Raw genomic sequence first — 230,686 nt, forward strand, 5'->3', positions numbered from 1 at the left:
GAAGACGGCGGTGTCGGCTACAATATGCCGGCTGTGCTGGAACTGACGGGCCCGCTTGACCGCGGCCGGCTGGAGGAGACGTTCCGGCAGCTTGTCGAGCGGCATGAGTCGCTCAGAACGTCCTTTGAAACGGGACATGACGGCGAACCGGTGCAGCGCATCCATGACAGCGTGCCGTTTCAGCTGGATGAAGCCGAGTCAGCTGACGCATTCGTCCGGCCGTTTTGTCTGGAGGAAGCGCCGCTCTTCCGGGCGGCCCTCGTGAAAGAATCGGACGAACGCCATCTTTTATTAACGGATATGCATCATATTATTTCCGATGGTGTATCCGTCAACACCTTGATTAAAGAATTCGGCGAGCTGTACGCAGGGCGCTCGCTTGTGCCGATGCGCCTTCAATATAAAGACTATGCCGTCTGGCAGCGGTCGTTTCAGCAGAAGGAAGGATATCAGAAACAGGAAGCGTATTGGCTGAAGCGGCTTGAAGGCGAGCTTCCGGTGCTTGAGCTTCCGGCTGACAAGCCTCGTCCGGCTGTCAGAAGCTTTGCGGGCGGCAACGTATCGTGCACGCTTGACGCTGAAACGGCATCCGGTCTTCACCGCATCGCCCGCGATCACGGCTCCACTTTGTATATGGTGCTTCTCGCCGCGTACAATACGCTGCTCGCGCGATTGAGCGGACAGGAAGACATTATCGTCGGCTCGCCGATTGCCGGGCGTCCGCACAAAGACCTTGAACCGATTCTGGGGATGTTCGTCAATACACTCGCCATCAGAACGGAGCCGAAAGGGGACAAACGGTTTACCGATTACTTGGCGGAAGTCCGTCAGGCCGCACTGGAAGCGTATGAGCATCAGGACTATCCGTTTGAAGAGCTTGTGGAACGGCTCGGCGTGCAGCGGGACATGAGCCGCAATCCGCTGTTTGATGCCATGCTTGTCGTACAAAATATGGAGCATGAGGAATTGCTTCTGGACGGTTTGCATATTCAGCCTGCGGACATGTCCCGTCCGGTTTCCAAATTTGATTTCACTTTGCAGGCTTCTGAAGGCGGGGGACAGATTCATTTTCTGTTTGAATATGCCGCGGCTTTATTCCGAAAAGAAACGATGGAACGCTGGGCTTCCCACTTTTTGACGATGCTTGAACACATTGTCCGTGAACCGGAATCCTCTTTACGGGAGATCAATATGCTGACAGAACCGGAACGAAACCGGATTCTTGCGGATTTTAACAGCATGACGGATAAACAGCTGCCGGAAAAAACAGTTCATGAACTGTTCATCACCCAGGCACAAAAAACACCTGATGCTGCGGCCCTTATCAGCGGGGAAACATTGGTCACATATAAAGATTTAGATGAATGGTCGAATAAAATCGCCAGAGCTCTGCAAAAACGGCAGATCGGACCTGATGCAGCCGTCGGCATTGTGATACCAAGATCGCCGGAACAAGTAGCGGCAGTCTTCGGAGTTTGGAAAGCCGGAGGCGCCTACGTCCCGATAGATCCTGAATATCCGGAGGAACGTAAGCAATATATCACCTCAGACAGCGGCGCAGCGATTCTTCTTACCATACGGGGCGCGATAGATCAAGTGCCTGATCATTTTAAAGGTGAAGTACTCGCATTGGAAGATATACAGGAACAGGACGCTTCACCGGTTCAGTCACTGTCGGCGCCGGAGGATTTGGCTTACATCATTTATACGTCAGGGACGACAGGCAGGCCGAAAGGGGTTATGGTCGAACATCGATCCGTCAGCCAGACCCTTCAATGGCGGAGCGGATTTTATAATCTGAATGAGAAAGATACGGTTCTTCAGCTCTTTTCATTTTCCTTTGACGGATTTGTAACAAGTATGTTCACACCGCTGATTTCCGGCGCGAAAGTGGCGGTTTTAGCTGAAGACGAAGCGAAAGATATTCTGGCCATCAAACACTATCTCGCTTCTTGCCGCATTACTCACATGATTATTGTTCCCGTGCTGTACCGTACACTGCTTGACGTACTGGAGCCGGGAGATGCCGAGTCTCTCCGGATTGTCACATTAGCGGGAGAAGCGGTCGATCAACACATGATCAGCCGCAGTTTATCGGTTTGTCCTCACACGGAACTTGCCAACGAGTACGGTCCGACAGAAAACAGCGTCGCCACTGCAGCGGCAAGACATATAGAACAAAATGAGGAGATTACGATCGGCCGGCCGATTGATCATTCACACGTTTATATTTTAAACGGGGATCATCTGCAGCCGATCGGTGTAACAGGGGAACTTTGCATCTCAGGTTCCGGCCTTGCAAGAGGGTACCGCAATCTTCCTCAGCAAACGGCTCAAGCCTTTGTCCAAGACCCGTTCCGGAAGAACCGGCGCATGTACCGCACGGGCGATCTGGCAAAATGGCTGCCGGACGGCACGCTGCAATATATCGGCCGAATGGACGAGCAAGTCAAAATCAGAGGCTACCGGGTGGAGCTGCAAGAAATTGAGGCCGCCTTAACAGGCATAAAAGGTGTCAAAGAAGCCGCCGTCACTGCTCTGTCCGCATCAGCAGGCCAAACGGAATTATGCGCTTATATCGTGACAGAAGAAGGAACAGAAAGCGAAACGGTGAAGCAGGCGCTCAGAAATGAAATGCCCGCTTACATGGTGCCGGCGCTCTTTGAAACACTTGAGGCCCTGCCGGTCACACCGAACGGGAAGCTTGACCGCCGCGCGCTTCCTGAGCCGCGGAAAAAAATGCAAACGGGAGGGGTGTTTACAGAACCTTCCAGCGCCATTGAAAAGGAATTGGCCGCGATTTGGAGCGACGTGCTCGGAACTGAAAACATTGCAGCGGATCAATCATTTTTTGAGCTTGGCGGCGATTCCATCAAAGCCCTGCAAGTCTCGGCCCGATTACACCAGACAGGAAAACAGATCGCTGTAAAAGATATTTTCAGCCGGCCGACAATTAAAGAACTGGCGCCTTATGTCCGTACAGAGCGGCAGCCGGTCAGCCAAGCTCCCGCACAAGGAGAAGTGAAGTGGTCGCCTGTTCAAAAATGGTTCTTCGCACAGGACATGAAGGAAGCAAACCATTTTAATCAGTCCGTTATGCTGACGAGAACAAATGCAATTGATGAAGAGGCTTTGAGGAAGACGTTAAAAGCCATTACCGTTCATCATGATGCCTTGCGCCTTGTATGCAAAAAAGACGGAGAGAAAGGCCTTTTCCTCTTCAACAGACCGGCTGGCCTCCCAGATGAGCAGCTCTACAGCCTGACTATTTTGGAAGCGGCAGGCAATGAGGATGAAAAGGAACGTTTTATAAAACGCCGCGTCGCAGAGCTTCAGAGAAACATGGATTTGGAGAACGGGCCGCTTGTACAGGCGGGGCTGTTCCGCTCTGAAGCAGAAGATTACTTGTTTCTTACCGTCCATCATCTCGCCGTCGACGGGATGTCATGGCGGATTTTATTGGAAGACTTGGCTTCTGCCTATGAGCAGGCTGTCTCCGGAAAAGAAATCAATCTTCCGCCGAAAACCATGTCATTCAAATCATATACGGAGCAGCTGGAGGATTATGCTGAAAGCCGACAGCTGCTTCAGCAGGCGGAGTATTGGCGGGAGATAGAACACTATGAAACAGAAAGTCTCCCTTGCGAGCAGGCAGAACGATCTCAAACTTCTGCGGAAAAACGGAACACGGTATCTTTCACATTGACAGAAAGTGAAACAAATGCGCTGTTGAAAGATGTGCACAGCGCCTACAATACGGATACGCAAGATGTGCTTTTGGCTTCCGCCGTGCTCGCTGTTCAGAAATGGTCGCCGCGGCACGCTTTGAAAATCGCCCTTGAAGGACACGGACGCCAATCGGAGCAGGGCGGTGCGGACATCAGCAGAACGGTGGGGTGGTTCACTTCCATTTATCCGGTGCTTTTCCGGGCGGGAGCTTATGAACCTCTTGAAGAATATGAAATTCGCACATTGAAAACCGTCAAAGACACATTGCGGCGCATTCCGGATAAAGGGAACGGATACGGCGTCCTTAAATATTTGACACCGCCGAAGCTTGCCGGGATGACTTTCGGGAAAGCACCGGAGATCAGCTTTAACTATCTCGGACAATTCGATGCGCCGGGCGGGAATCCGGCAGAAACGGAACAGCCTGATGCGTTTCAGTTTTCTCCTTTGGGCAGCGGAGATGATGTGACGGATACATGGAAACGGGAGCAGTCACTTGAAATCAGCGCGATTGCGGCAAAAGGCCGGATGACCGTCAGCATTTCCTATGAAACGGGACGCTTCCGGCAGGATACGATCGAACGGCTGTCCGAAAGCTGCCGGTATTTTCTCCTGAAACTGTCGGAACATTGCCTCAGTAAAACCGATACGGAGAAAACCGTCAGTGACTTTGATGATCGGGAGCTGACCGAGGAAGCATTGCAGGATATTGCCGACTTACTCAGCTTCCACTAAACCGAGCGGGAGGAACACATGGACAAAACGAAAAATATCCAAAATATTTATCCCCTCAGCCGAATGCAGGAAGGAATGCTTTTTCATTCCTTTCTGCAAAAGGAGGGGGCTGCATATATCGAGCAATCCGTCTTCACCATAAAAGGCCGGCTTCGTCCGGAATTGTTTGAGCAAAGCGTACAGTCTGTCATCAGCCGCCACGATATTTTCAGAACGGTATTTTTACCTCATGTCGCTCAGCTGAACGGCCCCCGCCAAGTCGTGCTTCGTGAGCGGGAATTCCGGCTGCACCGCGAAGATCTTACACATTTGGATGAAGCGGGACAAAACAGCTATATACAGCGATTTAAGGAACGTGACCGCTTAAAGGGCTTTGATTTGCAAAAGGATATGCTGATGCGTGTTTCTTTGTTTAAAACAGCTGACGAAGAATATGTATGCGTCTGGAGCCATCATCACATCCTCATGGACGGCTGGTGCCTCGGCATCGTCCTTCAGGAATTTATGCATATATACCGGGCGATTGAATCAGGCTCACCCGTCACCTTGGAGCCCGCTAAGCCGTACAGCACTTATATTACATGGCTGACCGATCAGGACAACGACGCAGCTTCTGAGTATTGGAAAGGATATTTAGCGGGCTTTGAGACCCCATCAGGACTGCCGAAAATATCGGCCCGGCCCCAGGAAAAAGGCTATCACAAGAAAGAGCTGCTGTTTTCTTTAGATCAAAGCCTGACGGACAAGCTGAAAACGACCGCCAAAGAAGAAGGAACAACACTTGCAGTTCTTATGCAGACCGTATGGGGCCTGATGCTGCAGCGCTACAACCGAACGGACGATGCCGTGTTCGGCGCCGTCGTATCAGGGCGGCCTTCTGTCATTGACGGCGTGGAAAGCATGATCGGACTGTTTATCAATACTGTCCCGGTACGCATTAAAACGGGTGATGAAAGCTTTAGAGAACTGCTGGGCCGCTGCCAGAAAGAAATGCTTGATTCAGAGGCGTTCAGTTATCATCCGCTTGCCGACATCCAATCTCAGACTGAGCTGAAACAGGATTTAATCGACCATATTATCGTGTTTGAAAATTATCCGATTCAGCAGCAGATGAGAGACGCGGAAAAGGAATCGGATGCGCCGTTTAGAATCGGGAATGTCAACGTGTCGGAACAATCGGGCTATGACTTTAACCTCATCATAGCGCCCGGCGATGAGCTGATTATCAAATTCAGCTACAATGCGAACGTTTATGACGAAGTATGGATAGAGAGCGTAAAAGGACACTTGGAAGAAGCGCTGCGCGGCGCCGCTTTTAATCCCGATGTTCCTGCTGACCGGCTTCCGATGCTCGGACAAAAGGAAAAATCAAGAATAATCGGCGAATTTAATAACACGAAAACAACTTATGAAAGAGACGAAAGCATCATCAGCCTATTCAGCCGTCAGGCGGAGAAAACCCCGGATCATCAGGCGCTTCACGCCGGCGGGCTGACGTTGACGTACCGGGAGCTTGATGAACGGTCAACTGCATTCGCCCGCACCCTGCTGGAAAACGGTTTGGCGCAAAAGGGAATTGCCGGGATTTTAGCCGAACGCTCACCGGAATTTATCATCGCTGTTCTCGCTGTTTTGAAAGCGGGAGGGACGTACCTTCCGCTCGATGCAGATCTGCCTTCCGACAGGATCGCCGATATGCTCACTGAGAGCGGGGCACAGCTGTTAACGGTACAAAACGGGATTGAGACTGATATTGACTTTTCTCACATCATCTCTATCCCGGCTGCCGCTGAGAAACAAACCGCTGACGCAGGAAAACTGAATACCGTTACGTCACCTGATGATCTTGCCTATATTATGTATACATCCGGTTCCACAGGAAAACCGAAGGGCGTGATGATTTCCAACCGCAACGTCGTATCGCTCGTGTCAAACAGCAATTACACGTCGGCCGGCACGACGGACCGTCTCATTCTGACAGGGTCCATCGGTTTTGACGCAGTGACGTTTGAAATCTTCGGAGCGCTTTTGAACGGAGCGTGCCTTCATGTGGTTGACCGCACGACAATGCTTGCGCCTGAGAGGTTCGGCCATTATCTTTGTTCCAATCGTATTACGATTCTGTTTTTGACGACGGCGCTCTTTAACCAGTTTGCTCAGGCGGATCCGGAGATGTTTTCCGGATTGCACACCTTATATGTCGGCGGAGAAGCTTTGTCACCGGCGCTCATCAATAAGGTCAGACACCGCTGTCCGAATCTCAGCCTTTATAACATATACGGACCGACGGAAAATACGACATTTTCCACCTTTTATGAAATCAAGCATGATTTTTCTCAGCCGATCCCAATCGGAAAACCGATCACTAATTCAACCGCGTATATCATTGAGAAAAATGGCGGACTTGCGCCGATCGGCGTGCCCGGTGAGCTTTGTGTCGGCGGCGACGGGGTTGCCAAAGGCTACTTAAACAGGCCTGACTTAACAAGTGAAGCATTTGTCAGCCACCCGATTCATCCTGAAGAAAAGATTTACAAAACAGGCGACTTGGCTTATTGGCTGCCGGATGGAAGCATCGGATACATCAGCCGTATCGACCGTCAATTCAAGATTCGCGGAAAGCGTATCGAGCCGGCCGAAATTGAAGCGCGGCTGACTGAAATTGAGGGAATCAGGGAAGCGGCAGTCATCGTGTCAGACGAAGGACAAGAAGCCATCCTTTGTGCGTATTATACAGGCGCGCATGTTGAAGAAAGAACCATTCGCTCCCTATTGGCAAGGCCGCTTCCCGACTATATGATTCCGCAGTATGTGGTAAAGCTTGACCGTATGCCGCTTACCGCAAACGGCAAAGTGGACCGCCGCAGACTCCCTGCGCCAGAACGGAAAAAGACGTCATCAAAAGCCGTTCCCCCGCGAAACTGGGTAGAGCGTGAGCTGATCGACATTTGGTCGCCGATACTCGGCTGCGGGGAGCTGGGCATACAGGATGACTTTTTTGAGCTTGGCGGGCACTCTTTGAAAGCATTGCAAGTCATCCACCAGCTGAAGACCAGACAGCAGATGGATGTCCCGATTGAAATGATATTTGAATATCCGACAATTGAACAATTGGCTGAAAAGCTGTATTCCAGCAAACTGTCAGAAGCCGCCGAACAGCATATCAGCAGATTGAATCAGCCGAAAGGCCGCAACCTTTTCTGTTTTCCGCCAATCTCAGGTTTCGGCATTTTCTTCAAAGATCTGGCGGCGGCATTAAATGGACGGGCTGCTGTGTACGGCTTTAACTTTATTGAAGAAGACAGCAGAATGGAACAATACATTGATAAAATGCTGGAAATCCAGCCGGAAGGCCCTTATATCCTCTTCGGATATTCAGCGGGCGGCAATACGGCATTCGAGGCGGCAAAAGCAATGGAAAAGCGCGGCTTAGAAATCAGCGACGTCATTATCGCAGACGCGTACAGAAAGCTTGACACACTGCCGCCGCAGCCAACAAACGCAACAGCCGAAAATGTCCCGGAAGCCGTCAGGGAAGCGGTCATCAGAAAAACAGAGCGCTATCAAACGTACTGGGCGGAACTGATAAATGACGGCCAAATTGCGGCAAACCTCCATTTTATTGAGGCCGGCATAAAGGGAGAGCACAATGCTGAGCCTGAGCCGAAGAAATGGGAAGGCGCCACAACGGGACTCTATCAGGAATATCAGGGCGAGGGAGCCCATAAAGATATGTTTGAACCCGAGTTTGCACACAAAAATGCCGAGGTCATACTGGACATCGTTGCAAACAGCGGCAGACGCTTGGAACGGAATATGTAGCATCCGGCAGAATGGTTCAGGATGACAGAGGGCAAGATAGGGGAATCAAACCAGGTTTTTGGAGGCTTTGTCATGACGAACCTATCTTGGCTTACATATGTAATGATCATCCTTGCCAGCTATCGGCTGACCCATTTAGTTGTATTTGATAAGATTACCGAATTCATAAGAAAACCCTTTTTAAAGCAAGAAAAAACCATCGATCAAAGCGGGCGCGCCGTCCAAAAAAAAGTCCCTTCCTCCGCATTCGGTTATATGCTGCAATGTTATTGGTGTGCGGGTGTCTGGTGCGCCATATTGATCGGCATCTGCTACTTGGTCTGGCCCCGCTATGCACATCCGGTTATTTTCATTTTGTCCATTGCCGGAGCGCAGGCCATTCTTGAAACCTGTGTCGGCGTCGGAACGAAGGTCATTGACGTGCTCGCCGCCATGAAACATAAAAAGTCCTGAAGCGTTTCAACCGCTTTAGGACTTTTTTCTTTTTTTTAGGCTGAGAAGAATAAAGCAGGCTTTTTGATTCACCGCCCGGAATGCTTCGGAATACCGTAAAGCTGAAAGGGGGAAAAACATGAAAGGCTGCCGTTCCAGCATCATATGGTTTTTGGCCGTTTTACTGACAACAGCAGGCATCTTTACAGTCTCAGCACCAGCAAAAGCTGGCGGCACTCAGGCGAAGAGGGAAATGAGAGCCGTATGGATCGCGTCTGTCACCAATATCGACTGGCCCTCTAAAAAAGGGCTGTCACCCGATGAGCAAAAAAAAGAATACAGCAAGCTGCTGGATGACGTTCAGGCAATGGGGATGAACGCCGTGGTCGTTCAAATTAAACCGACGGCTGATGCTTTTTATCCATCAGATTACGGTCCGTGGTCAGAGTATTTGACAGGAACGCAAGGCAAAAATCCGGGCTACGATCCGCTTGCTTTTTTAGTTGAAGAGACACATAAACGGAATCTTGAATTCCACGCTTGGTTCAACCCTTACCGGATCACGATGAATCACACAAATTTGAATGCGCTTTCAGGTGATCATCCCGCCCGTTCTCATCCGGACTGGGTCGCCGCATACGGAAATCAGCTGTATTATAATCCGGGCATTCCCGAAGTACGGCAATTTATAACGGATGGGATCAAAGAGGTGGTCAGCCGATATGACATTGATGCGGTTCATATGGATGACTATTTTTACCCTTATAAAATCGCCGGAAAGGAATTTCCCGATCAGGCGGCATACGAACGGTACGGAAAAGCTCACTTTGCATCAGTTGATGACTGGCGCAGGGATAACGTCAACCAGCTTGTAAAAGAGATCAATCAGGCCATTAAACGAGAAAAATCTTATGTCAAATTCGGAATCAGCCCATTCGGCGTATGGAGAAATGCCGCAGATGACCCGACAGGCTCCAAAACGGCCGCCGGAGTGCGGAACTACGATGACTTATACGCTGATACGAGAGAATGGATCCAAAAAGGATATATTGATTACATCGCACCGCAGATTTACTGGAGTATCGGCTTTAAAGCGGCGGCATATGACGTCTTAGCGGATTGGTGGGGCAATGAAGTGAAAAATCGTCCCGTGCATTTATATATCGGGCAGGCAGCTTATAAAATCAACAACAACGCTGATCCGCCTTGGGCCGATCCGGAGGAATACGGAAGACAGATTGCTCTTAACAGGGAATCAGCTTGGATTAAAGGCAGCATGCATTTCAGTTTAAAAGATCTGAACCGTAACCCGCTCGATGTGAAAAACCGCTTGATCAATGACATGTACAGCCGGCCAGCATTAATACCCGAGATGCCTTGGCTCGGACATTCCGCTTTAAAAAAACCGGCTGTCAAACGGGCGGAGAAGAACGCTTCAGGCAATACACTCTTTATCGAAGATGCAAAATCCAACGGTAAAAAAACGGCTTATTACGCCATTTACCGCGCAGAAAAGGGAAAGCAGCCTTATTTAGTTGATACAGTCAGAAAAACAGCGCCACGGACGCAGACATTTTCAGATACTGATATCCAGGCGAAAGGCGCCTGCACCTATATCGTTACTTCCGTTGACAGGCTTCACCATGAAAGCCGTCCTTCCGCAAAACGGACGGTTAAATAGCATTTCTAAAAAAACTGACAGTTGCCGCGCTGTCAGTTTTTTTGCGGCAGATGAGTCCGAATGTTCAGACTTTATTTGGATGGAATGAATAAAGATCCCCATTAATAAAATGTAGAAAGCAGCAGAAGGAGGAAGGTTAATGAATTTTCAACTGACAAAAGAACAGCAGATGGTGCGCGAAATGGTCAGAGATTTCGCCAAAAATGAAATTGCCCCGAAAGCCCATGAGGTTGATCAATCAGCCGTCTTTCCGATAGACACATTTAAAAAAATGGGCGAACTCGGCCTTCTCGGAATTCCGTTTCCGGAAGAATACGGAGGAGCGGGCGGTGATACCATTTCCTATGCAGCGGCAGTTGAAGAAATCGGAAAAGCCTGCGGAAGCACGGGGCTGAGCTACGCGGCAGCCGTGTCACTCGGTGCAAGCCCATTGTACTATTTCGGTACTGAACAGCAAAAACAAGAACACCTTACTCCGCTAGCTTCCGGAAAAGCGCTCGGATCATTCGGATTGACGGAGCCGAATGCCGGTTCAGATGCCGGCGGAACACAGACAAAAGCCGAGAAAATGGGTGCTGACTATGTGATAAACGGAGAGAAATGCTGGATCACTAACGCCAATTATGCCCGCACGGTCATTGTCACCGCCGTTACGGGAAAGAACTCCGCCGGAAAACCGATCATTTCAGCTCTTATCGTCCCGACAGACACACCGGGTTTTACGATCACAAGTCCGTACGACAAGATGGGTGTGAGAGGATCTGATACGGCCGAACTTGTGCTGGAAGATGTCAGGGTGCCTGCCGACAACCTGCTCGGTGATCCTGAAAAAGGTTTCAAGCAATTTTTATATACATTAGATGGCGGACGGATTTCGATTGCGGCGCTGGCTGTCGGTATCGCTCAAGGAGCGTTGGAGGCGTCGCTGTCATATGCGAAGGAACGCAAGCAGTTCGGAAGCCCGATATCGTCATTTCAAGCCATCCAATTTAAGCTCGCTGACATGGCGATGGAAATTGACCTTGCCAGACAAATGGTGCTTAAAGCGGCCTGGCTGAAGGATCAAAACCTGCCATTTACGAAAGAAGCGGCATTCGCCAAGCTCTATGCTTCAGAAATGGCCGTCAGAACATGCCTTCAGGCCATCCAAATTCACGGCGGTTCCGGCTATATGAAGGAGTGCGGTGTCGAACGCATGCTTCGTGACGCAAAGCTGATGGAGATTGGCGAAGGAACGTCAGAAATTCAAAGAATGGTCATTGCAAGACAGCTCTTGAAGTGAAATGAAAACGTTTACCAAAACAAGAATGGAAGGAAGCAGGTCATATGGCTGAACTTATCCATTTAACAGCAGGAAAGCTGCTTGAGCGGACCGCGGAGCTTTTTCCGGATCATGAAGCGGTTGTTTACCCTGAGCGCGGCCTTCGTTATACGTATGCGGAGTTTGACCGGTTATGCCGGCAAACCGCAAAAGGGCTGATGAAGCTGGGAGTTGAAAAAGGAGATCATGTGGCCATATGGGCATCCAACATACCGGAATGGCTCGCGGCGCAATTTGCAACGGCGAAAATCGGCGCCGTCCTGGTCACCATCAATACGAATTTTCAAATCGCAGAGCTCGATTACCTGCTGACACATTCAGACGTCACGTCCCTGATTATCATGGATTCATACAGGCAGACATCTTATGTTGAAATGGTGAATAAGCTGATTCCGGAGCTGAAAACTTGTGAGCGCGGCAGGCTGTGTTCGAAACGGTATCCCTTTTTACGGACGGTGTTATATATCGGTGATCAAAGACCGCCCGGCATGCACCGGTGGGATTCTTTGCTGAAGGGTGCCGAGTCTGTAACGGATGCAGCGCTTAACGGAAGGATGGACAGCCTGGATAAGGATGATTGCATTCAAATGCAATATACATCGGGTACGACCGGATTTCCGAAAGGTGTCATGCTCTCACATTTTAATATCGTCAATAACGCGGCCAATATCGCAGAGTGCATGAAGCTTACCCCAAGTGACCGTTTATGCATTCCCGTGCCGTTTTTCCACTGCTTCGGGTGTGTGCTCGGCGTGCTGGCATGTGTTTCCGCGGGTGCAGCGATGATCCCGATTGAACAGTTTTCTCCGCCGGCCGTTCTGAAAACGGTGGAGCAAGAAGCCTGCACGGCTCTGCACGGTGTGCCGACGATGTTTATCGCCCTCCTAAATGACAGCCGTTTTTCTGAATATGATCTTTCTCACGTCCGAACCGGAATTATGGCCGGCTCGCCATGTCCGGCGGAAGTCATGAAAGAAGTGATCGGCAAAATGGGGATGACCGGCATTACCATTGCCTACGGACAGACCGAGGCATCACCTGTCATTACGCAGACAAGAACGGATGATCCGTTTGAAAGAAGAGTGGAAACAGCCGGGCGGGCGCTTCCTCATATCGAAATCAAAATCGTTCGGCCCGGAACATCCGAGGAGGCCGCCCGGGGCGAACCGGGAGAGCTCTGCACCCGCGGATATCACGTCATGAAAGGCTATTATAAAAATCAAGAAGCGACCGAAGAAGCGATAGACAAAGACGGCTGGCTGCATACGGGTGATTTGGCGGTCATGGATGAAGACGGGTACTGCAAAATCACGGGCCGTCTGAAAGACATGCTGATAAGAGGCGGCGAAAATATCTATCCCCGGGAGATTGAAGAAATGTTATATCGGCATCCCGCAGTAGCAGACGTTCAAGTTGTTGGTGTACCTGATCCGAAATACGGAGAAGAAGCCGCGGCGTGGATCAGGCTCAAAGACGGACAAACCGCTTCCACAGAAGACATCAGAACCTTTTGCAAAGAACATATCGCCCGCTACAAAGTCCCCCGGTATGTGTTATTCACAGATGAATATCCCATGACAGCCTCAGGAAAAATTCAGAAATTCAAGCTGCGGGAAAAAACGATTGAAGAGCTCAAGTTAACTTAATGAAAAAGGAGTGCTTCACATTTGTTTACAAAAATCCTGATTGCCAACAGAGGAGAAATCGCCTTACGAATTATCCGCACCTGCAAACGTCTCGGCATTCCCTCGGCAGCTGTCTATTCAGAAGCCGATCAGAATGCGCTCCATGTAAAAGCGGCAGATGAGGCCTATCCGATCGGAAAATCGAGAGTAAATGAAAGCTATTTACATATCGACAGAATCATAGAAGCCGCTAAAGCCGCCGGAGCGGACGCCATTCATCCCGGCTATGGACTGCTGTCAGAAAACAGTTCGTTCGCCGAACGCTGCCGCAAGGAACAAATCACGTTTATCGGCCCGCCCGGTGACATCATCGCCAAGATGGGCAGCAAGATAGAAGCCCGAAAAACGATGCAAAAAGCAAAGATCCCGATCGTTCCCGGTGTTTCAGAACCGTTGCCCGATGTACACTCGGCCTTAGCCGAGGCCCGCGCCATCGGCTTTCCGGTCATGCTGAAAGCGTCCGCTGGAGGCGGCGGAATCGGCATGCAGATCGTACATTCAGAAGAAGAGCTGGCCAAAGCGTTTGAAGGCAATCAAAAGCGGGCTGCATCCTTTTTCGGAGACGGCGCGATGTATATGGAAAAAGTCATTGAAAACGCCCGTCATATTGAAATTCAGATTCTCGCAGATTCTTTCGGCAATACCGTTCATCTGTTTGAACGTGACTGTTCAGTGCAAAGGCGCCATCAAAAAGTGATAGAAGAAGCGCCGTCCCCGTTTGTTGATGATGAATTAAGACAAAGACTCGGCGAAACCGCCGTTAAAGCCGCTAAATCGATCGGCTACCAAAATGCGGGCACCATAGAGTTTCTCGTCGACCAAAAGAAACAAATCTATTTCTTAGAAATGAATACAAGACTGCAGGTAGAGCATCCGGTGACAGAAGAAATTACAGGATTGGATCTTGTGGAAGAACAGCTGAAAATTGCCGCGGGTCAGCCGCTGACTTTTTCACAGAAAGACATCACACATCACGGGCATGCGATCGAAGTGCGGATTTATGCGGAAGATCCGGTCACCTTTTATCCGTCACCCGGCACCATCTCGTCTTTCTCCGTATTACGGCATCCGTCAGTGAGACACGAATGCGCCGTTGAAAAGGGAAGCACCATTTCTCCGTTTTACGATCCGATGATTGCCAAAATGATCGTCACGGCGAATACGAGAAAACAAGCCATTGAACAACTGAAAACCGCTCTTCGCGAATACCATGTAGAAGGGATTAAAACCAATATTCCCCTGCTGTCAAAGATTGCCCATTCAGAAGCGTTTGAAAAGGGTGAAGCGACAACCGGATTTTTACAAACCATGAACGGGGAGGCGTCCAAATGAGTGAGATAAAAATTCAGATGGCGGGAAATCTGTGGAAAATTCATGTGAAACCGGGCGATGTCATCGAAAAAGGACAGGAAGTAGCTGTCTTGGAATCAATGAAAATGGAAATTCCGATTATTGCTGATGTATCCGGAACGGTGAAAGAAGTGAGAAAAGCAGAAGGTGATTTCACCGATGAAGGAGAGGTCCTGATTGAGCTCCAATAAAACGGGAGGTGCAGAATGAACTGTCCGAAGCATGTCCGCATCAACGAAGTGGGACCCCGTGACGGCCTGCAGAATGAGTCCGCGTGGGTGGATACAGAAGATAAGATTGAGTGGATCAATATGCTTTCAAAAACAGGACTTTCCTATATCGAAGTGACTTCATTCGTGAATCCGAGGTGGATTCCGGCGCTGCGTGACAGTCTGAACGTTGCAAAGGGAATTGCCAGAACAGAACATACAGTATACGCGGCTCTCGTTCCAAACCTCATCGGGCTGGAGCATGCGGCAGAAGGCAGAATTGATCAAGCCTGTGTGTTTTTATCAGCAAGCGAAACCCATAACCAAAAAAACGTCAACAAACCGATTGACCGGACCGTTCAAGAGCTCAGGCAGGTCATTTCTGAAGCAAAATCTGAAAAAATGGCAACGAGAGCTTATCTTTCCACCGTATTCGGATGCCCGTATGAACAAAACGTACCGATCGAACAAGTCATCCGGCTCACAGACACGCTTCTTGAAATGGGCGTTGATGAATTATCACTCGGCGACACAATCGGCGCGGCGAACCCCTTGCAGGTCATAGCCGTGCTTGAAGCTCTTTTACCGAGAATTCCCGCCTCAAAAATCGCACTCCATTTCCATGATACAAGAGGCACGGCTCTTGCAAATATCATTCCCGCTCTTGATATGGGGATTACATCCTTTGACACCTCCTCAGGCGGGCTTGGCGGCTGTCCGTATGCTCCGGGATCAGCAGGAAACGCCGCCACTGAAGACGTCATTTATATGCTTGAACAAATGGGGATTGATACCGGGACGGACATGAATAAACTACTTGAAGCCGCCGGCTGGATCGGGGATAAAATCGGCAAAGACCTGCCAAGCAGAAACCTGCAGGTCTTCAGAACGAAATGAGAGAGAGGAGAAGCCATGGGAGATTGTGTATTGTTTTCCGTCTGTCAAGAAACAATCGGCCTGATCATGCTGAACCGCCCGCATGCGGCCAACTCACTGTCATCAGAAATGATTGATGATTTACAGCGTGTGATTACAGACATCAAAAATTCGCCATCCATTCGATGTGTCATTCTCACCGGCTTCGGAAACACATTCTGCGCCGGTGCTGATTTAAAAGAAAGAGCGGGGATGAATCATGAACAAGTCAAACAAAGCGTCAGTCGTATCGGTGAAACCGCCGCCTCAATTGAAGCACTCCCGCAGCCGGTCATTGCAGCGCTGAATGGAACGGCAGTCGGCGGCGGACTTGAACTCGCCCTCGCTTGCGATATCAGAATCGCCGCCAGCCGGGCGGGCCTCGGCCTCCCTGAAACAGGCCTTGCGATCATACCCGGGGCGGGCGGAACACAGAGACTGCCTAGGCTTATCGGACCCGGTGCGGCAAAAGAGTTGATCTATACCGGCCGGAGGCTCACGGCCCAAGAGGGAAAAGACATAAAGCTGGTCGAGCATGTATGTGAAACCGAAGAACTTTTGGAAAAAGCAAAAGCACTGGCCGGCCGCATCGCCGCCAATGGGCCGATCGCCGTCAGACAAGCAAAATTCGCGATAAACAAAGGGCTGGAGACTGATCTCAATACAGGGCTCGAAATCGAACGAAAAGCATATGAACAAGTCATCCCGACACTTGACAGAGAAGAGGGGCTGCGCGCCTTTAAAGAAAAAAGACCCCCTGAATACAAAGGAAAATAAAACTTGGAGGGACTCGGATGGATTACGAAAAAGAACGGCAGACACGCAGCAAAACGATTGAAAAGGGAGGAGCGGCTAAATATCACGCAAGCAACGAAAAAAAGGGAAAACTTTTTGTAAGAGACAGGCTGAAGCTTCTATTCGATGACGGCATATCCGTTGAAGACGCTTTTTTCGCCGAATGCATGTCAGACGGACTGCCGGCCGACGGGGTTGTCACCGGGATCGGAACCATCAGCGGCAGAACCGTTTGTGTGATGGCAAACGACTCAACCGTAAAGGCGGGCTCATGGGGCGCGAAGACGGTGGAAAAAATCATCCGCATTCAGGAAACGGCTGAAAAGCTGCAGTGTCCGCTTCTGTACTTAGTCGATTCAGCAGGTGCAAGAATTACCGATCAGGTCGACATGTTCCCGGGCAGAAGGGGAGCCGGCCGCATTTTTTATAATCAAGTAAAGCTGTCGGGACGCATACCGCAAATCTGTTTATTGTTCGGCCCTTCCGCTGCGGGCGGCGCTTACATTCCTGCCTTTTGCGACATTGTCATTATGGTGGAAGGCAATGCATCCATGTACTTAGGCTCACCGCGCATGGCGGAAATGGTAATCGGTGAGAAAGTTTCGCTTGAAGAAATGGGCGGCGCCCGTATGCATTGTTCCGTATCAGGCTGCGGTGATCTCCTCGCCCGGACGGAACAGGAAGCAATCACGATGGCGCGGACATATCTCAGCTACTTTCCGGCAAATTATACGGAAAAAGCGCCTGTCAGCGAATCCAAGAACCCGAAAGATTTTGAAAAACCGCTCTCAGATGTCATCCCGGCACATCAAAACGCACCGTTCAACATGCTGGATTTAATTGAACGTGTCATCGATGAAGACTCTTTTTTTGAGATTAAACCGTTATTTGCGCAGGAATTAATAACGGGACTTGCACGGATTCACGGACAGCCGGTCGGCATTATCGCCAACCAGCCGCGTGTCAAGGGCGGGGTTTTATTTCTCGATTCGGCGGATAAAGCCGCAAAATTCATCGCTTTGTGCGATGCATTTCATATTCCGCTTCTGTTTTTGGCAGACATCCCCGGATTTATGATCGGAACGAAGGTTGAACAGGCGGGCATCATCAGGCATGGCGCAAAAATGATCTCCGCAATGGCGGAAGCGACTGTTCCGAAGCTTTCCGTTATTGTCAGAAAAGCCTACGGTGCGGGATTATATGCGATGGCGGGCCCGGCTTTTGAACCTGATTGCTGCTTAGCGCTTCCGACTGCGCAAATTGCCGTAATGGGGCCTGAAGCAGCGGTGAATGCGGTCTACGCAAACAAAATCAGCGAACTTGCTCCAGAAGAAAGGCCGGCTTTTATTCAGGAAAAGCGAGATGAATACAAGGAAGACATTAATCTTTACCGTCTTGCCTCTGAAATGGTGATTGACGGCATCGTTCCCGCTGATTCCTTGCGGGACGAACTCAATAAACGCCTCACTGCTTACATGTCTAAACAACTGACTTTCACACACCGGAAACACCCCGTATACCCGGTATAAATAAAAAAGACCGCATAGATCCGGCCCGCGTCCGTTCTTCTATGCAGTCTTTTTTTCATAGTCTTGATCTCATCTTTTTCACGACAAAATAAACAACAATAAATACAAGAGCCAATATAATGATCGGAGTCGTGTACATTCCGGCATAGCTGTCTACATCTTTCCACTGTCCGCCGAGCTGATACCCGAGATAAACGAAAATGACAGACCACGGAATAATCGCAAGCGTCGTCAAGGTGACAAACTTGGAAAGCGGCATTTTCGCGAGGCCGGCCGGGATGGAAATCGCGTGTCTGACGACCGGGATAAACCGGGCCGAGAATACTACACCCGCGCCGTAACGGCGAAACCAGTTTTCGGCAACATCAATATGATGCTTTTTCAGCAATAAGTACTTGCCGTACTTGTCCAAAAACGGCCGCCCCCCATAACGGGCGATCCAGTAAATAAAGCACTGCGCGATCGTTCCCCCGATCACGCCGGCGATAACGGCGCCGATAAAACTGATCGTGCCTTCTGACACCATATAGCCTCCATAGGCCAAAACGATTTCACTCGGAATGATTTCGATCATTAATCCGAGCGCAATCCCGAAATAGCCCATACTTGTCAGCCAGGATAATATTTCACTAATAAAATTGCCCACACTGTTCACAACCTCTTTATCTTTTTACCCAATTATATGACTGATTGACAAGCAAAATGGTTACAAATTATTTTTTAACGCACGTTTTCTTCAGATTCTCTTTTTAACACCTCTTCTAAATAAGCTAAGAGTTTCGGTCTCATTTCCTTCCGCAGCAGCCCGATCTCCGTGCCGGCCTTAAAACAGCCGAGCTTGTCGCCTATATCAAACCGTCTTCCTTCGAGCTCCCGCGCATAGATACTTTGGGTGCGGCACACTTCGCGCAGCGCGTCTGTCAATTGGATTTCGTTGCCTGCGCCTCTTCCGATCGTCTTCAGCGCTTTAAAAATGGCAGGGGTTAATATGTAACGGCCCATCACGGCGATGTGAGAGGGCGCCTTTTCAACAGCCGGCTTTTCAATCAGATCCTCAACCTGGTACACACGACCGTTCTGCCGCCCCGTCTGTATAATACCATATTTGCTGACATCGGCGGGATCGACGGGCTGTACGCCGATCGTTTCTGTGCCGTGTTGGTTATAGACGTCTATGAGCTGCGAGAGCGCGGGAGTGTCAGATACCATAATATCATCACCTAAGAGAACGGCAAAAGGCTCTTCTCCGATAAAATGCTCCGCACACAGCACCGCATGACCTAAGCCGAGCGGCTCTTTTTGGCGGATGTAATGAATATTGGCCAAATCGGCAATCTGCTGCATTTCCTTCAGCATCTCCGTCTTGCCTTTTTCCCGCAGATTGAATTCCAATTCCGCCGACCGGTCAAAATGATCTTCAATCGAGCGCTTGTTTCTTCCTGTAATAATCAGAATATCTTCAATCCCTGACTCGGCGGCCTCTTCTACGATATATTGGATTGCCGGTTTGTCAACGATCGGCAGCATTTCTTTCGGCTGCGCCTTTGTCGCCGGCAGAAATCTCGTTCCTAAACCCGCTGCGGGAATGACCGCTTTTCTCACTTTTTTTCTCATTCATCTTCACTCCTGATCCTGTATGTTTTTCAGCGAATCTCTGAATACCCAGATTCGGTTTCCGATAAAATTCATCATCATTCCGCCGATAGTGGCGGCGAGCTTACTCACCAAAAGCGAACAGCCGCCTTTTTGAAACGCGTACAGCAGCAAAAAGGTGATCCCCGACGCGGCAAGATTAATGATGAGAAAGCACACGATCTCTTTCCCGTCAGCCTTGCGCTTTACACGAAACGTCCAATTCCGGTTCCACACATAGCTATTGATCATTCCAGCCGAATAAGAGCAGATCTGTGCCGGCAGATAAGGGACATGGCAGGCGGTAAGCAGAAAGAAGACCCCAAAATCGATCAGCGTATTGCCGGCCCCGACCGTGCAGAAACGGCCTAATGTCTTTATTTTTCCTTTCAGCATAACAGTGACCTCCCCTCTAATAAGATGCGGATGGTGTCCTATTTGTTGATATCGATTACTTTAGCGGACAGCCTTGAAAAAACAATGACTAAAATATGAACAAAACATGAAAACGTTAAGTTAACAGTTTGATAGATTAGGTTGACATATTTCGAGAGGGGCACTAATATTCTGTATAAGTGTTAACCTTTAATTATTTTGGTTAACATTATTTTTCAAGGCAAGAGAAAGGAGGGGAAAGGAATGGAGGAAGAAACATATTACAGCGTCAGAATGAGAGCTTCCCGAAATGCCTCTCATGAACAGGGCGGGAAACACATTTCCGGCGGAGAACGGCTTATCACTTACAGCGGAATACAGGAAGCGGTGAATGGCTTATTACATAAAGGCTTCTCGCATTCAAGAGGGACACCTGATTTTATGCAGATCCAGCTTGAAAGTGTCAATGAACCGATCAAAACGATCCGCCCTTTGCCGATTACCGTACATCAAACAGATACGGCAGAGAAAGGACAAGCAATCGCCCGTACGCTTTTGCAAAAAGCAGGGATTCCTCCGCGCATGATAGAGAAAGCCTATCAAAACATCGCGGAATATGCAGAAGCAAGAGGAGCGGTCCTGTTTGACATCCGGACAGGAAAACGCATTGACGGCAGAAGGGAAAGAGGTGTGCGGGTGTCCCGAATGGATTGGCCGGCACACGATTTTCAAAAATGGGCTTTAGATCACAACATGCCGGAAAATTCACGAATCAAAGAAGCACATGCCATCGCGGCAAAGGTTTGCGAGCATCCGGGAATCATAGCTGAAGTGTGCTGGTCAGATGACCCTGATTACATAACGGGCTACGTTGCCTCAAAAGAGCTGGGCTATCAGCGGATTACCAAGATGAAGAATGACGGCGATGAGAGCGGCTGCCGGATTTTCTTTACAGATGGAATCACAGATACAGAGAGCTGTATCCATTTTTTAGAGAAACAGCCTGTATTCATTCAGCGGGAGGGGAACATATGAAACAATCAATGATTGAAAAAAGCAAAAAGCATCTTTGGCTGCCTTTCACACAAATGAAAGATTACGATGAGGATCCGTTAATGATTGAAAGTGGAAACGGAATCATGCTGAAAGACACAAGCGGCAAAGAATACTATGACGGCTTTTCCTCAGTATGGCTCAATGTACACGGCCACCGCAAAAAAGAAATGGATGAGGCGATTCAAAAACAGCTTAAAAAAATCGCTCATTCGACCTTGCTGGGCATGACGAATGTTCCCGCGACAGAACTTGCCGAGATGCTGACGGGCATTGCACCTGAAAATCTGACACGTGTTTTTTACTCTGACAGCGGAGCGGAAGCAATGGAAATCGCTCTGAAAATGGCCTTTCAATACTGGAAAAACATAGGGAGGCCCAAAAAGCAGACATTCATTTCGATGCAGAACGGCTATCACGGCGATACGATCGGAGCGGTCAGCGTCGGTTCTATTGAACTCTTTCACCATGTATACGGCCCGCTGATGTTTGAAAGCTACAAAGCGCCGATTCCTTACGTATACAGATCTGAAAGCGGCGACCCCGTACAGTGCCGGGATGAATGTCTGAACGCGCTCGAACAGCTGCTCGCAAAGCATCACGAAGAGATTGCCGCACTTACGATTGAATCGATGGTGCAAGGCGCATCCGGCATGATCGTCATGCCTGAAGGTTTTCTGGCAGGCGTACGAAAGCTGTGTACGGCATATGATGTGTTAATGATCGTTGACGAAGTGGCGACGGGGTTCGGCCGCACCGGAAAAATGTTTGCCTGTGAGCATGAAAATGTCCAGCCGGACTTGATGGCGGCAGGGAAAGGAATTACGGGAGGCTATTTGCCGATCGCTGTGACGTTTGCCACAGAAGCCATTTATAAAGCCTTCTACGATGACTACGACAAAATGAAAACATTTTTCCACGGCCACTCCTATACAGGAAATCAGCTGGGCTGTGCCGCGGCAATTGAAAATCTCCGTTTATTTGAATCAGAGCGCATCGTTGAACAAGTTGCCGAAAAATCAAAAACGGCAGCGATGTTTCTTCATGATCTGAAGCAGCTTCCTCATGTCGGCGATGTCCGCCAGCTCGGTTTCATGTGCGGCATAGAGCTCGTGCAGGATAAGGGGACAAAACAGCCTTACCCGCCTGAAAAGCGTGTTGGATATAAGGTGTCTTTGAAAATGAGAGAGCTCGGTATGCTGACGAGGCCGCTCGGAGACGTAATCGCCTTTCTTCCGCCGCTCGCCAGCACGACTGATCAGTTAAAAGCCATGATCTCCATTATGAAAGAAGCGATAGCCGAGGTGACCGGCCGTGGATTTTGACGGATGGCTCTTCGAAAGGCTCGATGCGGTGAAAAGAGACGGGCTGTATCGGACGCTGCGGAAACAGGAAACCGCTCTCAAAAACAAAGGGGAAAAGATCTGGGCATCCAATGACTATTTAGGCCTGTCTAAAGATGAGCGCCTGATCACAGCCGCGCAAACGGCGCTAAACTGCTTCGGAGCAGGAAGCAGCGGTTCCCGGTTAACGACAGGAAATACTTTTTGGCATGAAACACTTGAACAAACAATCGCAGATTTTAAACAGACGGAAGCTGCTTTATTGTTTTCCAGCGGTTACTTGGCAAATATCGGCGTGCTTGCTTCACTGCCTCAAAAAGGCGATGTCATTTTAAGCGATCAATTGAACCATGCGAGCATTGTTGACGGCTGCCGTTTATCGAAAGCGGAAACCATAGTGTACCGCCATATTGATATGGCTGATCTTGAGGAAAAACTTGCCTCCGTCCAGTCCAGGAACCGCCGCTTTATCGTCACGGACGGCGTCTTCAGCATGGACGGCACCATTGCGCCTCTTGACCGCATAATGGCGCTTGCAAAGCAGTATCAGGCATTTGTGATAGCAGATGACGCGCATGCAACCGGTGTACTCGGGGAAAACGGCGGGGGAACCAGTGAATATTTTGGTGTTTGTCCTGATGTTGTCATCGGCACGTTAAGTAAAGCGGTCGGAACGGAAGGAGGTTTTGCCGCGGGGTCAAACATTTTCATTGATTTTTTGCTGAATCATGCGCGGACGTTTATTTTTCAGACGGCCCTTCCGCCGGCAATTTGTGCGGCTGCCCATACGGCATTTGACATCATATCAGATATGTACGATACGCGCCGTGAACTGCTGTCGTCTGTCAAAACGATCAAAACCCGTCTGGCCGATATGGGTTTTACCGTAAGAGGCGGAGATACACCAATCATCGCCGTCATCATCGGTGATGCAAAAACAGCGGTTTCAGTTGCTGCACTGCTGGAGAAAAAGGGAATCTGCGCCCCGGCCATCCGCCCGCCATCCGTTCCTGACGGCGAAAGCAGAATCAGGCTGACCGTCACGGCGGACCGCAGCTTACAGGACATAGATGGGCTTACAGAAGCATTTGATTCCATTAGAAAAGAGCTGAATATAAACAAATGAGAAGTTTTTTTGTCACAGGAACAGATACGGGCGTCGGAAAAACTATCGTCTCTTGCGGACTAGCCGCGGCATTCAGGCAGAAACGTGCGGATGTCGGAGTGTTTAAGCCGTTTTTAAGCGGGGTGCCGCGGACTCATCCGGAAAGTGACACCTCGCTCTTGAAAGACATGTCACAAACCGCACTGTCTCATGAAGAGATTACGCCATTTGAATGGAAAGAGCCGCTTGCACCGTACACGGCCGCCATGCTTGAAGGAAAATCCGTGAGCATGGAGGAGGTCACGGCCCACTGGAGAAAGATCAAAAATCGTCATGAGTGTTTCATCGTCGAAGGGGCCGGCGGCATTTCCGTCCCGCTTGGTGAAAATTATTTAGTCAGTCATCTGATAAAAGCCTTGGAATTGCCGGCAGTGATTGTGGCCAGGCCTGATCTCGGAACCATCAACCACACGTATTTAACCGTTGAATATGCGAAAAACATGGGGATAGAGGTTCTCGGCATCATTATCAACGGCGTAAAGAGCCGGCCGGGGCTGGACGAAAAGACAAACCCGAGCATGATTGAAACATTATGCAAAGTTCCGATTTTGGGAATCACACCAAAGCTGGATCTCGTTTCAGCAGAAAACATTCAACACATGATTGAGAAACATGTAGATGTTTCCTCTTTCATGAATCTGACACAAATGGGGAGATAAACATGAATCAATGGATGGATCTTGCAGAGAGAGTGCTGGACGGGGCGGAAGTAACGAACCAGGAAGCGCTTGCCATTTTAAATTGCCCTGATGAGGATCTTTTATTGCTGATGCATGCCGCTTTTCATATTAGAAAACGATTTTACGGAAAAAAGGTAAAGCTGAATATGATTATGAATGCAAAGTCAGGCCTGTGTCCCGAAAATTGCGGGTACTGTTCACAATCTGCAATATCAAAAGCGCCGATTGAGTCTTATCGGATGGTGGATAAGCATATATTGCTTAAAGGGGCAAAACGCGCCCATGACCTGAATATAGGAACATACTGCATCGTCGCCAGCGGCCGGGGACCGTCAAACAGAGAAGTAGACCAAGTGGTTGATGCTGTCAAAGAAATAAAAGAAACGTACGGTTTGAAAATCTGCGCATGCCTCGGTCTGCTGAAGCCGGAACAGGCAGAGCGGCTGAAACAGGCAGGAGTCGACCGGTACAATCATAACATCAATACGTCACAAAGGAATCACGCAAACATTACGACCTCACACACGTATGACGACAGGGTCAATACGGTACAAATGGCGAAACAATCAGGGATGTCACCTTGTTCGGGTGTCATCGTCGGCATGAAAGAGACGAAACAGGACGTCATTGATATGGCGAACAGCTTGAAAGCGCTTGACGCCGACAGCATCCCGGTTAATTTTCTGCATGCGATTGACGGAACTCCGTTAGAAGGAGTAAGCGAATTAAATCCGGTGTATTGCCTGAAAGTGCTCGCCTTGTTCCGTTTTATCAATCCGGCAAAAGAAATCCGTATCTCAGGAGGACGGGAAGTCAACCTGCGTTCGCTGCAGCCGCTCGGCCTGTACGCGGCAAACTCTATATTCGTCGGTGATTACTTAACAACCTCAGGACAGCATGAAACAGAGGATCATAAAATGCTCCATGATCTAGGTTTTGAAGTTGAATCCGTCGAAGAAATGAAAGCCGGCTTACAATCCGCCTGCAAAACGGAGGTATAAGATGACGGCGGGCGTATCAATTTCACATCCGTCCCTCCAGGCGGATTCAGATTTTTGGAATAACCCTTACCCGTTTTATGACAACCTGCGGGCCATTGATCCTGTTTATAAAGGAACTGTATTAAAATATCCGGGCTGGTATGTCACCGGGTATAAAGAGGCGGAAGCGATTCTGAAAGACAACCGGTTTAAAAACCGTGTTCCTCTTCCGGAAGCTTCAACGAAATATCAAAATCTATCGCATATCCAGCACGATATGCTGTTATTTAAAAATCAATCAGACCATAAGCGGATCCGGATGGTTATAGGGAAAGAATTCACCGCAAAGACGGCGGAATCACTCCGCCCCTGTATAAAAGAAACGGCGCATGACTTATTGGATCAAGTCCAAAACAAAAAAAACGCAGACCTTGTTTCAGAGTTTGCCTTTCCATTGGCAAGCCTCATCATTGCGAAGATACTCGGAGTGCCGAAAGAGGAGAGATATCAATTCAGACAATGGACGGCAGACGTCATTCAGGCCATTGATTTTACCCGGTCAAGAAAGACGTTAGTCAGAGCAAGCGGCACCGCAGGCAGGATGACGTCATATTTCAGAGATTTGATTCACAAGCGGAAAATCCAGCCTCAGGAAGACTTGATCAGCAGGTTTATTGTAGAAGAACAGCTTTCAAAAGAGGAAGTACTCGCGACATGTGTATTACTTATCATAGCCGGACACGAGACGACGGTAAACCTCATAAGCAACGGTGTGTATACTTTATTGAAACACCCTGAACAGCTTAGCGCACTGAGAGAAAACCCCTCGCTTATTGAAACTGCAGTCGAGGAATGTTTGCGTTATGACAGCCCTACACAGCTGACGGCCCGCACCGCTTCAGAAGACTGCGAAATAAATGGAAAGATCATAAAAAAAGGAGAGCAGGTATATATCCTTTTAGGTGCAGCCAATCGCGATCCAAGCATATTCGATCAGCCTCACAAAATGGACATTGAAAGAAAACCGAATCGGCATCTTGCATTCGGAAAGAACGCCCATTTTTGCGTAGGTTCACGATTAGCGCACATTGAAGCGCAAATAGCCATTCTCGCGCTGTTAGAGCGGATGCCTAAGCTTCGGCTGGCTGCACCCAAGCTTGAATACCGGAAGCTCATTGGTTTTAGGTCACTCACAGAGCTTCCAGTTGTCATCGGCTGATGACCATGCAGGAGGGGCGGATTTTACCAGTTCCTCCTGCAGGAAATAAATGAAAGAAAAAAGAATACATATTTATAAAGCAAAAATCCTCTCTCTCATATTCAAAAAAACTCACCGCTCAGCCATTCAATATAACGTAACAAGGGCTTCCTTTTCTTTCCGCCAAAACGGAAACTTCCGATTGTCCGGAATTCATTCGTTTAAAAAAAACGGAAAACCAAGCATGATGTAAGCTTGGCATGGTTGTTGCATTTTCTTCCTTCGAATCAATTTGTAAGCGTTTGCTATCATGAAGCAGAAAAGAGGGGGATTTGTGGACATTGTCATTATTTTATTGGCATTATGCTTGCTGATGATTGTTGCTTACCGGGGTTTTTCAGTCATTTTATTTGCCCCGATTTGCGCGCTGTTTGCTGTGCTTCTGACAGATCCGAGCTTCGTACTTCCTTTCTTCTCGAATATATTTATGGAGAAGATGGCGGGCTTTATTAAGCTGTATTTTCCTGTATTTCTTTTGGGGGCTGTTTTTGGCAAGATTGTTGAAATATCCGGGCTCGCCGAGTCGATTGCGAAAACAATCGTCAGGCTTGTGGGAGCAAAAAGAGCCATTCTCGCCATCGTCTTAATGGGTGCGATTTTAACGTACAGCGGCGTCAGTCTCTTCGTAGCGGTGTTTGCCGTCTATCCGTTTGCTAAAAACCTATTTATGAAAGCTGATATTCCCAAACGTCTGATACCCGGAACGATTGCATTGGGCGCTTTTACATTTACAATGGATGCGCTTCCCGGCACACCGCAAATTCAAAATGTCATTCCGACAGCATTTTTTAAAACAAACATTTATGCCGCTCCCTGGCTCGGACTGATTGGTGCAGCGTTTGTGCTTACGGCCGGGATGTTTTATTTAGAATTCCGGCGCAAGAAAGCGGCCGATGCAGGAGAAGGCTATGCTGGGTTTCCGTCTGAAGTTTCCGCTGCAAAGGAATCCTCAGGTCTGGCTTATGAAAAAAACACGCCTGATTTACCGCAGGAGGCAGAACCCAGTACCGCGCGGCAAGTGCTCGCCTTTATTCCGCTTATCCTTGTCGGGGTATTGAACAAATGCTTCACGATGTGGCTCCCGCATTGGTATCCCGCCGGATTTGATTTTGCGCCGCTCGGTTTAGAAGCGTTCGGAAAGATTGATCTTTCTTCCGTCACTGCGATCTGGTCAGTAGAGCTCGCACTGTTCATCGGTATCATGACAACGATTTTGTTCGATTGGAAAAAAGTGCTCTTCAATTTGAAGGAAGGACTGAATGAGGGCATCGGGGGCGCCTTGCTGGCGTCAATGAATACAGGAGCCGAATACGGATTTGGCGGCATCATTGCAGCGCTTCCCGGCTTCAAAGCAGTCAGCAGCGGCATATCGCAGACGTTTACTGATCCGCTTGTCAATGGAGCGGTGACGACCACTGCGCTTGCCGGGATTACAGGGTCGGCCTCAGGAGGAATGGGCATCGCTTTAAGTACGATGTCCGCAGCGTATACAGAAGCAATCCATACATTTCACATCCCGCCGGAAGTCATGCACCGGGTGATCTCGATGGCCTCCGGCGGGATGGACACTCTTCCGCATAATGGCGCCGTCATTACGCTGCTCGCGGTCACAGGGTTGACTCACCGCCAATCCTACAGAGATATCTTTGCCATTACCGTCATTAAAACAGCGGCTGTGTTTGTCATCATCGGTATTTACAGTCTGACGGGCCTTGTGTAGCCAAAACAGAAAGGGGAAGCGAATATGGGAAAAGGGAAAATCATGGATTCGTTTAAAGAAGCTGCTGAACTGATCAAAGACGGAGATACCCTCATCGCAGGAGGATTCGGCCTGTGCGGCATTCCGGAACAATTAATTCTCGCGATCAGGGACAGCAGCGTGAAAAACCTGACCGTTGTCAGTAATAACTGCGGTGTTGATGACTGGGGGCTGGGCCTCTTGCTTGCAAATCGGCAGATCAAAAAAATGGTCGCATCCTATGTGGGAGAAAACAAAACCTTTGAACGGCAGTTTTTAAGCGGGGAGCTGGAAGTCGAATTGGTTCCCCAAGGAACGCTCGCAGAACGAATTCGCGCGGGAGGGGCGGGCATCCCGGGTTTTTATACATCTGCGGGCGTCGGGACATCAGTAGCCGAAGGAAAAGAACAGAAGACATTTGAAGGACGCACCTATCTTCTGGAGAAAGGAATTACAGGGAACGCCGCCATCGTAAAGGCCTGGAAAGCTGATCCTCTGGGCAACCTGGTTTTCAGAAAGACGGCGAGAAACTTCAATCCGCTCGCTGCCATGGCAGGCAAAGTGACGATTGCAGAGGCTGAAGAAATCGTCGATATCGGAGAGCTTGATCCGGATCACATTCATACACCGGGTATCTTTGTTCAGCATGTGCTCAAAAGCACAACACAAGAAAAACGGATCGAACGCCGCACCGTCCGGGAAGCATGAAGAAGGGAGCTGATCTCATGAAAGATGGCAGAAAACGAATGATCGCACGGGCAGTAAAGGAAATTAAAGACGGAATGAATGTGAATTTAGGGATAGGCATGCCGACGCTTGTCGCCAATGAAATCCCGGATCATTACAATGTGATGCTTCAGTCGGAAAACGGCTTGCTCGGAATCGGCCCTTATCCCCTTGCCGGAACGGAGGACCCAGATCTTATTAACGCCGGGAAAGAAACCATTACCGAAGTCAAAGGAGCCTCGTATTTTGACAGTGCCGAATCGTTTGCTATGATTCGCGGGGGGCACATTGATGTCGCCATCCTCGGCGGCATGGAAGTGTCCGAACGGGGAGATTTGGCGAACTGGATGATCCCCGGCAAAATGATTAAAGGAATGGGCGGCGCCATGGACTTGGTTCACGGAGCAAAACGGATCGTTGTCATCATGGAGCATGTGAATAAATATGGAGAGCCCAAAGTGAAATCGGAATGTACGCTGCCTTTAACCGGCAGGCAGGTCGTCGATCGGCTGATCACAGATTTGGCGGTATTCGATTTCCGCCAAGGCCGTATGACGCTGACCGAATTGCAGGAAGGCGCGGCATTAGAGGAAGTCCTCGAGAAAACCGAAGGCCGGTTCACTGTCAGTGAAGCATTAACGTCCCGGCGGAAATAAGGAGGTATCATCATGCATTCAATGCTGAAACACAAAACAGCTGTGGTGACAGGGGCAGCCAGAGGAATCGGATTTGAAATCGCTCAAGAATTCACCCGTGAAGGAGCCTCCGTTCTCATAGCGGATGTTAATGAACAGGCGGGAAAAGAAGCTGCTGCAAAACTCAGCGGAGAAGGCGCCCATGCCATCAGCATCACGTGTGATGTAACAGATGAAAAACAAACGGCCGATATGATTCAAACAGCTCTGACAGAATTCGGCCGGCTCGATATTCTCGTAAATAACGCGGGCATTCAGCATATCGCGCCCATCGAGGAATTTCCCGCGGAACAGTTTGAAAGACTCATCCGTGTCATGCTGACTGGACCGTTTCTCACCATGAAACATGCATTCCCCGCAATGAAAAAACAGCAGTTCGGACGGATCATCAATATGGCGTCTGTCAACGGACTGATCGGCTTTTACGGAAAAGCGGCATATAACAGCGCCAAGCATGGCGTCATCGGCTTAACGAAAGTCGGCGCACTTGAAGGCGCGGCTGACGGCATTACCGTCAATGCGCTTTGCCCAGGATATGTGGACACTCAGCTTGTCCGCAATCAGTTAAAGGATATTTCCGCAACAAGGAATGTACCGTACGAACGGGTGCTGGAGGACGTCATCTTTCCGCTCGTTCCCCAAAAACGGCTGCTGTCAGTGAAGGAAATTGCGGATTACGCCGTATTTTTAGCCAGCGACAAAGCAAAAGGCGTCACCGGTCAGGCCGTCGTTATGGACGGCGGTTATACCGCTCAATAGTTCTGATACCCATGAAAAAACAGCCGTTTTGAGCGGCTGTTTTTTTCTGTCCAAATAAGATTGGGGTTCTTGATAAGCAAGATGGTGAATGCTGACGGAAGGTTACAAAACAATGTAAACAAAAAACAGCCGGAATTTAATCGATTGAGAATGCATCAATCGGTATCGGAGCAGGATCATCCATATGTTCTGCACCGCATTTCACTGCAGATTTTCCTCTTCCAATCCCATTCCTGCACAACCAGTTTACAATCCTTCACAGATATACAAATGAACTTTTACAATAAACAGAAAAGATGTAATTTCTGACACAATTATGCCTATATACCCAAAAAATATGAAACATTAAGGGCGCTCCCTAAGTGAAGAAGAGTCGGAAACAGGCTTCCGGCCCGGCTCTCATCACCTCTCTTTAAGACTGATTTTTCAGTGTCAGCTCCATCTTATATTTTATGAACAATTATAACCAGTTCGTTTGTGAAATCGAACAATAACTCCTCCGAAAGTATTCTATACACCTTTGTTATAATCATGCTACGATGTTATATAAAGGGATATATTGTATGATATTGGATCAATGTTCAATGCGATCGGAGGGAGCTCATGAACAATCTTGCCTTTTTATTTCCTGGACAAGGATCTCAATTTGTAGGAATGGGCAAACAATTTTGGAATGATTTTGCGGTCGCAAAAAGATTATTTGAAGAAGCTGGCGACGCGATCTCCTTGGATATAAAAAAGCTGTGTTTTACCGGTGATATGAATGAATTAACAAAAACAATGAATGCGCAGCCCGCTATTTTAACGGTCAGTGTGATTGCGTTTCAAGTGTATATGCAAGAAATAGGGGTTAAGCCGCGCTTTCTTGCAGGTCACAGCTTAGGAGAATACTCGGCGCTTGTCTGTGCCGGCGCCCTTTCTTTTCATGATGCCGTTACACTTGTAAGGCGGCGGGGAATTCTTATGCAAAATGCGGATCCTCAACAGCAGGGGACGATGGCTGCCGTGACCCGGCTCTCTCTTCAAACATTGCAAGAAATGTGTGCGAAAGTGTCGACAGAAGACTTTCCGGCAGGTGTAGCCTGCATGAATTCAGACCGGCAGCATGTCATTTCCGGACATCAGCAAGCTGTGGAGCGTGTCATCAGGATGGCGGAGGAAAAGGGGGCGGCATACACTTATTTAAATGTAAGTGCACCTTTTCACAGCTCAATGATAAGATCGGCATCCGAACAATTCCAGAGTGCTTTACAGCAGTATTCCTTCCGGGATGCCGCATGGCCAATCATTTCAAATGTCACCGCGCGCCCTTACAGCAGCGGAAATTCGATCTGCGAACATCTCAAGCAGCACATGACGATGCCGGTAAGATGGGCGGAATCAATGCATTACTTGCTTTTACAAGGAGTCACGGAAGTCATCGAAATGGGGCCGAACAATGTCTTATCCGGTCTGCTGAAAAAAATAACGAATCACATTGTACCTTATCCCTTTGGACAGACATCTGATATTCACCCGCTTTCCAATTCAGCGGAAAGAAAGAAGCATATTGTCCGTTTACGCAAAAAACAACTGAATAAATTGATGATTCAATCCATCATTGCTCGAAATTACAACAAGGATTCATTGGCTTATTCCAACCTGACGAACCCATTATTTACGCAAATCCAAGAGCTGAAAGAGAGAATGGAAAGACATGAAGAAGAGCTTTCAGAACAAGAGCTCGAACATTCGATCCATTTATGCAAATTAATTTGCGAGGCTAAACAGCTTCCGGCTTGGGAAGAATTGCGGATTTTAAAATAAAGCGCCCAGGAGGGGACCTATGTATACCAGTCAATTCCAAACCTTAGTAGATGTCATTCGGGAAAGAAGCAATATCTCTGATCGCGGAATCCGTTTTATCGAATCCGATAAAAAAGAGACGGTTGTCTCTTACCGCCAATTGTTTGAAGAAGCGAAAGGCTTTCTTGGCTATTTACAGCATATCGGCATTCAGCCGAAGCAGGAAATTGTATTTCAAATCCAAGAAAACAAATCATTTGTCGTTGCTTTTTGGGCTTGTATATTAGGAGGAATGATCCCGGTACCGGTCAGTATCGGAGAAGATGATGACCATAAGCTGAAGGTGTGGCGCATTTGGAATATATTAAATCATCCGTTTCTGATTGCCTCTGAAAAAGTATTGGACAAAATAAAGAAATACGCTGCAGAACACGATTTACAGGATTTCCATCATCAATTAAACGAAAAATCTGACATCATTCAAGATCAAACCTACGATTACCCCGCTTCGTTTTATGAACCTGATGCGGATGAACTGGCTTTTATCCAATTTTCTTCCGGATCGACAGGAGATCCAAAAGGAGTCATGTTAACGCATCACAACTTAATACATAACACGTGCGCCATTGGGACTGCCCTAGCCATTCATTCGAAAGACTCTTTCTTATCATGGATGCCTTTAACGCATGATATGGGGCTCATCGCCTGCCACCTTGTTCCCTTCATAACCGGAATCAATCAAAATCTAATGCCTACAGAATTATTTATTCGCAGACCTATTCTTTGGATGAAAAAAGCTCATGAACATAAAGCCAGTATTCTATCCTCTCCTAATTTCGGGTACAACTACTTCCTTAAATTTCTGAAAAACGAACCAGACTGGGATTTATCCCATATCAAAGTCATCGCAAACGGTGCAGAACCGATATTGCCGGAGCTCTGTGACGAATTTTTGAAAAGATGCGCAGCATTCAATCTGAAAAGATCAGCCATTTTGAATGTTTACGGTTTAGCGGAAGCTTCGGTTGGCGCAGCGTTTTCTAAAATAGGTAAAGAATTCGTTCCCGTTTATTTGCATCGTGACTATTTGAATCTTGGTGAAAGAGCTGTAAAAGTCAGCAAAGAGGACCAAAATTGCGCTTCATTCGTCGAAGTGGGACAACCCATTGACTATTGTCAGCTTCGGATCTCCGATGAAACAAATGAAAGAGCAGAAGACGGAATCATCGGCCATATCCAGATTAAAGGAGACAATGTGACTCAAGGATATTATAACAACCCCGAAAGTACGGAAAAAGCGCTGACTTCTGACGGCTGGGTAAAAACGGGGGACCTCGGATTCATTAATGAAAGTGGCAACTTAGTCGTAACCGGAAGAGAAAAGGACATTATTTTCGTGAACGGAAAAAATATCTACCCGCACGATATTGAACGGGTTGCGATTGAAATGGAAGAGGTTGACTTAGGAAGGGTTGCCGCCTGCGGTGTATATGACCAAAAGACACAAAGCGGAGAAATCGTGCTCTTTGTTGTTTTCAAAAAATCGCCTGAAAAATTTGCCCCGCTTGTCAAAGAGATCAAAAAGCATTTATACCAGCGGGGCGGCTGGAGCATAAAAGAAGTACTCCCGATCAAAAAGCTGCCAAAAACGACGAGCGGGAAGGTGAAACGATATGAACTGGCCAGACAGTATGAGGCAGGGGATTTTTCATTAGAGTCTGCCGCCATTAATGAATGTTTGGAGAGCGGCCCGGAAAAAACCGGACAGACTCCCATTCATGAAATCGAAACGGAATTACTGTCTATCTTTTCCGATGTGCTCGATGGGAAAAAGGTTCACCTCACTGACAGTTATTTTGATATGGGCGCAAATTCATTACAGTTATCACAGGCTGCCGAGCGTATAGAACAGAGATTTGGACGCGAGCTTGCCGTCTCCGACCTCTTTACGTATCCTTCTATCACTGATTTAGCGGCATATCTGTCTGAAAGCCGGGCTGAAATCAAGCAGGACGTGACAGCAAAACCAAGCCATGTGACGCCGAAAGATATCGCCATTATCGGGATGTCGCTCAATGTCCCGGGAGCATCGACCAAAAGTGATTTTTGGGATTTGCTAGAAAAAGGAGAGCACAGCATTCGAGAATACCCTGCATCCCGGCTGAAAGATGCGGCGGATTATTTAAAGTCCATCCAAAGTGAATTCAATGAGAATCAGTTTGTGAAGGGCGGTTATTTAGATGAAATCGACCGTTTTGATTATTCGTTTTTCGGTTTAGCGCCTAAAACCGCTCAGTTTATGGATCCTAACCAAAGACTGTTTTTGCAGTCTGCATGGCATGCGATTGAAGATGCGGGCTATGCCGGGGACGGGATAAACGGGAGCCGGGTCGGGGTATATGCAGGGTACTCGAAGGTGGGCTACGATTATGAACGCCTCCTTTCTGCGAATTATCCGGAGGAACTTCAGCAATATATAGTAGGCAATCTTCCTTCCGTGTTAGCCAGCCGGATTGCTTATTTCTTAAATTTAAAAGGGCCGGCGGTCACGGTGGATACGGCCTGCTCTTCATCGCTTGCCGCCGTTCATATGGCATGCAAATCTTTAATTTCCGGCGATTGTGACATGGCTCTTGCCGGCGGGATCCGGACATCGCTCTTGCCGATCCGTATCGGACTTGATATGGAATCCTCGGACGGGTACACGAAAACGTTCAGCAAAGATTCAGACGGCACGGGCTCGGGTGAAGGCGCGGCGGCAGTCCTGTTAAAACCTTTGCAGGATGCAGTTCGCGACGGAGACCATATTTACGGCGTGATTAAAGGAAGCGCCATAAATCAAGACGGAACGACCGCCGGGATTACCGCACCGAATCCGGCAGCTCAGACTGAGGTCATTGAGACGGCCTGGAAAGATGCGGGCATTGCTCCTGAAACGCTGTCTTTCATCGAAGCGCATGGCACCGGAACAAAGCTCGGCGATCCGGTTGAATTCAACGGGCTTTGTAAAGCGTTTGAAAAACACACGGCAAAAAAGCAATTTTGTGCGATTGGTTCTGTTAAATCGAACATCGGTCATTTGTTTGAAGCAGCAGGCATCGTCGGACTGATCAAATCTGTCCTCATGCTGAATCATAAGAAAAACCCGCCTTTAGCGCACTTTAACGAACCTAATCCGCTCATTCATTTTCACTCTTCACCATTTTATGTGAATCAGGAAGCTGCGGAGTTCACATCCGGTGATGAGCCGCTGCGAGGCGGAATCAGCTCGTTCGGTTTTAGCGGAACGAACGCTCATGTGGTATTGGAGGAATATACTTCTCAAAATGAGGATGCACCTGATGACGAACATGAGCCGCACCTATTTGTTTTATCTGCTCATACTGAAAAATCACTCTATGAACTCGCACAGCAGTACCGTCAATATGCAGCAGATGACAGCCAAGCTTCATTGAAGTCCATTTGCTATACAGCCGGCACGGGCAGGGCTCATTTGGATCATGGTATTGCCATGATTGTCTTCAGTAAGCAGGAATTATGTGACAAGCTGACTTCCGTAATCCAAGGAGACAGACATCTTCCCGGAGTATACGTTGGTTATAAGAACTTGAAGGAAATGCTGCCTGCCCATAAAGAGGAGCTGAATAAACAAGCAGCCGCTCTGTTGGAGCAACGTATACGTACGCATGATGAACGGATCGCATGGCTGAATCGCGCCGCCGAATTATTTGTGCAGGGAGCCGTAATAGACTGGAGCGCCATTTACGCCAGTGAAACCGTACAAAAAACGCCATTGCCCCTGTATCCGTTTGAACGGAACCGCTGCTGGGCTGAAGCTGACCAATTGCGCCTAAACGAGGGCCGAGAGAAAGGAGAAGCCGCATTGAACATCAATCAATCGAAGGCGCATATTGAATCCTTCCTGAAAACAGTCATCAGCAATTCTTCTGGAATCAGAGCGGAGGAACTCGATCTGAATGCCCATTTTATCGGGCTCGGAATGGATTCTATCATGCTGTCTCAGGTCAAAAAAGCTATCGCGGACGAATTTGGGATAGACATCCCGATGGATCGTTTTTTTGATACGATGAACAACCTTCAAAGTGTCATCGATTACTTGGCTGAGACTGTTCCATCATCTCATGCATCCGCTCCGGCTCAAGAGAATGTTCCGGCGCAGGAAACACTGGTCATTCCAGAAGCACAGCCTGAATCTGGTCACAGAGAAGATCATCAAGGAAATATGCTCGAAAAAATAATTGCTTCTCAGAATCAATTAATCCAGGACACCTTGCAAGCTCAGTTAAATAGCTTTAATTTGCTGAGAAACGGCGGTCATCATTCCGATGTGAAAGAACACGATAAAACCCAAGAGAAATCAATTCCTTCTGTCAAGCAGGGGCCTCCGGCTGTCACTGCAGAAAAGACATTGACTCGAGAAACGAAACCTTATGTTCCTTTTCAGCCTCAGAACCTGCATGAACAGGGACACTATACCGCACGGCAAAAACAATATTTAGAAGATTTCATCGTGAAATATGCAGATAAAACGAAAGGTTCCAAACAGTATACGGACAAAACCCGATTTGCTCATGCAAATAATCGCAACTTGTCCAGCTTCCGTTCATATTGGAAGGAAATCGTGTACCCGATTATCGCTGAACGTTCTGACGGTTCCAAGATGTGGGATGTTGACGGCAATGAATACATTGATATCACCATGGGATTCGGGGTTAACCTTTTCGGGCATCATCCTTCCTTTATTACACAAGTTATCGATGATTCAGTCCGTTCATCATTGCCTCCGCTCGGCCCGATGTCGGATGTCGCAGGAGAAGTTGCCGATCGGATCCGCACATGCACTGGGGTGGAAAGGGTCGCTTTCTATAATTCCGGAACAGAGGCTGTCATGGTTGCCCTTCGTTTAGCGCGGGCGGCAACAGGAAGAAAGAAAGTTGTGGCCTTCTCGGGATCTTATCACGGTACGTTTGACGGGGTATTAGGGGTTGCCGGCACTAAAGGCGGAGCCTCGTCTGCGAATCCGCTGGCTCCGGGTATACTGCAGAGCTATATGGATGATTTGATTATTTTACATTACAACAATCCCGATTCGCTCGATGTGATTCGCAGCCTTGGTGATGAATTGGCAGCCGTACTGGTGGAACCTGTACAAAGCCGCAGGCCGGATTTGCAGCCGCGGGCATTTTTGAAAGAATTGCGGGCGATCACGCAGCAATCCGGAACAGCTTTGATTATCGATGAAATTATTACCGGATTTCGGATCGGTCTCGGCGGCGCCCAGGAATGGTTCGGTATTCAGGCTGATTTAGTGACCTACGGAAAAATCATCGGCGGCGGACAGCCGTTAGGGATTGTTGCCGGAACAGCTGAGTTCATGAATGCGATCGACGGGGGAACCTGGCAGTATGGGGACGATTCCTATCCGCAAGATGAGGCGAAACGCACGTTTGTGGCCGGCACATTCAATACTCACCCGCTTACCATGAGAATGTCGTTAGCCGTGCTTCGCCATTTACAAACCGAGGGAGAACACCTGTATGAACAGCTGAATCAAAAAACAGCCTCCCTGGTTGATCGGCTAAATCGCTTCTTTGAACAATCGCAAGTGCCTATCCGCATGGTTCAATTCGGTTCTTTATTCCGGTTTGTCTCATCGCTTGATAACGACTTGTTCTTTTACCATCTCAATTATAAAGGGATCTATGTGTGGGAAGGACGCAACTGCTTCCTATCCACGGCGCATACCGCGGATGATATTGAACACATCATTCAAGCTGTTAAAGACACGGTGAAGGATCTTCGCCGAGGCGGATTTATTCCGGAAGGCCCGGATTCTCCTGATGACGGCGGACATAACAAATCAGGGGCGTACGAGCTTTCAGATGAACAAAAACAATTGGTTATGGCATCCCATTATGGGAATGAAGCTTCTGCAGCTTTAAACCAGTCCATTATGCTGAAAGTAAAGGGCGAACTGCAGCATACACCATTAAAACAAGCCGTCCGGCATATCGTCGACCGTCATGAAGCTTTACGTACGGTGATTCATCCCGATGACGAAGTACAGCAAGTGCAGGAACGGATGACTATAGAAATACCTGTCATTGATTTTACCGGTCACCCGGAAGAGCAGCGGGAAACAGAAATTCAGAAATGGCTGACTGAAGATGCCAAGCGGCCGTTTCACTTCCAAGAACAAAAGCCCTTGTTTCGAATCCATGTGCTTACATCGGCTCACAATGAACATCTGATTGTGCTCACGTTCCATCATATCATTGCCGATGGATGGTCGATCGCCGTTTTTGTTCAAGAGCTGGAGAGCAGCTACGCGGCAATCGTACAAGGAAAATCAATTCAGCAAAAAGAGGCCGCTGCTTCATTTCGCCAATATTTAGACTGGCAGCAGGCGCAAATTGACAGCAGCCATTATGAAGAAGGAGTCCGGTATTGGCGGCATCATTTCTCAGAACCGATACAGCAGGCAGTCCTGCCGGGCGCCGCTTCTGCCCGCCATCAGAACGGATACGAGGGAGACCGGTGTACCGTCCGGCTTGGGCGGCCTTTAAGCGAGGCCTTAAAGTCTTTAAGCATTCGGATGAAAAATAGCGTATTTGTAACGCTGCTTGGTGCATTTCACCTTTTTCTGCACCAGCTTACCAAACAGACGGGCCTTGTAATCGGGATGCCGACAGCCGGTCAATCCCATATGAAACAGCATGATCTGATTGGAAATTGCGTCAATATGATTCCGGTAAAAAACACGGCTTCTTCAGAAAGCACTTTATCCGGCTATATGGACCGGATGAAAGAAAACGTGAATCAAGCCATGCGCCATCAAGCCGTTCCGATGACACTGGCGGCCAGAGAACTTCCGCACGATCATGTGCCGGCCATGCGTATTATTTTTAATTTGGACAGGCCTTTTCGAAAGCTTCACTTCGGAAAGGCGGAAGCTGAGCTCGTTGCTTACCCTATGAAATGCATTTCATACGATCTCTTTCTTAACGTAACGGATGTGGATCAAGAATACATTCTTGATTTTGATTTTAATACGAATGTCGTCAGTCCGGAGATCATGAAAAAGTGGGGAGCGGGCTTCACGACATTGCTGCAAAAGATGGTTGAGGGGGATTCAGTCCCTCTTAACGCCTTGGTGATGTTTTCCGATGAAGAACAGCATCATTTACAAGAACTTTACGCCGAACACCAAAAGCGGGTTTCTTCAATTGTAAGCAATACGGAAAACCTTGCTGATGCCTACGAGGCGCCGGCAAATGAAACGGAGCGGCAGCTGGCGCAGATTTGGGAGGAGCTTTTCGGCCTTGAGCGGGTTGGCAGATTAGATCGCTTTCTGGAACTGGGAGGAAACTCACTCCAAGCGACGCTTATGCTTTCCAAAGTTCAGAAGACATTTCAGCAAAAAGTTTCCATCGGACAATTTTTCAATCATCAGACTGTTAAGGAATTAGCACGTTTCATTCAGAATGAAACGAAAGTCATGCACCTCCCAATCAAAGCTGCTGAGAAAAAAGCGTATTACCCGACATCGCCGGCGCAGCAAAGAGTCTATTTCCTCCATCAACTGGAGCCCGATCAGCTGGCTCAAAATATGTTCGGCCAAATATCAATTATAGGGAAGTACGATGAGCATGCCTTGATTTCTTCCCTTCAGCAAGTCATAGAGCGGCATGAAGCGTTTCGCACATACTTTGAAATGATAGACGGGGAAATCGTTCAGAAACTTGAAAACGAAGTCGATTTTATCGTTAAAGTCCGGACCATGAGCCGGAACGAATTTGAAGCTTATGCAGACCGATTTGTAAAACCGTTCCGCTTGGAAGAAGCTCCTTTGGTTCGCGCGGAGCTGATCAAGATTGAAAACGAGCAGGCCGAACTGCTCATCGATATGCACCATATCATTTCGGACGGTTATTCCGTCAACATCCTTACAAATGAATTGCTGGCTTTATATCATCAAAAACCGCTACCGGATATTGAATTTGAATATAAAGATTTCGCAGAATGGCAAAACCAATGGCTGAATGAGGATGCCATGAAGCGGCAGGAGGCATATTGGCTGGAACAATTTCAAGACGAAATCCCGGTCCTTCAATTGCCGACAGACGGCTCAAAAGCGGCGGAGCAGTCTTCCGAGGGACAGCGCGTGACGTGCTCCTTACAGCCTGATGTCATCCGTTCGCTGCAAGAGCTGGCGCAAAAAGCGGGAACGACTCTCTATACGGTGATGCTGGCGGCCTACAAAGTGCTGCTACATAAATATACGGGCCAAGAAGACATAGTCGTAGGTACGCCTGCTTCAGGAAGAAATCATCCGGATATTGAAAATATCATCGGTATTTTCATACAAACCATCGGAATCCGAACGAAGCCGCACGCCAATCGAAAGTTCTCGGATTATCTGGAAGAAGTAAAGAGGCAGACGCTTGACGCTTTCGAAAACCAAGACTATCCATTCGACAGGCTTGTGGAGAAATTAAATGTCCAGCGGGAAACAACGGGAACATCGCTGTTTAACACGATGTTTGTATTTCAAAATATTGAATTTCATGAAATCCGGCACGATGAATGTACGTTTAAGGTGAAAGAGCGAAATCCCGGAGTCTCTTTATATGATTTGATGCTGACGGTCGAAGATGCCGGACACCAGATCGAGATGCATTTTGATTTTAAACCGGGACAGTTTGAAAAAGACACCATTGAACAGATCACCAGACACTATATCAGCATATTAAACAGCCTTGTGGAGCAGCCGGAGATGACGCTGTCTTCCGTTCCTATGCTGTCTGAAACCGAACGGCATCAATTGCTGACGGAGTGTAATGACACAAAGACGCCGTATCCGCATAAGGAAACAGTAACCCGATGGTTTGAAAAACAGGCGGCACAGCGGCCCGATCATCCAGCCGTTATTTTTGGCAATGAGCAGTATACGTACAGACAGCTCAATGAACGGGCGAACCAATTGGCGCGGACGTTACGGACAAAAGGCGTACAAGCGGATCAATTCGTTGCCATCCTTTCTCCGCATTGCCTTGAGCTGATTGTTGGAATTTTGGCAGTTCTGAAATCCGGCGGCGCATACGTGCCTATTGACCCTGAATATCCGGAAGATCGGATTCAATATATGCTGAGCGATTCAAAAGCGGAGGTTGTGTTGACACTGCAGAGCCTGCAAGATCAATTACCGTATGATGGTGACGTTGTGCTTTTGGATGAGGAAAGTTCATATCATGAGGACCGCTCGAATCTTGAATCGGATAGCAATGCACATGATTTGGCCTACATGATCTATACGTCGGGTTCTACGGGAAATCCGAAAGGTGTACTCATTGAGCACCAGGGATTGAGTAATTATATTTGGTGGGCGAAAGAGGTTTATGTAAAGGGTGAGAAAACCAACTTCCCATTATATTCTTCCATCTCTTTCGATCTGACGGTGACTTCGATATTTACACCGCTGGCTACAGGAAATACCATCGTTGTCTTCGATGGAGAGGACAAAAGCACCGTGCTTTCTGAGATTATAAAGGACACAAGAATAGACATGATCAAATTGACACCGGCACATTTGCACGTCATCAAGGAGATGAATATAGCAGGCGGCACCGCAATTCGGAAAATGATTGTGGGCGGAGAAAATTTAAGCACCCGTCTGGCCAAAAGTGTCAGCGAGCAGTTTAAAGGCCGGCTGGACATTTTCAATGAATACGGACCGACGGAAGCTGTCGTCGGATGTATGATTTATCACTTCGACGCAGAACGGGACAAGCGGGAATTTGTACCGATCGGCACTCCGGCTGCCAATACGGATATTTATGTGGCCGATGCAAGCAGAAACCTGGTTCCGATCGGTGTAATCGGCGAAATATATATCAGCGGACCGGGTGTGGCCAGAGGGTATTGGAACCGCCCGGATTTAACGGCAGAGAAATTTATTGAAAACCCATTTATACCGGGAGCGAAGATGTACAAAACAGGGGATTTGGCTAAACGATTGAAGGATGGAAATCTTGTATATATTGGGCGCGTTGATGAACAAGTCAAAATCAGGGGACACCGAATCGAGCTTGGTGAAATTGAAGCAGCAATGCATAACGCGGAAGCGGTGCAAAAAGCCGCGGTTACAGTGAAAGAAGAAGAAGACGGCTTAAAACAATTATGCGCGTATTACGTAAGCGACAAGCCTTTAGCGGCTGCGCAGCTTAGGGAACAACTGTCATCGGAGCTTCCTGACTACATGGTTCCTTCTTATTTTGTCCGTCTGGACGATATGCCGTTAACGTCCAACGGGAAAATAAACCGTAAGGCACTGCCCGCGCCAGAAGCGAGTCTTCAGCAGACAGCTGAATATGTTCCGCCGGGCAATGAGGCGGAGTCCAAACTCGCAGATTTATGGCAGGAAGTGCTCGGAATAAGCCGTGCGGGAATTAAACATAATTTCTTTGATCTCGGAGGGAACTCCATTCGCGCAGCGGCCTTAGCCGCCAGAATTCAAAAAGAGCTGGATGTGAATCTGTCTCTAAAAGACATATTCAAGTTTCCTACCATTGAACAATTGGCTGAAAAGACGTTACACATGGACAAAAATCAATATATACCGATCCCGGCCGCAAAGGAAATGTCCTATTATCCGGTTTCTTCAGCTCAGAGACGGATGTATTTGTTAAGTCACGCAGAAGGCGGCGAGCTGACTTACAATATGACAGGTGCCATGAGCGTGGAAGGAGACGTTGATCCCGACCGGTTAAACGACGCTTTTCAAAAATTAATCGAGCGTCATGAAGCGTTGCGCACCAGCTTTGAATTATATGAAGGTGAGCCGGCGCAGCGAATTCATCAGAGCGTCGAATTTACAATAGAACAAATTCAAGCAAGCGAAGAAGAAGCGGAAGACCGTGTGCTTGAATTCATCCAAGCGTTTGATTTAGCCAAACCGCCTCTGATGCGAGCGGGATTAATTGAACTTGAACCTTTGCGGCATGTGCTTGTGGTTGATATGCATCATATCATTTCTGACGGCGTGTCCGTCAATATTATGATGAACGATCTGAGCCGGCTCTACGCAGGGAACCAACCGGACCCGCTTTCAGTTCAATATAAAGATTATGCGGTCTGGCAGCAATCGGACATTCAGAGACGGAACATCAAGAGCCAGGAAGCGTATTGGCTGGATCAGTTTCACGATGACATTCCCGTACTGGATATGCCTGCGGATTATGAGAGACCTGCCATACGCGATTACGAAGGCGAATCATTCGAATTTGTTATACCAGAACACTTGAAACAGCGTTTAAGCCATATGGAAGAAGAAACAGGCGCAACACTGTATATGATTTTATTGGCGGCCTATACGATTCTTTTATCTAAATACAGCGGACAAGAGGATATTATCGTAGGAACGCCGTCTGCCGGGCGGACTCACTTGGATGTGGAGTCCGTTGTGGGAATGTTCGTCAATACGTTAGTCATTCGGAATCACCCGGCGGGCCGTAAAACATTTGATGCCTACTTAAACGAAGTAAAGGAAAACATGCTGAACGCCTATAAAAATCAAGACTATCCGTTGGAAGAATTGATACAGCATTTACATCTTCCGAAAGATTCAAGCCGAAACCCTTTATTCGATACGATGTTTGTGCTGCAAAATCTCGACCAGGCTGAATTGACATTTGATTCCCTGCAGCTCAAGCCGTATCCATTTCATCATCCGGTTGCCAAGTTCGATTTGACCTTGTCGATTCAGGCGGATCACGACAACTATCACGGGCTGTTTGAATATTCGAAAAAACTGTTTAAGAAAAGCAGAATCGAGATTCTATCAAACGACTATTTACACATCCTATCAGCGATTCTGGAACAGCCGGACATTCTGATCGATCAAATCGGATTGAGCGGAAATATTGAGGAAGAAGAGAACGCGCTTGATTCTATTCAATTGAACTTTTAGGGAATAGCATTTATTTCTTTAAATTATATAAAATGAGGTGCTCCAATGTCGGTATTTAGAAATCAAGAAACGTACTGGGAAAACCTGTTTGACGAAGAGGACGGCCTAAGCGCATTCCCTTACTTTAAAGCAGCGGACAAAGCGTCATTGGCCCGTACCGGCTATCAGGAAAAATATATCTGCCGTTCCTTATCTCCGAAAGTATCTCAAAGAGTCATGACAATGGCGAATCATTCCGATATGGCTGCCTATCTAATTTTATTAGCAGGTATTGAATGCTTGCTGTATAAATATACCGATCGAACGAGCCTGATTCTCGGCATTCCAACGGTATCGAAGCAAAAAAGCAGCCAGTCAGCCGTTAACACCGTTGTTCTTTTGAAAAATACGCTTTCAAACGAGAGTACATTTAAAACCGTGTTTGAACAGCTGAAAGAAGCCGTTAATGATTCTCTGAAAAATCAAAACCTGCCGTTTAGAAAAATGGTTCAGCATCTAAACGTGCATTACAATGATGAGCGTCTGCCGCTGATTCATACTGTCGTTTCGCTTAACGAAATTCATTCTTTGCAATTTAAAGAAGATATTGCAGCCGATACGCTGTTTCACTTTGATTTGGAGAACAACGGGATTCATTTGAAGCTTTTTTATAACGGCAATCTGTACGATGAGCGCTATATGGATCAAATGACAGCCCATTTGGATCAGCTGCTGTCCGTAATCTTGTTTCACCCTCAAGCGGAGATCCATACGGCAGAAATGATACCCGAAGCGGAAAAACAGAAACTATTGTTTGATTTTAATGATACCGGCAGAGATTACTCCGGGAGCAGAACCGTCTACCAATTATTTGAAGAACAGGCAGAAAGAACGCCTGAGCACGCGGCGGTCAAGTTTAAAAACGCCCATTTGACGTACAGGGAATTGAATGAAAAGGCAAACCGTTTGGCAAGAACATTGCGTAATTGCGGGGTTCAAGCCGATACATTGGTCGCCATTCTGGCTGATCGTTCGTTAGAGATGATCGTGTCAATCATAGCCGTTTGGAAGGCGGGGGGCGCTTATGTGCCCCTGGATCCTGAATATCCAAAAGAGCGGCTTCAATATTTGCTTCATGATGCGAATGCAGACGTTCTCCTTGTTCAGCAACATTTAAAAAACAGCCTCGCCTTTGACGGCCCGGTGATTGATTTAAATGATGAAGCATCTTACCATGCCGATGGCTCATTGTTATCACCAGTAGCGGAACACAGCCATTTAGCCTATGTCATTTATACGTCGGGCACAACAGGAAAGCCGAAAGGAGTCATGGTTGAACACGGCGGTATTGTGAATTCGCTCCAGTGGAAGAAGGCGTTTTTCAAGCATTCTTCAGCGGATCGCGTGCTTGTCTTGTACCCGTATGTTTTTGATGCGTTCATTTTAAATTTCTTCGGCCCGCTTATCTCGGGTGCGACTTTGCACCTTTTGCCGAATGAAGAAAATAAAGACCTTTTCGCCATTCAAAATGTCTTGAAACAAGAGCGGATTACACATTTTTCAACTTCTCCCCGTCTTTTGAAAACGATGATCGAAGAGATGAACGCGGACGACTTCATTCATGTTCAGCATGTTGTTGTAGGCGGAGAGCAGCTGGAAACAGACACAGTTGAGAAGCTGTATTCTCTGCAGCCTCACATTCGGATCAATAATGAATACGGACCGACAGAAAACAGCGTGGTATCGACCTTTCACCCTGTTCAGTCCGCTGATGAACAGATCACAATCGGCAAACCGGTGGCGAACCATCAAGCCTATATTTTAGGAGCGCACCAGCAAATCCAGCCGATCGGCGTACCGGGAGAGCTGTATGTCGGAGGCGCCGGGGTGGCCCGCGGCTACCTGAATCGGCCTGAGCTGACGGAGGAAAAATTTGTTCAGCATTTGCATCTCTCCGGTCAAAAGATGTATAAAACAGGGGATCTCGCCAGATGGCTGCCAGATGGAAGAATCGAATATGCAGGGCGGATCGATCATCAAGTGAAAATTCGCGGCTACCGAATCGAAATCGGCGAGGTAGAGGCGGCCATGTTCAATCTGGAAAATGTTCGTGAAGCTGCAGTCATTGCGCGGGAAGGCGCAGACGGAGCCAAGCAATTGTATGCCTATTATGTCGGCGAGCCTTCTATGACTGCGCAGTTCAGAGCCGACTTATCCCGTAAACTGCCGGATTATATGATTCCCTCTTACTTTATCCATTTGGAACGCATACCGCTCACTTCCAATGGAAAAATTGATTTGAAAGCTTTGCCTGCTGATGAAGAAAATACGCGGACAGATAACGAATACATAGCCCCGCGGAACATAACAGAAAAACTGCTGGCGTCTATCTGGCAAGAAGTATTAGGGGCAGAACGTATCGGAATTCTGGATAATTTCTTTGATTATGGCGGAGATTCGATTAAATCAATTCAGGTGTCTTCCAGATTGTATCAAGCCGGATACAAGGTTGATATGAAACATCTGTTTAAATATCCCGCGATTGCAGAACTAAGTCAATTTGTCGTGCCGATCGGCAGGATGGCTGATCAAGAGGAAGTGACCGGCAGCACAAACCTGACCCCGATACAGCATTGGTTTTTTGAACAAAAAATGCCGCAAGCTCACCATTACAATCAGGCCGTCATGTTATATTCGGCGGAAGGCTTGAAAGAGGCTCCGCTTCGCCGGACGATGGAACGGATCGCGTCGCATCACGATGCCCTTAGGATGGTTTTCGAAAAAACACCGAACGGGTACGCTCCGCGAATTACAGGAACGGATGAAAGTGAATTATATCATCTGGAAGTGATGAATTATAAAGAGGAAACCGATCCGGCTCAAGCGATTGCCGATAAAGCGAATGAGATTCAAAGCAGCATGGCATTAGACCGGGGGCCTTTGATGAAACTTGGTTTGTTCCAATGCCCCGACGGAGATCATTTGCTGATTGCAATTCATCATTTGGTGATTGACGGAGTATCGTGGCGCATTTTACTTGAAGATTTTGCAAGCGGTTATGAGCAGGCAGAGGGCGGACAAACCATCCGCCTTCCGCAAAAAACAGATTCATTTCCATTCTGGGCTGATCAATTGTCCAAATATGCGAAAGAAACCGACATGGAAGAAGAGATTGCTTATTGGGCCGAGCTTTCAAGCACGGAGCCGCAGCCATTGCCTAAGGACAAAATAAGCGAAGGTTCATTATTAAGAGACAGCGAAGAAGTGACGATTCAATGGACAAAAGAGGAAACGGAGCAATTGTTAAAACAAGCGAACCGCGCCTACAACACGGATATCAATGATCTGCTGCTGACTTCGTTAGGTCTCGCCGTTCACAGGTGGACTGGCATGGAAGACATTGCCGTAAATGTGGAAGGGCATGGGAGAGAGCCGATTATTCCGGATGCGGATATCTCCCGCACGATAGGATGGTTTACAAGCCAGTACCCTGTCGTCCTGAGAATGGAAGCCGGAAAAGACTTGTCACAGCGAATTAAGACCGTGAAAGAAGGGCTGCGCCGTATCCCGGATAAAGGAATGAATTACAGCATCATCAAATATGTATCCGGGCATCCCGAAGCCGACAGCCTGCAGCTGAAACCGGAAATATCGTTTAATTACTTGGGTCAGTTTGATCAAAACCTGAATCGTCAAGCTTTGCGCATATCGCCTTTTTCCACAGGGTTATCGATGAACGAAAACCAAGAGAGAACAGCCGTTCTTGATGTAAACGGCATGATTTCAGAAGGGACATTATCGCTGACACTGAGCTACAGCAGCAAACAATACGAAAGATCTACTATGGCGCAATTTGCCCGGGAGTTGAAAGAAAGTCTGCAAGAAGTCATTGCGCATTGCGTAAGCCGGCAGCAGACTTCTCTCACACCAAGTGACATCCTGTTAAAAGACATCTCAATCGACGAACTGGAACAGCTTTTGGAGCAGACGCGTGAATTAGGCGAAGCGGAAAATATTTATCCATTAACACCGATGCAGAAGGGCATGCTGTTTCACAGCTTATTTGATCCGAATTCAGGTGCTTATTTTCAGCAAACGATGTTTGATCTGCACGGAGAGTTAGACATTGATGCATTTTCAAAAAGCTTGGATGGCTTATCGCAAAAATATGATATTTTCCGGACGAATTTTTACAGAGGCTGGAAGGATCAGCCGCTGCAAATCATATTGAAAACGAAAAAGATCGGTTTTGAATTCATTGACTTACGCGAGATGAAGGAATCACAAAGAGAAGAGATGATTCAGCAGTATGCCAGAGAAGATAAAATGCGGGGGTTCGATTTAGAGAAAGGCGCATTAATGCGGTTACTCATTCTTCGAACGGATGAAAAGACATACCGTTTCATATGGAGTTTTCACCATATTCTGATGGACGGCTGGTGCCTGCCGCTGATTACAAAAGAAATATTCGAGCATTACTTTGCCTTGCTTCACAAAAAACAGCCTGAACAATCGCCAATTACTCCGTACAGTCAATATATTGAATGGCTCAGCCGGCAAGATGCAAAAGAGGCCATGGCTTATTGGGATCAATACTTGGAGGGATATGAAGAGCAAACCGGCCTTCCTAAGGATCACCATGCACCAGAAGAACGATACATTCCGGAGAAAGTGACGTGTGACATAAGCACCGACCTCACTTTAAAAATGAAACAGACGGCCGGCGGGCGCCATGTCACGCTGAACACGCTGCTGCAGACGGCATGGGCGGTTTTGCTGCAGAAATATAACCGAAGCAAGGACGTTGTTTTTGGGAGTGTCGTATCCGGAAGACCGGCTGAAATTCCAAACGTGGAAACGATGATCGGCTTATTCATTAACACCATTCCCGTCCGGTTCCGGTGTGAAGCAGGGACAACGTTTGCCGAGCTTATGAAAGAGACGCAGGAAAGGGCTGTAGCATCTCAACAATTCGAGACGCACCCATTGTACGATATTCAGGCACGTACAACGCAAAAGCAAGATTTAATTACACATTTAATGATCTTCGAAAATTATCCGGTTGATCAATATATGGAGAGCATAGGCCGGCAAAACGGATCATCCGTCACCATTTCCAACGTACAAATGGAAGAGCAGACCAACTATGATTTTAATTTGACCGTTATACCGGGCGACGAGATGAACATCTCTTTTGAATACAATGCCAATGTGTATGAGCGGGCAAGCATAGAGCGGGTTCGGGAACATTTCATGCAAATCCTGCAACAGGTCGTGACAGATCCGGATATCCGGGTGGATCAAGTAGATTTGTTAACGGAAAGTGAAAAAAGAACCCTTCTGCAGACGCTTAACGACACGGCCGCGCCATTTCCGCAGACGCCGGTACATCAATTATTTGAAGAGCAATCGCAGCGTACGCCCGATCAAGCGGCTGTTATCGATAAGTACAGACAACTCACGTACGGAGAGCTCAATAAGCGGGCAAACCGACTGGCGCGGACGATCAGAGCGATGGGTGTACAGACGGATCATCCGGTAGCCATCATCAGCAGAAACAGCATCGAATCGGTGGTCGGAATCCTTGCCGTTTTAAAATCAGGCGGCGCCTATGTCCCTATAGATCCGGAATATCCGCAAGACCGCATCCGGTATATGCTCGATGACTCCCAAGCCGGAATCGTTTTGACGCAGCGAGATGTCAGGGAACAGCTTTCCTATGAAGGCGTCACGATTTTACTGGATGATGAAGAGTCGTATCATCAAGATGACTCTGACCTTGAGCCGATAAGTGATGCAAGCCATTTGGCATATGTCATTTATACGTCAGGCTCTACAGGGCGGCCAAAAGGCGTATTAATCGAGCACCGGGGCTTGACCAATTATATTTGGTGGGCGAAAGAAGTTTATGTAAAAGGCGAGAAAACCAACTTCCCGCTGTACTCTTCCATCTCTTTTGATCTGACGGTGACTTCTATTTTCACACCGCTTATCACAGGTAATACGATCATCGTCTATGACGGAGAGGATAAAACAGCTCTGCTTGAATCGATTGTGCAGGACCCGAGGGTGGATATTATTAAATTGACCCCGGCCCATTTGCAGGTTTTGAAGGAAATGAACATCGCCGATCAAACGGCTGTCCGAAGAATGATTGTGGGCGGAGAAAACTTAAGCACCCGGTTAGCCCAAAGTATTCATGAACAGTTCGAAGGCCGGATTGAAATATGCAATGAGTACGGGCCGACGGAAACCGTTGTCGGCTGCATGATTTATCGTTATGATGCCGCAAAGGACAGACGGGAATCGGTACCGATCGGAACCGCTGCGGCAAACACGAGCATTTACGTTCTTGATGAGAATATGAAACCCGCGCCGATCGGTGTTCCTGGAGAAATCTATATCAGCGGCGCCGGTGTAGCAAGAGGATATTTGAACCGTCCGGAATTGACGGCAGAGAAATTCGTCGATGACCCGTTTGAACCCGGAGCCAAGATGTATAAGACCGGAGATTTGGCGAAGTGGCTGGCTGACGGGAACATTGAATATGCGGGCAGAATAGATGAACAAGTGAAAATCAGAGGCTACCGTATCGAATTAGGCGAAATCGAGGCAGCGCTGCTTCAAGAAGAAGCGGTCAAGGAAGCGGTCGTTACAGCAAGAGTTGATGCCAACGGGTTTAAACAATTGTGTGCATATTACGTGAGCGGCGGGCAAACAACGGCAGCCCGGCTCCGGAAACAACTGTCTCACAGCCTGGCGGGTTATATGGTTCCGGCTTATTTTATCGAGCTTGATGAAATGCCTTTAACGTCTAACGGAAAGATAAACAAAAAAGGGCTGCCGGCTCCGGATTTCGAGCTGCAGGACAGAGCAGAGTATAAAGCTCCCCGAACAAAAGCGGAAGAAATATTAGTTTCTGCCTGGGAATCGGTATTAGGCGCAGAGAATATCAGTATTCTTGATAATTTCTTTGAACTTGGCGGAGATTCCATTAAGTCAATCCAAGTGTCATCCAGATTAAAACAGAGCGGATACAAAATGGAAATCAAAGACTTGTTTCAATATGCTACGATTGCCGAATTGAGTCAGCATATCAAGCAGAATCTGCGTACAGCCGATCAAGGTGAGGTCAAAGGAAAAGTCAGCCTGACTCCTATTCAGCATTGGTTTTTTGAACAAACAACAATAGATCCGCATTATTATAATCAAGCCGTCATGCTGCATGCGCCGGAAGGTTTTCAGGAAACGCCGCTTCGTCAAACCCTGCAAAAGATAGCAGAACATCACGATGCGCTCCGGATGACGTTCCAGACTACGGAAAAGGGTTACGAGGCACAGAATGCAGAGATCGCCCAAAGCGGACTGTACAACCTTGAAGTCCTGAATCTGAAAGCAGAATCCGACCCGGGGCAGACCATTGAAGCCAAGGCTGATGAGATACAAAGCAGTATGCATTTAAGTGATGGCCCGTTAATGAAAGCCGGATTGTTTCAATGTGCAGATGGAGATCATTTGCTCATCGCCATCCATCATTTGATGGTAGACGGGGTGTCATGGCGCATTTTACTGGAGGATCTCGTGACCGGCTACAGGCAAGCCGAGAACGGGCAAGTGATTCAACTGCCGCAAAAAACAGACTCTTTCCAATTATGGGCTAAGAGACTTTCAGAATATGCGCAAAGTGAAACGATAAAACAAGAACAGGAATATTGGACAAAGATCGAACAAACCGAAGTAAAACCGCTGCCTACAGATTTTCAGGAAACCCATACCACTGCAAAAGACAGTGAAACGGCAACTGTGGAATGGACGAAAGAGGAAACAGAGCTCTTATTAAAACAAGCGAATCGCGCTTATAACACGGAAATAAATGATTTGCTTTTAACTTCTCTTGGTCTTTCCGTATCACATTGGTCGGGGCTTGACCGGATTCCGATTCATTTAGAGGGACACGGAAGAGAACAGATCATTCAAGATATGGATATATCGCGCACGGTCGGCTGGTTTACTAGTCTGTATCCGGTTGTGCTGCACGCGCAGCCAGGCAAAGAAATCTCTGATTATATCAAAACGACCAAAGAAGGACTGCGACAAATTCCGCATAAAGGGATCGGATATGGAATAGCAAGGTACTTAAGCGGCGGACTGCCATCGAAACTCAATCCTGAGATCAGCTTTAACTACCTGGGACAGTTTGACCAAGATTTACAGCAGCATGGGGTTCAATTATCTTCTTATTCTTGCGGTTCAGACTCGAGCGGAAATCAAGAAAGACCGTATGTATTGAATATAAACGGAATGATCACCGATGGCCGGCTGAGGCTCACGATCAGCTACAGCAGTAAACAGTACGCAAAAGAAACAATCAAGCGGTTATCGGAAACGATTCAAAGCCGCCTGCGGACAATCATTACGCATTGCGTTCAGAAAGAACAATCGGAACTGACACCAAGCGATATTTTGTTAAAAGGCATGTCCATTGACGAATTGGATCAGCTCCTCATTCAACTGCCGCATACAGGTGAGGTTGAAAACGTGTATCCGCTCACTCCGATGCAGAAAGGAATGCTCTTCCACAGCTTGCTGGACGAGGACTCACATTCTTATTTTGAACAAGCATCGTTCGATTTGCAGGGAGAGTTAAAGGTTGATTGGTTTAAACAAAGCTTGGAGCGATTGTTTGAAAGATACGCCGTGCTCAGAACCCGTTTTTACAGCGACTGGAACGATATTCCTTTGCAAATTGTCTATAAAACGCAAAAACCGCAAATTCATTTTGCAGATTTGCGTGACATAGAGGATCACCGGCGTGAGGATGTAATCGCAGCCTATCAAAGAGAAGACAAGGCAAAAGGATTTGACTTGGCTCGCGATCCGCTGATGCGCATAGCGATTTTCCGTATGGAAGACCGCAGCTATCATTTGATTTGGAGCTTCCATCATATTGTCATGGATGGCTGGTGCCTGTCTCTTATCACGAAGGAAGTGTTTGATCATTATAGCGCCTTACAAGAAGGAAGGGGAACAGAACCGTCATCTGCAGCTCCTTACAGCGACTATATCGAGTGGCTTGACCGCCAAGATCAGGGAGAAGCAAAGCGGTACTGGAGCGAGTACCTTGAAGGATATAAAGGTGAAACCGCGCTTCTTCATAAAACACCGCAGCATGAACAAAAAGAATACGCTTATGCCAATGTGATCTGCCAATTTGATCACGAACAGACAAAACAATTACAGCAGATCGCAAATCAGCATCAGGTTACGTTAAATACGTTGATCCAAACGTTGTGGGGAATTTTATTACAGAAATACAGCGGGTCCGCAGACGTTGTATTTGGCAGTGTCGTGTCGGGAAGGCCGGCGGAAATTCCTGATGTGGAACAGATGATCGGCCTGTTCATCAATACCATTCCGGTTCGGGTCTGCTGCGATGAGACCAGCTCTTTTGCTGATACGATGCAAATGGTTCAACAAAAAGCGTTGGCTTCCCAATCGTACGATACCTATCCTTTATACGAAATTCAGGCCCAAACGAAACAAAAGCAAAACCTGATTGACCATATCATGATTTTTGAAAACTATCCGATCGGTCAGCAGGTCGAAGAGACGGGACATCATGGTACAAAGCTGAACATTACGAATTTTTATATGCAGGAACACTCCCACTATGATTTGAATGTGGTTGTCATACCTGGAAAACAGCTGGCCGTTCATTTCGGTTTTAATGAAAACGAATATGAAAAATCAGAAGTGGAGCGGCTCTCCGGACATTTTGAACAGCTCATGCAGCAAGTATTACAGCAGCCGTCTGTCAAAATAGAAGAATTGGAGCTTCTCTCTCAGCAAGAAAAAGAACATCTGCTCAGCAGCTTTCAGTCTAATGACATGCATTACCCGCGTGAAAAAACGATTCATGAGCTGTTCGAGGAGCAAGCGCATCGTACTCCGGACAATACAGCAGTTGTATTCGAGGGTAAACAACTCACCTACGGAGAACTGAATCGGCGTGCCAATCAGCTTGCGCGAACCTTGCAGGCAAAAGGTGTGCGGAACGATCAGCTTGTCGGTATTATGACTGAACGCTCGCTTGAGATGATTGTAGGCATCTTGGGAGTTTTAAAAGCGGGCGGCGCATATTTGCCGATAGATCCTGATTCTCCGTCTGAACGCATCAGTTATATTTTAAATGATTCAAGCATCAGCGTATTGCTTTACCGCGGGAAGCTGCAGGATAACATCGGCTTCCCAGGAACATGTATCGATCTCATGGAGGAACATTTCTATCACGAAAAAGACAGCAGTCTTGCACTCTCTTATCAGTCCAGTCAACTGGCCTATGCCATTTATACTTCCGGTACGACAGGCAAGCCTAAAGGCACGTTAATTGAACATCGCCAGGTCATTCACCTGATTGAAGGACTTCGACGCCAAATTTACTCTGCCTACGATGCGGAGCTGAATGTAGCCATGCTCGCTCCATATTATTTCGATGCTTCTGTTCAGCAAATGTATGCTTCCTTGCTGTCAGGACATACCTTGTTTATTGTTCCGAAAGAGATTGTGTCAGACGGTGCTGCCTTATGCCGTTACTATCGGCAGCATTCGATTGACATCACCGACGGAACACCTGCCCACTTAAAGCTTTTGATAGCTGCAGGTGATTTGCAGGGAGTTCCGCTTCAGCATCTTTTAATCGGAGGAGAGGCTCTTTCCAAAACGACGGTAAATAAGCTCATGCAATTATTCGGCGATCATGGCGCTTCACCTGGGATTACCAATGTATATGGACCTACGGAGACTTGCGTAGACGCGTCTCTGTTCAACATTGAATGTTCTTCCGATGCGTGGGCACGCAGCCAAAACTATGTCCCTATAGGCAAGCCGTTAGGCAGAAACCGCATGTACATTCTTGATTCAAAAAAACGGCTGCAGCCGGCGGGCGTCCAAGGCGAGCTGTATATTGCAGGGGACGGTGTCGGGCGGGGTTACTTGAACCTGCCGGAACTGACGGACGAAAAATTTGTTGCCGATCCGTTTGTACCGGAGGACCGAATGTACAGAACCGGTGATCTGGCCCGCCTTCTGCCGGATGGAAATATTGAATATATCGGCCGGATTGATCATCAGGTGAAAATTCAAGGTTTTCGGATTGAACTCGGTGAAATCGAATCGGTGATGCTGAACGTTCCTGATATTCAAGAAGCCGCCGCAGCTGCCCTTAAAGATGCAGATGATGAATATTACTTGTGCGGATACTTTGCTGCGGATAAGACAATACAGATCAGTGAACTTCGCGAAAGAATGGCCCGGCATTTACCGGGATATATGATCCCGGCTCATTTTGTTCAGCTGGATAAGATGCCGCTGACGCCAAACGGGAAGTTGAATCGCCAGTTATTGCCGGCTCCGGTCAAAAAGCGTGACAGCGGCATAGAGTACGTCCCTCCGCAAACTTCGGCAGAAATCCAACTGACAGCAATTTGGGAGGATGTCCTCGGATTAGAGCAGGTGGGGATCAGAGATCACTTTTTTGAGATCGGCGGACACTCCCTGCGGGCAACGGCGCTGATTGCAAAAATACAAAAGCAATTGCATGTCCAAATTCCTTTGCGGGACGTCTTCCGTTTCCCAACCATTGAACAGCTCGCACAGACGATCACGAAGACGGAGCTGACCGGATATGATGCGATTCCTGCAATTGAAAAAAGACCTTATTACCCGGTATCCTCAGCACAAAAACGGTTGTACATCCTGAATCACTTGGAAGGCGGAGAACTCAGTTACAACATGCTGGGACTGATGGCTGTCGAAGGCAAGCTTGACCGTGACAAGCTGCAGCAAGCCTTCCGTACGCTTATTTTGCGCCATGAATCTTTGCGCACCGGTTTTAAAATGGCTGACGGAGAACCCGTTCAGTATGTCTTAGATCACGCAAAGTTCGAAGTAGAGTGGTATCAGGCAGAAGAAAATGATGCGGACCTTTATATCCGCCAATTTATTCGTCCTTTTCATCTGGATGAGCCGCCGCTGCTTCGCGTGGGGCTGATTGAACTTCAACCTGACCGGGGAATTCTGATGTTTGATATGCATCACATTATTTCTGACGGAACATCCATGAGCGTATTGATTAAAGAATTTATCCGCATTTATGAAGGAGAGACATTACCGCCTTTGCGCATCCAGTACAAGGACTACGCAGTATGGCAGACCGGCGAAGCGCGGTTAAAACAGATCCAAAATCAAGAAGCCTATTGGTTAGAGCTGTACAGCGGCGACGTTCCTGTCCTTCATCTGCCGACCGATTATATCCGGCCGTCGGCACGGGATTTTGCGGGAGCCACAATGCAGTTTACGCTTGATAAGCAAAAAAGCGCCGGATTAAAGCAGCTGGCATCCCAAACTGAATCGACTTTATATATGGTGCTCCTTGCGTCTTATACATTATTGCTTTCAAAATACAGCGGCCAGGAAGACATTATTGTCGGCAGTCCTATAGCGGGAAGACCGCACGCCGATTTGGAACCGATTATCGGAATGTTTGTGAATACATTGGCCATGAGAAATTACCCTGAAAAAGGGAAGACGTTCTCTCAGTATCTGTCCGAGGTGAAGGAGAATGCATTAAAAGCTTATGAGCATCAAGATTATCCGTTCGAAGCGCTGATCGATCAACTGAATATCGCCAGAGACTTGAGCCGTAATCCATTGTTTGACACCATGTTTGTGCTTCAAAACACGGAGCAGGAACAGTTAGAGATAAATGACGTCACTTTCAAACCATATCCAAACGGACATACGATGGCCAAATTTGATTTAACCTTAACGGCTGTGGAAGAAGAGACGGGTATTCAGTTCACGATGGAATACTTGACGGCTCTGTTTAAACCGGAAACGATCGAACGTATGATGGGGCATTTTGTGCAGCTGATTGATTCGATTATTAAACAGCCTGATGCCGAGCTGGCTCGTCTGAATATGATGACCAAGGAAGAGGAAAGAGACATTCAGCAACTCTTTAACGATACTGCAGTTGCGGAAAAACGAATTCCAACTACGGTTCATCAGCTTTTTGAGCAGCAGGCTGAGCTTAACCCGGACCATGAAGCCGTCAAGTTTGGAAATCAGACGCTGACTTATCGTCAGCTGAATGAACGTTCCAATCAGCTGGCGCGCGTCCTTCAGGATAAGGGTGCCTGCACTGATCAGGTTGTTGCCGTTCTCACGGATCGCTCAGCACATATGATCATCGGCATTTTAGCCATATTAAAGGCCGGCGCAGCATTTCTCCCTATCGATCCGGAGCTTCCCGAAAAACGGCGGGCTTTTATGCTGAAAGACAGCGGCGCCGATGTGCTTTTGACTTGTGCAGGTCACGCTATTCCGCCGCTCTTTGAAGGAGAAGCGCTTCTGCTTGATGATCCGATGATATATCAAGGCAGAGCAGACAATCTTAATCTTTCCTGCTCGGAAAATGATTTAATGTATGTTATTTACACGTCAGGCACAACGGGGCAGCCGAAAGGCGTTCAGCTGGAGCACAAGACGATGACGAATCTGCTCGCTTATGAGCAGGATCATACGCAGCTGCAGTTTGACAGAGTGCTGCAATTTGCCGCAATGAGCTTTGATGTTTGCTATCAAGAAATGTTCTCCGCGCTTTCAAGCGGAGGAACACTCTTTATCATCGGCAATGAGGCAAAACGTGACATACGTCAGCTCAATGATTTTGTCAGAACGCACAGGATACAAACAGCATTTCTTCCGACCGCGTTCCTTAAGCTTCTTGCCTCGGAGAAACACTATTTCGAACCGTTTGCCGAGTGCGTAGATCACATCATCGCTGCGGGAGAACAGCTCATCGCAACAAGTATGCTGCGTGACATGCTGGCACGCCATCAAGTCACATTGCATAATCATTACGGTCCGTCGGAGACGCATGTCGTGACCATGTATACCGTTAATCCGAATACAGATCAGGAGCTGCAGCCGATCGGCAAACCGATTTCAAATACGGAGATTTTCATTTTGAATGAAGCCGGAACGCTTCAGCCTGTCGGAATCGTCGGCGAACTTTGTATTTCAGGAGTGAGCCTTGCCAGAGGCTATCATAACAGGGAGCTTTTGACGCTCGAAACTTTTGTTCCGCACCCATATGACTCGAATCAACGGATGTATAAAACAGGCGATCTGGCCCGTTACCTTCCTGACGGAAACATTGAATATGCGGGAAGGAGAGACCATCAGGTCAAAATTCGCGGTTACCGGATTGAACTCGGTGAGGTGGAGGCCGCTCTTCTCAAGCACGTACAGGAAGCAGTTGTTCTAGCAAAAGAAAATACCGATGGCCAAAGTGATTTATATGCCTATTTTACAGCGGAGCAATCACTCTCGATCAGTCAGCTGAAAGAAAAACTTGCTGGCCAAATACCGGGATACATGATCCCTTCATACTTCATCCAGCTGGAGAAACTGCCGCTAACCGGCAATGGAAAAGTAAATCGAAGAGCATTACCGATGCCTGAAGCAGGTTTGCAAACGGGAACCGACTACGTTGCTCCGCGGACGAATATGGAAGAGCAGCTGATATGCATCTGGCAAGACGTTTTGAAGGTAAAAGAAATAGGTGTAAAAGATAACTTTTTCGATTTGGGCGGCCACTCGTTGCGGGGGATGACACTCATCGCCAAAATTCATAAGCAATTCAGCAAAAACATTTCATTAAGAGAGGTCTTTCAATGTCCGACAGTTGAGGAAATGGCAAAGGCTATTGCAGAAGCTGAAACCAACGGACCGGATGACATTCCGAAAGCCAAAGCAAAAGATGTCTATCCCGTATCGTCCGTGCAGAAGATGGTTTACCTGTCAACACAAATAGAAGGCGGAGAACTGAGCTACAATATGCCGGGAATCCTTACATTAGAAGGAAAACTCGACATGAATCGCTTGCAAACCGCTTTCCAAAGACTGATCCAGCGTCATGAATCGCTGCGTACCGGTTTTGAAATGGTCCGCGGAGAACTGATGCAGGTGATCAAACCGCAAGTGGAGTTTTCGATGGAAAGATACAAGGCAACAGCTGACGAGGTTGAGGAATGTTTCCGCACCTTCGTGCGGCCGTTCGATCTCAGCCAGGCTCCATTACTCAGGGCCGGACTCATCGAGTTAGAACAAGACCTGCATATTTTCATGTTTGACATGCACCACATCATCACGGACGGCGCCTCCATGAACATTTTTGTCGAAGAACTGATTCAATTGTATGACGGCAAAGAGTTAGCTCCGCTCCGTATTCAGTACAAAGACTTTACGGAATGGAAACATCAAAAAGAACAAAGAGAACGAATCAAGAAGCAGGAAGAGTATTGGCTTGGTGTATTTCATGAAGAGCTCCCGTCATTCGAGCTGCCGAAAGATTTTGCGAGACCGCCTGTTAGAAGCTTTGATGGGAAAAGGCACAATTTTACGCTCGATAAGACTGTCACCCAAGGGATAAAGCAGCTGGAAGAATTGACCGGAACGACCGCTTACATGATTTTGTTCTCGGCCTATTCCATACTGCTGACAAAATACAGCGGTCAGGATGATATCGTCGTCGGCACCCCTATTGCGGGGAGACCGCATGCGGATTTGGAACCCATTATCGGAATGTTTGTCAATACATTAGCCATCCGCACCGCTCCGATGGCGGAAAAGACATTTTTGGATTATATAACGGAAACGAAAGAAACCATGCTGAAGGCTTTTGAACATCAAGAGTATCCTTTTGAAGAATTAGTTGAAAAACTGGGTGTGAAACGGGACTTAAGCCGCAATCCATTGTTTGATTCGATGTTTGTCCTGCAAAATACGGAACAAACGGATATTAAAGTGGACTCTCTCGCAGTCAGACCTTATGAACAAACGGAGACGGCAGCCAAGTTTGATTTACAGCTGAACTTCTTAATAGATCAAGATGAGATTCAGGGCAGTTTTGATTACTGTACGAAACTGTTTAAAAAGAAAACCATTGCTGTATTGGCCAAGGATTACGTCATGATCCTTTCGGCGATTATGAGAAACCCATCCATTCCTTTAAAAGACATTCAATTAAGCGAAAAAGTAAACAAAAGTAAACATCTCGCAAGCACAATCGAATTGGATTTCTAATCACGGGGGCAGCGGCTGTCCCGGCATGAATGCCGCGGCTGCCGCCAGCTGCCTGAAAACAGGAATGAAACCAACTGGAGGGATATGAATGTCAGAATTCAAACAACAGGAGTTGTTCTGGGGCCGAATGTTTCACACGGAAGACCGTCCCAGTGCATTCCCTTCGTTTCAAGTGTCCGACTCAACAGTAAAGCGTGATATAACAAGTGGATCTGACTGTATTCACAGTTCATTGAGTGCGGATGTATCACGGCGCATCCTGACGATGACGAACCAAACGCCAATGGCCGTCTATCTGGTTCTCCTGATCGGAATTGAATCCCTTTTATACAAATACACGGGGGATGAGGGTGTGATTACAGGGGTTCCAACCTTTGAAGACGAAACTGATGAAGATCTTCGTTCAGACCAGCTCATGTTAATCAAACAGCATATCAAATCCGGCAGTACGTTTAAATCAATTTTCCATGAATTGAAACATACGCTGGACGAAGCGATCTTATATCAGGACGTTCCCTTTGATAAAATGGCCGGACAGCTGAGGCTGAACTACAATGCAAATCATTTGCCGATCATCCATACAGTCGTTTCACTAGAGCAAATTCATCCTGATGGTTTCATAGAAACAGCTGCTGCAGATGCTTTATTTCAGTTTGCTATGGGTGAAGACTTGATTGACCTAAAGTTATGTTTTAATGAACAAGTCTATGACCGTCAGTATATGATGCAGGTGCTCGGACATTTAAACCGGCTATTTTCTGTCATATTATTTCAGCCTGACCTCCCCCTCGGCCAAGTGGATATTTTGCCAGAATCGGAGACACATGCACTTCTCGTTGACATTCAAACTGCGAAAACTGAATATCCGCGGGATAAGACGGTTTATCAGTTATTCGAAGAACAGATGAAACGAACACCGGATCAAGCAGCTGTTATTTGCGGAGAAAAGCAATTCACATATCGTCAGCTCAATGAACGTGCTAATCAATTAGCCCGAACGTTAAGGAAAAAGGGGGTAAAGACGGACCGGCTCACTGCGATTATTTGTGAACATGAGATCGAACTGGTCGTGGGAATACTGGCCGTTTTAAAAGCGGGAGGGGCCTATGTGCCAATTGATCCGGATTATCCGAAGCATCGCATACAGTATATAGTAGAAGACTCCCAAGCTGATATCATCCTGACGCAGAGCCATCTTCAAAAACAGTTGGAACTTGCGGGCACAATGGTTTTCCTCGATCAGGAAAGCTCTTACCACGAAGACGGCTCTGACCTGGAACCGATCAGCAGTACGAAGGATTTGGCTTATGTCATTTATACATCAGGCTCCACAGGCAAGCCTAAAGGAGTGGCAATTGAGCATCAGGGCTTAACCAATTATATTTGGTGGGCCCGCCGGGTCTATGTCAAAGGGGAAAAAACCAACTTTCCCCTATATTCGTCCATCGCTTTTGATCTGACGATAACGTCTGTTTTCACTCCGCTCATTACAGGAAATTCCATTATTGTCTACAGAGGAGAAAACAGTGCTGCCTTGCTTGATTGCATTATTCAGGATTCAAGGACGGATATTATTAAGCTGACCCCGGCGCACTTGCAGTTATTGAAAGAGATGAATATCCCTGCTGAGTGCACCATTCGGAAATTCATTGTCGGCGGTGACAATTTAAGCACGCGGCTCGCCCGAAGCATCAGCGGGAAATTCGGCAGAAAAATCGAAATTTTTAACGAATACGGGCCTACAGAGACAGTCGTCGGCTGTATGATTTATTCCTTTGATCCGCAAAACGACAGACGGGAATCAGTGCCGATCGGAACCGCCGCGGACAACATGAACATTTTCGTGCTGGATAAGAGCATGAAGCCGGTGCCTGCCGGCGTCCCGGGAGAAATCTATATCAGCGGGGACGGCATCGCCAGAGGATACTTGAACAGAGCGGAATTAACGGCGGAAAGGTTTTTGCAGCACCCCTTTGTGCCAGAGGTGAAAATGTACCGGACGGGAGATTTAGCAAGGCGGCTCCCGGACGGAAATATCGAATATTTAGGCCGGATCGACCACCAGGTCAAAATCCGCGGTTACCGCATTGAAATCGGGGAAGTCGAATCCGCATTTTTCCAAATACCGCCGATTCAAGAAGCTCTCGTAACGGCACAAGAAACCAACGGGGAAACATCCTTGTGCGCCTATTATACCGCACAGCATTCTTTAACCGCAGGCGAAATTCGGGAGCACCTGTCCCGGCAGCTTCCGTCCTATATGATCCCTGCTTATTTTGTACAGCTGGCAGCGATGCCGCTTACTTCCAACGGAAAAATAGATCGCGAGGCGCTGCCTGCTCCAACGGGAAATCTCACTGGCAATCCTTATACAGCTCCGCGGACAGAACTGGAAAAGATACTGGCCGGGGTGTGGGAATCCGTATTAGGCGCAGAACAGGTCGGAATCGATGATCATTTCTTTGAGCTGGGAGGAGATTCGATTAAGTCGATTCAGGTGACCTCAAGCTTATATCAAGCCGGGTATAAGCTTGACATCAAACACTTGTTCAAACACCCGACGATCTCCGGGCTTGCTCCTTTTATTGAGCCCGTTACCCGAATCGCAGAACAAGGGGAAATCAAAGGCCGTACCTTATTGACGCCGATTCAGCATTGGTTTTTCGCCCGGCAATACCCTGATCCGCACCATTATAATCAATCTGTCATGCTTTATTTTAAAGAGGGGTTGGACGAATCGAAGCTTCAGAAAGTCATGAAGAAGATTGCCGAGCATCACGATGCTTTGCGCATGGTCTATGTTCAGGGAGATCATGAATACGAAGCCAGAACCCGCGGGATCAGTGAAGGAGAATTATTCAGCCTCGACGTGTTCTCTTTACTCGAAGAAAACAACCCTGCCGAAACGATAGAAACGATAGCAAATGACATTCAGCAATCCATCCATTTAGCCGATGGTCCGCTCATGAAACTGGGATTGTTTCAATGTCAGGATGGCGATCATTTGCTGATTGCGATTCATCATCTGGTTGTAGATGGCGTATCGTGGAGGATTTTACTTGAGGATATAACGTCAGCTTATGAGCAGCTCCAAAACGGAGAAGCGATCACGCTCCCTAAGAAGACGGATTCCTATCTGTTATGGGCTGAACGATTGAAACGTTATGCAGAAAGTCCGGAATTTGAAGCGGAAAATCAATATTGGCTTGAGCAGAAACATATCTCGCAACACAAATTGCCAAAGGACAATGAGCAGGAAACCGGTCTGGCCGAAGACCGGGAAACGATCATCGTCCAATGGACAGAGGAAGAAACCGAGCATTTATTAAAAAATTCGAACCGGGCCTATACGACTGACATTAATGATTTATTGCTGACCGGACTCGGAATGGCTGTTCATCGCTGGACGGGGCATGAAGAAATTCATGTTCATCTGGAAGGGCACGGCAGGGAATCTATTTTTCAAGACGTTGATATTTCACGTACGGTGGGCTGGTTCACAACCCAATACCCGGTTTCTCTTCAAATCCAGGCGGACCGGGACATCTCCCAGCGGATTAGGACGGTGAAAGAACAGCTGCGTCAGATTCCCCAAAAAGGAATAGGATATGGCCTGATGAAATATTTGACCGATCATCCGAAGGCATCAGAATGGACCGGACATCCGGAAATCAGCTTCAATTACCTCGGACAATTTGATCAAGATTTCGAAAATGGAGGAATCGAGGTATCTCCTTACTCCGGAGGGAAAATTGCAAGCGACAGACATCCCATTGCCTATACGCTTGACATTAACGGCATGATCTCAGACGGCCGGCTGTCATTGGCCATCAGTTACAGCGGTAAACAATATCGAAGAGAAACGATGGAAACATGTGCAGCTCTCTTAAAGAATAGCCTAAAAGAAGTCATCGAACATTGCGCAGCTCAAGAAGACATTCAGCTGACGCCAAGCGATATCTCGCTGAAGGACATAACAATCGAGGAATTAGATCAATTTGTTCAGCAAACACAGCATATCGGCGACATTGAGAATATATATCCTTTAACTCCCATGCAGAAAGGTATGCTGTTCCATAGTTTAATCGATTCGGCTTCCAGAGCTTACTTTGAACAAGCCGCTTTTGATCTCAAAGGCGACTTGGATATCGAGGCATTTACAATGAGTTTGTCGCAGCTGGCGGAAAGACATGAGATTCTCCGGACTCATTTTTATACGGAATGGAAAGATCAGCCTTTGCAGATCGTATTCCGGAAAAAACCGATCGAAATAACTGTTGAAGATATTCGAAGCATGAAGAATAAACAACGAAACGAGTTCATTGCCGGCTTTGTACAAAAAGATAAGGCAAGAGGATTCGACCTTACTCAAGATGCGTTAATGCGCGTATCAATCCTTCGTACAGAGGATGACCAAGCCCGATTGATATGGAGCTTCCATCATATTTTAATGGATGGCTGGTGTCTGCCTCTTATTACGAAAGAAGTGTTTGAAACCTATTATGAGCTTATTGATAGAAGAAAACCGGAGCCCGAAGCCGTCACCCCGTACAGCCGATATATCGAATGGCTGGAAGACCAGGATCATAAGCACGCTTCAGCCTATTGGCAAAAATATTTGGACGGTTATGAAGGACAAACCGTTGTACTGAAAGAACCTGTCTCAAACCAAGCCAAGGGATATCAAAAACAAAGGCTTGCATGCCGGCTCGGAAAACAGCTGTCAGAAGAAATCAGACAGACTGCAAGCAAGCATCACGTCACCGTGAATACGTTCATTCAAAGTGCGTGGGGACTATTGCTGCAAAGATACAACAACAGTCAGGATGTCGTTTTCGGGTCGGTTGTTTCCGGCCGCCCAGCAGAAATTCCGGGTATCGAGTCCATGGTCGGTTTATTTATCAACACCATTCCCGTCCGTATTACCGCTCAGCCTGAAATGACTGTGGAACAAGTGTTGAAAATGAGCCAGGAGCAGGCATTGGCTTCTCAAGGGTATGATACATTTCCGTTATATGAAATTCAGGCTCAAACCGAACAAAAGCAGCAGCTGATCAGTCATATCATGGTATTTGAAAATTATCCGGTCGAGAAACAAATGGAACATATGAAACCGAATCGTGACGCGCTGGACATTATCAATTTCCATATGGAAGAGCATACCCATTACGATTTCAATTTCATTGTCATGCCCGCGGGAGAAATCGACATTCATTTTGTATACAATAGCAACGTCTATGATCATGCAAGTGTCAAGCGGATGGAAGAGCATTTTATGCAAATCATTAAGCAGATGGTGAACAGTCAGGCGATTCGCGTCCAAGACTTAGATATACTTACGGGGGATGAACGTTCGCTCCTTATAGAGGCATTTAATGATACGGAAGCAGATTATCCAAAGGAAAAGACGCTTCATAAATTGTTTGAGGAACAAGCACAGCGTACGCCTGATCAAACGGCTGTCGTATACGGGGAAAGCCAGCTGACATACCGGGAACTGAATGAAAGAGCCAATCAACTTGCCCGGACATTGCAATCAGAAGGCGTGCAGCCGGATCAGCCGGTCGGGATTATGGCCGAACGTTCCTTGGAAATGATCGTAGGACTCTTCGGGATCTTAAAAGCCGGCGGCGCGTATGTGCCGATCGATCCGAGCTATCCGGAAGAACGGATTCACTATATATTGGAGGATTCGGATACGAAGCTGTTGTTAGTACAGAGTCACTTGAGGAAAAGCGTGCCTTTTACGGGAAAAGTGCTTGACCTGGAAGATCCGCGATTCTCTTGGGAAGATGGTTCAAACTTAAAACAGACGGCTGGACCGAATCACTTAGCTTATGTTATCTATACTTCGGGATCAACAGGCCGACCGAAAGGGGTTATGGTGGAACACCGATCCGTAATCAATCGTCTCGTTTGGATGCAGGAACATTACCCGCTGGATAAGCAGGATGTCATTCTGCAAAAAACCCCAATCACCTTTGATGTATCGGTGTGGGAATTGTTCTGGTGGTCGATGACTGGTTCTAAAGCGGTATTGCTTCCAAACGGAGGGGAAAAGAACCCTGACGTCATCTTAGATACGATTGCGCAGAAAAATGTCACCGTTATGCATTTTGTGCCTGCGATGCTGCATGCTTTTCTTGAGTCCATGGAGCAGAAATCCGACGAGGAATTAAAGAGAAAGCTGGCGTCATTAAAATATGTATTTGCAAGCGGCGAGGCTTTGACGCCTGCGCACGTTGCCGGGTTTCATCGCTTGATCACACCGGCGGGTGAGGCTAAAATCATCAATTTATACGGGCCGACCGAAGCGACGATCGATGTATCGTATTTTGAATGCGAAGCGGGAGAAACGCTTAACTCAGTTCCGATAGGTAAACCGATTTCCAACATTCAATTGTATATCGTACACCCCGAATCGGAATATTTTCAACCGCTCGGTGTGGCAGGAGAGCTGTGTATCGCCGGAGACGGGCTCGCACGGGGCTATTTGAACCGCCCGGAGCTGACGGCTGAGAAGTTTGCAGCTCACCCATTTGAAGCAGGGAAGCGGATGTACCGGACAGGCGACTTGGCAAGATGGCTGCCCGATGGCAATATCGAGTATTTGGGACGAATCGATCATCAAGTGAAAATCCGAGGCTACCGGATAGAACTCGGCGAGATCGAAGCATCTTTACTACAACTCGATACTGTCAAAGAAGCGGTCGTCATCGCGATTGAAGAAGAGGGCTCAAAGCAGCTGTGCGCTTACTTGTCAGGAGACGAGTCATTAAATACTGCGCACCTGAAGCGTCATTTGCTGAACAATCTGCCCGCGTATATGATTCCGGCTTATTTTGTACAATTAGAGAAGATGCCGATAACCGCTAATGGAAAAATCGATCGAAAAGCGTTGCCGGCTCCTGAGGGAAATAGGCTTACCGGAACCGAATACGCAGCGCCAGGAACGTTAATTGAAAAGCAGCTGGCCGATATATGGAAGGATATTTTAGCTCTGCCTGACCCCGGGATTAAAGATCACTTCTTTGACGTTGGCGGCCATTCACTTAAAGTATTGCAGCTCATTCATCAAATTAACGCCAGTATGGGAATCAACATGCATTATCAAGCCGTATACGATTTTCCTACCATCGAAACAATGGCACGCGCCATTCAAGCGGCAGTTTTCGAATCCGAGACGGATCATAACGTATTCGTCAAGCTGAACCAGGAAGATTCAATCCCTGTGTTCTGTTTCCCGCCTTTAATCGGGTATGGACTCGTTTATAATGAAATGGCGAAAAGACTTGATGGCGTCAGCACCGTCTATGCGGCAGATTTTTTAGAAGAGCCGTCTCATGAGAAAGAGATCGTTGACCGGTATGCAGAAAGCATGATAAGCATTCAAGAACAAGGGCCTTTTGTTCTGCTTGGTTACTCTTCCGGATCGAATTTGGCTTTTGAGGTTGCCAAAGCCTTAGAAAAGCGGGGGCGCACCGTATCTGATGTGATTATGCTGGATTCTAAAATCACCGATTCGGTAACTCATTTATCGGAAGAGGAAATCCAAGAGATCGTCCATCTGAATATGGACATTATTCCGGACTACTACAGAGAAATATTAACCATTCCTTCGATTAAGGATAAAATCAGAGGCTATCTTGCGTATCACAATGAACTGATCAATTCCGGCGCCGTTAACGCCAACATCCATCATTTACTATGCGGCGATGTAACCGATGATAGGGGATGGACACAATCAACAGCACAGCATTATCTTGAGTACAAATTAAAAGGAGATCACGTGACGATCTTTGAACCTCACAATATCGAAGAAAATACGGATGCAATTCGATCTATTATTAAACGGATTGAAGAACGGCATCATCACGGACTTGTTCTTGAAGAACAACTGTCAATGGGATCATTTGCGGGAAATACGAAGTTTGACAAAATGTAAATGATCCAGTGTAAAATGCCGCTGGATGACAGTCAGCGGCATTTTGTACGAAAAAGAAGAGAGTAAACTCATGCATTTGAAACGGTTTCCTCGAATGCGTTCTCCATGACCTTTTGTCATCAAATGTTAAAAGAAAATCCTCATTTTAAGGAAAAAGAAGGATATTCAGTCATGACAAAAAAGTGTAGCTTATGTTTAGGGGTTCTTGCTTTATGATTGAGTTGCTTATCTGGGAAGTCGTCGTATGCTGCCAACACTGCAATTTCCCAAAAGGACCCTTATTTTAGGAAAAGGGGGATATTAAGTAATGAGGAAAAAATGTAGCTTATGTTTATGGGTTCTTGTTTTATTATTGAGCTGCTTATCTGGGAAGTCTGCGTATGCTGCCAGTACGCCAATTGCAAAACATGCAGGGAATTCAAACCCGCTGATCGACCATCATCTGGGCGCAGATCCGTTTGCACTGACTTATAACGGAAGAGTCTACATCTATATGTCAAGTGATGATTATGAATATAACAGCAACGGAACGATTAAGGATAATTCATTTGCCAATTTGAATAGAGTATTCGTCATATCTTCAGCGGATATGGTGAACTGGACAGACCACGGAGCCATTCCGGTAGCAGGTGCCTATGGCGCTAATGGCGGCCGGGGGATCGCAAAGTGGGCAGGTGCGTCCTGGGCCCCGTCAGTCGCCGCTAAAAAGATAAATGGCAAGGACAAATTCTTCCTTTATTTCGCAAACAGCGGCGGCGGTATCGGGGTTCTCACTGCAGACAGCCCGACCGGTCCGTGGACAGATCCGATCGGAAAACCGCTGGTGACGCCAAGTACACCAGGAATGTCCGGCGTTGTATGGCTTTTTGATCCGGCAGTATTCGTAGATGACGACGGTACCGGTTACCTGTATGCTGGCGGAGGCATCCCCGGAGGTTCAAATCCGACACAGGAGCAATGGGCAAACCCTAAAACAGCAAGAGTCATGAAATTAGGGCCTGATATGACCAGTGTTGCCGGAAGTGCATCTACGATCGATGCGCCTTTCATGTTTGAAGATTCGGGAATGCACAAATATAACGGGACATATTACTATTCCTATTGCATCAATTTCAGCGGCGCGCACCCGGCCGATAAACCCCCAGGTGAGATCGGCTACATGACCAGCTCAAGTCCCATGGGTCCCTTTACATATAGAGGGCACTTCCTGAAAAATCCGGGTGCATTTTTCGGAGGCGGCGGAAACAACCATCATGCCGTTTTCAATTTTAAAAACGAGTGGTACACGGTGTATCATACTCAAACTGTCAGCTCCGCTCTGTTCGGGGCCGGCAAAGGATACCGTTCTCCCCATATCAATAAGCTTGTGCATAATTCAGACGGATCGATTCAAGAGGTAGCGGCAAATTATACAGGCGTAAAACAGCTTTCTAACTTGAATCCATATCACCGGGTAGAAGCTGAAACGTTTGCTTGGAATGGACGGATTTTGACCGAGAATTCCTCTGCACCCGGCGGGCCGGTAAATAATCAACATATAACAAGCATTCAGAACGGAGACTGGGTTGCTGTAGGAAATGCAGACTTCGGGTCAGGCGGTGCCAGGACGTTTAAAGCAAATGTAGCATCCGCTCTTGGCGGGAAAATAGAAGTGCGTCTCGATAGTCCAACCGGTAAACTTGCGGGAACACTGAATGTCCCTTCCACAGGCGGAACACAAAATTGGAGAGAAATAGAAACTGCGGTAAGCGGCGCAGCCGGTGTGCACAACGTATTCTTTGTATTTACCGGAACAGGTTCAGGAAACTTGTTTAATTTTGATTATTGGCAATTTACGCAAAGATAACATCAGTTTTGTGATATAAAAGCAGGACAGAACACATTTTTCTAATACGGTAAAAGACAGATAAAGGAGAGAAAAAATGATGTCGAGCGTAAAAAAAACAATTTGTCTATTATTGGTATGTTTCACTACGCTGTCAGTAATGTTAATGGGCCCAGGCGCTGCTGAGGTCTTGGCGGCAAATGATGTAACAGTTAACATTTCTGCAGAAAGACAAGTGATTCGCGGTTTTGGAGGGATGAACCACCCGGCTTGGGTTGGAGATTTAACAGCTGCTCAAAGAGAAACTGCTTTTGGCAATGGGCAGAACCAGTTAGGCTTTTCGATCTTAAGAATTCATGTAGATGAAAATAGAAATAACTGGTACAAAGAAGTAGAGACTGCAAAGAGTGCGATCAAACATGGAGCAATCGTTTTCGCTTCTCCCTGGAATCCGCCAAACGATATGGTCGAGACTTTCAATCATAATGGTGACACATCAGCTAAGCGGCTGAGATACGATAAGTACGCCGCATACGCGCAGCATCTTAACGATTTCGTTAACTTCATGAAGAGTAATGGTGTGAATCTGTATGCAATTTCCATCCAAAACGAGCCTGATTACGCTCATGAGTGGACATGGTGGACGCCGCAAGAAATACTTCGCTTTATGAGAGAAAACGCCGGCTCAATCAATGCCCGCGTCATTGCGCCTGAATCATTTCAATACTTAAAGAATTTGTCGGACCCGATTTTGAACGATCCTCAGGCCCTTGCCAATATGGATATTCTCGGAACCCACCTGTACGGAACTCAGGTCAGTCAATTCCCTTATCCTCTTTTTAAACAAAAAGGAGCGGGGAAAGACCTTTGGATGACGGAAGTATACTATCCGAACAGTGATAACAACTCGGCGGATCGATGGCCCGAGGCCTTGGATGTTTCGCAACATATTCACAGTTCGATGGTAGAAGGGGATTTTCAAGCTTATGTTTGGTGGTACATCCGAAGATCATATGGTCCTATGAAAGAAGATGGCACGATCAGCAAACGAGGCTACAATATGGCCCATTTCTCTAAATTTGTGCGCCCTGGATATGTAAGGATTGATGCAACGAAAAACCCTAATCCGAATGTTTACGTGTCAGCCTATAAAGGTGACAACAAAGTCGTGATTGTCGCCATTAACAAAACCAATACAGGGGTCAACCAAAACTTTGTGTTGCAGAACGGATCCGCTTCTCAAGTATCCAGATGGATCACGAGCAGCAGCAGCAATCTTCAGCCTGGAACGGATCTCAAAGTAACGGACAATCACTTTTGGGCCCATCTGCCGGCTCAAAGCGTGACAACATTTGTTGTAAAGCGTTAAAGGTATCTGTTTGTTCAAATAGATCATAGCAATAAGCCAATTTTCTGACTCTAAAAAGAAAATTGGCTTATTTTCTGTGGGTCTGACTGCATCCCTCACTGAAGTACAATCTCATTGTACAACTCCAACCTTAACCCGTATTAATCCGAACCTTACATCAACCTTAAATTAACCAGTACAGAATAAGGGATTGTCCTCTTACAGCAATCATAAGATTCAATGCCATATTGAGACTCATCACATTTAGCGTATCTACGTTGGAAATAAATTTAATTTTTCGATTCGATTGAAAAATGACGTGTAAAGTCCCGATTCAGTCCAGTTTTCTTTGTTCTATATGTGTCAGGTGTATCTTATTCAATAGAGATAGAGCAAATTGACAGGCTTTTAAACCTCCCAAAAACAAGAAATTAGGTTGATAGACAATCATGAGAAAGATTTTTACAATGAGTTCGTGCTCATAAGAAGTAGAGCCAAAATGATGTGAAGGAGGAAAAGACAGATATGAAACGGTCAATCTCTATTTTTATTACGTGTTTATTGATTGTGGTATTGACAATGGGCGGCATGCTGGCTTCGCCGGCATCTGCAGCAGGGACTAAAACGCCAGTAGCCAAGAATGGACAGCTTAGCATAAAAGGGACACAGCTCGTAAACCGAGACGGCAAAGCGGTACAGCTGAAAGGGATCAGTTCACACGGATTGCAATGGTATGGCGATTTCGTCAATAAAGACAGCTTAAAATGGCTGAGAGACGATTGGGGCATCACCGTTTTCCGCACGGCGATGTATACGGCAGATGGCGGTTATATTGACAACCCGTCCGTGAAAAATAAAGTGAAAGAAGCGGTTGAAGCAGCAAAAGAGCTTGGGATATATGTCATCATTGACTGGCATATCTTAAATGACGGCAATCCAAACCAACATAAAGAGAAGGCGAAAGAATTTTTCAAGGAAATGTCAAGTATTTACAAAAATACGCCAAACGTCATTTATGAAATTGCAAATGAACCAAACGGTGATGTGAACTGGAAGCGGGATATTAAACCGTATGCGGAAGAAGTGATTTCCGTGATCCGCAAAAATGACCCCGACAATCCCATCATTGTAGGTACCGGTACATGGAGCCAGGATGTGAATGATGCAGCCGATGATCAGCTAAAAGATGCAAACGTCATGTACGCGCTTCATTTTTATGCCGGCACACACGGCCAATCTTTACGGGATAAAGCAAACTATGCACTCAGTAAAGGAGCGCCTATTTTCGTGACGGAATGGGGAACAAGCGACGCGTCTGGAAATGGCGGTGTATTCCTTGACCAGTCGCGGGAATGGCTGAATTATCTCGACAGCAAGAAAATCAGCTGGGTGAACTGGAATCTTTCTGATAAGCAGGAATCATCCTCGGCGTTAAAGCCGGGAGCATCTAAAACAGGCGGCTGGCCGCTTACAGATTTAACTGCTTCAGGAACATTCGTAAGAGAAAACATTCGCGGCAACAAAGATTCAACGAAAGAACGCCCTGAAACGCCGGCACAAGATAACCCCGCACAGGAAAACGGCATTTCTGTACAATACAAAGCAGGGGATGAGGGTGTGAACAGCAACCAAATCCGCCCGCAGCTTCACATAAAAAATAACGGCAATACGACGGTTGATTTAAAAGATGTCACTGCCCGTTACTGGTATAACGCGAAAAACAAAGGCCAAAACTTTGACTGTGACTACGCGCAGATTGGATGCGGCAATCTGACCCACAAGTTTGTAATGCTGCATAAACCTAAGCAAGGTGCAGATACCTATCTGGAACTGGGGTTTAAAAAAGGAACGCTGTCACCGGGAGCAAGCACAGGGAATATTCAGCTTCGTCTTCACAACGATGACTGGAGCAATTATGCACAAAGCGGCGATTATTCCTTTTTCCAATCAAATACGTTTAAAACAACGAAAAAAATCACATTATATCATCAAGGAAAACTGATTTGGGGAACAGAACCCAATTAGTTAAGCTTTAGGCGGACATCAGCAACACGATGTCCGCTTTTATGATCTTAAAAACAGCAATACAAAGAAGTTTACGTGGCGGATGAAACTTCTGAAACAGTCTATAGGCCTGTACAAAATGTGCTAAAGGGCGAGTCATTCCCCTTAATCAAGGACATTTTACGCCGAATGAGGGCTGATGGAAATCTACGGCCTGATATTGGCGATGATCTGATTTCTTTTATATTTGAGTCAATGCAGTTTAATTTAGCCATGGTTTTTAGAGAATTCGATATTAAGGACTCTAGGCTATACTATAAGATTAGCAAGTACTTTGCTGACTTTATGGATCACGAGCTGCTTTAATATCACAAATATTCTGAAATTTTTAGCAATCTCAAGAAAGCAAGGGAGTAAATATGACTCACTGAACATAGGATGTAGTATTCAAAGTATGTATTTCACATTCGCCACTTTTATTCATTAAGGGGGCACAAAGAGAATGAAAACTTATGACACATTTCCAAAACCAATTGGCGGCTATACTGTCGGCCGAACCCAGATGGATTTTGATTACACGGCATCAGATCACTCAAAAAGAGAACTGACAGCGTTTGTGTACTATCCGTCCGACAGCAGCGAAGGGAAGACTACATCAACGTACATGTTTCCTGAAGTCTCCGAAATGCTTAATGAGCAGCCGCTTCTCACTGCGTTGAAGGATGCTTACTCTATAGATATCAAGACCCAATGTTACGACGACCTTGCTCTCTCCGGGAAGGAAAAACGCTATCCGGTGTTATTCTATGTTTGCGGCGGAGGCGGTTCTCCGGAATGGGGTACAGTGATCTGTACAGACTTGGCAAGCATGGGGTATGTTGTGGTAAGCATCGGCCATCAGAATAGCACAATGTATAAGCGTAAAGATGGGCGCATGTTTAATGTATCAAAGGATTTTTCGGATGCCATTTTGGCGTTTTCTGAAGATCCGGAGATGCTGGCGTTGGCTGATAAGATGGAGATGCGGCCTAACGATGAAACTGCCATTGAGATGTGCCGTAACGTGCTTACACTGCCGATACTTGACAAGTTAACAGTGTATAGTGAATTACAGGCGGAAGATGTAAGGTATGCAGCCGATTATCTTTACAAACTGGACTCTGGAGAGCTGAATTCTATCTTTAAAGATAGATTGTTGCTTGACATCGGCATGGGCATAGTCGGACATTCTTACGGAGGGCCTACGACAGCGATTGTTTGCCGGGATGACGACCGATTCGCCTGCGGGATTGGCCTGGATAGCGGTGCGTTCGGCCTTCAGGGCAGCGACCTAAAGAAACCCTTTTTGCTGCTGTTTTGTGAACCGAACTATAACATGAATGCGATCATTGGCGCTAACAATAGCATGGAAACCTATTATTTCTCTGTTGATCGTGCTGCGCATTTAGATTACTGCGACATCGTGTTTACTAATGTGAATGCGGAACTCAGAGGCGAACGGGATGCTATGGAGATGCGGAATCTTGTTACAAACTATACGAAGAACTTTTTTGATCATTACATACTGCAGAAGGCTGCAAGTGTGGAAAGTCTGGCATACGATGGCGTGGACTTGATCAAGAAGGCCGGCAACAAGTGACATAACCGATTAAAATACTCAAACCGAAAAACCTTTATGACCAATTTAATTTATTAAGGACGTAGAGGTTTTTTAATAGTACACTGCAAAAAGGGAGTGCTGTTAGAATCCATTTTTATATTCTCTTCACAATTTCTAGTTTACATAATATATATTCTAGGAAGTTAAACGAAGAGATGAATTAATTTCCTGTCTCATAAACTAAGTATACTTTAGTCAATGAGACGAAAAAGAAATGTATAGCAAAATAACCCGCATATTCCGTTTGCGCTTATTATTATTCATCTGTCACGCACAAATTTAATCCCGGTTACAGCACCATGATAAAAGAATGGCTTTTTTTCTTCATTTTATTTATCCAATCAACACACAAATGAAAAATTCATGTCTGGTAATACTTTTCTGCTCTTTCCTTGCTCATTTTCGAAGATTTTTTGCACTGGCTGCGCACAGCGATTTCAAATAAGTCGGCAAATGACGAATCTTGAGTACAACACAATTACGACAGCGCTTCTATTTCATAATTTCAGGATGTTTCTATATTTACATGATAAATAAGCCGTCTTGAACAGACGGCTTTACAGCTTGTTATTTGCTTTGCTTACCTGCGGAAGTGTGAGTGATCCGATACTGCACAGTTAAAAACTTCAGGCCGAACAGCCACATATGATGAACGGCCTTCAAGCTTGTTTCGCTCTGGGCCGCAATAAGAAATGTCTCTGCCAGAGGAAGATGGCATGCCCCCCATTTCGTTTGCAGATAAATCCCTTCATCACCCGCTCCGCTTTTTCGGCGTCTGCTCGTCAAAACAAGATTCTGCTTATGCGCATAAGGTTTTAAAATGCCCGTCATTTGGCCATACGGCAGCGGGAGAGAAATATTCATGTATCCCTCCCCTTTTGACCTGTACGCTGAATACAGCGCAGTAAAAACGGTTTCCTGCTTGTCATTTGTCCTGATCCACGCCCGGACATTTTTTCTGCCGTCTCTGTCAGAATCGACTCCTTTCATGCTAGTGTGCATGGTATACCAATCCGGATTCATTGACAGGTGGATCTGCCCCGCTCTTCTGCTGAACGGCTCGTACAAGCGCGCGAACGGACGAAACCATCCGCTCCACGTCACTTTTGCCTTGATGTCATAATCGATTGTCTCTTCATAAAAGGAAATAACGGCCGGAGCCAGTTTTTCAGTTGAAAAGTCTTCAGAATGCAGTTCTCTCATCTGATCCTGAAGGCCGGTATAATGGATTTCATTTGCTGCATGAATGTCAGTCAAAAAATTTTTGCCTATCGTTCCCTTCCCGTAAATTCGGCTGAACGTTCTTTCACTGCCCTCATCAAACGGTCTCGGATTTTCCAACCTCCACCCCGCCAAAGCCGGCATAATAACACCGAATGCATTGACGGCCCCGTGAATCCAAATCATCTGACTGATCGTGAGCGTTGCCGCCTCGCGGTAGACACCGAACGAATATATCAAAGAAAAAGCAATTGTAATCATTAACACAGCCGAAGAACTCCTGATCAAGAACCTGGCTGTTTTCACAGCAAACGGCGCCTTAAAGACGAGATACGCATTAACATACAGACCCGTCAGATACAGAGCGACAGCAATCACATCAAGTATCTTTGAAAATGTAATTCCCAGGGCGATAAGGATCGGCGAAATCAGGATGATGACCGTGCTCAGCCTGTAAAGAACGCGGTTCTCCCGCAGGATCCTGCCGAGCAATCCGTTAAAGATCGGAATGAGAAAAGCCGAATAGTGAAAGTGCACCGCCGTCAGCAGCACGATAAGCGGACCAAAATCCATGATAGGAATCTTAAAGATATATGCAAAAAACCAAAATCCGCCGCCGGCCAAATAAACGAAACCCATCATAACAGACATCTCTTCCGCTCTGTGGATATTTGTTTTCATCAGCCGCCATACAGCATACAGTGCAAGTCCAAGCGTATAAATGAGCCAGACAAAGGCAAAAAAGCTGAAGTCTGTAATCAGCGCAAGCACTGCACATAAAGCGGCAATGGGATAACACCGTAATAGCACATTCTCTAAGGTCTTTGACGGCCGAAACGCAAAGCGGAATACAGCAGGAACGAAAAATAGTATGGATAATAAAACAAACGTCTCAGCAGCTGATATATGCGGTGCTTCAGCCGCCGCATATCCCAAAAAGCAAACCGCGCCTACCATGAGATGACGCTTCAGCATGTTTCTCCCTCTGTTTCCCGGAAAGTCCCCCGGTAAGAGAAAATTGTGCCGAGTATCCGGTTTTTCACATGAACCTTAATGCAGAAGCAATTCATTTCCTCATCATAAGCCTCATAAACGGTTGAACTGCCGCACAGCCAAGCCGGAAGCGGGATTTTCTTTCCGCCTATCAGGAGCCACTGCTTTCCGGATGTAATAACAAGCCCTCCGTCTGAAGACGCTTCTAAATGCAGTTCAGACAGCAGGATGTGAGGTTTGCCGAAATAATCAAGAATTCTGTTTTCCCGCTCGTCATATTCCATGACCGCATCAAAAAACCGTGTTTTGCCTTTAAAGAAAAAGGTGCGGTTCCACTCCACACCATTTTGCCTGTTTTTGTTCTCAATGGTAAAAGGGATATCTGTTCCCCTCTCTGAGAAAAAACATCTGAAAAAAACGCCTGTCTTTAAAAGCATTCTGACAAACAACGAACCTCCCTTAATTTCTGACATAACCCCTTCTCCGCAAAACGTGCGTGATCCGGCAAGCTTGTACCGTTTCTGCAGCATCGGATGCAGGAATTGATAATGAATAATCGCTTTTTCATACATTGAATCCGTCATTTCACTTCTCTCTCTTTCGTTTTGTATGTGCGGCGCTCGGCAGCAGGAATGTAAGAATCATACCCGCTATTGTAAGTAATCCTAATGAAATGGCGAATCCGCCGCCGGAATACAGCATTGCCGTTATACAAAAGAAGGCTGACTGTCCGGCGTGGATCAGCCGCTTTCTCCGCATAGGCAGCAGCCATAATATCCCTAATCCTGTCTTCAGCGCTCCCTTCACGATCTCTGCATCGGCACAGCCATCATGAAAGCCTTGAAAAAACCAATACAGACTGAATACGAGACACATCAGGACATAGACAAACCCGAACCGGACTGATATCTTCGGATGTCGGCTTTGTTCTATCCAAAGCCGCAACGCATCAAAGCTCCATGCGGTAGCCCAGCCGAGCAGCGGACGAAATAAAAACCGGTCTATCCATCTTCCCGGCAGACCCCAGGCCGTTTCATATTGATATTGAGTCAAAAATGTGATGTCTCCGTTATCCCGCTCTATATACCTCCAGTAGCCCCGGCCGTCTTTTATCAGAGACAGCGGATGATCAGATGCAAAAGCAAGCGCCGACACCCTTTCTGACGATTGAGGCCTTATGTCACCCATTGATTCACCCGTGCCGGACACCTTCAGCCCAAAACCGATTCGCGTTTCATATAGGAATCTCTGCGGTTCATCTGGTAACTTATGAAGGTATGTAATGTCAGAAAAGCGCAGGTCCCATTCCTTATGAAGAACCGGATTTTGCGTATATTCCCAAAGCGTTTCTATATCAGACGCCATATTGATTTCGACATATATCGGCTTCTGTTTCATGCTCCCTCCGCTTCCCTTCTTTTGTAAACAATTCCTATATTATCATAGGGATGTATGAAATTCCGCAATAAGATTTCAGGAATATGAAGCTGGTTTTTAACATATAAAAAACCCTTCACATTAAACGTGAAGGGTTTCGTAAATGATATGCATATTCCTCAGTAGGCAGCCTTGTGTTCAGGGCTTGTACTTTCTTCTTCCGCCCATGTTTCAATATGCTTGAGTTCCGGAGTATTCTCTGCTTTAAATACGGGATCAAGTCCTTTTTTGCGCTGAGCGGCATAATCTTTATAGATTTTATAGGCTACATTACTCAGCAGCAAGATTGCCACTAAGTTAATGAGAGCTAAGAGACCCATGAACAAGTTTGCCATGTCCCAGACAATCTGGAAGTCAGCCAAACATCCGTATACCACCATCACTACGACGAATACGCGGTAAATATTAAGCCATGTTTTGCTTGTTTTAATAAATTCGATATTCGTTTCACCATAGTAATAGTTGCCGACGACTGAGCTGAATGCGAATAAGAACATCGCAATTGCAATAAACGTCGGGGCCCAGTCTCCAAGATGGTGCTGCAGTGCGGCTTGTGTCACTTGGATGCCGTCGCCTTTAGGTGTAAAGCTGTACAATAAAATGATAAAGGCAGTCGATGTACAAACGATAAATGTATCGAAAAACACGCCTAGCGTCTGGATTAATCCCTGCTTAGCCGGATGCGATACGTGTGCAGCTGCTGCGGCATTCGGCGCGCTCCCCATACCTGCTTCGTTTGAAAACAGGCCGCGTTGCGCACCGATAATAATGATGCTTCCTAAGCTTCCGCCGACGATCTGCTCAAAACCAAACGCATTTTTCACAATCGTCGCAAGCAATTCAGGTACTGCGGTAATATTCACAATCACAACATACAGCGCGATCAAAATATACATACCCGCCATGACCGGAACGATTAATTGCGAGACGGAAACAACACGTTTCAGCCCGCCGAATATAATGAAAGCCGTTAATACAGCTAAGATGATGGCGATAATTGTTTTATTCACATGGAAAGCTTCGTCAAACGCGACAGAAATCGTATTTGACTGCACGGCATTAAAGATAAGTCCGAAAGAAACGGTAATCAATACGGCAAATAAAATACCGAGCCAGCGGGCGCCGAGACCCTTCGCCATGTAATATGCCGGACCGCCGCGGAATTCATCGCCGGAGCGCACTTTATACAGCTGCGCTAAGGTACTTTCCACAAAGCTTGAAGCCATACCGACAATTGCTACGATCCACATCCAAAATACTGCGCCGGGACCGCCTGTTGCAATCGCCAGCGCAACACCGGTCAAGTTTCCGGTACCGACACGTGAAGCGGCCGAGATAAAGAATGCCTGCATTGAAGACACTCCTTTATTTCCTTGCGGCTTCTCCCCGACAATTCTAAACATTTCAATAAAGTATTGGAATTGAATGAAGCGAAAACGGAATGTGAAATACAATCCGATTCCTACTAAAATATAAACAAGATACTTCCAAATAAAATCATTTGGAACATTTATGATTTCACTGATGAAAGCCTCCATGTTTAACCTCCCTTTTACATATCTTTTACTGTCATTTTCGCTGCATATGTTAGATCTTTTAACACAACGGGTATTATTATATCACAACAACAGATGTTGAGAAGTTTTTTTAAGAAAATGTTTCGGTTTCTTCATCATGCTTATTGCTGGTATGCCCCGTTTCTTTATCCTGTAACCTGAAAAATGTTGTCACATCAGAAGGGTTGCGTGCATATCATAACAAATAGGCCTTTAAGAATAAAAGAGATGAAATGACGGACGGAATGGTATATACTTAACCAACATAATAATTTTTTAAATTTAATAAATGTGTTTACTTCCAATTTAAATTAGGGTATTATAATAAAAATATTCAGACTTATGAAGGGGGGAGAACATTTGAAAAAAATCTTGTTTTTAAAAGCTTCTATTTTATTTTTAGCGATTGCAAGCTTTCATTTGCTCTCCATTCCCCATGCGTTTGATACTGCTCATCATTTTAAAGCCGTAGCCGATCAGCAGGAAATTCACGAAATGAAGGCCGGCCAAAATGCTGACGATGAGAAAAAATCGCTGACGGGCTCATTTATTTTGACGGCGCTTTTTGCCGCTTCTGTCTCATTGATCGTGATATCAGACAGAAAACGCCCCGCTTCCCGGAGAAGACAGCGAAAGAAAAGCTTTTTAATCGCTAAATTTTATCAATCCTCGTATTTCGATGAGCTTCATGTTCAACATCGCCTAACTATGTAACATAAAATGAGGAGGTTGTTCAACATGTTGTTTATCTTACGAATGGTGATTTTAGGCTTATTTTCATTCACTGCATTAAATTTATTTGTGTGGCAGGGAATTGAAGTCGTTCACGCTATCACGGACTTATTCGGCAGCCACGAGAGCTAATAAATAGCAAAACCTCCGCTTTAGGACCAATTGAGCGGAGGTTTTTTTTCACTTTATTTTATTTTTACTCTTAAACATCAGATGCGGGGATGCGCCATACATCTGTGACCGGCCCTGTCTCATCTTCATCTGTAAAGAAGGAGCCGTTGCTGTATCGGTCATTAGCCCGCAAAGATTTCACGGAGGCTTCAATTCTCTCGCCTTTTTCGGTTTCCGCAGCGATCATGTCGGCTAAAGCGCACGCGAATACTCCGACAACACGATGCGGGTTCTTTTTAAGCTCACGCAGCATGATGACGCCGCGCTTAGCCCTGGATGTTCTTTCGAATTCAGAGAGATTCATCCGTTTGATGGCTCCCCGCTGTGTGACGAGGACAAGCGAATCTGTTTCATGCAGGATTTGTCCTGATACGACGGTATCGCCGTCTTTTAAATTAATGCCCTTCACGCCGGCCGCACGGGCTCCGACTACATTTACTTCATCTTCACCGAACCATAAGCCGTACCCGAGGCGGGTGGCGATAAACAGCTGGCAGCCGCCGTCTGTGACATGAACATCAATCAGCTCATCGTCCCCTTTAAGGTTAAGAGCAACAAGCGCTTTTGAGTAACGCTGCGCTTTGTAATGCGTCATTTCAGTTCTTTTCACCATACCGTTTTTCGTCATAAACAATAAATATGAAGATGGATCAAATTCTTTTACCGGTATGGCTTTCACGATGGTTTCGTCACGGTCCATCGTGGTGATGTTCGTGACGTGCTGCCCCATGTCTTTCCACCTGATATCAGGAAGCTGGTGAACCGGACAATATATATAACTTCCCTTGTTGGTAAAGAGCAAGAGCACATCTGTTGTATTCATTTCAAATTGGTGAATCAGCCTGTCCGTGTCCTTCATCCCGAAATCCTGGCCGTTAGAAGCGGCAAATGACCGCTGGCTTGTTCGTTTTACATAGCCGTCTTTCGTGACTGTCACATAGACGTCCTCCGAGGCAACCATAACTTCGAGATTGATTTTAATTTCCTCAATCTTCTCTTCAATGACCGACCGTCTGCTGTCGGCATAAGTCTTTTTCACTTTTTTCAGGCTGCTGGTAATGACTTTTAACAGCTTTTTATCATGACTTAAAATGGCTTCAAGCTCCTGAATTTTCTTGCTGAGCTCTTCCGCTTCCTCTTTTAATGCCGTAATATCCGTATTTGTCAGACGATACAGCTGCAAAGATACGATCGCTTCCGCCTGAGGCTCCGTAAATGCGAATTTAGAAATTAAGTTTTGTTTCGCATCTTTCTTGTCGCTGCTTGCCCGGATGACGGCAATGACCTCATCTAGCACAGACAGTGCCTTCATCAGTCCTTCAACAATATGATGCCGCTCTTTTGCTTTTTGCAATTCAAAGACGGAGCGGTTTGTCACCACTTCCTTCTGGTGGGAAATATACGCATCCAGAATGGCCGTAAGACTCATCAGCATCGGCCGGCGGTTATGTATGGCAACCATATTAAAGTTATACGTTGTCTGCAGGTCAGTGTTTTTATATAAGAAATTCAAGATGCCTTTTGCATCGGCTTCTTTCTTTAACTCAACGACCACCCGCAGTCCCGTGCGGTCCGTTTCATCCCGGACTTCAGAAATACCTTCAACTTTTTTGTCAATGCGGTATTCGTCCATTTTCTTCACGAGATTGGCTTTGTTTACTTCAAACGGGATTTCTGTAATGACGATCTGCTCCCGTCCGCCTCTTACGGCTTCCACTTCAGCCTTGCCGCGGATAATAATTTTGCCTTTACCGGTTTCATAGGCCTTCCGAATGCCGTCAACACCTTGGATGATGCCTCCTGTCGGAAAGTCAGGCCCTTTAATCACCTGCATCAAGTCATCGACGGTGCAATCGGGCGATTCAATCCGCTTAATGACAGCATCAATGACCTCACCCAGATGATGAGGGGGAATGTCAGTCGCATAGCCCGCGGAAATCCCGGTAGATCCATTGACCAGCAAGTTCGGAAACATAGCGGGCAAAACAACCGGTTCTTTACTTGTGTCATCAAAGTTCGGAACGAATTCAACCGTATTTTTATCGATGTCCCGCAAAAGCTCTGATGCGATAGAAGATAATCTCGCTTCCGTATAACGCATGGCAGCAGGCGGATCACCGTCAATGCTTCCGTTGTTGCCGTGCATCTCAATCAGCACATTCCGCACTTTCCAATCCTGGCTCATCCGCACCATCGCTTCATAAACGGAGCTGTCTCCGTGCGGATGATAATTACCGATAACGTTCCCGACCGTTTTTGCCGCTTTCCGGAAATTTTTATCGAATGTATTTCCGTCTGCGTGCATGGCGTATAAAATTCTCCGCTGCACCGGCTTTAACCCGTCACGTGCATCGGGCAGCGCCCTGTCCTGGATAATATATTTACTGTAGCGTCCGAAACGGTCGCCGATTACTTCTTCTAACGGTAAATCATGAAATAATTCTGGCTGTGCCACTATTAAACCTCCTCAGCGACCGACAAGTTTTCATTTTCTAAAATATTGCTTTCCTCGTCTAATCCGAAGGCAACATTCTTTTCAATCCATTTTCTTCTCGGTTCTACTTTGTCTCCCATTAATGTCGTTACGCGGCGCTCTACGCGTGCCGCATCGTCAATCTTGACTCTGACGAGCGTTCGCGACTCGGGATTCATCGTCGTTTCCCAGAGCTGGTCTGCGTTCATTTCTCCCAGACCTTTATAACGCTGAATGGTATAGCCTTTGCCGACTTTCTTTAAAACGCCGTCCATTTCTTCGTCGGACCAAGCATATTCAATAATCTCTTTCTTACCGCTTCCTTTGCTGACTTTGTAAAGAGGCGGAAGCGCGATGAAGACTTTTCCGTGCTCAATTAAAGGTTTCATATAGCGGTAGAAAAACGTTAACAGCAAGACTTGAATATGCGCGCCGTCGGTATCCGCATCGGTCATGATGACGATCTTGTCATAGTTAATGTCGTCTATCTCAAAATCTGCGCCGACTCCCCCGCCGATCGCATGAATAATTGTATTGATCTCTTCATTTTTGAAAATGTCTGCAAGCTTTGCTTTCTCTGTGTTGATGACCTTTCCGCGAAGGGGCAGCACGGCTTGGAATTTCCGGTCTCTTCCCTGTTTTGCAGAACCTCCGGCAGAGTCTCCCTCCACGAGATACAATTCATTCTTCGCCGGATTTCTGGAGCCTGCCGGTGTGAGTTTTCCGCTCAGCGTCGCTTCTGATTTTTTGCGTTTTTTACCGCTTCTCGCTTCTTCTCTCGCTTTACGGGCAGCTTCGCGGGCCTGGCTTGCTTTAATCGCTTTTTTGACGAGCAGGGTCGCTGTATCGCGGTTTTCTTCCAAGAAATAAGCAAGATTCTCAGAAATGACTGCGTCTGCGGCGGATCTCGCCTCACTTGTGCCAAGTTTCCCTTTTGTCTGGCCTTCAAATTGCAGCAGTTCCTCCGGGATACGCACGGAAATAATCGCGGACAACCCTTCTCTGATATCGGCGCCTTCAAGGTTTTTGTCTTTCTCTTTTAAAAGCGCGACCTTTCGCGCATATTCATTAAACGCTCTTGTCATTGCCGTTTTGGCTCCTGATTCGTGGGTGCCGCCGTCCTTTGTTCTGACGTTATTAACGAATGACAGCATATTTTCTGAGTATCCGTCATTAAATTGGAAAGCAAAATCGACTTCAATGTCGTGGTGCTCGCCTTCAAAAGAAACCACTTCGCATAAAGCGTCTTTTTCTTCGTTTAAATAGGCGACAAATGCTTCAATTCCGTTCTCATAATAAAATACTTCTTTTACGTTGTTCCGCTCATCAATTAATTCTATTTTTAAGCCTTTTAATAAGAAGGCGGATTCGCGCAGGCGTTCCGACAGCGTGTCAAAATTATAAACCGTTGCGCTGAACATTGACGGATCAGGTTTAAAATGGGTAAGCGTTCCCGTTTTCTTGGTCGTACCGATTTTTTCAAGTGAAGTCACAGGCTTGCCGCCGTTTTCAAACCGTTGTTTATAAACATAGCCGTCACGCTCAATGGTAACTGTCAGCCACTCTGATAAAGCGTTTACGACAGATGCGCCGACACCATGCAGACCGCCGCTTGTTTTATAGCCGCCCTGGCCGAATTTCCCTCCCGCATGCAGCACGGTGAAAATAACTTCCGGTGTCGGCTTTCCGAGCTTATGCATTCCGGTCGGCATTCCGCGCCCCCTGTCCTGCACGGAGATGCTGTTGTCCTTATGTATCGTTACGATAATATGATCTCCGTAGCCGGCAAGGACTTCATCGACGGAATTGTCGACGATCTCATATACCAGATGGTGCAGGCCGCGTGCGTCCGTCGAACCGATATACATTCCCGGTCTTTTTCTGACGGCTTCCAGGCCTTCAAGCACCTGTATGGCATCTTCGTTGTAATCAAATTGCTGTTTTCTAGCCAAACGTACAAACCCCTTTCAAAAAACCTGCTCTTAATCATTCTCTTTTTAAATGTTTTCATGTCTTTGTTTTTCAGTATGCGCAAGCTTCGGTCCAATTCTCCTCGGACTCACAATTATAACCAATATGCTTGATTTCGCAACATCTTTAAGCGAATGGCTCGTTTTTTAGGCCGCAAGACATACATTCGAACGGCTTTTCATCTTTTTGGTGCTCTTTTCCGGAGACGAGAACTTATGTTCGCTTTCTATTATATAGATTTATGCCGTCCATCGCAAACAGACTGCAGCCCCCTTTAATGCAGGGGTTTCTAAAAAAGCTGTTCATGCTTTATTGTATCTGTTTCAACATCATACGCAAAGAGTATTCTTTCAATAAAAAAACAAAAACCCCTGATTTGCCAAGGATTTTTGCCTTTTTTGTTCCTATTTTATAACAGCGCGGGCGACTTTTATACATAAATCCATAATAGCCGTCCGCCCTTTCTCTGTAATCATGCGGTACGCTTCTTCATTTGCCAGGCCCTGCTGCGCCCAAAAAACGGGAGCATCCGTCTGTAAAAACTCTTCAGCGACGCCGGGAAGCTGCTCAGATCGTCTGAACACATTGACAATATCAATCGGTCCCTCAACGTCTTTTAATGAAGCGACGGCTTTAACGCCAAGCGCTTCATCAATCGTCGGATTGACAGGAATAATCTCGTACCCTTCATCCTGCATCGCTTTGGAAACCATGTAAGAAGTCCGGTCGGAACGGTCTGACAGCCCGACGACGGCGATACGTTTGCTTCGGTCAAGAATTTCTTTAATCTCTGACTTTGAAGGATTTTGCATCTTTACCATCTCCTTTTGTATTATTGTACACGACAGCTTCATCGGATTCAAAAAAAGCGGTTTGTCAGCTTAATTCTCAAAAAACTTGTCATCAGACGATAACAACTCGTGTTAAAATAAAGTGAAGGGACATTAAAAAGGAGAAATGTAGATGTTGATTGCTTTATTGATTATTTTGGCCTATGTAATAGGCAGCATCCCGTCAGGTTTAGTCGTAGGCAAACTTGCGAAAGGGATTGATATTAGAGAACATGGAAGCGGTAATTTGGGCGCCACAAATGCTTTTCGCACGCTTGGCGTTAAAGCGGGATCTGTCGTCGTTGCAGCCGATATTTTAAAAGGCACCTTGGCCGCGGCGCTGCCGTATTTATTGCACGTTCCCATTCACCCTCTTCTCGCAGGAGTGGCGGCAGTGATCGGTCATGTATTCCCCGTGTTCGCAAAATTCAAGGGCGGAAAAGCCGTAGCCACTTCAGGAGGCGTCCTGCTGTTTTATGCTCCGCTGTTATTCGTAACGATGGTTGCAGTGTTTTTCGTATTTTTATTCCTTACGAAATTTGTTTCTCTGTCTTCAATGTTAACAGGGATTTATACGATTATTTACTGTCTGTTTGTAAAAGACCCTTATTTATTAATCGTAGTGACGCTCTTGACCGCGTTTGTTATCTACAGACACAGGGCAAACATCAAACGGATTATGAACAAAACAGAACCGAAAATCAAATGGTTTTGATGAAACTTCAATTTTGACATCAAAATGCCATATGCGTTTATAATAGAGATAATTTCTTTATGAGAAACAAAAAGGGAGTGTACCGGATGAACATGAAAGTAACGAAAGGCGCGCTGGATTGGTACAAAGAAGAGCTTGAACTGGAAACAGGCGATCAAGTCCGTTTCTTTGTCCGTTACGGAGGATGCAGCAGCGTCCAGAAAGGCTTTTCTCTCGGTGTTTCAAAAGACCAGCCGATGAACGTCGGAATCAGCACGGAAGTTGAAGGCATTACCTTTTTTATTGAAGAAAGCGACTTATGGTACTTTGATAATCACGATCTGTCCGTCACATATTCAGATCAGTCAGAAGAGCCGGTATTTGATTACGTGTAAGAAAAAAGAACGCAGCGGATGCGTTCTTTTTTTTACAGTTTGAACCTTCTGATATGATCAGTCAGATGTTCTTTTTCTAATATGCGTTTCTGCGTTTCACCGAGCAGGTCAAAGTGGGGAAATGCATTTTTATGATGAATCCACTCAGGCTTCAGCCCGTATTCCGATCCCCATCGGATCAGCTTATCGAGATCGCTTGAACCGGCCTTCGTCACGGTCTTAGCCTCCGGAAAGCGGTCGTCCAGCCAATAATGCGTTAAAAAAGCGATTTTTCCTTCCGATACATCCCGCTTCCATCTTTCCAGTTCTCTGCGTGTAATTCCAAATGCCATAACTGAGCTGCTCCTTATTTTTTTGCCTTTTCGTAAGCGGCATGCCAATCAGGAAAGGCCTTGCGGAACTGAATCGGTTTGAAGCTCTGTTTATCGACGCATATGTGAGAGGATGACGCTTCGATCGCAAGTTCTTGATCCGGATTATAGATGCGGTAGCCGTAAATGATTTTAAATCCGTTATATTCTTCAATCCACGTATGTACTTCTGCTGTTTCTCCGTAGCGGAGCGGCTTTTTATAAGAAATGCTGATATCCACTACAGGTGACAGCACCCCTCTTTCTTCCATGTCCTTGTACAGAAATCCGAGGTCCTTAATGAGCGCCGTTCTCCCGACCTCCATCCAGACTAAGTAATTGGCATGATAGACAATGCCCATTTGATCTGTTTCCGCATAACGCACTTCTATTTCTTTTTTTGACACATGCAACGTTCTCTGCTCCCTTATTATCAGATTAGCCCTATTTTATCACAACGAGGCGGAAAGAGAAAAAACCAGGTTTCCCTGGTTTTTATTACGATTGATAGCCGTTTTCTCTCGCAGCCGATTCATCCTGAATTTCACTTCGGAATGATTCAATGCTTTCATTGCGTCTGGCATTCTTCTCCTGAATGCGCTGTTTTTCCTCTTCTGTCGCAAACTCCATTGATTCTTTCGCTTCTTCTATATTTTCGATTGTATTCTGTACCATATCCTGAAGCTTTTCAACGTTATCAGAACGGTCGTCCGGGTTCGGTCTTTGGTTATGATTTGTCATCATGTCAGCTCTCCTTTAATGATATTATTCGCCTTTCGTCTGCATGACAATCGGATGTCCGTTTGACTTGTCATGAAACTTTTCCCCTTTGTTTCGTTTATATTTAACGGGTTTTGTCCCTAAGTGGCTCGGAGCGTACTGCGGCTGGCCGTCTTTCTTGTTTGTGCCCATGTTCATCCCTCCTTAAGAGTATATTTCGCAAAAGGAGGCGCAAACATGACTGCAAATTAAAGGTTATTTTTGTTTGAACCGCTGCTCCAGCTTTTCTTCAAGCTGATTCAAATATTCCGTATTGGTCATCAGCTCACGTTTATTCTCCATAACCAATTCATGAAAAGAACGTTTTCTCATTTTTTTCAATCTTCTCACCTCCGTGTTTTCATTCATTTTTTCCAATTTTTTAAAAGATAAGCCTTTCGCATAAAAAAAACTGAACCTCTACTTGAGATCCAGTTTTTCTTTCATTTCTTTTTTTGTCATCGTGCCTACTCGGATGTGCTGAATGGTTCCTTTTTCGTCTAATATGTATGATGTCGGATAAGAAAGCACGTTGAAATCTCCGTTAATCCCGCTCTTGTCAATCAGAATTGGAAAGGTCAGCTGATAAGTATCAGCGAATGATTTCACAGCCTGTATATTTTTTTCAGAGGACGTAAAATTAACGGCTACTACCGCAATATCAGGATTTTCTTTCTGCAGCTCCTGCATATCGGGCATTTCCATCCGGCATGGCTTGCACCACGTCGCCCAGAAATTAAGAAGCACTTTTTTACCTTTATAATCAGAAAGGGAGCTGCTTTTTCCTGACAGTGTGTCGAGTGTAAAGTCAGGAGCCTTCATCCCTTCTTCTGTCCCTTCTTTCGGACTTGTTTGTGCAGAATAAATGTTCCAGCCCGCATACACTAACAACCCGATAAGTAACAATACGCCCAGCCATTTTGCAAGCATCTCAAGGCCTCCCGTATAAAAAGAGAGAAAGCAGTCCGCTTTCTCTCTTTTGTCTTTCTGCTACTGTTTCATTTTATCGCGAAGCACCATTTGTAAAATGCCGCCGTGACGATAGTAATCAATTTCCACTTCACTGTCGAAACGGACAACGACTTCAAATGTTTTTACCGTACCGTCTTCACTGATAGCTCTGACAGTCAGCAAGTCGCGTGGACGTACAGTTTCATCAACATCCACCTCGATAACTTCCTTACCGGTTAAACCGAGTGTATCCGCGTTTTCACCCTGTTTGAACTGGAGCGGCAGCACACCCATGAAGACGAGGTTGCTTCTGTGAATTCTTTCAAAGCTTTCCGCAATGACTGTTCTGATGCCTAGCAGGTTTGTTCCTTTTGCAGCCCAGTCACGTGAAGAGCCCATTCCGTAATCTTTGCCGGCCAGGACGACAAGACCCGTTTTATCTTCTTTATACCGCATGCATGCATCATAAATAGATGTCACGTCACCGGTAGGCCAGTGTGTAGTGTATCCGCCTTCTGTGCCAGGCGCAATTTGGTTTTTAATGCGGATATTGGCGAATGTTCCTCTCATCATGACTTCATGGTTTCCGCGGCGTGAGCCATAAGAGTTAAAGTCCCGAGGAGAAACGCCTTTTTCCTGCAGGTATTTGCCCGCTGGCGTGTCTTTTCCGATCGCTCCGGCCGGAGAAATATGGTCAGTCGTCACGGAATCTCCGAATTTGCCGACAACGCGAAGCCCTCTTAATGGCTCAACTTTTCCCGGTTCTACAGACATTTCTTCAAAGAACGGCGGGTTTTGGATGTAAGTAGAATCCTTATCCCACTTGTAAAGTGCTTCATCCGTCGTTTCGATTTCATTCCAGCGCTGGTTGTCGTCAAATACCGTTTCATATTCTTTACGGAATAATTCCGGCGTCACAGTCTGTTTGACGAGGGAATTGATTTCATCCATTGACGGCCAGATGTCATCGAAGTAAACGTTTTGCCCGTCTTTTCCGACACCGATCGGGTCAGATTTCAAGTTAATATTCACAGTGCCTGCCAATGCGTACGCGACGACAAGCGGCGGTGAAGCAAGGTAGTTTCCTTTGACAAGCGGATGGATCCGGCCTTCAAAGTTTCTGTTGCCTGACAGGACAGAAGTGATCAGAAGATCATTTTTAGCAACCGCTTCTTCAATCTCTGGAGAAAGCGGTCCGGAGTTTCCGATACATGTCGTACAGCCGTAACCGACAAGATTAAAGCCGAGCTCCTTCATATAAGGAAGAAGGCCTGAGTTGACTAAGTATCCAGTAACAACCTTAGATCCCGGTGCAAGTGATGTTTTCACATAATTCGGCACTTTCAATCCCAATTCTACCGCTTTTTTGGCTACCAATCCGGCACCGATTAATACAAAAGGATTAGATGTGTTTGTGCAGCTTGTAATGGCGGCAATTGCAATTGCCCCTGTTTTCATGACCGCATCTTCGCCGCTGTTAAGTTTAAATGAGATTTCTTTGTCCTCTTCAGCAGCATCCATTCCGAATCCTTGGTTGCCGGCCGGGCTGACGAGATGTTTTTTAAACGTTTCCTGCATGACAGAAAGCGGGATTAAATCCTGCGGACGTTTCGGGCCTGATAGGTTCGCTTCAATTTTTGACAGATCAATTTCCACAACGTCAGTAAAAATCGGCTCTTCTGCGTCAGGCGTATAGAATAAACCGTTGTTGCGGCAGTATGCTTCCACGACATCGATCTGCTCTTCTTCACGGCCGGTCAGACGCATGTAAGAAAGTGCTTCCTCGTCAACCGGGAAGAATCCGCAAGTCGCTCCGTATTCCGGCGCCATATTGGCAATAGTCGCCCGATCCGCAAGCGGAAGCTCAGCAACACCAGGGCCGAAGAATTCAACAAATTTATTGACTACGCCTTTTTCGCGCAGCACTTGAGTGACTTTCAGCGCTAAGTCAGTTGCCGTCGTTCCGTTAGGCAATTTTCCGACAAGTTTCGCGCCGATGACCTCAGGAACAGGGAAATATGAAGGCTGGCCGAGCATTCCCGCTTCCGCCTCAATACCGCCGACACCCCAGCCGAGAACGCCGATTCCGTTAATCATCGTGGTATGAGAATCTGTTCCCACCAAAGTATCAGGATATGTCACAAGCTCTCCGTCTTCATCTTTCGTATGAACGACACTTGCCAAAAACTCAAGGTTTACCTGGTGGACGATACCTGTTGCAGGCGGAACGGCCTGATAGTTGTTAAACGCTTTCTTTGCCCAGCTTAAAAATTTATAACGTTCTGCATTTCTTTTGAATTCTAAGTCCATATTAATGGCTAACGCGTCTTCCGTACCTGCTTTGTCGACTTGTACGGAGTGGTCAATGACCAGGTCAACCGGAATTTCAGGATTGATTTTATCAGGGTCTCCGCCGACAGAAGCCATGGCTTTTCTTAAAGATGCCAGGTCAACTACGGCCGGAACGCCGGTAAAGTCCTGAAGGATAACCCGTGACGGTTTAAACGGCACATCGATATCTTTTAATTCAGCAGTACCCCATCTTGCTAAATTTTCAACATGTTCTTTCGTAATGACGCGTCCGTCTACCTGACGCAAAACGGATTCCAAAAGAACCTTAATAGAATAAGGAAGTTTTGAAACATTGCCGACCCCTGCGTCTTCCAATGCTTTTAATGAATAGTAGTGGTATGTTTTCCCGTTTGAAGAAAATGTTTTTCTTGCTTGGAAAACGTCTTGTGTTGCGACTTTTTGCTGATTTGTCATTCTCCAAAATCCCCCTTCAAAGATCAAGATCGTTCTTTAGATGAATGTTCACATTCCATCACAATTTTCTCACAATTTCATCTTAGTATAAAATCATACATAAGTAAATATCAATGTTTTTATTAAATACAATAAGATCGTCTTATCAGAATAATTTCCGGTAAATTTTGTCCTGTTTTATGTCTCATACAACGGGCTGTAAAGAGCCATATTAAAGTTGAGGTGATGATCATGGTAAAACGAAAAGCCAATCATGTGATAAACGGCATGAATGATGCAAAAAGCCAAGGTAAAGGCGCGGGTTATATTGAAAATGACCAGCTTGTCCTGACCGAAGCAGAACGGCAGAACAATAAAAAAAGAAAAACAAACCAATAGCCGTCACCCCTTAAAAAAGGAGGCTTTAACATGACAAATAAAAATACGAGCAAAGATATGCATAAAAATGCTCCGAAGGGCCATAATCCCGGCCAGCCGGAACCGTTAAGCGGAAGCAAAAAAGTGAAAAACCGCAACCATACAAGACAAAAACATAATACAAGCCACGATATGTAAAACAGACCTCGGTGTCTGTTTTTTTGTGCTTTCACCCATTCAAAGCTTCTGCATACGTTATAGCAAGGCTTTTTTAATATGGAGGGATGCTTCCATGAATCATTCAAATCACGCTGAAGAATTTGATGATATCGAAGAATGGCTGCGGCAGTTTTACGAGGATCCGTATGCTTGGTATGACGAGGCGCTTCCGATCGATCTATATGAAACAAGCCGTCAATACATCATTGAAGCTGACCTTGCGGCGCTGAAGCCGGTGCAGGCGATGACCGTCACTCTTTCGGGAAATGAGTTCATGCTCTCTGTTAAAACGCTTGAACAGACGTTAAACAAACAAATGATGCTGCCTTTTTATCTAAATGACAAACATATTTTCACTGATTTCACAAACCATATTCTGACCGTCTCCATGAACAAGGAGCCAAATGAAACCCCTGCCTCTTTTTCCTTTCAATTTCCTCTATAACATAAAAAAGCCGTTTTCATCCCTCAATGAAAGCGGCTTTTTTGTCCGGTCATATCAGTCATATACCCTCGAAGTGAATCTCCCATGGCCAAATAGCAGAATCACTATACGATAGAATATGTTCTAGCAACCGGATTGACTGGACATCTATCATTTTTTCTATTCTTTTTTCATGTGTTCTTCTATTCTGTCTTCGTTTACAATATGGTTAAAGTAAGGAGGAGATAAAACAATGCTCGAAGGCTGGTTTATGTGGTTTATTTTATTTTGGGTCATCGTAATGATCGGATTGCTGTCCATCGGCGGGTTTTTTATGTTTCGAAAATTTTTAAAACGCTTACCGAAAGAAGACGGCCGGTCAGAACTGGATTGGCAGGATTATTATATTGAAAAAAGCAGACACCTATGGAATGAAGGCGACAAGGCGTTTTTGGATGAACTGGTCGCCCCCGTTCCAGAGCTCTTTCGGGATGTAGCCAAAGCTAAAATCGCCGGAAAAATCGGTGAAATCTCTTTACAAGAGGAAGCTGAACAAATAAACCGGGATTTAATCATCAGGGGTTACATACTGGCCACCCCTAAGCGGGATCATCAGTTTTTGAAAAAACATCTCCGCGAAAAACAGATTGACCTTACTCCTTATCAAACCCTGCTCAAATAAAAAACCTTTCCGTCCGCCGGAAAGGTTTTAATTCATCTGAATATCAGCGGTCTTCAGTTCATTGGCAAGTTTGCGGTACGACATAAACATCGCGATGCGCCACGGGACAATCATTCCGAAAGCCAGAATCCAAAACATTCCGCTTAAAGCTCCGTAATCAATCGTCGTGCTCAAAATGGATTTCATAGCGATTCTGATAACCAGCAAACCAATTAGGATAAACACAAATGCTTTTGACCGTTTTAAATAGATTTCATTATTTTTAATCTCAAATTTAGATGTTTTTATCAGAAAAATAGAGAAGATCACGCCCAGCGTAATGGCCTCCAAAAATTCTTCGCCTGTCACTCTGAAAATCGGAAAAAGAAACATCAGCGCTCCCGTACTCATGAAAATCGGCGGGAGAATTATTTTTTTTGGTGAAGCGGGCTTATCGGAGGATTTAATCCTCACGATCATTACAGAGATTGCCATGGCCGCTGCAATAACGGATGAAATTATAATCATCATCTTTATCATTCCTTTGCTTGCACGGAGTTTGATACTATATACTATACTCCAAAAACATAAAAAAACCAATGTGAAAAGAAAATACGTTTATGTTCCCGTTACCCTGCCTACGGCCTCCAGCACTTTAGACCCTTCAAACGGTTTAACGATAAAATCTTTAGCGCCCAGTTCAATCGCTTCCAGAACGATCCGCTGCTGCCGCATGGCGGTGCACATAATGACATGGGCTTTCGGGTCAAAAGCTAAAATCTCCTGCAGCGCCTGTATTCCGTTTTTAACCGGCATGGTAATATCCATTGTCACCAGATCGGGGCGGATTTTTTGATAAACGGCCAGAGCTTCCTCGCCGTCAGCCGCTTCTCCGGCCACTGTATAATTCGCCGATTCCAGAATCTCTCTGATTTTCACTCTCATGAACTTGGCGTCATCTACAACTAAAACTCGTGTCATATTCCCCTCCACATATTTAACATTAACTAGTCTTATTGTACCAAAAAAGAAAGGGTATATAATAGTTCAAAAGCTATCAATCTCTTACAGCCCCTTGAACCCTCCGAAAAGATTTGACAGAACGATCAGAATATAACTCATCCAGTTAAAAAACAGCATAATTCCGATGACAATCATAACAATGCCGCCGGTTCTCATGATAAGCAGCTGGTGCTTTCGAATCCAATTCATTCTGGTAATAAAAAATGAAAGAACTAGAAAAGGAATGGCGAATCCCAAAACATATAAAAACATATACGGCACCGCTGAAGAAGGATTTGTACCGGCCAGTGAAAACACGGCGCCTAAAATAGGCCCGCTGCACGGCGACCAGCCGGCTGCAAACGCCAGGCCGATCAGAACAGAGCCGATAAACCCCTCAGGCCGGTGCTTAAAATGAATGCGCCGCTCTTTCATCATGATTTTCGGCTGAAACACACCCGCCGTAATGAGCCCGAAAAGCACCAGCATGATAGCGCCAAACTGGCGGATCGCTTCATGATAACGGGTAAAAAAACTGCCGATGAACGAGGTTCCGTATCCAAGTGCAATAAAAATCACGGAGAAACCAAGCAAAAAACAAAGTGTATGCACGAGCCCCCGTTTTTGCAGCATCACCTTTTCCGTTTTCACCTCGTCCATGCTGACACCGGTTATGTATGACAAAAAAGCGGGGTACAGCGGCAGACAGCAGGGAGAAATGAAAGACAGAAATCCGGCCCCAAACGTGAGAAAGTAATTAAAACTCACCATGACACACTCCTTTCGAGTTATGACAAAATCATTTCATTTTTTTAACACTTTCCTATGAAGGATTACTTTTTATAGAAAAAGCTTATATAATTTAATTTGACATCAAGATATTATACTCCTTCTTATTTGAAAAACAGTATAAATGTGGATATAATAATAGCGATTCAAGTGAAAGATTTATGTATGAAAGGATATATCCCTGTGATTAGAGAGCATCTATTAAATGAAATTGAAAAAAAACGGGCAGAGCTGCTTAAAATCGTCATGACAAACGGAATGACATCAAACATTACGATAGAACTCAGCCAGGAGCTTGACCACCTTCTCATACAATATCAAAAGGAACTGCACACCGGCAGTTGGGGTGAAACATGACGCCAAAATAAAAAACCCTCTCCGGGTTTTTTATTTTTATAACCATGTATCTCTATATCATAATCTTTACGTATTATTTCGCTTGATTATTCATGGCTTTCATCATTTGATTAATTTTCTTTTGAGAAGGTTTCATTCCCATTTGCATCATCATCATGCGTAACATTTGTTCATTAATAGGCGGATTCTTTTTCAAATAGCTCATCATATATTTACGAGCAATAAAAAACCCGAGTGCAACACCTATGAGCAATGCGACAACGCCCACTAGGATGCCAACCCATAAAGTCATTTTATTTCCTCCTTCATGTTGTCTAGTTTAAAGTGTACTAAACCAAAGGCTATTATACAACATTTACATCTCTTTTTGCTCGTTTTTAGACAAAATTTCTTTCTCTGACCGGATTTAACCACCCATAACGCCTTGTCTTAAAATCCATCGCAAGAAAGCAGGGGCTGATTTTACGGAGAATCTCAAAGAAAATCGTTTCCGCCTCATAATCTCCCGAAGCCGCAATCTCAATCAAGCTGTCTTTCATCATGAAGGTGGCGCGGCCCTTTTCTCCGGGCAGTGTAAGCTGATAAATTGAATCTAAACGGCTGTAACTCATTCGGTTTAAATGAAGCTGGAGACGCTGATGCATATGTATCACCGGAATCGGTTCTGTTATATAGTGAACTTGCTTTTTTGTCAGTTGATATTCTTGGGGTGTCAGGTTTGTCCAATGATAGTCTCGAAATAATTCAAACATAGCAGTTTCCCGCCCGAAGTAGTGGTTCGCAAACTCATCCTTAATCAGGTGTGTATAGTAATGACGTTCCATTTCCTCATCCCCTTTTACAGCGCTGCGTATTGCTTTCTATTATACAAAAGGAGAAAAGAAAGAATTGTCTATTACTGTTATGGCGCCCCTTCTATTTTTGTCGTATAAACAGGAAAAAGAGGATGATTTGACTCATCCTCTTTTTGTTTCTTTATTTGTTTAGCAGTTTCTTCACGCGGTCAGCCACGTTTTCTGCAGTAAACCCGTATTCTTTCATAATTGTTTCTCCCGGAGCCGAAGCACCGAAACGGTCAATTGCAAGAACGTCTCCTTCAAGACCGGTAAATTTGCCCCATCCGAAGCTTGATCCCATTTCAATCGCAAGACGTTTCGTCACATTCGGAGGAAGTACGCTGTTTTTGTACTCGGCCGATTGTTTTTCGAAACGGTCCCAGCTCGGCATGCTGACTACAGATACATGAATGTTTTCGTCAGCAAGCTTCGCCTGTGCTTCAATCGCAAGTCCGACTTCAGAACCTGTCGCTAAAAGAAGGGCGTCCGGTGAATCGGTTTTTGCTTTGGAAACGGTATAAGCCCCTTTTTCTACTCCGGCATACGCTTCTTCAGCCTGCTGATCAATTGTCGGCAGGTTTTGGCGTGTCAACACAAGAGCTGTCGGATGATCCTGGCTTTGAACGGCTAGCTTCCACGCAGCTGCGGTTTCATTGCCGTCAGCAGGTCTGATCACAGAAAGATTAGGAAGCGCGCGTAAAGATGCAAGCTGCTCAATCGGTTCGTGAGTCGGTCCGTCTTCTCCTACAGCAATACTGTCATGCGTAAATACATAAGTGACAGGAAGCCCCATTAATGACGCCAGACGAATAGCAGGTCTTAAATAATCTGAGAACACAAAGAATGTGCCGCCGAATACGCGGAGTCCGCCGTGAAGCGCCATTCCGTTTAAAGCAGCGCCCATCGCAAATTCACGGACACCGAACCAGAAGTTTTTCCCGGCGTAGTCTTTGGCCGTGAAGTCCCCTGCGTTTTTGATTGTCGTTTTGTTTGAACCCGCAAGGTCAGCAGATCCTCCGACAAAGAAAGGAATTTTCTTGGCGATGCCGTTCAGCACCTCACCTGAAGATGCGCGGGAAGCAAGGCTGCTGCCTTTTTCATAGACAGGAACTTCCTGATCCCAGTCTTTCGGCAGTTCGCCTTTCATTCCGAGTGACAGCTGTTCAGCAAGCTCAGGATATTTTTCCTTGTAAGCAGCGAACTGTTCATTCCATTCCTGTTCTTTTTTCGCGCCCGCTTCTTTTACAGCTTCGTTGAAATGCGCGTATACTTCTTCTGGAACATAAAAATCTTCTTCAAACGTCCAAGCGTACGCTTCTTTAGTCAGCTTGCTCTCTTCTAGTCCCAGCGGAGCGCCGTGAACACCGGATGTGCCCGCGCGGTTTGGAGAACCGAAACCGATTGTCGTTTTCACTTCAATTAATGTTGGTTTTTTATCATTCTGGCGCGCTTTCTCAATTGCAGCCGTCAATTCAGCGATGTTATTTCCGTCCTCAACATAAAGGACTTCCCAGTTCATGGCTTCAAAACGCTGTTTTACATTTTCAGAGAAAGAGCGGTTTAAATCGCCGTCTAAAGAAATATCATTAGAATCGTATAATACGATCAGGCGGCCTAATTCCAGATGGCCTGCAAGAGAAGCGGCTTCAGAAGAAATGCCTTCCATCAAATCGCCGTCTCCGCAAATACTATATGTATAATGATCAACTACGTTGAATGAATCCCGGTTATATGTTTCAGCCAAATGGCGTTCTGCAATTGCCATTCCCACTGCCATAGCGATACCCTGTCCCAAAGGCCCGGTTGTTGCGTCGACGCCGGCTGTATGCCCGAACTCCGGATGTCCCGGTGTTTTGCTTCCCCATTGGCGGAACTGTTTCAGATCTTCAATGCTGAGGTCATACCCGCTTAAATGCAGCATGCTGTACAAAAGCATTGAACCGTGTCCTGCTGATAAAACAAAGCGGTCGCGGTTAAACCATCCCGGATTTTGCGGATTTACATTCATAAACTTCGTCCACAGCGTGTAAGCCATCGGAGCAGCTCCCATCGGCATGCCCGGGTGTCCGGAATTAGCTTTTTCAATTGCGTCTATAGATAGTGTACGTATGGTGGCAACTGATTTCTTTTCAATTGTATCCATTATAATCCCCTTCCTTATTGTTGTACCTTTTCATCATAAAGCGATGCTGACTTTTTCTCAACTCTTTCAGCTTAAATTTGAGATAAACTTGTTGAAAATTGTCGCAAATCACAGCCTGATATTAGTATATACAAAAAAGAATACGTATTGCCGTATTCTTTCTGTTTAATGAAGATTATTTTTCTGTTGTTCCCTTTTTAATTTTTCAGGAGTGACATCATTACCCTCCGGATCAATAACTTTTACGCTCTTTAACGTATTTTTCATTGAGGAGCGGAATCCTTTCAAATACTCCTGGCGAAGCTTTTGCTGTTCGGCTTTTTCCTCATCGGTTATCGTGTTTGATTTAGCTTTTTGAGCCAATTCGTTAATTCTTGCGATTTTTTCTTTAGAAATCATAATAAGCTCCTTTGATGCGTGTTGATTATATACTACTAAAACATAGTCTTTTTTACAACTGAAGCATGTCAGCTGCCTTCGCTGTCTGCGATATATTCCTGAAAACGCCGGTGAACCGTGGCTTTGGATACATCATAGCCGAATCCTCTTAAGGTGGCTGCGATTTCTGCAAAGGTAAGCTTGTTGGCTCTCAGCCTGATGATTTCCGAAACAGGAACCTCTTTTTTTTCTTTTCCGCTGTTTTCATGTCTGTTTTTCAGATTCCGTTCAGGTTTATAGCCGTTTTTTACGGCTCTTTTCATTCCCCGCCGGATTTTCATATTGTGAATTTTCCTTTGATATTCCTCAACAATACTGACGATTTCGAGTACCATCGTATCAGCTTCGGAAAGCTCCAGCTCACCTTTATGAGCCGTCGTATATATCTTTACGTTCTCCCTGTAAATACAATGCAAAAGCGCGATCTTGGCGTTTCCTCTTCCCAGTCTTGTTTCATCCTGCACCAATATCGCGTCAATATGTGACTTTTTAATTTCATCAAGCATTTCAAATACTCCGTCGCGGTCCATTTCGTAACCGCTGGCTTTCTCTGAAATGACTTTTGCAACTTCCATGCCGTTTGCCGCAGCGATCTCACTGAGCTCCTCTTCCTGTCTTTTTAAAGACGTCTGCTGCTGTTCTTTGTTTGTGCTTACCCGGGCATAAATGAGCGCCTTCATTTCTCTCTTTCCTCTCTAATTGACAATGGCCAGCTGATATACGGCCGGATGCTCCTTTTTAACCGGAAGAATAAGTTCGTCTCCGGGCTTTATATCAGCAGTTTGGAGATGATTATTCTCCGTCACCCACTCAATGAAATCTTCTTTGTTAATATTTTTCTTCTCTGCTACTTGATCCGCAAGTGACCACAGAGTATCTCCGTCCTGAACCTTTATTTTAACATATTGGCTGAGTGCCTGATCATTTCCCGCACATGAAACAAGTAAAATAACGGCACTTAAAATCGCAGTAAACAGTCCGACAAATATGATAGATTCCTTCGCCATTTAAACAACCTCCAGAATGTTTGTTCGCTTTTTATACCTTTCAGTATATACGAACAAATGTTTCTGTCAATCGTTTTTTTCGAACCTATGTTTGTACTGTCAGGAAAATCATGCTATAATCTACTTAAAATCGACGTTTTGAGGTGCGAAATATGACGAAGCTATCAAAAAGGCAGCTTGATATCCTGCGTTTTATTAAAGAAGAGGTAAAAACGAAAGGATATCCGCCTTCTGTAAGAGAGATAGGAGAAGCAGTAGGACTGGCTTCCAGTTCAACCGTGCACGGACATTTGGCGCGGCTGGAGACAAAAGGCCTGATCAGACGGGACCCTACTAAACCGAGAGCGATTGAGGTATTGGATGAAGAAGAAGTCCAAATTCCGAAAAGCCAGGTTGTCAATGTTCCGGTCATCGGAAAAGTGACGGCGGGTATTCCGATTACGGCTGTTGAAAATATCGACGAGTATTTTCCGCTTCCTGACCGGATGGTTCCTCCGGGAGAACACGTATTCATGTTAGAAATCATGGGAGAAAGTATGATTGATGCCGGCATTTTTGACAAAGATTACGTCATTGTCAAACAGCAGAACACGGCCAATAACGGGGAAATCGTGGTGGCTATGACCGAAGATGATGAAGCCACGGTCAAGCGCTTCTATAAAGAAGACAATTATGTGCGGCTGCAGCCGGAAAATCCGACGATGGAACCGATTATCCTGCAAAACGTAAGCATTTTAGGGAAAGTGATCGGCGTATTCAGAGCCGTTCATTAATTCTATTAAACTTTATTTATCGTAAAACCCCTCTGAAAGGGGTTTTTCTTTTGCAAAAAAAGAGCAGATTCGCCCTGGCTTAAGAAACGAACCTGCTAAGGAGGAAAAACTTACATCTTTATTATCTGTCATCTCACTTTTGAAGTCAACAAATAATGTTTCCTAAAGGAAACTTTTTATCCATTTTTCAACTTTTGTATTTGTGCGGGCTGATTTTGATATACATCTACCTTTACCTGGAGCGGGCGGATTACATTGTATTTGTGAAAATTTAGTACATAGCACAATAAGTTTTGATGAGGTGTAAAAAAACCCGCTGCCTTTGCGGGTATCTATTTTCAATCAAAATGATAATATTCCACGCCGTATAACCCTTTAATATGAACAGGTTCACAGACGTTTGAAGAGCTTTCAATCAGAATCCTGTATTTGTGATATGGATCAATTGATTTTTTGTCCTGGGCACTTAGGTTTAACCAGCTGCCGCTGTAACTTTTAGAACTTAATGTATAAAAGTTTCCGTTCAGCGCCATCCGCTGGAGTTTCACGTTTAAATTGCATGAAGAATTGTTCACAATGGTGAACTTGTATCCTAATAGGTAATCATCAGCTGATACAGCCCCCGGATTTTCAATAAAAAACTCTTTTACATCTCCCTCCATTATAAAGCTTGTTTTTGATCCGAATTCAGTGGTAGCCGCTTCTGCTGAGTGTACTCCGCAAAAACATAATAAAAAAACAGCAATACATATCCACCATTTTTTCAATTTTGCATCCCCCTTTTTTACATATTTTAACTTGTGAATATGGTGATGTCTATTTACATTTTATTGAAACGCACACTTTATAACCACTATATACCAGTTTAAAAATTTGCTGATTGCCTACAATGAAGACTAAACGAAATAACGAAGGTGGTTCAAATGAAACATGTAATTGCTTTCGCTTCTAAAACAGCGCTCACACTTGCTTTGCTGTACATTGTTCTCGATCTGATGTACCAAGTAACTTTTTTAAACGTTCTGTTTATTACCTTGATCTTAAGTTTGGTCACTTACTTTTTGGGTGATTGCATGATTCTGCCGCGAACAAGCAATTTTACAGCCGTTGCAGCTGATTTCGGAATTTCATTCATTATATTATGGATATTTCTAATGAACATTGGCGGGTTTAATGTCTCCCCTGCAGCGGCAGCGGTTATTTCTGCATTTTGCCTTTCTGTTTTTGAAGCATTTTTCCACCGGTATCTGCAGCAATTTGTGCTGCCTGAAGATTATCAGGGCGAAACAGGGACAGACAGCACACAATTGAGATATCAAACCGAGGCGTCTGAAGAATTAATGCCGGAAAAAGATTCTGAAGAAAAAACATAAAAAGGAGGCATCCGCCTCCTTTCTTTTTATTTTTGCTTCTGATCGTCCAGCGGCAGCTGCAGCAGTGAGTCTGTGCCTGTCGCTTTCGGTGTTTTTCCGTCCCATTTTTCAATCCATTTATATTTGATCATTTCATCAGACATTGATTTTTTTATGATTTGGTTATAATCAGCGATCCCTTCCGCTTCAATTTTTTTCTTTTTCGCTTCTGCTTCAGCTATTTTAATTTCAGTCTGCGTCCGTTCAAGCTCCTGTGAAGACTTCACTCTTGCATCAATGGCTTCCTGTGTGGCTTTATCCGGCTTCGGTACGCCAAGCGTCAGATCATCAATTAAAAATCCAAGGTTCTTCATATCCTCAGCAAACCTTTTTTGAACATCGGCAGCGGCTTCTGCAGATTTTTGCCCGTATGTGTCAATAACCGAGTATTTGCTGATTGATTTTCGCGCCGCGTCCCACAGTCTTGTTTTTAAATATGTATTTTCAATCGTTTCAACGTCTACCGCCCCGAATTTGTTAAACAGATCGACTACTTTATCAGGCTGCACAACATAGTTGTAAGCGATATCCATTTCAATATTTTTACCGTCTGAGGTTGCCACTTTTATATTTTCATTATTTACGGTCTGCATACGCACCGGATATTCCGTTACTTTATTAAACAAACCGACTAAGTGCCAGCCTTGATCCAAAGTTTCGGATTTTACCCCGCCGTTCGGTGAGTATACGACTCCGACATAACCATTCGGTATTTTTTCAATAAATAATGACGCCGTAACGCCCGCAATTAAAAGGGCTGCGCCTATAATCACACCGCCGAGTATTTTTTTTGTGTTTCTCCGCTTATTTTCGCTCATGCTGATCTTCTTCCTCCCATGACTTTTTAAATTTTTTGGCTCCGCTTCCCACTTGTTTAAAGATTGGACTCAGCATCAGCCATAAACCGAATCCGATGATGGCAAGAAGAATGACAGACCCAATCATCACTTTCATTCGCCCACCTCTTTTCTTTCATCCTGTCAGTTATGTATACGATCTTAAGAACTTAAAGTTTCATAAATTTCAAAAGAAAAAGCTCCGCCGGCAAAAAGCGGCGTGCTTATTTATAATTGTCATTGATAAAATCAGAAATCGTTTTTGTGAATTGGAGAAAGGTATCGTTTTGTGTGGACGCTCTGCTTTTAAGCGTAAAGGTGTCAAACAGTGATTTTCTAAAACCGGTGCTCATTTCGATTTGAATACTTAATCCGGATGAAGATTGATTGGCAAGATTGTTCGGACTGACACCTGCGTATTTATCATTTATGTCAAGAAGAACGGCAGGATACCCGTTTCGTTTCAGCACACCTGTCAAAAGTTCGGCCCGTTCTCTGTCTGTACCGCCGATTTTTATCTTTTTATCGTCGCTGCCGTAACCGTGCAATGAAATGACATTTGAGTGCTCTTTCACCATTTGAACGGCTTTAGGTTCGTCGAAATGCGAACTGGTCAAATGCAGCTCAGCATTGCCGGCTGATTTTAACCCTTCAAATAAATACAGGCTCCGGTTTTCGGCAATTTTTCTGGCCAACTCACTGGTACCCGGCTCTATGCCTCCGCCGTGTATAGCTAATATGAGAACAGAAGGGTCATGTTCTTTCGATGAAATAGAAAAAACGGAGGGGGCCTCATGCAGTTTTAATTCCTCGAAACTGCCGTAAGTATCTGAAGCGGCATCAGCCCGTAAAAACGGCAGAAGCAAAAACGATAAAATTAAAACTAAAATTCCTTTTTTGGTTATTGATGGCAATTGTATGTTTATGTTACAATACAAATGCTTCAGCCTTTGAAGCGAACGGCAGAACAGGGTGACTTTGGACGGTTTCTTCTGCTCTGCCTCTTTGCCAGCAGCTTTACGGTCTTCTCTTCTAACCCTTTTTTTCATAACATCATCCTTTCTTTTGTTTACACTTTTGTCACAATATTATATACGCTGGACAAGACCTCCGTTCATCTTAAAGAATAAAAACATCAGAGCATCTTCTAGATAGACGGAATGCTGAAGAGGGAATATCGGGAAATCATTTATCAATATGCTAGCGCGGCTGGCGCTTCGAAATCAATAAAAAGACTGCTTAACAGCAGTCTTTAATCGTTTTATTTTGTGCCTGTTGATCCCAGACCGCCGCGGTCATTGTTCCCGAGCTTGTCCACTTCGATCAATTCCACTTGAGGCATTTTCTTCATGATTCTGAATTGGCAGATCCGCTCTCCCTTGGAAATATCGGTATCCCGAAGTGCGTATGCCGGGAAAAACCAGAAATCATTGTCACCTTTATAAGATTCATCGATGACACCCATTGAATTTGTCTGAATAATACCGAAATGCTTATATGTACTTGAACGCGGAACGACATGGGCCTCATATCCTTCCGGCAGCTCCATCGCAACTCCGAGCGGGATAAGTTTGAACTCACCTTTTTTGATTGTTATATCCTCTGCAGCCCGCAGATCGATCCAATCGCCCTGTTCAATTTTACTGATTCTCGTTTGTGTATCATCTGAATATTTAATTTTAATTTGTAAAGTCATGTTCGCCGCTCCTTTTGATTCCCTATTTTAGTCGTATTAATGACCAATCCGTGCACCATTATACCATTTTAACTGAGCAGCTGAGGAAAGGATTTAATGCGAAGAAAAGAAAACGCTTAATTGAGAAGAAACCGATAAGCGGGATATCCCACTCAGGCTTTTGATTACTGTTGGTCATAATAATCATTATACTTTTGATCAAATACTTGTTCGCTTCCGCAGAGATAAATAATATATTCAATAAATGCTTATGAATGCCGAAACCCCCTAGAAAAATGCTAATATTGCAGCCGCAATTCTGCTTTCCTTACTTATCATAACGTCCCCCAACAATCTTTTTCCATCGTTTTCACAGGAGAGCTCCACTTATAATACACACTCTATATAAAGGTAAATTTTATACTAGTTTTCAAAAACTTTCTTCGTTTTGATCTTTCACCTGAAATATTGGCGTTTTTTTGAAATTCAATCTGATTTTAAAAGGGATTTCGTTCTCAACAAAGAATTTGATGAATAAGCGCTTAAGGCGCGCGGCTTTTTACTGCTCCCCTGCGTCAAGCGCTTATATCAAAAGAAAGAGGTGTCTTTAGAATGGTTCAATTTAAAAACTTTCCTGATCCGTCTTTAAACGCCGCATTGCAGTCTCACCCTGCTCATTCCTCTGAATTGGAACATCTCAAAGCAAGGATGCAGAATTTTATTAAGCATTCCGCAACAGATGATAATCTTGAGATCGCAGATGCCCGGGTGACGGCGGAAGGAATGGTCACCTCACTTTTAAAAGAACGGCTTGATACTGAATACGAAATGCTTATGAATAAAATCACCCGGGAAGTAAATGTGGAGGATTACGGAGCGGTCCCTGACGGCCGGGACAATACGGAAGCCTTTCGGAGAGCGATCGGGAACGGCCGCGTCAAAGTAAATGTTCCCGCAGGAGAATTTTTAGTTCAAGGGATAAAACTTCCGTCGTGGACTACCATCTCCGGTGAGGGACAAGGGATTACCGTAATTAAACTCCATGAGGACACTCCCGCATATGAATGGGTTATAACCAATGATAACTACGAAAATGGAAACCGTAATATTTTTGTCCAGGGCATGACTTTAGACTGGAATCCTGATCGTCAATGCGGAGTCCGAAACCCCGGGGGACAATTTTCCAGCTGTTTAACGTTTGCCAATGTGCAATACGGCTGGGTCAAGAATGTTGAAGCGGTTAACGCAGGTCTGCATGGTATCGATATCACATCCCCGGCTTATGATCATTTGCCTGAAACAGAATGGACGAAAGACGGCTGCCGTTATATATGGATAGATAACTGTGTGGCGTACGGAGCCGGAGACGACGGCATTACCACCCATTACAGCGAATATATTTTCATTTCCAACTGTCATTCAGGGAACCCGCGCGGCACAGAGCATGCCGAGGGCAGCGCAAATTCGAATGGCATTGAAATTGATGACGGCTCTAAACATGTATGGCTTTTGAATAACTATACGAGCGGAAATATCCGCGGAATTGAAGTAAAAGCGCACAGCCTGTGGCCGGCTTCCCAAAATGTTCATATTATCGGCCATGTTTCGTATCGTGATGTACGTTCGTTTGATATTCGTCATATCGGACACCACCAGGCCTCAGACCCCGAAAGCACGACGGCTTATGATGTTACTTTAACCGACTGCACCGCGATTGAACCGGTCTTCAACGCTCTCTATGACAGCGTGACTCCAAGGGCGCTGGTTATCTCTGCCTACAAAAACGTAAATGTAAACGGATTCACAGCTATTGGCGATCCTTCATATGATTATGGCGGGAATCCTGTCGTAGCCCTTCAATACCGCAGTCAAAATATTACGATCAGCGGCATTAAAATACGCGGTTTTACACAAGCCGGTGTTGACATCAATATATCCGGCGGATCAAATAAAACCGATTATGTTAAAATTTCAAATTTTGATATTTACAAGTCTTCTCCCAAAGGCATCTCAATTGGCGGAGGCCAATATAACGTAAATATTATGAATGGAACGATGATCGGAGATGGCGGTGCTGTCGGAATTACGTCCCCTAACAGCCAGGCTGTCATTCTCGGCGTGCAGGCGGAAGGCTACAGCGCTGCCGCTTCTATAAAAGGACAGACTTACGAGCAGATCCCCGTCAATTTAAAAGGCGGCGCACAGCTTGCGACAAGCTCGGGTTTTGCATTTAACCCGACAAGCGCCGTTATTGCGGGCACAGGCGATATTACGGCAAGAGGTGACAGAAATGCGATCATCAGCTCTTCCGGAGGTTCAAGTTCCGAAGGTTCAAGGGCATTTATCGCTGCTTCAAACAATGTCCATGTTACGGGCAGCAAAGTCTCCAGAACTATTCTGTCATCAGAAAGCATTACATTGGAAGAACCGTACACCGTTGCCGGAGGGCATCAGTCCATTAAGTGGAAACTGGACTCAGCGGGCGGCCACGGAACTTTCGCCGGAGCCGTCACCTCTTCCCTGTCAGGGTACGGAGAATATTTTGAAAGTGTAAACGGCCAGACGATTCCCGCCGGGACGATCGTCACAGTGAGGGGAGAAAAAATCGAGCCGGCTCACGTTGGTGATTATATGCTCGGCGTCATTTCAGAAACAGCCGCTTTTATATCAGGAGCCGCAAGCTTCGGATGGCAAAGCCGTTTTTTGACAAACGAGTTCGGCGGTTTCATATATGAAAATGTAACTGACGAAGAAACAGGAGAAACGATACGCGTGCCGAAACAAAACCCAGACTGCAGTCCGGCTCTTGAAGCTGACTATGAAGCGCGCGCCGCCAGAGACGAATGGCATATTGTCGGACTCAGCGGCCGGCACTACGTACGGGTAGACAGTACGGTAAACCCGGGAGATTATATCACGGCCCATAACGGAATCGGTACAAAAGCCGCAGAAGGCTGGAAGGTATTGAAACTGACGGCCTTATACAGTCCAGAAAAAGGGTACGGCATTGCAATAGCGGTTATCAAATAGTATTTTCATATCAGGATCATTTCCTCCCTATCTATCGGACGGGTATGATCCTGTTTTTTTATACCGGATGAGACGCCTCTTTTACAGCATATCGTTTCATTTGTCCAAGCCATCTGTTCCTTCTGTCATAGAATACTACCGTCAGATGAAAAAGGAGGGATATGAGTATGGATATGGACATGGATATGAATATGGAAATGGATATGGATATGGATATGGACGGACATTATGATCACGGTAAAAAGGAAGAAAAGCAGCCTAAACAAAAAAAGAAGAAGAAACAAGACAAAAAGCATCTTGATTATGATTACATCGTTGTCTATAAAAGAAAATGCAAAAAATGTTGCTGACATGACATATCAACGCTTTTTACACCCGGTGAACTCCGGGTGTTTTTGTTAATGTGCATTTCTAAATAAGATTTTGATCGTGATAATCAGCATATTGAATTCCACAGACCTTAATGCGAAAAAACTTGCGGCAGCGCACCGCAAGTTTTTTTATTTTTGCACCGAGATACTGCTCATTTTTCTCCTTTATAATGAATATACTTGAAATGGTCTTCGATCACAGATCCGGTAAAGTCTTTCAAAGTGAGGGTATGTCATGTCAAAATGTTTAAAAATAACTCTGTGGAGCATATTTGTGTTGATTATCTTGTTAGTGATTATTGGAATCGTTTCTTACAATCAAACTCCTTCTGCAGGAGACGCAGCTGAAAGATTGCTTTATAGCGTCTCATCAACGTCCTCATTCAGTATAGAATATACACGTGTATCATGGGGCAGTCCGTTTTGATACATATATCCTCTCAAAATTCCTTCTGATTGAAACCCCGCCTTTATCAATAATTGATGAGACGCTGCCTTCTCAATGAAAACAACAGCGCCTATCGGATGAATCTCATAACCGACCTCCGCCCGCTTATGCTTGGGCACCCAAGAGTTGAAACCAATAGTTCCGATTATTCCCTTCGCATCTTTTTTCTCAATTCCCCAACGCATTCCCTTTTTATCATGATATTGATCTTTAAACCAGCCAATCATTTTTTCAGCCTGTTCCATTGAATCAAAAGGTTCCAAACCATAATAGCGTGTTACATTTGCATCCTGAAAAACAAGCAAATATTTGCTTTGCATCTTTCTTTTCAACTTCTCTAAGAATAAGTCTGTCCGTTTCTATTACAGGAAGCATTTACGGTCCCCCCTTTAAAAGATGGAAATGTGAGAAGAAAATATATGCAGACGAACTTTTTTTCAAAAATAAACTAGCATCCCTATCAAACTTTTACATTCAGCATAATATGTATTAATCCTCTTAAGGGAGGTGAGATCATATGGGCGGTTATGGTAGCTCCTTTGCGTTAATCGTGGTGCTATTCATTTTATTAATCATCGTCGGTGCTTCTTTCCTCGGCGGTTATTAAGAGTCTCCCTTACCTCCGCATCCATGTCAGCATTACCTCTATGATCGTAAGGCGCCATAATGAATTCATTATGGCGCTTTGCTGTTTCCTCATTTAACTAACTCTTTCAAACGAAAAAGATCGGCAATGCATGAATGCAGCCGATCAGTCATTTCATAGATTACTGTGTAAGGTTTACGTCAATGACGTTATAGAAGGCATTAGAAGTATCCGCGACATCCCATACCCCTAAAATGATATGATAACCGCTTCGATCAGTCGGCACAAAAATCCTATGAGTCAGATTCGTATCTGCCTTGGAGCCATCGTGGTTTACCGTTCCGATTAATTCGAATTCATCCCTCGACAAAGGTTTATTAGGATTCCAATTTTTCTTGGTGATATAATAGTGCCACTTTGATGTCGCATGGGGTGCGGTATAGTGCCAAGTAAAAGAATTAAAGCCGCCGCGTATATTCTGTTTTACCCAATGATCTGCAGTCTGCTTGTCCAGTCCGAAATCAATTTGTCCCGATCCTCCGTTTGCAGATGCAATTCTTCCATCCGTCGGACCTGCGGCCGGAAATCCTTTCGGCCCTTCAACAGACTGAGGATTATCAATGACGGAGCCATATTTCTGAGCAGCGGCCGTCCAGCCCATTGTCTGTTTCTCTAATGCTCCCATGTACGCTCTGCTGGCGGGATCTTTTATATACCCGTGTGCAGATGCATCACTCGAATAGAAAGCGCCTCCAATACCGAGAGTAACAGTTAAAACTGCAGCTTTGACTAAACCCTTCATCTCTACATCATCCTCCCTCTTTTGTAAATATAAACCTTTCAGTATATACACTTCACGATGGAGGATGAAATGACCTTCCTTTTCTTGATAGGAAAAAGCAATGAGGTTCGCGCTCTTCCCTTTGTTTTTTATAATCATTAAAAAAGCCGGACCGTTTCTGATGTCGAGTCCGCGATGTTCAAAAACCGGCCCGCTCCGCCTGACTCCATTTAATCGCTTGATTTGCCGGTTTCTCTTCGGATCACCGGTGCTACTTCTGATGCTAATCGTTCGATGTTTTCCGCAGCTTTTTTAAACGGCATACCGCCTATATCGATTTGCGCAAGAAACCGCTGATGGCCAAACAGCTCGTATTGGTGCATGATTTTTTCAATGATCTGCTGTGAGCTTCCGACAAATAAGGCTGTTTCTTTACCGGACGCCCGCTCAAAATCTTCCCTCGTTAAAGGTTCATGAATACCGTGGTATGAATGAACATGAGACCAATAATTAGAATGATACGGGTAAAATTCTTGTATTGCCTGTTCATTCGTTTTTGAAATGAACGTATGTCCGGTTACGGCAACCTTCATATGTTCCGGCGGATGACCGGCTTTAGAAGCCGCTTCTCGGTATTTGTCAACAAGCGGTTTAGATGATTTCGGATCACCGCTCAATACAGCTAATGCCAGACCGGCACCTGCTCTTCCGGCCCGCTCCGCACTTTCCGGAGTTCCTGAAACACCTAACCACAGCGGAATGCTTCCGTGAAAAGGCTGAGGGGAAATTTCTGCGTCATTCAGCGGCGGCCGGTAACGTCCTTTCCAGGTGACCGATTCTTCCCCCGAATTTAATTTCAAAAAAAGCTCAACGTGTTCTTCAAACAGTTCTTTATAATAACCCACATCATAACCGAAAAGAGGAAACGAGTCTAAAAATGCACCGCGTCCCGCTATGATCTCCGCCCTTCCGTTTGATATCAGATCAAGCGTTGCAAAATCCTCAAATAAACGGACTGGATCTGCGGTGGATAATACAGTCGTAGCACTCGTAAGCTTAATGTTTTCGGTGAGCTGTGAAATCGCTGATAAGATGACCGGCGGCGACGACACTGCATAATCAAGACGATGATGCTCGCCTACGCCGAATACATCAAGCCCTGCGTCGTCAGCCAATTTCGCCAGCTTTATCAATTCCTCTACCCGCTGCTTTGCGCTGACTGTTTTCCCTGTCAGAGGATCGGGGTATAATTCTGCAAATGAATAAATTCCAATTTCCATACCATCATGATGTTCAGCCCTCACGTATCTCTCCTCCTGCACTGTGTAAAAAAACTTTTATGCTGTTATTCTATTCAGCCGTTTTACAAAATGGAATTCATCCAAATAAATACAGCATCTTAGCATCCAGAAGTTCCGTTACATTCCTCCCGCACAAATGCGAAACCGCGCAAGCAAGAACACACCTCGAAAAAGCTAATTCGAATGCATGCGTTCACTTTCAATCCAATCGTGATATTGGTCATAAAGCGCACGTATTTTTCCGGTATCAAGGGCGATAACTTCACACCCTCTGTCATCATATATAAAGAAAATAATGTCTTTTGCAATATTCACAAAGAAAACATCGGGATAATCAACGGTGCAACCCCCGAATCTTGGCTTCAGAGGAAAATCTTCGTGAGCAGCTGCCTTAAGTAATTGGGTAATACGCAAATCCTTCCGTTTACATAATAAAGAAAACTGCTGCATCTCGTATTCTTCTGCATCATCTTCTTCAAACGGATACGGACAGGTCTCCACTTGAATCCGATATAAATCATCCTTGCACTTCAGAAACGGCTGATAAATTTTTAATTTTCTGGCGTCATTACCTTGAGCTTTGTGCTTATATATGTTTGCAACAAGGAATAAGTCATCGTTTTGTTCAAACAGCTCATTAAAAATTTCGGTCATTTGATGATGGACACACTGAAAATACTCAAGATTCAGCTCACCGTTTTCATTAAATTGATATATATGACGGCCAAGAGAAAAGTGAATTCCAACGTCCCATTGATGATAAATGCTCGGCATTAATTTTAAAGCCGGAAACCTTTCCTTCAGATAATCCTTTATTTTCATTCAAAACATTCTCACTTTCTGTTAATGATCGACCTACTTTTTACTTTTTCGCCCTTGTAATATTATTCCGATTGGAATACAATGAAATAGAACACTGTGAACCCCATTGATCAAGGTGGATGCTGGTCACATCCATCCTGATCCTTTTTTCACAAGCTCACCTCCACTGCGGATCCTTCCATTTCCGAAGCTGCTCATTGATTTTACACATTTCCATAGTATTACTTTCTTATACATAAGCAGCAAGTGGCTCTTTTATGGATCCGGATCAATTTAGAAAATCGAGAAAAAACAGACCAAACTAAAGGTTTTGGATGAAAGAGAGGGTTATACCGTCCTTTTTACTTCAGTCATACCAATGTATTCTTTTCAGTTTAAATTTTTCTTTATAGGACTCATGATCGGTTTTCCATGCTGCTTCAACAGTGATTTCATGACCGATCACTTCATTTTCCGGCATATATTCAAACGTCTGAATATGATCTTCCCCCGTTCCGCCGCCTGCTAATTTCTCTCCGGTGTATTCTGAAAGATAATAGTCTTTATCTTCTCCATATTTCTGGCCGTCAATAAATAATGTTAATCTCTTAATCACCGTTTTCTTTTCATTCTCTTTATTGCCTCTGTAGTACAAATTCAAGAAATAATTGGGACCGATAGAGGTCTTTCCTGATTTTTCAATTGACGCTTCCCACGTCTTGTTCTGGCTATAGCCGATATATTTGACTTTCTCTCCTGAAATTAAAGAAAATAGTGCAATTCCGGCCGTTATGGTCAGAACAGTGAGAATAATCAGCAATGTTTTAATGACTTTATACTTCTTCATTGCATCCCGCCTTTATCATTTAGAACGTATGGACATTAGAATTGTTACATTTAAATTCGAAAACTTAATAAATAGAGGTTCAGATTCCAGTCATCAAAAAAATAGTAAGCCATGTTCCCCTTAGTATCACATCCCCGATTGCCCTGCGATTATGATAAAAGCCGTCCAAAAAACTGTAACTAAAATAAGCATAACAGTTAGAATCATTAAAATGAGGCAACTTATCGACAGAACTGAGTCCTTGTTTTTGTTAAAATTCAGCGTAATGAATGATCCTGCAGCAAATATATACGATAAAATCGCACCGACCCAATACCACAGCATTGAGTCATTGCTCCAATAAGCCATTGATTGCATATAAATACTGAATAAACATCCTATCAAAGCTAATACGAACGAAACTAAATGTGACTTCAAGTTAGAGTTCCTTTCACCATTACTTTTATTAGATCACATCAGGTAACGCCATCTTTTCATGATTAACGTTTTTTTCTTAAAATTAAATAGATGTTTGATACGCGTTAATGGCTTGACTTCTCAACAGCATATTATCCTTCGTAACCAGTCCAAGATTGTATGCTTGTTTGATGATATCCAGCACTTGGTTATCGGTTTCAGTTACAGCTCGTCCTCCAGTGATTTTGGACTTCCAGTAATCGAACTTGTGATGTAACTCTGAACTGCTTTGCAGATTTTGATTTTCAACCACTTTGCCATTCTCCAGCGCTTCTTTGAATTCAGTAAAACCAATTGAACATTGCTGATTCGAACTAATTCCTGCACCTTCTGTCGCTAAACTGCAAAATGCTAAAAACTTTGGATCTTTCGTGATATTGTAAGAGTTATTTAGGCTTTCCATCACATTCACCCTCTCTCGAATTTTACAACGTTACGGTAAATGATTTTCACTGCTTTGCCAAATCTGAATCTCATTTGATCGTTACTATAAGCATTTATTCAATTCCGTAATCCATTGGTATTATCGGTAATTGCATTGAAGGATTTAACTTAAACGCAAAAAACCTGCCCTCGGCAAGGTTTTTTCCGTTAACTATGTTTTTGTTTTAACCATTCTTTCTTTAGCAGTGCGTATTGGAAAGTGTTTTCATATTTAGGTGTTCCATCCTCATATTTTGTAAACGAAATAAATTCAAGAAAATAACCTTCTTTACGCATACCTAATCTTTCACATAATTTTTGTGACTTGTCATTATCATCTTCAACATATGCATAAAGCCTTCTTGCGCCTTTTTGCATAAAGAGATACTCAAAGAAAGCCTTTACACTTTCACTGGCGTATCCCCTCCCTTCAAATCGAGCATTGAAATTCCAACAAACGGAATATGTATCAGGCTCTTCTTTTAAATAAAATAGTTCCCCGATCAGATCATTACTCTCTTTTAAACAAACAGCAATATAAGAATCATCTCTGCTTCTTTTTTGAACGTTTAAGACTGCTTCTTCTATCGTAGAAATTCTGTCATCAAGAAAGCAGTTCACTCTCGGATGTGCCGAATATTCCAAAAGGCCGTGCGAATCTTCCTCGCTAAAATTTCTTAAAACTAAGCGTGGGGTTTCAATTTTTTGCATTTGTTAGTCTCCTTTTTTTGAAATGTTTCTTCAACAGGCCTCGCCCGTTTGTTAAAGAACGATCTCAATCTATTTGTACTATATATGTTATCATTTTTGTCCATGTCAATAATGTGATCCTCATTACCTAGAATATGGAGAAAAACCAGTTAAGCCATTAAAAGCTTATTAAGTAACTTTTCAAACTTATTCACGCTCATCATTTCATGAGTGAGAAATTCTCCATTATAAAACACGCTGAAAGTTGTCCAGATTGCCGGTGATGTTTGGGCCTTATCTTTGGAGGATAATCGATGAGCCTGAAAATGAAGCCCTTTCTTTTCAGTCAGTTCCTTCAAATCCTCTAACACTCCGACTGCGAATGGACATTGAGCTGTATAAAATATTGTGATCCCCTCATCATTAAAAGAACAACTTTTAACCTGTTTTTTAAATACAGGAAGAGCTGCATGCTCATTCCAGGTCAATGACATTAACTGAAAATAGGGTTTTGCTTCATCTTGCAAAGTAAATCCCATATGCTCGAAGAAATGCTTATCACTTAAATAGGGAAGTTTTTTCTTACCAACTATATGAACAATTCCATCCATACCGCGGGATTTGGCATCTTCCGCACATTTATCTAACAAGTGTTTCGCATGTCCGCTGTTCTTATATCTCCCCGAGACCCAAAGACAATTAATATACATAAAATTAGGAGCGCTTATCGGAACCCACGCTTTTTCTGCAGGTAAATATTCAATAAAAACTTTTGCCCGCTCGTTTAATCGATAAAACACCAAACCATCAGCCATTCGATCTTTAAGCCAGCTTTTCTTTTCCGTTACGGCCTTCTCATATTGTTTCGCACCTAGTGCGCAGCAAATATGATTGTCATCAATATTGTCCTTTTTCAATTCAATGTATTCCATTATGATCTCCCCATTCCAAGATCAGCGTTTAACCCGAAATTGTTAAGCTCATGATTTTTCTATAAAAACTGCTTTCTCAGAAATATAGAGTCCCAAAACCAATAGATTAACGCAGCAGTAATGCTCATCATGTAATAAATGAAATTCTTGAAAACTCTAACATTAATGGACTGACTACCCATGCACCAGAACAAGAACACAGCTAAAAAAGCGACTGCTGTATAAATGAAAAGATGAATCAAACTACACTTTTTCGGCTTCTTTCTTAACCAAATTTGCACAGGAACAGCAAATAAAAAGTAAGTGACGAAAGCGTAACAAGCAATGATAACTACAGTGACTAATGCGAATGGCACAAAACCCGAGTATACATACATATACAATCCAAAAACAAGACCAAATGACATACTTGAAAACGCCAATGTGAAAGCATAACATTTTAAGCTGCTCCGCGCCGCGCCTTCCATTTATTTCACCCGCTTTTTAAAATTCAGTTCTCTAATTTTTCATTTTCTTCCTGTTATTTAAATCAGTATATATTGATCACTTTAAAAGATCTATATTTTTTGAAATCTTTTTTTTTGCCCATAAAAAAGGTCAAGGAGATACCTTGACTATAATCTTCATCCGATTCATCATATTCAAATCCAAAGCCCTTAATCACATGTCACCGCAGCCGGCTTTTTTTGTAATCTTTAATTGCATCACCGTACCAGCTTACCGGTAAGTATCAATATAACGGAACTGACTTCTGCAAGAAAGTTCCGTTATATGGCTATTCCAAATTTTGATCAATCGTTCCTTCAAAATAGTCATCGCTGACCTGTTCATGTGTTTCAGCCAATCCTTTTTCCAGTTGCGTATTTCCCTCATAATCTGATGTGTCAAAATATTTCCCTGCCGTGTTTGTTGTGTCAGTTTCTTTATGATGAGTTTGTGTTTCTGTGTCTGTCTGGTTTGCTTTGGTATCGCAGGCTAAAGATTGCTGCTGAAAATCATAGTCCTTGTCCAAAGAAGAAAATCTTTTGTAATCGTCCGGTCTGTCTGCGCCATGTTGTTCAGCCATGTTATTCACTCCATATTGATCAATTTTGTTTGACGAGTGTAACTAAGTATTTTCATTTGTTTTTGGTTTGAACTTTTTTGGAATCATCTGCTTTAAAAGCGGTTTCGGTCTCATGGTCTTTTTTTAATTGTTCAATGCTTGAATTTTGGATTCCTTTTTTACTCACTGGTTCTCACTCCCTTTCAGATAGAATATAGACTGTTCTTATTGTGTCTAGGGGAATTATATTCATACGCTATCCGGTGGATTTTATTAAAAAGAAGCTTTAGACAATCGCTTTAAATTAAGGCTTTCAAGGATAACCTTTTCCTATAAATTCTCCTTATCAATCAGCCCATCACACCCAATAACCGCACTTCATAAAAAAATCCCCTCCTTCCGAGATGGGGATTTATCTGTTTTTCTTCAACTGAATAACGCTTGATAAGAAGCGGGAAATTCTTGATTGACGCGCTGCACTTCCCGTGCAAATTCACGTTCCTCTTCTGTCACTCTTCTGAGTCTGTCAGCTTTTTCTTGTGTGTCTATGTCGGCTCCGGGAGGAACAAACCGATTCGGTGCAATGCGTACACCATTTGTTATGGCAGCATTGTATGAAATAAATGATCCTTTGCCTACAATCGCATTGAACACGATGGCTTTAAAACCGACGAACGTGTAATTTCCAAGATAACAAGGGCCATGAATAAGGGCATCATGTCCGACACTTACATTGTTTCCGATATAAATGGAATATGCCCTATCTTTGACTGAAACAAATTGTTTTAACAAACCATGTAAAATGACCCCATCTTGAAGGTTTGTATTTGACCCAATATAAAAGGGCATCCCTTCATCTGCGCGAACAGCAGCATTCGGCCCGACAAAAACATTGTCCTTTATTCTCACGTCTCCTATCACACTCGAAAACGGACTGATGAATGATGTTTTATCAATTTTAGGGTATCTCCGAACCGGATTAAATGACGTAACAGGATTAGGGCTGATAAATGGCGCAAAGTTAGCGGGCTGGTGATTTATCAAGGTTTTCTTCCGTCAGCTTTCTATCACTCAAAAAAAAAGACCTCCTTTGAAAACGTACTATTATATATACTATGTAAATTCCGTTCATAGAGAGACGACAAATTCCTATTTAAACACTATTCGGATAACAAATAATTTCTAGTATCTTTATAGCGTGCGCCCTCAATAAATTTTTAGAGATACTTGTCTGCAAAGTTATGTAAGGGTTTTCAAAAGAAGAGTATTGTGCTAAATTGTAAGATAAGTATCAATTTTCTGCAAATATTTGAAAGGGGTGTATGTTGTGAAAGCAGTAGTAGCAACGAAGGACAAAAATATAGCGATCGTACAAAAAGAATTGCGTCCTTTGCGACACGGTGAAGCCAAAGTTAAGATGGAATACTGCGGTGTATGTCATACTGACTTGCATGTGAAAAATGCTGATTTCGGGGATGTGACAGGCGTCACTTTAGGTCATGAGGGAATAGGCATTGTAACCGAGATTGGTGAAGGCGTAGCAAACCTGAAAAAAGGAGACCGCGTCTCCATTGCGTGGATGTTTGAAAGCTGCGGCCGCTGTGAATATTGCTTAACAGGCCGTGAAACCTTGTGCCGGGATGTGAAAAATGCCGGCTATACAGTTGATGGTGCAATGGCTGAAGAAGCAATCGTGGCGGTTGATTATGCCGTGAAAGTGCCTGAACATTTAGATCCGGCAGCCGCAAGCAGCATTACCTGCGCAGGTGTCACAACTTATAAAGCAGTAAAAGTCAGTGAAATTAAACCTGGTCAGTGGATCGGTGTATTTGGAGTCGGCGGTTTGGGCAACTTGGCTGTTCAATATGCAAAAAATGTCTTTAACGCTAAAGTGATTGCTTTCGACATTAGCGATGAAAAACTGAACTTTGCTAAGAGCTTAGGCGCTGACGCGGTTGTAAACAGTTTAAACGAAGACCCCGTCAAGAAGGCTAAAGAAGTGACCGGCGATTTAGGTCTGGATGCCGCGGTCATTACTGCTGTCTCAAAAATCCCTTTCAATCAAGCGATTGATGTTGTAAAAGCCGGTGCGCGTGTAGTGGCTGTCGGTTTACCGGTCGACAAGATGGAATTAGATATTCCCCGTCTTGTGTTAGATGGTATTCAAGTAGTAGGTTCATTAGTAGGAACCAGAGAAGACCTGAGGGAAGCTTTTCAATTTGCTGCAGACGGTAAAGTTGTACCTAAAGTGACAAAACGCCCGATTGAAGACGTGAATGATATATTTGAAGAAATGGAGCAAGGGAAAGTGACCGGCCGTATGGTTATAGATTTTACTTCCTAATGATTAAGGCTGCCGGGAATGATACGGCAGCCTTTGAGCTCTATTCTTGCGCAGCGCCCTCACCTTTGTCATTTTAGTTCTGACCAATCGGCGGGCATTTTGCAAGTACTGAACTAATCCTGATACCAATATAATACAAGGTCATTCATTGCTGAAGCGTAACCCAGCTGTCTTAACATAGTTGTTATGCTGCCCCGATGATAAGTGCCATGATTGGCAACATGGAATAAAATTTCTGAGTAAGCAGTTTCTCTGGAACCTAACCAAGGATTATGTAAGTTCATTTTTTGTTCTAAATCTGTTTGGTTATTCATCCATTCTTCAAACTGTGAAGCCAGTTCATCATAAGACGCCGCAAATTCATCTGCAGAATATAAATGAGTCCTTTCTGCATAAGCCGCAGAACCTTCCACTGCTTCCTGCATGTCTATTCCTTTAAGTACTTGCAGCCACATAGCATCCACCGCGCAGATGTGACTGAACGTTTGAGCAATTGTAGGATATGAACCGCGAACTTCTTCATAAAGAACGTTACTTGGTAATTCCTTTATTCTTTCTAATAACGCTTTATTCGCCCAAACATGGTACTGATACATATTTTTTGCATGGTTCATATAACATCTTCTCCTTTAAAGTTGATACTTATGATTATAAAAAAAGATATATGACAGCAGATCGTCATACATCTTGATAAACTTTCATAATTTTTTTGGCTTCAGCGATTAATTTTGATTGCAGCTGCACCGGTTTTATCATTTTAGCTCCGCTGCCAAAGCTTAAGAGAATTGATATAAGCCATCCGGCATGCAGAGGCTGATAAACAGAAATGGTAAACGTCATACTTCCATCACTGTTCATGACTTTTGACGCGTTCTGAAATTGATCTAAAGCTTTTGCCAGGGAATTATGATCAACCCAAATGACAACATCCTCAAACCCTTCCGCATTGGAGTCTGAATAAGATGAATCATCTCTCACTTTGTGACTGTGCATAAACTCTTCTTGAGTCAGCGTTATATTCATCATACGTGATACTTTAAATTCTCTAACATCTTGACGTTCTCTGCAATAACCATATACATACCAATTACGGAACTTATAATGGAGATGGATTGGTTCTGCTTCACGTGAGGTAAATTCATTTTTATTGCTGACATAATCAAAGCGTACCACCTTTTTTTCATGTATAGCTTTTCGCAGATGCCTTAAGGAATTCGGTTCTGTTCTAAGGCTTTCCAACTCAACATACAACGTTCTGTTGTTGCCGGTTGTATCCAGAGATTTTAATCTATCTATCGTATGTTCAACTTCCCTATCTTCAAAAAGACTCGATAAACTGCTTAATACAGTGATAAGATTTAATACATCGTGAGATCCGATTAAACTTTTATCAAATTTGTATCCTTTCATAATCCCGAAACCGCCGTTAGCACCTTGATATGAAACGATCGGTATTCCAGCAGCACAAATCGCTTCGATATCTCTATAAATTGTCCGCGATGATACTTGAAATTCATCAGCTAAACTGGAAGCAGATAAAATTTCATTATGTAAGAGCTTGAATATGATTGATAATAAACGTTCTAATTTCAACTCTCAATTCCTTTCTTCATCATTGATTAAGATCAGCGGTAATTGTTGTTAAGATCTTGTTTTGTTCATTTCATCGACATTTCCGCCTTATAGATGGTAAAATTTCTTAAAACAAGCAAAGGAGCACTGTTATATATGAGTCTTATCATTCTAGCATCCATGCTTTTATGGGGTGCAGTGATCCACGAACTAAGCAAACCTTCCAAAAAGCAAAGCAAACGAAAAATGATCTCTTTGGTATCCTTGGGTTCTTTGTCTACTTTAGTCATTACAATTTCGCTTTTTTCCAATTTGAATTGACCGACATATATCATGAGGAAACCCGCCAGAGTTTCCTCATGACACTGACGATCTACTCACTACACTTTTTACAGTAAACCTTATCAGCGAATTTACTTAACACTCTGTCCATTCTCCCCACAGGCATCATCTTCTCACTCGGAAGGGTAATATGAGCTGTCAGCCCATCACCAGATTTTAATGTTTTCCCGCAGATGGAGCATTTTAACTCTATATTAAAGAAATGTTTTAATCCCATTCAGAAGCCCCCTTATTTATCTTTATAAAAGTAATACGTTACTGCTTTATAAAAGTTTCAGGATAAAGCTTTACTCATGACCGGGGAAGTTACTTCGTTCCGGTTGATCTGTGCCCGCCCCACAGGTTAGTCATGTTTGGCTGCCAGCATTACCTTCCCCTGTGTCCAATCTTGTTCGTTCACTTTAATACGTTCTCTTCCAAAACGAAAAAAGGAAAATACTTGTTATTTGTCGTATACTGCGCTTGCCCGGGAAATGATGAATCATTCTTTCTTGATTATTTCTCATTATCTAATTCATTTCGTGCGAGGATAACTTTGCTTCCATCGTGAAATAAAACGGTATATCCTAAAGGTTCTTACTCTCAACTAAACATGCCATAGCCTAAGGAGAACCGAAAATGATATTTCATTCATCAGCCCTTCATTTAGACAAAAACTTCATTTTTTCTCCTTTAGACTAAAATCCATGTCGAAATTTATCGTTCGGCATAGTATATACTATCCTAACAAGAGGAGGTGGCAATATGGGATACTACGGTGGAAATTATGGCGGAAGCACTTTCGTCTTGATCGTTGTGCTTTTCATTTTGTTAATCATTGTAGGTGCTGCTTTCCTTTAATAGCACATTGACGAACCATATTCGTCTCCCAAGAAAATTGCATCTCACAGTTCGGACAGACGCCATAAGATCTTTTTATGGCGTTTTCACTTTTGACATTAAGTCATTTTCGCATAAAAAAAGCCGGACTCCACCTTTAACAGGTTCCGGCTTTTCTTATTGTTCGACCTTTGTTATTACCATTGGTACAAGTGCAGGGAATACTTGATGTCCCGGTGCACACACCCGCTATTATAATATTTCAATACAGCCTTCTGTTCCATGTACGCGGATTCGTTGCCCATCTTTTATCAATTGGGTTGCATTTTCAACTCCAACAACTGCAGGTAAACCGTATTCACGTGCTATAACCGCTCCATGGGTCATCAGTCCGCCAACTTCCGTGACCAGGCCTTTTATGGATACAAACAATGGTGTCCAGCTGGGATCGGTAAAGGAGGTAACTAATATATCCCCCTCTTCCAAATTGGCATCTTCCATGTTTAAAATAACACGTGCCCGCCCCTCTATGACTCCCGAGGAAACAGGAAGCCCTGCAATCGCTCCGGCCGGGAGATTTTCTCGTTTGTACTCGCCTGTAACGATTTCGCCGTCAGACGTGATAACACGCGGCGGAGATAGTTTTTCATATACTTTGTACTCGTCTTTTCGTGTACTGATGATTTGGTAATCCAATATATTTGTGCGTACGACTTCTTGAAGTTCTTCAAAAGTAAGATAGTATATGTCTTCTTTTTCTTGAATAATACCCGCTTCGGCGAGTTGTTCGGCTTCTTTCAGTAAAGCCTGCTTATAAACGAAGTAGCGACTGACCATTCCGTATTTTGGATATTCTCTGAAGCCGCTGAAGTTCCGGATGATGCGGATCATTCGTTCGGTTTCTTTGGCTTTTTGTTCACCATCCGGTAATTGCTTCAATCGATCTAATAACTCTTGTTCTTTCTTCAATGCCTCCTGCCGCCCTTGCTCAAATTTCTGCCGGCTGGCATTTGGCTCAAAGTTTTTGAGATTATTAAGAATCATAGGGACAAGTGCAGTTGGTTTTTCGCTCCATCGAGTTCTTGTCATATCAATTTCTCCGGCACATCGCATTCCGTACTTGTTGAGGAAAGCATAGATGGCGTCATGGATTTCCTGTCCGCCTTCAAATTTCACCAGCTCATCCAAAAAGGAATCATCTTTTACATCCTCTAAATAAGCAATTATTTCTGGATAAGGACGGATCACATCGGCGACGTCCAATAGCGCAAGCCCCATTTCTGAAGTAATATTATGGGGTACAGATTGAGAAAGCGTGTCTGCTGCGTTTTTTTCACCTAACCACTCGTTCATTTTTTCGTTAATCCATGATGAAGCATCCATTGCAGTTCGAATTAATACCGAACTTTTTGGGTTAAATAAAATCTTCTTTAATTCCTGGATATCATCCAAAATAAAACGAAATAAATCAGATCCTGATTTCGTCTGGATGTTTTGTTTTAACTCTTCTATCGATGTTTCACTGCTCTTAATCAAATCAGAAACAATTGCCGGATCGTTTTCAGTTTGATCCGGCATATCGGCATTGCCTTTTCCGGGAATCGGTGCCGTTTTATCAGGTATCGGCTTAATGAAATCACGTCGCTCTATTATGGTCATAAGTGCGTCTTTTAAGAGCGGATCGTGCTGCCCCATGCCTTTTAAGAAAACTTCTCTGACTTTAGGGGATGCCAGATGATGTGTGACATCAACAAATAGCCTTCCGCCGGCTTTACGCATGGGTGCAGAAGTCGTCAACAGAAAAAAAGATAATCCAAGGGGTTTTATGGGGTCCGTCATCATTTGTTGATGACCAACAGAGATATAGACGTGATTTTCTTGATCGTTCGCTTCAGGAACGGGGTATAACGTTGTGATCGGACGACTCTGGACAATATAAAAAGTATCGCGGTCCAAACACCATTCGATATCTTGCGGCTGGCCGAAATGAGCTTCGATCTGCCTCCCGATACGTGCCAGCTGTAAAATTTGTTCATCAGTCAGTGTTTGAATCTTTTGCTGATCAAGATCAATCGCTTGTGTTTCCGTTCCGCCTTCTTTTCGTCCATAGACAGCCTTTTTTTTAGCTTCTATTCTCTTATCGACGATTTGCCCGTCCTGTACTTTATAACAATCGGGGGATACTAAGCCAGAGACCAGTGCTTCACCAAGTCCAAAACCGGCATCAATGGATAGCAGCTTTCGGTTTCCGTTCACCGGATCAGCGGTAAATAAAATCCCCGAAGCCTGAGGGAAAACCATCCTTTGGATGATAACGGATAAATAAACTTGGCTGTGATCAAATCCATTTTGCATACGGTAAATGACCGCGCGATCAGTAAATAGGGACGCCCAACATTTACTGATATGCTGCAAGATTGCATCGACACCGGTAATATTTAAATAGGTGTCTTGCTGACCGGCAAAAGAGGCGTGCGGTAAATCTTCAGAAGTCGCACTAGAACGCACGGCATAGGCATGTTCTTCGCCATACCGGGAGAGATAGCAAGCAACTGCTTTAACTACATCGGAAGGAATTTCTGCTTCCATAATGGTTTGCCGAATTTCCCTGCTGATTTTACCGATTTGATCCCGATTCTCCACTTTCAGCATGGTCAGTTGATCCAACAGCGCTTGTAACGTTTCGTTTTGTTCAATGGCTTTTTGATATCCTGCTGTTGTGACACAAAATCCTTCTGGTACTTGTATTCCTTGAATTTTTGATAATTCCCCTAAATGCAACCCTTTTCCTCCAACGAGCAAAGGCTGTGTTTTTTCAATTTCGTGAATACCGAGAACCAAAGAACTCATTCTATATCTCCCCTTCAAAAAAAAATTGACAAGAGCTTTTCAGCATGATATAATCATAATATAAGATGGATAACTATGACCTCACACACAGAAAGCACGCGTGATCTGATTATATCACCGTGTCTGTTTTTGTGCAATATAAAAAGAACCTGGCCAATTTGGCGGGGTTCTTTTTTAATTTCCTCCTGAAGTTGAATGATATCTGTGAATCCATTGCAGAAAGGCTATCTCCACGGAGTCCGAATGATTATCTGTTTCTTCCGATAAATGACATTATTTATTAGCAGCATTGCCATCAAAGCTTTTTAGCTGTTAATTGTTTTTTCATTGATCTCCCGGCAAAAACACTCTCTTGACGAACCGCACTTATCATTCATTTTCCCGAAAACTCTTCAATGCTGTATTGAGATCCTTTGTGTGAGTGTAAATGTTCTTATACAAATCGAATAGTGTTTTATATTTTTGAACATTTTGTTCTTCCGGATAGAATACAGCAGCCTTGCGTATAAATTGCTCTGCACATTCTTCAAGGGATTCAAACCACCCGCTCCCGAAGGCAGCTAACATAGCAGCTCCCATGGCGGGACCTTGTTCGTTTTCTAACTTAATCACCCGCGTATTGAAAATATCAGCTTGCATTTGAAGCCACGTTTCATTTTTAGCTCCCCCGCCAATAGAGACAACAGAATCAACTGATTTTCCCGCTTCGCGGAATAGCTCAATTGATTCATTCAAAGAGAATGTGATGCCTTCCATTACCGCCCTCATAACATGCTCTCTTTTATGGGCCGCATCCATTCCGATCAAGCTTCCCCGAATAGATGAATCAGCATGCGGCGTTCTTTCACCAACCAAATAAGGAGTATACAGCAGTCCATTTGCTCCTATCGGAATAGCTTCCACCCCATCCAATAATTGTTCAAACGATTCGTTTGGCGCAAACGTTCTTTTAAACCAGTCTAAGCTGTATCCAGCAGCGAGCGTGACTCCCATCGTATAAAAAGAATCCTTTTTTCCATGATTAAAAAAGTGCACTTTCCCTTTAAAGTCTCTTTCTTTGTCTTCTTCACAGGAAAGTATGACCCCTGACGTCCCAATACTGCATAATGTTTTTCCGGATGAAAGAATACCGGCTCCAATTGCACCGCAAGCATTATCTGCTCCCCCGGCGTACACTTTTGTTGTTTCCATCAGCCCTGTCTCCGCCGCGACGTTCGGAAGCAGCGATCCTGCACAATCATGGGATTCAACAAGCGGAGGACAAATATCTGCAGAAATACCGAATTGATTGCAAATATCAACGCTCCACTCCTTGCGGGTAATATCTAAAAGTAACGTTCCCGCCGCATCGGAGTATTCAGTGTGAATGGCACCGGTCATACGGAATCTCACATAGTCTTTCGGAAGCAAAAAAACAGCAGTTTTTTTAAAAAGTTCAGGCTCATGTTCCTTCACCCATAACATTTTAGGTAATGTAAATCCTTCTAGTACACGGTTTTTTGTGATATCAAGCAGATGATCGCCAAATGTCTCGGTCATCCTCATACATTGAGGCGTCGTTCGGGTATCATTCCAAAGAATCGCATGACGCAGCACCTGCCCATCTTGGTCAAGCAGGACTAACCCATGCATTTGTCCTGAATAGCTTATCCCGTCTATATCTTCGGCTTGAACACCGGATTCATAAACCAATTCAGCCAAGGCATCAATTGTTTGCTGCACCCAGTCTTCGGGATTTTGCTCACTATACCCCGCCTTCTCTTGAATAAGCGGATATCTTTTGGACGTTTCTGCACAAACCTTGCCGTTTTGATTGACTAAAATGGTTTTAACGGCGCTCGTTCCAAGATCTATCCCAATGACATACTTCATTTTTTCACTCCTTTCCCTCTCAATAGGTCCCCCTCAATAGGTCCCCATTGAAACTTCCCGCCAGAACGGGAAGTTCCGGGGCAGCTCGGCTTTCCCTGCTAAAACTTTTTAGCGGATCAAGCTTCTTTGTTATACCTCTAAAATGTATTGGTTCAATATCGCTTTTAACCGCTCCTGTCTCCCTGATTCGTTTTTAATTGGCTGATTGTTTAGCGCATATTGCTCAAGTGTCTTAAAATCAGCTCTTCCTTCTGCAATTTCAAGACCGATCCCTTCGGTAAAGCTGCGGTAACGATGCTGAATCACATCTTCAAACACACGGTCTTCGATTAATTTGTGAGCGACTTTCAATCCCCTTGCAAATGCATCCATCCCTGCAACATGGGCATAAAGTAAATCATCAGGCTCAAAAGAAGATCTTCTGACCTTTGCGTCAAAGTTTAATCCGCCGCTTCCAAGGCCGCCATTTTGCAGGATTTCGTACATGGCTAATGTCGCAGAATATAAATCTGTCGGAAATTCATCTGTGTCCCAGCCTAACAGCGGATCACCTTGGTTCGCATCAACAGATCCAAGAAGGCCATGCACTCTCGCCATTCGTAATTCATGTTCGAATGTATGCCCGGCTAATGTGGCATGATTGGCTTCGAGATTTAATTTAAAATGACTGTCTAAGCCATATTGCTTCAAAAAGGCAATGGTTGTTGCTGCATCTGTATCATATTGATGAGTGGTCGGCTCTTTTGGTTTTGGTTCAATCAAAAATTGCCCTGTATACCCGATTTCCTTCGCATAATCCACTGCCATATGCATGAATCTGGCCAGATTATCAAGCTCAAATTTTAAATCCGTATTTAACAATGTTTCGTATCCTTCACGTCCGCCCCAAAATACATAGTTTTCGGCGCCAAGCTCTTTTGCTGTTTCCAGCCCTTTTTTTACTTGTGCTGCGGCATACGCAAACACATCTGCATTGCAAGAAGTCGCGGCACCATGGACGAAGCGGGGGTTCGTAAACATGTTTGCAGTATTCCATAATAGCTTCACGCCGCTCGTTCTCATGTACTCTTTCATCATGCTCACGATAATATCTAAATTTTGATTTGTCTCTTTTAACGTACTTCCTTCAGGTGCGATATCCCGGTCATGGAAAGCAAAAAATGGCGCATCCAGTTTTTCAAACATCTCAAATGCTGCTTCTACCCTCGCTCTCGCCAGATCCATGCCTTTATAACGATCCCACGGTCTTTGCATCGTAGCTGCTCCAAACATGTCTGTACCGTCAGCGGTAAATGTATGCCAATAAGCAATAGAAAACCGCAGGTGCTCTTTCATTGTCTTTCCGCCGATTACTTCTTGAGGATTATAATATTTAAATGCTAAAGGATTCGTGGAATCTTTCCCTTCATAAATCACTTTGTTTACGCTTTCAAAATAGCCGGCTGTACCGGAATGAGACTGAGCCATGACATTTCCCCCTTAAAAATAAATTCAAGCGCATTTTATGTCATATTCGCATGTTAGTTTGTTGCTTAAACAAACTAACATATTTTCATCTTATATAACCTCATCAGTATTTTCAATATTTTTTTAGTTTTTCACGAATACATTAGATATAATAAGGTTGGATTCGCTATGTGTGACGCTTAGCATGATAACACAGAAAACTCAACTTAATTTAAAGATTATACAAATGGAGTGGATGAAGTGGATATCGCTGATCAAGCCTTTGTCAAAAAAGTAAACCAAAAGTTATTATTAAAAGAAATCCTTAAAAACTCACCTATTTCAAGAGCAAAATTATCTGAAATGACCGGATTAAATAAATCTACTGTTTCATCACAGGTAAACACATTAATGAAAGAAAACCTTGTATTTGAAATCGGTCAGGGACAATCAAGCGGCGGCAGACGACCTGTCATGCTTGTTTTTAATAAAAAAGCAGGATACTCCGTAGGAATAGATGTCGGGGTCGATTATATTAACGGCATTTTAACAGACCTTGAAGGGACGATCGTCCTTGATCAACACCATCATTTGGAATGCAGCTCTCCTGAAATAACGAAAGATATTTTAATTGAGATGATTCATCACTTTATTGCGAATATGCCGCAATCTCCATACGGGCTTATCGGTATAGGCATATGCGTTCCCGGATTAATTGATAAAAATCAAAAAATTGTTTTCACTCCGAACTCCAACTGGAGAAATATTGACTTAAAACCTATCATCCAAGAGAAGTTCAATGTGCCTGTTTTTATTGAAAATGAGGCAAATGCCGGCGCATATGGAGAAAAAGTATTTGGCGCTGCAAAAAATCACGATAACATGATTTATGCAAGTATCGGTACAGGGATAGGGATCGGCGTTATAATCAATAATGATTTATATAGAGGGGTTGGCGGATTCTCTGGAGAAATGGGACATATGACAATAGACTTTAATGGTCCGAAATGCAGCTGCGGAAACCGGGGCTGCTGGGAATTGTATGCTTCAGAGAAGGCTTTATTAAAATCTCTTCAGACGAAAGAAAAAAAAGTATCCAATCAAGATATCATAGACCTCGCCCATCTGAATGATGTTGGAACTTTACGTGCCTTACAGAATTTCGGCTTCTATTTAGGGATAGGCCTGACCAATATTTTGAATACATTCAATCCGCAAGCCATCATTTTAAGAAACAGCATCATTGAATCGCATCCTATGGTTTTAAATTCAATTAGAAGCGAAGTGTCGTCCCGGGTTTATTCCCAATTAGGCAATAGTTATGAATTATTACCATCTGTTTTAGGAAAAAATGCATCGGCATTGGGAATGTCCTCGATTGTAATTGATCATTTTCTTGATATGGTTAATCATTAAGTTTTACGCTGTTTTTTTCATGCTGAACAGGAGTATTTCTGAAGGAATTTTTCACATAGGACATGATATGAAAAAGGAGTTCTAAAATAGAAGCTCCTTTTTCTTGTGCGCATTATTTTTCTTTATAACGAAAATATCTGAAGTCAGCCGGAATGTGGTGACCGCTGGTATCTTGGCACTGCATCCCTACAAAAGCTCCTGTAAAGAATCCTCCTCCGCGGATGTAATCATCTGATAATTTTTTCGATTCTAATGTAATGTCAATTTTATGCCAGTCTTCTTTGTTAAACGAATAGAAATAATAATATTTTTCCTTTTCGATATTCACTTTTAAATAGACATACTTTACTTTACCGGGGATCACAATTTTATTTTTTAATGGCTGTGAAAAAGAAAAGTTATCACATATTGTTAATTCAAGAATACGGCCGAGTTCTTCATCATGCGTGACTTGAAGAGCCGTCCAGTTCTCTGTATTGTAATAGTTCACCAATCCAGCGGCTTGTTGAAAATTCTCCGGGAAAAACGCTACAGCTGTTTCCGCTTCAAAATGGAGACTTTGCCAGCGTCTGGCTACAAATGCCTGAGTAAATGCCGAGGTTAATGATTCATGGCCGTATAACCGCAAATGATTTGGCACTTGAGTCAATGAGCCTAATTCTTTCGTGAACGGAATCCTTAACGTTTGAAAATTGATATTTAATGTTGAGTTCTCGAATTCATCAACTTCCGGGTACGTTGCTTCAAATATGGTTTCAGGAATAGAAGGCGCTTCCACCTCCAAACTTCCCTCTTTTCCGCCATCTACATAAGGCCATTCATCTTTCCAATAGAGTTTTTGAATAGCTGTTTCTCTGCCCAAAGGACAATAACCTCGCTGCTGAAAAATTGAATCATCGTCCGGATGAATAGGACGTCCCGTTAAATGAGCTAAATACCACTCACCTGTATGTGTTTGAACGATGGATGCATGCCCGCATTTTTGCAGCGGATTTTCGGGATCATGCCATGACGTTAAGATAGGATTATCAGGATGAACTTCATATGGCCCCTCAATATTTGCAGAACGGGCAATTGTAGCAGCATGTTCGAACCGCGTTCCTCCTTCTGCAGTTAATAAATAATAATAGTTCCCGATATGATAAAGGTGCGGCGCTTCCGTCAGCTTTCTTTCAGTTCCTTTAAATATTACTTTCGGTTTTCCAATTAATTTTTGCTCCTCATCAGAATATTCCTGCATGACAATTCCTCCGAAAGAGTGCCGATCAATACGCTGATCCCATAACATATTTAATAAATATTTTTTTCCATCCGTATCATGGAATAAAGAAGCATCAAATCCCGAGCTATTTAATGTGATCGGCTCCCCCCAATCACCATCAATCGTGTCACAAGTCACTAAATAATTGTGGCAATCTTTCCAGGCGCCATCTACTACCTTAACATCCGTATAGATCAGCCAAAACTTTCCGTCGCTGTAACTTAAACATGGCGCCCAGACCCCTCCTGAATTAGGGTTTCCTTTCATATCTAATTGAGAAACTCTCTGTAATGGATGTGCAACTAAGTGCCAATTCACTAAATCTTTTGAGTGGTGTATCTGGACTCCCGGAAACCACTCAAATGTAGATACGGCGATATAATAATCCTCTCCGACCCTGCAAATACTCGGATCGGGATTAAATCCTTTAAGTACCGGATTGATAATCTTCATCGGAACGCCTCCTTAGCTATTTTCTGTTGACTCATCATATTTTAAGCTTTGAAATCATCAATATGATCCAAATAAACCTTGTCTCTATTCTCTAATTCTCGAACCATGTTTTTATATTTTTTCTCATCTAAGTTATAGAAATTAATATCAATCATGGCTAAAACCAGTAAGAACACGGGAATAATGGTGGTTGTAATTAAAATTCCCGTCAATGCCTCCGCCGTTTGCACCTGATTTGCCACATATCCAAACTTATCTAAAACCAGCCCAGGTATAACCCCTCCCAAGGCCATGCCGAATTTAAAGAAAAATCCGATAATAGCGTATATGAGCCCGCCCATTCTTTTTCCGGTTCTGTACTCTCCATATTCTATTGTTTCAGGAATAAGCGCCCACATATATCCCCCGGCAGTGAGACTTCCGGCAGCAGCCAGTAATCGAAAGGAAAGGATAAGGAATACATTACTTGACGGAACAAACAATAAAGCTAAGAGGCCGATCATATTCAGTAATAATGCGTAGTTTAGTAATTTCTTCTTCCCCAATAATTGATGAAGCTTTGGAATAAAAGGTAAAATGACCAGAGCGGGCAAACTTCCTAACAAACCGTACCACTTCACTAAATCCTCTCTTCCTAAGTTATACGTTACGTAATAGATGCCGACTGAATTACTTATTGAATTCACCCCAAAAATTATAATAAAGAAAATACTTAATACAACAAGCGGCCGATTAACACGAAATTGCTCAAATATATCCGAAAATTTAATTTTTTCTTCAGATTTTTGAAGAGTGACACGCTCTTTTGTGCTTTTAAAACAAAAGATTAAAAGGCCCCCGCCTATGAATCCCATAATGGCCATGGTTAGCTGCCAGCCAAGAGATTCGCTGCCTGAAGTATCGCTTAAATAAGCAGCCAGTAAAGGAACAAAAAATGCAACGACAAGTCCCCCAAGATTCGCAAATAACATACGGACAGATGTTATACTAACAACTTCTTGATTATTTCTGGTCATGGCAGAAGTTAACGCGCCATACGGAACGTTTATCGCTGTGTATGTAAGCGACAAGCCGACATATGTTATATAGGCATATATTAATTTCCCCATATCTGAAAAATCGGGGGTTGTAAAACAGAGGATGGCCAGTATGACAAATGGAAAAGCTCCGAATAAAAGATACGGTCTGAAGCGCCCAAACCTGCTATTTGTTCTGTCTACTATTGTTCCGATAAAAGGATCAGCGAGGGCGTCGATGATTCTGACCACTAAAAACATCGTACCGGCGGCGGCTGCCGATAAACCAAATACATCTGTATAGAAGAACAAAAGATAAGTAGACACCGTTGCATAAATTAAATTACATGCAAAATCCCCAGACGCATATCCAACTTTTTCAGCCATGCTGATCTTCTTTACATTTTCACTGAGCATGATTTCCTCCCCCTTTTCGATCTTTCATAAGGAACCAGTATGAAAGAATATAACATGTCTTCAAATTTATTGGGCAGTGCGCACTTTATAAAAGCGCTTTCATAAAACTGATAGCCGATGACTTTCACAGAGCATTTTCATCAGATAAATGGTGATCAGATGGCTGCAATTTCATCTTATATGCCCGGAAAGGATAAAAGCCCCGTGCTTTCGTTTTTTAAATTCTTCTTTCGAGCCTCTTATCCCCCTTCCATCATGCATTTAAATTACGGGTAATTTAATCGGATTCCTTAGTTTGTTGAGTAAACAAACTAACTTGATTTAATCTTATAAAATCTGATCTGCTTTTTCAACTCCTTTTTCAGAAAATTTAAACCCGACCAAGGACATACCATAGTGTAATCGCCAACTGCTTCGACAGACGTATAAGTAAAAATCCCTTGTGGCTGACTGATCATCACCTTTTCGTTTAGAAAAACGTATTAATAAACATGCACTAGAAAAAATGCGAATCATATATAAGTCATATCCCGTTTAATTGGTTGAGGAGGATATTATGAAACCTATGCTGCCTTTTGAAAAGTATTTCGGTGATTTAGAACTGGTTTATGCATTTTATGGAGCTATGCCTACCGGTGTTACGGTTTCGGAAACTGGTCGTATTTTCATTTGTTTTCCGAAATGGGGAGACGATGTTAAATTTACGGTGGCGGAAATAGTTGGGGATAAATTGCAGCCCTATCCTGATTTACAAACCAATTTGGTTAACCCCGAGACTATCAAAATGAGTTTCATCAGTGTCCAAAGTGTAGTTGCTGATGGAAGGGGAACGCTTTGGGTACTAGATACAGCGGCGCCCAATTTTTCTGAACCAATTAAAGGCAGGGCAAAATTAGTCGCTGTTGATTTAAAAACCAATACAATCAGAAGAGTGTATACCTTTACAGAAGATGTTGTCCTGCCAACAACTTACCTGAATGATGTCCGATTTGATTTTCGTGTTGGAACTGCAGGTTATGCCTATATAACGGATTCTTCTTCCAAAGGACCAGGAGCGATTATCGTCGTTGATTTGGAAACCGGAAATGCATACAGACGGTTAAATGGAGCATATCCAACTTCACCGGATCCCTATTTTATACCGAAAGTAGAAGGCAACATTTTGATGAATCGTAACAGGGATGGTTCAACTTCCCCATTTAGGCTGGCATCCGACGGTATTGCGATTTCTCCTGACGGGAAGGTATTATTTTTTTGTCCACTGACCAGCCGCCATTTGTTCTCGATCTCAACAGAAGCCCTGAGAGATAGAAATATACCGGACATGGATTTACTTTATCATGTGGCGTATTGGGGAGAAAAAGGTGCGTCTGATGGAATGATTACAGATGCAAAAGGAGCCGTTTATGCCGGAGATTACGAGAACAATAGTATTCGAAAAATACTGCCGAATGGCATAATGGAAACCATCGCACATGATCCGAGAATTTTATGGCCGGATACTTTTTCGATTGGTCCGGATGGATACTTATACGTCATCGTGAACCAATTACATCGGCAGGCTAGATTTCATTATGGAAAAGACTTACGACAGAAACCTTATAGTTTACTTCGTATAAAAATCGATGAATTACCTGCTCCTTCCTATTGAAAATGAAAATTGAAGGCAATCATATAATATCCTCATTAAATATAGATGGGTTTATTCGAGCCGTTTATAATCGGCCTGTTGACGTATATAAGAAAAAAACAGACCACCCGTGAGCCTGGAAACCTGAAGGGTTAGGTCTATCATGAAACCACATCGAGCAAACCCTTTGATGGGCAGCTTTTATTACAGAGCCGGGGTGATACCAACACCCTGGTCTTTTTATTAAGGGAAAAACACTGTAATCCGTCTGTATTTTACAGTTTGTCACGCTTTTCTTCTTTTTGAATCTGGGGCAACAATAATTTGTCCAGGAAAGGTTTGGACATAAAAATATAACCATCACTTCAGACGTGGACTCCCATGTCTCAGAGAAACTTTAAAATTCATCAGTTGATGGTTATGAAGAATATATATGTTTAGTATTTTTGGCGGTCAAAATCAAAAAATCCCCTGACACCAATAGTGCCAAGGGATTGAGAGATTAATATTGAGACATATACTGTTCGCGCTCCCACGGATGAACCTGTGTGCGGAACATATCCCATTCGATTTCTTTTGCTTCGATGAAGTGTTCGAACAGATGCTCACCGAGAGCTGCAACCATGACTTCGTTTGATTTGAATTCGTCGAGAGCTTCCGCAAGTGTCGCCGGAAGGTCCACGATTCCGCTTTCCATGCGCTCTTCTTTGCTCATGACGTAGATGTTGCGGTCAATCGGAGCTGGCGCTTCAAGTTTATTTTTGATTCCGTCAAGGCCTGCTGCAAGCAATACGCTTAATGCCAAATACGGGTTTGCCGCCGGGTCTACGCTGCGGACTTCAACACGCGTGCTGATGCCGCGGGAAGCCGGGATACGGATCAGCGGGCTTCTGTTTTGCGCGCTCCATGCCACGTAGCAAGGTGCTTCATAGCCCGGAACAAGGCGTTTATAAGAGTTCACTGTCGGGTTTGTGACAGCTGTAAAGCTTGTCGCGTGTTTTACGATACCGGCAATGAAGTGTTTTGCTGTTTCACTTAGCTGAAGATCAGCGTCTTTATCAAAGAATGCGTTAACGCCCTCTTTGAAGAGTGATAGATTACAGTGCATACCGGAACCGTTTACGCCGAACAGCGGTTTTGGCATGAATGTCGCATGCAGACCGTGTTTGCGGGCAATCGTTTTGACGACAAGTTTGAAAGTTTGGATGTCGTCACAAGAACGGATGGCACCGGCATATTTAAAATCGATTTCGTGCTGGCCGGGAGCGACTTCATGGTGAGATGCTTCGATTTCAAAGCCCATTTCTTCCAGCTCAAGCACGATATCGCGGCGGCAGTTTTCTCCCAAGTCAGTCGGAGCCAGGTCGAAGTATCCGCCTTTATCGTTTAATTCGAGTGTCGGTTCGCCTTTTTCATCTAATTTAAACAGGAAGAATTCAGGCTCAGGTCCAAGATTGAAATCGCTGAAACCGAGTTCTTTCATTTCTTTCAGAATCCGTTTGAGGTTGTTACGCGGGTCACCTTCGAACGGGGTGCCGTCCGGATTGTAGATATCACAGATGAAGCGTGCTACTTTACCTTTTTCAGCTGTCCATGGGAAGATAACAAATGTGTTCAGATCAGGATATAAGTACATATCAGATTCTTCGATGCGGACAAAACCTTCGATGGAAGAACCGTCAAACATGCATTTATTATCAAGTGCTTTTTCAAGCTGGCTCACAGGAATTTCCACGTTTTTAATCGTTCCGAGAATGTCTGTAAACTGAAGGCGGATGTACTTTACGTTTTCCTCATTTACTAATTTTACGATGTCTTCTCTTGTGTACTTTGCCATTTCGTAAAACTCCTCCTCTAAAAGGTAAATGTATATAGCAAAACAGTTGCTAACGGATTAATGAAAGAATCGGGACATATCACCTTGGCGGAAGGTGTTCCCCCGCTGGAATCGGCCTGCCTGCATCAGTTCGTTTTTCAGAAGCTTTCTGAGTTCGTCGTCAGACAGATTGTGCTTCATCGGTTTGGCAGTTTTTTCGGATTTTTCTTCCGGTTCGGCAGATGCCTTATCCAGTATTTGTTTGATCCCCGCCATATTGACGCCTTGTTCAATCAAATTTTTGATTTCTAACAGTTTATCTACATCATGGAATGAAAATAATCGTCTATTTCCTTCGCTTCTCGCTGGAAATATCAGTCCATTTTCCTCATAATATCGAATTTGCCGGGCAGAAAGTTCTGTTAACTGCATGACAATTCCTATTGGAAATAAAGGCATTGAGCGGCGAATGTTATCACTCATCTCAATTTCCTCCTTTTCTTATCTTAGTCTCATTATAGGTGATGTTATATTTTGTGTCAACACAATGTAAGGAATCTTAACATCAAATTCTTTGAAAATTGCAAACGGCTTAGATCAGCCCTTTTTCCATTAAAGCATTAACTGCGCTGCAAATCGCATTTTTTACGTGCGCATAGGTTAATCCTCCTTGGACATACGCGACGTAAGGCGGTCTGATAGGGCCATCTGCCGATAATTCAATACTCGCCCCCTGTACGAAAGTGCCCGCTGCCATAATGACATCGTCTTCATATCCCGGCATATAGCTCGGATAAGGCGTCACATGCGCATTAATCGGGGACGCATATTGTATCGCCTGGCAAAAAGCGATCATCTTATCAGGGTCCTGAAACTCAACAGATTGGATCAGATCCGTTCTCGGCGCATTCCATGCAGGGTTTGACGAAAATCCCAGCTTTTCAAGAAAACGGGCGGTAAATACCGCTCCCTTCAAGCTTTGCGCCACTACGTGCGGAGCGAGAAAGAAACCTTGATACATTTCCTGCAGTGAATAAAGCGATGCACCGGCTTCACTTCCGATTCCCGGTGAGGTCATCCGGTAAGAGCAGGCTTCAATCCACTTGGCTTTCCCCACAAGGTATCCCCCCGTTTTGGCAAGGCCGCCGCCCGGGTTTTTAATCAGGGAGCCGGCCATAAGATCCGCTCCGACGTGACAGGGTTCCCGCTCTTCCGCAAATTCTCCGTAGCAATTGTCCACAAAAACAATGACATCTTCTTTGATTTCTTTTACGAAACGAATCATCTCTTCAATCTCATTTATCCTGAAAGACGGGCGGTTCGCATATCCTTTTGAACGCTGAATACCGATCACTTTTGTAGTCGGACGGATTGCAGCACGGACCGCTTCGAAGTCCACTTTGCCTTCTGTGGTTAAATCGACTGCATGATACCCGATTTGAAATTCTTTAAGCGAGCCTGAATACTCCCCGCCTCTCACCCCGACGATTTCTTCGAGGGTGTCGTACGGCTTGCCTGTGATATAAAGCAATTCGTCTCCGGGTCTCAGCACACCGAACAGCGCGATTGAGATCGCGTGCGTCCCCGAGATGATTTGCGGTCTCACAAGCCCCGCCTCTCCTCCGAACACATCAGCATAGATCTCTTCCAGAGTATCCCGGCCGATGTCATCATAACCGTATCCGGTTGAAGGTGTAAAATGCGTATCGCTTACTTTATGCTTTCTGTAGCTTTGCAGGACTCTCCATTCATTCCGTTCACTGATTTCTTCTATTCTTTTATGAACGGCGGCGATTTCCGCTTCTGTTTCTTCGGCGGTTTTTTGCAATAGAGTGCCGTGTGTCAGTGTCTCAAACATGTTGTGTATACCTTCCTTACATGAATTTCTTCAGTTCTCCAAGTATGCTTTGTTCTTCTTGCACATAACCCGAGACTTCGTAGCGTTCATTTTCTTCATTAAAATAAAGGCTGTCGATTATAGTCTCTGATTTAATGCGCGACATCAATTTGCCTTCAGCGGCGGGTACATGAACTTCATACGGCGTCATCAGCTCACGGCGCAAATAAGCTTCGATTTCCGCTTTCAATTTCGCTTCATCCCCGGCGATTCTGGCGCTGATCATGATGTGGCCTTCTCCTGCTGTCGGAATGAAGTCAGGAAGTGTTTCATCCCTTTTGTTATAAGCAGTTAACACCGGAATATCATCTGCTTCAAGCTCTTTTAACAGTCCGAGAACAGTCTGTTCATGCCCCGCGTAATCTTCATTGGAAGAATCAATGACATGAATGATCAAGTCAGCTTCCTTCACTTCTTCAAGCGTTGAACGGAAAGCGGCAATGAGCGTCGTAGGCAAATCCTGAATAAAGCCGACCGTATCAGACAAAAGGACGCTGTAACCGCTTGGAAGCGCCATCTTTCTTGTCATCGGATCAAGTGTTGCAAACAGCAGATCTTCTTCATAGCTGTCTGAGCTTGTTAATTTATTGAACCACGTTGATTTCCCGGCATTGGTATAGCCGACGAGCGCAGCCTGAAGCACACCATTTTTCTTGCGTCTCTCCCGATAACGGCTTCTGTGGCGGATAACCGTTGACAGCTGCACGTTAATTTCGTGTATGCGGTTTCTAATGTGGCGCCGGTCTGTTTCAAGCTTTGTCTCACCGGGCCCTCTCGTCCCGATTCCGCCGCCTTGTCTGGAGAGATTGATTCCTTGTCCGCTCAGACGCGGCAGTGCATATTGAAGCTGGGCCAATTCGATCTGAAGCTTTCCTTCCCTCGTCTTCGCCCTTTTTGCGAAAATATCCAAAATAAGCTGCGTGCGGTCGATGATCTTCGCTTCAATTGCCGTGGCGAGTGATTTAAGCTGGCTCGGTGACAGTTCATCATTAAAAATAACCAGATCCGCTTCAAGCTCTTCACACAGCGCCTTCAGCTCGTCTACTTTCCCCTTGCCTATATATGTAGCGGCATCCGCTCTGTTCCGTTTTTGCGTAATCCGGGTCAGCACCGTTCCGTCAGCCGTTTTTGTCAATGAAGCGAGCTCGTCCATGGAATGTTCAAAGTGCTCGTCGGTCATGTGCGGAAGCTGGCAGCCGACTAAAATGACCGTTTCTTTTTTTTCTTCCTGTTCGTTCAAATGGATGTTCCTTTCTGTGTCGTATTGGGCAGTAGTACTATCATACCAAACCCGCAGGACGTATACCACACATCCGGCGGGTTTTAAAGAGAGAAATAAAAAAAGGCCTCTCAAACCGGCTGAGAGGATTATTCATGAGCTGCCGTGTCATCTTTTATAAATAAATCCTGACTCTTAATCGTCATCAGATCGTTTTTTAAGTATTGGTCCCCCATTAAAAGCCTCATAGCCTGAGCGCGGATTGATTTTTCAATCACATTTCTGACAAAGCGTCCGTTGCTGAATTTAATGGGGCTTGTCGTGCTTTTCACCGTCATTAAGTAATCTTTTAACTTCCACTCGGCTTCCTGGCTTAATTGATACTCCCGCTCCGCTATCATGCGCTTTGCAATGTCCATCAGCTGAGCGACAGAATAATCCGGAAAATCGATGCTGATAGGAAAACGCGATTGCAGGCCGGGATTTAATGACAGGAAATGTGTCATTTCTCTCGAGTACCCTGCCAGGATCAGAATAAACTCATGCTGTTTGTCTTCCATATGCTTGACAAGCGTATCAATCGCCTCTTTACCGAAATCCTTTTCTCCGCCCCTTGCAAGTGAGTATGCTTCATCAATGAATAAAATGCCCCCGAGCGATTTTTTAATCAGATCTCTCGTTTTTTGCGCCGTGTGTCCGATGTATTCACCGACCAGATCGGCACGTTCTGCTTCGATCAGATGTCCTTTGGAAAGCACGTTCATTTCGAAGAAAAGCTTGCCGATCAGTCTCGCGACGGTTGTTTTTCCGGTGCCGGGATTGCCTTTGAACATCATATGAAGAGCTTGTTTTCCGACTTTCAGCCCTTGTTCGGCCCGTTTTTGGTTGACGAATATCCATGCATAAATTTCTTTAATGTTGCGCTTCATTTCTTCCATACCCACTAATGTGTTCATTTCTTTTTCAATTTCTTTCAGAATGCTGTGCTTGGCTTCATTTTTTTGCAGGGCGGCCTGATATTCCGCCTCAGCTTCCGCATTTGTCAGCACTTGCTTTTGGCCATTAAGAATGATGTTAATTTGTCCGTTATTTTTATAGGTTACAGCGCGCTCCAACATGCTCACCTCTCTGTTCTCTCTTTATCTTATTCATGATAAAGGCGTTCCGTGACACCCGCCTATCATCATGAGGCCCGATTACCCCTTTTATCTGTCGCATTTTCCGTTCTCTTTGGGAATGATGCTGAATCCTGCGCTTTCCCGAGAAATATTTTTCATTTCTTATTGTATTCAGCTGAAACGGAAGGACAAACCATTTATTTTTATTTTCCGGGAAATGCTGGGTGTATTTCTCATTTTTTTTATGAATGACAGCCGTACAAGCACCTTTTAAATATCATCATATGCTGTAATGAGGTGATGGAGAATGGTTAAAATTTTTATAGACCCCGGTCATGGCGGAACTGATTCAGGCGCAACCGGAAATGGGCTTCAAGAAAAAGCGGTCACGCTGGAGATCGCGCTGGTTTTGCGTACGATTCTGACGAATGAGTATGAAGGGGTTTCTGTCACGATGAGCAGGACAAGCGATAAGACGGTCAGTCTGACGGAAAGAACGGATGCCGCCAACAGCTGGGGCGCAGATTATTTTTTATCCATTCATATTAACTCAGGCGGCGGAACCGGATTCGAAAGCTATATTTACCCCGGTGTCGGAGCGCCGACTTCGACTTACCAGTCAGCCGTTCACACGCAAGTAATCCAAGCATCCGGTTTTAATGACCGAGGGAAAAAAACAGCCAACTTCCATGTGCTGCGGGAGACAAGTATGCCGGCGATTTTGACGGAGAATGGTTTTGTTGATACGGCAGCTGATGCAAATAAACTGAAAACAGCCAGTTTTATTGAAAGCCTTGCAAGAGGACATGCCAAGGGCTTGGAGCAGGCTTTCGGGCTAAAAAAAAAGACTGACTTGTATAAAGTGCAAATCGGCGCTTTCAATGTGAAAGCAAATGCTGATGCGCTTGCCGCCAATGCGGTGTCTAAAGGTTTTGATGCGATTGTGCTTCCGAAAGACGGCTTATTTAAAGTACAGATTGGCGCATTCTCTTCCAGAGATTATGCTGAATCTTTAGCAGCGCGGGCCAAAAAAGCGGGATTTGATACTATCATTACGTTAAACTAATGAAAAACCCCTGTTCTCCCTTTTTTAGGAGGAACAGGGGTTTTTCTGTTATTGAAGAATATCGGCGACAAACTGAGACCAAGTTTCAAGCCGCTGATACACGTCTTCTTCTTTTAATTCGTTCACTTTCATCCAGCGGCCGGCGATCTGCTCTTTTTCTTTCACTTCGACTTGTGCTCCAGACACTAATTGGAGCGCAGAAAGGATACCGATATGCACCTTTCCGACACTGTTTTCATCATCATTAATTAAACCGAGTGTGACAATGTTTTGTTTGTCTTCCTCAAGGATGTGCAGTTCTTCTGCTAACTCCCGGTCGGTATTCTGTTTCAGCACCTCCGCAAATGAGGCCGCTCCCTCCATAGGATTCATGTGTCCGCCGAAACCGAGGGAAAGTTTATTATGAAGGCGCGTTTCTCCGCCGCCCGCGAGCCGCTCATACACAAACACTTCATCATCGCGCCGGATGACGACATACGGAATCGGCTGTTTAAAACGCGGGTCCTCTTCCGCGTCGCCTCTTCTGATTTCTAAAAAATGCTCCTCAATTTGAGCCATAATCTTCACGATACGCTCATCTTCGCTGTTGACTCCCTGGAATGTCAGCGTTTCATTTTGGAAGACGTCACTCCGCCGCGCAGCTAAGATGATTTCATCCATTTTATCCATGTCGGTTCCTCCTGTCATACCTCTCCATTCAAGCCAAAAGAGCAGATATTATATCTGCTCTTCATCTTGGCCGAAATAAAAATCCTCGTCTTTAATCGGTTCTACCGTCGCTTTTTTGTAGCCGTTCCCTTTCATGGAGAAGAAATCATGTGATTTCGTTTTGGTGTTTAATCCGTTTAATACGATCGGATTAATATCCTCTTCTTCAAAGTAAGCATCGAACCCTAAGTTCATCAAAGCTTTATTGGCGTTATAGCGGATGAATTTCTTTACGTCATGAGACAGCCCGACTTGATCGTACAGATCCTCGGTATACTCAAGCTCATTGTGATAAAGCTCTTCTAAAAGCTCAATCGCAAATTCACGAAGTTCCGCCTTTTTCGCTTCTGTTTGTTTATTGTATATTTCTTGGGCAAGCAGTCCGACATAGACGCCGTGGATCGCTTCATCACGAAGAATCAGGTTGATGATTTCACCGCTTTGCATCAGTTTTCCCTGTCCGTAGAAATATAACGGATAATAGAAACCGCTGTAGAAAAGGAAGCTTTCTAAGTAAACGGAAGCAACCATCGCTTTAAACAGCGAAATCTCATCGTCTTTTTTGATGGCGCGGTACAGTCCGACGACGGTTTGGGCTTTTTTCTGCAGGTACTTATTTTGCTTTACCCATTCAAACACTTCGTTGATCGTTTCAGTCGGAGCAAGTGTCATAAAAATATTTGAATATGATTTTGCGTGCACCGCGTTTTCCATCATCGCCATGAAATTAAGAACCGCTTTTCGCTGATGGCCTTCTACGTGCTCGGCCACAATCGGCATGCCTGTGTTCCCCTGCTCTGTATCAAGCAGTGTCAGGCCGGCGAGCACTTTCATATACGTATCCTGCTCATTTTTACCCAAGTACTTCCAAGTGAGGAGATCGCCGTTTAATGCGATCTCTTCGGGAAGCCAGAACTGCTTTACGTTTTGGTTGTAAAACATTTGGGTAAAATCATCTTCATGCTTTGACCAGTTTGCTGCGTCATAAATTTTTGTCACTGTAAACTCTCCTTTAATCAAACGACACAAGAAAGACAGCTGTCCTGCCCGGTATCTTTCGTTCTTGCATAGTAAATGGTTTTGATGCCTCTATGGTGGGCATACAGATCAATACGGTTCAGATCACGAGTTGTCATCGTATCTTTCAAAAACAGGGTAAAGCTGATTCCCTGATCGATATGCTGCTGGATTGTCGCGATCATATCCACCACTTTGAACATGTCCATATCATAAGCTTCTTTGTAGAAGAACCAGTTATTAGACGCTAACCCCGGCATCGGATAATATGTTTTGGAGTTTCCGTATGTTCTTTCTTCAATCCGTTCCATAATCGGCATAACGGATGCCGTGCTGGATTGGACGTAGGAAATGGAGCCTGTCGGCGCGATGCACAGTCTGTAGCTGTGGTACATGCCGTTTTCAGCGACAAACGCCTTCAGCTCTTTCCAGTCTTCGATTGTCGGGATGTGCATGCCTTCAAAGAGCGCAGCGATTTTTTCGTATGCCGGCGAGAATTCTTTTTCGATATATTTATTGAAATATTCTCCCGTTGCATAAGTGGAGCCTTCATAATGCTCAAACGTTTCGCCTTTTTCTTTTGCAAGCTCAGCTGAACGCTGGATGGAATAAAAGTTCACCATCATAAAGAACGTATTCGCGAAGTCTCTTGCTTCCGGGCTTTCGTAAGCGATGCCGTTTTGGGCAAGGTAGCCGTGCAGGTTCATCGCGCCTAGACCGATCGACTTCATCGCTTTGTTTGCGCGTCTGACTGCCGGCGCGTTGCGGATATCCGTCGTCTCGGAGACATGAGTCAGGGAATCCGTCGCGAGTTTCACCGTGCGCTCAATCGATTTATGTTTCATGACATTTAAAATATTTAAAGAACCAAGGTTGCAGGAAATGTCCAGGCCGATTTCGTCTTCCTCGTCATAATCTGTGTAAGCTGAAACCTGTGACGCCTGAAGCACCTCTGAGCAAAGGTTCGAGAATTTCACTTTTGATACGTGGTTATTCGCGTGCTCTTTGTTTACGTTATCCTGGAACATAATGTACGGATAGCCTGACTCAGAACGGAGAACGGCAAGCTTTTCAAGCAATTTGCGCGCATTTACTTTTTCTTTTTTGACGCGCGGGTTGTCGACAAGCTCCTCATACATCGCCGTCATGTCCATTTCGTCCATATGCTGGCCGTATTCTTTATAAATCGTATGCGGATAAAAGACGTAAGCGGCTTTATCCTCACGCGCAAGCTCGACAAACTTGTCCGGAATCACGACGCCGATGGAAAGGGTTTTAACGCGGACATCTTCATCAGCCGAGATTTTTTTCGTATCAAGAAAATCATTAATATCCCGGTGGAAGATGTTCAGGTATGCCGCGCCTGAGCCTTGTCTCTGCCCCATTTGGTCAGCGTAGCGGAACGCATTATCAAGAAGCTTCATCACCCCTACGACGCCTTTTGTGGCGTTTTCCACATCTTTGATCGCTTCACCTTTCGCACGGAGCTTAGACAGGTTAAGAGAAACCCCGCCGCCCAGTTTAGAAAGCTGCATGGAGATGTCGATCGCTCTTGAGATGTCGTTTAAGGAATCATTGACTTCCAAGAGGAAACAGCTGACAAGCTCTCCGCGGCGTTTGCGGCCCGCATTTAAGAATGTCGGTGTGCTCGGCTGATATTCCTGATTGATCATCAGATTCACATATTCTTTCGCTTTCTCAGTGTCGCCGTTTGCGAAGAACAGCGCAACAATTGAGATCCGGTCCTCGTAACGCTCGAGGATTCTTTTTTTGTCATTCGTTTTCAAAGCATAGTCATTATAGAATTTAAACGCACTCATGAAGGAAGGAAAACGAAACTTCTTTGCGTAAGCTGTCTTAAACACTTCTTTAATGTCTTCAAAAGAATACAGGCTTAAGAATTCTTCTTCGTAGTATTGGTTTTCAATTAAATAATCCAGCTTCTCTTTCAAATCGTGAAAGTAAACTGTGTTTTGGTTGATATAGTCAACAAAATAGCTATGTACAGCCTCTTTATCTTTATCAAACTGGAATTTTCCATCTTGTTGGATCATAATTTCGTTATTTAACTGAATCCATTTTGGCACTTGGTTTTGTGACAACTTTTTCTACCTCCTGAGTAAACAATTCAACGTCTTTCGCTGTGCCGCTGAGTTCAAATTTGTGCAAGATCGGCACCTGATATTGTCTTGAAATGGTATCGGCGCTTTTTGCAAAGTTATCGCCCCATACTTTGTTGCCGCTCGCAGCGACTCCTAATAAGAGATGGGCGTATTTTTCGAGAAATGATTGTGTTGATGCCGGTACCTGGCCGAAGTTTGTCGTGTAGGTGACCAAAACAAACGGAGTGTCCACGTGGTCCATTTCATCCACCTTGCGGATCAGCTGAAAGTCTGTTTTATTCACAAAACGCTGAACATTCCCTGTCTTTGAATCAAATATGATTTGAACCATCCTTATCACGACCTATCAAAAATAATGAATCTCTTAACACTATATATAGTATACTAACCTCTCAGAAAAACACAACATATTGAGATCGATTTATAAAAAGTTCATATTTTTGAAAGAGCGGACCTTGGTTCTGCCCCGATTAACGCCCAAAAAAGAGAGCAGAACGAGAATCATCTCTCATCCTACTCAAGGTGTCATGTGTAAGCCGATGTCTATCATAACATGAAAAAAAACTGCTTAGTAGTCTAGACTTTTATTCTTATTTTTTGTAAGAATCACATTTTTTTTCGCTTTCAACGGTCTCTTCTATTTCCGCATCAGCACCGATTTCTTTCAGCACGGCTTTCAGAGCGCTTGTGATGGAAGCCTCTCTGAGCAGTTCTTTGCCGTCAACAATGATGCTGGTTCCATATTCATAGCAGGAATCATCTTCACAGGTTTCTTCCCAATGGTTGATTATCACCTTGTGTTTCAATCGTCTCACCCTCTGCATGATCAATGTCAGTACCTAGTGTAGCTTGTGCGGCCCGCTTTGTAAATTCGAAAGCTTGTGAAATTTATTCAAGCTCATCTAACGTCGTTTCTTTTTTCAGTTTGACTTTATTCGTTTTTTCGTCGTAACGATATATTTTTAAATAACCGTCTTCGACGACGCCGAAATGGTTATGCTCCAGCTGCACCGTGCCTTCTGTCTGCGGTTCGGCATCCGCCGAGCCGCCGTCATCATCCGTCACCACCGTTTCATGATTGCTGCATGCTCCAAACAGCAAAAAAACAGCGATCCAGACGAGCGTTATCCTGATTCTTCTCAGTTCATTCTCACTTTCGAACATCGCTTTCCAAGCCCCCTTTTATGTTGCCGATATAAAGCCGGCAATATACAGATGCGCATAGAAAAAGACCATTGTTCATGGTCTTTGGCAAAAGTTTATTCAAGCTCAAGCTGAACGTTTTTTTGCGGGGCGAACGTGGAGATGGCATGTTTATAAATAAGCTGCTGCTTCCCCTCCGTTTCGAGTAAGACGGTAAAGTTGTCAAAGCCTTTTACCTGGCCGCGAAGCTGAAAGCCGTTGAGTAAAAATACCGTGACGAACGTATTGTCTTTTCGGATTTGATTCAAAAACTGATCCTGAATATTAATCGGTTTCATGTTTCGTCCTCCTTGGTTCTCAATACAATACTGTTTCGATTAAATTTCCAGTTTTCCTGCTATACACTCGAAAATTTCCTTTTTTTTCTGTTCAAGATCAACAGGCGGCGTCATATCGGTCCATGAAACAGACATTTTATTGCGAAACCAGGTCAGCTGACGTTTCGCATAACGTCTTGAATTTTGTTTTAATTGCTCCACGGCCTGAGAAAGCGGCACTTTTCCATCAAGATATTCATACAGCTCTTTATAGCCGATCGCCTGAATCGATTGGCTGTCCCGGATATTCATATCATACAGCCGCTTGACTTCCTCAAGAAGGCCGGCTTCCATCATCAGGTCAACACGCTCGTTAATCCGGCCGTACAGCACTTCTCTGTCCATTGTAAGACCGATGAGCACCGCATTGTAAAGCAGCTCCCGTTTTTGAGTTTTAAGATGTTCTGACATTGTTTTGCCCGATATGTGCAGAATTTCGAGAGCGCGGATGACTCTTCGCGTATTGTTTTGATGAATGGCTGCCGCTGCTTCCGGATCGGCCGCCGCAAGTTTGGCATGAAGAGCCTCAGCCCCTTCTTCGGCAGCCAGTTTCTCCATGCGCTCCCTGAATAAAGGATCACCGGAGTGTTCCGTAAACGTATAATCATACAGCACAGACTGGATGTACAGACCCGTCCCTCCGACAATCATCGGGAGCTTTCCTCTGGCGGCAATCTCGCTGATTTTTTCTCTCACCATTTTTTGATAATCAGCCGTTGAAAACGTGTCGGACGGCTCCAAAATATCAATCAGATGATGCGGCACGCCTTCTGTCTCTTCTTCGGTGACTTTGGCCGTTCCGATGTCCATCCCTTTATATACCTGCATGGAATCCCCGCTGATGATTTCCGCATTCAGCATTTTTGCGAGTCCGATGCTCAGTTTTGTTTTTCCGACTGCCGTCGGCCCGACAAGTATGACGACAGGCTGTTTTGTATTTTTCAATATGTATCACTCTCTTTTATAAATCTCCCCCTAATTATAGCATTCATTGCTCCATGCACCTATCCATTTTGCCCTTTTTCCTGAGCGCTAAACGTCAATTACCACCCGATCGGCTCGTTGCCGACAACCTCTTTCGTTTTTCCCTTGAGCGTGTGGCGGTGCGTTTTCCGGCCTTCCTCCCGCGGATCGTAAACGACGCCGCCGTACTGGATCTGAATCGGCTCATTGTAGGCGGCAAAGGTGGTCTCTGAAAGCTCATGGTAATGCGTTCCGTCAACCCTCGGAATGGCAGGGCCGGAAATACCGTAATATCTGTGGAAATGGCCGTTTTCAAATGAGGTGATACCCGTATAGAAATGTGTATGCTGATCCGTATTGCTGCCGTTCTCAGGCTGTGAGAAGCCTTCGATCAAATGGTAATGCCCCTGCACAATATCCGTTACAGCCCGGTAAGCGTGTGTGTGCGGAGGTTTTTTTGACCAATCGGACTGATACAGGCCCACAAAAGCTCACTCCTTTATTTTTTTGATAAACGCCCAATCAAAAATTGGTGGGCTGAATACTCTGTTATCATCTAAAATTTATTCTTGGAGGTACCTTAATTATGAATGAAGAATACACATACGAAGCAGATAGTGATATGAGACAGTTTGGACGGCCTGGATTTGGGTTTGGACGGCCTGGATTTGGGTTCGGCCGGCCTGGATTCGGGTTCGGACGTCCCGGATTCGGCTTCGGATTCGGACGGCCGGGTTTTGGTTTTGGCCGGCCTTGGTTTGGCGGGTTCGGACGTCCGTTTGGTTTTTACGGCGGACCGTTTGTCGGAGGGCTTGTCGGGGGACTTGTCGGAAGCGCTTTGTTCAATCCGTATTTGTACGGAGGTTACGGCTACCCTTACTATCCGTACGGAGGTTATCCGTATTACTACTAAGACAATCAAAAAGGGCTCCTTTCAGGGGCCTTTTTATATAGGCCGAATGTCTTGACTTGCCGGGTAAAGTTCGGATATTATTTTATTTTACTGCCTTAAACAAAAGGCATGAAAGATGATGATGAGAGGGGGATTGGATATGATTCTGGGTTATATCTTCCTCACAATTGCTATTTTATCAGAGTCAATGGGTGCGGCCATGCTGAAGGTCTCCCGCGGATTTACGCGGTTTGTGCCGAGCGCGCTTGTAGTGGCTGGCTATTCATTGGCCTTTTATATGCTTTCACTGACACTGAATCTTATTCCGCTCAGCTTATCCTATGCCACATGGAGCGGGGCCGGAACGGTGCTTGCGTCCATTATCGGAGCGAAGTGGTTTCAGGAAAAACTGGACAAGCAGGCCGTCATCGGACTCTTTTTCTTATTGGCCGGTGTCATTTTGATGAATTGGTAGAAAGGAGAGGCATGCTGATGAAAGGATTACTTTGCTTGGCATTAGCCATTGTATCAGAAGTGTTCGGGAGCACGATGCTGAAGCTGTCGGACGGTTTTACGCACCTGTGGCCCGCTCTCGGCGTCATTGCCGGAATCGGAGCCTCTTTTATGTTTTTGAGCTTTTCATTGAAAAGCCTTGATTTATCCACCGCATACGCAACATGGTCAGGTGTCGGCACGGCTTTAACTGCAATCGTCGGCTTTATTGTTTTTAAGGAAGCCATGACGATCAAAATGATGATCGGTCTTGTGTTGGTCATCACGGGCGTCATCCTGCTCAACCGTTCCAAATCTCAAAAAACGAAAAAAAATCAAACGGCCCGGAGCTGACCGTTTGAATTCGTCATGCGCGGGCGGCTTTTACTTCAACCTCAAGCTCCATCTCCACGTTTCCCTGAACCGCTCGTGAAATCATACACGACGATTCCGCTTTTTGCGCTAACTTCCTGGCCAGTGCAAAATCCGTTTCGTTTGCATCCGGCTTTAATAATATAAACGGGCGGTGAATGATTTTTTGATACGTGAACACACCGTTTGTTACATCTACAATTCCTTCAGATTCCATATGTAAATCTTCTTTATCCAGACCGCTTCTTTCCATCATTGCCGCAAGCGTTATAATATAACAGGTCGCGGCCGCTCCAAGCAGCATCTCATCAGGATTTGTGCCTTCTCCCGGACCGTCCATTTCCTTAGGAATGGACACAGCCGTTTCCAGCCGGCCGCTTTTAATGTCGCCGACGTCATTCCGATTTCCGGGCCAATTTGCTTTTAAATAAAAATGATGTTTTGCCAACGGACCATCCTCCTTTTTTTCAAGTTTACTCATCTTTCACTTGTTTGTCTTATGATAAGCTCATGAATACTCTTGATTGATCACTCTTTTTATCGTACGGACATACCGGTAAAATTCGTCTGTTTTTGTGAATTCTCTTTCACGGTAGTCGAAATTATCAAAAAACGCTTCCCGCTGTTCTCTGCTGATCTCAAGCTGTATGCTCAGACCTGTTTGCGCCTGATTATTGATATTTTCTGTGTCAACCCCGGCCAGACCGGTTTTTGAGGTTGCCAATTCTGCAGGAAATCCATTTCGTTTGAAAGCTCTCACCAATTTTTCCGCCCGCTTCCGGTCGCTTCCTCCGACAAGGGTATTTTTCTCGTCGCCTTTATAACCGTGAACTGCGATCACATAATGGTGTTGCTTAATGCTTTCGACTGCTAAAGGCTCATCGAACTTGGTGCTCGTAATATGAAGAGTCTGGTTATCATGCGCTTTTAACCCCTCAAACAGGTAGGTTGAATAATCATCTCTGAAAGAGCGGACGATCTCGCTCACCCCGCCCTCAATTCTCCCTCCGTGCGGCGACATGATCAATACAGGGCTCCCCTCTCGCTTATTGTACGATATATGATAATCATCGGGGTCTTCATGTTCAGCCAGATCTTTAAAATCTGTGTATGTATCTGAAGAATTCGAGGGATCAGGGTCTGACGCATAGTGAGCACATCTTATTAGTAAGACCATTGCTACGATAATGATGACATTAAGTATTATTCTTTTCATCAGCTCTCCTTCTTTGCTCCTTTCTGAAAAATGAGATATTCATTATTTGGATTTTTGTCAATAGGTCTTATCTTAACATTCTATTAACATTATCATCAGTGAAAAACTTCCCGGTTTCGAAAAATCAATGGATGGTCACGGTTCAAGCGCTCAAATGCCGGGCATCAGTGAAAAAAGGTTGAGAGAGGCAAAAAAAAAGGGAGGAACGCCCGAATTTTCAGGGGCGGGAGATTCACAGCCGGAAACAGACGGCATCAAGAATACGCTTTTAAAAATGAATATCCGTCTCCCGAAGCAAATGCGCAGGACAGAATGGAGCCCGTCAAAAAAGTTCTCATCTGCCTTTTTGTACAGCAAAATGCCGTTACAGCCCGCTCATCCCCTTTTTTAATAATAATGGTCCGTTTTGAAATGGTGCCGTCTTTTTTCATATATATAATATCAATCGGAAGCTGCTTTTCCAAGGAATGTCTCAATATTATGTTCATGTATATACCTCCTTCTGTCGGTTTCATTATAAGAGAACAAATGTTCTTTTTCAAATAAAAAAGCCGCAAGTAACCAGCTCTCTGAAAGGACAAACAAACTGACCGAATATACTGCCTGTTCATATGGTATAGAGAGAATCGCCAGAATGGGAGGAAAAGTATATATGTTTGGTTACTCAATGGTACAAATGGTTCGGTCAAATGCTCATAAGCTGGACGGGCCGCTCAGAGAAAATGTATTACAGTTATATAAACCTTTCAAATGGACGCCTTGCTTTCTCCATCGTTTTTTCGAAAAAAAGGTGAAAAACAGAAAGAAAATGTCAGTCATCATTGAATTCGAGGAAGGCTGCCATGAATCCGGGTTTCACAGCACAGGCCAGGTCCTGTCAAATGAGAAACGCTGCACGATCAAAAAGCAGTTTCACACAATTAATTGCTGCAGCGCTGAAGTCACCCCGGCCGCCCTTCACATGCTTCTTTCTCAATGCCGGGATATCCGTAAAGTCTATTTAAACCGGGAAGTAAAAGCACTTCTCGATACGGCAGCCGAATCAACCCATGCAAAAGAAGTGACCCGAAACGGAACCGTATTAACAGGAAAAGGCGTAACCGTTGCCGTCATTGATACCGGAATCTATCAGCACCCCGATTTAAAAGGAAGAATTACCGGATTTGCAGACTTTGTGAACCAAAGGACGGAACCGTATGATGACAATGGCCACGGCACCCATTGCGCCGGTGATATCGCGAGCAGCGGCGCATCGTCTTCCGGAAAATATCAGGGACCCGCGCCTGAAGCCAATCTGATCGGTGTCAAAGTTTTAAACAAAACCGGATCGGGAACCTTGGCTGATATCATTGAAGGTGTGGAATGGTGCATACAATATAATAAAAAACACACTGACAATCCGATCCGGATCATCAGCATGTCACTGGGCGGAGAAGCGCTCAGATATGACAAAGAAACGGACGATCCGCTCGTCAAGGCCGTTGAAGAAGCATGGAACGCAGGAATCGTCGTCTGCGTCGCTGCGGGCAATTCCGGTCCGGAAGCTCAAACGATTTCAAGCCCCGGCGTCAGTGAGAAGGTCATCACGGTAGGCGCCTATGATGACAATGATACGGCCGCGAATGAAGACGATACGGCTGCTTCTTTCTCAAGCCGCGGCCCGACGGTGTACGGAAAAGAAAAGCCTGATATTCTCGCGCCCGGAGTCGATATCGTGTCCCTTCGTTCACCTCGTTCATACCTTGACAAATTACAAAAATCAAATCGTGTAGGGTCGTTGTATTTCAGTCTGTCGGGCACGTCCATGGCCACTCCGATCTGTGCGGGCATTGCCGCTTTAATCCTCCAGCAGAACCCGCAGCTTACGCCTGACGAAGTGAAAACACTGATCAAGGAAAGTCCGGATAAATGGACAAATGAAGATCCGAACATTTACGGAGCGGGTGCAGTGAACGCCGAAAACGCCGTGCCGAAAGAATAATCTTTATATGATGAGTAAACGGGGCCGTCTGCACCGGAAGATGACCCCGTTTTTAGTAAACAATTATAATGAAGAAACTAGTAACTCTTCAAAACCGGCTGTCAGAAAAAAAGATTAAGCGGAGCAGTGTATTTCTAAAAAAATAGGGAATAAGTATGGTGTAGATAAAAGGAGGAATAACAATGGCACTTACAAACACCGAACTGTCAGAATGGCTGCAAAAGCAGATCGGACAAACGCTTGATATCAGAAAAGGAGAGCTGACAGACAGCCGGAACGAGATTTCTGATATGGACCAGATCATGCTTCACCTTGATGATGTTCTCGTCCGCCGGACAAATCATCCCGATGACTATGTAGCCGACAAAGAACTCGTCCTAAAAGGACACGGCACAACCTATACGGAGGAAGGAAATGTCCCGCTCCCCCAAGATGCGTATGAAATCCCTTTGCTCGGCGAGATTACCATCCAAAAAGAGCAAGACGGATTAAAGGTACATACAGATCGGGCCGTTTATACAATCGGGACCCGAAAAGAGCAATAAAACGAAAAAAACGCCGTGAATCAGCGGCGTTTTTTTATTGTTTTTTTTCTTCCGAGTAACCGTGGAACATTGTAAATGCGCAAAGCATAATACCTAAAATAATGATAATCGGGAGCCAGATCACGGCGAATTTGTAATTCGGTTCGGCAAATGCGCCGATAACCGCCCCAAAGCAATACAGCACCAAGGCAAGCGCGCGCAATACCGCATCTCTCGTAAACTGCTTCCGCTTGTCCGCTTTGTAAAACCTTGCGGTGAGATCTTCAAAAAAATTAGCAAGCGTCCCCGTTAATACAGTCGTGGAAATCCCGGCTACACCAAGTTTTCTCGCGGCTGTTGTCTGCATTCCCATTGCGAAGCTGAGCAGCATAATCAGCACATAAACAGAAATGGATTCTGAAAAAAAGCAGGAGAACAGAGCAAACAAAAGCAAAACAGCCCCTTCAATGATCAATGCGGCAGTGACCGCAGGGGGCCAGAATGATTTCTGTTTATTGCCGACAAGCCAAGCCGCGGCAATAACGCCTGCAATAAATCCGATTAACGAGGTTAAAGATTTGAGTACGGCAAGGTGCCATGAGTTGCCGATCGCCATGCCGAACAAAACGATGTTCCCCGTCATGTTGGCGGTAAAGACGTGTCCTAAACTTAAATAACCGATCACATCCACAATTCCCGCAGTTAAACAAAGAAGCAAAAGTGCAATATTTCGGTATGTAGTCACCGGCAATGTGATCCAATCCTTTCTCATGCTGAGTCCAACATATAAGTTTACTCTTCGCCATTTCATATGTCCAGCCGGTACGCCGCCTTTTCATAGCATAAAAAAACTCCGGCGCGCCGGAGAAGATTACTGAACGATAAATAATACTTTCGTGCCGTCGGAATACCTGCTCATTTGATTTCCGACCCATGAGCCGGCCCCGCGATTGTCCGAAGGTGTTACATATCTGATATCAGCTCCAGCTCCGCCTTCTGTACAGACCGCCATCGGCCATTCATCACGGTCAAATCCGGGCTTTGTCGGAATTCCTTTCAATGATTCTTTCCTTCTATCCTCAGCTCCGCCGCGATCAATTGTACAAATGTCAGAGTGCCCTGCCGAAATGGCGTCTTTTATATGATTTCCCGTCTCCGGATATTTTAACAGCGGGAAATAAAGCACCTGATCGTATCTGGACGCGGCTCGGGCAGTATTCTCCGAAGTGCCGGCGCTCATAAAGCTGAACTGAAGAGAGATCACCAAAAGCAGACTTGCCGCCCATTTCATAAACGCAGTCATTCACAGCCTCCTTAAGAAGTTGATATGAAGCGTAAATATGTATATTAGCCGGATTCGGCACACATGATTAATTGGTAAAAAAAGTTTGCTGTTTTGGTGATAACCAACGAAAATGACGGCTTTACGGTTTTTCTATTGAACAAGCTTCTGATTCCTTATATATTAGACATACTTATGCGCCGTTGTAATCAGTGTCTTCAGCGGATAAAAGGAGGAATGCCGATCGGCCGGCAGGCACCGGCAGTTTGTTATGTCTTAAGTCTTTCTTAAAAACATGAAGGCGGGGAAATCACGATGGAAAAAATAATGTTTCATCCACACTCATCCGAGTTTCACGAGAACCCTTTTGCGGTTTTAAGCACATTCAGAGAGCAGGATCCCATACATAAATTCGAACTGCAGCGTTTCGGAGGCACCTTTCCGGCTTGGCTCATCACGCGTTATGATGATTGTATGGCGTTTTTAAAGGACAGCAGAATTACGAGAGATGTAAAACGGGTCATGCCGAAGGAGCTGATCGCGAAGCTGAATGTCAGTGAAGATATCGATTTTGTATCAGAGCATATGCTGGCAAAGGACCCGCCGGATCATTCACGCCTGCGGTCTTTGGTGCATCAGGGGTTCACTCCCCGGATGATTGAGCAGCTTCGCACCGGGATAGAACGGATTACAGAAGAGCTGTTGGATGAAATGGAAACAAAAACAGATCCTGATATCATGAGAGATTTCGCCGCTCCGCTTCCGTTTATCGTCATTTCAGAGCTGCTCGGAATTCCGAAAGAGGACCGCGCCTCATTTCAGGTGTGGACAAACGCGATGGTCGACACGTCAGAAAGCGGACGAGAAGCGACCAATCAGGCGCTCAGAGAGTTTAAACAATATATGAAAACACTGATCGAAGAAAAAAGAATACATCCGGGTGAAGACTTGACGAGCAAGCTGATTTACGCAGAAGAGGACGGCCAAAAGCTGAGTGAATCAGAGCTTTATTCCATGCTGTTTTTGTTAGTCGTTGCCGGACTTGAAACAACGGTTAACCTCCTCGGCTCCGGCACACTGGCGCTTCTTTTGCACAAAGACCAGCTGGAGAAGATAAAGCGGCAGCCTGAAACTATCCAGACGGCGGTCGAAGAGCTTTTGCGTTATACCTCTCCCGTCATCATGATGGCGAATCGCTGGGCGATTGAAGATTTCACCTATAAAGATGTTTCCATTAAAAAAGGCGATATGATATTTATCGGCATCGGTTCAGCCAATCGGGACCCGGAATATTTCGATGATCCTGATACATTAAATATAGCGAGAACACCGAACCGCCATATCTCTTTCGGCTTCGGCATTCATTTCTGTCTCGGAGCTCCGCTCGCCCGGATGGAAGCATCCATTGCCTTTACAGCGCTTTTAAAACGGCTGCCGAATATAGAGCTGAAGGGAGCGCCTGAGGATTTATCATGGAGAAAGAATGTGTTTTTAAGAGGGCTTGAAGCACTGCCTGTCAGATTATAATATCCGCCCCCATATTTGGGGGTTTTTAAATATCTTATTAACAGGAAACAACAAATTACTATGAAAATTTAGTACATAGTAAATTTAGTTCTCATTAGTCAAAAAGAGCTGCCGGATTGCTCCGGCAGCTCTTTCTATATTACCGTTTTACCAACTCATTTGTTTCGTCCAGCTTTTTTCTGAAAGAATTAAGGAAATTGGCGCTTATTGTTCCTTTATTTGCGTACAGTTTTTCACAGAATGCCTTAATGGCGTTTTGCGGCTTTAATTCCGACAGCATTGTAACATGATTAGAAGAATGAACATCCAGCAGGTGAAATTGTTTTATCTGCCGTTCCCATTCCTCCCAATACGCCTCATGGTCTAACAGGTTTTGTTCTTCCGCTGCTGTCAGATAACGTTCAAGATCTCCGAGGAACAAGCCGCTTTTATTACGGAAATAGTAGCACTGCAGCGTTTCCGGATGCGGCAGCGGCTTCATATCATACTCTTCCATTCCGTAAGCAAGCTGCGTCTTCATCATTTGCTCCATCTGAATCCGGATCGCTTCTTCCGGTTTTGGCAGTCCGCGCTCTTTGGCAAGGCTGATCAATTCATTCAATACAGCCTCTTCCCCAGCCTGCACGTTAATGTCTTCCCTGCTGATTAATGCGTCTTCAGGATTTTCAGGCTTGAGATATGCCGTAAGCATCGTATTGATCGTTTGCAGCATGACTGACTTGACAGATGGTTTTCTTTCTTTCCATTTTTCACTATACGGAGTATCAATCATGACGGCGCTTTTCACCGTATGACCTTCCTCCTGCAAGAGGCGCGCCGTTTCATATGCGAGCATTCCGCCCAAGGAATATCCGCCGAGGTCATAAGGGCCTTTCGGCTGTACCGCTTGAATGATTCTCGCATAAGAAGCGGCCATCTCTCCGATTCCTTGCAGCGGATCTTTCCCTGTCAAACCTCTTGCCTGAATGCCGTAAAAGGGACGCTGGCTTTTTTTGGCGAATGGCTGATACGCTTCGACGCCTCCCGTTCCTCCATGAAACCAGAAAACAGGACGTCCTGTTTCTCTTTCATTGAGCTTGACGAGTTCGGGAAATTTCCCTTCCCCATCCTGCGATTGGTTCGTTTTTAACAGCAAGCTGAGCTCCTGAAGAGTGCCGCAGTTCTGAAGAGCTTCCAGACTTATTCGGCAGTCTGTGTCTTCAAGTTTTTTCAGAAGCTGAATACAGGACATTGAATCGAAGCCGTATTCAGTCAGCGGCTTATTTGGATCCATTTCCGCTGCGTCCATTCCTAAAATGTCAGCCACTATGTCAGCCGCGCCCCCGCGGCGGAACTGTTGATTCTCTAGAATCGGTTCAAGGCGGATGTCTTCTGTCTGACTGCCGTTCCAATACTTATGTTTTTCAAAAGGATATGTCGGAAGCGGCACTCTTTGAACAGATTTGCCTTGATGGAGTCTGTCCCACGGTATATCCGCACCTTTCACCCAGCAAAATGCAAGCTTTTCCAGATTGTTTTCAGCCAAAAGCGTCTCCGTGACGACTGTACCGAGCGTCCCTTCCAGTAAAATGCCGATGTCTCCTGCTCCAGTCTGCTGACTGCCGGTAAAGAAGCTTTTCACTCCATTGCTTTCTCCGGAAAATGCTCTGTAATCTTTCAGCTTTTCCAGCAGTTCATCTTGATTGCGGGCAACAAATGCCAGGCGGCAATGCATCGCCTCGCGGCCGGTCTGGAGCGTATAAGCAATATCCCGCAGTGACGGAGTATGTTCAGCTTGTATGAAATCGGCCAGCTGACCTGCGGCCGCCTTAAGCCGGCCTTCGCTCTTAGCAGAAAGCACGATAAGCTGCGGTTCATGCACAGATTCTTTGTCTTTAGGGCTCGGACTGTACTGTTCCAAAACGACATGCGCATTCATGCCGCCGAATCCATAGCTGTTAATTGCGGCCCTGCGCGGAATCGGACTGCCTGTACGGTCGGTAAGCTGTGTCCATTCTTGATTGTCTTCAGTGAATCGGAAGCGGCTTTGCTGATTGGTCATTTGCTCATTTGCGGCTGTGAAACCGGGAATCCCCGGGATGGTATGATGTTTCATGGCCATCGCCACTTTTATAAGGGCGGCCAGTCCGGAAGCGAGTTCGCCATGACCGATGCAAGGTTTCACGGTGCTGATGTAACAAGGCGCGCTTTCCTCCTCATTCGTAAAATCGCCGTAACCCGCTTGGATTGCATTGAACTCAAGCGCATCTGCCATTTCGGAGGCGATGCCGTGTGCTTCAATGTATGTGACGGTTTGCGGGTCAACATCGGTGTTTTCGTACGCTTTTTTCATCGCAGCCTTCATCCCCGCCGGATTCGGCGCGTGAAGCGACATGCCTTTACCGCCATGAGACACCCCGGTTCCTTTAATGACCATGTGAATATGATCGCCGTCTTCAATTGCCGCCTCAAGCGGTTTGATAATGATGACGCCCGCGCCTTCACTTCTGACAAAGCCATCGGCATCTTTTTGGAAAGATTTCGCCCGACCGTTTTTGCTTAAATATCCCATTGCGTCAAAACCGATAAAGCCCTTCGGCGACTGCAGAATATTGGCGGCGCCCACGACAGCCTGCTCACATTCGTTATAACGGATTGATTGAACCGCCCTGTGCAAAGCCACTAGTGTTGACGTGCAGGCCGCCTCGTAATATTCACTCGGCCCTTGTAAATTCAGGGCGTATGATATCCTGTTCGGAATGATGGACGGAATGGCTGTTCCATTGTTCGGGTCGCTATTGCCCGCGGCAACGAAAACGCCCGTCGGTCTGCTTGATAACGTCTTACTCGTCAGGCCCGCATCCTCCATTGCCTTCCATGTATGCATCAAAAGCAGAAACTGCTCCGGCCCCATTTGTGAAGCCTCTTTAGGAGAAATTCCGAAAAAGAGCGGGTCAAATTCTCCGACGCCGTCAATAAAACCGCCCCATTTGAGACCTGTGTCATCCTCATCATCGGCGTAACGGCGCCAGTCCCAGCGGTTCGCCGGAATTTCTGAAATACAGTGATCTCCGTTTACAATGTGCTCCCAAAAAGACTGGATATCCGGAGATTGCGGAAACTGGCCTGACATACCGATAATGGCGATTCCTTGTTTGATATTACCGTTATCACAAGGCCGATGCTGTTCCTTCGGCAAAGTGCGCTCTTCTGTTTCCGTGACCTTAGCCTCTTCTGTATGTTTGTGATCGGCAAGCAATTGAGAAAACTTGCTCTCATACGCTGACGCGAAGTGGCGGGTCAGCTCTTCTGCCGTCGGGTACTCGAAAAACAATGTCGGATTCACATCGATTTCTGCCTCTTGGCCGATCTCTTTTGTCAGTCCGATCAGGCTCGCTGAATCAAGCCCCAATTCCATAATATTTACATCAGAACGCAGGGATGGCACAGGTTCACTCATCATCTTGGCAAGCTTGCCAAGGACATAGCTGCGGATATGATCTGTCAGACTGCCGGCAGAAACCAGATCCCCCGGGCTTTTAAGAGCCGTTCGGGCCGGCTGATTGATCTGTTTGGCTTCCGGACGGAACCGTTTCAGGGCATAGCCTTCATAACACATCACCACTTCAGATCGGCTGCTGATGACATTTGCGTTAAACAGGATCATTTCCCCTGTTTGTTTGGCCAGCTTGATGTGCAGCCAGCAATCATCGAGATCTGCCGGGCTGCTGAAGGTGACGGCATTAATGCCGAACGGCAGATAGCTTTCCGCATCGGCTTGGTCCAATAAAGACAGCGCGGCCAAGTAAGCACTGTTGGCGATTAACGGATTTATGGCGTAATGATGCGCTTGTTGTGAGCCGATATTATTCACGTTCAGCTTTGCTAACACCGCATCAGTGCCTTTGTACAGGCGTGTGATCGTTTTAAATTCTTCTCCCCACACGACGGTTCCCGTGCCGTCGCCGTATAACTTATCTATCCCCGCTTCCCGGTAAGAACGCTGAATGGCCGCCAGATCCGCGTGCTGCTTCTGAAACGGATACGGACTGCACTCGGCATACGCCGCTATGCTCCAATCAGGAGACGTGCGGCTGCGGTACATCATGCTCAGTTCAAATGCATCCCCGTTTTGCTTCGATTCTGTTTTCAGCTCGATGCGATCGCCTTTTTTTACAGCAATGGGATTGACGTAATTCAGTTTTTTAATTTGTCCTCCTTCCGCTTCAGGAAAGTGATGATAAAACTGCTCGGCTGCCAGGCTTTTGTATGTAGCACCGACGAGGACAGGTTCTCCGCTGAATTGATGCCCCTGCACATATGGATCATCATCACTGTATATCACCTGAACGCCGGCAGCGTTTTCTGATTCACCGAACTGAAAAGAAGTCCGGCGGTCAAAAGCATAAGCAGGCAGATGAACGGCGTGCTCTCGCTGCAACTGATCAAATGCGATATTCTCTCCTTTTTCCCATTGCCGCGCCCGGTGGCCGACAGCAGAATCTGAGCGGCTCCGGCCCGGCTGATCCGCGCGGTAAGAAGCCAGCTCGTTCAGCAGTTCCTGTACGGAAGAAGCCGTAAATGCCACCCGGTATTCCGAATGATGCGTTCTTTTTTGCAGAGCGGATGCAATGGCGGCCGGATGAAGAGATGGCGTTTTTTCTAAAAAAGCCGCCAGTCTGTCAAGATAAGCTTCAAAACTCCATTTCGTTTTCGCTGACACGGGGAAAATATATTCCTCATTGCCGTGACGGTCATGATCGGAATTCGGACTGGTGTATTCTTCTACGATCAGGTTGGCATATGCCCCGCCTGCCCCGAAGGAATTGATCATGCTTCTCCGCGGGATGATGTCTCCCGTCTCGGCATCCTTAAGACGCTCCCAATACTCGGTTTTCTCCTGCAGATAAAAGGCCGTTTCTTCAAGCGAGATATTCGGATTTTGCGGTTTTGCGTTAATCGTCGGAACTAACGTTTCCCGCTCCATTTGCAGCAGCACTTTCGTGAGCTGGGACATACCGGAAGCCGCCTCTAAATGGCCGAGATTTGACTTGACGGATCCAAGCGCGCAAAAACGTTTTTTAACGGTATATTGCGAGAACGCGTTTGTCAGGGCAATCACCTCAATCGGATCTCCCAATACAGAGCCGTTTGCCGCTGATTCGACATAACTGATTGTTTCCGGATTGATTCCGGCTTTGCTGATGGAAGCCGCCATGAGCTTCGCCTGCTGTTTCGGATCCGGAGCCGTGTACATCTGCCTTCCGCCGCTATGGCACAATGCGCTGCTTTTAATGACGCCGTAAATATGATCGCTGTCGGCAACCGCTTTGGAGAGCGGCTTCAATAGCACTGCCCCGACCCCTTCTCCCGGCATCAGGCCTGTGCCGGTTCCGAAGCTTTTACTTTCACTTCCCTGTTCAAGCAAATTCGCCCGTTCAAGCGCATCATATTTAGACGGTTCAAGCGTGAGATTGACCCCTCCGGCAATCGCCATAGAACAGCTGTTAAGCTTCAGGCTCTCACAGGCGAGATGGATGGCGCTCAGTGAGCTGGAGCATGCGGTCGTAACGCCCATGCTCGGACCCGTTAAATTGAAAAAGTGAGAAATGCGGTTGGCGATATGCCAATCCCCTCCGTTAGAGCTGAGCGCGGCTTTTTCCAATGACGGGATATTCCAGAAATATTGATTGTACATACTGCCCATAAATACACCGATGCCGCTGTCTGATTCCTGCCATTTGTTTAATCTTTCTAACGAGTAGCCGCCGTTTTCAAATGTTTCCCATACGGTTTCAAGGCTTAACCGGAGCTCAGGCGTCATCTCCATCACATGGTCTTCCTTAACGTCAAACAAGTGATGGTCAAAAGCGTCAATATGCTGCAGAAATCCGCCGTACCTTGTTTTGCGATCTTCTTTTCGTGTTTCTTTTGCCATTGTTTTCAGAAGACCGGATTTCCATCTGTTTTCCGGGGCTTCTGAGATACAGCTATCTCCGGCTTTTAAATGCTCCCACAGCTCATCGAGGGTTTCAGACTCCGGGTAGCGGCCGCTGATGCCGATAATGGCAATGTCGTCACGTTCAGATCGATCAGCGGCGGCGGTTTCTTTTTCTGGCTTTGGCGCGTCCGGCTCTTTTGGTTCAGTGATAAATCGCCGCGTTTCCGTGACGAGCGGCACCGGTTCAGCCATTACAGGTTCCCGATGCTCCGTTTCAGGAGGCGCTTCTTCAGCTCCAAATGCCTGTTGAAGCTTATCCGGGTAAGTTTCCAGCAAATACTCGGCAAGTTCTTTCGTATTCGTGTGTTCAAATAAGACCGTTTTCGGCAGCTCGCCCGTCAATGTTTCCAGTTCATGGATGAAATTCACCTGCAAAATGGAGTCAATGCCGTATTTTTCAAAGCTCGTTTCCGGCTGAATGCGCTCGGGAGCAAGCTTTATCGACTTGGCTAACGTTTCTTTTATGAATTGCACGGTCCGGTCTGTCACTGAGAAAGCCGGTTCTGTGAAATCAGCCGGCTCTTTGGAAGCTGCAGTTTCTTCAGCCGCCTGCGCATCCTGCTGTTTTTGCCTGATGACGCCGTCGCTTTCTGCCGCCACGATCTGCTGGCCGAGCTGATGTGACGATTCCGCCATAAATGTAACGTACCGATATCCCTCGCTTTCCAGCACGGACTGCCACGCTTCAGGATACAGCCCCGGGCACCCGGGAATACGCAGTTCGGCGTCTTCATACAGCCACCAGCCTACTAAAAGACCGAATGTCAGGTGAGAATAAACCGAATGGCTGCTGATCTCATTTAATAGCAAAATCCCATTCTTTTTAAGCACCGCTTTGGCATTGCGAAGCGTCTGGCGAATATTTTTTGTCGCGTGAAGCACATTTGCCGCAATCACCGCGTCATATGCGCCCGCCTCTACACCCTGTAAAGCCGGGGGCTCCTCCACGTTAAAGCGCTTATAAGTCAAATACGGATTGTCGGGGCCGTATTCTTTTTCAGCATGCATGAAAAAGGCCTTTGACAGATCGGTATAACAATATTCTTTTACATGATGTTTGTACTCTTTTAATCTTTTGAAAACGGTCGCGCTTGTCCCGCCCGTCCCCGCTCCGATCTCTAATATCCGGATTTCTGCGTTCGGGTCTTCTTTCAGGCGTTCCTCAATGAAAGCCGTCAATGTGTCAGCGAGCACTTCATTAAAGTAATCTGCCGTTTCATTGTTTTTATAAATTCCTTCTACCAATTCCATTGAGGAATCAGGAAACAGAACATCAGTGGCAGAAACTCTGCCGGATAAAATATCCGGCAAAGCTCTGAGGGCTGTCTCCACTAAAGTGATCATCGCCTGTTTGCTGCTGTCCTTGAGTAAAGGAGCTTTCTTTTCATCCCATTCTTTCCACAGCACGTCCGCACGCTCTATCGGACCTGTTAACACATACGTACTGCCTGACTGTTTCAAAAAGCCTTTTTGCACCAAGATGGAGATGCTTTCTTCCAGCCACCTGCCGTAAAACCCTTGCAATACAGGCTGTGTCTCGTTTTCTGTAAAGAATCCGACAGATTTCAGCTGGCCTGCCAATAGTTTGTAAAGAAGATCTTCAGTGTTTTGCAAAGCCTTCCCCTCCTTAACTCAATTGTTGTGCACGTCTAGTTACTTTAGGCTGATAGCTTCGCAGTTTTTGCATCGCCGAGCCGTGATGTTCCGGGTATACTTCTATCATTTCTTCCGGTTTTTCCAAAGGCTCTTCCGCCTGTTTCATCATGACGAACTGGTTCAACGGGCCGCCGAGCAATCGTTCAAGCGCCGCCATTGCTTCGGGCGCTTCAATTGATCCGACTCCCGCCTGTTTCATCCGTTCTTGATAGTCGGCAGATGAGACGATTCCGACACTGCCCCAGTAGCTCCAATTCATCACCGCCGCCTTATACGGCCGCGTTTGAGCCAAATGAGCGGCAAAGGCATCTTTGAAACTGCATCCGGCGGCGTAATTGCTTTGTCCGGCCGCTCGTGCAAATGATTGTACAGACGAGAAGAACAAAGCAAAGTCCAGCGGCTCATTTCGGAAAACATGGGCCATACTCACGCTGACATTGACCTTTGCAGCGAGCACGCTTTTAAAACGGCTTTCCGGCATATTTGCCAGACTTTGATCCTCTAAAACGATTGCGGAATGGATGATTCCGTTTATTTGCGGGTACGTGCGTTTGATCGTTTCATACGCCCGTGTGAGTTCATCCTGATTTGCCGCGTCTGCTTCAACATAAATCGGAGCCGGGCCGAACTGGCTGAGTCTGTCGATTTTTTCCTGGATGTCGCTGTTATGTTTTCGTCTGCCGATCCAAACGACGCGTGCCTGATACGTTTTTACGGCATATTCGCTCCATGCCTCGCCAATACCTCCGGCGCCGCCAATGACGACATAGACGCCGCCTTTTTGGTAAGCGGGCTGGCTTGACACCGGCTGCTGTACAGGAATGAGGCGCTGTTTGTACCAGAGATTGTTCCGGTACGCCCATGTATGGCCTTGCTCATCGAACGGCGCCGAGAACAGCTCCGCCTTTGAAACATCTTCCGGGCATCCGGCATCAATCAGCCTTGTTTGCCAGTTCGGATACTCTTTTGCGAGCGAGCCGATTAAACCGTGAAGGCCTGCGTGAGCCGGATCAATGATGTCCGTCGGCTGTACGGACTGTGTTTTTATGGTGACTGCAGTCAGGCTGATTCGCTTGCCTCCATATCCTAAAGCAAGCATGGCCTTGATCACTCTGTACATCTGGATGACGCCCGTATCCTGAGCTTTCACCATGTCAGCAGCGCTGTGAACAGGGGCGATCCATACGATATGGCCGAATGTCCCGCTTGCTTTCATTTTTGCTGCAACAGCCTCTATTTCATCCTCCGGGGTGATATGAAGCTTTTTCGCATAAGGATGATGCAATTGAAAAGCTGCGCTCTCCTCATCCCCCGCGATAAAGACAACCTCTTCCGTCTTATATGCCGGGCTTCGGTCACTGAATTCCGCAAGATTCCATACCGGAGCCAGAAGGTTTGCTCCATTTAATGATGTTTCCGGCGCAGGGCCTTCCATCATTCTGGAAGAAATCCCTTTAATCCTGACACAGACCCGGCCTGTCTCATCGCATAAGTCAATGTCCAGCCGCTGTATTTTCTCGTCCGTCCCCCGGGAGCTGACATACGCCCACATGCTTGTCGTGCACGGACTGAAAATGTCCAGTTCCTCAAGAGCGAACGGCAGTGACAGCTGGTTATCATCTGCGTGCAGCTTCAGCCCGATTGTCGCTTGCAAAGCTGAATCAAGCATACACGGGTGAAGAACATATTGATCTGCCGTTTCTTCGAGGAAGGAAGGCAGCCGGAGCTCAGCCAATGCTTGATTGCTTCCGATATGAATCTGCTTGATTCCTTGTTGTCCTGGACCGTAGTCAATACCGATTTTTCCGAATAAACCGTAACACTGCTCAGAAGTCAGCATGCTGCGGCTGCATTGAGCTTTCAGGGCGCCTATATCACGATGCGGAGTCTCAACGGCGCCGAGAATGCCGGCAGCCCCCTGACAGTGTATTTGCCTGCCGCTTGCTTCTGTTTGTGAAGCAGTGTAAATGTCATACACGATCTCACCGTTTTCCCTCGGAACGAGGCTGATCTGCGTTTCAATCGGGCGGCTTCCCGCTTCGATCGGCCGAACCCAACCGATGTTTTTCAGGCGGATGACAGACGGACGTTCTTTTTGCCCTTTGACCGCCTGAGCAACTGCTGCCCTAGCCATTTCCAAGTAGGCGACGCCCGGCATGACCGGTTTGCCTTTAATCAGATGATCGGTGAAAATCGTCTCCTGCCCCGTAAATTCAGATCGGTACCGCTGTTCTGTTAAATCCGATACGTTTTCGTGAAGCAGCGGATGCAGCACCTTGGCCGTCGGCACAGCTTGCGGCTTCTCTGCTTTCGGCCGGTTGTCTGTGATCCAGTACCGCTCTTTCGCAAACGGATAAGCAGGAAGACTCATCCGTTGGGGCTTGATATCAGCATATAGGCCGTCCCATTTGATATCGGCACCCTGCACCCATAATTCCGCAAGCTTGTCATTCTCCCGGCGGCTGATCAGTTCTTCTGTATCCGGTTCGCCGTTTGCGCCTGCCATAATGGATTTCAGCGCGGCTTTACCCGCTTTCCCTTTATAGATGCCCGCTGCGTCATAATTCCCTTTCGCACAGCTCTTTAGCTTGTCCCGCAGTTCTTCGGCGGAGGAAGCAATAACGGCCGCTCTCTCTTCCATGGCATCACGTCCCTGCTGAAGCGTGTAAGCAATGCCCGTAAGATCCTCATCCGTAAAAGAAGCTTGTGCCAGCTGGTGTGCCTGTTCTTGCAGACGGTCTTCTTCTTTGGCCGACAGCACAAAGATTTGAGGGTGTGTGAAAATGGCTGTTTTTCTTTCTTCCCTCGGGATATATTCTTCAATGACAACATGGGCGTTTACGCCGCCGATGCCGAAAGAACTGATTCCCGCACGGCGCGGCAGATCGCTGCCGTTTTCGTCTTTCAATGACGTCCATTCTCTTTTTTCCTGTACGATGTAAAACGGGCTGTCTTTCAGTTTGATATACGGGTTGATGACCTCGCTGTGGAGGCTTTTTGCAAGGGTTTTATGCTTCATCTGCATCAGCACTTTGATCACACCCGCGACACCGGCTGCAAGCGACAGATGGCCGATATTGGTCTTTGCCGAACCCAGACCGCAGTGACTCGCGTAAACGGCGGGATCGCCGGTTTTTTCGTACAGCTTTTGAAAGGCCGATTTCAGTCCGTTGATTTCGACCGGGTCGCCAAGCTCCGTTCCGGTTCCGTGCGCTTCAATATAAGTGACGGTTCTCGGATCAATGCCGGCTTTGTCATAAGCCGTTCTGACGACTTCCGCCTGGGCTTTCGGATTCGGCGTCGTCAAGGAGTTCGCGCGTCCGCCGTGATTGACCGCGCTGCCTTTAATGACGCCATAGATGTGATCGCCCGCTTTTTCTGCTTCTGACAGCTTTTTCAAAAACAGAATTCCGGCACCTTCACTGACGGCAAATCCGTCCGCCCTGTCGGAGAATGTTTTGCATTTCCCTTCTTTGCTCAGCGCGCCGGCTTTGTCATAAGCGATGTGGCCCTGCGGTGTGACGACGGTATTCACGCCGCCTGCGATCGCCATGTCGCAGTTCCCGTTTTCAATGGCGCACACCGCGTGATGTATCGCGACCAGCGAGCTGGAGCACGCAGTGTCGATCGGTTCACTCGGCCCGTGCAGATTGAGCATATAGCTGACACGGTTCGGTCCCGCAGACGGACTCATATTTGCGGCTGATGCACCGCCGATATCCAAGTCAGAAAACAGTGAGCCGTATCCGGTGTTTCCCGTGCCGATGTAAAGGCCTGTTTTCGTGCCGGAAAGGCTTTTAGCGGAATATCCCGCATCTTCAATCGCTTGCCACGCATACATCATTAACAAGCGCTGCTGCGGATCCATCTGTTCGGCTTCCAACGGTGAAATTCCGAAGAACAGCGGATCAAAATCCGCAACTCCGTCAATAAATCCGCCCCACTTTACATTTGTTTTGTTGGCTTCATTAAGCGGGTCGCCGTAATACTCCCGCCAATCCCAGCGATCCGCCGGCACCTCTGTTATGCAATCTGTTCCCTCTTCTAAGTTGCGCCAATACTCATCAATATTTGCGGCCTTCGGAAACACTCCGCTCATGCCGACGATAGCGATCGGTTCCGGTTTATGTTCAACCGCAGTCTGAACAGGCTGTACGGCAGTTTTTGCAAAGCGCTTGTTCCCTGTCAGTCTCATGCTGCCGTCATCTGTTATGCGGCTTTGTTTCTCTTCTTTCGGCTGTGTGCTGCCGGCAAATTGTGTGTGATAGTCTTCGGCCAGATGATGTGCCAAGGCTTGAATCGTCGCATATTCAAAAAATACGGTCGGTGTCAAATCAAGCTTATAAGTGTCATTCAGCTTGTTGGCGAATTCCGTCAGCGTAATGGAATCAAACCCGTATTGATTGAACTCCAATTCAATATCGATTTCATCAATGTTTATTTTCAGAAGTGCGGAAACCTCTTTTGCCAGCAATTCCTGAATTTTCGCCGTCAAGTCCTTCGGTGCAGGCGTTTCCTCCGTTTTCTTAACCGGTGCAAAAGCGGCTGCAGGCGTCTTCTGAAGCAGTTTCTCCCGCATTACGGCGCGGTTTCCTTCCATGACGAGCACGCTTGTTTTCCCCGTGCTCCATGCGTTGTAAAGAGCTTCTATTCCGGTTTCAGTGCGCATCGGCACGACACCGGTTCTTTTTTCGGTGAGCTTCGCCATTTCTTCATTGACTTGCATTCCGCCGTCTTTCCAAAGCGGCCAATTGACCGACAATGTATGTCCATGGCGGTACATTGCCTTAACCAGCGCGTTGCGGTATGCCGCATAGCTGTCCATAAATGCGTTTGCCGCCGCATAATCCGCCTGTCCCGCATTCCCGGTGACGCCGGATATGGATGAGAAAACGATGAAAAAGTCCAGCGCTAAATGCTCGGTTGCTTTATCAAGGTTGACAAATCCGTCGGTTTTAGGCGCCAATACACTGTAAAACTCTTCGGTTGTTTTCTTTGCGATATACTGATCTTTCATCACACCCGCGCTGTGAATGATGCCGTGAAGGCCGCCGTATTCCGTTTCAATTGTATTGACCAGCTCTGCCGCAGTTTGAGCGTTTGTCACATCAGCCTGTCTGTATTCCGCTTTTGCTCCGAGTGATTCAAGCGATTGCAGCAGCTTCCGCTGATTCTCGCTTAATGCGGAACGGCCTGTCAGAACGAGTGTCGGCTCTTTGACTTTGCGGGCGATTTCTTTTGCGAAAATAAAACCTAAGCCCCCGGCTCCTCCGGTAATAAGATAAATGCCTCCGTCATTCCACGGAATACGTATTTTATTGCCGGAGACGGCCGTTTCTTTGACATCTGCGCTGTATCGGATGCCGTTTTCATATTTGACATGGCTGTCATCAGCCCGTGTTTTATTTTCCCGGATGATGTCTGTGATTCTGCCGTTTTCCGCCGGTTCTATTTCAATCAGCTGGGTTTTCAGTTTTTTATGTTCCAGGCCGGCTGTTTTTAACAAAGCTGAAATCCCTGAGAGCAGCTGATGCTTATCTGTTTTAGTGAGAACCGTCTGGATGAGGACGTCTCCTTCCGTCTCTTCCTTCAGCAGTTTTTGCAGCGTCTCCAATATCCGCCCTGTATAATCACGGAAGCGCGCCGCCGCTTTCCCGTGCGGGGAGGTCAGTTCAATGCATTCGGCCCCCGCAGCTTCAACGGCTTGTTTCAATCCGGCGTCTGTGTCACAAAGCATCACGATATGCCGGGCAAAAACCGGTTCCGTTTGAACGGCAGCTTCATCGCTTCGGGTCCATACCGGCTCAAGCATGAGCGTTTCCGAAGCTTTTTCTTTTTTCTCAGGTTCTTTTTCTGCCGTTCTGAATGACAAACCTTTCAGCCTGACGCAAACCTTGCCATTTTTATCACAAATATCAAGATCGCGTTTTTCAACCTGGCCGGCTTTGTGGTCTTCGGAAAGTCTGGCGTAAACCCACATCTCGGCAGCGCATGCGCTGAATACTTCGAGCTCCTGAACCGCAAACGGAAGCATCAGCTTTTCATCATTTGTTCCGGTTAATATGCTTGATGCCTGCAACGCAGAGTCCATTAAGCCCGGATGCATGACATACTGCCGTACCGTGTCTGAACAAGCCGGATCAAGCGACAGCCTGCCCAATACGAAATCGTCACCTGTATAAATCGCTTTGACACCCCGAAAAGCCGGGCCGTAATCAAAACCGATTTTGCGGTACATATCGTACACTTCGTCTGCAGAAAACGGTGCCGCGGCGGATCGTGATCTCAGTTTTTGCAGATCAATGACCGGTGCCTTGGCGTCAGGGCAGATTGATACTGAACCTTGACTGTAAACGGACGGCTGATCTGTTTCCCGGCCGCTGTAAATGTCAAATTGAACATTATTTGCAGTATCGGGAACGAGGCGGATGTTGACATGGACCGGCTCGTCTTCAATGGTGATCGGCCGCACCCAAACCGTATTCTTAAGTTTGATGCTTCCTTGTCCGGCCGGCACTTCAGATGCCTGTTCCATTGCTGCGCGCGCCATTTCAAGATGTGCCACTCCCGGTAAAATCGGCACGCCTTGTACAACATGGTCCGCAAGGTAAAATTCTTCCCCTGTGTAGATGGAGCTGAACCGCTGTTCGGCAAGGTTTGATGTATTTCTGTGCAGAAGCGGATGCAGCACGTCTAGTTTTCCCGCTGAAACAATGGCTGTTTTTTCGTGTTTTCCGGTACGATTTTCCGCCCAATAGCGGTCTTTTGCAAACGGGTATGTGGGCAGGCTTATCCTCTTAGGCGGCCGGTCTCCGTACAGCTTCGCCCAATTGACGTTCAGCCCTTTGACCCATAATTCAAGCAGCTTCGCGTATTTGCCGCGTGCCATCCATTTTTCAACGGCTTCTTGAATATCTTCATCTTCCGTCAGCATTTGCAGCGTGCCTTTGTCTATTCTTCCTCTGTACAAGTCCGCGTTCTTATCCCCGGTGATAAACTGTGACAGTTTTTCCTGCAGTTCTTCTGCAGATCCGGCAATAACCGCCAGACGTTCTTCCATGGCGTCCCTTCCGATTTGGAGGGTATAAGCCATAGAAACGAGGCTGGATTGATCGTATCGTTTTTCAGTAAGCGCACGTTTCAGTTGTTCGGCCTGTTCTTTCAGGCGTTTTTCATTTTTGGCGGATAGAACGAAAAGACATGGGTTGATATGCGAATCATCTGCTTCCGCTTTTTCTTGCGGAATGTATTCTTCGATGACGACGTGGGCGTTTACCCCTCCGATGCCGAATGAGCTGATGCCCGCGCGGCGCGGCTCATCGTTTCCGTGTTCGTCCGTCTGCGTCTTCCATTCCATCGTTTCCCGCACCAGATAAAACGGGCTGTCTTCAAGCTGAATGTACGGATTTACCGTCTCACAATGAAGACTTTTTACCAATGTCCGATGCTTCATCTGCAGCAAGATTTTAATGATTCCCGCTGCTCCCGCCGCAAGGGATAAATGGCCGATATTCGTTTTGACTGAGCCTAAGCCGCAATAGCCGGACGCTTTCTCTTTTCCGTCTGTAAATGAGCTGAACGCTTGCTTCAGACCGTTAATTTCAACGGGATCTCCAAGTTCTGTACCCGTGCCGTGCGCTTCGATATAAGAGACCGTTTTCGGATCAATGCCCGCTTTTTTGTATGCGGCTTTAATGACTTCCGCCTGCTGTTTCGGGTTAGGCGTTGTTAAAGATGCCGCGCGGCCGCCATGATTCACCGCGCTTCCTTTAATGACGCCGTAAATATGGTCTCCATCCGCCTCCGCCGCTTTCAGTTTTTTGAGGAAAAAGAGCCCGGCTCCTTCCCCGTGAGCAAAACCGTCAGCCTGATCGGAGAATGTTTTGCATCGCCCTTCTTTGCTCAGCGCCCCCGCTTTGTCAAAGCTGATATACACATCCGGAAGAATGATCGTATTGATTCCTCCCGCCAAAGCCATGTCGCACGTCCCTTCTTCAATTGAAGAAACGGCATGATGAATGGCAACGAGTGAGCTTGAGCAGGCCGTATCAATCGGTTCGCTCGGTCCGTGCAGATTGAGCGTATAGCTGACACGGTTCGGGCCGACAGACGGGCTTGTATTGGCTGCGGACGACCCTTCAATCGTCGCATCGGCGTTGGCTAAAAGAGATCCGTAACCGGTATTTCCAGTCCCGATAAACACACCTGTTTTTGTGCCTGAGAGACTCTTTGATGCATATCCGGCATCTTCAATCGCTTTCCACGCATACGTCAGCAAGAGACGCTGCTGAGGGTCCATCTGTTCCGCTTCCCGGGGCGAGATTCCGAAAAATAACGGATCAAACTCTGCAATTCCGTCAATAAATCCGCCCTGGATGACGTTTGTTTTATTGGCTTCTTTTGCAGGATCCCCGTAGTAGTCCCGCCAGTCCCAGCGGTCTTTCGGAATCTCGGTCATGCAGTCTTTGCCTTCTTTCAGGTTCTGCCAGTAAGCTTCAATGTCTTCGGCCATCGGAAAAATTCCGCTGATGCCTACGATTGCGATCGGCTCCGGCTTTTGGTTCCGCTGCACTGTCTGCGGCGGTGTCTCAGTCAGAGTGCGGCGGCGCTTAACGGACGGGCGTGTGTTTTGAGCCTCTTTTACCGGGCTTTGTGATTGGACCGTTTTTGTATTTACCGCAAAACGTCCCGCGAATTCCTCTTCATATTCACCGATTAAATGAACGGCGAATTCATGAATCGTCGGATGATCAAAGAAAATCGTCGGCGTTAACGTGAGCCGGTACGTTTTATTTAACCGGTTCGTAAACTCGGTCATCGAAATTGAGTCAAGCCCGTATTTTGTCATTTCTTCATGAGGATCAATGTTGTCAAGCTTCACTTTTAACAGTGAAGCCGTCTGCTGTTTTAACAGATGCTTCACTTTTTCAAGGAGGCTGTCAGCATCAATGTCATGACGTACGCCGGTCTCTGCTTCCGGACGTTCATCTTCTTTGCGGAACAGCTTTTCTTTCATGGTTTTCCCATCTCCTTCAAGAACCGTCATCCGGGCTGTCCCGCTCATCAAGCCTTGATATAAGGCCTTAATGCCGGCTTCTGTGCCGAGCGGCGCGATTCCCGCCTCCTGCATCAGCATATCTTCTGTCTGCTTTCCTGCCTGCATTCCGCCTTCTTTCCATAACGGCCAGCTGACAGAAAGCGTCTTTCCGTATCTTTGTCCTGCGGCTTTCAAAGAACGGCGGTACTCGGCATACATCTCCATAAAGACGTTTGCGGATGCATAGTCAGCCTGGCCGACGCTTCCAAGCACACCCGATAAGGAGGAAAAGACAATAAAGACATCTAATTTCTCGTGCTGTGACGCTTCGTCAAGATAGACAAGACCCTTCACTTTCGGAGCGAGAACGTCTTGGTATTCCTCCGCCGTCTTCTTCACCATGTAGTTATCTTTAATAACACCGGCACTGTGTACAATCCCGTCCAGCTTGCCGTGACGTTTGCGGATATTGCGGATGAGACGGTATACTTCTGCTTCATCTGTGACATCGGTCTGCTCGTAAAAGACAGATGCACCGGCAGAACGCACTGTTTCCATCATATCTTTCTGCTTTTCTCCGAGAGCGGATCGGCCGGTTAATATGATGTCGGCGTCTTTTGTGCGGGTTGCGATCTCTTTTGCAAAGATCAGGCCTAAACCTCCCGCACCTCCTGTAATGAGATAAACGCCTTTATCTTTCCACGGAATGTCAGGCTCCGCTTCAGAAATGTCCAGCTCTTTCCAATCAGCGGCAAAGCGCTTGCCGTTTTCATATTTCACATGGACGCTTTCGGCATGCCTGCGGTTTTCCGCCGCTTTTTCCGCTATGCCTTCAGCACTTTCTTTATCATCGGCTTCTATCATTTGGCAGATCAGCTTGGATTGTTCAAGACATGCCGTTTTGAAAAGACCGGTAATGCCTGAGAACACCTGCTGTAAGCCGGCTGACCGCGTGACAGCCTGAAGAAGGATGCGGTCTTTCGGCTTATTTTTCATGATGGTTTTCATACGGGCAAACAGCTGACCCGCATAAGAGTGATACCGCTCTGCAATGGATGCGGGACGCTCGTCCAAGATCAAGACGCTTGCATGTTCAAGCTTTGCTTCGACGGCTTGTTTAACGGCCTCATCGTACTCACAGAGGAAAATGATATGCTGTTCATACGACGGCTCGCGGTCCGCCTGTTCCGGCTGCTCTTTCCAGACCGGTTCAGCCAGCAATGTCTCGGTACGGCTGACGGGAACGCCGGCACCCGCGTTTTCTTCCATAATCCGCGTTGAGAAACCTCTCATCCGCACACAAAGCACGCCGTTATTGTCATATAAATCAATATCGGCTTTTTGAATAGGATCGCCGGCTTTATTGTTCGCGCTGAATGTGACGTGCACCCACATGTCATCAGCGCATGGCTCCAGAACGTCCAGCTCCTCTAAAGCAAACGGCAATGCGGCTTTGAATGGTTCTCCGCTTTCTGCAAGTTGCGCTCTTGTCACGTTCTGCAAATATTCAGCGGCCTGAAGCGCACCGTCCATCATACTCGGATGAAGGATATAATCAGCTTTTGTATGAGAGACGGATTCAGGAAGCTTCAATTTAGCAAGCATCCGGTCTTCGCCTTTGTATACAAGCTGGACACCTTTGTAGCCCGGCCCGTAATCAGCTCCGATCATTCCGTTGTAAAACGCTTGAGATTCGATTGTTCCCTGCGTGCATCGGCGCTTCAGCTCATCAAGATCCGCTGTTTCTTCCGGTTCTTTCCGGATAATTTCAGCGATGCCCTGATTATAAAGAAGGTCTGCTTCACCGCTTGAATCATTCCCGCCGTACATTCTGTATTGAATCTGTCCGTCTTCTTCTTCATAAAGTCCAATATGAACACGGATAGCCTCCTGATCGGCTATCACCGGGCGGACCCATACGATATTCTTTAAACGCAGGCCCAGAGATTCGTCTGTTACCCCGCCGATGCTTCTCTCCGACGCAGCCCGTGCCATCTCAAGGGTGACGGCAGCAGGCACGATCGCCGTTCCTTTAATGATATGCTCGGCAATAAAATACTCTTTTCCCGTGAATTCCGAACTGAACCGCTGCTCCTGCAAAACGGATGTATTCTGATGTACCAGCGGATGCAAAAGCTTCGCATCTGTTTGCTTCACGGTTTCTTCCGGCCAGAAGCGCTCCTCTGCGAACGGGTAGGTCGGCGCACTGATTTTTTGCGGCGCGGAATCCTGATACAATAAGCCCCAATCGACACGCACTCCTTCTATCCAAAGCGCCGCAAGTGCTTTCAGCTTTTCATCCCGTGTCTGACATGCCGCAAGCTCATCCAGCTCCTGAGATGACGCTTCTTTATTTCTCACCTTTTCGCCCCGTAAGATGTTTTGGTCATTGCCATTGATGAAATCCTGCAGCTGCCGCTTCAAATCGTGACGATCATGACAGATAAAAACGGCTCTCTCTTCCATCGCTTCACGTCCGGTCTGATACGTAAATGCCAGATCATGCAAGGACACATCGTTTTCGGCGTCATTCAAAAAGTCAGAAAGACAAGACGCATAGGCAGTCAGACGCTCATGATTTCTCGCTGAGAGCGGAACGATATAAGGCGGCTGTCCGTCATTTGATCCGCTGATCGTTTTGTTTTCATACTGTTCAAAAATAGCGTGTGCGTTTGTTCCTCCGAGTCCGAATGAGCTTAACGCTGCGCGGTGCGGCGTGTCTCTCTCCGGAAGCGGTTTTCTCTTGTCCGCCACATAAAACGGCGAACCGCTGAATGTGATATTCGGATTCGGTGATGTGTAATTAAGGGTAGGCGCCAGCTCCCGATGATATAAACTCATCGCAACTTTAATACATCCGGCTAGGCCCGCTGCTGTATCCAGATGGCCGATATTCGTTTTTACGGAACCGATCCCGCAATACTGCTCCCGATCCGTGTAACGTTTATACACTTGCTGCAGCGCAGACATTTCAATCGGGTCACCCAATGTCGTTCCCGTGCCGTGCGCTTCAATGTAAGAAATGGTCTCCGGGTGAACGCCCGTGCTGTCTAAAACATGCTGGATGACGTCCGTCTGGCCTTTTACACTCGGTGCGTAAAAACCGACTTTATCCGCTCCGTCATTGTTCAGACCGATGCCTCTGAGCACGGCGTATATGTGATCTCCGTCCTGTACGGCTTGTGACGCCTTTTTCAGCAGAATGACGGCCGCTCCTTCTCCGCCCGCCATCCCGTCGGCTGAAGCGTCAAATGCCTTGACATGCCCGTCGCTTGAAAAATTCAATCCGGCTTGATGCACATAGCCGATGCTGGTCGAAGCGTGCAGAGTTGCTCCGCCGACGAGCGCGTATTCTGATTCTCCGCTCGTTATGCTTTTGCAGGCCGAATAAAGACCGACCAGTGATGACGAGCAATTGGAATGAACGAAATAGCTTGGCCCTTTTAATCCGAGCTTATGGGAAACCATCGTCGGAATCGTGCCGCTCTGCGCTAACACCCATGACACATAGCCGTCAGGTGATTCGTGGCCTTCTGTCGTTTTTTCCGGCAAAAGCGACCGATACGAATTATTGCTCGCCGACATATAAACGCTAGTCTTCGGAATCTCTTTGGATACATATCCCGCATCCTCGACGGCTTTCCAGGAATGAAGCAGCAGAAGCCGCAGCTGAGGATCCATAAATTCAGCATCTTTCGGAGAAATGTGAAAGAACTCAGGATCAAAGAGATCTTTTCCTTCTATCGCCGATAATGCCGGCACATAGTTTGGATTTTCGATCAAATCTTCCGGGACGCCGGCTTCCCGGAGCTCTTGTTCCGAATAGAAACGGACGCTTTCCTTTCCTTCTCTTAACTGCTTCCAGAACTCATGATGATTTTTCGCGCCGGGGAACTGACAGGAAATCCCTACTATTGCCACACTGTCTTCAAGGTAAGACGGCATCCCGTTTTGCGGTGTTTGTTCTCTTTCTCTCTCATCTTGGCCGGGCGCCTCTGATTCATCCGCCTGTTTTGTTTCAACAATAAAACGGCTGATCGCCTGAATCGTCGAGTGTTCGAATAAATCCGTAACGGTAAAATCACACTCCAGCTCCTGTTTAATGCGTTCTGCCGCCGCAACAGCCAAAAGCGAGTCGCCCCCTACATCGAAAAAGCCGTCTTCGGTTTTGATGCCTGCCGTATTCAGCAGGTCTTCCCATATTTCGGTCACTTTCGCTTCCGCTTCTGACAACGGCAGTCTGCCCGTCCTTTCAGACCGGTGAACGATCACCTTGCGCTGTTCCAGGTCCTTGCGGTTCACTTTTCCGCTCGGTGTTAACGGCAGCGCATCCAGACGGATAAAATGGGCAGGCGCCATATAATCCGGCAGACCTGATAAAAGATGACTGCGGAGCGCTTTTTCATCTGCCGAATGACCGGAGCGGGCCGTATAATAAGCAATCAGCTTTTTATGTCCGTTCTTTTCCTGCACAACAACCGCCTGATCAAGAATGTCCGGATGCTCGCTCAATTTTGTTTCAATCGCTCCCAATTCAATGCGGAAGCCGCGGATTTTCACTTGACTGTCAATACGGCCGGCATATTCTATATTTCCGTCAGGCAGCCATCTGGCCAAATCGCCTGTTTTGTAAAGCTTTTCCCCTTCACTAAACGGATTATCAATAAACGATACCGCCGTCAGCTCAGGCTGATTGTAATAGCCTCTGGCCAGTCCGGCGCCGGCTACGCAAAGCTCTCCGGCCACACCGTCAGGGACGGGGCTGAGCTTTTCATCGAGGATATAAAGCCTCGTGTTTTGAATCGGTTTCCCGATCGGTGTATTCCTGCTTGTAATGTCCTTATCGCCGCAGCTGTAGTAAGCGGCATAAATGGATGTTTCCGTCGGGCCGTATATATTTTCAATTCTGGCCTTTTTGAAGATGGAAACCGACTTTTTGACCAAGTCTTTCGGAAACGCCTCTCCGGCCACCATCACATATTTCAAAGGACCGCCTTCTGTAAATGCCGTATACCGCTTTACCGTTTCTAAAAATACATTAAACACGGCAGGGGCAAAATTCAGATGCGTCACCTGGTGAGTCTGGATATATTCCATGCAAAGCTGCGGATTTTTTTCTGCACCGGGCGGCAAAATGACAAGCCGTCCGTTTCCGATAAACCAGCCGAATAATTCTGAAATTGAAACGTCAAACACATAATTCGTTTTTAACAAATAGGCATCCTCATGCGCGACCGGATACTCCGCTTCTAAAAACTGCAGTGTGTTCATGATGGCTCTGTGCTCTACCATGACGCCTTTCGGTTTTCCCGTACTTCCGGACGTATAAAGAATATAAGCGAGATGATGCGGTTTTGAACGCGGCATCAGTTTCGCTCCGCTGACAGGTCCGCTGTTTTCAATCTCCACCGTGCTCACGCCGCCGATGGTTAACTCCTCAATCACGCCGCGTGTTTTTGCTTGCGTTAATACGATCGAAACACCGCTGTCAGTCAATACGTGTGCCATCCGTTCGTTTGGAAAAGCCGGGTCAAGCGGGACATACGCACCTCCCGCTTTTAAAATGGCGAGGATGCCGATGACCATCTCAAAAGAACGCTCCGTACAGATACCGACCGGGCATTCCGGTGTGACGCCCATTTCTTGCAGATGCACAGCGAGCGCCGTGCTTCGTTCATCTAATTCGCGATATGTAAGGCTTGTCTCACCGAATGTGACGGCTGCTCTGTCAGGGTGTCGCCCGGCTTTTTCTGCAAACACGTCATGAATGCAGCGGTTATTCGGCTGATGAGATGGACGGCTTTCCTCCCGTTTTTGATTGAGCAGGCCGGAACAGGCATCAAAAGCGATCTCCGGATCAGAAAGCACCTTTTCTGCCAGTTTCATATAATGCTCCGCCATCCGTTCGATGGAAGAAGGGCTGTAGACATCCGGGTTGTACAGAAATTGCAGGACGGTTCCCGTTTCTTTTTTATAGACTTCAAGCGCAAGCTCAAATTCACCTTCCTGATGAATGTCTTCTATCATTTCAATGCCGAGTGATTGATATCGTTCCGCCAGCTTTTCCGCTCCTTCTGTCTGGAAGAAGTTTTGATAGAAAAACGCGGTTTGAAAAACAGGCGAAACCGCAGGCGAGCGTTCCGTCTTCAATTCTTTGACAAGCGCCGGAAACGGATACGCGGCATGGTCCAGCCCTTCTGCAAGGGTCAGCTGGAGCTCCTTCAAAAACGCGGCAAAGGATTTGGCGCCCGTTTCCCTGCTTCTGACCGCGATCATATTAATAAAGTAGCCGATCACAGATTCAAATTGAGCCTCAGAACGCCCCATCGTCGGCATGCCGACGATGACATCTTCCTGATTCGTATATTGATAGAGCAAGCCTTTGAAAATAGCGAGATACACAACGGATTCATTAACATTATGTTTTCGGGCGCAAACTTTAATCTGCCGGTTCAGTTCATCAGGAAGCAAGCGCTGGTACGCCTGCCCCCTGCACGTTTGAACCGATGATCTCGGGTAATCCGCCGGAAGCTCAAGCACTGGCAGCGGTCCGTCAAGCTGCTTTTTCCAATAAGAGAGATGCGTTTTTCCCTTTTCGCTTTCCAGCAGCTCCTTTTCCCATTTCACAAAGTCATGATAATCTGCGGCCTGCTGAAGCATTTCCGGTTCTTTGCCTTCGCTTGCTTTTACATAAGCGTCCAGCAGCGCCGACATAAACGTCATAAGAGAGACGCCGTCAAAGATGATATGGTGAATGGTGATTAACACAATCGGCTCCGCCTGACGGAACACTTGAAAGCGCAGGAGCGGACCTGTTTCAAGCGCGAACGGTTCTTTTGCTTTTTCTTTAATAAACGAAAGAGCATCACGCCCGCTTAATTCGGAAAGATCTATTTCTTCAATCGGAAAGTGCCGATCCGCATCTTCAGCCTGATACGGAAGGCCGTTTTCCTCTTTTATCACACTCGTCAAAATAGGGTGCTGGCGCTGCACGGAAAAAAGGGCCGTTTTGAATGTCTCGATATCCAGCTTTTGAAAACGAAAGCATAACGGAATGTTGTATGCGCTCATCTCCGGAAACATTTTCTGAAGCATCCACAAACCTTTCTGGCCTTCAGAAAGCGGACGTTTTGCAGTCGTCCGCTTGAAAGCCTGAAGCTTTTGTTCTACTTCAGCGATGGTGAGCGTTCCTGATCTGTAGGCATCGAGAAGTTCTTTATGATTCATAGGTCTTACTCCCTTCTATGATGTCTTGCACTCTTTTAAAATCCAATGTCCCCTCGGAGACCTGTTTCATCATGGCGATGATCTCCTGATCCGTATACTCCTTGCTTTCCGGAGCGGCGGTTTCTGTTTCGGTTTCTTCCGTTCTGTAAAACGTTTCAATCGTTTCTTTGTGTTCTGTCAGGTAATAGCCCATGACGTCTCCGAGCGTGGCATAGCTGTAAAATAACGCCGGAGTGACTTCAATGCCGTAATGGCTCGACAACAGCGAGGCAAATTTGGCTAAATAGATGGAATCAAATCCGAATTCCGCCCAGTTTTTATGCAGAATGAGCTTATCCTTGGATATTTTCAGCAGATTGTGTATCAGCTCTTTCAAATCCGCTTCGAGCCGTTTTTCTGTGCTTTCTTCCGGGATACGGCGGCTCACGGTTTCCAAAAGAACTTCCGGTTTTGATGAATCGTCCCGCCGTATGCCTAAAAATCGCTCGGCGCGGCTTCTTTTGCCGGCAATGACAAGGTACTGTGTATTGTCTTGAGAAATGATGCGCTCAAACAGCTCAATGCCTTCATCTGTTTCCAACAGGCGCTGGCCGCTTGATTTCAGATACATGCCCGTCGTCTCTTCACCGCCGACGGCCATTCCGCCGTTTTTCCAGACCGGCCAGTTTATGACAAAAGCGTTTCCGCTTTCTGATTGTTCATTTTTATAATGGGCATACGCCATTTGGAACCTGTTCGCCACTGCGTAATCACAGCAGCCGAAATCCCCTAAAACAGCCGATGTGGATGAAAAGTAGCAGATGAAGTCCAGGGTTTCGTTTTTCAGCCACTCGTCAAGAAGCAGGCTTCCGTTTATTTTCGGTTCAAGCGTATTGCGGAAGTTCCCGATTTCATTTTCAAAGACGGATGTTCTGCTTTCGATGCCAGCCGCATGAATGACGCCGTGAATGGCTCCGAATCGTTCTTTCGCGCGTTTGATGCAGTCGCCCATTCCGATCGGATCACAAACATCGGCTTCGGCGTAAAGAACACCTGCGCCGAGATTTTCCAACTCTTTCATTTTTTCTTTCTTTTCCTCATTGATCGGCGATCGCCCCGTGAGAATGACATTTGCCTGATAGTTCCGGGCGAGGCGGCGGGCAAATAAGTAGCCGAGCCCTCCTAATCCGCCCGTAATGAGATATGTGCCCCCGGTTCTGATTCTGCTGTTTTCTTTCGTTAATCCGGTCGGTTCAGTGTGATAGACATATCGTTTCCCTTCTTCGAGGAAAACGGTATCGTCCGTATCAGCCTTCAGCTCGTCCCAAATGGTTCCCATCCAGTCTGTCATTGATGCGCCGGCTTTTCTGAAGAGGCCGGTAATGCCCGTTTTCGGGAGGACCATGCCGAGCGAACGCTCAAATCCGATCCATGATTCCAAGTAGCATTTTTCCAGACCGGATGCATATTCCCCCGCCAGTAACAGTCTTTCCGGCTGCAGACCGGTCTCGGCCATAGCCTTGAGAATATAGACGATACATGAAAAATCTTCGATGCAGCTTTTATCTTCAAGCGCCCATAAATACAAAATGGCAGATACTTCACCGTACTCTTTTTGAATGTCCGCAAAAGCGTCTACATATGATTGCGGATCTTCCCGCACCACTTGGCAGCGTCCGGCTGATAAGCCCTCGTACCGGTTTCCCTGAGCGATAAAAATAACGTCAGCTTCACTGTCATACGATTTGATCACAGAGACGGCTTCCTGCTGCTTCTTCTGATCAGTTAAGAAAGAAATCAACGTTTTAATTTTCTTTTCTCCGGCAGCAGGCAGAGCCTGTTCTTTAAGAACTTCTCTAAAAGCCATCACTTCAAACTGCTCCGCCTGATCACTTTCATCAGCCGGCGCCTTAACGGGCACTGTTTTACTTTGTACAGGCGGCTGATGCCAGAAGCGTTCTTTCGCAAACGGATAAGCAGGCAGGCTGATGCGAACCGGAGGACGGTCTCCGTATAATTTCGCCCAATCGATGTCCAATCCTTTTACCCAAAGCTCAAGCAGCTTAGAATATTTCTGTTTGCTGATCCAAGCGGCAATGATGGTTTCCATGTCATCATCGGCCGCAAATACGGCAAGCAACCGTTTGTTTTTTTCCGTACCGTCACGGTGCAGTCCGGCGCTGTCTTGTCCGGCGATAAATCCATTCAGTTTTTCTTCAAGTTCAGGCAGTGAATGAACGATAAAGCCGAGACGCTCTTCCATCGGCACACGGCCCGTCTGGAGAGTATAGGCTATGCTCATCAGATCACGGCCGCTGTATCTTTTTTCACGGATGGCGTCTCTAAGCTGTTTTGCTTTTTCGGTGAGTCGTTCGCTGTTTTTCGCAGACAGGACGATGATGGCGGGCTGATCTGCCGGCGTCTCATCAGGTTCTTTGTCTGCCATATATTCTTCTATGACGAGGTGGGCGTTTGCTCCCCCTGCGCCGAAGCTGCTTAACCCGGCCCTTCTCGGAAGCTCTTTTCCGCCGATAACGGGACGCTTCCACTCACCGAGCTCCTGCTGAACGGCAAACGGCGTATACGCGAACTCAATATTCGGATTCAGCTCTTTCGCGTGCAGGGACGGCGCGATTTGGCGGTCTTTCAGCTGGAATAATATTTTTGTCAGACCCGCAATGCCTGCTGCGCTTTCACAATGGCCGATATTTGATTTCGCAGAGCCGATGGCGCAAAACTGTTTGTCTGTTGTATCCTCTTCAAATGCTTTCGTTAATCCGGCAATTTCAATCGGATCGCCTAATGCGGTCCCCGTGCCGTGGGCTTCAATATAACTGACGGTGCGCGCCGGGACGTTTGCTCTTTGGAAAGCCTCTTTTATTAAGGCGGCCTGCGCATTCGGATTCGGAACGGTGTAGCCGTTCGTTTTGCCCCCGCTGTTAATGGTGCTTCCTTTAATTACACCGTAAATGTGATCGTTATCGGCGATCGCTTGATCCAGCGGCTTTAATACGACCGCGCCTACCCCTTCTCCGTCGACAAAACCGTCCGCGCGGTCTCCGAACGATTTGCACGTGTCGCTTGCAGAAAGCATGTTCATGACTGACAGATTCATATAATGGACCGGGTCGGTCACAAGATTTACGCCGCCGGCAATCGCGCATTCGCTTGAACCGCTGTATAGGCTCTCAAGCGCCAGATGAATGGCCGTCAAGGATGAAGAGCAGGCTGTGTCAACGGCAATGCTCGGTCCTTGGAAATCAAAAAGGTAAGATACTCTGTTGGCAATGGACCAGTAGCCGTAGCCTGTCGGGTAGTTTTTGTTCATCGCTCCGGCAAAAACGCCGATTTTTCTGCTTTGGCACAGGTTGTCAGGCGTATAGCCGGCATCCTCGATACTCGCATACGCCGTTTCTAAAAATAATCGCTCCTGCGGGTCCATTCGCTCCGCTTCCAAAGGAGAAATCTGAAAGAACAGCGGATCGAACTTGTCCATATCCTCAATGAAGCCGCCCCATTTCGTATAAATAGAGCCTTCTTTACCTTTTTCTTCATCGTAGTAATCCTGCCAGTTCCAGCGCTCCCGCGGGATTTCTTCTATGCAGTTTTTTCCTTTTTTAATGTTTGCCCAAAGCTCAGCCGCTGTTTTGGCCTGCGGGTAGCGTCCGGATACGCCGATAATCGCCACGTCGCGAACTGAACTTTGCCGGACGGTCTCTTTGGCTGCCTGTTTTTCTTTCCGCCGCCAGTCAGTGCGAAGCGGCTTAGCCGGCTGTACAGCCGGCGGTTTTGATGCCGCCAGTTCTTCCTGAACAGGCGTTTGTCCGGTCAGTTTGATCATCTCGTCTTTTTTCGTTTTGATTAAGTGGCCGACGAGAGCCTCAATCGTCTGGTATTCAAAAAATAAGGTGCTGCTGACTTGCTCTAACACATTTCGTAACGCATTTGTCAGCTGTACGACGACGATAGAATCAATTCCGTATTTTTCAAGCGGCGCTTTCGGATCAATTTGAGCCGGCGGAATTTTTAACGTTTCTCCAATTAACGTTTTCAAGTACTCGGTGCTTTTTTCTGTTAAGGCTGTGCTTTTTTCGGCCGTTGTTTGCGGCTGAAGTTCCGGCGCTTTTTGTGGTGCGGTCCGTTTTCCGGTCTCAGCTTTAAGCGTTTTTTGGCGCACAATGCCATTGCTTTTTGCCGCTATAATCTGATGGCTTAATTCATGTGCCGCTTCTGCCGGGAAGAAGACAGAATGCCAGCCTTCACTTTCTAACACGCGCTTCCAGCTTTCCGGATACAAGCCCGGGCATCCTGGAATTCGAAGGCCGGAATCTTCATGCAGCCACCAGCCTTCAAGCAGACCGAAAGTAATATGCGGGAACAGGCTGTTGCCCGCCATCTCATTTAAGAGCAGCAAACCGTTGTCTTTTAAAACGGCTTTGGCGTTTCTCAGCGTCTGGCGTATGTCTTTTGTCGCGTGGAGCACATTGGCGGCAACGGCGATGTCGTATGCGCCCGGCTCTATGTCCTGACCGGAAAGCGGTTCTTCTGCATTAAAAAGTTTATAAGTCAGATAAGGATTGTGTTTGCCGTATTCTGTCTCCGCATGCACGAGAAAAGCTTTCGATACATCGGTGTAACAGTACTCTTTGATATGGTTTTGATACGGCTTAAGCTTTTCAAATATCCCCGCGCTTGTGCCGCCAGTGCCCGCTCCGATTTCCAGGATGCGGATCTCGGCTTTTGGATTTTTACTGATGTTTTCTTTCACATAGGCCGTTAATGTATCTGACAGGGCGCCGTTGAAGTAATCCGCGACTTGGTTGTGTTTATAAATTCCTTCAACGAGTTCCATTGAAGAGTGCGGGAACATGATGTCTGTCGCCGGCACGTTTTCGCGCAGAATGTCCGGCAGTGCTTTAAGCATCGTCTCGGCTAAAACAGTCATCGCTTTTGTATCGGCATGATTGAGCCATTCCGCCTTTTCCTGCTCCCACTTCCGCCATAACGAGGCGGTTGTGTTTTCAGCGCGGGCTGCCAGTGTAAATGAATCGGCATCCCCTTCCAGATAGCCGTATTCCAGCAGAAAGGCGATCGTTTGATTGAGCCATTTTTTAAAATAGCCGTGTTCAGGCTCATACGCTTTAAGGCTTTGCGGCGTCAGCAAGTCCGCCTCTTTTAGCTGGGCGATCAATAGCTGATACAGAAAATCATCAAGTTCCTGATGCCCGGTCTCTCTTACAAGACGTGCGCCCGGCGGAGCAACCTTCAGCTGTTGTCCTGATATAAGCGGCTGAGGCGGATAAACAGACATCTTTTCTCGTTCATTCATTCCCTCTACTGCGACCGGTTTTGTCGTATGAATGAAAGCAGCCTGATCAACCCGCAGCGTCATAAGGGTTTCAAGCGCCTCCATCGCAGCGTCCGGTTCGATCAATCCCAATCCGATCTGATCCATCAGCTGAATAAAATTGCCGTCTTCAGCCGCCTCGCTGCTGCCCCAGTAGCCCCAATTCATGACTTTGACCGGGCAGTTCCATTTCTGAGCAAGTTCCTTCGCAAATGCGTCACTAAAGGCGCATCCTGCGGCATAATGGCTTTGTTTCACATTATGGATAAATGCCACAAGCGAGGAGAAGAAGAGCGCAAAGTCAAGCGGCTCCCGTCCAAATACCTCCGCCATAGATACACTTACATCGGCTTTTGCCCGCAGCACCGATTTGAATTCTTCTGTCTTCATATTATTTAAGCTTTGCTCAGACAGATCCATTGCCGAGTTGATGACACCGTTAATTTTTGTATGACGCTCTTTGATGAGCTGATAAGCCCGCTCTAAGGAAGCCCTGTCAGCGGCATCGGCGGAAACATATTCAGGCGCCGGGCCGAATGCGCTGAGCCGGTCGAGTTTCGCCTGTATCGAATCATTCAGCGTGCTTCTTCCGATCCAAATGACGCGTGCTTTGTAGCGGCGGATCATATATTCACTCCATGCCTCACCGAGATACCCGGCGCCTCCGATCACGGCATAAACCCCGCCTGTTTGGTACAGCGTGCCGTTTTTCGGCATATTGTCAAGCGGTATCAGCTGCCGCTCATACAGCTCTTCATTGCGGTATGCCCAAACTCTTCCGTTTTTCCCGGCAGAAAGAGAAAGCGCCTCGCCGATCGGCCAGATGCCATCGGTCTCTGTGTCAATCATGCGGATATTCCAATGCGGATATTCTTTCGCCATTGTCCCGGCAAGTCCGCTGACCGCTGCTTGTGACGGATCAGCGCTGTCCTGATCTGAAAACGGCTGGGCATTTGCTGTGACGAAGCACCAATCCAGATGTTTCCCTCCGTATCCTAAGGCAAGCAAAGCTTTCATCAGCTTGAACACATGAAAAACGTTGCGCTCCTGTTCCTTAAGGATGTCAGCACTCTCAGCCTGCGGCGCCAGCCAAATGATTTGCTCCAGTTCTTTTTGTCCTTCAAGCAAGTGCGTAAGAGATGTGATATCATCCGTGCTTCTGATTGGATAGTAAGAAGCATTCGGCAGATGCTCTTTGATGCGCGCGCGGCTTCTGTCAGTTCCTCCGAAAACCGCAGTCTGCTTATCCGCCGTTTTCGCTTTCCCGGTATTTATAAGTGCAGCGGGCTCCCATGCCGGAATCATCATCGTATGGCCGACAGGCGCCTCTGAAGTTTCACCGACCGCTGTTTGGCTTGGTTCAAGCGCCCGGACGGACGCGCCTTTCATCCGAACATAAACCGTACCGGCATCATCGCACATATCAATGTCAAATTTTCTTACGTTGTCATCTGCTTTGCTGCCTTCTGTGTACCGGATATATGACCAGATCTGTTCAGGACACGGCCCGAACACTTCCACTTCCTGCATCGCAAACGGCAAAGAAAGCTCATGGCTGTCTGCATCGTCATGAATCGAGCGGACAAGCAGACCGACGGAGGCGTGAAAAGCGGCGTCCATTATACTCGGGTGAAGCGTATACAGCTCTTTATCGTCTTGAACGGAAGCCGGGAGTGAAATACGGGCCAGTAACCGGTCTTCCCCGATCAGCAATTGCTGTACGCCCCTGTATGCCTCTCCGTAATCCAGGCCGATCTTTTCAAAAGCACTGTAACATTCTTCCGCCGTCACGATCCCTAAATCGCAGGAAGCCTTGACAGACTCAATATCTAACTGAGCACTGCCCTGTGCGGTAATGACCGCTTCACCCTGGCTGTGAATAACCGGATCTTCGCCGTTTACTTCTGCCTCACTGTATATTTCATAGGTAATCTCACCGTTATCTTCTGGATAAAGGGCAATATGTATTTCCTTCGGTTTGTTTTCAATCATGACCGGCCGGACCCAAACGACCTGTCTGAGTGTGACGCTATGGCCTTTGTCCGTCACGCCCGCGGCCTTTTTCACCGCTTCTGCGGCCATTTCTAAATAGGCGACGCCCGGCAGAATTTTTTGTCCGTTGACGACATGGTCAGACAGGAAAAACTCATCTCCCGTAAAAAGAGAAGTAAAACGCTGCTGTGAAAAATCTGACGTATTTTCTTGTAAAAGCGGATGCAGCACAGTGCCTGACAGGCTTTTCCCGTGTTTTTTCTGCTGCGGAATCCAATAGCGCTCTTTTGCAAACGGATATGTCGGAACGCTTGTTTTACGCGGTTTATCCGCATCGTACAGCTTATTCCAATCTACTGTTTTCCCTTCTGCCCATAAACCGGCAAGCTGTACCGGATCACCTGTTTCAGGAGCAGGTTCGCTCAGTTCCGGCATCTCGGCTTGTCCGCGCCAAAATCCGGGGATGGTTTCGCTTCCTTTTACGAAATCATTCAGCTTTTGCTTCAATTCGCGGGTGTCATTTGCAAGGAAGACCGCTCTCTCCTCCATTGCTTCGCGTCCTGTCTGAAGCGTGTAAGCCAGTTCAGACAGCACCGTCTTTTCAGAAAGCGACCCGGCTAGTTTTTCCGCATAGGCCAGAAGCCTGTCTTTATTTCTTGCGGACAGCGGGATGATTTTGGCTGCATCGTTCTCAGGTGCAGGCGCTTTGTGTTCCGGCTGAATGTATTCTTCTAAAATGATATGAGCATTCGAACCTGATGCCCCGAAGGAACTGAGCCCGGCCCGGCGCGGATAATACGTGACTTTTCCGTTTTCTTCGGCTGCCGGCTGGTTCCAAGGAGCAGTCTGCTGCTGTACGTAAAAAGGAGACTTCTCAAATTTCACGTATGGATTTAATTCCGCGGAATGCAGAGATTTGACAAGCGTTTTGTGATGAAGCTGCAGCGCAGCCTTTGTTAATCCGCTGATGCCCGCCGCCGATTCTGCATGGCCGATATTTGATTTGACTGAACCGATGGAACAAAATTGCTGATCCTGCGTCCCTTCGCTGAACGCTTTTGACAGACCTTCAATTTCAATCGGGTCGCCTAACGAAGTGCCTGTTCCATGAGCTTCCACATAACTGACGGTCCGCGGGCTGATCCCTGCTTTTTTCAGACATGTCTTAATGACTTCTGCCTGTGCAGCAGGGCTCGGGACGGTAATCCCGCTTACTTTCCCGACGTGGTTCACGGCGCTTCCTTTAATGACCGCGTAAATCCGGTCGCCGTCCTGTTCGGCTTTTTCCAGCGGCTTGAGTAATACCGCACCGACTCCTTCTCCGGAAACATAGCCGTCACCGCCCTCGCCGAACGTGCGGCAGCGGCCGTCGCTTGAGTGCATGCCTACGCTTCCGTAGCTCAGATATTTCGCGGGGTGGAGCGACAAGTTCACCCCTCCCGCAAGCGCGGCCTCACATTCGCCGCGGCGGATGCTTTCAATCGCCAGATGAACGGCGGTCAATGATGAGGAACAAACGGTATCGACCGCGATGCTCGGCCCGTGGAAGTCACAATAATAAGACACTCTGTTGGCGATCTGCGCATAATTCAGCGAAACCGGAAAAGGATCAGTTTCCGATAATTGTTCTGCGCCGATTAAGGAATAATCTTTATGCATCACTCCTGCAAAAACGCCGATCGGATGCTGTTTCGCCCCTTTATTTCCAAGCGTTTCAGGCGTATACCCCGCATCTTCAATCGTTTCCCAGCAGGTTTCTAAAAACAGGCGTTCCTGCGGGTCCATCATTTCCGCCTCACGCGGTGAGATTCTGAAAAACTGCGGATCGAAGCAGTCGGCATCGTCGATGAAACCGCCCCATTTTGATACGGTCTTTCCAGATGGGGACGTTACGTTTTTATATGTTTTCCAATCCCAGCGGGACTTCGGAACTTCAGTGATGCAATCCGTGCCCGCCTTAAGGTTTTCCCAAAACTCCGCCACATTTTCCGCTTTCGGATAGCGGCCGGCCATTCCGATAATCGCAATGTCACCGGTGTTTTCATGATGTTCTGGCACGTCCGGTGATTCGGCTGCACGTTCCGCACATTCAAATGAAACGGTCTTTTTCAGATAGGCTGCCAGTTCTTTTATATTCGTATATTCAAAGAGAAGAGTGGGCGCGAGTTCCGAACCCGCCTTTTTACTGATATCCTGCACAACCTCAAGCAAAGAAGATGAATCCAGCCCGAGCTCGTAGTAGCCGGCAAGAACGTCCAGCGTCTCCCAAGGCTGACCAAGCTTATCAGCCAAAAGCTTCTTCAAAAACAGAATGATGTCTTTTTCATCTGCGCTTTCCGGCTCTTTTGCATCCTGTTTATTCTGTCCTGCTGTGTGCCCGTCTTCTTCGAGCCGAACCGCTTTTCCCGTAATGTTTTTAAGCTCAGCCACCTTCTGTCCGGAACGGCTGAAGTACTCGATAGTCATCGTTGTAAGTTCTTTTTCCTGACGGACGCCGGAAGCGGAAATACGCGCCGTACACTCTGATTGAAGCCTGCCGGCGGCTTTGAACGATTCATAATATAAAGGCAGGTGAAGCCGGTTTGTTTCAGAAAGCAAGCCGCTCGCCCCGATGCCGCTCGCATCCAAAAGGGCGGGATGGAATAAAAAGAAATCCTTTCCTTCTTCGCAAGAAAGCTCAGCCAGCATGCCGTCTTCTGTTTCGTATAATCGTCCGCTCGATTTCATCATCCCGGAATGAACCAGGTCATGATCCACGCAGCGGTTATACATGTCATCGAGATCCAGAGATCGGACTGACTGCTTCAGCTCGCCGAAATCAATGGTTTCGTCAAATGTGACTGCGTCTCTTTTCACCATTTCAGCCGTCGCATATTGTATATTGTCTGACAGCTCGTCATCTTGCTGTTTCTGTCCGGAAAGGGAGATGAGCCACTTTCCATCTCCGCTTTCAGAACATTGAATGGTCAGAATGATTGCAGCCGTTTCACTGACGGTTAAAGGCTGATAAATCGTGACATGCTTCAGTTCGAGCTCATTGTATGAATAACCGTGCTCCTGAAAAACCTGATAAATCAAATCGATATAACTAAGACCGGGCAATACCGCTTCACCAAAGACCGTATGGCCCTTCATGATAGGATGATCCAGTGAAATATTGATTTTTTCCGATATCATTTCTTCCCACTCCTCTCTATTTAAATGCTTTCCAGAACATTTTCTTGGCAGGAAGCTCTTGTTTCTTCACCGGTGCATCAGGTTCTTTTACGAGACCCTTACGTCTTAATGACGGTGCAGGCAGCGGCTTTCTTTTCAGTCGGGTATCTTTTTCTTCCCAAGCTTCCAAAATGACGTGGGCGTTCGTTCCGCCGTCGGCAAAGCAGTTGATGGCTGCAGACGGTCTGGCTGCAGCCCATTCGCCGGCTGTTTTATCAAAATACAAATCGGTCTTTGTTATATCAAAATGCGGCATCGGTTCATCCCCTGAGAGAAACGGAACTGTTTGTCTATGTTTCAGCATTAATACGACTTTTATAAAGCTTGCGATCCCTTCTGCACAAAGCGGGTGCCCGATGTTCGGCTTGATTGACCCGATGCCGAGCGGAACATGCTGACCTGAGCGGTATACGGATTGAATCGCCTTCAGCTCAAGTAAATCAGTCACAGCGGAACCCGATCCGTTTGCTTCGATATAAGTGATATCCTCTGGCTTCTTACCGCTTTTTAAAAGCGCGCTTTGCATAACGTCTTTTTGCGCCTGAACATTAGGGGCTGACGGTCCTGCCGTTCTGCCGTCATTATTCATGGCGGCGGCCTTAATGACTGCGTGTATCGTGTCGCCGTCTTTTTGCGCCTGGCTTACCGTTTTTAACAGCACCATGCCCACGCCTTCTCCGAGGACAACGCCGCCTGAACGCTTATCAAATACATGAAATACCGGTTTTTCGTTTAACAGCCCGCGCTCTTGGAACATCCGGTGCGCCGCATCCGTGTTCAGCATACTGACACCGCCGACTACCGCTATTTTGATATCGCCGCTTCTCAGTGCCTGTACGGCCATATTCATTCCTGTCAAAGCCGATGAACAAGCCGTATCAAGCACGATGCTCGGCCCCCGCAGGTCAAAAAATTGCGAAACGTTTGCAGCTAAATAGTTCTGCCCGCCCGCAACGATCGGATTGCGGGCATTCGCAAGGCTTTCAGGATCAGGCTGATGCTGGCTGCGGCCTCCGATATACACACCGGCTTCTATACCCTTGATTTCTTCACGGGTATAGCCGGCATGGCACCAAAGCCTTACGCTTTCCTCCAGCACCGCCAATGCCTGAGGATCCATCGCTTTCGCGTCGTTTTCCGGTATGAAAAAGAAATCGGAATCAAAGTGATCCATATGTTCAATCAAGCCCGCAACATACTGATTTTCGTAACCGAATCGTTCGGCCGGCACGGAGCCGATCGCGGACCTGCCGTTTCTCAGCAAATCCCAATATTGTTCTAACGATTCCGCTCCCGGAAAGCGGCAGCTCATTCCGACGACGGCAATGTCTTCATTTTCGGCATATCGGTTTTGTTCAGCTTGAACGGTTTGCACATTGGCGGGAACCGCGGTTTCTGCATCAGGTTCCTTCCTTGTGAGCAGCGGCTGACTGTTGGATACAAGCCATTCGGCAAACGCGTCAATCGTCGGATGTTCATATAAAACAGACGGATCTAAGTCCTTTTTGAGCGCTTGATTCATTTGCTGTAAAAGCTGCGCTAAAATGATCGAATCAACCCCGTAATCCTGAAACGGTTCGTCTGTTTCCAGTTCATCCGGAGCGATTTTCAGCTCATCAGAAAACAGTTTTACAAGCCATGCCTTCGTATCAAAAAGAAGGTCTGAGTCTGATTGTTTTTCCTCGATTTGACCGTTTATTTCTGCTTCAGCCTCTTTTTGTTTTTTCTTTTGACTGAGCAGCCTGTCAGGATGCCATCCGCTTCGGTCAACGATGGCCGGCAGAACGGCCGGGCGGATGTTTTCAGACAAAATGCGGTCCAGCAAGTCAATCCCTTCCGCATTCGTCAGTCCTAAAAGTCCGGTCTGCTTCAGGCTTTCTGTGCGGACTTCACCCAATCCGGTTTCCTTCCAATTCGGCCATTGAATGCTGACCATCGGATATTGATGCTGATGAGCAGCCGCGAAATAATCCATGTACGCATTTGCCATCGCATAATCCGACTGCCCCGCGGCAAGCGCCGGAACGACAGCAGATACGGAAGAAAATAAGACGAAGAATCGCAAAGGATCATTTGTAAAAAGGCTGCTTAAGGTTTGAAGCCCGGCGACTTTCGGTTCCAGCACTTCTTGTATGTCGTCAGCAGTCTTTCTGATAAACGCCGGATTTACTGAATTAACCGAGCCTGCACAGTGAATGACCCCGCCGATCGGTCCCATCGTGCGCCGGATCGTTTCAATTTCCGCAGCCGCCGCATCACGGTCAGACAATTTCAGACTGATGACCGCTACTTGCACACCTTTTGCTTCTAGCGCTTCAATCGCCCGTATTTTCTCTTTCAGCCGTGTATTCACAGCTGACCGTTCATGGCGGGGAGGAATCGGCTCCCTGCCTGTCAGCACCACTTTTTTCACGCCGTGTTTTTCTGTGAAATGGCGTGCGCATAAAAGACCGAGCCCTCTCGTCCCTCCGGTAATGAAAAGCACATGATCTTCCGGGAACGGTGCGGGCTGTTGTTCTGATCGCTCCCATTTTGGAATCTCCCTGAATACAGCGCGGTATCTCTGTCCGTTTCGGAGGCAGACTTCCGGTTCTGTGCTGTCCGCTGAAAATTCATCCGCAATCTGTTTGGCAAGTGTCTGCTGATTTGTATCTGTATCGGCATCCATGTGTCTTGACGTCACGTTTTGATACTCACTTTGCAGCATTCTGTACAGGCCGCTTTTTGCCGCTCCTGCGAGATGAATCGTTTTCTGCTGAAACGGCTCCAAGCCTTTTGTTACATACAGCAGCGTCAGCGGCCGCGCTTGACGGCGGCTCGTATCAATCAGAGTCTGGAGCCGGCTGATCCCTTCCAGTGAAAGGTCTTCGTCTCCGCAGCCCGTCAGATCGATTGCGCCATCTATGCGGCTCCAATCGGCAGCTGACGTGTCAGCCGAATCGATCGGGAGAATGAACGAGTCATCGAAATGCTTTGCAGTCTCTTCGGCAAGTCCCCTTGTCCTTGCATCAGCCAGAATCATGACCTTCTGAACGCTTTTTTCATCGGCAGACTTGATCTCACACGGAACCCACTGCTTTTCTAAAAGTACAGCTTCGCGCCGGTCTTCCGTTTCCTCCGATGCAGATTTCACTTGAGGCAGCCAGTACGGCTCCTTGGCAAACGGGTAAGCCGGCAGACTGATTCTGCGTGGTTTTTCGCCTTGATAGAGTCTGTTCCAGTCCACGTGAAGCCCTTTTGCCCACAATTCCGCTATATTGCCATATTTTTTCTTATCGAACCATGACCTGACAAGCTGCTTCATATCATCGTCCGTTTCAAATGCTTTGATTTCTTTTTTTGCCGTTTTGATGTGGGCTTCATATATCCCTTCACCCGTATTGCTGTATATAAAATCGGTTAAACGGCTGATCAGTTCTTCTCTCGAACCGGCTGTAACCGCAAGACGGTAGTCCATTGCGTCACGCCCGGTTTGAAGCGTGTACGCCATATCTGAAAGATGGATATCCTGATTGGCTTTTGTAAATTCGATCATCGACTCGGCATAGGCTTTTAGCTGCGGCGCTTTTTTCGCCGACAGTACAAAAATGTTTGTCTCATCAGGTTTTCGGCTGCCCCGGTCTTTCGGCTGGTACTCTTCAATGACGAGATGAGCGTTTGTGCCGCTGTAGCCGAATGAGCTGACACAGGCCCGACGCGGTGCTCCGCCTGTTTCCCAAGGTTTGAGTTCGGTATTGACAAATAAAGGCGAGTCATCGAAATCAAAATGTTCATTCGGCGTGCTGAAATGAAGACTCGGCACAAGCTTTTGATGCTTCATCGACAGCAGGACTTTCTGGACGCTTGCTACGCCTGCCGCCGCCGACGTATGTCCGATATTCGATTTAACCGAACCGATGGCGCAAAATTGTTTTCGGTCCGTTTTTTCCTTAAATACAGAAGATAAAGCTTCTAATTCAATCGGATCCCCCTGCTTTGTGCCGGTGCCGTGCATTTCCGCATAGGTAATGCTCTCAGGGTGGATGTTGTGCGTTTCATACACTTGGCGCTCTAAATCCATTTGGCTTTTCGCGCTCGGGGCGGTAATGCCGTTTGTTTTTCCGTCCTGGTTAATTCCGGATCCGATAATGACTCCGTAAATATGGTCTTGATCGGCTTCCGCATCTTTCAGCCTCTTCAGAACGAGCGCCCCCGCGCCTTCGCCAGGCACAAATCCGTTTGCGCTGTTATCAAATGCTTTGCATTGGCCGTCAGGAGACAGCATTCCGGCTTCACACATGCTGATATATGATTCAGGCGTTATATACAAGGTGACGCCGCCGACAAGCGCCATGTCAATTTCATGATTCAACAGCGCCTGACGCGCCAAATGAGTCCCGACAAGAGACGATGAGCATGCCGTATCGATCGGAATCGCCGGCCCTTTCAAGTTGAGATAATACGCCAGGCGGGCCGCCGCGATGCTGAAACTGTTGCCCGTTGCACTTCCTCCTGTCTGATGTTTATTTAACATCATGCCGTATTCATTGTTCATAATCCCTAAATAAACGCCGCAATTTTTCCCGCTTAATTCTTTTGAGCTGTAGCCCGCATCTTCAAAGGCTTTAAAGCCTTCCTGTAAAAATATCCGGTGCTGCGGGTCCATAAGTTCAGCTTCAGACGGAGAAATATTAAAAAACAGCGGATCAAATTCTTCAATGCCGTCAAGCATACCGATTGATTTGCAGTATACTTTGCCCTTCTTGTTTAAGGCCGGATCATAGTATTGGTTTACATCCCAGCGGGAAAGCGGGATATCGCGAATGGCGTTTTTCGCACGGGCTAAGTTGTCCCAATATGTCTTTAGGTCCGGCGCATCCGGGTACTTGCCCGACATGCCGACGATGGCTATCGCGTCCGCCATCTCGTCATTAGGCTCCCGTTTGGCCTGCACCGGTTCAGGTTCCTTTTGAACCGTTAATCTCTCCGGCTCGGCAGGTGTTTTCTCCTGCGTAAGCGGCTTTGGACGTACAGGAACCGCCTGTTTTTTTCTGCCGCGGATGGACGGCTGCGTGCGCAGAAAATCGGCAAATTGACGGATGGTCGGATAATCATACACTTTCGTTACGTTACAGTCCGTGCCGTACCGTTTATTGACGGCTTTTATCCATTCAAGACCGGTAATCGAATCCATGCCCAGGTCAATAAAGGCCTCATCAATATCTACTTCATGCCGTTCCATGTACAATACATCAGCAAGTGCTTTCGATAACTCGTCATGCACCGCTTCAACCGGTTCTTCCGGTTCGGCGGAAGCTGCCGTTTCAGACATCGCCTCGAGAATATCCGCTTCTGCCTGTATCACCGGCTGCTTATGAGCGGTTAAAGGCTGCAGAAGTATGTTGGACGGTTTGTTCACGGCCTCCGTTTTCTGCGGTTCGGTTACTTCCTCAAGGATCGGTTCTGTCCCGAGCTCTTTTTGCAAGAAGGCCGCAAACTGGCGGATGGTCGGATAATCATATACTTTCGTCACCGTAAGAGACGTGCCGTACGTTTTATTAACGGCCTTTATCCATTCAAGACCAGTGATTGAATCCATACCGATATCAATAAAAGTGTCGTCTGCGTCGATATCGCCGGGATCCATATATAAAACGTCCGCCAAACTTTCAGTTAATTCGGCACTTACTTTTTCAACGGAAACCGCCGGACGGTCAGCGGGCTGTTCCGTTCTTTTTGATTCCGTGCCGCTCAAAGGCTGCAATGTAATGTTGGACGGTTTTTCTTTCGAAGTCTCCTCGCAAAGAGGTGCTGCTTTAATGACCGGTTCCGGAGCGGCCTCCGGTGCGATCGGTGCAGGCTTTGTTTCCACCGGTTTTTTGACAGCTGCATCAGCTGATGTGTCGATCCAATAACGGTCTTTTGCAAACGGGTAAGCCGGGAGACTGATTTTTTGCGGTCTGCCCATTTGATACAGCTTATCCCAATTGAGCAGAAGGCCCTTTACCCAAAGCTCTAGTACCTTTGCGGCTTTGCCTTTTTCAAGCCATGCCTCAATGGTTTTTTCCATGTCCTCATCAGCCGCAAACAGCGCCATCGTGTCTTTATTCTGTCTGACTTGTCCGCGGTAGAGCTGATCAATTGAATCTTTGCCGCCCGTAAATCCGTCAAGTTTTTCTTCAAGCTCGCGCAAATTGCTGACAATCAGACCGAGACGCTCTTCCATCGCTTCACGGCCGGTTTGAAGCGTATAGGCGATCCGGCCCAGATCCGCTTCCTTGTAACACCCGCTCCGCAGTGCATCAAGAAGCCGTTTCGCCCGTTCTTGAAGCCGTTTCTCATTTTTTGCGGAAAGGACGATCATCGACGGATGAGGTGCGGCAAAAGCCGTCTCTTTATCCTCATCAGCGGTATATTCTTCGATGACGATGTGAGCGTTGACGCCGCCGGCTCCGAAAGAGGAAAGCCCCGCGGTTCTCGGCAGTTCCTTATCATTTATGACCGGTCTTTTCCACTCTTCAAGCGTCTGCTGCACTTTAAACGGCGTACTTGGAAAATCAATATTCGGGTTAAGCGTCCGGGAATGCAGGGACGGCGCAAGCTTCTTGTATTTCATTTGCAGCAGCACCTTCGTCAGCCCCGCGATGCCTGCTGCGCTTTCACAGTGCCCGATATTGGATTTTGCTGAGCCGATGGCGCAAAACTGTTTATCTTGTGTTTGTTCTGAAAAGACTTTTGTCAGACCCGTGATTTCAATCGGATCGCCGAGTGAAGTTCCGGTGCCGTGGGCTTCGATGTAGCTGACCGCCCTCGGATCGGTTCCCGCGTCTTTTAACGCCTGTTTGATTACCGCGGCTTGGGCGTTCGGATTCGGGACGGAATACCCATTTGTTTTTCCATCATGGTTCACGGCCGTTCCTTTGATCAGGCCGTAAATATGATCACCGTCCGCTTTCGCTTTAGAAAGCGGCTTGAGGAGTACGGCGCCCACTCCTTCACCGGGCACATAACCGTCTCCGCCTTCTCCAAAACTTTCACATCTCCCTTTGCTTGATAAAAATCTGTTCTGGCCGAGCATCAAATATTTATTCGGATGGATGGATACATTGACGCCCCCGGCAAATGCCGCCTCGCATTCCCCGTTCCGCAAGCTTTGACACGCCAGGTGAATGGCTGTTAAAGAAGAAGAGCACATCGTATCAAGAGCCATACTCGGACCGTTAAAACCGAATACATAGGAAGCCCGGTTCGCGATGGATGACGGATTTCCGGTCAAGGCGAGCGATTTTCCGCGCGCCTGTTCTTCGGCTCCGTAAAGCTGGTATTCCTCATACATGACGCCGACGTAAACACCGACATTGGCGCCCTGCAGGTCACCCGATTTTCCGGTCAGCTTTTTGCGCGTATAACCGGCATCCTCCATCGCTTCGTAGACACATTGCAGAAATAACCGCTCCTGCGGATCCATCAATTTTGCATCCCGGGGCGAAATTGAGAAGAATTGCGGATCAAATTTATCCACGTCTTTCAAAAATCCTCCCCATTTTCCGTACGTCTTGCCTTCTTTATCTTTATCAGCGTCGTAATAAAGGCCGTGATCCCAGCGATCGTTTGGAATTTCCGTTATGCAGTCAACGCCTTCACTTAAGTTCTTCCAAAATTCCTGGAGATTTTCGGCCTGCGGATATCGTCCTGATATACCGATAATCGCGATATCTTCACGCTCCGGCACTGGATTTTCCCGCGTGTCTGTACGGACTTGCGCAAAGCCTTTTTTGCCTTCACTGCGATAGGATACAGGCTTTTCTTCTGTTTTCTCCGGCAGATCCGGTTTGGCTGCAGGGGGTTCCTCCATTTTCATCCCGGTCACTTCCAGCAGCGTGTCCCGATGTGCTTTCATAAAATATTGCGCCAGCGATTCAATATTCTGGTACTCAAAAAACAATGTTTTTGATAATGAACCGAAGCTCTTTTCCAGCTGTCCCGTCAAATGCATAATCATAATCGAATCAATTCCGTAATCTTCCATAGGCGCCTTGGCGTCAATGCTGCCGACAGGAAGTTTGGTTACTTCCGAAAGCACCTGTTTCAAGAAATGCTCCGTTTTTTCCGCAAGCATGTTTTCTCCGCCTGATGAAAAGCCTGCCGATGCTTCTGTTTCGCTTTCCGTATCTTCTTGATCTTCCGCTGATTTTTTCAGAAACGCCCGGATTTTTGCGGCGTAGCCTTCCGTCACCATGATCTGGGATGTCTTTTTTGCCCACCCGCGGTACAAAGCTTGAATGCCGTTTTCTGTTTTCATAGGGACCATGCCGCTTTCTTTTGTCAGCATGGCTTCCGTTTCGGCGTCAACCGTCATCCCGCCGTCTTTCCAAAGCGGCCAGCAGATTGAAAGAGTGTGCCCATGGCGTTCATTTCGGGCCTTTTGCCGGTTTCTTTTTTCACTGAAAGCGTTCATAAACGCATTGGCCATCGCATAATCTGCTTGGCCCGCGCTTCCGGCGCTTCCCGCTCCGGAAGAGAAAAGAATCAGAAAATCAAGTTCTATGTCCTTACATGCTTCATCAAGATGAACCAGCCCGGAGACTTTCGGCGCCAGTACATCACAGAGTTCATCTTTGTTCTTTTTCAGAATATAGTTGTCTTTTATCGTTCCGGCGCTGTGAATGATACCGTTTAAGCCGCCGTACTGCCGGCAGATATCCGCTATGAGCGATTGAACTTCTTGTTTATCTGTCATGTCCGTTTGTTTGTACACGGCTTGTGCGCCAAGGTCGGACAGCTCTTGCAGCTGGGCTTTTTTACGGTTATCCAGCGCAGAACGCCCCGTTAAAATAAGAACGGCGTCTTTTGCATGCCGGGCGATTTCTTTGGCGAACAAAAATCCGAGACCGCCCGCACCGCCAGTGATCAGATAAACACCTTTATCCTTCCACGGCTTTTCGGCGCCAAACTGTTCAAGACCCGTTTCCTGCCATTGCGCAGTATAGCGCCTGCCGTTTTCATAGCGAATATGCTTGTCATCAGGGTGAGCGCTGCATTCTTTTACATATCGTGACAGCGTGTCTGCCTTGACGTCCGGCTCCGCTTCAATCAGCTGGCCGGTCAGGTTCGGGTTTTCAAGCGCCGCTGTTTTCAAAAGCCCCGTTAAGCCGCAAAGGAGCTGCGTATCCGCTTCTTGAGGCACGACAATCTGAATAAGCTCGCGCCCGCCGGAATTTGAAGCGAGGATTTTCTTCACTTCTTCAAAAGCCTGAACTGCACAGTCTTCAAACCGTTCGTCTTCATTCTTATGCCAATCACGGAGCACATGACAGCTGAAGTCTGTCTGTATGCTGTTCATTTGATCTGTAAACCGGTCAGATATCATGACGTGACGGGTTTTGAAATGGACTGGCGCTTTTTCATGTACAGCCGCCTTCTCTTCCCATACGTGTTTAAAAAATAGTGTATCTGTTTTATCCGTTTCAATTTCCCGTGCGGAATAACCAGTCATTTTCACACATACATCGCCTTGTTCGTCACATATATCAATATCCAGCTTTTGCACGGCATCTTCAGGATTGCTATCGCGGCTGTACGCAATGGAAACCCACATATTGCTTTTACAGCTTTTCAGCACATCAATCTGCTCCAGAGCAAACGGCAGCATCGGCCTTATGTCAGTTCCGTCTCTATCAAGCATCAACCCGATTGTCGCGTGGAATGCCGCATCCAGGAGGCTCGGATGGAGGACAAACTGATCTTTTGTATGAGAAACAGATGACGGGAGTGAGAGTTTCGCGAGCACTTCGCTGTCTTTTGCATAGATTTCCGTGACCGCTTTGTGAGCATCCCCGTATTCAATCCCCATCTGTTTATAAGCTTGATAGCAAGCGTCAGGTGTGATCAGACGACGTGATTCTCTCAACTTGTCAATCTCGATTTTCGCCGGTTCGCCCGCCCGGACAAACGCCGCGCTTCCTTGCGCATAGAGAACGGGCTCTTGTTCTGATGAAGCCGATTCACGATAAACCGTAAATCCCATCTCCCCATTTTCTTCGTCATAAAGACGGAGATACAATTCTGCGGACTCATCCGCCGCTGTAAACGGACGTATCCATACGACATGCTTCAGGCGGACTGTTCCTTCTTCTTTCGTTTCTGCCGCGTGTTCAACGGCTGCCCGGACCATTTCCAGATAAGCCGCGCCCGGTAACGTCCGCTCGTTTTTGACGACGTGATCTTTGAGGAAAAATTCTCCGCCGCTAAAAGAGGACCGAAAACGGACGCCTGACATGTTTGATACATTTTCATGCAGGAGCGGGTGCAGCATGCCTGCATTTTTTTGCGGTAACGAATCTTTTTTTTCCGCCTCGGGCACCCAATACCGTGTTTTTTCAAACGGATATGTCGGCAGGCTGATCCGATTCGGTTTGTTTTCACCGTATAAGAGATTCCAATCCATCGTTCCTCCGCCGGCCCACTTCTCAGCAATCATCTCCAGACTTCCGGAAGAAAGCCATTTATGTATCAAGTCAGGAGCAAGCTCTGCCTGTTTCGTTTTATCAGCTCTGTTCCGCCAGCATCCGCCGGCCGTTTGACCCGCCAGAAAACCTCCCAGCCGTTCTTTAAGCTGTGTTATATTCTGTGCGGTGAAAACAACCCGCTCCTCCATTTGCTCACGGCCGACCTGAAGTGTATATGCCGCATCCTCAAGCGGCACGCCGGGATGAATAAATGCAGACAGCTTCGCAACATACGCTTTAAGCCGTTCTTCGTTTCGGGCAGAAACCGGGAAAATGAATGTCTGTTCTTCCGCAGGTTCAGCATTTGTTCTGTGTGATTCTTCCGGAATAAATTCTTCCAGAATGAGATGCACATTTGAACCTGTCGCCCCGAAAGAACTGATCCCGGCACGCCGCGGATATACTGTTTCGTTTCCGTCTTCCGTCACGGAAGGCTGCTGCCATGCTTCTGTTTGATGCTGGACATAAAACGGTGATTGTTCAAAATCTAAATACGGATTCAGCTCCTCGGAATGCAGAGACGGCACCAGCGTTTTATAGTGAAGCTGCAGGGCGACCTTGCTTAAGCCGCTGATGCCCGCCGCCGATTCAGCATGGCCGATATTGGACTTCACTGATCCGATGGCACAGAACTGTTTGTCCTGTGTGTACTGGCGGAACGCCTTGACAAGGCCTTGAACCTCAATCGGATCGCCGAGAGACGTTCCGGTCCCGTGCGCCTCAATATAACTGACCGTGCGCGGATCGATTCCCGCTTTATCCAGGCATTCCTCAATTAAATCGGCCTGTGCGACCGGGCTCGGCACAGAAATCCCGCTTACTGTTCCCACGTGATTGACGGCACTGCCCTTTATCACCGCATAAATCCGGTCTCCGTCTTTTACCGCCTCCCGCAGCGGTTTTAATAAAACGGCACCGATTCCTTCAGCCGGTACATAGCCGTCTCCGTCTTTCCCGAATGTATGACAAACCCCGTCTGTTGAAAACATGTCCCATAAACCGTATGTCAGATATTTATTCGGATGCAGTGACAAGTTGACGCCTCCGGCAACCGCCGATTCACATTCCCCGCGCCGAATGCTCTCCACAGCAAGGTGAACCGCAGTCAGCGAAGATGAACAGACCGTATCGACCGCCATGCTCGGCCCGTGAAAATTACAAAAATATGAAACTCTGTTTGCGATCTGCGCATAATTAAGAGACAGCGGGAATACATGATCTTCAGAAGAAGCCTGAGCTCCGACCAACGTATAGTCCTTGTGCATCACCCCGGCAAAGACGCCGACGCGCTGTCTCTTATTTTGTCCGCGCGCCTCCGCGAGCGACTTCGGCGTATATCCGGCATCCTCAATCGTTTCCCAGCATGTTTGTAAAAACAGCCGTTCCTGAGGGTCCATTGTTTCAGCTTCCCGCGGCGTAATCCGGAAAAATTGAGGATCAAAGCAATCCGGATCATCAATAAATCCGCCCCATTTTGAAATGCTCTTTCCCGAAGGCGACTTTACATTTTCAAATCGGCGCCAGTCCCAGCGAGACTCCGGAATTTCGGTGACACAGTTTTTTCCTTCTTTCAGGTTTTCCCAGAATTCGTGAATATTTTCGGCTTGCGGATAGCGGCCGGCCATCCCGATAATGGCGATATCTTCATCTTGCGGCACACTGCTTTTCCGCCTTTTTTCTGTTTGCGGCTGCTTCTCCATTTTTGCCTGAGGTGCGCTGAAATGGCTCCCGTGCTGCTCAGTCAGGAAAGCTGCCAGCTCTGCTGCCGTCGTATATTCAAACAGCAAAGTCGGTGAAAGGGTTTCGCCGATTTTTTCGCTGATCGTTTCGACGACGTCAAGCAGTCCGGACGATGTCAGCCCCATTTCATAGTAGCCGACTTGAGAATCAATCTGTTCAAGCGGCTTGCCGATTTTTTCCGCCATCAGATTCATGACATACCGCTCTGCTTCCTCATGCGGGTGTCCGCCTTCAAGCGATGCCGCAACTTCCGGTAAACCGGCTTTTTCAGGAGACTTCTCAGCAGTCTTTCGTTCTGTATTGATCAGCTCGGCATCCCTCACGAGCTTGCTTGTGAAATCTTTCAGCTCAGCTACTTTCCGGCCGGATGCGTTAAAAAACTCCAGTGTAATGTAAATGAGCTCCTTTTCCTGCCGGAGCGACGAACGTTTGATTCTCGTGATGCATCCGGCCTGCAAAGGTTCGGAAGCTGTAAAAGATTCATAGAAAAGAGGCAGAAACAGCCTCTTTTCCCCATTTAACAGCGATGAAATCAATAGGTTTGCGCCGACGCCGCTTCCGTCAAGAAGAGTCGGATGGAACAAAAACCCTCCGGCCTGTCCCATCGCGTCTTTTCCGAGCGATAAATCAAAGGTGACGCCGTCCCGCTCCTCAAACACTTCTCCTTCTGCTTTCATATATCCGCTGTGAACCAATTCCTGGCTTCTGCATTGTGCATACAGCTCATTTAAATCGATGGTGCGTTCCGCCTCGCGTTTGACAGAGTCAAGATCAAGCGTGTCACTGAAAACTGCGGGAGCCGTCTCATGCATTTCCGCTTTGACGTAAATACGTTCGTCCGGCTGCACTCGTCCGCCGCTGACCTCAGCCCCTTTTGCGGTCAGTTTCCAGCGCCCTTCTTTTACCTTTGTACATTCAACCGTAAGCTTGACGGCGCTGTCTTCTTTCGCAATAAGCGGCTGATATATGGATAAATGGCGCAGCTGAAGCCCGTCGTATGAATACCCGCGCTCTTTGAAAATCTGATAAAACATATCAATATAAGCCAATCCCGGAAGGACTTTTTCTCCGTAAACGTCATGATGTAAAATAAACGGATTTTTCAGCGATAAAGTGATTTGCTTATTGAAGTTCTTCACGTTAAACCTCCACTTCATAGGTATCCCAGATGTTTGCCGAAGCTTTTTCGTTCGTTTCTTCTTTGCCCGGCGAAATCAGCCGCTTATTTAATGCAGGCGGTGTTAAAGGATGGCGCTTGATTCGGCGTCCTTCGTCTTCCTGCCACGCTTCCACAATGACATGGGCGTTTGTTCCGCCGTCGGCAAAGCAGTTTATTCCTGCCGCCGGTATTGGTGACGGCCAGTCTGTCAGAGTGCGGCTGAACTGGATATTGGCCTTTTCTCTGTCGAAATGTGCAAGTTCATGCTCACCTGATAAAAACGGGATAAAGCTCTTTTCTTTCAGCATGAGCACAACTTTTATGAAACTTGCAATTCCTTCCGCACAAAGCGGGTGCCCGATGTTCGGTTTCACAGATCCGATTCCGAGCGGTCCGCCATCTGTTGTGCGGTAGACGGATTGAATGGCCTTCAGTTCTAACAGATCAGTGACGACCGTACCTGAGCCGTTCGCTTCAATATGAGTGATGTCTTCCGGCCGTTTTCCGCTTTTTTCAAGAGCTGTCTTCATGACGGCCTTTTGCGCTTCAAGGCTCGGCGTAGCCGGACCCGCCGTTCTTCCGTCATTATTGACAGAAGCCGCCTTCACCACGGCATAAATGGAATCTCCGTCTTTAACGGCCTGAGACACGGTTTTTAAAAGAACCATTCCGACACCCTCGCCCAGTACGACTCCATCGGCGCGTTCGTCAAATACATGGAACGACTGCGATGCACTTAAAATGCCGCGCTGTTCAAACAATTTATGGGTTTCTTCAGATTCAAACAGGCTTACACCGCCGACAACGGCCGCTTTTATTTCTCTTGTTGCAAGGGCGTGAACGGCCATATTCATTCCGACTAAAGCAGAAGAGCAAGCCGTATCGAGGACAACACTCGGGCCGCGCATATCAAAATATTGAGAGAGATTTGCGGCCAAATAGTTCTGGCCCAGCGCGACGATCGGATTTTTCGCGTCCAGCAGTTTCTCTTCACCCGGTCTGTGCCGGCTCCGTCCGCCAAGATACACACCTATTGCCTCTCCTTTTATCTCATCCGGCGTATAGCCCGCGTGATACCACAGATTAAGACATTCTTCCAGAACGGCCAAAGCTTGAGGATCCATTGCCTTCACATCCTCTTCAGCCAGCAGAAAGAAATCCGGGTCAAATTGATGAATTCCGTCAAGCATTCCCGCGTAATAAGGTGTCTTCAAACCCCAACGCTCATCCGGGACAGGACGGATGGCCGAACGGCCTTCAGCCAAAAGCGACCAGTACGCCTCTAAGGAAGCCGCCCCCGGAAACCGGCAGGACATGCCGACGACCGCGATATCTTCCCCGTAAATCTGTTTTCCGGCCGGCTCTTCCTCCGCCTTAACAGCTTGTGTTTCAATTACCGGCTCATCCGGCGCCTTCATAACAGGCCCCGCCGTCATATCAAACAGATCTGACAAAACTTCTGTATATCCATCGAGAAGCCAATTTGCGAAAGATTGAATCGTCGGATATTCATACAGAATGGACGGGTCAAGCGATGCTGAGAGATTCCGATTGATCCGCTGCAAAAGCTGGGCAAGGATAATGGAGTCCACTCCGTAATCTTGGAATAATACGTCTGTCTCAAGCTGATCCTGGTCAATCCGCAGCTCTTCAGAAAATAATCCCATCAGCCACTCTTCTGTTTTCTTTGTTAATTGTTCGTTGTCCGCGGCCATATCAGCTGTTTTTTCCGGTTTTACCGCAGCCGGACTTATCGGCTTATCCTGGCTGCTTTGCCGCATGAACTGCTCCGGTTTCCACAGCTTAGGATTCAGAACGGCCGGCAGCACAGGGCCTCTTGCTGATGCAAGAAGTATGCCGTCAAGAAGCTGTAATCCTTCTGCATTCGTGATGCTGTATAAACCGCTCTCTTTATAAGCTTTGTTCGTTACTTCGCCCATTCCGGTTTCTTTCCAGTTCGGCCACTGAATGCTTACGATCGGCAGCTGCTCTTTGTATGAGTTTGCAAAATAGTCCATATACGCATTGGCCATGGCATAGTCGGCCTGTCCTGCTGAAAGCGCCGGTATCGCAGCTGACACGGAAGAAAACAGGACGAAAAACTTGAGCGGTTCGCCGCTGAGAACATTGTATAACGCCTGAAGCCCGTCTACTTTCGGCTCGAGCACACGCTGTATATCCTCATCGGTTTTTCTGATGAATGCGAGCGTCTCTTTATCAGTCACACCCGCGCAGTGGATAACCCCGCCGATTGGTCCGAGCGTCTGTTTGATCTGATCCAGTTCTTGTCTCAGTCCGGCTTCATCCGCTAATGGGACGGACAATACCTTCACTTGTACACCTTTGGATTCCAAGTCGAGAACGGCATCAATTTTCGCTTTTACAGAATCCTGCACCCCATTCAGGCCGCCCGTCCACTCATGTCGCGGCGGAAGGGTCTCACGGCCGGTAAGCACCAGTTTTTTCACTCCGTAATGTTCGGCAAAATGGCGTGCGCATAAAAGACCGATCCCCCTCGTGCCCCCGGTAATCAGCAGCGCATGGCGGTGCGGAAAATCAATTCGCCCGCCTTTCATCTCTATGTTTTCTGAGGCTCTCAATACGGCACGGTAACGCACGCCGCCTCTACGGCAAACTTCCGCATCATCAGTACGGGCATGAAACTCATCGGCAATTTGCTTCGCCAATATGTCGTCCGAAAACGCTCCTTCAAGGTCGAGATGCCTTGATGACAGATGGCTGTACTCGTACGCCAGCATTCTGTACAGACCGGCCCGTTTTGCTCCTGTTATTTGATTGGCCTCTTTTTCTATTGACTCAAGGTCTTTCGTGACACAAAGCAGTGTCATTCCTTCTTTATGCCCATGCTCAATCAATTGCTGAAGCCATTGGATACCGGTCATGTCTTCAGAATCTTCTTTCGCTGCGCCGAGGAGGTCGATGACTCCGTCAAACGCCTGCCAGTCGTATTCACCGGTAAAGCCTGATGCGGTGATAATACGGTGATTCGGGATATGCGCTGCGATTTCTTCCGCGAGATTGATCGTGTCCCCGGCGGTCAAAATCGCAACGGGGCGTGCGCACGTTTCACGCAGTTCAAGCGGACTCTGTTCCCATTGTTTCGTCAGAATACGTTTGATCCGTTCCTCCGTATGGACCTTATTTTTGTCAGGATTCTCAGGCACCCAATACGTATCTTTCGCGAACGGATAAGACGGTAGACTGAGTAAACGCGGTGTGCCTTTTTCATACAGCCGGTTCCAATTCAACACGCCGCCTTTCACCCATACCTCTGCCAGCTTGGCGAATTTTCCTTTTCTGATCCAGGCGTCAATGACGATGTCCATATCTTCATCCGCCGTAAACAGTGCAAACGTATCTTTATTGCGGTGGGACTGGCCGGTATACAGTCCGGCGATGTTTTTCTCATTTTCCGTAAATGCTTCCAGCTTTGTTTCCAATTCCGCCATCGTCGCTGCAAGAATGGCCAAGCGCTCTTCCATTTCGTCCCTTCCGGTTTGCAGCGTATAAGCGACGCCCGCCAAGTCTTGATCTGTATACGGCGTTTGGCGGATCGCTTTTTGCAGCTGCTGCGCCTGTTCAAACAGTTTTTCTTTTGATTTGGCTGACAGAAGGATGATTGCCGGATTTTCCGGGCTGTGCTCAGGCTGAGCGGTTTCTTTCGGGACATACTCTTCAATGACAATATGGGCGTTGACCCCGCCGATGCCAAATGAGCTGACCCCGGCCCGGCGCGGAATCGCATTTCCGTTTCTATCTTCCGCAGCGGTCCACTCCTGATTTTCCCGCACGATGTAGAAAGGACTGTCATCCAGCTGAATGTAAGGATTGATCGTCTCGCAATGAAGGCTTTTCACCAGCGTTTTGTGCTTCATTTGCAAAAGCACTTTCATGACGCCTGATACTCCCGCGGCAAGCTCTAAATGGCCGATATTGCTTTTGACCGAACCGATGCCGCAGCGGTGACCGGAGACTTCAGGCTCTTGATTTGTTTTCGCCAGCTCGTGAAACGCCGCTTTCAAACCGTTTATTTCAATCGGATCACCCAATTCCGTTCCTGTACCGTGCGCTTCAATATACGTGACGGTGCTCGGGTCCACTCCCGCTTTCCGATATGCTTTCACCAATAAATCAGCCTGCAGTTTCGGATTCGGCGAGGTTAACGTATTCGCCCGGCCGCCATGGTTTTCAGCCGTACCGCGGATCACGCCGTAAATCGGATTGCCGTCACGTTCTGCATCTGTCAGTTTCTTCAGCATCAGAATTCCCGCGCCTTCTCCTCTGACATACCCGTTGGCATCTTTGGAGAAGGTTTTGCATTTTCCGTCTTTGCTGAGCATGCCTGCTTTGCTGTAGCTGATATGCGCTTCTTCCGTCAAAATCGTGTTGATCCCTCCGGCAATCGCCATGTCGCATTCTCCGTTTTCTATGGCGGATACCGCCCGATGGATCGCCACAAGCGAGCTTGAGCATGCTGTTTCAATCGGCTCGCTCGGCCCGTGAAGATTTAACAGATAACTCAGACGGTTCGGACCTATGGAAGGAATCATGCTGCCTGTCGCCGCATGTCCTTCCGGCGCAAGACCTGCTCTTGTGAACAAATCTTTATAACCGGTATTTCCGGTTCCGATAAAGACGCCCGTATTTGTGCCGGAAAGGCTCTCCGGCTTACAGCCCGCATCTTCTATCGCCCGCCACGCATAAGTCAATAACAGCCGCTGCTGCGGATCTAAATATTGAGCTTCCCGCGGTGAAATTCCAAAGAACAGCGGATCAAATTCAGCTATTCCGTCGATAAAGCCGCCCCACTTGATATTCGTTTTATTCCCTTCAAGATTCGGGTCGCCATTAAACGCTTCCCAATCCCAGCGGTCTTTCGGGATCGTTGTGATCGAATCTTTTCCTTCTTTCAGATTGCGCCAAAATTCCTCTATATCTTTCGCGCCCGGGAATCGGCCGCTGATTCCGACAATCGCAACCGGGTCAAAGCGGCGCGGTTCTTTTGTCTCTGCCGCAGCGTGCATTACCGTCGCGAAACGCTTTCTTCGCTGCGTTTTCGGCTTATGGGCTTTTGGCTGCTCTTTTTTCGACGTCTCTTTCTTCTTTTCGCCGAAACGGCCCGGGTGCTCTTTTGCCAAATATTCGGCCAGGCCGCTGATCGTCCCGTGCTCAAAGAAAATCGTCGGCGCCAGCTCCAGCTGATACGCTTCATTTAATTGATTTGTAAAGACGGTGAACGTTACGGAATCAAAACCGTATTCACTTAATTCCGTCTCAATCTCAATATCCTCACGGCCGACTTTTAAAATTCCGCTTACCATGTCTGTCAAAGCGGTATGAAGCATTGGAAGAGCTTCCTCTTCATCTTGTTTTTCTTCCGGCTGAGGAGGAAGGCCGGCATCCTCATCTGTCAAATATTCCGCTAAACTGCGGATCGTGCCGTGCTCGAAGAAGATCGTCGGCGCCAGCTCCAGCTGATACGCCTCATTTAATTGATTTGTAAAAACGGTAAATGATACAGAATCAAAGCCGTATTCACTCAGCTCCGTATCAATATCAATCTCGTCTTGGCTGACTTTTAAAATCGAACTGACCATTCGGATAAGCGAATCGTGCCATTGGCCTGATGAAACGGCTGATACAGGCTCTGCCGTCTTCTCCTGCTGTTTGTCAGCTTCAGAAATGGATAGGAACGTCTGTTTCAATTTTGCCTTGTAGCCTTCAGCTGCTAACACTTGCGGCTTTTCCTGAGCCAGACCTTCATAGAATGCAGCCAGGCCGGCAGCCTTTTGAAGCGGAACCATGCCGAAAGCTTTTTTCATCATTCTCTCCGTCTCGTCTCCCGCCTGCATGCCGCCGTCTTTCCACAGTGTCCAGTTAAAGGCGACCGTTTTTCCGTGCCGCAGGCCATTCTCCGTAAGGGACTGCCTGTAAGCGGCGTACGCATCCATAAACGCGTTGCCGGCGGCATAATCAGCCTGCCCGATATTGCCGAGAACGCCGGAAACACTGGAGAACAATACGAAAAAGTCAAGGCTGCAGTCTTTGCTGGCTTCATCTAAATAAGCGGTGCCGATCACTTTCGGATCCAGCACTTCCCGGAATTCTTCCTTCGTTTTTTGCAGCAGGAAGCGGTCTTGTATCACGCCCGCAGCGTGAATAATTCCGTTAAGCTCCCCGAATTCCGCCGTAATCTCTTTTATCAGCGCCTCATTTTCCCGCCGGTCTGCCGCATTCAGCTTTTTCCAGACGACATGTGCGCCCGCATGTTGAAGCATGGCGATTTCACGCTGCTTGGCTTCTGTCACATTTGAGCGGCCGGTCAGAATGATCTTCGGGTGTTTTACGCGATCAGTGATTTCTTTTGCAAACATCAAACCTAAGCTTCCGGCGCCTCCGGTAATCAGGTATACGCCTTCGTCCTTCCAGACGGGTCCGCTTCCTGGAGGATGCATTTCTTCCCAGGCCTTCACATACCTTTTTTCTCCTTTATAACGGATCTGTTTATCATGCGGCCGATGACTGTCGTTTTTCAGTTTTTGAGCGACAGTAGGTATTTTGCCGATTGAATCTATTTCGATGAGCTGACAGTCAAGTTTTCCGTATTCCAGCTCGGCTGTTTTTAACAAACCTGTTAATCCGGTAAACAATTGCTGGCTGCCGTCTGCTGAAATAACGGTCTGAATCAGAATGCGGCCCTGCCTTTTTTCGCTCATAATCCGCCGGATGTGTTCAGCGATCATCTGCGCATAGGTTTGGAAGCGTTCAGCGGCTGTTCCGCCCTCACCTTCCGCAATCAGCAGTTCGGCGTCTTTCAGGCCGGATGCCGCTTCATCTTTTAGATGAACTGCATCTTCACAAAGAATGATCAAATGCTCATCAGCATGCACAGAAGCTTTCTCGGATGCCGCAGCTTCTTTCCATACCGGTGTAAACAAGACCTTTTCCGAGCCGGATGGCTGAGCCGATTCTGCATCGCCTTCAAGCACTCTCGTAGAGAAGCCTCTCACCTTCACGCAAAGCGCTCCTGTTTCGTCGTACAGGTCAATGTCGGCTTTCTGCATGGAATCACCGGTTTGATATCCTTCGCTGAAGTATGCATGCGCCCGCATAGTCGGCGTGCACGCTTTGATGACTTCAAGGTATTCCAGCGCAAACGGCAGAATCAGCTTTTGTCCGGAAAACTCCTGCATAATGCAGATCGTGGCCGTCTGAATAGCCGAATCAATGATGCTCGGATGAAGTGTAAATTGTCCGTTCGTATGAAAAACAGAATCCGGAAGCTGTATGGCAGAAAGCACTTCTCTTTCACCGATAAAGGCGGACTTAATGCCTTGGAAGGCTTTTCCGTGAAACATCCCCCTGCTCCTGCCTTCCCGGTAAAAGGACGCCGGATCTAGAATGTCCGCTGTGCACCTGCTTTGTATGGCAGAAAGGTCTGCCTCAGGCTCTCGGTCTGCCTTTTTGATTTCAGCCCGTCCTTGGCTGTGCAGCACTTCTTCATCGTCAGCGTTTACGCTGTAAATGTCATACGAGATAATGCCGTCTTCTTCAGGAAACAGCGCAATATGGACTTGGCGCTCTTGTTCGTGAACGACGATCGGTTTCATCCAGACCGTATGATGGAGCGTTATTCTGTCTTGATCCTTTAATAAACCGCCAAGCGCCCGTTTTACCGCTTCATAAGACATTTCCAAATATGCCGCTCCCGGCAGCACCGCTTTTTCTCTGACCACATGATCCTTCAGGAAAAATTCAGAGCCTGTAAACCGTGAGCTGAACCGCTGAACGGCCAAGTCTGACGTGTTTTGCTGCACGAGCGGGTGTAAAACAGAGATTCCGGTGTGTGCGGCAGATGTTTTCGTTTCAGCTTTTTTCGGCCAGTACGGTTCCTTAGCAAACGGGTAGACCGGCACACTGATCCGCTTCGGATGCTTGTCTTTGTAAAGCTTGTGCCAATTGATGGCGACACCTTTACTCCACATTTCACATAGCTTCGAACCTTTTCCTTTCGCAAGCCATTTCTCAATGAGTTCAGCGCTGTCATCATCATCAGAAAGCCAGGCGATGTCTTTTGCCTGCTGTTTTTCTCCCCTGAAGCAGCCTGCTACAGCCGGCTTATCATTGATAAAATCGGCAAGCTGCCGCTTCAGCTCCGCAGCGCTGCTTGTGATAAAGGCCGCACGCTCCTCCATCGCTTCCCTTCCGACTTGGAAAGTGTAGGAAATATCCGCAAGATCGGCGTCCGTTTTTGCATCGAGAAAAGCCAGCAGCCGTTTTGCGTACTCCTTCAGACGGTCTTGTTTTCTGGCAGACAGCGGAATAATGTACGGACCTGTCCATTCTGCTGCTTCAGACACCTCGGGATATTCTTCAAAAATCGCATGTGTATTTGTTCCGCCAAGCCCGAAAGAGCTTAAAGCCATGCGGTGCGCTGTGTTCTCACGGGTTAACTCTTTTTTTCCTTCCGCAACGTAAAACGGAGAGTCTTCTAAATGAAGATGAGGATTCGGCTCTTTGTAATTGATGCTCGGCGCGATTTCCTGATGATATAAGCTCATGACGACCTTGATGCAGCCCGCCATTCCGGCGGCTGTATCCAAATGCCCAAGATTTGTTTTGACTGAACCGATGCCGCAGTATTGTTTTTTATCTGTGTATCGGCCGTACACAGATTGAAGCGCGGACAGTTCGATCGGGTCGCCGAGTTTTGTTCCCGTGCCGTGCGCTTCGACGTACGCGATCGTTTCAGGATGGATGCCCGTCTGATCGATGACCTTCTGAATGACCTCAGCCTGTCCTTTGACGCTCGGCGCGTAAAATCCGACCTTATCCGCTCCGTCGTTATTGACGCCGATTCCGCGCAGCAGCGCATAAATATGGTCGCCGTCCCTAACGGCATCGGACGCTTTTTTCAAAAGCACGGCACCGGCCCCTTCACCGCCGATCATTCCGTCAGCAGCCGCGTCAAACGCTTTAATATGCCCGTCGCTTGAAAAATTCAGCCCAGGCTGATGAACATACCCGGCACTTGATTCCGTATGAAGGGTCGCACCGCCGACAAGGGCGTACTTGGCTTCGCCGGACTGCAGGCTTTGAAAAGCCGAATGCAGACCGATTAAAGAAGATGAGCAGTTGGCATGGACAAAATAGCTCGGCCCTTTCAATCCGAGTTTATGAGAAATCATCGTCGGAATCGTCCCGCTTTGGGCAAGCACCCATGACACATAGCCATCCGGCGTTTCCAGCTGTGCTGTCGTCTCCTCCGGCAGCAGGCTGCGGTAAGAGTTGGCGCTTGCAGACATATACACGCTTGTTTCCGGAATGTCTGTTGAGACATATCCCGCATCCTCAATCGCCTTCCATGAATGGAGCAAAAGCATTCTCAGCTGAGGATCCATATATTCCGCATCTTTCGGTGAAAAGCCGAAGAAACCCGGATCAAACATTTCTTTTCCTTCTAAAACGGCTTTAGCCGGGACGAAGCCGGGATGATCAGCCAGTTCTTCAGAAACACCGAAACGGCGGAGCTCCTCTTTTGAAAAGAAGGCGATGCTTTCTTTGCCTTCTTTGATGTTATTCCAAAACTCATAATGGTCTTTCGCTCCTGGAAACTCACAGGATATACCGATAACCGCGACGCTTTCTTCATAATAATCGGGAAATTTCCCCGTCAGGTTTTCGCGGTTTTCTGCATTCATTTTCTTTTCTGATACAGATGCAAAAACGGTTTCTGACGGTTTTTGTTCAGCGATATACCGGCTGATGTCTTTTACCGTCGCGTATTCAAACAGCTCCGTCACACTGAAATCACAATCCAGTTCCCGCGACATCCGTTCAGTGACAGTTACGGCAAGGAGCGAATCCCCTCCCGCATCAAAAAAGCGGTCATCAAGCGCTATGTCACTGCTTTTTAATACGTCCTGCCAAATCGCAAGCACCGCCTGCTGAATATGAGATGAAGAAAATGTTTTTGTTTCCGGCTTTTTCTCTGTCAAATCGCTCGCTGCAAGAAGCTTGCGGTCAACTTTTCCGTTCGGCGTAAGCGGCAGCTCTTCAAGACGGACAAAGGAAGCTGGCGCCATATAGGCCGGCAGCGCTTGTTTCAAATGCCTGCGCAATTCCTTTGAAGACGGAAGCTTCTCTCCGTTTTTCAGGATATAAAATGCGCAAAGCTTTTCATTTCCGGAGTGATTGTTTACAACAACAACGCTTTCCTGTACGGCCGGATGGGCATTCAGCCGGCTCTCAATATCTCCGGGTTCAATCCGGTAGCCGCGAATTTTGACTTGGCTGTCCATCCGTCCCATGTATTCAATGCGGCCGCCGGGAAGAAAACGCGCCATATCGCCTGTTTTATAAAGTTTTGATCCCTGTTCCAGCCGGTGGCTGACAAAGGCTTTGTCCGTCAGCTCAGGCTTGTTGAAATACCCTCTTGCCAATCCGTCTCCCGCAATACAAAGCTCTCCCGGCACCCCTTCTAAAACAGGGTTGAGGCTGGAATCCATCATATACACACGGGTGTTGGCAATCGGGCGCCCGATCGTAAGCGCGCTCTCATTTTCCGTTATACGCTGCACCGCGGACCAGATTGTCGTCTCTGTCGGCCCGAACATATTCCAAGCCTCACTTTTCGTATCGAGAAACTGCTGCTTCAATTGCTCGCTAAGCGCCTCACCGCCGCAAAGGATTTTCACCTTTTCTTCATTTGTCCATCCGGAATGAAAGAGCATTTTCCACGTAAACGGCGTCGCCTGCATGATCGTCGGTTTGTACTCCTTAATCAGTTCTTTCAGCTTCCGTGCATCTTTTGTGACTTCTGTCTTACAGATATGGCATTCCGCTCCTGTGATTAAGGGAAGGTACAGCTCCAATGCTGCGATGTCAAAGCAATATGTCGTGACGGCAAGCAGTTTATCTTCGGACGAAAGCCCCGGTTCATGCGCCATCGAGATCAAGAAATTGGTCAGCGCCCGATGCGGAATCATGACGCCTTTCGGTTTGCCCGTGCTGCCCGACGTGTAAATGACATACGCCAGGTCTTCAGGCGTCACCAGCCGTTTCAGCGCCATTCTTTCCCCCGCGGTCTCTTCAATATCAGACCAATCCCGATCAATGGCTGCTGTCTGCACGCCTCCCCAGTTCAAAGAGTGCTCTAAATCAGCTGTCGTCAGGCACATTGAAATCCTGCTGTCAGCAATCATATATTCCAATCTGTCAGCGGGGTAAGAAGGATCAAGCGGCACATACGCTCCCCCGGCTTTTAAAATGCCGAGAAGGCCGACAGCCATATGCAATGAACGATCTGTATAAATGCCGATGAGATCATCAGGCCCCGCGCCGTGCGCCTGCAAATAGAGCGCCAGTTTCGTGCTTTTTTCATCAAGTTCACGGTATGTCAGTTTTTGCTTTTCATACACAACTGCACAGGCATCAGGGGTTTCTGCCGCCTGACGTTCGAATAATTCATGGAAGCAGGCATCCGGATACTCGCGGCTTGTCTCATTCCAAGTCTTAAAAATCTTTTGCTCCTCGCTTTTTGTCATGAGAGAAACATTCTCAAGCGGCATATCCGCGTTTGCCGTCAAAGATTCTGCTGCCTGTACAAATTGGTTGAAAAGTCTGGCTGCCCCGGCTTCATCAAATAATTCAGTGCTGTATTTAATTGTAAGATCCATGCCCGATGCTTCTTCCCACATTTCAAATACAAGATCATATTCCCCTTCCTGATGAATGCCTTTTACAAACTCACAGGAGAATTCCTTGTATTCATCAAGCATCGATTGGTAGCTTGAATGCTGCAAAAAATTCTGATAGAAAAAAGCATTAGTGAAAATAGGCGAACCGTTCTGCCGAGGTGTCGCATGAATATCACGCACCATTTTCGGAAACGGATAAAATGAGTGATCCAGTCCGTCCAAAACCGCATCCTGCACCTTTTGAACAAAATCAGCAAATGTTTCTTTCCGTCCGGCTCTGCTCCGGATGGGAAGCATGTTAAGAAAATGGCCGATCACCCCGTCAAAGCGTTCTTCCGGTCTGACCATTGCAGGCATGCCTGTCACAATATCTTCCTTATCCGTATACTTGCTTAAAAGCACCATGTAGCAGCTCAGCATGACGGTGGACAAATGAATCGAACGCGATGCGGCAAATGCCGTGACATTTTTCAGCAGCCGTTCAGGAAGCCTGCGTGTCAGCGTTTCTTCTGTAAACCCCGGAGCACTGCTGTCCGTGCGCATCGGCGGAAGCTGAAGATCGGGCAGGCCGCCTCCGAGCTGTTCCATCCAGTAAGCGCGGTCTTTCTTGCTTTCCTCACTTGCCAAGTACCGCTTTTCCCAAACCGCGTAATCTGAATGTACGGAAGCACCAGCTGTAAATTCTTCTCCCTGCAGCAGCGCCTGATAGTGATCCAGCAGACTGTGAATAAATGTAATGGATGAAATACCGTCAAACACGATATGGTGAATGACCGTTAAAAGATAATGTTCCGAGATGGATTTTGAAAGCAGCTGCACACGCAGCAAAGGCCCGCCTTCTTTGACAAACGGCTCTTTCACTTTTTTTCGTATCAGAGTTGGTATTTGTGATTCATTTACGTCAGAAATATCTTCTTCCGAAAATACAAAAGGATCAGCCGCTTCTGCAAAATAAAACCCGCCGTCTGTTTCCTTTACGGCGCTTTTGAGTATCGGGTGCTGTTTTAATACAAGCTGAAACGCCTGTTTCAGTTTCTCTTTGTCGATTTCTGATGTGAATCGGAAACAGAGCGGGACATGGTATGCAGCCGATTCCGGCGACATTTTCTGCAATGTCCACAGCCCTTTTTGAACTTCTGAAAGCGCTGGCGCCGTTTGTTTGCTCTCCCGTTCTGCCGGCGGTTCGGCTTTTGCCGGGTGTTGGTCAACGGACATGCTTGCCGATTTTTCAGCAGTATAAGCGGCTAAAGCGCCAATCGTCGGGTTTTTGTGCAGCTCTCTTGCCGTCAGCCGGATATGATACGTTTTTTCGATTGATCTGGCGAGTTTCATCATCTTAATCGAATTGACGCCAAGACTTTGAAGCGGTGTATTTGAATCAACAAGTTCATCCGCGATGGAAAGTTCCTCTTTCAGAAAGCGGATAAAATCCCGTTCAATTTCTTTCTCTTTAGAAGCTGATTCCGAAGTGCCGTCTTCTTGCCCGTTATTATGTAATGAAGCAAATTGCCCTTGTTCGAATGAATGTTTCAGCTGGGTGCGCTGGATTTTTCCGATCGCCGTCTTAGGAATGTCTTCTTTCGCAACCGGAAGCAGATAGTCAGGGGTGACGCCGATTCGCTGTGTCACGTGCTGGTGAATGTGATGAAGAAGCTTCGTCATGCGGTTCTCATCCAATGGAACAGATGTCACAAAGAAAATCGCCAGCTCATCTGTCGTGCTTTGATTCGGCCGGACGGCGCATGCCGCTGTATATGACGTTTCGATTTCCGGCAATTCCTCAACGGCTGATTCAATGGCGTGGCTGTAATAATTCACACCGTTGATAATGATGGCATCTTTCGTGCGGCCCGTTATCGTCAGACGGCCTTCCCGCAGAAATCCGAGATCTCCCGTTTCAAACCAGCCGTCTTCTGTAAAGACAGTCTCATTTAAGTCCGGCCGCTCATAATATCCGCTCGTCACAGTCAGACCCGACACTTGAAAGCGGCCGATTTCTCCTTCTTCCACCACCTGATTGCGGTCATCCGCAATTCTCATATTAAACCCCGGAATCGGCAGACCGATCTCCACGAAGCGGTCGTCATCACTCGTGTTTTCCAGCGTGAATTCATCTGAGAAAATAACCCCTGAAGACGTTTCAGACATTCCCCATGCGGGACGGATGGCATTAGCCGGCAGACCGTGCGGCTCTAAAAGCTCCATAATTCTGCGTCCGACTTTCGCAACCGCGGCCTCCCCTCCGTTCAGCATATAACGCATGGAGGATAAGTCCCATTTCCGCGTTTGAATCTCTTCTGCGAAATCGGCGAGAAGTCCGAAGGCAAAATTGGGCGCCCACGTGACTGAAGCACGGTAATGATCAATCAGATCGAGCCATTTTAAAGGGTCCATCAAAATGGATTCACTCGGTATGTTGATTTCTTCACACCCGAGATAAACATCACGCAGATGAAGCATTCCGATGCCGCCGACATGGTCAAAAGGCATCCAGTTAAACGTGACATCCTCACTTGTATAGCCTTGCATCTGAATATTTCCTTTGACCATGCAGACGATGTTTTCATGACTGAGCATCACAGCTTTCGGCGTGCCCGTGCTTCCCGAGGTCAACAGCAGCATCGCCAGATCTTCCGGACGGGGATAATGGCAGTCTGTATCCATTTCATGCGCCGAAAGATCTTCTGCCGCCAAAGCGCAGAACCCGGAAAGCTCCTGATCCTTCGCCCATTCAGTCATCTCCTTCAGCACTTCACGGCTTGTGATGACATACGGCTGATTCAAAAGCGTCCAAGCGTCTTTCAGTTTTTGCGTCCCGCTGTTCATTTCTGTATAAGCCGGAGCGGCCGCAAGCGGAACCGGGATCGCTCCTAAAAAAACACAGCCCCAAAAGGCAGGAATCAGCTGAGAATTGTCACTGAGCTGTAAAATGACTTCATCATGGGCTTTCACGCCTGATTGGCGGAGTCCTTTCACAATCGAAAGAGCGATCTTTTTCAAACCGCTGTAAGTCTGATACACTTCGGTGCCGTCAGGCTGTATATATGTGATGCCCTTTTGATCTCCCGCTGCCGCGGCGGTTTTATGCAGGACTTCAGGAATCGTCATCGGCTGATCCGCTGAAAGCCGCAATGATTTTCCATAGCTGACAGATGGCTTGAGTAACCCGCTTGCCTTCATATCACTTTTCATAGAGCTGCCTCCATTTCATCTGTATGTCTTATACTCCGTACATCGTCGTGATTCGTTTTTTCACTTCATCATCATGAAACGTCTGGTCATGCATGATTAACTCCTTCTCAATGACGGCCGGAAGCTGCTCGCGAAACGGCGTCACCAAGTGCCTTTTCAATGTGATTAACGAGTTTCTCGGTTTTTCCGCAAGCTCACGGGCCAGTTCCTGTGCGTATCCCAATACTTCCTGCCTCGGAAGCACTGGAAAAGGCACCCCTCTTTTCTCCAGGTCACCGCCGCGGTAATGGCCTCCGTTTAACAGCATTTCATGTCCGAGGCTTGCCCCAAGCTTCTGCGGAACGATAAAGGTAGCGCCCATTCCGGGGGTGAAGCCGTATTTCATAAAGTTTGCGGTATACACGCTTTCTTTGCTTAAAATGACAAAATCACTGAAAAGCCCCATGACAAACCCGCCTCCGATTCCGTGACCCTGCATCGCGGAAATGACGGGGATATCACATTCCAGCGCCAAAGAGTACATCCGGTCTTCCGTAAATTTCGTGATGCCCTGCTGAATCCTGAGTAAGCCTTCCTGTGTGCCTCCGGAAGCAAAGTAATGACCGTAGCCTGTTAAAATCACAGCTTTATAGACGGACGATTTTTTAATACGGGCGAAAGCCTCCATCAATCCATCCGTCAGCTCTTTGGAGAAGGCATTTTTGTGGGTTTTATCCTGCATTGTCACTTGGATAATTTCCGATTCAATTTCGAGCAGTTCGACTGCGGCGTTCGGCATGATATCCTCCTAACTGTTCTCCGTTTCCCAAGGAAGCCGCCCCGTTTCTGCATAACGGATGATGGCTGATTGGTTATCCTGATCTGAAAACATCGCTTGATTTTCGGCTAAAGCAGCGGATTTCGAACGATGAACAAGGTCGTTTAAGGAATCCATATATCGTTTATAGCGGATGACTGCTTTTTTCGACAGCGGGCGAAGGCGCAGCAAATGCTTTCTCAGCTCTGTTGCGCTGTCCGAAACGCATACGTCACAAAGTCCCCATTCAAGTGCCTGCCTTGCCGGCACGGGCTTTGTCATAATCGTCATATAATGCGCCTTTTGAAATCCGATTCTTTGAATTAAAAACGGCAGAACGCATGCGGGATACAGCCCGAATAACAGTTCAGATAAACTGAATGAAGCACTCTCGTCTGCGATGACGATATCGCACGCGGCAGCAAATCCGACACCTCCCGCATTTACTTTTCCACGCACGCGGGCGATGGTGATGTACGGCCCGGATTTTAATGCCAGCCACAAACGGTAAAGCGGCTCCTGTGATTCCGCATGCTGCATGCCCTGTCTCATTTTCTCGTACATCTCATCGAAATCCGCCCCGAAACAAAATACCTCCGGCAGCCCTTCAAGCACTACGGAGGTGACGGAGTCCCCACATTCAGAAAGAACATGCAGACATTCCTCCACTAAACGCTCATTAATCGTATTGTTGGCTTCAGGCCGATAAAAGGTGATGAAACAGACATTTTGCTGAAAACGGACCTTTATCGTCTCATAGGTCACGGGATCCACCTGTATTTCCGGTGAAATTCCGTGATTTCTTCCAAATATAAACGGGGGCTTCCGGTATGATGGTCTAAAATGTTCGGAATCATATTCATGTCCAATTTGACATTCCGGGTTCCGAATTTGACCAAACCGCTGCCTTTAAACAGTTCTTCATACTCCTCCATGGACAGCCTGTATCTGTCGTTCAGATGCTCTTCTATCTTGAAAGAATGCTGCCGCGCCTGTCCCTCAGGCGTTACAACACCGCTGTAAAATTCCGAACAGCATCCTGACCCGTAGGAGAAACAGCCGATCCGTTTAGAAGTGCCGAATGCCCCTTGGTCAATCGTACTGGCAAGAGCCAATAAAGAGGCTGCGCCCATAATGTTGCCGACACGTTGGCAGTAGCGGAGCCCCGGCTCTACCCTTGTTTGAAAATCCTGTTCGATCTCAGCGTTTTTCGCTTTTGCAAGCTTTCGCATCATCGTCCGGTGGGCTCCTTTTACCATGCCGCCAAACGGTGTATGGAAGGCAAGGTAGTGAAACGTCTCTTTGTAGTCAGCGCCCGGCACACGGTTTTTGTACTCGCGAAATGTCTGTTCACAGCAATCAAGGTAAGACATCAATGACAAGTCGGCGTCACCGGCTTCACTGTCAGGGATCGGGCGGCATGTATCCATCACCTCATAGCCGTAGTAGCCGTTTGCCCCCGCATCCGCCTGAAATACGATCGGATTTTCACCGATCAATAAGGCGACGGCACCCGCTCCGGCGCTCGGTTCTGCGTAAGACCAATCTTCGCTTAACGCATCGCCGCCTTCGGCAATTAAAAACCGGGAAATATCAGTTGCAACGACAAGCGCTTTCGCTCCTGGGGAGGTCTGGGACAAAATAAAGTTAAGCGCCATCTGCAGGCCCGCCGTTCCTGAATAGCAGGCTTGCTTCAGTTCAAATAAACGGCAGTTCCGGTTGAGGCCTAAGTAATCATGAATATATGTACTGAGTGATTTTCCGAAGTCGATGCCGGACTCCGAGCAGGTAATCAGCAGCTCGATTCTGTCTTTTTCAGCCTCTGTCAATCGGTCGATAATCGGCTTTGCCGCGTTAACGCCGAATGTAACGGGGTCTTCATAGGGAAGCGCCACCGCTTTTTCTTTCATCAGTAAATTCTCAAATCTGGCAGGGTCTAAGTTTCTGTACTCCGCCAGCTGCATGACATCGAGGTATGCCGTCCCGCCAAACACATTTATCGCTTCTATTCCGGCAGCAGTCATGAACTTCGCCTCCAATATGAATTTTGAGCTTTAGATTTTTGCGCCGTTTTATCAGACGGCCTGTACCTTTTCATAAAGCTTTTCAGCCAATTCGCCGATGTTTGAGACTCCTGTCAGCTCCACACGCGGGATCTGCAAAGATAATTCCTCCAGCATCATCGTGATAATTTCTGCACGATCCACTGAATCCGCCCCCAAATCAACTAAACGGTCTTCATGTGAGAGCCGTTCGCCTTCTAAATCAGGCAAAACCTCGTAAATTGTGTTCTGCAGCAATTCAAAGATTCTATCTTTACTCATTGTCAGTTCCTCCCTGTTTCATCCTTTTTATGAATATTCCATGTTTTCAATCTATCATTTCGTCTTGTCAACACGTTTGCAAAAATGAACGTAACTTCTGATTCAAAAGCGAGGCCGTCTCTTCCATCAGCCGCAGGCCGATTCCATCGGCATGGCGGTTTTTCCAGGATTCCAGCTCCGTACCTTTCACCCATTGATTAAAGGCTCCCAATGCCGGCCCGCAATGAATCTGATAATCTACCTTGGCATAGGGATCTCCTTTAATCGCCGAGGCGGAGCTTTGCCTGAAATACCATTTGAATATGAGCGCCATTTTCTGTTTCGGATTCCGTTCGGCTTTTGAAATGTCTTCTCTCGAATAGTGCGCCTTCACTTTTTCATAAACACTGATTACACTTGCCTTAAAATACTTCTCTTCTATTTGTCTGATTGTCTTTTCATCAATTTCTTCAATTGAGCCGTGACGCTGATACAGTTCATGCAGTTTAGCGGCGCGGGTCGGGAAGAACAGTCCTTTCTTTAATACCTGCACTTTGCTGCCTGATTCAAACATATCGCCGGCCGGCGCGTAAGCCGTGTCCTGTACATTCATCTGCTGAAGCAGATCCTTGACGGGAATGCTTGTCGCCGCTTCAACGGTGCATTGGTTAATGGACCCGGTCACAATAAAATCAGCGCCGAGCATAAATGCGGCCATGGCAGCCTCAGGCGTTCCGATACCCCCTGCGGCTCCGATACGGACGGTTTTGCCGTATCGATATTTTTTCATCATGTCATCTCTTAAACGGACGATCGCCGGCATGAGGCTGTAGGCAGCTCCGCCGTCAGTATGGCCGCCCGAATCGGCCTCCACGCAGATGTCATGCGCAACGGGTATTTCTCTCATCAGATTCGCTTCCTCAGCGGTAATCTTGTTTTCGGCTGCAAGCTTTTGCAACATATGATCAGGCGCCGGGCTGAGAAACGCTTCCGCTACTTCCGGACGGGACAGTTTGGCAATAATCCGCTGACGCGCTGTCACTTGTCCGTCAGCACCTCGCTTTAACCCCTTAGCGCGAAACCTGACTAAAGCGGGAGTAACCGTTAAAAATGCTGATGCTTCCAAATTCTGCACCCCATGCTTCAGTAAAAGATCAACCATTTTTTCTTCAGAATCTGCATGCTTCATATTATGTACAACATTTATGCCGAAGGAACCGCCGTCACGAAGCTCATGCTGAATTGACAAAATGACGTCCTCCGTCTGTCCGATGCTCAATCCGCCCGTTCCGAAAAAGCCCATCATTCCTTTTTTGGCCAGCCTGACGACCATCTCCTTCGAAGCGATTCCGCGGTACATGCCGCCGGCCAGATAGGCGTATTTCAGCTGATAATCACGTTTAAACTCTTCATTTCCTAAAGATGCCGCCGTAATTGAGCTTTTTTCAGCCGCAGCCGGAGCTTTGATTTCATCTGTTATCGGCTTCGCTTCAGCTGTAATTCTTTGTATCAGCCCGGTCAGCACTTTTCCGGGACCGATTTCTTCAAAGCTCATGTTCTTTCGTCCCATTAAGAAACGGATGCTGTCTGTCCAGTTCACAGATCCCGTTATTTGCGCGGCGAGTGTCTCTTTCAGCTCTCTCTGCTCATAAGGCCTTGCCGTCACATTTGAAATGACCGGAATGGACAGCGGCTTAAAATGGAAAGATTCAATAAACCGTGAAAACTCCTCCTTCGCCTCGAGCATGTATCTGGAATGAAAACCGCCGCTGACATTTAAGCGGTGAACCATTTTCACGCCATTTACAGATTCAAATACGGATGCGGCTTTTTCAATATCTTCTTTATATCCGGAAAGGACAATTTGCTGCGGTGTGTTCATGTTGGCGATATCAACCATATGTAATTGATATTCTCTTAAAACGTCCGTCACCTGCTCATGAGTTAGGCCGATCACCGCTGCCATGCCTCCTCCTTTTGCGCGGCTCATCAGTTCGCCCCTCTTTTTGACCAGCTGCAAGCCTTCTTCAAAATCAAAGGCTCCCGAGGCGTATAACGCGTTATATTCTCCTAAACTGTGTCCGGCGGTAAAATCCGGTTTCAAGCCGGTTTCTTCTGTTTTTTTCAAATAACTCAAAGCATTGACGACATAGAGTGCCGGCTGAGTGAATTGAGTCTGATTGAGACGTTCTCCGTCCCTGCACAGCTCCTGAACGGAATATCCGAGAATATGATCGGCCTTAGCGGTTAATTCAGGGTAGCGGCCGAACAGCTCCTCTCCCATCCCTACTCTTTGCGAACCTTGGCCGGGAAAAACAAAGCTGATCATCTTACAGTCTCCTTCCGGGCGATGATAAAATGATGTCTCCGATTTGCTGCAAATGGGTTTGTTCTTTATGGAACGGCGTCATAATGGTACGGATGCGTTCAGCCGATCCTGCGGGAAGAATCTGTTTGGCAAATGCGGCCAATGTTCCGGAAGGCCCGGCATCAATATACAATCCCTTTTCGCGGCTTTCAGCAAATTGAAGCGCTTCGCGGAATCGAATCGGCTTTCTGACGGCATTCCAGAAAAAGTCCGCTTGAATATCCGTCTCAGCCTCTCCAGTCGCACTGGAAATGAACGGAATAAACGGAGTCCGGATTGATTTCTGAGCCAAAAAGCGCTTGTACGGATGCTCCGCCTGATCAACCATCGCTGAGTGAAACCCGTACGATACCGGCAGCAGCTGATGAGGAATCTGCTTTTCTCTCAGGTCGTCCATGATTTTTTTGATGTGTCCTTGCTCTCCAGAGATGACAAAGTGAGATTGATAGTTAACAGCGGCCAATTCACTATTTTCATGGAGCAGCGGATCATCTTGGTATAATTTCGGATTCCCCAGTACGGCAAGCATGCTGCCGTTTCGGCATGTTTCCGTAATGATTTCGGCCTGCTCCAGCACGCAATCTAAAGCGTCTTCGGGGCTGAGCACACCTGACACAGCGGCCGCCGCATATTCACCGAGGCTCGCTCCGATTACACAATCGGGACGTATGCCTTTTTGTTCCAAAGCATACGCGAGTGCGTACTCAGCCATAAAAATGGCGGGATGGCTGAAAAGAAGGCGGTCAAATGGATCGGACAGACGATTGGCTGTATGATAAATCTCTTTAAGGACAGAAACACCGAAACGGCTGGCGGCAAAATCGTCCAAGTCGAGCATTTTCTGCCGAAAAACGGCGTTATGTGCAAACAGCTCTTTTCCCATGTGATAATATTGGGAACCCTGTCCGGAAAACATGAAAACAATTGGCTGGCTCATTTGTTCTCCTTTTCGCTGCATATTTTTTTAAAATATTGATTTGTGAGTGTTTCGTGATGTCGTGAAGTGAAGTGATCGTGATGTTGTATGACTGGGCAATGTTGTGTGAGAAAAGAATTTTGTCTTATGTTCCGCTACATCGCGGGTGAAGCTTCAGTTTCTTTTTTGATGCGGTGAATAAGTCCTGTCAGCACATGGCCCGGGCCTACTTCTTCAAATTCCATCCGCCCGATGTTCAGGAGATAGCGGATGCTGTCGTGCCATCGTACTGAATGGTCGATCTGATCAGCCAGAACGGAGGGGATTTCGTCTTGTTCATAAGGTCTGGCATGGACGTTAGAAATGACAGGAATTGATATAGCAGAAAAATGAAATGACTGTAAAAATTTTTCAAACTCTTGTTTTGCTTCACTCATATATCTCGAGTGAAAAGCGCCGCTTACGTTTAACGGATGAAACATCGTCACATCTTTTATTCCTTCGAATACGCTTTTGGCTCTTTCAATGTCTTCTTTTCGTCCGGAGATGACAATTTGATGAGGAGAATTCATATTGGCAATATCAATCGTATGTAATCCGTTCGTTTGAAGGACGTCTGCCACTTGAGGTGCAGTTAATCCCATAACAGCGGCCATTTTTCCGTCAGTGGCCATACTCATTAATTCGCCTCTTTTACGGACAAGCTGCAAGCCCGTAATAAAATCAAAAGCGCCTGCGGCAAACAGCGCATTATATTCTCCCAAACTGTGGCCGGCCACATAATCCGGCTTTATGTCATTGTCTTGGATTTTTTTCAAATAGCTTAACGCGTTGACTACATATAAAGCGGGCTGAGTGAACTGCGTCTTGTGAAGATTGGAATACGGATTCTCAAGGCAAAGCCGTTTCATGGAATATCCGAGTGTGTCATCAGCCTGCTCAGTTAAGTCTTTAAATTCATCAAACAATGAACTTCCCATTCCCTGCTTTTGAGAACCTTGTCCTGGGAATAAGTATGTGATCATTTTCTCAGCCATCCTTTCTCGGATTCAGTTAAGAAGCATGTTCAAATTGATAGTAACTTCACAAAAATACCATGTCAAGTTAATTTATCCTATGCGGACTCCTGAATAATGCCTATTTTTTCCCAGGGGAAGGCGTGTTTAGGTCTTTCGGAACAGATATAAGCAGAATGTCCCACCCGGCCTGCCTTGCGCTCCTTCCCGCAAACCCCCGTTACTCAGGCATAAATCAACAAAAAGAAAGCAATTACTATCATTTCATTTCAGATATTTCTAATCCCTAAAGAAAAAGCAGTTAAATAGAACTAAATTATACGCTACTTAAAATGAAACAGCCCTTTTTGATTTTTTCTGTTGCGGAAATTCACGAAATGTTCTTTTTTGTCAATTTGAAAGTAAATATTGTTTTTCAAAAGACTCTCCATTTTTTGACCCGGCTTCTCCCCGAAAGAATGCCCCGGATATACTCGTACATGCGGCGGAATGGAGGCTTTGATCCGCTGTATACTGTTAAACATATCTTCCGCAGAACTGCCTCTGTCCTGACATATTCCGCAACCTTCGGTAAACACGGTGTCACCGGTAAAAAGGTGATCAGAAAGCAAATAGCACATCCCTCCGGCCGTATGTCCCGGAGTCAGCATGCACTTGATGATAAATCCCCCCGCCGCAAAGGTCTGGCCGTCTTCAAGCGCTATTAAGTTTCTGCACCGGAATTGATAGTAATCGATTTCAGCTGACGACATGTATACATCAGAGTGATAGATTTGCTGAAGCGGCTCCGCCAAGTTTACATGGTCATAATGCGAATGTGTTAATAAAATAGCTGATAAATCAACATCCAATTCATGCAGTTTATCGGTTATTTTATCGATTTCCCAGGACGGGTCCACCGCTATCGCAGATTTTTTTGAACGGTCTGCGATAATATAACAATAGTTGGACCACATCTGGTGATACGTTTTAATTTGATGCACTTCATATGTATGATCCATTGTCACCATTCCCATTCAAAAGATCCGGGCAGACTGCTGCCGCCGCCCAGCCGGCTGTAACCACTTTACCAGATGACAACACGTTTTTCCATGGATTTTCCGGTAAAGATAAAAAACTGTTCAAATCAACCAAAAGAACCAGCCGTCGGTATTTAACATTTATTATCGTAATATATAAGGAAATAAGAATATTCATTTACATGAATACTTTAGGAGATTTTATTCAGAAAATGAAGAATGGTATAATTTCCGGATAAAAAGAATAAAAACAAATCGAGTTTTTATTTGGAAAAGGAATTGCCGAAATAGCCAGAGAGTATGATCAGTCTTTAAAAGACTCTCAACCTTGATTCTTATTTCAATCCTTTTCTTCAAGCTAAACTAAACCCATACGGCTTCCACAAAATATATCAGAATACCTTAGTTCCTTACACCGAATTTCAATGTTATGCTTATGAGCTGGAATTAATCCACAATTCGAATCAGAAAAAATACGACGTAATTCACACACAAGATGTTGTTTCTTTACTTTCTTTTGCCAGAGTACAGTCCAAAACTTGGAACAGCCGGTGCATTCTCTCCTGAGTAATCTTTTATGCCAGAAAGATAAAGCATCTTCTGAACCAAACGGCACGTACGCCGCTTGCTGGATGACTTAAACTCTTATATTTTCCCTTTAAACAGGACTATTGTTGGTGATGATCAAATTTAATCTGTGTTAAGCTTTAGACGGAGGTAATTATGGAAAATAAAAGAAACGCTGAACTGAGCCCAAAAGCGATAAAAATTCTAACTTACATTATTCCTATAGTTTTAATAGGGCTTATCCTTGTTCTTAAGAATATTAACACCCCAGCAGCAGAAATTTCATTTTATGTCGTTGCTGTCGGTGTCGTTCTCTTAGTGGTTTTCAGTTTAATCAAAAACAGAAAAAAACGCAGGAAGAACTAAATTTGGGGGGGCTAATTACTAGTCCCCTTTGACTTTTTTAAATTGTCAGCTCACCAAGTTCCAATTTGATTTAAATTCTTCCCCCATCTCCCTGTGAATTTGTAAAAGCAGGTACTCATAAAACTCATGATAATCACCTAGATTTCCGATTACTTTTATAATCATTTGACCCTTTAAACATTGGCGGAAACATTAAAACAAGTTTAAATCGATGTTGCTCATACATCCTTAACCCTAAACAAATTGAGAGACTTATAAAAAACGATACGAGACAAACAGACAATTGGAAAAATAAAGCCCTCAAATGGACAAATAGAGATACTGAGTATTTTGTTAAAGGTGAGATACCAAAAGAATACTTCAAAATGTTTTCTAAGGAGTGACGCTTATGTTTCTTTACTATCAAAATGAGTGTTTAGGTAAAATAGAAGGGGTTGCAGTAGAAGGGCCTTGGGCTTATGGCAAGATTACCCCTAATGACAAGATGGAAAACTTCAAGGACTTCTTTAGAGCTGTAGTAGATGAAGATGACCCCTTTGCAATTGAGAAGTTTGACGATAATCTCTTAGACGATGATAATTGGTTTATTGTTGATGACGAGCATAAAAAAGTAGGCATTTCCTTGCCAGGTATCTATGAGGAAGATAACGAAATAAATTGGAGATGGAGATAAATCGGATTAGGGTCCTCAAAAGGAGAGGGCTCCTTTTTGATTTCAAATTGTATTCCGCAACTTTCGTCTTCGGGCCAACAGGAAAATGCAGCACATACATCCTCTAAATCACTGGAAGCTTGCCGGTATTACTTAAATAGCTTGTCCTGATTGATTAAAAGCTTGGTAAAGTAACAAATCTAAAGGTTGCCGCGGTCTGGTCATTCCCTCACCTCCTTGGCTGTCTTTCGGCCGTGGCACGGGGGCACAATGTAGGGGCTGTATTTACTTGAATCCCAGAATAGTTTCACATCATCTTTATGCGGAACGATATGATCGCCAACTGTTGCCGGGGTTCTTCTGCCTTGCATCAAGCAAGCGGCTTATAACGGATGTTTGGACAGGTAGCCAGCACGCGCCTGCCTCCACTTGCAGTTATACCCCCTTTTGGCCGCAGACTCCCGGTATTGATCATAAGCCGGCTTGGTTCGCTTATGTTGCTCGCAGTATCCCTCTCGCGTCAGATTGGGACAGCCGGGTTCATTGCATGGTTTAAGTGACTTCTTCATAAATCCTCCTTCTGAAAACATAAAAAACCTCTCTTAAAAAAGAAAGGCTAAAGATCATTAATATAATTATATAAACAAATGTGTTATGTTTTCGCTTAGTTTAATTCTTCAGCTTTTTCAACATATATGTTTTTAACTTTATCACCAGTCAAAACTTTTCCTTTTTGTATTTCTTGTTTAGTTCGACTCCATTCAGACTTTAAAATCACTTGTTGGAGCTTCAGTATTTCCCGGTTACGCTCCAATACTTTATCTCGATCAAAATCTTCTTTCGGAAGTAACGAAAGTACGATATTGATTTCTTTAATAAGTTTCTTGGCATATTCCTCTGATGGATTGACCAATAATACAATATTGTTTTTTAATCTCCTTATCGCTGCAATACTTTCAGCGAAATTATAATCCTTATACGAGTTTTTTTCACTCTTCAGATACAAACTCCATTTAAAACTATGTATAAATATAAGATCGTTAATTTCTACAAAATTATCCCTCATTTTATTTACCCATTCAATTCTCTGACTACTTATTGTGTCCACTATAGAAGTCCTTCTTGCATTCTTCATTTGAATCACTATGGTTATAATACCAGTCACAATAGAAACAACGCCTGCAATAATAGCAGCGGTTATAACTTCATTCATTTTATCTCCTCCTTCCATGTTTATCGGTAAACAAAACAGAAATGAAATAGTTTTACGAAAAATGTCGAACGAAAAAAAGCGCCTTCCCATATGGGAAAGCGCCTGCCTGTTTATTACCTATTACCATGATACCTCATCTAAAACAAAATGGTGTGCCGTTATCGTGCCATTTTTGTGCCGTTTGTCGACACATTTAAAATATTTGAAACTCGGCGCCCTCTATTTCTTCTTCCATCTCGCTAATTGACTTAGCCTGTTCCTCAATTACTTCATTTTGGTTCTCTAATAAGAAACATAGACCGTCTATAGCATTTTTAAATTGGCCTTGTTGTGCAAT

140 protein-coding genes and 4 pseudogenes (1 of these 144 cut by a window edge) are annotated in these 230,686 nt (G+C 46.3%); 56 read left to right on the forward strand and 88 right to left on the reverse strand.

Translation table 11 applies throughout. The features are described from left to right. The 11 genes and pseudogenes from AC1DN5_RS04130 to AC1DN5_RS04180 form a co-directional block, all read left to right on the forward strand. Positions 1 to 4,464 (forward strand): amino acid adenylation domain-containing protein (locus AC1DN5_RS04130; protein WP_476982766.1); only part of this gene is annotated, 4,464 nt, incomplete at its 5' end. An 18-nt stretch (positions 4,465 to 4,482) separates the two neighbouring features. After that, positions 4,483 to 8,286 (forward strand): non-ribosomal peptide synthetase, encoded by a 3,804-nt coding sequence (locus AC1DN5_RS04135; RefSeq protein ID WP_366969307.1) that lies wholly within the window; start codon positions 4,483 to 4,485, stop codon positions 8,284 to 8,286. A 72-nt stretch (positions 8,287 to 8,358) separates the two neighbouring features. Further along, on the forward strand, positions 8,359 to 8,739 hold the full coding sequence (locus AC1DN5_RS04140; protein ID WP_366969308.1) for a DUF1360 domain-containing protein: 381 nt from the start codon (positions 8,359 to 8,361) through the stop codon (positions 8,737 to 8,739). 118 nt (positions 8,740 to 8,857) lie between these two features. Continuing rightward, positions 8,858 to 10,399: a glycoside hydrolase family 10-like protein gene (locus AC1DN5_RS04145; RefSeq protein ID WP_366969309.1), complete on the forward strand. Its 1,542-nt coding sequence runs from the start codon at positions 8,858 to 8,860 to the stop codon at positions 10,397 to 10,399. A gap of 139 nt (positions 10,400 to 10,538) precedes the next feature. After that, positions 10,539 to 11,681 (forward strand): acyl-CoA dehydrogenase family protein, encoded by a 1,143-nt coding sequence (locus AC1DN5_RS04150; protein WP_016935926.1) that lies wholly within the window; start codon positions 10,539 to 10,541, stop codon positions 11,679 to 11,681. 32 nt (positions 11,682 to 11,713) lie between these two features. After that, positions 11,714 to 13,366, forward strand: a pseudogene (locus tag AC1DN5_RS04155) (AMP-binding protein); the annotation flags it as partial. 21 nt (positions 13,367 to 13,387) lie between these two features. Next, the gene (locus AC1DN5_RS04160; RefSeq protein ID WP_016935928.1) at positions 13,388 to 14,737 is read left to right on the forward strand and encodes an acetyl-CoA carboxylase biotin carboxylase subunit; all 1,350 of its coding nucleotides are present in this window, start codon (positions 13,388 to 13,390) and stop codon (positions 14,735 to 14,737) included. Next, positions 14,734 to 14,946, forward strand: a complete 213-nt coding sequence (locus AC1DN5_RS04165) for an acetyl-CoA carboxylase biotin carboxyl carrier protein subunit (protein WP_016935929.1) — start codon at positions 14,734 to 14,736, stop codon at positions 14,944 to 14,946. Before AC1DN5_RS04160 ends, AC1DN5_RS04165 begins: the two co-directional genes overlap by 4 nt. A gap of 15 nt (positions 14,947 to 14,961) precedes the next feature. Next, positions 14,962 to 15,861 (forward strand): hydroxymethylglutaryl-CoA lyase, encoded by a 900-nt coding sequence (locus tag AC1DN5_RS04170; RefSeq protein ID WP_366969311.1) that lies wholly within the window; start codon positions 14,962 to 14,964, stop codon positions 15,859 to 15,861. A gap of 15 nt (positions 15,862 to 15,876) precedes the next feature. Next, complete coding sequence (locus tag AC1DN5_RS04175; protein WP_016935931.1) at positions 15,877 to 16,656, forward strand: enoyl-CoA hydratase; 780 nt, start codon at positions 15,877 to 15,879, stop codon at positions 16,654 to 16,656. 17 nt (positions 16,657 to 16,673) lie between these two features. Beyond that, on the forward strand, positions 16,674 to 18,203 hold the full coding sequence (locus AC1DN5_RS04180) for an acyl-CoA carboxylase subunit beta (RefSeq protein ID WP_095240635.1): 1,530 nt from the start codon (positions 16,674 to 16,676) through the stop codon (positions 18,201 to 18,203). A gap of 55 nt (positions 18,204 to 18,258) precedes the next feature. Here AC1DN5_RS04180 and uptA read toward each other — a convergent pair whose 3' ends face one another. The 3 genes from uptA to AC1DN5_RS04195 all read right to left on the reverse strand — a co-directional run bounded on the left by uptA (position 18,259) and on the right by AC1DN5_RS04195 (position 20,231). After that, positions 18,259 to 18,849, reverse strand: a complete 591-nt coding sequence (gene uptA, locus AC1DN5_RS04185) for an undecaprenyl phosphate transporter UptA (protein ID WP_016935933.1) — start codon at positions 18,847 to 18,849, stop codon at positions 18,259 to 18,261. Between the two features lie 74 nt (positions 18,850 to 18,923). Next, positions 18,924 to 19,817, reverse strand: coding sequence for a UTP--glucose-1-phosphate uridylyltransferase GalU (galU, locus tag AC1DN5_RS04190; RefSeq protein WP_327814360.1), 894 nt, complete (start codon positions 19,815 to 19,817; stop codon positions 18,924 to 18,926). A gap of 6 nt (positions 19,818 to 19,823) precedes the next feature. Next, the gene (locus tag AC1DN5_RS04195) at positions 19,824 to 20,231 is read right to left on the reverse strand and encodes a GtrA family protein (RefSeq protein WP_045927046.1); all 408 of its coding nucleotides are present in this window, start codon (positions 20,229 to 20,231) and stop codon (positions 19,824 to 19,826) included. A 243-nt stretch (positions 20,232 to 20,474) separates the two neighbouring features. On the opposite strand from AC1DN5_RS04195, the gene AC1DN5_RS04200 reads away from it, so the two are divergent. From AC1DN5_RS04200 to AC1DN5_RS04285, 18 genes are all read left to right on the forward strand, one after another. Beyond that, positions 20,475 to 21,245, forward strand: a complete 771-nt coding sequence (locus tag AC1DN5_RS04200; protein WP_099744129.1) for a 6-carboxyhexanoate--CoA ligase — start codon at positions 20,475 to 20,477, stop codon at positions 21,243 to 21,245. Continuing rightward, positions 21,242 to 22,588, forward strand: a complete 1,347-nt coding sequence (gene bioA, locus AC1DN5_RS04205; RefSeq protein WP_366969313.1) for an adenosylmethionine--8-amino-7-oxononanoate transaminase — start codon at positions 21,242 to 21,244, stop codon at positions 22,586 to 22,588. Before AC1DN5_RS04200 ends, bioA begins: the two co-directional genes overlap by 4 nt. Further along, positions 22,578 to 23,732 (forward strand): 8-amino-7-oxononanoate synthase, encoded by a 1,155-nt coding sequence (gene bioF, locus AC1DN5_RS04210; RefSeq protein ID WP_016935938.1) that lies wholly within the window; start codon positions 22,578 to 22,580, stop codon positions 23,730 to 23,732. Before bioA ends, bioF begins: the two co-directional genes overlap by 11 nt. Next, complete coding sequence (gene bioD, locus AC1DN5_RS04215; protein ID WP_366969314.1) at positions 23,729 to 24,430, forward strand: dethiobiotin synthase; 702 nt, start codon at positions 23,729 to 23,731, stop codon at positions 24,428 to 24,430. Before bioF ends, bioD begins: the two co-directional genes overlap by 4 nt. Positions 24,431 to 24,432: 2 nt before the next feature. After that, positions 24,433 to 25,452 carry a biotin synthase BioB gene (bioB, locus tag AC1DN5_RS04220; RefSeq protein WP_016935940.1) on the forward strand — a complete coding sequence of 340 codons (1,020 nt, stop codon included), beginning with the start codon at positions 24,433 to 24,435 and terminating at the stop codon, positions 25,450 to 25,452. A gap of 1 nt (position 25,453) precedes the next feature. After that, complete coding sequence (locus AC1DN5_RS04225) at positions 25,454 to 26,650, forward strand: cytochrome P450 (RefSeq protein WP_366969316.1); 1,197 nt, start codon at positions 25,454 to 25,456, stop codon at positions 26,648 to 26,650. Positions 26,651 to 26,963: 313 nt separating this feature from the next. After that, a complete protein-coding gene (locus AC1DN5_RS04230) occupies positions 26,964 to 28,409 on the forward strand; it encodes a GntP family permease (protein WP_366969317.1) in 1,446 nt (481 codons plus the stop codon). Positions 28,410 to 28,433: 24 nt separating this feature from the next. Next, positions 28,434 to 29,135, forward strand: a complete 702-nt coding sequence (locus AC1DN5_RS04235) for a CoA transferase subunit A (RefSeq protein WP_366969319.1) — start codon at positions 28,434 to 28,436, stop codon at positions 29,133 to 29,135. Positions 29,136 to 29,152: 17 nt separating this feature from the next. After that, entirely contained in the window at positions 29,153 to 29,809 is a 657-nt protein-coding gene (locus AC1DN5_RS04240; RefSeq protein WP_366969320.1) for a 3-oxoacid CoA-transferase subunit B, read from the forward strand. Positions 29,810 to 29,821: 12 nt separating this feature from the next. Then, positions 29,822 to 30,607 carry a 3-hydroxybutyrate dehydrogenase gene (locus tag AC1DN5_RS04245; RefSeq protein WP_436627794.1) on the forward strand — a complete coding sequence of 262 codons (786 nt, stop codon included), beginning with the start codon at positions 29,822 to 29,824 and terminating at the stop codon, positions 30,605 to 30,607. 603 nt (positions 30,608 to 31,210) lie between these two features. Next, complete coding sequence (gene fabD / locus AC1DN5_RS04250) at positions 31,211 to 32,413, forward strand: ACP S-malonyltransferase (RefSeq protein ID WP_366969321.1); 1,203 nt, start codon at positions 31,211 to 31,213, stop codon at positions 32,411 to 32,413. A gap of 19 nt (positions 32,414 to 32,432) precedes the next feature. Beyond that, positions 32,433 to 44,381 carry a non-ribosomal peptide synthetase/type I polyketide synthase gene (locus AC1DN5_RS04255; protein ID WP_366969322.1) on the forward strand — a complete coding sequence of 3,983 codons (11,949 nt, stop codon included), beginning with the start codon at positions 32,433 to 32,435 and terminating at the stop codon, positions 44,379 to 44,381. Positions 44,382 to 44,426: 45 nt separating this feature from the next. Further along, positions 44,427 to 60,509 (forward strand): non-ribosomal peptide synthase/polyketide synthase, encoded by a 16,083-nt coding sequence (locus AC1DN5_RS04260; RefSeq protein ID WP_366969324.1) that lies wholly within the window; start codon positions 44,427 to 44,429, stop codon positions 60,507 to 60,509. Between the two features lie 88 nt (positions 60,510 to 60,597). After that, a complete protein-coding gene (locus tag AC1DN5_RS04265) occupies positions 60,598 to 68,454 on the forward strand; it encodes an amino acid adenylation domain-containing protein (protein WP_366969325.1) in 7,857 nt (2,618 codons plus the stop codon). 307 nt (positions 68,455 to 68,761) lie between these two features. Next, on the forward strand, positions 68,762 to 70,300 hold the full coding sequence (locus AC1DN5_RS04270) for a glycoside hydrolase family 43 protein (protein WP_366969326.1): 1,539 nt from the start codon (positions 68,762 to 68,764) through the stop codon (positions 70,298 to 70,300). Positions 70,301 to 70,376: 76 nt separating this feature from the next. Next, positions 70,377 to 71,648, forward strand: a complete 1,272-nt coding sequence (xynC, locus tag AC1DN5_RS04275) for a glucuronoarabinoxylan endo-1,4-beta-xylanase XynC (RefSeq protein ID WP_366969327.1) — start codon at positions 70,377 to 70,379, stop codon at positions 71,646 to 71,648. A gap of 504 nt (positions 71,649 to 72,152) precedes the next feature. After that, the gene (locus tag AC1DN5_RS04280) at positions 72,153 to 73,652 is read left to right on the forward strand and encodes a cellulase family glycosylhydrolase (RefSeq protein ID WP_188154097.1); all 1,500 of its coding nucleotides are present in this window, start codon (positions 72,153 to 72,155) and stop codon (positions 73,650 to 73,652) included. Positions 73,653 to 74,133: 481 nt separating this feature from the next. After that, positions 74,134 to 75,270 (forward strand): alpha/beta hydrolase, encoded by a 1,137-nt coding sequence (locus AC1DN5_RS04285; protein WP_016935956.1) that lies wholly within the window; start codon positions 74,134 to 74,136, stop codon positions 75,268 to 75,270. Positions 75,271 to 75,858: 588 nt separating this feature from the next. On the opposite strand, the gene AC1DN5_RS04290 is transcribed toward AC1DN5_RS04285, so the two are convergent. The 4 genes from AC1DN5_RS04290 to AC1DN5_RS04305 form a co-directional block, all read right to left on the reverse strand. Next, positions 75,859 to 77,487, reverse strand: a complete 1,629-nt coding sequence (locus AC1DN5_RS04290; protein ID WP_366969328.1) for a YndJ family protein — start codon at positions 77,485 to 77,487, stop codon at positions 75,859 to 75,861. Continuing rightward, a complete protein-coding gene (locus AC1DN5_RS04295) occupies positions 77,481 to 78,089 on the reverse strand; it encodes a DUF4166 domain-containing protein (protein ID WP_366969330.1) in 609 nt (202 codons plus the stop codon). Before AC1DN5_RS04295 ends, AC1DN5_RS04290 begins: the two co-directional genes overlap by 7 nt. A 1-nt stretch (position 78,090) precedes the next feature. Further along, a complete protein-coding gene (locus AC1DN5_RS04300) occupies positions 78,091 to 78,903 on the reverse strand; it encodes a hypothetical protein (protein ID WP_366969331.1) in 813 nt (270 codons plus the stop codon). Positions 78,904 to 79,061: 158 nt separating this feature from the next. Next, positions 79,062 to 80,480 (reverse strand): alanine/glycine:cation symporter family protein, encoded by a 1,419-nt coding sequence (locus AC1DN5_RS04305; protein ID WP_342007809.1) that lies wholly within the window; start codon positions 80,478 to 80,480, stop codon positions 79,062 to 79,064. A 378-nt stretch (positions 80,481 to 80,858) separates the two neighbouring features. On the opposite strand from AC1DN5_RS04305, the gene AC1DN5_RS04310 reads away from it, so the two are divergent. Together AC1DN5_RS04310 and AC1DN5_RS04315 are read left to right on the forward strand one after the other, a co-directional pair. Next, positions 80,859 to 81,212, forward strand: a complete 354-nt coding sequence (locus tag AC1DN5_RS04310; RefSeq protein WP_366969332.1) for a hypothetical protein — start codon at positions 80,859 to 80,861, stop codon at positions 81,210 to 81,212. A gap of 24 nt (positions 81,213 to 81,236) precedes the next feature. After that, a complete protein-coding gene (locus AC1DN5_RS04315) occupies positions 81,237 to 81,362 on the forward strand; it encodes a hypothetical protein (protein WP_013352436.1) in 126 nt (41 codons plus the stop codon). A 70-nt stretch (positions 81,363 to 81,432) separates the two neighbouring features. Here AC1DN5_RS04315 and parC read toward each other — a convergent pair whose 3' ends face one another. The 3 genes from parC to AC1DN5_RS04330 all read right to left on the reverse strand — a co-directional run bounded on the left by parC (position 81,433) and on the right by AC1DN5_RS04330 (position 86,657). After that, positions 81,433 to 83,856 carry a DNA topoisomerase IV subunit A gene (gene parC / locus AC1DN5_RS04320; protein WP_047474768.1) on the reverse strand — a complete coding sequence of 808 codons (2,424 nt, stop codon included), beginning with the start codon at positions 83,854 to 83,856 and terminating at the stop codon, positions 81,433 to 81,435. 2 nt (positions 83,857 to 83,858) lie between these two features. Next, entirely contained in the window at positions 83,859 to 85,826 is a 1,968-nt protein-coding gene (parE, locus tag AC1DN5_RS04325) for a DNA topoisomerase IV subunit B (protein WP_016935963.1), read from the reverse strand. 423 nt (positions 85,827 to 86,249) lie between these two features. After that, the gene (locus tag AC1DN5_RS04330) at positions 86,250 to 86,657 is read right to left on the reverse strand and encodes a CoA-binding protein (protein ID WP_366969334.1); all 408 of its coding nucleotides are present in this window, start codon (positions 86,655 to 86,657) and stop codon (positions 86,250 to 86,252) included. A 151-nt stretch (positions 86,658 to 86,808) separates the two neighbouring features. Between AC1DN5_RS04330 and plsY the strand changes: the two genes are divergently transcribed. Both plsY and AC1DN5_RS04340 read left to right on the forward strand, forming a co-directional pair. Further along, positions 86,809 to 87,390, forward strand: a complete 582-nt coding sequence (plsY, locus tag AC1DN5_RS04335; RefSeq protein ID WP_016935965.1) for a glycerol-3-phosphate 1-O-acyltransferase PlsY — start codon at positions 86,809 to 86,811, stop codon at positions 87,388 to 87,390. Positions 87,391 to 87,476: 86 nt separating this feature from the next. Then, positions 87,477 to 87,764, forward strand: a complete 288-nt coding sequence (locus AC1DN5_RS04340; RefSeq protein ID WP_016935966.1) for a HesB/YadR/YfhF family protein — start codon at positions 87,477 to 87,479, stop codon at positions 87,762 to 87,764. A 32-nt stretch (positions 87,765 to 87,796) separates the two neighbouring features. On the opposite strand, the gene AC1DN5_RS04345 is transcribed toward AC1DN5_RS04340, so the two are convergent. The 7 genes from AC1DN5_RS04345 to acnA all read right to left on the reverse strand — a co-directional run bounded on the left by AC1DN5_RS04345 (position 87,797) and on the right by acnA (position 92,590). Next, entirely contained in the window at positions 87,797 to 88,096 is a 300-nt protein-coding gene (locus AC1DN5_RS04345) for a hypothetical protein (RefSeq protein WP_016935967.1), read from the reverse strand. Positions 88,097 to 88,110: 14 nt separating this feature from the next. Continuing rightward, on the reverse strand, positions 88,111 to 88,527 hold the full coding sequence (locus AC1DN5_RS04350) for a YbgC/FadM family acyl-CoA thioesterase (protein WP_016935968.1): 417 nt from the start codon (positions 88,525 to 88,527) through the stop codon (positions 88,111 to 88,113). A gap of 85 nt (positions 88,528 to 88,612) precedes the next feature. Next, entirely contained in the window at positions 88,613 to 88,855 is a 243-nt protein-coding gene (tlp, locus tag AC1DN5_RS04355; RefSeq protein WP_032864748.1) for a small acid-soluble spore protein Tlp, read from the reverse strand. A gap of 24 nt (positions 88,856 to 88,879) precedes the next feature. Beyond that, complete coding sequence (locus AC1DN5_RS04360; RefSeq protein ID WP_013352427.1) at positions 88,880 to 89,026, reverse strand: acid-soluble spore protein N; 147 nt, start codon at positions 89,024 to 89,026, stop codon at positions 88,880 to 88,882. A 63-nt stretch (positions 89,027 to 89,089) separates the two neighbouring features. After that, positions 89,090 to 89,215: an FbpB family small basic protein gene (locus tag AC1DN5_RS04365; protein ID WP_012117651.1), complete on the reverse strand. Its 126-nt coding sequence runs from the start codon at positions 89,213 to 89,215 to the stop codon at positions 89,090 to 89,092. Between the two features lie 78 nt (positions 89,216 to 89,293). Continuing rightward, positions 89,294 to 89,803 carry a TlpA family protein disulfide reductase gene (locus AC1DN5_RS04370; protein WP_045925797.1) on the reverse strand — a complete coding sequence of 170 codons (510 nt, stop codon included), beginning with the start codon at positions 89,801 to 89,803 and terminating at the stop codon, positions 89,294 to 89,296. Between the two features lie 60 nt (positions 89,804 to 89,863). Continuing rightward, a complete protein-coding gene (gene acnA / locus AC1DN5_RS04375; protein ID WP_366969336.1) occupies positions 89,864 to 92,590 on the reverse strand; it encodes an aconitate hydratase AcnA in 2,727 nt (908 codons plus the stop codon). A gap of 231 nt (positions 92,591 to 92,821) precedes the next feature. Here acnA and sspO point away from each other — a divergent pair, with 231 nt between their 5' ends. The 4 genes from sspO to AC1DN5_RS04395 all read left to right on the forward strand — a co-directional run bounded on the left by sspO (position 92,822) and on the right by AC1DN5_RS04395 (position 94,272). Further along, positions 92,822 to 92,968: an acid-soluble spore protein SspO gene (gene sspO / locus AC1DN5_RS04380; protein WP_003244839.1), complete on the forward strand. Its 147-nt coding sequence runs from the start codon at positions 92,822 to 92,824 to the stop codon at positions 92,966 to 92,968. A gap of 30 nt (positions 92,969 to 92,998) precedes the next feature. After that, positions 92,999 to 93,145 (forward strand): small acid-soluble spore protein P, encoded by a 147-nt coding sequence (locus tag AC1DN5_RS04385; protein WP_003153984.1) that lies wholly within the window; start codon positions 92,999 to 93,001, stop codon positions 93,143 to 93,145. A gap of 94 nt (positions 93,146 to 93,239) precedes the next feature. Then, entirely contained in the window at positions 93,240 to 93,611 is a 372-nt protein-coding gene (locus AC1DN5_RS04390; protein WP_366969338.1) for an Hsp20/alpha crystallin family protein, read from the forward strand. 232 nt (positions 93,612 to 93,843) lie between these two features. After that, positions 93,844 to 94,272, forward strand: coding sequence for a DUF2621 domain-containing protein (locus tag AC1DN5_RS04395; protein ID WP_045925794.1), 429 nt, complete (start codon positions 93,844 to 93,846; stop codon positions 94,270 to 94,272). Positions 94,273 to 94,299: 27 nt separating this feature from the next. Here the strand turns inward: AC1DN5_RS04395 and AC1DN5_RS04400 are convergent, their stop codons facing one another. From AC1DN5_RS04400 to AC1DN5_RS04410, 3 genes are all read right to left on the reverse strand, one after another. Further along, positions 94,300 to 94,791 (reverse strand): CcdC family protein, encoded by a 492-nt coding sequence (locus AC1DN5_RS04400; protein WP_095240656.1) that lies wholly within the window; start codon positions 94,789 to 94,791, stop codon positions 94,300 to 94,302. Positions 94,792 to 94,869: 78 nt separating this feature from the next. Beyond that, the gene (locus AC1DN5_RS04405; protein ID WP_016935975.1) at positions 94,870 to 95,232 is read right to left on the reverse strand and encodes a response regulator; all 363 of its coding nucleotides are present in this window, start codon (positions 95,230 to 95,232) and stop codon (positions 94,870 to 94,872) included. Between the two features lie 84 nt (positions 95,233 to 95,316). Beyond that, a complete protein-coding gene (locus tag AC1DN5_RS04410; RefSeq protein ID WP_016935976.1) occupies positions 95,317 to 96,024 on the reverse strand; it encodes a cytochrome c biogenesis protein CcdA in 708 nt (235 codons plus the stop codon). 201 nt (positions 96,025 to 96,225) lie between these two features. Here AC1DN5_RS04410 and AC1DN5_RS04415 point away from each other — a divergent pair, with 201 nt between their 5' ends. Next, complete coding sequence (locus AC1DN5_RS04415) at positions 96,226 to 96,399, forward strand: aspartyl-phosphate phosphatase Spo0E family protein (protein WP_012117647.1); 174 nt, start codon at positions 96,226 to 96,228, stop codon at positions 96,397 to 96,399. Positions 96,400 to 96,472: 73 nt separating this feature from the next. Here AC1DN5_RS04415 and AC1DN5_RS04420 read toward each other — a convergent pair whose 3' ends face one another. The 6 genes from AC1DN5_RS04420 to yneA form a co-directional block, all read right to left on the reverse strand. Continuing rightward, positions 96,473 to 96,691 carry a YneF family protein gene (locus AC1DN5_RS04420; protein WP_003153994.1) on the reverse strand — a complete coding sequence of 73 codons (219 nt, stop codon included), beginning with the start codon at positions 96,689 to 96,691 and terminating at the stop codon, positions 96,473 to 96,475. Positions 96,692 to 96,776: 85 nt separating this feature from the next. After that, positions 96,777 to 97,223 (reverse strand): sporulation inhibitor of replication protein SirA, encoded by a 447-nt coding sequence (gene sirA / locus AC1DN5_RS04425; RefSeq protein ID WP_047474793.1) that lies wholly within the window; start codon positions 97,221 to 97,223, stop codon positions 96,777 to 96,779. A gap of 151 nt (positions 97,224 to 97,374) precedes the next feature. Further along, a complete protein-coding gene (gene tkt / locus AC1DN5_RS04430; protein ID WP_060962687.1) occupies positions 97,375 to 99,378 on the reverse strand; it encodes a transketolase in 2,004 nt (667 codons plus the stop codon). 165 nt (positions 99,379 to 99,543) lie between these two features. Continuing rightward, positions 99,544 to 99,777, reverse strand: a complete 234-nt coding sequence (locus AC1DN5_RS04435; protein ID WP_003153997.1) for a DUF896 domain-containing protein — start codon at positions 99,775 to 99,777, stop codon at positions 99,544 to 99,546. A 68-nt stretch (positions 99,778 to 99,845) separates the two neighbouring features. Next, positions 99,846 to 100,496, reverse strand: coding sequence for a YneB family resolvase-like protein (locus tag AC1DN5_RS04440; protein WP_366969340.1), 651 nt, complete (start codon positions 100,494 to 100,496; stop codon positions 99,846 to 99,848). A gap of 15 nt (positions 100,497 to 100,511) precedes the next feature. Further along, positions 100,512 to 100,823, reverse strand: coding sequence for a cell division suppressor protein YneA (gene yneA, locus AC1DN5_RS04445; RefSeq protein ID WP_016935980.1), 312 nt, complete (start codon positions 100,821 to 100,823; stop codon positions 100,512 to 100,514). 152 nt (positions 100,824 to 100,975) lie between these two features. On the opposite strand from yneA, the gene lexA reads away from it, so the two are divergent. Next, entirely contained in the window at positions 100,976 to 101,596 is a 621-nt protein-coding gene (lexA, locus tag AC1DN5_RS04450; RefSeq protein WP_007611720.1) for a transcriptional repressor LexA, read from the forward strand. A gap of 338 nt (positions 101,597 to 101,934) precedes the next feature. Here the strand turns inward: lexA and AC1DN5_RS04455 are convergent, their stop codons facing one another. Next, the gene (locus AC1DN5_RS04455; RefSeq protein ID WP_047474799.1) at positions 101,935 to 102,363 is read right to left on the reverse strand and encodes a hypothetical protein; all 429 of its coding nucleotides are present in this window, start codon (positions 102,361 to 102,363) and stop codon (positions 101,935 to 101,937) included. A gap of 156 nt (positions 102,364 to 102,519) precedes the next feature. Between AC1DN5_RS04455 and AC1DN5_RS04460 the strand changes: the two genes are divergently transcribed. Next, a complete protein-coding gene (locus tag AC1DN5_RS04460; RefSeq protein WP_366969341.1) occupies positions 102,520 to 102,969 on the forward strand; it encodes a YndM family protein in 450 nt (149 codons plus the stop codon). 26 nt (positions 102,970 to 102,995) lie between these two features. On the opposite strand, the gene AC1DN5_RS04465 is transcribed toward AC1DN5_RS04460, so the two are convergent. From AC1DN5_RS04465 to AC1DN5_RS04485, 5 genes and pseudogenes are all read right to left on the reverse strand, one after another. Further along, positions 102,996 to 103,826, reverse strand: a complete 831-nt coding sequence (locus tag AC1DN5_RS04465; RefSeq protein ID WP_016935983.1) for a prohibitin family protein — start codon at positions 103,824 to 103,826, stop codon at positions 102,996 to 102,998. After that, on the reverse strand, positions 103,813 to 103,962 hold the full coding sequence (locus AC1DN5_RS04470) for a hypothetical protein (protein WP_016935984.1): 150 nt from the start codon (positions 103,960 to 103,962) through the stop codon (positions 103,813 to 103,815). Before AC1DN5_RS04470 ends, AC1DN5_RS04465 begins: the two co-directional genes overlap by 14 nt. 106 nt (positions 103,963 to 104,068) lie before the next feature. Then, the gene (locus AC1DN5_RS04475; protein WP_366969343.1) at positions 104,069 to 104,893 is read right to left on the reverse strand and encodes a poly-gamma-glutamate hydrolase family protein; all 825 of its coding nucleotides are present in this window, start codon (positions 104,891 to 104,893) and stop codon (positions 104,069 to 104,071) included. Positions 104,894 to 105,105: 212 nt separating this feature from the next. Then, positions 105,106 to 105,540, reverse strand: a complete 435-nt coding sequence (locus AC1DN5_RS04480; RefSeq protein WP_016935986.1) for a dUTP diphosphatase — start codon at positions 105,538 to 105,540, stop codon at positions 105,106 to 105,108. A gap of 164 nt (positions 105,541 to 105,704) precedes the next feature. Then, a pseudogene (locus AC1DN5_RS04485) lies at positions 105,705 to 105,858 on the reverse strand (TM2 domain-containing protein). A gap of 273 nt (positions 105,859 to 106,131) precedes the next feature. Here AC1DN5_RS04485 and AC1DN5_RS04490 point away from each other — a divergent pair. Both AC1DN5_RS04490 and AC1DN5_RS04495 read left to right on the forward strand, forming a co-directional pair. Next, a complete protein-coding gene (locus AC1DN5_RS04490) occupies positions 106,132 to 108,549 on the forward strand; it encodes a peptidase G2 autoproteolytic cleavage domain-containing protein (protein WP_198698899.1) in 2,418 nt (805 codons plus the stop codon). Positions 108,550 to 108,716: 167 nt separating this feature from the next. Continuing rightward, positions 108,717 to 108,899, forward strand: coding sequence for a hypothetical protein (locus tag AC1DN5_RS04495; protein ID WP_327814319.1), 183 nt, complete (start codon positions 108,717 to 108,719; stop codon positions 108,897 to 108,899). Positions 108,900 to 109,277: 378 nt separating this feature from the next. Here AC1DN5_RS04495 and AC1DN5_RS04500 read toward each other — a convergent pair. Further along, positions 109,278 to 109,743 (reverse strand): annotated as a pseudogene (locus tag AC1DN5_RS04500) (GNAT family N-acetyltransferase). 142 nt (positions 109,744 to 109,885) lie between these two features. On the opposite strand from AC1DN5_RS04500, the gene AC1DN5_RS04505 reads away from it, so the two are divergent. Further along, positions 109,886 to 109,975, forward strand: a complete 90-nt coding sequence (locus AC1DN5_RS04505; RefSeq protein ID WP_016935991.1) for a YjcZ family sporulation protein — start codon at positions 109,886 to 109,888, stop codon at positions 109,973 to 109,975. Positions 109,976 to 110,135: 160 nt separating this feature from the next. Here the strand turns inward: AC1DN5_RS04505 and AC1DN5_RS04510 are convergent, their stop codons facing one another. The 12 genes from AC1DN5_RS04510 to AC1DN5_RS04565 form a co-directional block, all read right to left on the reverse strand. Next, positions 110,136 to 110,756, reverse strand: coding sequence for a lytic polysaccharide monooxygenase auxiliary activity family 9 protein (locus tag AC1DN5_RS04510; RefSeq protein WP_327814318.1), 621 nt, complete (start codon positions 110,754 to 110,756; stop codon positions 110,136 to 110,138). A gap of 209 nt (positions 110,757 to 110,965) precedes the next feature. Next, positions 110,966 to 112,039, reverse strand: a complete 1,074-nt coding sequence (locus AC1DN5_RS04515; RefSeq protein WP_327814317.1) for an LLM class flavin-dependent oxidoreductase — start codon at positions 112,037 to 112,039, stop codon at positions 110,966 to 110,968. A gap of 171 nt (positions 112,040 to 112,210) precedes the next feature. Beyond that, positions 112,211 to 112,858: a DUF3885 domain-containing protein gene (locus tag AC1DN5_RS04520; RefSeq protein ID WP_327814316.1), complete on the reverse strand. Its 648-nt coding sequence runs from the start codon at positions 112,856 to 112,858 to the stop codon at positions 112,211 to 112,213. A gap of 346 nt (positions 112,859 to 113,204) precedes the next feature. After that, on the reverse strand, positions 113,205 to 113,684 hold the full coding sequence (locus AC1DN5_RS04525) for a DUF4944 domain-containing protein (RefSeq protein WP_366969344.1): 480 nt from the start codon (positions 113,682 to 113,684) through the stop codon (positions 113,205 to 113,207). A 126-nt stretch (positions 113,685 to 113,810) separates the two neighbouring features. Next, complete coding sequence (locus AC1DN5_RS04530) at positions 113,811 to 114,041, reverse strand: DUF3902 family protein (protein ID WP_231595086.1); 231 nt, start codon at positions 114,039 to 114,041, stop codon at positions 113,811 to 113,813. Between the two features lie 142 nt (positions 114,042 to 114,183). Next, positions 114,184 to 114,543 carry a hypothetical protein gene (locus tag AC1DN5_RS04535; RefSeq protein ID WP_049628536.1) on the reverse strand — a complete coding sequence of 120 codons (360 nt, stop codon included), beginning with the start codon at positions 114,541 to 114,543 and terminating at the stop codon, positions 114,184 to 114,186. 188 nt (positions 114,544 to 114,731) lie between these two features. Next, entirely contained in the window at positions 114,732 to 115,274 is a 543-nt protein-coding gene (locus tag AC1DN5_RS04540; RefSeq protein WP_099744019.1) for a GNAT family N-acetyltransferase, read from the reverse strand. A gap of 149 nt (positions 115,275 to 115,423) precedes the next feature. Further along, on the reverse strand, positions 115,424 to 116,185 hold the full coding sequence (locus AC1DN5_RS04545; protein WP_045926665.1) for a GNAT family N-acetyltransferase: 762 nt from the start codon (positions 116,183 to 116,185) through the stop codon (positions 115,424 to 115,426). A 59-nt stretch (positions 116,186 to 116,244) separates the two neighbouring features. Continuing rightward, on the reverse strand, positions 116,245 to 116,652 hold the full coding sequence (locus tag AC1DN5_RS04550; protein WP_366969345.1) for a UPF0715 family protein: 408 nt from the start codon (positions 116,650 to 116,652) through the stop codon (positions 116,245 to 116,247). Positions 116,653 to 116,960: 308 nt separating this feature from the next. Further along, positions 116,961 to 117,251 (reverse strand): YozQ family protein, encoded by a 291-nt coding sequence (locus AC1DN5_RS04555; protein ID WP_366969346.1) that lies wholly within the window; start codon positions 117,249 to 117,251, stop codon positions 116,961 to 116,963. Positions 117,252 to 117,303: 52 nt separating this feature from the next. Then, the gene (locus AC1DN5_RS04560) at positions 117,304 to 117,417 is read right to left on the reverse strand and encodes a hypothetical protein (protein ID WP_016935999.1); all 114 of its coding nucleotides are present in this window, start codon (positions 117,415 to 117,417) and stop codon (positions 117,304 to 117,306) included. A gap of 239 nt (positions 117,418 to 117,656) precedes the next feature. Next, entirely contained in the window at positions 117,657 to 118,274 is a 618-nt protein-coding gene (locus AC1DN5_RS04565; protein WP_366969347.1) for an LbetaH domain-containing protein, read from the reverse strand. Between the two features lie 283 nt (positions 118,275 to 118,557). Here AC1DN5_RS04565 and adhP point away from each other — a divergent pair, with 283 nt between their 5' ends. Continuing rightward, positions 118,558 to 119,574 carry an alcohol dehydrogenase AdhP gene (gene adhP / locus AC1DN5_RS04570; protein WP_188154081.1) on the forward strand — a complete coding sequence of 339 codons (1,017 nt, stop codon included), beginning with the start codon at positions 118,558 to 118,560 and terminating at the stop codon, positions 119,572 to 119,574. Positions 119,575 to 119,687: 113 nt separating this feature from the next. Here the strand turns inward: adhP and AC1DN5_RS04575 are convergent, their stop codons facing one another. The 3 genes from AC1DN5_RS04575 to AC1DN5_RS04585 all read right to left on the reverse strand — a co-directional run bounded on the left by AC1DN5_RS04575 (position 119,688) and on the right by AC1DN5_RS04585 (position 121,705). After that, entirely contained in the window at positions 119,688 to 120,188 is a 501-nt protein-coding gene (locus AC1DN5_RS04575; protein ID WP_366969349.1) for a DinB family protein, read from the reverse strand. A 64-nt stretch (positions 120,189 to 120,252) separates the two neighbouring features. Beyond that, complete coding sequence (locus AC1DN5_RS04580) at positions 120,253 to 121,167, reverse strand: helix-turn-helix transcriptional regulator (protein ID WP_366969350.1); 915 nt, start codon at positions 121,165 to 121,167, stop codon at positions 120,253 to 120,255. Positions 121,168 to 121,519: 352 nt separating this feature from the next. Continuing rightward, positions 121,520 to 121,705, reverse strand: a complete 186-nt coding sequence (locus AC1DN5_RS04585) for a C2H2-type zinc finger protein (protein WP_045926671.1) — start codon at positions 121,703 to 121,705, stop codon at positions 121,520 to 121,522. 527 nt (positions 121,706 to 122,232) lie between these two features. On the opposite strand from AC1DN5_RS04585, the gene AC1DN5_RS04590 reads away from it, so the two are divergent. Beyond that, positions 122,233 to 122,328, forward strand: a complete 96-nt coding sequence (locus tag AC1DN5_RS04590) for a YjcZ family sporulation protein (protein WP_016936006.1) — start codon at positions 122,233 to 122,235, stop codon at positions 122,326 to 122,328. A gap of 231 nt (positions 122,329 to 122,559) precedes the next feature. On the opposite strand, the gene ppsA is transcribed toward AC1DN5_RS04590, so the two are convergent. From ppsA to xylA, 3 genes are all read right to left on the reverse strand, one after another. Continuing rightward, a complete protein-coding gene (gene ppsA / locus AC1DN5_RS04595; RefSeq protein WP_366969351.1) occupies positions 122,560 to 125,157 on the reverse strand; it encodes a phosphoenolpyruvate synthase in 2,598 nt (865 codons plus the stop codon). 369 nt (positions 125,158 to 125,526) lie between these two features. After that, positions 125,527 to 127,029 carry a xylulokinase gene (gene xylB, locus AC1DN5_RS04600; protein ID WP_366969353.1) on the reverse strand — a complete coding sequence of 501 codons (1,503 nt, stop codon included), beginning with the start codon at positions 127,027 to 127,029 and terminating at the stop codon, positions 125,527 to 125,529. Between the two features lie 129 nt (positions 127,030 to 127,158). After that, positions 127,159 to 128,496, reverse strand: coding sequence for a xylose isomerase (gene xylA / locus AC1DN5_RS04605; RefSeq protein ID WP_047474837.1), 1,338 nt, complete (start codon positions 128,494 to 128,496; stop codon positions 127,159 to 127,161). Between the two features lie 240 nt (positions 128,497 to 128,736). On the opposite strand from xylA, the gene xylR reads away from it, so the two are divergent. Continuing rightward, positions 128,737 to 129,891 carry a transcriptional repressor XylR gene (xylR, locus tag AC1DN5_RS04610; RefSeq protein ID WP_016936010.1) on the forward strand — a complete coding sequence of 385 codons (1,155 nt, stop codon included), beginning with the start codon at positions 128,737 to 128,739 and terminating at the stop codon, positions 129,889 to 129,891. A gap of 112 nt (positions 129,892 to 130,003) precedes the next feature. On the opposite strand, the gene xynB is transcribed toward xylR, so the two are convergent. Both xynB and AC1DN5_RS04620 read right to left on the reverse strand, forming a co-directional pair. Further along, positions 130,004 to 131,605: a xylan 1,4-beta-xylosidase gene (xynB, locus tag AC1DN5_RS04615; RefSeq protein WP_095240677.1), complete on the reverse strand. Its 1,602-nt coding sequence runs from the start codon at positions 131,603 to 131,605 to the stop codon at positions 130,004 to 130,006. 41 nt (positions 131,606 to 131,646) lie between these two features. Next, entirely contained in the window at positions 131,647 to 133,038 is a 1,392-nt protein-coding gene (locus AC1DN5_RS04620) for an MFS transporter (protein ID WP_016936012.1), read from the reverse strand. A 556-nt stretch (positions 133,039 to 133,594) separates the two neighbouring features. On the opposite strand from AC1DN5_RS04620, the gene AC1DN5_RS04625 reads away from it, so the two are divergent. After that, the gene (locus AC1DN5_RS04625; RefSeq protein ID WP_366969355.1) at positions 133,595 to 134,689 is read left to right on the forward strand and encodes an L-dopachrome tautomerase-related protein; all 1,095 of its coding nucleotides are present in this window, start codon (positions 133,595 to 133,597) and stop codon (positions 134,687 to 134,689) included. 481 nt (positions 134,690 to 135,170) lie between these two features. On the opposite strand, the gene glnA is transcribed toward AC1DN5_RS04625, so the two are convergent. The 5 genes from glnA to spoVK form a co-directional block, all read right to left on the reverse strand. After that, the gene (gene glnA / locus AC1DN5_RS04630; protein WP_049628523.1) at positions 135,171 to 136,505 is read right to left on the reverse strand and encodes a type I glutamate--ammonia ligase; all 1,335 of its coding nucleotides are present in this window, start codon (positions 136,503 to 136,505) and stop codon (positions 135,171 to 135,173) included. Positions 136,506 to 136,562: 57 nt separating this feature from the next. Then, positions 136,563 to 136,967: a MerR family transcriptional regulator gene (locus AC1DN5_RS04635; protein WP_007410366.1), complete on the reverse strand. Its 405-nt coding sequence runs from the start codon at positions 136,965 to 136,967 to the stop codon at positions 136,563 to 136,565. Positions 136,968 to 137,076: 109 nt separating this feature from the next. Beyond that, positions 137,077 to 138,342 carry a methionine gamma-lyase family protein gene (locus AC1DN5_RS04640; protein ID WP_045926677.1) on the reverse strand — a complete coding sequence of 422 codons (1,266 nt, stop codon included), beginning with the start codon at positions 138,340 to 138,342 and terminating at the stop codon, positions 137,077 to 137,079. A gap of 16 nt (positions 138,343 to 138,358) precedes the next feature. Then, positions 138,359 to 139,621 (reverse strand): GTPase HflX, encoded by a 1,263-nt coding sequence (gene hflX / locus AC1DN5_RS04645; RefSeq protein WP_366969356.1) that lies wholly within the window; start codon positions 139,619 to 139,621, stop codon positions 138,359 to 138,361. A gap of 128 nt (positions 139,622 to 139,749) precedes the next feature. After that, entirely contained in the window at positions 139,750 to 140,718 is a 969-nt protein-coding gene (gene spoVK / locus AC1DN5_RS04650; RefSeq protein WP_032864740.1) for a stage V sporulation protein K, read from the reverse strand. 307 nt (positions 140,719 to 141,025) lie between these two features. On the opposite strand from spoVK, the gene AC1DN5_RS04655 reads away from it, so the two are divergent. Further along, positions 141,026 to 141,784, forward strand: coding sequence for an N-acetylmuramoyl-L-alanine amidase (locus AC1DN5_RS04655; RefSeq protein ID WP_045926679.1), 759 nt, complete (start codon positions 141,026 to 141,028; stop codon positions 141,782 to 141,784). A gap of 48 nt (positions 141,785 to 141,832) precedes the next feature. Here AC1DN5_RS04655 and AC1DN5_RS04660 read toward each other — a convergent pair whose 3' ends face one another. The 9 genes from AC1DN5_RS04660 to AC1DN5_RS04700 form a co-directional block, all read right to left on the reverse strand. Further along, complete coding sequence (locus AC1DN5_RS04660; RefSeq protein ID WP_064778948.1) at positions 141,833 to 142,453, reverse strand: hypothetical protein; 621 nt, start codon at positions 142,451 to 142,453, stop codon at positions 141,833 to 141,835. 48 nt (positions 142,454 to 142,501) lie between these two features. Further along, complete coding sequence (gene nrdF / locus AC1DN5_RS04665) at positions 142,502 to 143,491, reverse strand: class 1b ribonucleoside-diphosphate reductase subunit beta (protein ID WP_049628520.1); 990 nt, start codon at positions 143,489 to 143,491, stop codon at positions 142,502 to 142,504. A 17-nt stretch (positions 143,492 to 143,508) separates the two neighbouring features. Further along, positions 143,509 to 145,611, reverse strand: a complete 2,103-nt coding sequence (gene nrdE / locus AC1DN5_RS04670) for a class 1b ribonucleoside-diphosphate reductase subunit alpha (RefSeq protein WP_007611605.1) — start codon at positions 145,609 to 145,611, stop codon at positions 143,509 to 143,511. Then, a complete protein-coding gene (nrdI, locus tag AC1DN5_RS04675; protein ID WP_016936022.1) occupies positions 145,571 to 145,963 on the reverse strand; it encodes a class Ib ribonucleoside-diphosphate reductase assembly flavoprotein NrdI in 393 nt (130 codons plus the stop codon). The genes nrdE and nrdI overlap by 41 nt, the downstream gene beginning before the upstream one ends. A gap of 259 nt (positions 145,964 to 146,222) precedes the next feature. Beyond that, positions 146,223 to 146,438 carry a hypothetical protein gene (locus AC1DN5_RS04680; RefSeq protein WP_016936023.1) on the reverse strand — a complete coding sequence of 72 codons (216 nt, stop codon included), beginning with the start codon at positions 146,436 to 146,438 and terminating at the stop codon, positions 146,223 to 146,225. 82 nt (positions 146,439 to 146,520) lie between these two features. Then, the gene (locus AC1DN5_RS04685) at positions 146,521 to 146,796 is read right to left on the reverse strand and encodes a YmzC family protein (RefSeq protein ID WP_045926683.1); all 276 of its coding nucleotides are present in this window, start codon (positions 146,794 to 146,796) and stop codon (positions 146,521 to 146,523) included. Positions 146,797 to 146,891: 95 nt separating this feature from the next. Further along, positions 146,892 to 147,113 (reverse strand): RNA chaperone Hfq, encoded by a 222-nt coding sequence (gene hfq / locus AC1DN5_RS04690; RefSeq protein WP_003154064.1) that lies wholly within the window; start codon positions 147,111 to 147,113, stop codon positions 146,892 to 146,894. A 39-nt stretch (positions 147,114 to 147,152) separates the two neighbouring features. Then, positions 147,153 to 148,097: a tRNA (adenosine(37)-N6)-dimethylallyltransferase MiaA gene (gene miaA, locus AC1DN5_RS04695; protein WP_016936025.1), complete on the reverse strand. Its 945-nt coding sequence runs from the start codon at positions 148,095 to 148,097 to the stop codon at positions 147,153 to 147,155. A 98-nt stretch (positions 148,098 to 148,195) separates the two neighbouring features. Then, a complete protein-coding gene (locus tag AC1DN5_RS04700) occupies positions 148,196 to 148,600 on the reverse strand; it encodes a YmaF family protein (protein ID WP_047474871.1) in 405 nt (134 codons plus the stop codon). A 101-nt stretch (positions 148,601 to 148,701) separates the two neighbouring features. Here AC1DN5_RS04700 and AC1DN5_RS04705 point away from each other — a divergent pair, with 101 nt between their 5' ends. From AC1DN5_RS04705 to erbB, 3 genes are all read left to right on the forward strand, one after another. Continuing rightward, on the forward strand, positions 148,702 to 149,028 hold the full coding sequence (locus AC1DN5_RS04705; RefSeq protein ID WP_047474874.1) for a hypothetical protein: 327 nt from the start codon (positions 148,702 to 148,704) through the stop codon (positions 149,026 to 149,028). A gap of 139 nt (positions 149,029 to 149,167) precedes the next feature. After that, a complete protein-coding gene (gene erbA / locus AC1DN5_RS04710) occupies positions 149,168 to 149,482 on the forward strand; it encodes an SMR family multidrug efflux transporter EbrA (RefSeq protein ID WP_016936028.1) in 315 nt (104 codons plus the stop codon). Between the two features lie 17 nt (positions 149,483 to 149,499). After that, positions 149,500 to 149,853: an SMR family multidrug efflux transporter EbrB gene (erbB, locus tag AC1DN5_RS04715; protein ID WP_016936029.1), complete on the forward strand. Its 354-nt coding sequence runs from the start codon at positions 149,500 to 149,502 to the stop codon at positions 149,851 to 149,853. A gap of 13 nt (positions 149,854 to 149,866) precedes the next feature. Here the strand turns inward: erbB and AC1DN5_RS04720 are convergent, their stop codons facing one another. The 3 genes from AC1DN5_RS04720 to AC1DN5_RS04730 all read right to left on the reverse strand — a co-directional run bounded on the left by AC1DN5_RS04720 (position 149,867) and on the right by AC1DN5_RS04730 (position 151,575). After that, positions 149,867 to 150,319, reverse strand: a complete 453-nt coding sequence (locus AC1DN5_RS04720) for an OsmC family protein (RefSeq protein WP_016936030.1) — start codon at positions 150,317 to 150,319, stop codon at positions 149,867 to 149,869. A 60-nt stretch (positions 150,320 to 150,379) separates the two neighbouring features. Continuing rightward, the gene (locus tag AC1DN5_RS04725; RefSeq protein WP_326352309.1) at positions 150,380 to 151,087 is read right to left on the reverse strand and encodes a poly-gamma-glutamate hydrolase family protein; all 708 of its coding nucleotides are present in this window, start codon (positions 151,085 to 151,087) and stop codon (positions 150,380 to 150,382) included. Positions 151,088 to 151,341: 254 nt separating this feature from the next. Continuing rightward, positions 151,342 to 151,575, reverse strand: a complete 234-nt coding sequence (locus tag AC1DN5_RS04730) for a hypothetical protein (RefSeq protein WP_366969357.1) — start codon at positions 151,573 to 151,575, stop codon at positions 151,342 to 151,344. 164 nt (positions 151,576 to 151,739) lie between these two features. Between AC1DN5_RS04730 and AC1DN5_RS04735 the strand changes: the two genes are divergently transcribed. Both AC1DN5_RS04735 and ymzB read left to right on the forward strand, forming a co-directional pair. Then, on the forward strand, positions 151,740 to 153,068 hold the full coding sequence (locus AC1DN5_RS04735; protein WP_342007787.1) for a S8 family peptidase: 1,329 nt from the start codon (positions 151,740 to 151,742) through the stop codon (positions 153,066 to 153,068). Between the two features lie 182 nt (positions 153,069 to 153,250). Next, on the forward strand, positions 153,251 to 153,613 hold the full coding sequence (gene ymzB / locus AC1DN5_RS04740) for a protein YmzB (RefSeq protein ID WP_366969359.1): 363 nt from the start codon (positions 153,251 to 153,253) through the stop codon (positions 153,611 to 153,613). 34 nt (positions 153,614 to 153,647) lie between these two features. On the opposite strand, the gene AC1DN5_RS04745 is transcribed toward ymzB, so the two are convergent. Together AC1DN5_RS04745 and AC1DN5_RS04750 are read right to left on the reverse strand one after the other, a co-directional pair. Further along, positions 153,648 to 154,403, reverse strand: a complete 756-nt coding sequence (locus tag AC1DN5_RS04745; RefSeq protein WP_366969360.1) for a YoaK family protein — start codon at positions 154,401 to 154,403, stop codon at positions 153,648 to 153,650. 60 nt (positions 154,404 to 154,463) lie between these two features. After that, entirely contained in the window at positions 154,464 to 154,895 is a 432-nt protein-coding gene (locus AC1DN5_RS04750; RefSeq protein ID WP_016936037.1) for a NucA/NucB deoxyribonuclease domain-containing protein, read from the reverse strand. A gap of 294 nt (positions 154,896 to 155,189) precedes the next feature. On the opposite strand from AC1DN5_RS04750, the gene AC1DN5_RS04755 reads away from it, so the two are divergent. Further along, the gene (locus AC1DN5_RS04755; protein WP_366969362.1) at positions 155,190 to 156,401 is read left to right on the forward strand and encodes a cytochrome P450 family protein; all 1,212 of its coding nucleotides are present in this window, start codon (positions 155,190 to 155,192) and stop codon (positions 156,399 to 156,401) included. A gap of 139 nt (positions 156,402 to 156,540) precedes the next feature. Here the strand turns inward: AC1DN5_RS04755 and AC1DN5_RS04760 are convergent, their stop codons facing one another. The 13 genes from AC1DN5_RS04760 to AC1DN5_RS04820 form a co-directional block, all read right to left on the reverse strand. Then, positions 156,541 to 163,995, reverse strand: coding sequence for a beta-ketoacyl synthase N-terminal-like domain-containing protein (locus tag AC1DN5_RS04760; protein WP_366969363.1), 7,455 nt, complete (start codon positions 163,993 to 163,995; stop codon positions 156,541 to 156,543). A 13-nt stretch (positions 163,996 to 164,008) separates the two neighbouring features. Beyond that, a complete protein-coding gene (locus AC1DN5_RS04765; protein ID WP_366969364.1) occupies positions 164,009 to 180,301 on the reverse strand; it encodes a non-ribosomal peptide synthetase in 16,293 nt (5,430 codons plus the stop codon). Then, positions 180,291 to 190,796, reverse strand: coding sequence for an SDR family NAD(P)-dependent oxidoreductase (locus AC1DN5_RS04770; RefSeq protein WP_366969365.1), 10,506 nt, complete (start codon positions 190,794 to 190,796; stop codon positions 180,291 to 180,293). The genes AC1DN5_RS04765 and AC1DN5_RS04770 overlap by 11 nt, the downstream gene beginning before the upstream one ends. A gap of 16 nt (positions 190,797 to 190,812) precedes the next feature. Next, on the reverse strand, positions 190,813 to 204,201 hold the full coding sequence (locus tag AC1DN5_RS04775) for a type I polyketide synthase (protein WP_366969367.1): 13,389 nt from the start codon (positions 204,199 to 204,201) through the stop codon (positions 190,813 to 190,815). Position 204,202: 1 nt separating this feature from the next. Then, positions 204,203 to 219,133: an amino acid adenylation domain-containing protein gene (locus AC1DN5_RS04780; RefSeq protein ID WP_366969368.1), complete on the reverse strand. Its 14,931-nt coding sequence runs from the start codon at positions 219,131 to 219,133 to the stop codon at positions 204,203 to 204,205. A gap of 28 nt (positions 219,134 to 219,161) precedes the next feature. Beyond that, positions 219,162 to 219,911, reverse strand: a complete 750-nt coding sequence (locus tag AC1DN5_RS04785) for a polyketide synthase (RefSeq protein ID WP_366969369.1) — start codon at positions 219,909 to 219,911, stop codon at positions 219,162 to 219,164. A gap of 9 nt (positions 219,912 to 219,920) precedes the next feature. Next, the gene (locus AC1DN5_RS04790) at positions 219,921 to 220,694 is read right to left on the reverse strand and encodes an enoyl-CoA hydratase/isomerase (RefSeq protein WP_049628506.1); all 774 of its coding nucleotides are present in this window, start codon (positions 220,692 to 220,694) and stop codon (positions 219,921 to 219,923) included. Next, positions 220,691 to 221,953 carry a hydroxymethylglutaryl-CoA synthase family protein gene (locus AC1DN5_RS04795; protein ID WP_064778933.1) on the reverse strand — a complete coding sequence of 421 codons (1,263 nt, stop codon included), beginning with the start codon at positions 221,951 to 221,953 and terminating at the stop codon, positions 220,691 to 220,693. Before AC1DN5_RS04795 ends, AC1DN5_RS04790 begins: the two co-directional genes overlap by 4 nt. A 51-nt stretch (positions 221,954 to 222,004) precedes the next feature. Beyond that, positions 222,005 to 222,253 (reverse strand): acyl carrier protein, encoded by a 249-nt coding sequence (locus AC1DN5_RS04800; RefSeq protein WP_016936047.1) that lies wholly within the window; start codon positions 222,251 to 222,253, stop codon positions 222,005 to 222,007. A 67-nt stretch (positions 222,254 to 222,320) separates the two neighbouring features. After that, positions 222,321 to 224,561, reverse strand: coding sequence for an ACP S-malonyltransferase (fabD, locus tag AC1DN5_RS04805; RefSeq protein ID WP_366969371.1), 2,241 nt, complete (start codon positions 224,559 to 224,561; stop codon positions 222,321 to 222,323). Position 224,562: 1 nt separating this feature from the next. After that, positions 224,563 to 225,537, reverse strand: a complete 975-nt coding sequence (locus AC1DN5_RS04810) for an acyltransferase domain-containing protein (RefSeq protein WP_045926527.1) — start codon at positions 225,535 to 225,537, stop codon at positions 224,563 to 224,565. A gap of 134 nt (positions 225,538 to 225,671) precedes the next feature. Then, positions 225,672 to 226,541: an ACP S-malonyltransferase gene (gene fabD, locus AC1DN5_RS04815; protein WP_095240700.1), complete on the reverse strand. Its 870-nt coding sequence runs from the start codon at positions 226,539 to 226,541 to the stop codon at positions 225,672 to 225,674. 314 nt (positions 226,542 to 226,855) lie between these two features. Then, entirely contained in the window at positions 226,856 to 227,533 is a 678-nt protein-coding gene (locus AC1DN5_RS04820; protein ID WP_366969372.1) for an MBL fold metallo-hydrolase, read from the reverse strand. Between the two features lie 741 nt (positions 227,534 to 228,274). On the opposite strand from AC1DN5_RS04820, the gene AC1DN5_RS04825 reads away from it, so the two are divergent. Both AC1DN5_RS04825 and AC1DN5_RS04830 read left to right on the forward strand, forming a co-directional pair. Beyond that, a complete protein-coding gene (locus AC1DN5_RS04825) occupies positions 228,275 to 228,484 on the forward strand; it encodes a hypothetical protein (RefSeq protein WP_047474904.1) in 210 nt (69 codons plus the stop codon). A 388-nt stretch (positions 228,485 to 228,872) separates the two neighbouring features. Continuing rightward, the gene (locus AC1DN5_RS04830; RefSeq protein WP_366969374.1) at positions 228,873 to 229,157 is read left to right on the forward strand and encodes a hypothetical protein; all 285 of its coding nucleotides are present in this window, start codon (positions 228,873 to 228,875) and stop codon (positions 229,155 to 229,157) included. Between the two features lie 200 nt (positions 229,158 to 229,357). Here AC1DN5_RS04830 and AC1DN5_RS04835 read toward each other — a convergent pair. From AC1DN5_RS04835 to AC1DN5_RS04845, 3 genes and pseudogenes are all read right to left on the reverse strand, one after another. Further along, positions 229,358 to 229,705: pseudogene (locus AC1DN5_RS04835) on the reverse strand (HNH endonuclease). A 95-nt stretch (positions 229,706 to 229,800) separates the two neighbouring features. Continuing rightward, positions 229,801 to 230,349: a hypothetical protein gene (locus tag AC1DN5_RS04840; protein WP_366969375.1), complete on the reverse strand. Its 549-nt coding sequence runs from the start codon at positions 230,347 to 230,349 to the stop codon at positions 229,801 to 229,803. A gap of 193 nt (positions 230,350 to 230,542) precedes the next feature. Then, on the reverse strand, positions 230,543 to 230,686 hold the 3' end of the coding sequence (locus tag AC1DN5_RS04845; protein ID WP_366969376.1) for a hypothetical protein. It continues 336 nt past the right edge of the window; the window shows 144 of its 480 coding nt (coding positions 337-480); its start codon lies beyond the right edge, outside the window; it ends in the stop codon at positions 230,543 to 230,545.

It is taken from the genome of Bacillus sp. 01N42_2 (genome assembly GCF_056399565.1).

What these genes read in the sequence shown, in the direction of transcription:
- AC1DN5_RS04135 (WP_366969307.1), top strand. Translation starts at nt 4,483, where the DNA reads ATGGACAAAACGAAAAATATCCAAAATATTTATCCCCTCAGCCGAATG.
- AC1DN5_RS04140 (WP_366969308.1), top strand. Translation starts at nt 8,359, where the DNA reads ATGACGAACCTATCTTGGCTTACATATGTAATGATCATCCTTGCCAGC.
- AC1DN5_RS04145 (WP_366969309.1), top strand. Translation starts at nt 8,858, where the DNA reads ATGAAAGGCTGCCGTTCCAGCATCATATGGTTTTTGGCCGTTTTACTG.
- AC1DN5_RS04150 (WP_016935926.1), top strand. Translation starts at nt 10,539, where the DNA reads ATGAATTTTCAACTGACAAAAGAACAGCAGATGGTGCGCGAAATGGTC.
- AC1DN5_RS04165 (WP_016935929.1), top strand. Translation starts at nt 14,734, where the DNA reads ATGAGTGAGATAAAAATTCAGATGGCGGGAAATCTGTGGAAAATTCAT.
- AC1DN5_RS04170 (WP_366969311.1), top strand. Translation starts at nt 14,962, where the DNA reads ATGAACTGTCCGAAGCATGTCCGCATCAACGAAGTGGGACCCCGTGAC.
- AC1DN5_RS04175 (WP_016935931.1), top strand. Translation starts at nt 15,877, where the DNA reads ATGGGAGATTGTGTATTGTTTTCCGTCTGTCAAGAAACAATCGGCCTG.
- AC1DN5_RS04180 (WP_095240635.1), top strand. Translation starts at nt 16,674, where the DNA reads ATGGATTACGAAAAAGAACGGCAGACACGCAGCAAAACGATTGAAAAG.
- galU (WP_327814360.1), bottom strand. Translation starts at nt 19,817, where the DNA reads ATGAGAAAAAAAGTGAGAAAAGCGGTCATTCCCGCAGCGGGTTTAGGA.
- AC1DN5_RS04195 (WP_045927046.1), bottom strand. Translation starts at nt 20,231, where the DNA reads ATGCTGAAAGGAAAAATAAAGACATTAGGCCGTTTCTGCACGGTCGGG.
- AC1DN5_RS04200 (WP_099744129.1), top strand. Translation starts at nt 20,475, where the DNA reads ATGGAGGAAGAAACATATTACAGCGTCAGAATGAGAGCTTCCCGAAAT.
- bioA (WP_366969313.1), top strand. Translation starts at nt 21,242, where the DNA reads ATGAAACAATCAATGATTGAAAAAAGCAAAAAGCATCTTTGGCTGCCT.
- bioD (WP_366969314.1), top strand. Translation starts at nt 23,729, where the DNA reads ATGAGAAGTTTTTTTGTCACAGGAACAGATACGGGCGTCGGAAAAACT.
- bioB (WP_016935940.1), top strand. Translation starts at nt 24,433, where the DNA reads ATGAATCAATGGATGGATCTTGCAGAGAGAGTGCTGGACGGGGCGGAA.
- AC1DN5_RS04225 (WP_366969316.1), top strand. Translation starts at nt 25,454, where the DNA reads ATGACGGCGGGCGTATCAATTTCACATCCGTCCCTCCAGGCGGATTCA.
- AC1DN5_RS04235 (WP_366969319.1), top strand. Translation starts at nt 28,434, where the DNA reads ATGGGAAAAGGGAAAATCATGGATTCGTTTAAAGAAGCTGCTGAACTG.
- AC1DN5_RS04240 (WP_366969320.1), top strand. Translation starts at nt 29,153, where the DNA reads ATGAAAGATGGCAGAAAACGAATGATCGCACGGGCAGTAAAGGAAATT.
- AC1DN5_RS04245 (WP_436627794.1), top strand. Translation starts at nt 29,822, where the DNA reads ATGCATTCAATGCTGAAACACAAAACAGCTGTGGTGACAGGGGCAGCC.
- fabD (WP_366969321.1), top strand. Translation starts at nt 31,211, where the DNA reads ATGAACAATCTTGCCTTTTTATTTCCTGGACAAGGATCTCAATTTGTA.
- AC1DN5_RS04255 (WP_366969322.1), top strand. Translation starts at nt 32,433, where the DNA reads ATGTATACCAGTCAATTCCAAACCTTAGTAGATGTCATTCGGGAAAGA.
- AC1DN5_RS04260 (WP_366969324.1), top strand. Translation starts at nt 44,427, where the DNA reads ATGTCGGTATTTAGAAATCAAGAAACGTACTGGGAAAACCTGTTTGAC.
- AC1DN5_RS04265 (WP_366969325.1), top strand. Translation starts at nt 60,598, where the DNA reads ATGTCAGAATTCAAACAACAGGAGTTGTTCTGGGGCCGAATGTTTCAC.
- AC1DN5_RS04270 (WP_366969326.1), top strand. Translation starts at nt 68,762, where the DNA reads ATGAGGAAAAAATGTAGCTTATGTTTATGGGTTCTTGTTTTATTATTG.
- xynC (WP_366969327.1), top strand. Translation starts at nt 70,377, where the DNA reads ATGATGTCGAGCGTAAAAAAAACAATTTGTCTATTATTGGTATGTTTC.
- AC1DN5_RS04280 (WP_188154097.1), top strand. Translation starts at nt 72,153, where the DNA reads ATGAAACGGTCAATCTCTATTTTTATTACGTGTTTATTGATTGTGGTA.
- AC1DN5_RS04285 (WP_016935956.1), top strand. Translation starts at nt 74,134, where the DNA reads ATGAAAACTTATGACACATTTCCAAAACCAATTGGCGGCTATACTGTC.
- AC1DN5_RS04290 (WP_366969328.1), bottom strand. Translation starts at nt 77,487, where the DNA reads ATGCTGAAGCGTCATCTCATGGTAGGCGCGGTTTGCTTTTTGGGATAT.
- AC1DN5_RS04295 (WP_366969330.1), bottom strand. Translation starts at nt 78,089, where the DNA reads ATGACGGATTCAATGTATGAAAAAGCGATTATTCATTATCAATTCCTG.
- AC1DN5_RS04300 (WP_366969331.1), bottom strand. Translation starts at nt 78,903, where the DNA reads ATGAAACAGAAGCCGATATATGTCGAAATCAATATGGCGTCTGATATA.
- AC1DN5_RS04305 (WP_342007809.1), bottom strand. Translation starts at nt 80,480, where the DNA reads ATGGAGGCTTTCATCAGTGAAATCATAAATGTTCCAAATGATTTTATT.
- AC1DN5_RS04315 (WP_013352436.1), top strand. Translation starts at nt 81,237, where the DNA reads ATGTTGTTTATCTTACGAATGGTGATTTTAGGCTTATTTTCATTCACT.
- AC1DN5_RS04330 (WP_366969334.1), bottom strand. Translation starts at nt 86,657, where the DNA reads ATGCAAAATCCTTCAAAGTCAGAGATTAAAGAAATTCTTGACCGAAGC.
- plsY (WP_016935965.1), top strand. Translation starts at nt 86,809, where the DNA reads ATGTTGATTGCTTTATTGATTATTTTGGCCTATGTAATAGGCAGCATC.
- AC1DN5_RS04340 (WP_016935966.1), top strand. Translation starts at nt 87,477, where the DNA reads ATGAACATGAAAGTAACGAAAGGCGCGCTGGATTGGTACAAAGAAGAG.
- AC1DN5_RS04345 (WP_016935967.1), bottom strand. Translation starts at nt 88,096, where the DNA reads ATGGCATTTGGAATTACACGCAGAGAACTGGAAAGATGGAAGCGGGAT.
- tlp (WP_032864748.1), bottom strand. Translation starts at nt 88,855, where the DNA reads ATGACAAATCATAACCAAAGACCGAACCCGGACGACCGTTCTGATAAC.
- AC1DN5_RS04360 (WP_013352427.1), bottom strand. Translation starts at nt 89,026, where the DNA reads ATGGGCACAAACAAGAAAGACGGCCAGCCGCAGTACGCTCCGAGCCAC.
- AC1DN5_RS04370 (WP_045925797.1), bottom strand. Translation starts at nt 89,803, where the DNA reads ATGCTTGCAAAATGGCTGGGCGTATTGTTACTTATCGGGTTGTTAGTG.
- acnA (WP_366969336.1), bottom strand. Translation starts at nt 92,590, where the DNA reads ATGACAAATCAGCAAAAAGTCGCAACACAAGACGTTTTCCAAGCAAGA.
- sspO (WP_003244839.1), top strand. Translation starts at nt 92,822, where the DNA reads ATGGTAAAACGAAAAGCCAATCATGTGATAAACGGCATGAATGATGCA.
- AC1DN5_RS04385 (WP_003153984.1), top strand. Translation starts at nt 92,999, where the DNA reads ATGACAAATAAAAATACGAGCAAAGATATGCATAAAAATGCTCCGAAG.
- AC1DN5_RS04390 (WP_366969338.1), top strand. Translation starts at nt 93,240, where the DNA reads ATGAATCATTCAAATCACGCTGAAGAATTTGATGATATCGAAGAATGG.
- AC1DN5_RS04395 (WP_045925794.1), top strand. Translation starts at nt 93,844, where the DNA reads ATGCTCGAAGGCTGGTTTATGTGGTTTATTTTATTTTGGGTCATCGTA.
- AC1DN5_RS04400 (WP_095240656.1), bottom strand. Translation starts at nt 94,791, where the DNA reads ATGATAAAGATGATGATTATAATTTCATCCGTTATTGCAGCGGCCATG.
- AC1DN5_RS04405 (WP_016935975.1), bottom strand. Translation starts at nt 95,232, where the DNA reads ATGACACGAGTTTTAGTTGTAGATGACGCCAAGTTCATGAGAGTGAAA.
- AC1DN5_RS04410 (WP_016935976.1), bottom strand. Translation starts at nt 96,024, where the DNA reads ATGGTGAGTTTTAATTACTTTCTCACGTTTGGGGCCGGATTTCTGTCT.
- AC1DN5_RS04420 (WP_003153994.1), bottom strand. Translation starts at nt 96,691, where the DNA reads ATGACTTTATGGGTTGGCATCCTAGTGGGCGTTGTCGCATTGCTCATA.
- sirA (WP_047474793.1), bottom strand. Translation starts at nt 97,223, where the DNA reads ATGGAACGTCATTACTATACACACCTGATTAAGGATGAGTTTGCGAAC.
- tkt (WP_060962687.1), bottom strand. Translation starts at nt 99,378, where the DNA reads ATGGATACAATTGAAAAGAAATCAGTTGCCACCATACGTACACTATCT.
- AC1DN5_RS04435 (WP_003153997.1), bottom strand. Translation starts at nt 99,777, where the DNA reads ATGATTTCTAAAGAAAAAATCGCAAGAATTAACGAATTGGCTCAAAAA.
- AC1DN5_RS04440 (WP_366969340.1), bottom strand. Translation starts at nt 100,496, where the DNA reads ATGAAGGCGCTCATTTATGCCCGGGTAAGCACAAACAAAGAACAGCAG.
- yneA (WP_016935980.1), bottom strand. Translation starts at nt 100,823, where the DNA reads ATGGCGAAGGAATCTATCATATTTGTCGGACTGTTTACTGCGATTTTA.
- lexA (WP_007611720.1), top strand. Translation starts at nt 100,976, where the DNA reads ATGACGAAGCTATCAAAAAGGCAGCTTGATATCCTGCGTTTTATTAAA.
- AC1DN5_RS04460 (WP_366969341.1), top strand. Translation starts at nt 102,520, where the DNA reads ATGAAACATGTAATTGCTTTCGCTTCTAAAACAGCGCTCACACTTGCT.
- AC1DN5_RS04465 (WP_016935983.1), bottom strand. Translation starts at nt 103,826, where the DNA reads ATGAGCGAAAATAAGCGGAGAAACACAAAAAAAATACTCGGCGGTGTG.
- AC1DN5_RS04470 (WP_016935984.1), bottom strand. Translation starts at nt 103,962, where the DNA reads ATGAAAGTGATGATTGGGTCTGTCATTCTTCTTGCCATCATCGGATTC.
- AC1DN5_RS04475 (WP_366969343.1), bottom strand. Translation starts at nt 104,893, where the DNA reads ATGAAAAAAAGGGTTAGAAGAGAAGACCGTAAAGCTGCTGGCAAAGAG.
- AC1DN5_RS04480 (WP_016935986.1), bottom strand. Translation starts at nt 105,540, where the DNA reads ATGACTTTACAAATTAAAATTAAATATTCAGATGATACACAAACGAGA.
- AC1DN5_RS04490 (WP_198698899.1), top strand. Translation starts at nt 106,132, where the DNA reads ATGGTTCAATTTAAAAACTTTCCTGATCCGTCTTTAAACGCCGCATTG.
- AC1DN5_RS04495 (WP_327814319.1), top strand. Translation starts at nt 108,717, where the DNA reads ATGGATATGGACATGGATATGAATATGGAAATGGATATGGATATGGAT.
- AC1DN5_RS04505 (WP_016935991.1), top strand. Translation starts at nt 109,886, where the DNA reads ATGGGCGGTTATGGTAGCTCCTTTGCGTTAATCGTGGTGCTATTCATT.
- AC1DN5_RS04510 (WP_327814318.1), bottom strand. Translation starts at nt 110,756, where the DNA reads ATGAAGGGTTTAGTCAAAGCTGCAGTTTTAACTGTTACTCTCGGTATT.
- AC1DN5_RS04520 (WP_327814316.1), bottom strand. Translation starts at nt 112,858, where the DNA reads ATGAAAATAAAGGATTATCTGAAGGAAAGGTTTCCGGCTTTAAAATTA.
- AC1DN5_RS04525 (WP_366969344.1), bottom strand. Translation starts at nt 113,684, where the DNA reads ATGAAGAAGTATAAAGTCATTAAAACATTGCTGATTATTCTCACTGTT.
- AC1DN5_RS04530 (WP_231595086.1), bottom strand. Translation starts at nt 114,041, where the DNA reads ATGCAATCAATGGCTTATTGGAGCAATGACTCAATGCTGTGGTATTGG.
- AC1DN5_RS04535 (WP_049628536.1), bottom strand. Translation starts at nt 114,543, where the DNA reads ATGGAAAGCCTAAATAACTCTTACAATATCACGAAAGATCCAAAGTTT.
- AC1DN5_RS04540 (WP_099744019.1), bottom strand. Translation starts at nt 115,274, where the DNA reads ATGCAAAAAATTGAAACCCCACGCTTAGTTTTAAGAAATTTTAGCGAG.
- AC1DN5_RS04545 (WP_045926665.1), bottom strand. Translation starts at nt 116,185, where the DNA reads ATGGAATACATTGAATTGAAAAAGGACAATATTGATGACAATCATATT.
- AC1DN5_RS04550 (WP_366969345.1), bottom strand. Translation starts at nt 116,652, where the DNA reads ATGGAAGGCGCGGCGCGGAGCAGCTTAAAATGTTATGCTTTCACATTG.
- AC1DN5_RS04555 (WP_366969346.1), bottom strand. Translation starts at nt 117,251, where the DNA reads ATGGCTGAACAACATGGCGCAGACAGACCGGACGATTACAAAAGATTT.
- AC1DN5_RS04575 (WP_366969349.1), bottom strand. Translation starts at nt 120,188, where the DNA reads ATGAACCATGCAAAAAATATGTATCAGTACCATGTTTGGGCGAATAAA.
- AC1DN5_RS04585 (WP_045926671.1), bottom strand. Translation starts at nt 121,705, where the DNA reads ATGGGATTAAAACATTTCTTTAATATAGAGTTAAAATGCTCCATCTGC.
- AC1DN5_RS04590 (WP_016936006.1), top strand. Translation starts at nt 122,233, where the DNA reads ATGGGATACTACGGTGGAAATTATGGCGGAAGCACTTTCGTCTTGATC.
- ppsA (WP_366969351.1), bottom strand. Translation starts at nt 125,157, where the DNA reads ATGAGTTCTTTGGTTCTCGGTATTCACGAAATTGAAAAAACACAGCCT.
- xylB (WP_366969353.1), bottom strand. Translation starts at nt 127,029, where the DNA reads ATGAAGTATGTCATTGGGATAGATCTTGGAACGAGCGCCGTTAAAACC.
- xylA (WP_047474837.1), bottom strand. Translation starts at nt 128,496, where the DNA reads ATGGCTCAGTCTCATTCCGGTACAGCCGGCTATTTTGAAAGCGTAAAC.
- xynB (WP_095240677.1), bottom strand. Translation starts at nt 131,605, where the DNA reads ATGAAGATTATCAATCCGGTACTTAAAGGATTTAATCCCGATCCGAGT.
- AC1DN5_RS04620 (WP_016936012.1), bottom strand. Translation starts at nt 133,038, where the DNA reads ATGCTCAGTGAAAATGTAAAGAAGATCAGCATGGCTGAAAAAGTTGGA.
- AC1DN5_RS04625 (WP_366969355.1), top strand. Translation starts at nt 133,595, where the DNA reads ATGAAACCTATGCTGCCTTTTGAAAAGTATTTCGGTGATTTAGAACTG.
- glnA (WP_049628523.1), bottom strand. Translation starts at nt 136,505, where the DNA reads ATGGCAAAGTACACAAGAGAAGACATCGTAAAATTAGTAAATGAGGAA.
- AC1DN5_RS04635 (WP_007410366.1), bottom strand. Translation starts at nt 136,967, where the DNA reads ATGAGTGATAACATTCGCCGCTCAATGCCTTTATTTCCAATAGGAATT.
- AC1DN5_RS04640 (WP_045926677.1), bottom strand. Translation starts at nt 138,342, where the DNA reads ATGTTTGAGACACTGACACACGGCACTCTATTGCAAAAAACCGCCGAA.
- spoVK (WP_032864740.1), bottom strand. Translation starts at nt 140,718, where the DNA reads ATGTTGGAGCGCGCTGTAACCTATAAAAATAACGGACAAATTAACATC.
- AC1DN5_RS04655 (WP_045926679.1), top strand. Translation starts at nt 141,026, where the DNA reads ATGGTTAAAATTTTTATAGACCCCGGTCATGGCGGAACTGATTCAGGC.
- AC1DN5_RS04660 (WP_064778948.1), bottom strand. Translation starts at nt 142,453, where the DNA reads ATGGATAAAATGGATGAAATCATCTTAGCTGCGCGGCGGAGTGACGTC.
- nrdI (WP_016936022.1), bottom strand. Translation starts at nt 145,963, where the DNA reads ATGGTTCAAATCATATTTGATTCAAAGACAGGGAATGTTCAGCGTTTT.
- AC1DN5_RS04685 (WP_045926683.1), bottom strand. Translation starts at nt 146,796, where the DNA reads ATGTTCGAAAGTGAGAATGAACTGAGAAGAATCAGGATAACGCTCGTC.
- hfq (WP_003154064.1), bottom strand. Translation starts at nt 147,113, where the DNA reads ATGAAACCGATTAATATTCAGGATCAGTTTTTGAATCAAATCCGAAAA.
- AC1DN5_RS04705 (WP_047474874.1), top strand. Translation starts at nt 148,702, where the DNA reads ATGAATGAAGAATACACATACGAAGCAGATAGTGATATGAGACAGTTT.
- erbA (WP_016936028.1), top strand. Translation starts at nt 149,168, where the DNA reads ATGATTCTGGGTTATATCTTCCTCACAATTGCTATTTTATCAGAGTCA.
- erbB (WP_016936029.1), top strand. Translation starts at nt 149,500, where the DNA reads ATGAAAGGATTACTTTGCTTGGCATTAGCCATTGTATCAGAAGTGTTC.
- AC1DN5_RS04725 (WP_326352309.1), bottom strand. Translation starts at nt 151,087, where the DNA reads ATGAAAAGAATAATACTTAATGTCATCATTATCGTAGCAATGGTCTTA.
- AC1DN5_RS04730 (WP_366969357.1), bottom strand. Translation starts at nt 151,575, where the DNA reads ATGAACATAATATTGAGACATTCCTTGGAAAAGCAGCTTCCGATTGAT.
- AC1DN5_RS04735 (WP_342007787.1), top strand. Translation starts at nt 151,740, where the DNA reads ATGTTTGGTTACTCAATGGTACAAATGGTTCGGTCAAATGCTCATAAG.
- ymzB (WP_366969359.1), top strand. Translation starts at nt 153,251, where the DNA reads ATGGCACTTACAAACACCGAACTGTCAGAATGGCTGCAAAAGCAGATC.
- AC1DN5_RS04745 (WP_366969360.1), bottom strand. Translation starts at nt 154,403, where the DNA reads ATGAAATGGCGAAGAGTAAACTTATATGTTGGACTCAGCATGAGAAAG.
- AC1DN5_RS04750 (WP_016936037.1), bottom strand. Translation starts at nt 154,895, where the DNA reads ATGACTGCGTTTATGAAATGGGCGGCAAGTCTGCTTTTGGTGATCTCT.
- AC1DN5_RS04755 (WP_366969362.1), top strand. Translation starts at nt 155,190, where the DNA reads ATGGAAAAAATAATGTTTCATCCACACTCATCCGAGTTTCACGAGAAC.
- AC1DN5_RS04765 (WP_366969364.1), bottom strand. Translation starts at nt 180,301, where the DNA reads ATGAATCATAAAGAACTTCTCGATGCCTACAGATCAGGAACGCTCACC.
- AC1DN5_RS04770 (WP_366969365.1), bottom strand. Translation starts at nt 190,796, where the DNA reads ATGATATCGGAAAAAATCAATATTTCACTGGATCATCCTATCATGAAG.
- AC1DN5_RS04780 (WP_366969368.1), bottom strand. Translation starts at nt 219,133, where the DNA reads ATGAAAAGTGATATGAAGGCAAGCGGGTTACTCAAGCCATCTGTCAGC.
- AC1DN5_RS04785 (WP_366969369.1), bottom strand. Translation starts at nt 219,911, where the DNA reads ATGCCGAACGCCGCAGTCGAACTGCTCGAAATTGAATCGGAAATTATC.
- AC1DN5_RS04795 (WP_064778933.1), bottom strand. Translation starts at nt 221,953, where the DNA reads ATGACTGCTGCCGGAATAGAAGCGATAAATGTGTTTGGCGGGACGGCA.
- AC1DN5_RS04800 (WP_016936047.1), bottom strand. Translation starts at nt 222,253, where the DNA reads ATGAGTAAAGATAGAATCTTTGAATTGCTGCAGAACACAATTTACGAG.
- fabD (WP_366969371.1), bottom strand. Translation starts at nt 224,561, where the DNA reads ATGATCAGCTTTGTTTTTCCCGGCCAAGGTTCGCAAAGAGTAGGGATG.
- AC1DN5_RS04810 (WP_045926527.1), bottom strand. Translation starts at nt 225,537, where the DNA reads ATGAGCCAGCCAATTGTTTTCATGTTTTCCGGACAGGGTTCCCAATAT.
- fabD (WP_095240700.1), bottom strand. Translation starts at nt 226,541, where the DNA reads ATGATCACATACTTATTCCCAGGACAAGGTTCTCAAAAGCAGGGAATG.
- AC1DN5_RS04820 (WP_366969372.1), bottom strand. Translation starts at nt 227,533, where the DNA reads ATGGATCATACATATGAAGTGCATCAAATTAAAACGTATCACCAGATG.
- AC1DN5_RS04825 (WP_047474904.1), top strand. Translation starts at nt 228,275, where the DNA reads ATGGAAAATAAAAGAAACGCTGAACTGAGCCCAAAAGCGATAAAAATT.
- AC1DN5_RS04830 (WP_366969374.1), top strand. Translation starts at nt 228,873, where the DNA reads ATGTTTCTTTACTATCAAAATGAGTGTTTAGGTAAAATAGAAGGGGTT.
- AC1DN5_RS04840 (WP_366969375.1), bottom strand. Translation starts at nt 230,349, where the DNA reads ATGAATGAAGTTATAACCGCTGCTATTATTGCAGGCGTTGTTTCTATT.